Source organism: Streptomyces flavotricini (assembly GCF_020639365.1).
In the GTDB taxonomy this organism is placed as follows: Bacteria; Actinomycetota; Actinomycetes; order Streptomycetales; family Streptomycetaceae; genus Streptomyces; species Streptomyces flavotricini.
In genome coordinates, this window is the sequence record NZ_JAINUL010000001.1 from 4051821 (window position 1) to 4278630 (window position 226810).

210 protein-coding genes, 1 tRNA gene, 1 rRNA gene and 2 pseudogenes (2 of these 214 only partly in view) are annotated in these 226810 nt (G+C 72.0%); 99 read left to right on the top strand and 115 right to left on the bottom strand.

Annotation, left to right across the window (positions count from 1 at the left end):
• From K7B10_RS18235 to K7B10_RS18255, 5 genes are all read left to right on the top strand, one after another.
• Positions 1 to 1203, top strand: partial view of an ABC-F family ATP-binding cassette domain-containing protein gene (locus K7B10_RS18235; protein WP_229337145.1) — the 3' portion only. 417 nt of this gene lie to the left of the window's left edge; only the last 1203 of its 1620 coding nucleotides appear in the window; its start codon lies off the left edge, out of view; it ends in the stop codon at positions 1201 to 1203.
• Positions 1204 to 1306: 103 nt separating this feature from the next.
• The gene (locus K7B10_RS18240; RefSeq protein WP_229337147.1) at positions 1307 to 2524 is read left to right on the top strand and encodes a serine hydrolase domain-containing protein; all 1218 of its coding nucleotides are present in this window, start codon (positions 1307 to 1309) and stop codon (positions 2522 to 2524) included.
• Positions 2525 to 2656: 132 nt separating this feature from the next.
• Positions 2657 to 3700 carry an SMP-30/gluconolactonase/LRE family protein gene (locus K7B10_RS18245; RefSeq protein WP_229337148.1) on the top strand — a complete coding sequence of 348 codons (1044 nt, stop codon included), beginning with the start codon at positions 2657 to 2659 and terminating at the stop codon, positions 3698 to 3700.
• 209 nt (positions 3701 to 3909) lie between these two features.
• Entirely contained in the window at positions 3910 to 4902 is a 993-nt protein-coding gene (locus K7B10_RS18250) for an AraC family transcriptional regulator (protein WP_229337149.1), read from the top strand.
• 137 nt (positions 4903 to 5039) lie between these two features.
• Entirely contained in the window at positions 5040 to 5429 is a 390-nt protein-coding gene (locus K7B10_RS18255; RefSeq protein ID WP_229337150.1) for a hypothetical protein, read from the top strand.
• Here K7B10_RS18255 and K7B10_RS18260 read toward each other — a convergent pair.
• Positions 5426 to 6166, bottom strand: a complete 741-nt coding sequence (locus K7B10_RS18260) for a helix-turn-helix domain-containing protein (protein ID WP_308284598.1) — start codon at positions 6164 to 6166, stop codon at positions 5426 to 5428. The genes K7B10_RS18255 and K7B10_RS18260 overlap by 4 nt on opposite strands.
• 326 nt (positions 6167 to 6492) lie before the next feature.
• Complete coding sequence (locus tag K7B10_RS18265) at positions 6493 to 6900, bottom strand: ATP-binding protein (protein ID WP_229337152.1); 408 nt, start codon at positions 6898 to 6900, stop codon at positions 6493 to 6495.
• A 155-nt stretch (positions 6901 to 7055) separates the two neighbouring features.
• On the opposite strand from K7B10_RS18265, the gene K7B10_RS18270 reads away from it, so the two are divergent.
• The gene (locus K7B10_RS18270) at positions 7056 to 7916 is read left to right on the top strand and encodes a helix-turn-helix domain-containing protein (protein ID WP_229337153.1); all 861 of its coding nucleotides are present in this window, start codon (positions 7056 to 7058) and stop codon (positions 7914 to 7916) included.
• On the top strand, positions 7913 to 8104 hold the full coding sequence (locus K7B10_RS18275) for a DUF397 domain-containing protein (protein ID WP_229337154.1): 192 nt from the start codon (positions 7913 to 7915) through the stop codon (positions 8102 to 8104). Before K7B10_RS18270 ends, K7B10_RS18275 begins: the two co-directional genes overlap by 4 nt.
• A 95-nt stretch (positions 8105 to 8199) precedes the next feature.
• On the opposite strand, the gene K7B10_RS18280 is transcribed toward K7B10_RS18275, so the two are convergent.
• Entirely contained in the window at positions 8200 to 8571 is a 372-nt protein-coding gene (locus tag K7B10_RS18280; protein ID WP_229337155.1) for a hypothetical protein, read from the bottom strand.
• A 138-nt stretch (positions 8572 to 8709) separates the two neighbouring features.
• Here K7B10_RS18280 and K7B10_RS18285 point away from each other — a divergent pair, with 138 nt between their 5' ends.
• From K7B10_RS18285 to K7B10_RS18295, 3 genes are read left to right on the top strand one after another with little or no spacing between them, the layout of a single operon-like run.
• The gene (locus K7B10_RS18285) at positions 8710 to 9156 is read left to right on the top strand and encodes a hypothetical protein (protein WP_229337157.1); all 447 of its coding nucleotides are present in this window, start codon (positions 8710 to 8712) and stop codon (positions 9154 to 9156) included.
• Complete coding sequence (locus K7B10_RS40860) at positions 9153 to 10544, top strand: hypothetical protein (protein WP_308284599.1); 1392 nt, start codon at positions 9153 to 9155, stop codon at positions 10542 to 10544. The genes K7B10_RS18285 and K7B10_RS40860 overlap by 4 nt, the downstream gene beginning before the upstream one ends.
• The gene (locus K7B10_RS18295; RefSeq protein WP_229337159.1) at positions 10541 to 10861 is read left to right on the top strand and encodes a hypothetical protein; all 321 of its coding nucleotides are present in this window, start codon (positions 10541 to 10543) and stop codon (positions 10859 to 10861) included. Before K7B10_RS40860 ends, K7B10_RS18295 begins: the two co-directional genes overlap by 4 nt.
• A gap of 54 nt (positions 10862 to 10915) precedes the next feature.
• Here the strand turns inward: K7B10_RS18295 and K7B10_RS18300 are convergent, their stop codons facing one another.
• From K7B10_RS18300 to K7B10_RS18320, 5 genes are all read right to left on the bottom strand, one after another.
• Positions 10916 to 12223: a dicarboxylate/amino acid:cation symporter gene (locus K7B10_RS18300; protein ID WP_030864592.1), complete on the bottom strand. Its 1308-nt coding sequence runs from the start codon at positions 12221 to 12223 to the stop codon at positions 10916 to 10918.
• A 307-nt stretch (positions 12224 to 12530) separates the two neighbouring features.
• A complete protein-coding gene (locus K7B10_RS18305) occupies positions 12531 to 12797 on the bottom strand; it encodes a DUF4229 domain-containing protein (protein ID WP_051696588.1) in 267 nt (88 codons plus the stop codon).
• A 145-nt stretch (positions 12798 to 12942) separates the two neighbouring features.
• Positions 12943 to 13464, bottom strand: a complete 522-nt coding sequence (locus K7B10_RS18310; RefSeq protein ID WP_229337161.1) for a GNAT family N-acetyltransferase — start codon at positions 13462 to 13464, stop codon at positions 12943 to 12945.
• A gap of 96 nt (positions 13465 to 13560) precedes the next feature.
• The gene (gene mqnE, locus K7B10_RS18315; RefSeq protein WP_229337163.1) at positions 13561 to 14724 is read right to left on the bottom strand and encodes an aminofutalosine synthase MqnE; all 1164 of its coding nucleotides are present in this window, start codon (positions 14722 to 14724) and stop codon (positions 13561 to 13563) included.
• A gap of 56 nt (positions 14725 to 14780) precedes the next feature.
• On the bottom strand, positions 14781 to 15236 hold the full coding sequence (locus tag K7B10_RS18320; protein WP_030864586.1) for an Lrp/AsnC family transcriptional regulator: 456 nt from the start codon (positions 15234 to 15236) through the stop codon (positions 14781 to 14783).
• A gap of 138 nt (positions 15237 to 15374) precedes the next feature.
• Here K7B10_RS18320 and K7B10_RS18325 point away from each other — a divergent pair, with 138 nt between their 5' ends.
• Entirely contained in the window at positions 15375 to 15515 is a 141-nt protein-coding gene (locus tag K7B10_RS18325) for a hypothetical protein (protein ID WP_229337165.1), read from the top strand.
• On the opposite strand, the gene K7B10_RS18330 is transcribed toward K7B10_RS18325, so the two are convergent.
• A complete protein-coding gene (locus K7B10_RS18330) occupies positions 15512 to 16198 on the bottom strand; it encodes a UbiX family flavin prenyltransferase (protein WP_229337167.1) in 687 nt (228 codons plus the stop codon). The genes K7B10_RS18325 and K7B10_RS18330 overlap by 4 nt on opposite strands.
• A 77-nt stretch (positions 16199 to 16275) precedes the next feature.
• On the opposite strand from K7B10_RS18330, the gene K7B10_RS18335 reads away from it, so the two are divergent.
• A complete protein-coding gene (locus K7B10_RS18335; RefSeq protein WP_229337169.1) occupies positions 16276 to 16878 on the top strand; it encodes a rhomboid family intramembrane serine protease in 603 nt (200 codons plus the stop codon).
• Between the two features lie 26 nt (positions 16879 to 16904).
• On the opposite strand, the gene mqnP is transcribed toward K7B10_RS18335, so the two are convergent.
• The 3 genes from mqnP to K7B10_RS18350 are packed head-to-tail and all read right to left on the bottom strand — an operon-like array spanning position 16905 to position 19755.
• Positions 16905 to 17828, bottom strand: a complete 924-nt coding sequence (gene mqnP / locus K7B10_RS18340) for a menaquinone biosynthesis prenyltransferase MqnP (RefSeq protein ID WP_372481429.1) — start codon at positions 17826 to 17828, stop codon at positions 16905 to 16907.
• The gene (locus K7B10_RS18345) at positions 17825 to 18301 is read right to left on the bottom strand and encodes a hypothetical protein (protein WP_229337171.1); all 477 of its coding nucleotides are present in this window, start codon (positions 18299 to 18301) and stop codon (positions 17825 to 17827) included. Before K7B10_RS18345 ends, mqnP begins: the two co-directional genes overlap by 4 nt.
• Positions 18298 to 19755 carry a menaquinone biosynthesis decarboxylase gene (locus K7B10_RS18350; RefSeq protein ID WP_229337173.1) on the bottom strand — a complete coding sequence of 486 codons (1458 nt, stop codon included), beginning with the start codon at positions 19753 to 19755 and terminating at the stop codon, positions 18298 to 18300. The genes K7B10_RS18345 and K7B10_RS18350 overlap by 4 nt, the downstream gene beginning before the upstream one ends.
• A 90-nt stretch (positions 19756 to 19845) precedes the next feature.
• On the opposite strand from K7B10_RS18350, the gene K7B10_RS18355 reads away from it, so the two are divergent.
• Positions 19846 to 20136: a PLD nuclease N-terminal domain-containing protein gene (locus K7B10_RS18355; protein WP_229337175.1), complete on the top strand. Its 291-nt coding sequence runs from the start codon at positions 19846 to 19848 to the stop codon at positions 20134 to 20136.
• A 16-nt stretch (positions 20137 to 20152) separates the two neighbouring features.
• On the opposite strand, the gene K7B10_RS18360 is transcribed toward K7B10_RS18355, so the two are convergent.
• Positions 20153 to 20524 (bottom strand): cupin domain-containing protein, encoded by a 372-nt coding sequence (locus K7B10_RS18360; protein ID WP_229337177.1) that lies wholly within the window; start codon positions 20522 to 20524, stop codon positions 20153 to 20155.
• A 145-nt stretch (positions 20525 to 20669) separates the two neighbouring features.
• Between K7B10_RS18360 and K7B10_RS18365 the strand changes: the two genes are divergently transcribed.
• Entirely contained in the window at positions 20670 to 21113 is a 444-nt protein-coding gene (locus K7B10_RS18365; protein ID WP_229345188.1) for a MarR family winged helix-turn-helix transcriptional regulator, read from the top strand.
• Between the two features lie 31 nt (positions 21114 to 21144).
• Positions 21145 to 21615 carry a hypothetical protein gene (locus K7B10_RS18370; protein WP_229337179.1) on the top strand — a complete coding sequence of 157 codons (471 nt, stop codon included), beginning with the start codon at positions 21145 to 21147 and terminating at the stop codon, positions 21613 to 21615.
• On the opposite strand, the gene K7B10_RS18375 is transcribed toward K7B10_RS18370, so the two are convergent.
• The 8 genes from K7B10_RS18375 to hemL all read right to left on the bottom strand — a co-directional run bounded on the left by K7B10_RS18375 (position 21591) and on the right by hemL (position 29685).
• Positions 21591 to 22100 carry an SRPBCC domain-containing protein gene (locus K7B10_RS18375; protein ID WP_229337182.1) on the bottom strand — a complete coding sequence of 170 codons (510 nt, stop codon included), beginning with the start codon at positions 22098 to 22100 and terminating at the stop codon, positions 21591 to 21593. The genes K7B10_RS18370 and K7B10_RS18375 overlap by 25 nt on opposite strands.
• Positions 22101 to 22125: 25 nt before the next feature.
• Entirely contained in the window at positions 22126 to 23211 is a 1086-nt protein-coding gene (gene ccsB, locus K7B10_RS18380; protein WP_229337183.1) for a c-type cytochrome biogenesis protein CcsB, read from the bottom strand.
• Complete coding sequence (gene resB, locus K7B10_RS18385) at positions 23208 to 24905, bottom strand: cytochrome c biogenesis protein ResB (protein WP_229337185.1); 1698 nt, start codon at positions 24903 to 24905, stop codon at positions 23208 to 23210. The genes ccsB and resB overlap by 4 nt, the downstream gene beginning before the upstream one ends.
• 13 nt (positions 24906 to 24918) lie before the next feature.
• A complete protein-coding gene (locus tag K7B10_RS18390) occupies positions 24919 to 25698 on the bottom strand; it encodes a cytochrome c biogenesis CcdA family protein (protein ID WP_229337187.1) in 780 nt (259 codons plus the stop codon).
• 4 nt (positions 25699 to 25702) lie between these two features.
• Positions 25703 to 26299, bottom strand: coding sequence for a TlpA family protein disulfide reductase (locus tag K7B10_RS18395; RefSeq protein ID WP_229337189.1), 597 nt, complete (start codon positions 26297 to 26299; stop codon positions 25703 to 25705).
• Positions 26300 to 26365: 66 nt separating this feature from the next.
• A complete protein-coding gene (locus K7B10_RS18400; RefSeq protein WP_229337191.1) occupies positions 26366 to 27595 on the bottom strand; it encodes a polysaccharide deacetylase family protein in 1230 nt (409 codons plus the stop codon).
• Positions 27596 to 27679: 84 nt separating this feature from the next.
• Positions 27680 to 28354: a histidine phosphatase family protein gene (locus tag K7B10_RS18405; RefSeq protein WP_229337194.1), complete on the bottom strand. Its 675-nt coding sequence runs from the start codon at positions 28352 to 28354 to the stop codon at positions 27680 to 27682.
• Entirely contained in the window at positions 28351 to 29685 is a 1335-nt protein-coding gene (gene hemL / locus K7B10_RS18410; protein ID WP_229337196.1) for a glutamate-1-semialdehyde 2,1-aminomutase, read from the bottom strand. Before hemL ends, K7B10_RS18405 begins: the two co-directional genes overlap by 4 nt.
• Before the next feature lie 305 nt (positions 29686 to 29990).
• On the opposite strand from hemL, the gene K7B10_RS18415 reads away from it, so the two are divergent.
• Complete coding sequence (locus K7B10_RS18415; protein WP_030161262.1) at positions 29991 to 30428, top strand: hypothetical protein; 438 nt, start codon at positions 29991 to 29993, stop codon at positions 30426 to 30428.
• A 16-nt stretch (positions 30429 to 30444) separates the two neighbouring features.
• Here K7B10_RS18415 and K7B10_RS18420 read toward each other — a convergent pair whose 3' ends face one another.
• Positions 30445 to 31458: a serine hydrolase domain-containing protein gene (locus tag K7B10_RS18420; RefSeq protein WP_229337198.1), complete on the bottom strand. Its 1014-nt coding sequence runs from the start codon at positions 31456 to 31458 to the stop codon at positions 30445 to 30447.
• 114 nt (positions 31459 to 31572) lie between these two features.
• Entirely contained in the window at positions 31573 to 33030 is a 1458-nt protein-coding gene (locus K7B10_RS18425; protein ID WP_229337200.1) for an FAD-binding oxidoreductase, read from the bottom strand.
• Positions 33031 to 33139: 109 nt separating this feature from the next.
• Here K7B10_RS18425 and K7B10_RS18430 point away from each other — a divergent pair, with 109 nt between their 5' ends.
• Positions 33140 to 34300: a TDT family transporter gene (locus K7B10_RS18430; RefSeq protein WP_229337202.1), complete on the top strand. Its 1161-nt coding sequence runs from the start codon at positions 33140 to 33142 to the stop codon at positions 34298 to 34300.
• Between the two features lie 240 nt (positions 34301 to 34540).
• On the opposite strand, the gene K7B10_RS18435 is transcribed toward K7B10_RS18430, so the two are convergent.
• Complete coding sequence (locus K7B10_RS18435; protein WP_229345190.1) at positions 34541 to 35440, bottom strand: NADP-dependent oxidoreductase; 900 nt, start codon at positions 35438 to 35440, stop codon at positions 34541 to 34543.
• Between the two features lie 155 nt (positions 35441 to 35595).
• Here K7B10_RS18435 and K7B10_RS18440 point away from each other — a divergent pair, with 155 nt between their 5' ends.
• Both K7B10_RS18440 and K7B10_RS18445 read left to right on the top strand, forming a co-directional pair.
• Complete coding sequence (locus K7B10_RS18440; RefSeq protein WP_229337203.1) at positions 35596 to 36018, top strand: winged helix-turn-helix transcriptional regulator; 423 nt, start codon at positions 35596 to 35598, stop codon at positions 36016 to 36018.
• 41 nt (positions 36019 to 36059) lie between these two features.
• Entirely contained in the window at positions 36060 to 36809 is a 750-nt protein-coding gene (locus K7B10_RS18445) for a Mut7-C RNAse domain-containing protein (RefSeq protein ID WP_229337205.1), read from the top strand.
• Between the two features lie 39 nt (positions 36810 to 36848).
• Here the strand turns inward: K7B10_RS18445 and K7B10_RS18450 are convergent, their stop codons facing one another.
• Positions 36849 to 37349, bottom strand: coding sequence for a hypothetical protein (locus K7B10_RS18450; protein ID WP_229337207.1), 501 nt, complete (start codon positions 37347 to 37349; stop codon positions 36849 to 36851).
• 135 nt (positions 37350 to 37484) lie between these two features.
• Between K7B10_RS18450 and K7B10_RS18455 the strand changes: the two genes are divergently transcribed.
• Together K7B10_RS18455 and K7B10_RS18460 are read left to right on the top strand one after the other, a co-directional pair.
• A complete protein-coding gene (locus K7B10_RS18455; RefSeq protein WP_229337209.1) occupies positions 37485 to 37820 on the top strand; it encodes a YnfA family protein in 336 nt (111 codons plus the stop codon).
• A gap of 200 nt (positions 37821 to 38020) precedes the next feature.
• The gene (locus K7B10_RS18460; protein WP_229337211.1) at positions 38021 to 38794 is read left to right on the top strand and encodes an SDR family NAD(P)-dependent oxidoreductase; all 774 of its coding nucleotides are present in this window, start codon (positions 38021 to 38023) and stop codon (positions 38792 to 38794) included.
• Positions 38795 to 39162: 368 nt separating this feature from the next.
• On the opposite strand, the gene K7B10_RS18465 is transcribed toward K7B10_RS18460, so the two are convergent.
• Complete coding sequence (locus K7B10_RS18465; RefSeq protein WP_229337213.1) at positions 39163 to 40356, bottom strand: RtcB family protein; 1194 nt, start codon at positions 40354 to 40356, stop codon at positions 39163 to 39165.
• A 194-nt stretch (positions 40357 to 40550) separates the two neighbouring features.
• Here K7B10_RS18465 and K7B10_RS18470 point away from each other — a divergent pair, with 194 nt between their 5' ends.
• From K7B10_RS18470 to K7B10_RS18480, 3 genes are all read left to right on the top strand, one after another.
• Complete coding sequence (locus K7B10_RS18470) at positions 40551 to 41408, top strand: DUF3558 domain-containing protein (protein ID WP_229337215.1); 858 nt, start codon at positions 40551 to 40553, stop codon at positions 41406 to 41408.
• Between the two features lie 165 nt (positions 41409 to 41573).
• Positions 41574 to 42353 (top strand): DUF3558 family protein, encoded by a 780-nt coding sequence (locus K7B10_RS18475; RefSeq protein ID WP_229337217.1) that lies wholly within the window; start codon positions 41574 to 41576, stop codon positions 42351 to 42353.
• A gap of 127 nt (positions 42354 to 42480) precedes the next feature.
• Entirely contained in the window at positions 42481 to 44010 is a 1530-nt protein-coding gene (locus tag K7B10_RS18480; protein WP_229337219.1) for a DUF2637 domain-containing protein, read from the top strand.
• Between the two features lie 92 nt (positions 44011 to 44102).
• Here K7B10_RS18480 and lysS read toward each other — a convergent pair whose 3' ends face one another.
• Positions 44103 to 45842: a lysine--tRNA ligase gene (gene lysS, locus K7B10_RS18485; RefSeq protein ID WP_229337221.1), complete on the bottom strand. Its 1740-nt coding sequence runs from the start codon at positions 45840 to 45842 to the stop codon at positions 44103 to 44105.
• 181 nt (positions 45843 to 46023) lie between these two features.
• Here lysS and argS point away from each other — a divergent pair, with 181 nt between their 5' ends.
• Entirely contained in the window at positions 46024 to 47796 is a 1773-nt protein-coding gene (argS, locus tag K7B10_RS18490) for an arginine--tRNA ligase (RefSeq protein WP_229337223.1), read from the top strand.
• A 34-nt stretch (positions 47797 to 47830) separates the two neighbouring features.
• Here argS and K7B10_RS18495 read toward each other — a convergent pair whose 3' ends face one another.
• From K7B10_RS18495 to K7B10_RS18510, 4 genes are read right to left on the bottom strand one after another with little or no spacing between them, the layout of a single operon-like run.
• The gene (locus K7B10_RS18495) at positions 47831 to 50413 is read right to left on the bottom strand and encodes an ATP-binding protein (RefSeq protein WP_229337225.1); all 2583 of its coding nucleotides are present in this window, start codon (positions 50411 to 50413) and stop codon (positions 47831 to 47833) included.
• The gene (locus tag K7B10_RS18500; protein ID WP_229337227.1) at positions 50410 to 50820 is read right to left on the bottom strand and encodes a hypothetical protein; all 411 of its coding nucleotides are present in this window, start codon (positions 50818 to 50820) and stop codon (positions 50410 to 50412) included. Before K7B10_RS18500 ends, K7B10_RS18495 begins: the two co-directional genes overlap by 4 nt.
• Before the next feature lie 36 nt (positions 50821 to 50856).
• Positions 50857 to 51168 carry a hypothetical protein gene (locus K7B10_RS18505; protein ID WP_229337229.1) on the bottom strand — a complete coding sequence of 104 codons (312 nt, stop codon included), beginning with the start codon at positions 51166 to 51168 and terminating at the stop codon, positions 50857 to 50859.
• Positions 51165 to 52319 carry a polymorphic toxin type 44 domain-containing protein gene (locus K7B10_RS18510; protein WP_229337231.1) on the bottom strand — a complete coding sequence of 385 codons (1155 nt, stop codon included), beginning with the start codon at positions 52317 to 52319 and terminating at the stop codon, positions 51165 to 51167. Before K7B10_RS18510 ends, K7B10_RS18505 begins: the two co-directional genes overlap by 4 nt.
• Positions 52320 to 52492: 173 nt before the next feature.
• Here K7B10_RS18510 and K7B10_RS18515 point away from each other — a divergent pair, with 173 nt between their 5' ends.
• Positions 52493 to 52816, top strand: a complete 324-nt coding sequence (locus tag K7B10_RS18515; protein ID WP_229337233.1) for a Scr1 family TA system antitoxin-like transcriptional regulator — start codon at positions 52493 to 52495, stop codon at positions 52814 to 52816.
• Positions 52813 to 53001, top strand: coding sequence for a DUF397 domain-containing protein (locus K7B10_RS18520; protein WP_308284600.1), 189 nt, complete (start codon positions 52813 to 52815; stop codon positions 52999 to 53001). The genes K7B10_RS18515 and K7B10_RS18520 overlap by 4 nt, the downstream gene beginning before the upstream one ends.
• Here the strand turns inward: K7B10_RS18520 and K7B10_RS18525 are convergent.
• Positions 52983 to 53255: a DUF1876 domain-containing protein gene (locus K7B10_RS18525; protein WP_229337235.1), complete on the bottom strand. Its 273-nt coding sequence runs from the start codon at positions 53253 to 53255 to the stop codon at positions 52983 to 52985. The genes K7B10_RS18520 and K7B10_RS18525 overlap by 19 nt on opposite strands.
• A gap of 1179 nt (positions 53256 to 54434) precedes the next feature.
• Between K7B10_RS18525 and K7B10_RS18530 the strand changes: the two genes are divergently transcribed.
• A complete protein-coding gene (locus K7B10_RS18530) occupies positions 54435 to 55148 on the top strand; it encodes a hypothetical protein (protein ID WP_229337237.1) in 714 nt (237 codons plus the stop codon).
• Between the two features lie 199 nt (positions 55149 to 55347).
• On the opposite strand, the gene K7B10_RS18535 is transcribed toward K7B10_RS18530, so the two are convergent.
• The gene (locus K7B10_RS18535) at positions 55348 to 56877 is read right to left on the bottom strand and encodes an FAD-binding oxidoreductase (RefSeq protein ID WP_229337239.1); all 1530 of its coding nucleotides are present in this window, start codon (positions 56875 to 56877) and stop codon (positions 55348 to 55350) included.
• 233 nt (positions 56878 to 57110) lie between these two features.
• On the opposite strand from K7B10_RS18535, the gene K7B10_RS41280 reads away from it, so the two are divergent.
• The 10 genes from K7B10_RS41280 to K7B10_RS18580 all read left to right on the top strand — a co-directional run bounded on the left by K7B10_RS41280 (position 57111) and on the right by K7B10_RS18580 (position 66332).
• Complete coding sequence (locus K7B10_RS41280; RefSeq protein ID WP_308284601.1) at positions 57111 to 57800, top strand: RibD family protein; 690 nt, start codon at positions 57111 to 57113, stop codon at positions 57798 to 57800.
• A complete protein-coding gene (locus K7B10_RS41285) occupies positions 57797 to 58270 on the top strand; it encodes a deaminase (protein WP_308284602.1) in 474 nt (157 codons plus the stop codon). The genes K7B10_RS41280 and K7B10_RS41285 overlap by 4 nt, the downstream gene beginning before the upstream one ends.
• 87 nt (positions 58271 to 58357) lie before the next feature.
• Positions 58358 to 58939 (top strand): NADPH-dependent FMN reductase, encoded by a 582-nt coding sequence (locus K7B10_RS18545; RefSeq protein WP_229337241.1) that lies wholly within the window; start codon positions 58358 to 58360, stop codon positions 58937 to 58939.
• A 65-nt stretch (positions 58940 to 59004) separates the two neighbouring features.
• On the top strand, positions 59005 to 60285 hold the full coding sequence (locus K7B10_RS18550) for an MFS transporter (protein WP_229337243.1): 1281 nt from the start codon (positions 59005 to 59007) through the stop codon (positions 60283 to 60285).
• Positions 60286 to 60394: 109 nt separating this feature from the next.
• Complete coding sequence (locus tag K7B10_RS18555) at positions 60395 to 61009, top strand: NAD(P)H-dependent oxidoreductase (RefSeq protein ID WP_229337245.1); 615 nt, start codon at positions 60395 to 60397, stop codon at positions 61007 to 61009.
• Complete coding sequence (locus K7B10_RS18560; RefSeq protein WP_308284603.1) at positions 61006 to 61809, top strand: arylamine N-acetyltransferase family protein; 804 nt, start codon at positions 61006 to 61008, stop codon at positions 61807 to 61809. The genes K7B10_RS18555 and K7B10_RS18560 overlap by 4 nt, the downstream gene beginning before the upstream one ends.
• 131 nt (positions 61810 to 61940) lie before the next feature.
• Entirely contained in the window at positions 61941 to 62336 is a 396-nt protein-coding gene (locus tag K7B10_RS18565) for a YybH family protein (RefSeq protein ID WP_229337247.1), read from the top strand.
• A gap of 31 nt (positions 62337 to 62367) precedes the next feature.
• Complete coding sequence (locus K7B10_RS18570) at positions 62368 to 63015, top strand: NAD(P)H-dependent oxidoreductase (RefSeq protein WP_229337249.1); 648 nt, start codon at positions 62368 to 62370, stop codon at positions 63013 to 63015.
• Between the two features lie 199 nt (positions 63016 to 63214).
• Positions 63215 to 64795: a class I adenylate-forming enzyme family protein gene (locus K7B10_RS18575; RefSeq protein ID WP_229337251.1), complete on the top strand. Its 1581-nt coding sequence runs from the start codon at positions 63215 to 63217 to the stop codon at positions 64793 to 64795.
• A 76-nt stretch (positions 64796 to 64871) separates the two neighbouring features.
• Complete coding sequence (locus K7B10_RS18580; protein WP_229337253.1) at positions 64872 to 66332, top strand: MFS transporter; 1461 nt, start codon at positions 64872 to 64874, stop codon at positions 66330 to 66332.
• Positions 66333 to 66509: 177 nt separating this feature from the next.
• Here the strand turns inward: K7B10_RS18580 and K7B10_RS18585 are convergent, their stop codons facing one another.
• The 9 genes from K7B10_RS18585 to K7B10_RS18625 all read right to left on the bottom strand — a co-directional run bounded on the left by K7B10_RS18585 (position 66510) and on the right by K7B10_RS18625 (position 79909).
• Positions 66510 to 67721 (bottom strand): NAD(P)/FAD-dependent oxidoreductase, encoded by a 1212-nt coding sequence (locus K7B10_RS18585; protein WP_229337255.1) that lies wholly within the window; start codon positions 67719 to 67721, stop codon positions 66510 to 66512.
• A 39-nt stretch (positions 67722 to 67760) separates the two neighbouring features.
• On the bottom strand, positions 67761 to 69209 hold the full coding sequence (locus tag K7B10_RS18590) for an FAD-dependent oxidoreductase (RefSeq protein WP_229337257.1): 1449 nt from the start codon (positions 69207 to 69209) through the stop codon (positions 67761 to 67763).
• On the bottom strand, positions 69206 to 71539 hold the full coding sequence (locus K7B10_RS18595) for a molybdopterin oxidoreductase family protein (RefSeq protein ID WP_229337258.1): 2334 nt from the start codon (positions 71537 to 71539) through the stop codon (positions 69206 to 69208). Before K7B10_RS18595 ends, K7B10_RS18590 begins: the two co-directional genes overlap by 4 nt.
• Positions 71532 to 72959 (bottom strand): MFS transporter, encoded by a 1428-nt coding sequence (locus K7B10_RS18600; RefSeq protein WP_229337259.1) that lies wholly within the window; start codon positions 72957 to 72959, stop codon positions 71532 to 71534. The genes K7B10_RS18595 and K7B10_RS18600 overlap by 8 nt, the downstream gene beginning before the upstream one ends.
• A gap of 22 nt (positions 72960 to 72981) precedes the next feature.
• Positions 72982 to 74418, bottom strand: a complete 1437-nt coding sequence (locus tag K7B10_RS18605; RefSeq protein WP_229337260.1) for a nitrosuccinate lyase — start codon at positions 74416 to 74418, stop codon at positions 72982 to 72984.
• Entirely contained in the window at positions 74415 to 76403 is a 1989-nt protein-coding gene (locus K7B10_RS18610) for an FAD/NAD(P)-binding protein (RefSeq protein ID WP_229337261.1), read from the bottom strand. Before K7B10_RS18610 ends, K7B10_RS18605 begins: the two co-directional genes overlap by 4 nt.
• 93 nt (positions 76404 to 76496) lie before the next feature.
• Positions 76497 to 78125 carry a class I adenylate-forming enzyme family protein gene (locus K7B10_RS18615; protein WP_229337262.1) on the bottom strand — a complete coding sequence of 543 codons (1629 nt, stop codon included), beginning with the start codon at positions 78123 to 78125 and terminating at the stop codon, positions 76497 to 76499.
• Between the two features lie 97 nt (positions 78126 to 78222).
• Entirely contained in the window at positions 78223 to 78765 is a 543-nt protein-coding gene (locus K7B10_RS18620) for an SRPBCC family protein (RefSeq protein ID WP_030869773.1), read from the bottom strand.
• Positions 78766 to 78928: 163 nt separating this feature from the next.
• The gene (locus tag K7B10_RS18625; RefSeq protein WP_229337264.1) at positions 78929 to 79909 is read right to left on the bottom strand and encodes an NADPH:quinone reductase; all 981 of its coding nucleotides are present in this window, start codon (positions 79907 to 79909) and stop codon (positions 78929 to 78931) included.
• 225 nt (positions 79910 to 80134) lie between these two features.
• Here K7B10_RS18625 and K7B10_RS18630 point away from each other — a divergent pair, with 225 nt between their 5' ends.
• The 8 genes from K7B10_RS18630 to K7B10_RS18665 all read left to right on the top strand — a co-directional run bounded on the left by K7B10_RS18630 (position 80135) and on the right by K7B10_RS18665 (position 88808).
• Positions 80135 to 81307, top strand: coding sequence for a 3-deoxy-7-phosphoheptulonate synthase (locus K7B10_RS18630; protein ID WP_229337266.1), 1173 nt, complete (start codon positions 80135 to 80137; stop codon positions 81305 to 81307).
• A 19-nt stretch (positions 81308 to 81326) separates the two neighbouring features.
• Positions 81327 to 82097: a 2,3-dihydro-2,3-dihydroxybenzoate dehydrogenase gene (locus K7B10_RS18635; RefSeq protein WP_229337268.1), complete on the top strand. Its 771-nt coding sequence runs from the start codon at positions 81327 to 81329 to the stop codon at positions 82095 to 82097.
• Positions 82098 to 82204: 107 nt separating this feature from the next.
• On the top strand, positions 82205 to 82828 hold the full coding sequence (locus tag K7B10_RS18640; RefSeq protein WP_229337270.1) for an isochorismatase family protein: 624 nt from the start codon (positions 82205 to 82207) through the stop codon (positions 82826 to 82828).
• Positions 82825 to 84729, top strand: a complete 1905-nt coding sequence (locus K7B10_RS18645; RefSeq protein WP_229337272.1) for an anthranilate synthase family protein — start codon at positions 82825 to 82827, stop codon at positions 84727 to 84729. The genes K7B10_RS18640 and K7B10_RS18645 overlap by 4 nt, the downstream gene beginning before the upstream one ends.
• Before the next feature lie 132 nt (positions 84730 to 84861).
• Positions 84862 to 85884: a 3-oxoacyl-ACP synthase III family protein gene (locus K7B10_RS18650; protein WP_051806056.1), complete on the top strand. Its 1023-nt coding sequence runs from the start codon at positions 84862 to 84864 to the stop codon at positions 85882 to 85884.
• 71 nt (positions 85885 to 85955) lie between these two features.
• Positions 85956 to 86780 carry an arylamine N-acetyltransferase family protein gene (locus K7B10_RS18655; protein WP_229337275.1) on the top strand — a complete coding sequence of 275 codons (825 nt, stop codon included), beginning with the start codon at positions 85956 to 85958 and terminating at the stop codon, positions 86778 to 86780.
• 16 nt (positions 86781 to 86796) lie between these two features.
• A complete protein-coding gene (locus tag K7B10_RS18660) occupies positions 86797 to 88413 on the top strand; it encodes an FAD-dependent monooxygenase (protein WP_229337277.1) in 1617 nt (538 codons plus the stop codon).
• A gap of 212 nt (positions 88414 to 88625) precedes the next feature.
• Positions 88626 to 88808: a hypothetical protein gene (locus K7B10_RS18665; RefSeq protein WP_229337280.1), complete on the top strand. Its 183-nt coding sequence runs from the start codon at positions 88626 to 88628 to the stop codon at positions 88806 to 88808.
• Between the two features lie 100 nt (positions 88809 to 88908).
• On the opposite strand, the gene K7B10_RS18670 is transcribed toward K7B10_RS18665, so the two are convergent.
• Positions 88909 to 91812, bottom strand: a complete 2904-nt coding sequence (locus tag K7B10_RS18670) for an AfsR/SARP family transcriptional regulator (RefSeq protein WP_308284604.1) — start codon at positions 91810 to 91812, stop codon at positions 88909 to 88911.
• Positions 91813 to 92360: 548 nt separating this feature from the next.
• Here K7B10_RS18670 and K7B10_RS18675 point away from each other — a divergent pair.
• Entirely contained in the window at positions 92361 to 93542 is a 1182-nt protein-coding gene (locus K7B10_RS18675) for an IS701 family transposase (protein WP_229337285.1), read from the top strand.
• A 78-nt stretch (positions 93543 to 93620) separates the two neighbouring features.
• Here the strand turns inward: K7B10_RS18675 and K7B10_RS18680 are convergent, their stop codons facing one another.
• From K7B10_RS18680 to K7B10_RS18695, 4 genes are all read right to left on the bottom strand, one after another.
• Complete coding sequence (locus K7B10_RS18680) at positions 93621 to 94820, bottom strand: MFS transporter (RefSeq protein WP_229337287.1); 1200 nt, start codon at positions 94818 to 94820, stop codon at positions 93621 to 93623.
• Between the two features lie 70 nt (positions 94821 to 94890).
• Positions 94891 to 96228 (bottom strand): ATP-grasp domain-containing protein, encoded by a 1338-nt coding sequence (locus K7B10_RS18685; RefSeq protein WP_229337289.1) that lies wholly within the window; start codon positions 96226 to 96228, stop codon positions 94891 to 94893.
• A 153-nt stretch (positions 96229 to 96381) separates the two neighbouring features.
• Positions 96382 to 96933 (bottom strand): NADPH-dependent FMN reductase, encoded by a 552-nt coding sequence (locus K7B10_RS18690; protein WP_229337291.1) that lies wholly within the window; start codon positions 96931 to 96933, stop codon positions 96382 to 96384.
• Entirely contained in the window at positions 96930 to 100424 is a 3495-nt protein-coding gene (locus K7B10_RS18695) for a hypothetical protein (RefSeq protein ID WP_229337293.1), read from the bottom strand. The genes K7B10_RS18690 and K7B10_RS18695 overlap by 4 nt, the downstream gene beginning before the upstream one ends.
• A gap of 337 nt (positions 100425 to 100761) precedes the next feature.
• Between K7B10_RS18695 and K7B10_RS41290 the strand changes: the two genes are divergently transcribed.
• The 8 genes from K7B10_RS41290 to K7B10_RS18735 are packed head-to-tail and all read left to right on the top strand — an operon-like array spanning position 100762 to position 108046.
• Positions 100762 to 102627 carry a WD40 repeat domain-containing protein gene (locus K7B10_RS41290; RefSeq protein ID WP_229337295.1) on the top strand — a complete coding sequence of 622 codons (1866 nt, stop codon included), beginning with the start codon at positions 100762 to 100764 and terminating at the stop codon, positions 102625 to 102627.
• Positions 102624 to 103319 carry a GTP cyclohydrolase II RibA gene (gene ribA / locus K7B10_RS18705; protein WP_229337297.1) on the top strand — a complete coding sequence of 232 codons (696 nt, stop codon included), beginning with the start codon at positions 102624 to 102626 and terminating at the stop codon, positions 103317 to 103319. Before K7B10_RS41290 ends, ribA begins: the two co-directional genes overlap by 4 nt.
• Positions 103316 to 104293, top strand: coding sequence for a formylglycine-generating enzyme family protein (locus tag K7B10_RS18710; RefSeq protein WP_229337298.1), 978 nt, complete (start codon positions 103316 to 103318; stop codon positions 104291 to 104293). The genes ribA and K7B10_RS18710 overlap by 4 nt, the downstream gene beginning before the upstream one ends.
• Entirely contained in the window at positions 104290 to 105441 is a 1152-nt protein-coding gene (locus tag K7B10_RS18715) for a pyridoxal-phosphate dependent enzyme (protein WP_229337300.1), read from the top strand. The genes K7B10_RS18710 and K7B10_RS18715 overlap by 4 nt, the downstream gene beginning before the upstream one ends.
• Positions 105425 to 106147, top strand: coding sequence for a class I SAM-dependent methyltransferase (locus K7B10_RS18720; RefSeq protein ID WP_229337302.1), 723 nt, complete (start codon positions 105425 to 105427; stop codon positions 106145 to 106147). Before K7B10_RS18715 ends, K7B10_RS18720 begins: the two co-directional genes overlap by 17 nt.
• A gap of 38 nt (positions 106148 to 106185) precedes the next feature.
• On the top strand, positions 106186 to 107142 hold the full coding sequence (locus tag K7B10_RS18725; RefSeq protein ID WP_229337304.1) for an isopenicillin N synthase family dioxygenase: 957 nt from the start codon (positions 106186 to 106188) through the stop codon (positions 107140 to 107142).
• Positions 107139 to 107723 (top strand): serine O-acetyltransferase, encoded by a 585-nt coding sequence (locus tag K7B10_RS18730; RefSeq protein ID WP_229337306.1) that lies wholly within the window; start codon positions 107139 to 107141, stop codon positions 107721 to 107723. The genes K7B10_RS18725 and K7B10_RS18730 overlap by 4 nt, the downstream gene beginning before the upstream one ends.
• On the top strand, positions 107720 to 108046 hold the full coding sequence (locus K7B10_RS18735) for a hypothetical protein (RefSeq protein ID WP_229337308.1): 327 nt from the start codon (positions 107720 to 107722) through the stop codon (positions 108044 to 108046). The genes K7B10_RS18730 and K7B10_RS18735 overlap by 4 nt, the downstream gene beginning before the upstream one ends.
• Before the next feature lie 198 nt (positions 108047 to 108244).
• On the opposite strand, the gene hemB is transcribed toward K7B10_RS18735, so the two are convergent.
• Positions 108245 to 109246 carry a porphobilinogen synthase gene (gene hemB / locus K7B10_RS18740; protein WP_229337310.1) on the bottom strand — a complete coding sequence of 334 codons (1002 nt, stop codon included), beginning with the start codon at positions 109244 to 109246 and terminating at the stop codon, positions 108245 to 108247.
• 42 nt (positions 109247 to 109288) lie between these two features.
• Positions 109289 to 109711 (bottom strand): ATP-binding protein, encoded by a 423-nt coding sequence (locus K7B10_RS18745; RefSeq protein ID WP_372481431.1) that lies wholly within the window; start codon positions 109709 to 109711, stop codon positions 109289 to 109291.
• A gap of 113 nt (positions 109712 to 109824) precedes the next feature.
• Between K7B10_RS18745 and K7B10_RS18750 the strand changes: the two genes are divergently transcribed.
• On the top strand, positions 109825 to 110652 hold the full coding sequence (locus K7B10_RS18750; RefSeq protein WP_229337312.1) for a helix-turn-helix domain-containing protein: 828 nt from the start codon (positions 109825 to 109827) through the stop codon (positions 110650 to 110652).
• Complete coding sequence (locus tag K7B10_RS18755) at positions 110649 to 110894, top strand: DUF397 domain-containing protein (RefSeq protein WP_229337314.1); 246 nt, start codon at positions 110649 to 110651, stop codon at positions 110892 to 110894. The genes K7B10_RS18750 and K7B10_RS18755 overlap by 4 nt, the downstream gene beginning before the upstream one ends.
• On the opposite strand, the gene K7B10_RS18760 is transcribed toward K7B10_RS18755, so the two are convergent.
• The 6 genes from K7B10_RS18760 to K7B10_RS18785 form a co-directional block, all read right to left on the bottom strand.
• A complete protein-coding gene (locus tag K7B10_RS18760; RefSeq protein ID WP_229337316.1) occupies positions 110872 to 112104 on the bottom strand; it encodes a HEAT repeat domain-containing protein in 1233 nt (410 codons plus the stop codon). The genes K7B10_RS18755 and K7B10_RS18760 overlap by 23 nt on opposite strands.
• A gap of 163 nt (positions 112105 to 112267) precedes the next feature.
• Positions 112268 to 113935, bottom strand: a complete 1668-nt coding sequence (locus tag K7B10_RS18765; RefSeq protein WP_229337318.1) for a bifunctional uroporphyrinogen-III C-methyltransferase/uroporphyrinogen-III synthase — start codon at positions 113933 to 113935, stop codon at positions 112268 to 112270.
• Positions 113932 to 114900, bottom strand: a complete 969-nt coding sequence (hemC, locus tag K7B10_RS18770) for a hydroxymethylbilane synthase (RefSeq protein WP_229337320.1) — start codon at positions 114898 to 114900, stop codon at positions 113932 to 113934. Before hemC ends, K7B10_RS18765 begins: the two co-directional genes overlap by 4 nt.
• On the bottom strand, positions 114897 to 116594 hold the full coding sequence (locus K7B10_RS18775; RefSeq protein ID WP_229337322.1) for a glutamyl-tRNA reductase: 1698 nt from the start codon (positions 116592 to 116594) through the stop codon (positions 114897 to 114899). Before K7B10_RS18775 ends, hemC begins: the two co-directional genes overlap by 4 nt.
• On the bottom strand, positions 116591 to 117424 hold the full coding sequence (locus tag K7B10_RS18780; RefSeq protein WP_229337325.1) for a redox-sensing transcriptional repressor Rex: 834 nt from the start codon (positions 117422 to 117424) through the stop codon (positions 116591 to 116593). Before K7B10_RS18780 ends, K7B10_RS18775 begins: the two co-directional genes overlap by 4 nt.
• 273 nt (positions 117425 to 117697) lie before the next feature.
• Positions 117698 to 117976, bottom strand: coding sequence for a glutaredoxin family protein (locus tag K7B10_RS18785; protein ID WP_229337327.1), 279 nt, complete (start codon positions 117974 to 117976; stop codon positions 117698 to 117700).
• A 107-nt stretch (positions 117977 to 118083) separates the two neighbouring features.
• Between K7B10_RS18785 and K7B10_RS18790 the strand changes: the two genes are divergently transcribed.
• The 3 genes from K7B10_RS18790 (at position 118084) to K7B10_RS18800 (ending at position 121759) form a co-directional block, all read left to right on the top strand.
• Positions 118084 to 119055 (top strand): HAD family hydrolase, encoded by a 972-nt coding sequence (locus tag K7B10_RS18790; RefSeq protein WP_229337329.1) that lies wholly within the window; start codon positions 118084 to 118086, stop codon positions 119053 to 119055.
• Between the two features lie 411 nt (positions 119056 to 119466).
• Positions 119467 to 120282 (top strand): ECF subfamily RNA polymerase sigma factor, BldN family, encoded by an 816-nt coding sequence (locus K7B10_RS18795; protein ID WP_229337331.1) that lies wholly within the window; start codon positions 119467 to 119469, stop codon positions 120280 to 120282.
• Positions 120283 to 120562: 280 nt separating this feature from the next.
• On the top strand, positions 120563 to 121759 hold the full coding sequence (locus K7B10_RS18800; RefSeq protein WP_229337333.1) for a DUF5667 domain-containing protein: 1197 nt from the start codon (positions 120563 to 120565) through the stop codon (positions 121757 to 121759).
• 60 nt (positions 121760 to 121819) lie between these two features.
• Here the strand turns inward: K7B10_RS18800 and K7B10_RS18805 are convergent, their stop codons facing one another.
• From K7B10_RS18805 to rrf, 9 genes are all read right to left on the bottom strand, one after another.
• Positions 121820 to 122812 (bottom strand): lysophospholipid acyltransferase family protein, encoded by a 993-nt coding sequence (locus K7B10_RS18805; RefSeq protein ID WP_229337335.1) that lies wholly within the window; start codon positions 122810 to 122812, stop codon positions 121820 to 121822.
• Positions 122812 to 123891: an NAD-dependent epimerase/dehydratase family protein gene (locus tag K7B10_RS18810; RefSeq protein WP_229337337.1), complete on the bottom strand. Its 1080-nt coding sequence runs from the start codon at positions 123889 to 123891 to the stop codon at positions 122812 to 122814. Before K7B10_RS18810 ends, K7B10_RS18805 begins: the two co-directional genes overlap by 1 nt.
• 94 nt (positions 123892 to 123985) lie before the next feature.
• Complete coding sequence (locus K7B10_RS18815; RefSeq protein ID WP_003948845.1) at positions 123986 to 124084, bottom strand: 30S ribosomal protein bS22; 99 nt, start codon at positions 124082 to 124084, stop codon at positions 123986 to 123988.
• Between the two features lie 140 nt (positions 124085 to 124224).
• Positions 124225 to 124434: a helix-turn-helix domain-containing protein gene (locus K7B10_RS18820; protein ID WP_158708561.1), complete on the bottom strand. Its 210-nt coding sequence runs from the start codon at positions 124432 to 124434 to the stop codon at positions 124225 to 124227.
• A gap of 113 nt (positions 124435 to 124547) precedes the next feature.
• Entirely contained in the window at positions 124548 to 125378 is an 831-nt protein-coding gene (locus K7B10_RS18825; protein WP_229337339.1) for a phosphatase, read from the bottom strand.
• A gap of 91 nt (positions 125379 to 125469) precedes the next feature.
• Positions 125470 to 126618 carry an acetoin utilization protein AcuC gene (locus tag K7B10_RS18830; RefSeq protein WP_229345197.1) on the bottom strand — a complete coding sequence of 383 codons (1149 nt, stop codon included), beginning with the start codon at positions 126616 to 126618 and terminating at the stop codon, positions 125470 to 125472.
• Entirely contained in the window at positions 126590 to 127819 is a 1230-nt protein-coding gene (locus K7B10_RS18835) for an MFS transporter (protein ID WP_229337341.1), read from the bottom strand. Before K7B10_RS18835 ends, K7B10_RS18830 begins: the two co-directional genes overlap by 29 nt.
• A 43-nt stretch (positions 127820 to 127862) precedes the next feature.
• Positions 127863 to 128516 carry an HAD family hydrolase gene (locus tag K7B10_RS18840; protein ID WP_229337343.1) on the bottom strand — a complete coding sequence of 218 codons (654 nt, stop codon included), beginning with the start codon at positions 128514 to 128516 and terminating at the stop codon, positions 127863 to 127865.
• Positions 128517 to 128596: 80 nt separating this feature from the next.
• Positions 128597 to 128713, bottom strand: a 5S ribosomal RNA gene (gene rrf / locus K7B10_RS18845).
• 859 nt (positions 128714 to 129572) lie between these two features.
• On the opposite strand from rrf, the gene trpS reads away from it, so the two are divergent.
• On the top strand, positions 129573 to 130571 hold the full coding sequence (gene trpS, locus K7B10_RS18850) for a tryptophan--tRNA ligase (protein WP_229337345.1): 999 nt from the start codon (positions 129573 to 129575) through the stop codon (positions 130569 to 130571).
• 60 nt (positions 130572 to 130631) lie between these two features.
• Here the strand turns inward: trpS and proC are convergent, their stop codons facing one another.
• The 5 genes from proC to K7B10_RS18875 all read right to left on the bottom strand — a co-directional run bounded on the left by proC (position 130632) and on the right by K7B10_RS18875 (position 134116).
• Complete coding sequence (proC, locus tag K7B10_RS18855) at positions 130632 to 131441, bottom strand: pyrroline-5-carboxylate reductase (protein WP_229337347.1); 810 nt, start codon at positions 131439 to 131441, stop codon at positions 130632 to 130634.
• Positions 131442 to 131562: 121 nt separating this feature from the next.
• On the bottom strand, positions 131563 to 132300 hold the full coding sequence (locus K7B10_RS18860) for an ABC transporter permease (protein ID WP_229337349.1): 738 nt from the start codon (positions 132298 to 132300) through the stop codon (positions 131563 to 131565).
• Entirely contained in the window at positions 132297 to 133109 is an 813-nt protein-coding gene (locus K7B10_RS18865) for an ABC transporter ATP-binding protein (RefSeq protein WP_229337351.1), read from the bottom strand. Before K7B10_RS18865 ends, K7B10_RS18860 begins: the two co-directional genes overlap by 4 nt.
• Before the next feature lie 57 nt (positions 133110 to 133166).
• A complete protein-coding gene (locus tag K7B10_RS18870; protein ID WP_372481432.1) occupies positions 133167 to 133712 on the bottom strand; it encodes a hypothetical protein in 546 nt (181 codons plus the stop codon).
• A 101-nt stretch (positions 133713 to 133813) separates the two neighbouring features.
• Complete coding sequence (locus K7B10_RS18875; protein ID WP_229337353.1) at positions 133814 to 134116, bottom strand: SH3 domain-containing protein; 303 nt, start codon at positions 134114 to 134116, stop codon at positions 133814 to 133816.
• A gap of 108 nt (positions 134117 to 134224) precedes the next feature.
• Here K7B10_RS18875 and K7B10_RS18880 point away from each other — a divergent pair, with 108 nt between their 5' ends.
• Entirely contained in the window at positions 134225 to 136408 is a 2184-nt protein-coding gene (locus K7B10_RS18880; RefSeq protein ID WP_229337356.1) for a serine/threonine-protein kinase, read from the top strand.
• A gap of 172 nt (positions 136409 to 136580) precedes the next feature.
• On the opposite strand, the gene ilvD is transcribed toward K7B10_RS18880, so the two are convergent.
• From ilvD to K7B10_RS18900, 4 genes are all read right to left on the bottom strand, one after another.
• Positions 136581 to 138434: a dihydroxy-acid dehydratase gene (gene ilvD, locus K7B10_RS18885; RefSeq protein WP_030867837.1), complete on the bottom strand. Its 1854-nt coding sequence runs from the start codon at positions 138432 to 138434 to the stop codon at positions 136581 to 136583.
• 157 nt (positions 138435 to 138591) lie between these two features.
• On the bottom strand, positions 138592 to 139209 hold the full coding sequence (locus K7B10_RS18890) for a TetR/AcrR family transcriptional regulator (RefSeq protein ID WP_229337358.1): 618 nt from the start codon (positions 139207 to 139209) through the stop codon (positions 138592 to 138594).
• A complete protein-coding gene (locus K7B10_RS18895) occupies positions 139206 to 140042 on the bottom strand; it encodes a sugar phosphate isomerase/epimerase family protein (protein ID WP_229337360.1) in 837 nt (278 codons plus the stop codon). Before K7B10_RS18895 ends, K7B10_RS18890 begins: the two co-directional genes overlap by 4 nt.
• An 86-nt stretch (positions 140043 to 140128) precedes the next feature.
• Positions 140129 to 141058 carry a Ppx/GppA family phosphatase gene (locus tag K7B10_RS18900; protein WP_229337362.1) on the bottom strand — a complete coding sequence of 310 codons (930 nt, stop codon included), beginning with the start codon at positions 141056 to 141058 and terminating at the stop codon, positions 140129 to 140131.
• A gap of 63 nt (positions 141059 to 141121) precedes the next feature.
• Between K7B10_RS18900 and K7B10_RS18905 the strand changes: the two genes are divergently transcribed.
• The gene (locus K7B10_RS18905; RefSeq protein ID WP_229337364.1) at positions 141122 to 141961 is read left to right on the top strand and encodes a DUF3109 family protein; all 840 of its coding nucleotides are present in this window, start codon (positions 141122 to 141124) and stop codon (positions 141959 to 141961) included.
• Positions 141962 to 141981: 20 nt separating this feature from the next.
• Here K7B10_RS18905 and K7B10_RS18910 read toward each other — a convergent pair whose 3' ends face one another.
• Complete coding sequence (locus K7B10_RS18910) at positions 141982 to 143799, bottom strand: BACON domain-containing protein (protein WP_229337366.1); 1818 nt, start codon at positions 143797 to 143799, stop codon at positions 141982 to 141984.
• Positions 143800 to 144019: 220 nt separating this feature from the next.
• On the opposite strand from K7B10_RS18910, the gene radA reads away from it, so the two are divergent.
• Together radA and disA are read left to right on the top strand one after the other, a co-directional pair.
• Entirely contained in the window at positions 144020 to 145423 is a 1404-nt protein-coding gene (radA, locus tag K7B10_RS18915; protein WP_229337367.1) for a DNA repair protein RadA, read from the top strand.
• A 152-nt stretch (positions 145424 to 145575) separates the two neighbouring features.
• The gene (gene disA / locus K7B10_RS18920) at positions 145576 to 146700 is read left to right on the top strand and encodes a DNA integrity scanning diadenylate cyclase DisA (RefSeq protein ID WP_229337370.1); all 1125 of its coding nucleotides are present in this window, start codon (positions 145576 to 145578) and stop codon (positions 146698 to 146700) included.
• A gap of 138 nt (positions 146701 to 146838) precedes the next feature.
• Here the strand turns inward: disA and K7B10_RS18925 are convergent, their stop codons facing one another.
• Positions 146839 to 147633 carry a hypothetical protein gene (locus K7B10_RS18925; protein ID WP_267502142.1) on the bottom strand — a complete coding sequence of 265 codons (795 nt, stop codon included), beginning with the start codon at positions 147631 to 147633 and terminating at the stop codon, positions 146839 to 146841.
• Positions 147634 to 147802: 169 nt separating this feature from the next.
• Between K7B10_RS18925 and K7B10_RS18930 the strand changes: the two genes are divergently transcribed.
• From K7B10_RS18930 to K7B10_RS40875, 7 genes are all read left to right on the top strand, one after another.
• The gene (locus K7B10_RS18930; RefSeq protein WP_229337374.1) at positions 147803 to 148426 is read left to right on the top strand and encodes a phosphatase PAP2 family protein; all 624 of its coding nucleotides are present in this window, start codon (positions 147803 to 147805) and stop codon (positions 148424 to 148426) included.
• A 22-nt stretch (positions 148427 to 148448) separates the two neighbouring features.
• A complete protein-coding gene (locus tag K7B10_RS18935; protein ID WP_229337376.1) occupies positions 148449 to 149414 on the top strand; it encodes an iron-sulfur binding domain-containing protein in 966 nt (321 codons plus the stop codon).
• 180 nt (positions 149415 to 149594) lie between these two features.
• Positions 149595 to 150167 (top strand): SigE family RNA polymerase sigma factor, encoded by a 573-nt coding sequence (locus tag K7B10_RS18940; RefSeq protein ID WP_229337378.1) that lies wholly within the window; start codon positions 149595 to 149597, stop codon positions 150165 to 150167.
• A 38-nt stretch (positions 150168 to 150205) separates the two neighbouring features.
• On the top strand, positions 150206 to 150844 hold the full coding sequence (locus K7B10_RS18945; protein ID WP_229337380.1) for a hypothetical protein: 639 nt from the start codon (positions 150206 to 150208) through the stop codon (positions 150842 to 150844).
• A gap of 21 nt (positions 150845 to 150865) precedes the next feature.
• Positions 150866 to 151579: a two-component system response regulator CseB gene (gene cseB / locus K7B10_RS18950; RefSeq protein ID WP_229337382.1), complete on the top strand. Its 714-nt coding sequence runs from the start codon at positions 150866 to 150868 to the stop codon at positions 151577 to 151579.
• Positions 151576 to 152892, top strand: a complete 1317-nt coding sequence (cseC, locus tag K7B10_RS18955; protein WP_229337384.1) for a two-component system sensor histidine kinase CseC — start codon at positions 151576 to 151578, stop codon at positions 152890 to 152892. Before cseB ends, cseC begins: the two co-directional genes overlap by 4 nt.
• A gap of 123 nt (positions 152893 to 153015) precedes the next feature.
• Positions 153016 to 154227 carry a LamG-like jellyroll fold domain-containing protein gene (locus K7B10_RS40875; protein ID WP_267501421.1) on the top strand — a complete coding sequence of 404 codons (1212 nt, stop codon included), beginning with the start codon at positions 153016 to 153018 and terminating at the stop codon, positions 154225 to 154227.
• A 36-nt stretch (positions 154228 to 154263) separates the two neighbouring features.
• Here K7B10_RS40875 and K7B10_RS18970 read toward each other — a convergent pair whose 3' ends face one another.
• A complete protein-coding gene (locus K7B10_RS18970; RefSeq protein WP_229337386.1) occupies positions 154264 to 154893 on the bottom strand; it encodes a M23 family metallopeptidase in 630 nt (209 codons plus the stop codon).
• A 353-nt stretch (positions 154894 to 155246) separates the two neighbouring features.
• On the opposite strand from K7B10_RS18970, the gene K7B10_RS18975 reads away from it, so the two are divergent.
• Positions 155247 to 158261, top strand: a complete 3015-nt coding sequence (locus tag K7B10_RS18975) for an NACHT domain-containing protein (protein WP_229337388.1) — start codon at positions 155247 to 155249, stop codon at positions 158259 to 158261.
• Between the two features lie 72 nt (positions 158262 to 158333).
• Here the strand turns inward: K7B10_RS18975 and K7B10_RS18980 are convergent, their stop codons facing one another.
• Positions 158334 to 160859 carry an ATP-dependent Clp protease ATP-binding subunit gene (locus K7B10_RS18980; RefSeq protein ID WP_030867894.1) on the bottom strand — a complete coding sequence of 842 codons (2526 nt, stop codon included), beginning with the start codon at positions 160857 to 160859 and terminating at the stop codon, positions 158334 to 158336.
• Between the two features lie 450 nt (positions 160860 to 161309).
• On the opposite strand from K7B10_RS18980, the gene K7B10_RS18985 reads away from it, so the two are divergent.
• Positions 161310 to 161957 carry an SCO3374 family protein gene (locus K7B10_RS18985; protein WP_229337390.1) on the top strand — a complete coding sequence of 216 codons (648 nt, stop codon included), beginning with the start codon at positions 161310 to 161312 and terminating at the stop codon, positions 161955 to 161957.
• On the opposite strand, the gene K7B10_RS18990 is transcribed toward K7B10_RS18985, so the two are convergent.
• The 7 genes from K7B10_RS18990 to K7B10_RS19020 form a co-directional block, all read right to left on the bottom strand.
• Entirely contained in the window at positions 161936 to 162274 is a 339-nt protein-coding gene (locus K7B10_RS18990; protein ID WP_030158476.1) for a histone-like nucleoid-structuring protein Lsr2, read from the bottom strand. The genes K7B10_RS18985 and K7B10_RS18990 overlap by 22 nt on opposite strands.
• Positions 162275 to 162440: 166 nt before the next feature.
• Positions 162441 to 162971, bottom strand: coding sequence for an amino-acid N-acetyltransferase (locus K7B10_RS18995; protein ID WP_229337392.1), 531 nt, complete (start codon positions 162969 to 162971; stop codon positions 162441 to 162443).
• 9 nt (positions 162972 to 162980) lie between these two features.
• On the bottom strand, positions 162981 to 163460 hold the full coding sequence (locus K7B10_RS19000; protein ID WP_229337394.1) for a BlaI/MecI/CopY family transcriptional regulator: 480 nt from the start codon (positions 163458 to 163460) through the stop codon (positions 162981 to 162983).
• Between the two features lie 139 nt (positions 163461 to 163599).
• A complete protein-coding gene (locus K7B10_RS19005) occupies positions 163600 to 163773 on the bottom strand; it encodes a hypothetical protein (protein WP_229337396.1) in 174 nt (57 codons plus the stop codon).
• Positions 163774 to 163786: 13 nt separating this feature from the next.
• Entirely contained in the window at positions 163787 to 164446 is a 660-nt protein-coding gene (locus tag K7B10_RS19010; protein ID WP_229337399.1) for a hypothetical protein, read from the bottom strand.
• A 65-nt stretch (positions 164447 to 164511) separates the two neighbouring features.
• Entirely contained in the window at positions 164512 to 164697 is a 186-nt protein-coding gene (locus K7B10_RS19015; protein ID WP_030867911.1) for a DUF397 domain-containing protein, read from the bottom strand.
• 198 nt (positions 164698 to 164895) lie between these two features.
• The gene (locus K7B10_RS19020; protein WP_229337401.1) at positions 164896 to 166011 is read right to left on the bottom strand and encodes a threonine aldolase family protein; all 1116 of its coding nucleotides are present in this window, start codon (positions 166009 to 166011) and stop codon (positions 164896 to 164898) included.
• 98 nt (positions 166012 to 166109) lie between these two features.
• Between K7B10_RS19020 and K7B10_RS19025 the strand changes: the two genes are divergently transcribed.
• The 6 genes from K7B10_RS19025 (at position 166110) to K7B10_RS19050 (ending at position 172513) form a co-directional block, all read left to right on the top strand.
• Positions 166110 to 167015, top strand: coding sequence for a Rossmann-like and DUF2520 domain-containing protein (locus K7B10_RS19025; protein WP_229337403.1), 906 nt, complete (start codon positions 166110 to 166112; stop codon positions 167013 to 167015).
• Positions 167012 to 168013, top strand: coding sequence for a pantoate--beta-alanine ligase (gene panC, locus K7B10_RS19030; protein ID WP_229337405.1), 1002 nt, complete (start codon positions 167012 to 167014; stop codon positions 168011 to 168013). Before K7B10_RS19025 ends, panC begins: the two co-directional genes overlap by 4 nt.
• Positions 168010 to 169743: an L-aspartate oxidase gene (locus tag K7B10_RS19035; RefSeq protein ID WP_229337407.1), complete on the top strand. Its 1734-nt coding sequence runs from the start codon at positions 168010 to 168012 to the stop codon at positions 169741 to 169743. Before panC ends, K7B10_RS19035 begins: the two co-directional genes overlap by 4 nt.
• A gap of 41 nt (positions 169744 to 169784) precedes the next feature.
• Positions 169785 to 170741 (top strand): carboxylating nicotinate-nucleotide diphosphorylase, encoded by a 957-nt coding sequence (nadC, locus tag K7B10_RS19040; protein WP_267502147.1) that lies wholly within the window; start codon positions 169785 to 169787, stop codon positions 170739 to 170741.
• A complete protein-coding gene (locus tag K7B10_RS19045; RefSeq protein WP_229337411.1) occupies positions 170741 to 171550 on the top strand; it encodes a type III pantothenate kinase in 810 nt (269 codons plus the stop codon). The genes nadC and K7B10_RS19045 overlap by 1 nt, the downstream gene beginning before the upstream one ends.
• A gap of 228 nt (positions 171551 to 171778) precedes the next feature.
• Positions 171779 to 172513, top strand: coding sequence for a GntR family transcriptional regulator (locus K7B10_RS19050; protein WP_229337413.1), 735 nt, complete (start codon positions 171779 to 171781; stop codon positions 172511 to 172513).
• Positions 172514 to 172545: 32 nt separating this feature from the next.
• On the opposite strand, the gene K7B10_RS19055 is transcribed toward K7B10_RS19050, so the two are convergent.
• A complete protein-coding gene (locus K7B10_RS19055) occupies positions 172546 to 172755 on the bottom strand; it encodes a hypothetical protein (protein ID WP_229337415.1) in 210 nt (69 codons plus the stop codon).
• 108 nt (positions 172756 to 172863) lie between these two features.
• Here K7B10_RS19055 and K7B10_RS19060 point away from each other — a divergent pair, with 108 nt between their 5' ends.
• Positions 172864 to 173985: a DUF5937 family protein gene (locus K7B10_RS19060; RefSeq protein WP_229337417.1), complete on the top strand. Its 1122-nt coding sequence runs from the start codon at positions 172864 to 172866 to the stop codon at positions 173983 to 173985.
• Between the two features lie 158 nt (positions 173986 to 174143).
• Positions 174144 to 175697: a M28 family metallopeptidase gene (locus K7B10_RS19065; RefSeq protein WP_229337419.1), complete on the top strand. Its 1554-nt coding sequence runs from the start codon at positions 174144 to 174146 to the stop codon at positions 175695 to 175697.
• 44 nt (positions 175698 to 175741) lie between these two features.
• Here the strand turns inward: K7B10_RS19065 and K7B10_RS19070 are convergent, their stop codons facing one another.
• Entirely contained in the window at positions 175742 to 176737 is a 996-nt protein-coding gene (locus K7B10_RS19070; protein WP_229337421.1) for an SAM-dependent methyltransferase, read from the bottom strand.
• A gap of 107 nt (positions 176738 to 176844) precedes the next feature.
• On the opposite strand from K7B10_RS19070, the gene K7B10_RS19075 reads away from it, so the two are divergent.
• Positions 176845 to 178047, top strand: a complete 1203-nt coding sequence (locus K7B10_RS19075) for a sensor histidine kinase (protein WP_229337423.1) — start codon at positions 176845 to 176847, stop codon at positions 178045 to 178047.
• A 17-nt stretch (positions 178048 to 178064) separates the two neighbouring features.
• Complete coding sequence (locus K7B10_RS19080) at positions 178065 to 178733, top strand: response regulator transcription factor (RefSeq protein ID WP_229337425.1); 669 nt, start codon at positions 178065 to 178067, stop codon at positions 178731 to 178733.
• Positions 178734 to 178755: 22 nt separating this feature from the next.
• On the opposite strand, the gene K7B10_RS19085 is transcribed toward K7B10_RS19080, so the two are convergent.
• Positions 178756 to 180078 (bottom strand): PH domain-containing protein, encoded by a 1323-nt coding sequence (locus tag K7B10_RS19085; RefSeq protein WP_229337427.1) that lies wholly within the window; start codon positions 180076 to 180078, stop codon positions 178756 to 178758.
• A complete protein-coding gene (locus K7B10_RS19090) occupies positions 180075 to 180566 on the bottom strand; it encodes a PH domain-containing protein (protein WP_229337429.1) in 492 nt (163 codons plus the stop codon). The genes K7B10_RS19085 and K7B10_RS19090 overlap by 4 nt, the downstream gene beginning before the upstream one ends.
• 89 nt (positions 180567 to 180655) lie before the next feature.
• On the opposite strand from K7B10_RS19090, the gene K7B10_RS19095 reads away from it, so the two are divergent.
• The 3 genes from K7B10_RS19095 to K7B10_RS19105 are packed head-to-tail and all read left to right on the top strand — an operon-like array spanning position 180656 to position 182945.
• Positions 180656 to 181798, top strand: a complete 1143-nt coding sequence (locus K7B10_RS19095) for an NADH-quinone oxidoreductase subunit D (RefSeq protein WP_030867950.1) — start codon at positions 180656 to 180658, stop codon at positions 181796 to 181798.
• Between the two features lie 54 nt (positions 181799 to 181852).
• Entirely contained in the window at positions 181853 to 182701 is an 849-nt protein-coding gene (locus K7B10_RS19100; protein WP_229337431.1) for an arylamine N-acetyltransferase family protein, read from the top strand.
• 28 nt (positions 182702 to 182729) lie between these two features.
• A complete protein-coding gene (locus tag K7B10_RS19105) occupies positions 182730 to 182945 on the top strand; it encodes a hypothetical protein (RefSeq protein WP_229337433.1) in 216 nt (71 codons plus the stop codon).
• A gap of 9 nt (positions 182946 to 182954) precedes the next feature.
• Here K7B10_RS19105 and K7B10_RS19110 read toward each other — a convergent pair whose 3' ends face one another.
• From K7B10_RS19110 to K7B10_RS19125, 4 genes and pseudogenes are all read right to left on the bottom strand, one after another.
• Positions 182955 to 184046: a hypothetical protein gene (locus K7B10_RS19110; protein ID WP_229337435.1), complete on the bottom strand. Its 1092-nt coding sequence runs from the start codon at positions 184044 to 184046 to the stop codon at positions 182955 to 182957.
• 101 nt (positions 184047 to 184147) lie between these two features.
• Positions 184148 to 185140, bottom strand: a complete 993-nt coding sequence (locus K7B10_RS19115) for an ABC transporter substrate-binding protein (protein ID WP_229337437.1) — start codon at positions 185138 to 185140, stop codon at positions 184148 to 184150.
• Positions 185137 to 185875 (bottom strand): annotated as a pseudogene (locus K7B10_RS19120) (ABC transporter permease). Before K7B10_RS19120 ends, K7B10_RS19115 begins: the two are co-directional and overlap by 4 nt.
• Before the next feature lie 4 nt (positions 185876 to 185879).
• Complete coding sequence (locus K7B10_RS19125; protein WP_229337441.1) at positions 185880 to 186629, bottom strand: ABC transporter permease; 750 nt, start codon at positions 186627 to 186629, stop codon at positions 185880 to 185882.
• Between the two features lie 154 nt (positions 186630 to 186783).
• Here K7B10_RS19125 and K7B10_RS19130 point away from each other — a divergent pair, with 154 nt between their 5' ends.
• Positions 186784 to 187752: an ABC transporter ATP-binding protein gene (locus K7B10_RS19130; protein ID WP_229337443.1), complete on the top strand. Its 969-nt coding sequence runs from the start codon at positions 186784 to 186786 to the stop codon at positions 187750 to 187752.
• Positions 187753 to 187806: 54 nt separating this feature from the next.
• On the opposite strand, the gene K7B10_RS19135 is transcribed toward K7B10_RS19130, so the two are convergent.
• On the bottom strand, positions 187807 to 188916 hold the full coding sequence (locus K7B10_RS19135) for an alpha/beta hydrolase (RefSeq protein WP_229337445.1): 1110 nt from the start codon (positions 188914 to 188916) through the stop codon (positions 187807 to 187809).
• A 152-nt stretch (positions 188917 to 189068) separates the two neighbouring features.
• Between K7B10_RS19135 and K7B10_RS19140 the strand changes: the two genes are divergently transcribed.
• The 6 genes from K7B10_RS19140 to K7B10_RS19165 all read left to right on the top strand — a co-directional run bounded on the left by K7B10_RS19140 (position 189069) and on the right by K7B10_RS19165 (position 194076).
• Positions 189069 to 190928 (top strand): phosphatidylglycerol lysyltransferase domain-containing protein, encoded by a 1860-nt coding sequence (locus tag K7B10_RS19140; RefSeq protein ID WP_229337447.1) that lies wholly within the window; start codon positions 189069 to 189071, stop codon positions 190926 to 190928.
• Positions 190929 to 191085: 157 nt separating this feature from the next.
• Positions 191086 to 191958, top strand: a complete 873-nt coding sequence (gene folP / locus K7B10_RS19145) for a dihydropteroate synthase (RefSeq protein ID WP_229337449.1) — start codon at positions 191086 to 191088, stop codon at positions 191956 to 191958.
• 22 nt (positions 191959 to 191980) lie between these two features.
• On the top strand, positions 191981 to 192424 hold the full coding sequence (locus K7B10_RS19150) for a nuclear transport factor 2 family protein (RefSeq protein ID WP_308284605.1): 444 nt from the start codon (positions 191981 to 191983) through the stop codon (positions 192422 to 192424).
• 130 nt (positions 192425 to 192554) lie between these two features.
• Positions 192555 to 192914: a dihydroneopterin aldolase gene (gene folB, locus K7B10_RS19155; RefSeq protein ID WP_030158540.1), complete on the top strand. Its 360-nt coding sequence runs from the start codon at positions 192555 to 192557 to the stop codon at positions 192912 to 192914.
• Positions 192911 to 193519 (top strand): 2-amino-4-hydroxy-6-hydroxymethyldihydropteridine diphosphokinase, encoded by a 609-nt coding sequence (gene folK, locus K7B10_RS19160; protein ID WP_229337451.1) that lies wholly within the window; start codon positions 192911 to 192913, stop codon positions 193517 to 193519. Before folB ends, folK begins: the two co-directional genes overlap by 4 nt.
• Positions 193520 to 193587: 68 nt before the next feature.
• Positions 193588 to 194076: a DUF3180 domain-containing protein gene (locus K7B10_RS19165; RefSeq protein WP_229337453.1), complete on the top strand. Its 489-nt coding sequence runs from the start codon at positions 193588 to 193590 to the stop codon at positions 194074 to 194076.
• A 51-nt stretch (positions 194077 to 194127) separates the two neighbouring features.
• Here K7B10_RS19165 and K7B10_RS19170 read toward each other — a convergent pair whose 3' ends face one another.
• The 7 genes from K7B10_RS19170 to dacB form a co-directional block, all read right to left on the bottom strand.
• Positions 194128 to 194586 carry a hypothetical protein gene (locus K7B10_RS19170; RefSeq protein WP_229337456.1) on the bottom strand — a complete coding sequence of 153 codons (459 nt, stop codon included), beginning with the start codon at positions 194584 to 194586 and terminating at the stop codon, positions 194128 to 194130.
• Between the two features lie 4 nt (positions 194587 to 194590).
• Positions 194591 to 195199, bottom strand: a complete 609-nt coding sequence (gene folE, locus K7B10_RS19175; RefSeq protein WP_229337459.1) for a GTP cyclohydrolase I FolE — start codon at positions 195197 to 195199, stop codon at positions 194591 to 194593.
• A gap of 112 nt (positions 195200 to 195311) precedes the next feature.
• Positions 195312 to 197333: an ATP-dependent zinc metalloprotease FtsH gene (ftsH, locus tag K7B10_RS19180; protein ID WP_134072479.1), complete on the bottom strand. Its 2022-nt coding sequence runs from the start codon at positions 197331 to 197333 to the stop codon at positions 195312 to 195314.
• A gap of 208 nt (positions 197334 to 197541) precedes the next feature.
• Positions 197542 to 198102, bottom strand: a complete 561-nt coding sequence (gene hpt / locus K7B10_RS19185) for a hypoxanthine phosphoribosyltransferase (RefSeq protein WP_030158549.1) — start codon at positions 198100 to 198102, stop codon at positions 197542 to 197544.
• Between the two features lie 65 nt (positions 198103 to 198167).
• A complete protein-coding gene (gene tilS / locus K7B10_RS19190; RefSeq protein ID WP_229337461.1) occupies positions 198168 to 199211 on the bottom strand; it encodes a tRNA lysidine(34) synthetase TilS in 1044 nt (347 codons plus the stop codon).
• Positions 199212 to 199500: 289 nt separating this feature from the next.
• Positions 199501 to 200628 carry an Rv3626c family coenzyme F420 biosynthesis-associated protein gene (locus K7B10_RS19195; RefSeq protein ID WP_229337463.1) on the bottom strand — a complete coding sequence of 376 codons (1128 nt, stop codon included), beginning with the start codon at positions 200626 to 200628 and terminating at the stop codon, positions 199501 to 199503.
• Between the two features lie 58 nt (positions 200629 to 200686).
• Positions 200687 to 202135, bottom strand: a complete 1449-nt coding sequence (gene dacB / locus K7B10_RS19200; RefSeq protein WP_308284606.1) for a D-alanyl-D-alanine carboxypeptidase/D-alanyl-D-alanine endopeptidase — start codon at positions 202133 to 202135, stop codon at positions 200687 to 200689.
• Positions 202136 to 202299: 164 nt separating this feature from the next.
• On the opposite strand from dacB, the gene K7B10_RS19205 reads away from it, so the two are divergent.
• Together K7B10_RS19205 and K7B10_RS19210 are read left to right on the top strand one after the other, a co-directional pair.
• On the top strand, positions 202300 to 202794 hold the full coding sequence (locus tag K7B10_RS19205; protein WP_007264878.1) for an inorganic diphosphatase: 495 nt from the start codon (positions 202300 to 202302) through the stop codon (positions 202792 to 202794).
• Between the two features lie 137 nt (positions 202795 to 202931).
• Complete coding sequence (locus K7B10_RS19210; protein WP_229337467.1) at positions 202932 to 204587, top strand: threonine/serine exporter family protein; 1656 nt, start codon at positions 202932 to 202934, stop codon at positions 204585 to 204587.
• Positions 204588 to 204688: 101 nt separating this feature from the next.
• On the opposite strand, the gene K7B10_RS19215 is transcribed toward K7B10_RS19210, so the two are convergent.
• The 6 genes and pseudogenes from K7B10_RS19215 to K7B10_RS19240 all read right to left on the bottom strand — a co-directional run bounded on the left by K7B10_RS19215 (position 204689) and on the right by K7B10_RS19240 (position 211671).
• The gene (locus K7B10_RS19215) at positions 204689 to 205390 is read right to left on the bottom strand and encodes a DedA family protein (RefSeq protein WP_229337469.1); all 702 of its coding nucleotides are present in this window, start codon (positions 205388 to 205390) and stop codon (positions 204689 to 204691) included.
• 187 nt (positions 205391 to 205577) lie between these two features.
• Positions 205578 to 206336 (bottom strand): MerR family transcriptional regulator, encoded by a 759-nt coding sequence (locus K7B10_RS19220; RefSeq protein ID WP_229337472.1) that lies wholly within the window; start codon positions 206334 to 206336, stop codon positions 205578 to 205580.
• Positions 206337 to 206443: 107 nt separating this feature from the next.
• The gene (locus K7B10_RS19225; protein WP_229337474.1) at positions 206444 to 206956 is read right to left on the bottom strand and encodes a DinB family protein; all 513 of its coding nucleotides are present in this window, start codon (positions 206954 to 206956) and stop codon (positions 206444 to 206446) included.
• A 110-nt stretch (positions 206957 to 207066) separates the two neighbouring features.
• A pseudogene (gene mrdA / locus K7B10_RS19230) lies at positions 207067 to 209136 on the bottom strand (penicillin-binding protein 2); the annotation flags it as partial.
• A 109-nt stretch (positions 209137 to 209245) separates the two neighbouring features.
• The gene (locus K7B10_RS19235) at positions 209246 to 210703 is read right to left on the bottom strand and encodes an aldehyde dehydrogenase family protein (RefSeq protein WP_229337479.1); all 1458 of its coding nucleotides are present in this window, start codon (positions 210701 to 210703) and stop codon (positions 209246 to 209248) included.
• A gap of 89 nt (positions 210704 to 210792) precedes the next feature.
• Entirely contained in the window at positions 210793 to 211671 is an 879-nt protein-coding gene (locus K7B10_RS19240) for a Sco1979 family transcriptional regulator (protein WP_051805887.1), read from the bottom strand.
• 346 nt (positions 211672 to 212017) lie between these two features.
• Between K7B10_RS19240 and K7B10_RS19245 the strand changes: the two genes are divergently transcribed.
• Positions 212018 to 212557 carry an ATP-binding protein gene (locus K7B10_RS19245; RefSeq protein WP_229337481.1) on the top strand — a complete coding sequence of 180 codons (540 nt, stop codon included), beginning with the start codon at positions 212018 to 212020 and terminating at the stop codon, positions 212555 to 212557.
• A gap of 153 nt (positions 212558 to 212710) precedes the next feature.
• Here the strand turns inward: K7B10_RS19245 and K7B10_RS19250 are convergent, their stop codons facing one another.
• Entirely contained in the window at positions 212711 to 212926 is a 216-nt protein-coding gene (locus tag K7B10_RS19250) for a DUF397 domain-containing protein (RefSeq protein ID WP_051696354.1), read from the bottom strand.
• A gap of 311 nt (positions 212927 to 213237) precedes the next feature.
• Between K7B10_RS19250 and tatA the strand changes: the two genes are divergently transcribed.
• On the top strand, positions 213238 to 213411 hold the full coding sequence (gene tatA / locus K7B10_RS19255) for a Sec-independent protein translocase subunit TatA (protein WP_037846789.1): 174 nt from the start codon (positions 213238 to 213240) through the stop codon (positions 213409 to 213411).
• Between the two features lie 9 nt (positions 213412 to 213420).
• Here the strand turns inward: tatA and K7B10_RS19260 are convergent, their stop codons facing one another.
• Positions 213421 to 214590, bottom strand: a complete 1170-nt coding sequence (locus tag K7B10_RS19260) for a DUF2786 domain-containing protein (RefSeq protein WP_229337482.1) — start codon at positions 214588 to 214590, stop codon at positions 213421 to 213423.
• A gap of 86 nt (positions 214591 to 214676) precedes the next feature.
• On the opposite strand from K7B10_RS19260, the gene K7B10_RS19265 reads away from it, so the two are divergent.
• Positions 214677 to 216419 (top strand): bifunctional 3'-5' exonuclease/DNA polymerase, encoded by a 1743-nt coding sequence (locus tag K7B10_RS19265; protein WP_229337484.1) that lies wholly within the window; start codon positions 214677 to 214679, stop codon positions 216417 to 216419.
• Between the two features lie 7 nt (positions 216420 to 216426).
• Here the strand turns inward: K7B10_RS19265 and K7B10_RS19270 are convergent, their stop codons facing one another.
• The 7 genes from K7B10_RS19270 to topA all read right to left on the bottom strand — a co-directional run.
• On the bottom strand, positions 216427 to 216903 hold the full coding sequence (locus K7B10_RS19270; protein ID WP_229337487.1) for a GNAT family N-acetyltransferase: 477 nt from the start codon (positions 216901 to 216903) through the stop codon (positions 216427 to 216429).
• A gap of 4 nt (positions 216904 to 216907) precedes the next feature.
• Positions 216908 to 218146: a serine hydrolase domain-containing protein gene (locus K7B10_RS19275; protein ID WP_229337489.1), complete on the bottom strand. Its 1239-nt coding sequence runs from the start codon at positions 218144 to 218146 to the stop codon at positions 216908 to 216910.
• Between the two features lie 240 nt (positions 218147 to 218386).
• A tRNA-Thr gene (locus K7B10_RS19280) sits at positions 218387 to 218460 on the bottom strand.
• A gap of 136 nt (positions 218461 to 218596) precedes the next feature.
• On the bottom strand, positions 218597 to 220162 hold the full coding sequence (locus K7B10_RS19285) for an alpha/beta hydrolase (RefSeq protein WP_229337491.1): 1566 nt from the start codon (positions 220160 to 220162) through the stop codon (positions 218597 to 218599).
• A gap of 167 nt (positions 220163 to 220329) precedes the next feature.
• Positions 220330 to 221541: a DNA polymerase III subunit delta' gene (locus K7B10_RS19290; RefSeq protein ID WP_229337493.1), complete on the bottom strand. Its 1212-nt coding sequence runs from the start codon at positions 221539 to 221541 to the stop codon at positions 220330 to 220332.
• Positions 221542 to 221641: 100 nt separating this feature from the next.
• Positions 221642 to 224929 (bottom strand): dTMP kinase, encoded by a 3288-nt coding sequence (gene tmk / locus K7B10_RS19295; RefSeq protein WP_229337495.1) that lies wholly within the window; start codon positions 224927 to 224929, stop codon positions 221642 to 221644.
• Positions 224930 to 225054: 125 nt separating this feature from the next.
• Positions 225055 to 226810 carry the 3' portion of a type I DNA topoisomerase gene (gene topA / locus K7B10_RS19300; RefSeq protein WP_229337497.1) on the bottom strand. Its footprint extends 1064 nt past the window's final position, so only the last 1756 of its 2820 coding nucleotides appear in the window; its start codon lies beyond the right edge, outside the window; its stop codon occupies positions 225055 to 225057.

Sequence of the window (226810 nt, forward strand, 5' to 3'; positions counted from 1 at the left end):
TGGGACATGTGCACGACGGCGGCCCTCGGCGTGCCGTACGACCGGGCGCAGTTCCGCGAGGTGCGCACGCTGTCCGGCGGCGAGCAGAAGCGGCTCGTACTGGAGGCGCTGCTGCGCGGGCCGGACGAGGTACTGCTGCTGGACGAGCCGGACAACTACCTCGACGTGCCGGGAAAGCGGTGGCTGGAGGAGCGGCTGCGGGAGACCCGCAAGACGGTCCTGTTCATCTCCCACGACCGGGAGCTGCTGGCGCGGGCCGCGCAGCGGATCGTCGCGGTGGAGCCCGGCCCGGCCGGATCCGACGTGTGGGTGCACGGCGGCGGCTTCGCGAGCTTCCCCGAGGCCCGGGAGGAGCGGTTCGCGCGCTTCGACGAGCTGCGCCGGCGCTGGGACGAGAAGCGCGCGCAGCTCAAGCGGCTCGTGCAGGACATGCAGCAGTACGCGGCGCGCAGTGACGAGATGGCCTCGCGCTACCAGGCGGCCAAGACCCGGCTGCGCAAGTTCGAGGAGATCGGCCCGCCGCCGGAGCCGCCGCGCAAGCAGGACATCCGGATGCGGCTGCAGGGCGGCAGGACGGGCGTACGGGCGGTGGTCTGCGAGGACCTGGAGCTCACGGGTCTGATGAAGCCGTTCTCCCTGGAGGTCTTCTACGGGGAGCGGGTGGCGGTCCTCGGCTCGAACGGCTCGGGCAAGTCCCACTTCCTGCGGCTGCTGGCGGGCGATGCCGTCGCCCACACCGGAGCGTGGAAGCTGGGCGCGCGGGTCGTTCCCGGCCACTTCGCCCAGACCCACGCGCACCCCGAGCTGATGGGGCGCACCCTGGTCGACATCCTGTGGACGGAGCACGCCAAGGACCGGGGCGGGGCGATGTCGGCGCTGCGCCGGTACGAGCTGGAGCGCCAGGGGGACCAGCCCTTCGACAAGCTGTCGGGAGGCCAGCAGGCACGTTTCCAGATCCTGCTGCTGGAGCTGGCCGGCACCACCGCGCTGCTCCTCGACGAGCCGACGGACAACCTCGACCTGGAGTCCGCGGAGGCGCTGCAGGAGGGGCTGGAGGCGTACGAGGGCACGGTGCTGGCGGTGACGCACGACCGCTGGTTCGCCCGCTCCTTCGACCGCTACCTGGTCTTCGGCTCGGACGGGGTCGTCAGGGAGACCGCGGAGCCGGTCTGGGACGAGAGCCGAGTCCGGCGGGCCCGCTGAGCGGCGAGCCGCCGGCGGGCCCGCCGGACGGCGGCCGCCGGTGGACCCCGCCGAGCCGCCCGCCCCCGCGCAGGATGCGCCGGGCGGACCCATACTGAGGGGCGTGAGGCGTACTCGGACGGCGTGCGTCTGCGCTGCCGCTCTGGTCGCCGCGGTCCTGCCGCTCGGGGCGGGGACCGCCCCGGCCGCGGGCGCCGCGGAACCCGCGCGGAAGTGTGTCAGCTCCCCGGACCCGGCCACGGCCTCGGGGCGGGCGGCCCGCGTCCTCGACATCGCCCGCGCCGCACAGCGCGAGTTCGGGCTCAACTCGGTCGTCCTCCGCGTGACCTCGGGCGAGCAGGACGTCGTCACCGCGGCCCTCGGCAATTCGATGACCGGAGTCCGCGCCGACCCCGCCATGCACTTCCGCACCGGCTCGGTCGGCATCGTCTACATGGCCACCGCCCTGCTCGCCCTCGTCGACGAGGGTCAGGTCGGCCGCGACGACCCCCTCTCGAAGTGGCTGCCGCAGGTCCCCCACGCCGACGAGATCACGCTGCGCATGCTGGGCAGTTCCACCTCGGGCATCCACGACTACGTCACCGACCCGGTGTTCCTCAAGGAGATCGAGGCCAAGCCGTTCCGCGCGTGGACCCCGGCGGACACCCTGGCCATCACCAGCCGCCACCCGCTCTGGTACGCGCCGGGCACCAGCTGGAGCTACTCGCACGAGAACTTCCAGCTGCTGGGCGCCGCCCTCGCGAAGATCACCGGGAAGCCGCTCGACCAGGTGCTCCAGGACCTCGTGATCGGCCCGCTCGGCCTGCCCGAGACGAGGAACTCCGCGACCCCCGAGATCCCGGTCCCGGCCCTGCACGCCTTCACCTCGGAACGCGGCAAGTACGAGGAGTCGAGCTACTGGAACCCTTCGTGGACCACCGCCCCCGGCGCGGTCCTCACCGGGGACATCTGCGACCTGGCCACCTCCGCCCGCGGCATCGGCACGGGAGCCCTGCTGTCGAAGGAGGCCTTCCGCACCCAGCTGAACCCCGGCACGGTCGGCCTCGGCACCCCGACGAAGGAGTGCCCGGCCCCGTACTGCCGGAAGAACACCGAGGCCCTCCACTTCGGCTTCGGCGTCCTGGTCCTGCGCGACTGGATCGCGACGAATCCCTCCTTCTCCGGTTATGCGGCCGTCTCGGCCTACCTCCCGGCGCAGGACCTCTCGATCGCGGTCTCCGTGACCAAGGGCCCCTCCTCCCCCGAGGACAACTCGGCCTCCACCGTGGCCGAACGGATCGCGAAGGAACTCGCGCCCGACCACCCGCTCACCCTCGGCTGAGCCGGCCGGCCCCAAGTCGTCGACCAAGCAGGCGATCCTCCGGCCGTGACTGCCACCACTTCCCCCTGATACGGCATCACCTCTTCTTTGTGCCGCGTTCCCCGGCACCTCGCGCCGCCCAAGGAGAGGCCCATGTTCCGACTCTCACGCCTGGCCACCAGCGCCACGGTCGTCGCCGCCGCCCTCACCCTGCTCGCCCCCACCGCCGCGTCGGCGGGCGAGCCGACCCTGTCGGACCCACGCACCGTCGCGCAGTTCAGCCGCTCCGCCGGTCAGACCCCGGAGAACATCGCCCTCGAACCCGACGGCTCCGCGAACGTGACCCTGGCCTTCGCCCGGCAGGTCGTCCGCGTCGACGAGCACGGGTCCACCCGGCTCCTCTCGGTCCTGCCCGCGGTCCCGAACCCGCTCACCCCCGTCTTCCGCGCGGCCGTGGTGACGGGGATCGTGCGCGCCAAGGACGGCACCCTGTACGTCAACTACGCCACCGGCACGAGCGAGACCGGCATCTGGCGCATCGGGCCGCACGGCGGCACGCCCGTCCAGATCGCGCAGCTTCCGACGGACTCGCTCCCCAACGGCCTCGCCCTCGACGAGAAGCTCGGCGTGTTCTACGTGGCCGACACGGCACGCGGACTGGTCTGGCGCGTCCCGCTGAAGGGCGGAACGGCCACGATCTGGGCCGCGGGGGCCGCGCTCCAGCCGCTCTCCGAGATCGAGCGCTTCCCGGCCGGCGCGAACGGCATCAAGGTCCACAACGGCGCCGTGTGGGTGTCCAACACCGACCGCCAGACCCTGCTGCGCATCCCCGTGCGCCGCGACGGCGTCGCCGGCACGATCGAGACCAGGGCGACCGGACTCGCCGGGATCGACGACTTCGCCTTCACCGGACAGGACGACACGGTCCTCGCCGCGCTGATCGCGGTGAACGAAGTCGCCCTCGTCCGCCCGAACGGCACCCACGCCATCGTCCTCACCTCGCCGGACGGCCTGTCCAGCCCGACCGCCGTGGCGGTGTTCGAGAAGCAGGACGACAAGGAGAAGACGGAGACGACCGAGAAGCAGGGGAAGCAGGGGAAGCAGGAGAAGACCGTCTACGTGACGAGTGCCTCCTACTTCTCCGCCGTGCGGGACCCCAACCTCCTCACGGCCCGCCTCGAAAACGGGCAGGACTAGCGGCCAGGCCGTCAAACGGATCGTATGAGCAGTCGGCGCGCGAGGCTCGACGGCACTCCCCTCCGGCGTGCCTCGACGTGGCGGAACCGGCTCCGCCACGCGCGGCGTCAAGATCCACGGGGTCGGGGCACCATGCGACACCTGATCGGCAGACGAGCCGTTGCCGCGTCCCGGCCCCGGCGCTGTGCACCCAACGGGGGGAGCAAGGAATGTGGTCACTGGTTTCTTCGGACGCACTACCCGCCGCGGAGCGGTTCGACTGGTTCTCCGACATGGTGTCGCGCGCGGTGATGCCCACCTCGCTCAAGAGCGAGCGGCCCGCCGACTTCACGGCCGAAGCGGCCGTGCTGCCCCTGGGTGAGTTCAGCGTCTCGCGGCTCGCGTACGCACCCCTGCGCTCGCGACGCACCCCCGCACTGATCCGGCGCGGTGACCCGGAGCAGTACCAGCTGGCCATGGTGAGCAAGGGCGCCATGCTGATGTCCCAGCACGGCAACGAATGCAGCGCCGAGGTCGGCGACCTCGTGTTCTGGGACACCTCACGGCCTTCGGACGCGGTCACCCCCGCCGGTGGCGGCCACGGGGAGCTGGTGATCCTCCAGCTCCCCCGGAGCGCATTACCGCTGAGCAGCCGGCGCCTCGACCGCCTGCTCGCCCAGCGCATACCGGGCGGATCCGGCATGGCCGCGATACTCGGCTCCTTCCTGTCCTCCCTCGTGGACCACGGCGGGCACTGCCGGCCGGGGCAACTGGCCCATCTCGGCACGGTCGCCGTCGACCTCGCCGCGGCCTCTCTCGCCCAGTACCTGGACGCCGAGGAGCACCTCCCCGCCGAGGTCCGCACGCACGCCCTGCTCCAGCGGATCCACGCGTTCGTCGAGCACAACCTCGGTGACCCCGAACTGACTCCGACCGCGATCGCCGCCCATCACAGCATGTCGGTGCGCACGCTCCACCAGCTCTTCCACGGACGGGGAGAGAGCGTCCACGCCCGGATCCGCAGGCGCCGCCTGGAACGGTGCCGTGCCGACCTCGCCCGCCGCGACCTCCTGGCGCACCCCGTGTACGCGATCGCGGCGCGCTGGGGCTTCAGCAGCCCCGCCGTCTTCAGCCGTTCCTTCCGCGAGGCGTACGGAATCAGCCCCACCGAATTCCGCGCGTCGAGCATCAAGGAATCCTGCGCCGGATGCACATCGCGGTGATCGGCGTCCTGCCTAGTCTCGGTGTCGCCAGGAACGATGCGGCGCAACGGGACGGTCGGGAACCGACCGTACGGGGCCGGTTGACGCTGCCCGCGTCCGTTCCGACGCGCCATCGAACATCCACACAGGGGGATCACATGAACATCGCCAAGCGCATCGGCACACTGGCTGCCGCCGCCCTCACCGTCGTCACCGGCACGATCGCCTTCGCCTCCTCGGCCGAGGCCGCGGGATCGTGGAAGTGCCGCTTCTGGAACGAGGGCAACTCCTGCGTCCGCACCGTGGGCAACGGCTACGACGCCGAGTGGATCCGGCCGTGGGACGACGGCCAGGCCCACTACGTCGACTTCAACCTCGAATGCCAGAACGGCTACACCTACGGCGACCAGGGCGCGTTCTGGATGAGCCCGAACCAGACCCGAAGCTACGTCTTCGCCGTCGGCGCCCGCGGCACCTGCCGGGCCAAGGTCATCGACCACACCTCGGGCAAGACGTTCTACTCCGACTACACGACCAAGCTCGGCTAAGCCGCCGCGGCGGTCGGCGGCGGGCAGTCGCGGCAGCGGCCGGGGCGGGGGGCGCGGAAGGCCCGGTCGCAGCCGTCGCAGGTCTGGAAGGGATCCGGGCGTCTGATCGGCCTGGCGGACGGGGCCGCCGGCAGGTGGGGCGGGAGCAGCGCCTTGAGGCGGTACGCGAGTACGGAGGCGGGGCTGCGCAGGGGTTCCGGGAGGTTCGCGGTCAGGGCCAGGGCGACCGCCTCGGGGTCCGCGCCCCGCTCCAGCCAGGCCGAGACACCGGGTGCGAGGCGCCGCACGTCGCGTTCGGCCAGCAGCAGCCGGGGGTCGTGGCGGCGGAGGCCGGCGAGCAGAGCGGTCGCGCCGGGGTGTACGGGTCCAGGCTCGGGCTCGGGATCGGCGCTCCCCTGCGGCTCGGCCTGCGGGTCCGGCGCCGGTACGGGCTCACGGTCCGGTACGGGCTCACGGTCCGGGGGCGGGGGTTCGTCCGGGCCGCTCAGCGGCTTGTTGTACGAGTACGTCCGGGTCACCACCCGTCCGGTCTCCAGCCGCTCGCGCCGCCGCTCCAGGTAGCCGTGGCGTTCCAGCTCGCGCAGGGCGGAGCTCATGCGGATCTCGCCCTCCGGGAAGCGGGCCACCAGGGCCCTGATGCCGACCGGGGCACCTTCCGGGAGCGACTGGATGTACGCCGCCACCCCGATCGCCGTCGCCGACAGCTCGCGGTGCTGGAGCAGGTGGTTGCCGACCACGGTGAAGTGAGTCGCGTGCGGCGTGTTGACGTGGGTGACACCGGATCGGGGGGTCCCGGCACGAACTCGGGACGAGGCGCGCGAGGGCGCGCTAGGGTGCTGAAGAGCCATGGGGAAGCGAGCCACTTCCTAAGATGGTCAGGCCCTCGACCGGGATGCCAGTCCCGCCGGGGGCCGTCTCATGTCTGCGGTTGTCGGGGCGAGCATATGCCCGCCAACCGGTACGAAATCCAGCTGAGTTGGCACGGTTCACCCGACCGAGGGACGCGCGCGGGTGGGGTTGGGTCGGTTGGTTCTTCCCCCCGGTTCTTTGGGTCTTTATGCGTCTAAGCACGCCGGATCGCAGCACTCCGGGACCCGGCGGCGAGCGACAGCTCCGCCCAGACCACCTTGGACGGGGCCGGTCCTTCCCTTACGCCCCATCGTTCGGCCAGCGCTTCGACCAGGACCAGGCCGCGCCCCGTGTCGCGGATCTCGGGGATGCGGTCACCCCGGGTGTCCGTCACCTCGATCAGCAGCGTCCCGGGGGTGACGGTGAGGGCGAGTTTGAAGTCCCGGCCGGGGACGCGCCCGTGGGTGATCGCGTTCGTGGAGAGCTCGGCGATGATCTGCCCCGGAGCGTCCAAGGGGAGCCCCCAGGCCCGCAGTTGTTCGATGGCGAGCATGCGCCCGAGCCTTGCTCCGCGCGGGGTCGCGGACAGCTGGACGTGGAAGTCGACGAGTTGAGGAATCACGTCACTCAGCGTGGCCGCGCGTGCGTACCGTGGGAAGCGACATCGCTTGTACGTCCCGCGTTTGTCCGGCGCTTGTCCAGTGCTGTCACGGCTGTCCGGACCGGGGTGGCGGGTACGGGGCGCTGAGGACATCGGCTCGTCGGAGGTGGGCGCGCATGAGCGTGGACGGCAGTGACGGTACGGAAGAGCCCGGCTGGGACGTCGACCCGGAGGACGAACAGGGCGTGGCGGTGGTGGCCGCGCTGGGCCGCCAGCTCAAGGTCTGGCGGGAGGAGGCCGGCATGCGGGCCGCCGAGTTCGGGGCGGCCATCCGGTACGGCGAGGATCAGGTCCGCAAGGTCGAGGCCGGAAAGCGGATCCCCCGCCCCGAGTACCTGGACCGTGCCGATGAGGTGCTGGGGGCCGGAGGCAAGATCGCCGCCATGAAGGCCGACCTGGAACAGGTCCGCTACCCCAAGAAGATCCGTGCCCTGGCGAAGATGGAGGGCAAGGCCGTGGAAGTGGCGGCGTACGGCAACCACAACATCCATGGCCTGCTGCAGACCGAGGGCTACGCGCGGGCGCTCTTCGAGATGGCGCAGCCCCCACAGTCTCCGGAGGAGGTCGAGCGGGGCGTGGCAGCACGAATGGCTCGCCAGACGATCTTCGACCGGTCGCCAGGCCCAGCCCTCAGTTTCGTCCAAGAAGAGGTGACGCTTCGGCGCACCATCGGAGGCACAATGGTTCGGCGCGCCCAACTCGAACGACTTTTGGAGTTGGGGAAGTTGCGGAACGTCACCATTCAAGTGATGCCGACCAACTGTGACGATCACGCCGGAATGGAGGGCTTGATCCAAGTGCTGAAGTTCGCAGACGGTTCGGCGGTAGGACGCGGCGAGGGCATCTTCAACGGCCGCCCGGTCTCCGATCCGAAGCAGCTCCGAATCCTTGAGCTGCAATATGGCATGATCCGGGCCCAGGCTCTCTCGCCCCGGGAGTCACGGGCCTTCGTCGAGAAACTGCTGGGAGAGACATGATCGACAAGCCTGAGCTGGAGTGGTTCAAGAGCAGCTACAGCGACAGCAGCAACATCAACGACTGCGTCGAGGTGGCCAACACCCCCGAGGCCGTCCTGGTCCGGGACTCCAAGGACGTCCAGCGTGCCCACCTGACGGTCGGGCCCGGTGCGTGGGCCGGGTTCGTGGCCCACGCAGCCGGTGTCTGACGACGGACTTCAGGCGCGGGTGCAGACGTGCACCGGTTCTCTGTGCCCGCCCTCACTGTGGACGATCCGCACCACGCTGTTCCCGTAGGTCACCTTCAGCACCCGGCCGTCGCTGGTGTCCAGCCGGATTTCCCGCCGCGGTCCGCGTTGAGGGTGGCCTTCCCCTTCGCGGTCTCGCCGCTCGGCGTGGTCGACTCCAGGTTCCGGTCGCCCTTGATGAACGCGTCGAAGGCCCGGGCGACGACGCCCGAGGAGGCCGCCGACGGGGCCGGTGAGGACGCGCCTGCGGTCGTCCCGGCAGCTGCCGTCGGGGTCCCGGCCGTCCCGGCCGCGGCCGGGCTCCCGTCCCGGCCCTTGCCTCCGCACGCCGCGACCGGTGAGGTGCCGACACCGCTCGCCAGGTGACGCAGCGCGTTGCGCCGCCCGATCATCCGCGCCGCCGCGCGCGTCTCCCGTACCGTCACCATGCGCCCGCACAAGGTCAGTTGATCAGCAGCGGCCGACTATGGCCGTGCGCCTGGAACCGTATGATCCTCTTCCACGTCTCTCATGAACATGATCAGCCAATTCTGGTCATGTCCGGTTATCAACTACCCAGGGGACACATGTCGTTCGATGCGGAATGGGCCCAGCACAAGGCCGCCGCCCTCGCGCAGCAGCCGTCGCCCGCCATGCGCCTCAACCACGTACCCGCCGACGCCGGCGTGCCGGGGAGTCCGGCCGGGAGTCTCGTCGCCGGGGCGCAGTCCATCAACGGCAACGCCAACCTGCTGATCGAGATCGCCGCGCTCCTCCACGAGGGGCGGCCGGACGGGGACGCGAGCACCATGGCGCGCGCCCCGCGCGCCCACGCCGACGTCTCGGCGGAAGCACTGCGCTTCGCCCGCTTCGCCGACGACCAGTTCAAGGACACGATCAACCTGTTCGCCGCCCTGGCCACCAAGCTCAAGACCACCGGCACCAGCTTCGCGCAGGTGGACGACGGCACCGCCCGCAGCTTCCTCGACGGCATCCTCGACGGGGGCCAGTACGTGAAGCCGGAGTCGAAGTGAGCCTGAGCCACCGCAAGGACGTCCAGTTCCTGGAGGAGTGCAATCCGGCGCTCGTGGAGCGCAACGCCGCCGAGTTCCGGCGGCTGCGCGACCTGCTGGTGCAGGTCGAGGAGCCCGCGCGGCGCGCCGAGACCGGTACGCAGTGGCAGAGCGACGGCAGCCACACGTACACCTCGCGACTCTCGGAGGCGCGCCAGCTCGTCCTGCACATGGCCGAGGGGTACGACAAGGCGGCGAGCGCCCTGCACGCGTACGCGGCGGCCCTGACGACCGCCAAGTCCCACTACGGGAACGGCAAGCGCTCGGAGCGGGCGCTCGCGGCGCTGATCGGCACGAAGGGCACGGCGATCACGCGCACCGCGCAGGAGGCGGAGCCGATGTGCCAGTGGGAGGACATGCGGGCCACCACCGGGGTCATGGACTTCTTCGCCGAGCTGACGATGGACGTGGACGACATCCGGGACGAGGCGAACCGGCTGCACGACGACGCGGGCGGCAGCTTCCACCTGGCCAAGACGGCCGAGGCGGAGGCGCGGAGCGTGTGCGTGCACGCGCTGAAGCAGGCGTACGAGCTGCTGCCCGAGTTCAAGGTCAAGGGCGGCGGGGGCGGGGTCGACGTGTACGCGGCGATGGCCGACATCCGGCGCGAGGCGGCGGAGGCCCGCACGAACCCCCTGACGCACCTGCCGGGCAGCGGTCCGAAGAAGGACATGACGGGGCCGGTGGGGAGCGAGCCGGTCTCGCCCGAGCTGCGGGACATCCGGATGCGGGTGGCGGGGCTGCCGGAGGCGGACGACAACTACTGGGACCCGCCGCAGTCGGACGAGGGACGGGCGGAGTGGATCCGCAACAACAAGGAGATCCTGCGGGCGGCGGCGCAGCGGGCGGGGCTGCCGGAGGAGATGGTGGCCGGCATCGCGTGGAAGGAGGTCGGCGGCCAGCCGGGGATCTTCGACGACGGGGTGGACTTCTTCCGGCAGGCGGCGGACGCGCCATGGGGGCTGAGCCCGGTCACGGCCGAGAACCTGCCGGACCGGGCGGGCGGCAAGCCGGACGAGACCTCGTTCGGGCCGATCGCGGTGCAGCTGCGGCGCGGGGCGGAGGTGCTGGGCTACGACCCGGAGAACCTGACGGACCAGCAGCGCAACGTGGTGAAGTCCGCGCTCCAGGACCCGAAGCAGAACGCGTTCATCGCGGCGGGATTCCTGGCGCAGATCAAGGAGGAGACGGGGTACGCGAACGTACCGGCGGACCAGCTGACCGAGGCGCAGATGCAGGAGATCGCCGCCCGGTACAACGGCGGCCCGTACTGGGAGTCGAAGAAGGCCCAGGACTACGGCGATGATTTCCGGAACAACCTCGGCAACGTGAAGAAGGCGATGCAATGACGTACGGGCGCGAGAGCATCGACCTGCCCGAGGACCGGGGCTGCCTCCAGTGGGTCCTGGGCGTCCCGCTCGGACTGATCCACCTCTTGAACGCCGTCGCCGTGTTCGCGGCCCTGTACGCCGGCCCGCAGGGCGAGTGGGACGACCAGGGCTATGCGGGAGTCGGCGCGATGTGCCTGATCTCGATGTCCCTGAGCGTGCTGGGCCTGCTCATCACCGTCATCCCGACCGTCCGCCGCACGATGGGCCTGTGGTGGCTGGCCCCGCCGCTGATCCTCGGCCTGACGGCCTTCATCCGCGGCGAGACCCTGGGCTGAACGCACCGCGGCCCCCGCCCGGGTGGGGGCGGGGGCCGCGGAGGGGTGGGACGGTCAGGCCGCCACCGGTACGGGGGTGCGCTCGTCCAGCGGGGAGGACGAGGCCGTCTCGTAGGCCTTCTTGTCCAAGATCCCTTCGCGGGCCGCGACCACGACCGGGACCAGAGCCTGGCCGGCGACGTTGGTGGCGGTGCGCATCATGTCGAGGATCGGGTCGATCGCCATCAGCAGGCCGACGCCCTCCAGGGGCAGGCCCAGGGTGGAGAGGGTCAGGGTCAGCATGACCGTGGCGCCCGTCAGACCGGCCGTGGCGGCCGAGCCGACGACCGAGACGAAGGCGATCAGCAGGTAGTCGGTGACCGTCAGCTGCACGTCGAAGATCTGCGCGATGAAGATCGCGGCGAGTGCCGGGTAGATCGCGGCGCAGCCGTCCATCTTCGTCGTCGCGCCGAACGGGACGGCGAAGGAGGCGTACTCCTTCGGGACGCCGAGGCGCTCGGTGACCTTCTGGGTGACCGGCATCGTGCCGACCGAGGAGCGGGAGACGAAGGCCAGCTGGATCGCGGGCCAGGCGCCCTTGAAGAACTGGATCGGGTTGACCTTGGCGACCGTGGCGAGGAGCAGCGGGTAGACGCCGAACATCACGAGCGCGGATCCGACGTACACGTCCGCGGTGAAGGTCGCGTACTTGCCGATGAGCTCCCAGCCGTACGAGGCGATCGCGGTGCCGATCAGGCCGACGGTGCCGATGGGGGCGAGGCGGATGACCCACCACAGGGCCTTCTGGAGGAGCTCCAGGACCGACTCGGCGACGGTGAGCAGCGGCTGGGCCTTGTCGCCGAGCTGGAGGGCGGCGATGCCGGCGACGGCGGCCATGAAGACGATCTGGAGCACGTTCAGCTCGGTGAACGGCGTGATGACGTCCGTCGGGACGATGCCGGTCAGGAAGTCGAGCCAGGAGCCGGTGCGCTTGGGCAGCTTGCCGTCCTGCGGGGTGAGGCCGGTGCCGGCGCCCGGGTTGGTCAGCAGGCCGATCGCGAGGCCGATGCCGACGGCGATCAGCGAGGTGATCATGAACCAGAGCAGCGTGCGCGAGGCGAGGCGGGCGGCGTTGTTCACCTTCCGCAGGTTGGTGATCGACACCAGGATCGCGAAGAAGACGAGCGGGGCGACGGCCAGCTTCAGCAACTGGACGAATATGTCGCCGACCTGCTCGAGGGTCTTGGCGAGCCAGCTGACGTCCTGGCTGCGGGCGAGCCAGCCGAACAGGACGCCGAGCACGAGACCGGTGACGATCTGGGCCCAGAACGGGAACTTGAAAGAGGCCTTGGCGGGGGCCTGAGGGGTCGCGGACACGGACACACTCCGGGGGTGATGCGCAAAGAAGGGGGGAAGAGAAGAAGAACGGCGTGGGCTCAGCGACAGCCACAACAGGCCGCGGACACGCGGCGGCAGAGGTCGACGTGCAGGCGCGCCACGAGCGGGACGCTCGCGGTCATTTCGTGCGCAACTGTGGTCAACATGTTTAACACGCTAACACTTTCCCTTTGAGGATCTCAAAGGTGCACTTTGAGTCAGGGGGAGCCGCGCCCCCCCGGAAACGCCGAACCGCCCCAGCGCACGGGAGAGTCCCGTGCGCTGGGGCGGTTCGGCGTGTGAGGAAGCTAACTCAGGCGCGGGCGGCGTCGTCCGCCGCGTCCTCCTGCGAGCGGTTCGCGGCGAGCTTCTCCTTCGCGCCCGCGACGCGTCCGGAGATCTGCGCGGACATCTCGTCGCGCTGCTTGCGCAGCAGTACGAAGGAGAGCGGCGCGGAGATCACCAGGGCGAGCAGCACGACCCAGGCGGGGTTGGCGTCGCCGAGACCAGCGGGCACCCAGCCCACGTTGACCAGGACGGCGACCAGGACGAGGCATCCGACGAAGATGCCCAGCCGCATCGCGGTGTAGCGGATCGTCGCGCTCGGCTTGAGGGACACGGTGACCCCTTCTCTCTCGTCGGTACTCGCACTCGGTCGACTGCGCGCCCGTCCAGTGAAGCACGGCGCAGGTGCGGACAAACCCGCCGGGGTCATCCGCCGGGGGTCAGTGCAGCGGCAGGAGCATCGTGATGTCGTCGCGGTCGTCGCCCGGGGCCACCCGGATCGCGCCCGGGACGCGGCCGACCTCCTTGTAGCCGCAGGCCGCGTAGAAGTGCTCCAGCCCCATTCCGCCGCGGCAGGACAGGCGGATGGCTTCGACGCCGTCCATCGCGCGGGCGGAGTCGGCGGACGCGGCCATCAGGCGGCGGCCGTAGCCCCGGCCCTGGCGGCCCGGGTGGACCATCACCGTGTAGAGCCAGATCCAGTGGCCCATCAGGGCGTGCCGGTTGAGCCCGAGGAAGGCGGCGGCGGCCAGCCCGTCCCCGTCGTGGCCCACCAGGAGCCGCATCTGACCGTCGGCGATCATGCCGAGCTGCTTGACCAGCTGGGGGCGGATGTCGTCCCGGGCGACCGGCGGGACGAAACCCACGGCTCCGCCGGCGTTGGACGCGTCCGTCCACAGGTCGAGGAGGGCCTCGTGCAGCGCCGGGTCGATCTGCGGATCCAGAGTGAACGTAAGGGTCATTGCCGAAGAGTATCTATTACCCCTGGGGGTGGTCCAGCAAAAAGCGCCCCGGTCCGGCATGCGGACCAGGGCGCTCGCGAACGCGACGGCAGGGCGTCAGACGCGCATCGCCTGCGGGGTCTCGCGCAGGTCCGCGTCCGGGCCCGGGTACTCGCGGATGATCTCGTAGCGCGTGTTGCGCTCGACCGGGCGGAAGCCGGCCTCGCGGATCAGCTCCAGCAGATCGTCACGGCCCAGCTTGTTCGGCGTGCCGTAGTTGTCCGCGTCGTGCGTGATCTTGTACTCGACGACCGAGCCGTCCATGTCGTCCGCGCCGTGCTGGAGGGCCAGCTGGGCGGTCTGCACACCGTGCATGACCCAGAAGACCTTGACGTGCGGCACGTTGTCGAACAGCAGCCGGGAGACGGCGAAGGTCTTCAGCGCCTCGGCGCCCGTCGCCATCGTCGTACGCGCCTGCAGCTTGTTGCGGACCTTGCCGTCCTGCATGTCGACGAAGTCGTGCTGGTAGCGCAGCGGGATGAAGACCTGGAAGCCGCCGGTCTCGTCCTGGAGCTCGCGCAGCCGCAGCACGTGGTCCACGCGGTGGCGCGGCTCCTCGATGTGCCCGTAGAGCATGGTCGACGGGGTCTTGAGGCCCTTGGAGTGCGCCAGGCGGTGGATGCGCGACCAGTCTTCCCAGTGGGTCTTGTGGTCCACGATGTGCTGGCGGACCTCCCAGTCGAAGATCTCCGCGCCGCCGCCGGTGAGCGACTCCAGACCGGCCTCGATCAGCTCGTCCAGGATGTCGGAGGCCGACATGCCGGAGATCGTCTCGAAGTGGTGGATCTCCGTCGCCGTGAACGCCTTCAGCGAGACGTTCGGCAGCGCCTCCTTCAGGGCGGAGAGCGAGCGCGGGTAGTACCGCCACGGCAGGCTGGGGTGCAGGCCGTTGACGATGTGCAGCTCGGTGAGGTTCTCGTTCTCCATGGCCTTGGCCAGGCGTACGGCTTCCTCGATGCGCATCGTGTACGCGTCCTTCTCGCCCGGCTTGCGCTGGAACGAGCAGTAGGCGCACGAGGCGGTGCACACGTTCGTCATGTTGAGGTGGCGGTTGACGTTGAAGTGGACGACGTCGCCGTTCTTGCGCGTACGCACCTCGTGGGCGAGGCCGCCCAGCCAGGCCAGGTCGTCGGACTCGTAGAGGGCGATGCCGTCCTCACGGGTCAGCCGCTCGCCGGAGCGAACCTTGTCCTCCAGCTCACGCTTGAGCCCAGCGTCCATTCCGGTCGTCTCCTCTACGGGTCCTGTCCTGCCTGCAACCGCCACCCACCGTACTCTTAGCGCTCTTCGGGCAGGTCCCCGACCCGGTTCTCCCACTTCGTGGAGAGCACGATGGTGGTACGGGTGCGCGAGACGCCCTTGGTGCCGGAGAGCTTGCGGATGATCCGCTCCAGCCCGTCCACGTCGCCCGCACGGACCTTGAGCATGTACGAGTCGTCGCCGGCGATGAACCAGCAGTCCTCGATCTCCGCCAGGTCGCGCAGGCGGCGGGCCACGTCCTCGTGGTCCGCGGCGTCGGAGAGGGAGATGCCGATGAGCGCCGTGACACCGAGGCCGAGCGAGGCCGCGTTGACGGTCGCGCGGTAGCCGGTGATCACGCCGGCCGACTCGAGCCGGTTGATCCGGTCGGTGACGCTGGGGCCGGAGAGGCCCACGAGCCGGCCCAGCTCCGCGTACGAGGCACGTCCGTTCTCACGAAGTGCCTGGATGAGCTGCCTATCCACCGCGTCCATATACCTGGAGCCTTCCATTATTCGGCGATCCCGCAAGTTTACGTATAGAATCAAAGGCGCACAGGGTCAACACCCTGTGAATCTTTCAACAGATTGGCGATGATCTCGCTGATCTGACGACATCAGGAGTGGTTCACCGTGTACACGATCGAGATGGCCTACGCGCACATGCGACAGCTCCAGGAGCTGGCCAACCGATCCCGCACCGACCAGCCCGCCGCGGCCCACCGCGTCGACCGGACCCGCAAGCAGGGCGCCGTCCGCGCCAAGAAGCGCTAGTCACCGCTTGCCTCCCGGGGGCGGGACGCTCCACCGAGCTCCCCCTCCCACCTGCGGTAAAGCCGGTGCGGCACCCCTGCCGCGTCCAGCACCCGCCCCGCGACGAAATCCACCAGGTCCTGGATGTGCGTCGCCCCCGCGTAGAACGCCGGAGAGGCGGGCAGCACCACTGCGCCCGCCTCGTCCAGCGCCACCAGATGCTTGAGCGTCTGCCCGTTCAGCGGGGTCTCCCGCACCGCGACCACCAGTCGCCGCCGCTCCTTCAGCGTCACGCTCGCGACGCGCTGGAGCAGGTCCTTCGACAGTCCGAGCGCCACCCCCGCCACACAGGCCGTGGACGCCGGCACGATGAGCATCCCCTTCACGGGGTACGAGCCCGAACTCGGCCCGGCGGCCAGGTCTCCGGCGCCCCAGTAGCGGACGTCGTCCAGTTCCGGCCGCGCGAAGGTCGCGGGCTTGCCGTCCGCCCCGCGTTCCAGCCAGGCCGCGAGATCGTCGCGCCAGTGCGCGTCACGGAACGCGATTCCCGTCTCGTCGAGGAGGGTCAGCCGCGAGGCACGGCTGACCACGAGGTCCACACTCTCCCCCGCCGCCAGCAGTCCGCGGATCACCGCCGCCGCGTACGGCGTCCCGGACGCACCGGAAACCCCGACCACCCACGGGGTGCGCTTGCCGTCAGTCATAGCTCCGAGACTATCCGGCCACCGGCGGGCGACGCTGAGTAAGGTGACCCGAGCGTCGACAGCGGGGGGATCAGGACATGGCCGGAATACCGGGGGACGTACCGCTCGACGAGTGGAGCCGGGCCGACCGGGCCAAGGCCGCCGGGAAGCTGATGCTGGGCTGGGTGGGCCTGCTCTGGCTGATCGAGGTGGTGGATCTGGCCACCGGGCACGCGCTGGACGCGTACGGCATCGTCCCGCGGACCGTGGAGGGGCTGGGCGGGATCCCGCTGGCGCCGTTCCTCCACTTCGGGTTCGACCACGTGGCGTCGAACAGCGTGCCGCTGCTGGTGCTGGGCTTCGTCGCCGCACTGAGCGGGATACGGCGGTTCCTGGCGCTGTGCGCGGTGGTCGTGATGGCGGACGGGCTCGGGGTGTGGCTCGTCTCCGGGTCGAACACCGTGACGGCCGGGGCGTCCGGTCTGGTCTTCGGACTGTTCGGGTACCTGCTGGTGCGCGGGTTCGTCGAGCGCCGGGTGCCGGGGGTGCTGGTCGCCCTCGGGATCGCCGCGTACTGGGGGACGGGGATCCTGACGGGCATCCTGCCGACGAACACCACGGTCAGCTGGCAGGGACACCTCTTCGGCCTCGTGACGGGCGTGACGGCCGCGTTCCTGTTCCGCCGCCCCGTCCGCGCGTAGCGCCCACGGGGCGGCCCCGCCCGGGTCTACAGGGTCAGGCCCCGGGCCACCAGGTCCGCCAGGGCGCAGACGAACAGGGCCATGCCGATGAAGCCGTTGACCGTGAAGAAGGCGCGGTTCAGACGGGACAGGTCGTGCGGCTTCACGATCGTGTGCTCGTAGAGGAAGGCCGCCACGACGATCACCAGGCCCGCCCAGAAGAACGGACCGGCCTCCGTCGCCACCGCGTACCACGCGAGCAGGGCCGTGGTCACGACGTGCGCGCCGCGTGCGCCCCACAGGGCCGCCGGGACGCCGAAGCGGGCCGGGACCGACTTCACGCCGTCCGCGCGGTCCGCGGCCACGTCCTGGCAGGCGAAGATGAGGTCGAAGCCGCCGATCCAGACGCCCACCGCCAGGCCCAGGATCACCGCGTCCCAGGACCACTCGCCCGTCACCGCCAGCCACGCGCCGACCGGTCCCATCGCCTGGGCCAGGCCCAGGATCGCGTGCGGGAAGTTCGTGAACCGCTTGCCGTACGGGTACACCACCATCGGGACCACCGCGATCGGCGCCAGCGCCAGGCACAGCGGGTTCAGCAGCGCCGCCGAGCCGAGGAACACGGCCAGCGCGATCCCGGCCCCGGTCCAGGCCGACCGTACGGACACGGCGCCCGTGACGAGTTCGCGCCCGGCGGTCCGCGGGTTCCGGGCGTCGATCTCACGGTCGATGATCCGGTTCGCGGCCATCGCGAAGGTGCGCAGCCCCACCATGCAGACGGTGACGAGCAGCAGCTCGGGCCAGTGCATGGTGCGGTCGAGCTGGAACATGGCCGTCAGCGCCGCGATGTACGCGAAGGGCAGCGCGAAGACCGAGTGCTCGATCATCACGAGCCGCAGGAAGGCCTTGACCTTGCCGGTCGGCTGCGGCGCCGGGCCGGACCCGATCACCCCGTCGGCGGTCGTCATCATGCGATTGCTCTCCGGAAGTCTTCGAGGTCGGCCAGGAGCCGCGCCGCCGGGAGCGCGCCGAGTTCCAGGGTCCGGGGGGCGGCGGCGCCCTCCTCCTCGCCCTCGGGCGGGGTGACCCGGGCGGTGACCACCCAGTCGCCGCCCGAAGGGCCGGCTTCGAGGCGCAGGAAATCCCCGGCCTCGACCGTGAACGGCTCGCCCGAGGCCAGGGCGGCCTGGAGCTGCTCCGCGAAGCCGTCCGCCTCGACGTCCCGCGCGCCGGGGAGCTCGAACTCACCGTGGCCGGGGCCGTCCTCGTACATCAGCGCCCAGACGTCGCCGGATCCGGCGAACTCCTCGGGTGTGACGCCCGCCTGCTCGGCGGCCAGCCGGACGCCCGGGTCCGCCGGGTCGATCTTCGGGCGCAGCAGGGCCACGTAGACGTCCCCGGCGCCGAGGAAGAGCTCGGGACCCCCCACGACAATCGGGCTCACAGGCCGTACTCCTTCCAGCGGCGGTCCACCAGGGCCGCCGTCGCGGGGTCGGACTCCACCATGTCGGGCCAGCCGCCGTCGCGGGTGTAGCCCTCCTCGGGAAGCTTCTTGGTCGCGTCGATGCCCGCCTTGCCGCCCCAGAACTGCTGGTACGAGGCGTGGTCGAGGTGGTCGACCGGGCCCTCGACCACCGTGAGGTCGCGGGAGTAGTCGGTGTTGCCGAGCGCCCGCCAGGACACCTCGTGCAGGTCGTGGACGTCGCAGTCGGAGTCCACGACGATGATCAGCTTGGTCAGCGACATCATGTGGGCGCCCCAGATGGCGTGCATGACCTTCTGGGCGTGCTTCGGGTACTTCTTGTCGATCGAGACGATCGCGCAGTTGTGGAAGCCGCCCGACTCGGGCAGGTGGTAGTCCACGATGTCCGGGACGATGATCTTGAGGAGGGGGAGGAAGAAACGCTCCGTCGCGCGGCCGAGCGGGCCGTCCTCCGTGGGCGGGCGGCCGACGACGATCGACTGGAGGAGCGGGCGCTTGCGCATCGTCACGCAGTCGATCTTCAGGGCCGGGAACGGCTCCTGCGGGGTGTAGAAGCCCGTGTGGTCGCCGAAGGGGCCCTCCGGGAGCATCTCCCCCGGCTCCAGCCAGCCCTCGATGACGACCTCGGCGTTGGCCGGGACCTGGAGCGGGACCGTCTTGCAGTCGACCATCTCGATGCGCTTGCCCGCGACGAACCCGGCGAAGAGGTACTCGTCGATGTCGCCGGGCAGCGGCGCGGTCGACGCGTACGTCACGGCCGGCGGGCAGCCGAAGGCGATCGCGACCGGGAGGCGCTCGCCGCGCTTGGCGGCGACCGCGTAGTGGTTGCGGCTGTCCTTGTGGATCTGCCAGTGCATGCCGATGGTGCGCTTGTCGTGGCGCTGGAGGCGGTAGAGGCCGAGGTTGCGCACGCCGGTCTCGGGGTGCTTGGTGTGGGTGAGGCCGAGGTTGAAGAAGGACCCGCCGTCCTTGGGCCAGGTGAAGAGGGCCGGGAGCCGGTCCAGGTCCACGTCGTCGCCGGTGAGGACGACCTCCTGGACGGGCGCGGACTCGCCCTTCACCTTCTTCGGCGGCACGTGGACCATCGAGCCGAGCTTGCCGAAGGCCTCGCGGACGCCGATGAATCCCTGGGGGAGCTCCGGCTTGAGCAGGCCGCCGATCTTCTCGCTGATCTCGCCGTACGACGTGAGGCCGAGGGCCTTGAGGAGTCGGCGGTCGGTCCCGAAGACGTTCATGGCCAGCGGCATCGCCGAGCCCTTGACGTTCTCGAAGAGGAGGGCGGGACCCCCCGCCTTGTTCACTCTGTCGACGATCTCCCCGACCTCCAGGTACGGGTCGACTTCGGCCTTGATGCGCTTGAGGTCGCCCTCTCGCTCCAGAGCCCGGAGCAGCGAGCGGAGATCGTCGTAAGCCATAGGGGCCAGTATCCGTCACCGGCTAGCCTGGGAGTGTCACCGGGGCCCGAGGCGGGTCCCCCGTCACTGCTGGGGAGTCGGTCCCACACCGTGCTGCGCTATCTGCCGTTCCTGCTGATCATCGCGCTGACCATCTACGCCTTCATCGACTGCCTGAACACGCCGGAGGAAGAGGTCAAGCACCTCCCCAAGGTGGTCTGGGTGATCATCATCCTGCTGTTCTCGATCGTCGGACCGGTGGTGTGGCTCTTCGCCGGCCGGCAGCGCTCCGCGGTCGGCGGCGGCCGCTCGCGCCGCACGCAGTGGATCGCTCCCGACGACAACCCCGAGTTCCTGCGCTCCTTGAACGAGGACCGCGACAAGGACAGGGACAAGGACTGAGGACTGACCGTCCGCCTCACCGGGCCCAGGGCAGGACGCGGGGTTCCGCTTCTCCCGGGACCGTGACGAGGGCGTCCGAGCGCATCGCCACGTACGCCTCGGCCGCCTCCGGGGCGTGGACGCGGCGCAGTACGTGCGGCGGGAGGACCAAGGTCTCACCCGCCGCGACCTTTGCGGTGCGGCCGCCCGAGGTGACGTCCACGACGCCGGCGGTGACCGTCCACACCTGTTCGCGGTCGAGGGAGTGCTCGGGGCCGGAGGCGCCGGCGGCCATGGCGACGCGCCAGGTGCTGAGCTCGGCGCTGCCCCGGCTGGGCGCGGCCAGGCCGGTCATGACCGCGTTGGGGGTCGTGGTGACGTGGTCGGGCGAGGTCGTGATGACGTGCATGGGGAGATCCCTCATTCCTGAGTCAAGCCGCTTTACTTACTCCACGAGTAAAGCAGCTTGACCCAGTCGTGTCACCATGTTTTCCGTGACGAGAAACGAAGAGACCGAAGGCACCGAGGCCACCGGCGACACCGGCGACACCGGCATCGAGCTCGGCTTCCTGCTCGGGCTCGGCTTCCAGCTGCTGATCGGCGAGTTCACCCGACGGCTCGGCGCCGCCGGGTACGGCGATCTGCGGCCCGCGCACGGCATGGCCTTCCAGGTGCTCAAAGGGGGCGGGGCCACCGGCACCGAGCTCGGCGAGCGGCTCGGGGTGACCAAGCAGGCCGCCGGGCAGCTCGTGGACGACCTGGAGAAGCGGGGCTACGTACGGCGCGAGCCGCACCCCGGGGGCGGGCGGCGCAAGCTGGTGGTCCTGACCCCGGCCGCGCAGGAGCACCTCGCCGTCGCCGGGCGGGTCCTGCACGAGCTGGAGGCCGAGCTCGGCACCCGCGTCGACCTCCCCGCCCTGCGCCGGGAACTCACCGGCCTGCTGCGCGCCCTGGGCGGGGACGGGGAGCTTCCGCCACTGCGGCCCGTCTGGCATTGAACGCGTTCAAGGCGACTGCAAGAATGGGCGGATGCCGAGGAACAGCGGGGGTCCGCGGGTCGTCGACACGATCCTGCGCAATCTCCTCGCGTACGGGGTCGCCGTCACCGCCCTGCTCGCCATGGCCGGGGGCAATCCGCACGTCGCCCACTCCACCCCCGCCGTCTACGACGCGCGCACCGACGAGATCGTCGGCACCTGGCGCTGCGTCGAGGGCACCGAGGTGGTCTTCCGGGCCGACGGGAGCGCCACCGTCACCCTCCTCAACGGGCAGGAACGGGACTACGACCACGGCTGGCGGCTCTCCGGAACCGGCACCTGGAAGCTCATCGGCCGGGAGCCCGCGGGCTGGAACTACGGCCAGCACGTGCGCCTGCGCCTGCCCGACCTCTACGAGTGGACCTTCGAGCTGCGCCGCGACCACCGGCAGACGCTGGAGCTCTACTTCTTCTACGGCGATCCGAACGCGCGCAGCGCCTACGTCCTGGAGAAGGACCCGTAGGACGCCCGCAGCTCGGCCCAGCGGGCGTCGGTCCACCGGGACCAGTCCGTCGGATGGCCCTGCAGGGCGGATTCCAGCAGCTCGAAGTGGTGGTGCCAGCCGGCCAGGCAGTCGAGGCGGTCCTCGTCCGTCCCGGTCCGCTCGTTCAGGAAGCGGATCACGGTCGAGTCCGTGCCGACCGGCTCCAGGTGGAAGCGGATCCGGCCGTGCTCGCCCACCGTGTACTCGACGACCCGCTCGACGTCCCACGCCGTGACGTGGCCGGAGACCGTCGTCCCGCCGCTGCGCCAGTGCAGGGTGACGGCCCCGCCGAGCCTGCGCTCCAGGACGTCCGCCGCGGCCAGCCAGCCGCGCAGCCCGTCCGCCGTCGACAGCGCGGGCCACACGGCCTCGTACGCGCTCGGCACGTGCACCTCGAAGCGCAGGAGCCAGCGGCCCTCGCCGCGGCTCTCGCTGGTGGCATGACTGACCGGTGTCGGTGTCATGCCACCAGCGTCCCACTCCTTCGCGTCAGACGCCCGCGTACGAGTGCTTGCCGCTGAGCAGGATGTTCACGCCGTAGTAGTTCCAGATCCAGCAGGCGAAGGCGAAGAGCGCGAGGTACGCGGCCTTGCGGCCCTTCCAGCCGGCGGTGGCGCGGGCGTGCAGGTAGCAGGCGTACGCCACCCAGGTCACGAAGGACCAGACCTCCTTGGGGTCCCAGCCCCAGTAGCGGCCCCAGGCGTCGCCCGCCCAGATCGCGCCCGCGACGATGGTGAACGTCCACAGCGGGAACACGGCGGCGTTGATCCGGTACGAGAACTTGTCGAGCGAGGCCGCCGAGGGCAGCCGCTCCAGCACCGAGGTGGCGAAGCGGCCCGGCGTGCCGCCGCCCGCCAGCTTGGCCTCGTACGCGTCGCGGAAGAGGTAGAGCACCGCGCCGGCCGCGCCGATGTAGAAGACCGCGCCGCAGAAGATCGCGGTGGAGACGTGGATCCACAGCCAGTACGAGTGCAGGGCCGGGACCAGCTGGTCGCTGGCGGTGTAGAGCCAGGTGGTGGCGATGCCGAGGTCCAGCAGGACCGTGGTGACCAGGATCAGGCCGAGCCAGCGGACGTTCTTCTTCAGCGCCAGGAGCATCAGGTACGCGCCGACGGCGACCGTGGAGAAGGTCACCGAGAACTCGTACATGTTGCCCCAGGGGGCCCGCTGCACGGACATCGCACGGGTCACGACGCCGCCCGCCTCGATGACGAAGGCGAGGGTGGTCAGCGAGACAGCGATCCGGCCGTACAGGTCGCCGTTCTCGGTGCCGCCGGCCGCGCCGGGACCGTCCGGGACGTCGCGGGTGCCGGCGGCGGAGCGGGTGACGACCTTCGGCTTGTCGAGGACCGCCGTCCCGCCCTTGCCGCGCACCTGCACGGCGGGGGCGTCGGCCGCCGCGGCCTTGGCGCCGGTCAGCGCCGCGGCCGTACGGCCCACCTTGCTGCGGCTGCCGAAGGTCCACTCGGCGATGTGCGCGAAGAAGGCGAGCATGTAGACCGCCATCGACGAATAGACCAGGTAGTTGCTGATCTGAGCCAAATTCTCGTTGACTTCGGCTGCGAGCGGCGTCATCCGCGCTCCCCTTCGACAGTTGCCTTGACAGGTTGGTCGGGCGCCGTGGGCGCCTGCTGGTGGAGGGCGGCGGCCAGCTGCCCCAGCTCCTCGGGGAGCTTGGCCGACTCGCTGCGGCCGAGCCCGGCCATCTCGACGACGGTCACGCCGTCCTTGCCGGCCACCGCGCGCACCCAGACCCGGCGGCGCTGGATGAACAGGGACGCGGCCAGGCCGCCGATCGCGGCGATCGCGCCCCCGAGGGCGAGGCCGCTGCCGGGCTGCCGGGTGATCGAGAAGGTGGCCCAGCGCTCGATGCCCTCGAACTTGACGGTGCCCGCGCCGTTCGGGAGCTCCATGGTCTCGCCGGGCAGCAGCCGCTTCTTGAACAGCTGCCCGTCGGCGTCCTTGTACTCCTGCATCTTGGAGGTGTTCAGCTGGTACACGTTCTGCGGCAGGCCCGAGTCCACGCCCAGGCTGCCGTGGTAGGCGCTGAGGGCGAGGACCGGGTACTTCAGGTCCGGGAACTGGGAGAGCATCGTGCCCTTGCCCTCGCCTGCGAAGGTCGGCACGAACATGGCGTTGAAGCCGAGCTGCTCCTTCTTGCCGTCCTTGTCGTGGTATCCGTCCGGCACCTTGACCGCGCCCGAAGAGCTCAGATTCGCGTCGAAGGGCAGCATCGGCACGGCGTCCTTGTAGACGACCTTGCCGGTCGGGTCGGTGACCGAGATGACCGGCGCGTAGCCGTGGCCGAGCAGGTAGACCTTGGACCCGTCGACCTCCATCGGCTTGTTGACCTGGATCTCGCGCTTCTGCGGGGCGCCGTGCGCGCCGTCGCTGAAGGTCACGTACGCCTTGAAGTCGCGCGCGGTGCCCTTCTGGGGGCCGCTCTCCTCGTACGTGGCGTCGAACTTGTCGAGCGTGAAGGAGAAGGGCGACAGGTCATCGGGGTCGAACCAGCTGCCGTACTTGAAGTCGTCGTACTGGGTCAGCGTGTTCGCGAAGCCCTTGCCGCGCAGGACGAGCTTGCCGCCCTCGGACTTGAACAGCTGGCCCCAGGCGAACGCGATCAGCATCACGATCAGGGCGACGTGGAAGAGCAGGTTGCCCGCCTCGCGCAGGTAGCCCTTCTCGGCCGCGACGGCGGACGTGCCCGCCTCGGTACGGAACCGGCGCCCGCCGAGGATCGTCTTCGCCTGCGCGAGGACCTCGTCGGGGGACTTCTCCGTACGCCACGTCGCGTACGCGGGCAGCCGGTCCAGGCGCTTGGGCGCGCCGGGCGGGCGGCCGGTGAGCTGGCCGACGAACTGCCAGGTGCGCGGGACGATGCAGCCGATCAGCGAGATGAACAGCAGCAGGTAGATCGCGGAGAACCACACCGAGCTGTAGACGTCGAAGAGCTGGAGCTTCTCGGCGGCCGGGACCCAGAAGGAGTGGTCCTTCTTCCACTGGGCCACCTTCATCGCGTCGACCTGGTTCTGCGGTACGAGCGAGCCGGGGATGGAGCCCAGGGAGAGCAGGAAGAGGAGGATCAGCGCCACTCGCATGGAGGTGAGCTGCCGCCAGAACCAGCGGATCCAGCCGACCACGCCGATGCCGACGGGACCGCCGGTGTCCTCCGCGGGGGCGGTGGACAGCTGCGCGCCGGCGGCCGCTTCCGCGGCGTCCTCGGACGGGTTCTGCGCCTCGGTGGACGCCTTGTCTGTCGTACTCATGTCCGTGTAGTCCTCAGATCCCCACCGTGAAGCCTTGGGTCCAGATGCGCATGTCGTCGACGATGCCGGCCCACAGACCCGTGACGAGCAACAGGCCGGTCAGGACCAGCATGCCGCCGCCGATCCGCATCACCCATGCATAGTGCTGCTTCACCCAGCCGAAAGCACCGAGTGCCTTGCGGAAGGCGATCGCGGCGAGGATGAAGGGCAGGCCCAGCCCCAGACAGTAGGCGACGGTCAGCAGCGCGCCCCGGCCGGCACTGGCCTGGTCGAGGGAGAGCGTGCTGACCGCGGCGAGGGTGGGGCCCATGCAGGGGGTCCACCCGACGCCGAAGAGCACGCCGAGCAGCGGTGCGCCGATCAGGCCCGCGGTCGGTTTCTTGTGGAAGCGGAACTCCCGCATCGTCAGACCCGGGATCAGGCCCATGAAGAAGAGGCCGAGGACGATCACCAGACCGCCGAGGATCCGGGAGATGATCTCGCGGTTCGCCTGGAGCGTGCCGCCGAAGTAGCCGAAGAGCGCGCCGGTGGAGACGAACACGGCCGTGAAGCCGAGGATGAACAGGCCCGCACCGGCCAGCATCCGGCCGCGCCGGGCCTCGGCGAGGTCGGCCCCGCTGATGCCGGTGACGTAGGAGAGGTAGCCGGGGACCAGCGGGAGCACGCAGGGAGAGAAGAACGAGACGAGTCCGGCGAGGACCGAGATGGGCAGTGCCAGCATCAGGGCCCCGTCGAGGACCGTCGTGTTCACGCCGGTCGGCTCGGCGGCCAGGGTGAGGAGCTCGGGGACCACTCGGTCACTGCTCCGCGAGCACGGGGTCGATCATGGAGCGCAGCTGCTGCTCGTTGATCGCGACGAGCGTGCGGGCGGCGATCCGGCCCTGCTTGTCGAGGACGATCGTGGAGGGGATGGCCTGCGGGTTGAGCGTGCCGGCGGGGAAACGGAGCAGCAGCTTCCCGTCCGGGTCGTAGAGGCTCGGGTAGGTGATCCCGAAGTTCTCCTCGAACGAGGTGGCGTTCTGCTTGCTCGTGTCGCGGGTGTTGATGCCGACGAACTGCACGTCCTTGCCGGCGTCGGCGAGCTCCTTCGACACCTTCGCGAAGTTCGGGGCCTCGGCGCGGCACGGCGGGCACCAGGAGCCCCACACGTTGAGGACGACGACCTTGCCCTTGAGGGCGGTGGTGTCGAGGGTCTTGCCGTCGACGGTCTCGCCGTCCAGCTTGGGGGCGTCGGTGCGCGCGTCCTTGGCGACGGTGGAGATGCCGCCGGCGCCGGTCACGTAGTTGCCGCCGGAGGAACCGTTCGGCTTGCCGCCGCCGTCGCCGCACGCCGACAGGGTCAGAGCGCTCGCGAGGGTCACCGCGGTGAGCAGGAGAGCACGGCCAATTCTCATGTGAAAAGTTTCGCATGAGCGATTTGCGGATCTTTCCCGCCCCCCGAGGGTGTACGGAGCCGCTGGTCAGACGGCGGAGAGGTACGCGTTCCAGCCGCCGGCCGGCGGCTGGCCCGGGGCCAGTTCCTGGAGCTTGGCCAGCAGCTTGGGGTCCTGTACGTCGATCCAGTCGGTGAACTGCCGGAAGGAGACGAGCCTTACGTCCTTTTTGTCCGACATGCCCTTGAGGGCTTCCTCGACGGCATCCATGTAGATGCCTCCGTTCCACTCCTCGAAGTGGTTGCCGATGAACATCGGCGCGCGGTTCGTCTCGTACGCCCGCCGGAAGCCGCCGAGGTAGGAGCCGGTGGCCTGGGTGCGCCAGGCCGGGTAGTTGGAGGGCATGCCCCGGGTGGTGTTCTTCGACTGGTTGGCGAGGATGTTGTAGTCCATCGACAGCACCTCGAAGGAGTGCCCGGGGAACGGCATGGACTGCAGCGGCAGGTCCCAGACGCCCGACTTCTTCGTCGGCCACACCTGGACGCCGCCGGGCGAGGAGGCGTCGTAGCGCCAGCCCAGCTTCCGCGCGACGGGCAGCAGGTTGTCCTGGCCCAGCAGGCACGGCGTGCGGCCGCCGACCAGCTCCTTGCGGTAGTCGAACGGCAGCGGTTCGAGGTCGGTGAAGCCGGTGTTGGTCCGCCAGCCGGTGACGAAGGACACGGCCTGGTCGATCTCGCTCTGCCAGTCGTCCGCGGTCCAGTGGGCCACCGAGCCGGAGCCGCCGCAGAAGTGGCCGTTGAAGTGGGTGCCCACCTCGTGGCCGTCGAGCCATGCCTGGCGGACGCAGCCCAGGGTGTTGCGGACGTTCTCGTCCTTGAGGTAGCCGATGTCGGAGGCCCCGACCGGGTTGTTCGGCGGCTTGTAGAGGTCCTTCTTCGACTCGGGCAGGAGGTAGAGGCCGGAGAGGAAGAAGGTCATGGCCGCGCCGTGGTCCTTGGCGAGCTTGAGGAAGCGCGGGAACAGGCCGTTGCCGATCTCCCCCGCACCGTCCCAGCTGAACACCACGAACTGCGGTGGCGTCTCACCCGGCTGGAGCGGCACGGGACCGGCCGGCTGGTGGGGCTGCGGGCCGGTGTCGGCGGTGGAGCCGTCGCCGATCGGCCGGACGGCGGCCCCGGACGGGGAGGCGCCGGGGCCGCCGGGGGCGGGGCGGCCCGGGCCGCCGTCGGCTCCGCAGCCGACGACCCCGGCCGCGACCGCCGCCGCGCCGAGCCCGAGCACTCCCCTTCGGGTGAAATCGCGCGTTGCCCTGCTCATACCGTTCATGAATAGTCACATAAACGGACTTTTCAGCGAAGTCGAGTCTCGGCGCGGCGATTCCCCTGCGACTTGTACGACTTTTTAGGCGCCGAACGCCTTGGACTTGCCCTTCACCGGCTTCGCACCCGCGAGCAGATGCACCGGCACCAGGTCCCGGGCCGGCTCGCTGTAGCCCACCGACACCAGCCGGTCGCCCTCGTACGTGAACGACGTGAGCGAGGCCAGCGTGCACTGCCGGCGCCGCGGGTCGTGCCACAGCCGGCGCTTCTCCGCGAAGCTGCGCACGATCCAGATCGGCAGCTGGTGGCTGACCGCCACCGCCTCGTGGCCGCGGGCCGCGTCGCGCGCCGCCTCGATGGCGCTCGTCATCCGCACGACCTGCTCCACGTACGGCTCGCCCCAGGACGGCTTGAACGGGTTCGTCAGGTGCTTCCAGTTGGCGGGCTTGCGCAGCGCGCCGTCCCCGACGCCGAAGGTCTTGCCCTCGAAGACGTTCTCCGCCTCCAGCAGCCGCGCGTCGCTCGCCACCACCAGGCCGTGGCTCTTGGCGACCGGCGCCGCCGTCTCCTGCGCCCGCTCCAGCGGGGAGGAGACCACGTACGTGATGTCACGGTTCTGCAGATGGTCCGCGACGCGCTCGGCCATCTCGCGGCCCAGCTCGGAGAGGTGGTAGCCGGCACGGCGCCCGTACAGGACCCCGTCCGGGTTGTGCACCTCGCCGTGGCGCATCAGGTGGACGACGGTGATCTCGCTCATGCGGTGGCCTCCGGGGTGGCCTGCGCGGCAGCGCGGGCGGCTGCGGGCAGGGCTGCCGCGATCCGCTCGACCGCCCGCTCGTCGTGGGCGGTGGAGACGAACCACGACTCGAAGGCCGAAGGCGGCAGGTAGACGCCCTGCGACAGCATCGAGTGGAAGAAGCCGTTGAAGCGGAAGGACTCCTGCTTCTTGGCGTCGTCGTAGTTCTTGACCTCGTCCTCGGTGAAGAAGACGGAGAACATGTTGGACGCGGTCTGCAGCCGGTGCGCCACGCCCTCCTTGGCGAGCGCGTCCGTGACCAGGCCCTGGATCTGCGCGGAGACGGCGTCGACCTTCTCGTACGCGGCCGCGTCCAGCAGCCGCAGCTGCGCGAGGCCGGCCGCGGTGGCGATCGGGTTCCCGGACAGCGTGCCCGCCTGGTAGACCGGGCCGACCGGCGCCAGGTGGCCCATCACGTCGGCGCGGCCGCCGAAGGCCGCGGCCGGGAAGCCGCCGCCCATGACCTTGCCGAAGGTCATCAGGTCGGGCTTGACCCCGTCGACGCCGTACCAGCCGGCGCGCGAGGTGCGGAAACCCGTCATGACCTCGTCGGAGATGTACAGCGCGCCGTTCTCGCGGCACAGGTCCGCCAGACCCTGGTTGAAGCCGGCCGCCGGGGTCACGACGCCCATGTTGCCGGGCGCGGCCTCGGTGATCACGCAGGCGATCTCGCCGGGGTGCGCGGCGAACGCCGCCCGCACCGCTTCGAGGTCGTTGTACGGCAGCACGATCGTGTCGCCGGCCTGCGCGCCCGTCACCCCGGGGGTGTCCGGCAGCGCGAAAGTTGCCAAACCGGAACCGGCCGCGGCGAGCAGCGCGTCCACGTGGCCGTGATAGCAGCCCGCGAACTTGACGACCTTGGCCCGGCCCGTGAAGCCGCGCGCGAGGCGGATCGCCGACATGGTCGCCTCGGTGCCCGAGGACACCAGGCGGACCTGCTCCACGGGCTCGATGCGCTCGACGATCTCCTCGGCGAGGGCGACCTCGCCCTCGCCGGGCGTGCCGAAGGAGGTGCCGCGGGCGACGGCGGCCTGGATGGCCTCCACCACGGCCGGGTGGGCGTGGCCGAGAATCATCGGTCCCCACGAGCAGACGAGGTCGACGTACTCGCGGCCGTCGGCATCGGTCAGGTACGGACCGGTACCGGACACCATGAACCTGGGCGTTCCACCCACGGCGCGGAAGGCACGCACCGGAGAGTTCACGCCGCCAGGCGTCACGAGGGACGCGCGGTCAAAGAGAGTCTGCGAGACTTTGGCTTCATACGGGTACGGGTAGCTCACACCAGCCATGGTCTCATCAGGCCGCGACTGACTTGCGGACGGGCGTTTCACCGCGCCGCCCCGGGGGAGGTCACTGCCATGATGATCAGGCTGCGTGGCGGGGGCCACGGGGCCGGGGCAGGCAAGACCAGTCGGGTGGAGATATGCAACGCGGTGGTGGACCGGGCGAGGGTACGGACGGCCTCGACCCGCAGCGCGCCCGCGAGGCCCGCGAAGCCCGCCGACGGGGCAAGCACCGGCGCCGGGCCGCGGACGCGGCCGATCCGGTGCCCGGACCGCTGGAGTCCCCCGACGGCCTGCCCAAGGGCCGCGGCATGGGCGTGACCTACAAGTACTTCGGCGCGCCCGACGGCGCGACGGCCGCCCGCGTCCCGGTCACCATGCGGCCGGAGGAGCTCGGCGGCGACGAACTCGGCATGGGCGGCCTGTTCACCAAGATCAAGCCGGAGACGGTGGCCGCGATGGTCCTGACCGGCATCGAGGGCATACCCCTGCACAAGGTGCCCCCGCTGGAGCTCGTCGTCCTCCACCCCGACTACGCGGTGGTCAAACTCCCGATGACGGTCGTCGACCCGCTGCGCGGCATCGGCGAGGAGTCGGTCGGCGCGGCCGCCTTCATCTGGTCCACGGTCCCCGACCGCGGCGGCCCGCGCGACGCGTTCAACGTCTACCAGCTGCTCCACGAGTGGCAGGACTTCAGCCACCGCCTACACGAGGCGGGTCACCAGCCGTACTGCCTGGTCTGGCCCTGACCCCCGTTCCGCCCGGTCAACCGGCCGCGAGGATCTTGTGGGCGCGCTCGCGCAGCGGAGTGATCCGGATGCGCGCCGCGGCGCCGTTGTGGACGGCGTTGGTGAGGATGACCACGTACCGGCCCGTGGCGGGGGCGAGGTGGAGACTCGTACCCGTGAACCCGTGGTGGTAGGCCACCGTCCCGCCCGCGTCCAGGATCCAGCCCAGGCCCCGTTGCAGACCCGGCTCGATCTCCGCCTGCGGGACCAGACTCATCCTGAACCACTGCCCGAGCGGGGTCTGTCGCCCGGCGAGCAGGTGCTCGGCGTACGTCGCCAGGTCGGCCGCCGGCGCGAAGACCCCGGCGTGCCCGGCGACGCCGCCCATGATCGCCGCGTTCTCGTCGTGGACGGCCCCCCACAACCGGTCGTGGCCTTCGTGGCGCTCGGTCGGCGCGACGCGCGGCTCCTGCCTGACCGGGCCGTACGCGGTGTCGGTCATGCCCAGCTCGGCCCACAGCCCGGTGGCGAGTTCGTCCAGCGGCCGGCCGTGCACATGGGCGAGGGCCAGACCGAGCAGGATGTAGCCGCGGTTGATGTAGCGGTGGACGCCGGGGAGGTTCTCCATCAGCTCGTGGCAGATCAGCTCGTGCAGCGGGCGCTCGGTCAGGTCGTAGAGGTCGAAGCGGGTGGCGGCCCGCAGGCCGGAGGTGTGCGAGAGCAGCTGCCGTACGGTGGCCTCCCCGCTCGGCATCGCACCGTCCATCGGCGGCAGGAACTCCCGCACGGGCGTGTCGAGGTCGAGCAGGCCCTCGTCGACGGCGCGGCCGACGAGCGGCCAGGTCGCGGTGACCTTCGTCAGGGACGCGATGTCGTAGACGGTGTGCTCGTCGGGGGTGCCGGGGCCGGTGAACGGGGACACGACCCCGGCCGACAGGACGGCCCGCTCGCCGGCCGCCGTACCGCAGACGACCACGCCCCCCGGGGTGGCGCCGTCGGCGACGATCTCGCGCAGCACCTCGTCCAGTGCGGCCTGCTCCATCGGGTTCATCTACGCCTCCGGCTCGCTGGATGGTGATCCCGCCGCCCAGCCTGGCCATGCCTTCGCGCGAGCGCCCGTAGCCGCGCCGGAGACGATCGCGGCAAGACGCCCCCGAGACACGGCCTACGCGCCCGCCGGCGGGATGTTCTGGTTGAGGCGGAACACGTTCCCCGGATCCCACTCGGCCTTCAGGGCGCGCAGCCGCTCCAGCTTCCGCTCCCGCGAGCCGTAGGCCAGGCGGATGCGCTGCTCGCCCTCGTCCATCAGGAAGTTCACGTACACGCCCGCCTGGTACGGCTGCATCGCGGACCAGAACTCCCGGACCCACCCGCGCTCCTCGTCGAAGCCCTCGGGCGCCTCCCGGATCCCGTTGATGTTCAGCATGTGACCCAGGGAGCGGCCCGAGGCCGCCGTGTCGTCCTCGCCGACCCGGGCGACCGCGCCACCCAGCTGGAACAGCGGGAACCCGCTCTGCGGCGAGGCGATCCGCCCCGCGTACCGCGCCATCACGTCCAGCGCGCCGTCGTCGAGCCGGTCGAGGCCGCAGCCCCGGAAGTAGTACCGCCAGCCGTGCGGGAACGAGGGGTCGAACATCGCCTGGTGCGCCAGGTACGGCTTCGGCCGGCACAGGTCGAGCAGCGGCCGCCCGAACTCCCGCATCGGCCGCATCACTTCCTCGCCCGCCTCCGGTTCCCCCACCCAGCAGGCGATCACCATCACCACCGGCCGGCCGTGCAGCTCCGGCGGGAGCGCCGGCGACGGCGGGGCCTTGCGGTGGATCACGATCGTCGTCAGCTCGTCCGGCGCCCCCGCGATCCAGTCCCGGTAGAACCGCATGACCTGCGGCGAATCCTCCACCGGCCACAGCACCGGCCCGGCGAGCACGGTCGGACCGACGGGATTGAGCCGGAACGTGAACTCCGTGACGATGCCGAAGTTCCCGCCCGCCCCGCGCATGCCCCAGAACAGCTCCGGCTCGTGCGCCGCACCGGCCGTGACCCGTTCCCCGCCCGCGGTGACCAGGTCCACCGACAGCAGCTGGTCCACGCTCAGCCCGTACTTCCGGCTCAGCCAGCCGATCCCGCCGCCGAGGGTGAGCCCCGCGACGCCGGTGTGCGTGACGATCCCCGACGGCACGGCCAGCCCGAACGGCTGCGTCGCCGCGTCCAGCTCGCCGAGCAGCGCCCCCGCCCCGACGCGGGCCGTACGGGCCTCGGGGTCCACCCGGATCTCCTTCATCGCCGACAGGTCGATCACCACGCCGCCGTCGCAGACCGAATGCCCCGGGAAACTGTGCCCGCCGCCGCGCACCGCGACCGGCGCACCCGTCTCCACCGCCCACTTCAGCGCCGCCACCACATCGGCGGAACCGGTACAGGGCGCGATCAGGGCCGGATGCCGGTCGATGGCGCCGTTCCAGATCCGCCGGCGCTCCTCGTACGGGGCGTCCCCGGCGCGCACCAGGCTGCCGCGGAAGGAACGCGCCAGCTCGTGGTACGCGGGATCGTCCAGCCGGACCCGCACGGGCTGCGGCACCGGCACCGGCACCGGCACCGGCACCGGCACAGTCGAGGCACCCATGGAACGAGTGTTCCACCGCGCGGATGCAGGGGCCAGCCGGCACTGTTCGCGCTGGTCAGCACGGATCCACCCGGTTGCGGGGGTGATCGGCCCGGGTCACGGTGAGCACATGGCCGCGCCCCCGCCCCCGCCCTCCGCCGGCCTGATCCGGCACCTCGGCCCCAACTGGTACGCCAGCGTGATGGGGACCGCCATCGTCGCCAACGCGGGCGTCGCCCTGCCCGTGCACGTCCGCGGAGCCCACACCTTCAGCCTGGTCTTCTGGGCCCTGTCCGCCGTCATGCTGGCCGTGCTGCTCATCGCCCGCGCCGTCCACTGGGCCCGCCACCCCGACCAGGCCCGGGACCATCTGCTCGACCCGGCCGTCGCCCCCTTCTACGGCTGCCTGTCCATGGCCCTGCTGGCCGTCGGCGGCGGCACGATGCTGGTCGGCAAGGACCTCATCGGCCTGCACGCCGCCGTGGTCGTCGACTCCGTCCTCTTCGTCACAGGAACGGCCGTCGGACTGCTCGCCGCCGTCGCCATCCCGTATCTGATGGTCGAGAGCCACCGGATCAGGCCCGGCAGCGCCTCACCCGTCTGGCTGCTCCCGCTCGTCGCCCCCATGGTCTCCGCCGCGCTCGGCCCGCTGCTGATCCCGCACCTGCCGCCCGGCCAGTGGCAGCGCGCCCTGCTGCTCGGCTGCTACACGATGTTCGGGCTGAGCATGCTGGCCACGCTGGTGCTGCTGCCCATCGTCTTCGGGCGGATGGTGACCGGCCCGCGGCTGCCGCTCGTGCTGACCCCGACGCTCTTCCTGGTGCTCGGCCCGCTGGGGCAGTCGGTCACCGCCGCCAACAAGTTCGCCGACGCCGCCCCGGGGGTGGTGCAGCCCCCGTACGCCGAGGGCTTCCGGATGCTGGCCGTGATCTACGGGGTGCCGGTGATGGGGTTCGCGCTGCTCTGGTTCGCCTTTGCCTGCGCGATGCTCGTACGGGCGCGGCGGCTCGGGATGCGGTTCTCGCTGACCTGGTGGGCGCTGACCTTCCCGGTGGGCACCTGCGTGACGGGGGCGGAGGGGCTGGCCCAGCACACGGGCCTGGTGCTGTACCGCTGGCTCGCGGTGTTCCTGTACGCCTTCCTGCTGGCGGCCTGGGCCACCGCGGCCTCCCTGACCGTACGCGGCCTGCTGACGGGCGCGTTCGTCCCGGCGGCGCCCGCCCCACCCGGCTCGCCCACCGATGCCGCCGATGCCGGCGAAGCCGCCGAGGCCGCTGCCGGACGGCCGTAAGCCGGACGCCCGTACAGCGCGGTCATGGGTGCACAGACGCGATCCCGCTGCCGGCGCGTAACCCCGGGGCGGAGGGCGGAACCGGAAGCAAGAGTTGGTCGCCTGCTTCTTCCTCCAGGGCTTCGCCCGGCAGATGCCCGGCGCCCCCACCGGATACGCCCTGTTCCACTGAGGGCGCCCCGGGCCCGGGTGGCCCGCCGGTCCCCCGGCCGGGGCGGGCCACCCGGTCGTGCGCCCCGGTCAGGCGGTGGTCAGCACCAGGCGGCCGCGGGTGCCCGGCTCCGCCAGGCGGGCGTGGGCCTTCACCGCGTCCGCCAGCGGGATCGTCTGCGAGACCCGCAGGGTCAGGGCACCCGCGTCCACCAGGGCCACCAGCTCCGCGAGGTGCGCGCCGTCCGCCGCGACCTCCTGCTCCACCACCCGGATCCCCCGCTCCGCAGTCGGGCCGGCGTGCGGGCGCAGGCCCACGTACACCCCGCCGTCACGGACGAAGCCCAGCGCCGGGTCCCCCAGTACGGCCGCGTCCACGACCCCGTCCACCGGCCCGGCCGGAACGGAGCCGCGCGGGACGAACTCCTTCGCGCCCAGGGACCGTACGAACTCCTCGTCCGACTCCCCCGCCAGGCCCGTCACCACCAGCCCCGCCCGTACGGCGAGCTGCACCGCGAGCGCGCCGACCACGCCCGCGGCTCCGGTGACGAGCACCGAGGACCCCGGCGCCAGCCCCAGCAGCCCCACCGCCCGGGCGGCGGTCAGCCCGCTCAGCGGCAGCCCGGCCGCGGCCGCGGCGTCCACGGTGACCGGCGCGGCCGCCACCGCCGAGGCGTCGAGCACCTCGTACTCCGCGTGCGTGCCCAGCGGCTTGACCGGCCCGTAGTGCAGTCCGACCACCCGCTGCCCCACCGACCAGCCGGTGACGTCGGCGCCGACCGCGTCGATCTCGCCCGCCACGTCCCAGCCGAGCCCGAGCCGCGTCCCGGCGCCGCCGAAGACGCCGACGCGGACGGCGCCGTCCACCGGATTCACCCCGGCCGCCTCGACGCGGACGCGGACCTGTCCGGGCGCCGGGAGCGGGACCGGTACCCGCACGATCTCCACCTGCTCCGGCCCGCCGAAGGCGCTGACGACGGCCGCCCGCATGGTCCGTACGCTCTGCTCGTTCCCGCTCATGGTCTCTCCCCGATTCGGTCGGTCTCGTTCACGCGTTCCTGCTGAGCACTAACCTAGGGAGAGGTACTCTCCTTTCGTAAGTACGTACTCGGAGGTGCGTACCCGACCCGGAAGTGGGGCACCCGATGGCCACCCGTACCGCCGCGGCCCGCCGCGAAGAGGCCCGCTACGCCTACGACGCCTTCCTCAAGGAGTGCCCCACCAGCCAACTCCTGGCCCGCATCAGCGACAAGTGGGTCGGCCTCATCGTCGCCGCGCTCGCCCAGGCCGAGGACGACTCCATGCGCTACAGCGACCTCGGCCGCAAGATCCCCGGCGTCAGCCAGAAGATGCTCACCCAGACCCTGCGCTCCCTCGAACGCGACGGCCTCGTCACCCGCACGGTCACCCCCACGGTCCCCGTCCGCGTCGACTACCGCCTCACCGGACTCGGCAGCAGCCTCGCCTGCCTCCTCACGTCCGTGAAGCAGTGGGCCGAGAACCACTTCGACGAGGTCAACGCCCACCGCGAACACCACGACAGGGCCGCGGCCGCCTCCCAGGCGTAATTCTCCCGCGGGGCCCCGCCCTGCAGTGGCATGCTGGCCCCGTGAACGGACCAGCCATCGCCCTCACCCTCGCCCCCGAACTGCACGTGTTCGCCGCACCCGCCCGGCGCGGCACGCGCGTACCGACCACGACCGACGGCGCCTCCAGCCTCGGCCACGTCGTCGAGTCGGCCGGCGTCCCGCTCACCGAGGTCGGCCGGCTCCTCGTCGACGGGCAGGAGGTGCCCGTCTCGTACGTACCCCGCGCCGGGGAATCCGTCGAGGTCTTCGGCGTCGAGCGCCCCCAGCACCTCCCGGGCGGCCCCGACGCCCCGCCGCTGCGCTTCCTGCTCGACGTCCACCTCGGCACGCTCGCCCGCCGCATGCGCCTGCTCGGCGTGGACACCGCGTACGAGAACGAGGACATCGGCGACCCCGCCCTGGCCACCCGCTCCGCCGCCGAACACCGCGTCCTGCTCTCCCGGGACCGCGGACTGCTGCGCCGCCGCGAGCTGTTCGCCGGCGCGTACGTCTACAGCGACAACCCCGACGAACAACTGCGCGACGTCCTCGGCCGCTTCGCCCCCGCCCTCGCCCCGTGGACCCGGTGCACCGCGTGCAACGGGCCGCTGCGCGAGGCCGACAAGGACAGCGTCGGCGACCGCCTCGAGAGCGGGACGCAGCGCTCGTACGACGTCTTCGCGCAGTGCGCGGCGTGCGAGCGCGTCTACTGGCGCGGCGCCCACCACGCCCGGCTGGAGCGGATCGTCAGCGAGGCCGTCGAGGAATTCGGCGGCGTGGTCACCCCGTAGGGGTGTCCGCCCAGGGAATGTGCGCGAGGGGCGGCCGGGTCAGAAGGCGTAGGAGTCGCCCGTGTCCAGCGCCAGCACCGCGTGCTGGTTGTTGGACAGGTCCCGGTCGGACGCACCCCCGTTCCACCAGGTGTCGATCCGGACCACCACCTCCGGCACCGGCTCCTTCAAGTCCAGCAGCAGCCCGATGTGCCGGCCGCGGCCGTGCAGCGGCAGCGCGCCCGTCTCGCACACCACCTCGCGCAGCCCGGCCCGCGCACAGCCCTGCGCCAGCTCCTGCCGGTCCGCGAGGTCCGCCGACAGGCGCACCCGCAGCGTCGCGTTGGGCAGCGCGGCCGGCCCCTCGTTCTGCGGCACCACCCACACCCGCAGCCGCCCCTGCGACAGCGACACCCGCCCGTGGTACGCCACGTCGGCCTCGGGACCGCCGCGGGCAGCCGCCCCCGCCTCCGTCCCGGACACCCCGGACACCCCGAGCACCAGCAAGCCCGCCACCACCACACTCCGTACGGCACCACGGCGCACCGCCACCACCTCCACGCGCGGAGGCTAGCCCGCACCGCCCCCGTCCGGTCGGACCATCACACGAACGGGGGCGAGCCCCTCGCCCAACCGGCGGGCATCGACAGGCGGCGGCCATCCGGTCCCGGAGGCCCCCTGCGTACGCTTCGCGCCATGCTGATCGCCCGCTCCGCCGCCCTGTTCGCCCTCGCCGCCGTCCTGGAGATCGGCGGCGCCTGGCTCGTCTGGCAGGGCGTGCGCGAGCACAAGGGCTGGGCCTGGATCGGCGCCGGGGTGATCGCCCTCGGCCTCTACGGCTTCGTCGCCACCCTCCAGCCCCAGGGCGACTTCGCCCGCGTCCTCGCCGCGTACGGCGGGGTCTTCGTCGCGGGCTCCCTCGTGTGGGGCATGGTCGCCGACGGCTACCGCCCCGACCGCTGGGACGTCGCGGGCGCCCTCGTCTGCCTCGCCGGCATGGCGGTGATCATGTACGCCCCGCGCGGCCGCTAGGTCGCGTCTCGTGGATCAGGGCGGATCAGGGCGGATCAGCTCGCGGTGTCCGGCACCGTGCATCGCAAGGCGGACGAAGGAGTCCGTGCGGAGCATCGGCGACTGAGGACAACGCGGCGAGGCGCGGTGCGCCCCGCCTATGCTGGCGAGTAATCGCCCGCACGCATGACCGAACGACCGAACGACCGAGGAGCCCGCAGATGAGCACGGCCAGCGCCACCGCCAACCGGACCGCCGTAGTCACCGGCGCGAGCAGCGGCATCGGCGCGGCCACCGCCCGGCAGCTCGCCGACGCCGGCTACCACGTCGTCCTCACCGCCCGCCGCAAGGACCGCATCGAGGCCCTCGCCGCCGAGCTGACGGCGGCCGGCCACTCCGCCGCCGCCCACGCCCTCGACGTCACCGACCGCGCGGCCGTCGACGCCTTCGCCGCCTCCCTCGACCGCTGCGACGTGCTCGTCAACAACGCGGGCGGCGCCATCGGCGCCGAGCCCGTCGCCACCGGCGACCCCGCCGACTGGCGCACGATGTACGAGGTCAACGTCATCGGCACCCTCCACGTCACCCAGGCCCTCCTGCCCGCCCTCATCGCCTCCGGCGACGGCACGGTCGTCGTCCTGTCCTCCACCGCGGGCCATGCCACGTACGAGGGCGGCGCCGGCTACGTCGCCGCGAAGAACGGCGCCCGCGTCCTGGCCGAGACCCTGCGCCTGGAGATCGTCGGCCTGCCGGTCCGCGTCATCGAGATCGCCCCGGGCATGGTGAAGACCGAGGAATTCGCCAAGACCCGCTTCCGCGGCGACGCCGAGAAGGCCGAGAAGGTGTACGCGGGCGTCGCGGCCCCCCTGACCGCCGACGACGTGGCCGACACCATCACCTGGGCCGTGACCCGCCCCAGCCACGTCAACATCGACCTCCTGGTGGTCCGCCCCCGCGCCCAGGCCTCGAACACGAAGGTCCACCGCGACCTGTAGGCCCCTGCCGAGCCCCTACGGCACCAGCCCCGCGGCCTTGAGCTGCGGGGGCGGCGGCGCGCATCGGCCCAGGTGGTGAAGTCGTACGCGCCGCAGGCCCCGTTGCCCTCGTCGGACAGGTGGAGGACGCCGGGGTCGCTCAGGTGCACGATCACGTGCCCGGCACAGTGGTCCTGACTGCGCAGCACGTGGATCGCGCCGTCGGCGAAGGTCCGGCCGGTGAAGCGGGCCGAGCCGATCCGGATCCGCTCCAGCGGCCGCTCCTCGTAGGCAAGCCTCCCGGCGGGGAGATCGCGAGGACCACGTGGAAGGGCCCGGACCGGAACCGGTCCGGGCCCTTCCACTCCCCCGACAACCGCACCGAGGGCTCAGCCCTTGATGCAGATGACCTGCTTGAGCTTGGCCACCACCTGGACGAGGTCCGTCTGCTGGTCGATGACCTGCTCGATCGACTTGTACGCGCCCGGGATCTCGTCGACCACGCCCGAGTCCTTGCGGCACTCGACGCCCTTGGTCTGATCCGCCAGGTCGCGCGCCGAGAACCGCTTCTTCGCGGCCGTCCGGCTCATCTTCCGGCCCGCTCCGTGCGAGGCCGAGTGGAACGACTTCTCGTTGCCGAGGCCCTTCACGATGTACGAGCCCGTCCCCATGGAGCCGGGAATGATCCCGTAGTCGCCGCTGCCGGCGCGGATCGCGCCCTTGCGGGTGACCAGCAGGTCCATGCCGTCGTACCGCTCCTGCGCCACGTAGTTGTGGTGGCAGCTGATTTCCCGGTCGAAGGAGACCTTCGCCTTGCGGAACTCGCGGCGGAGGACCTCCTTGAACAGGCTCATCATCACGGCCCGGTTGTACTTGGCGTACTCCTGGGCCCAGAAGAGGTCGTTGCGGTAGGCCTCCATCTCCGGGGTGGCGGCGAGGAACACCGCCAGGTCCCGGTCGACCAGGCCCTGGTTGTGGTCAAGGCTTCGGGCCACGTTGATGTGGTGGTCCGCCAGCTCGTTACCGATGTTGCGGGAGCCGGAGTGCAGCATCAGCCAGACCGAACCCGACACATCAAGACAAACTTCGATGAAGTGGTTGCCGGTTCCGAGCGTTCCGATCTGCTTCGCGGCTCGTTCGCGACGGAATTTGACCTCGTCCGCCAGGTGGTCGAACCGCTCCCACAGTCCCGCGTACCCCTCCACCGGGAAGCCGTACAAGCGGTCCGGGTCCACCGGGTCGCGGTGCATGCCCGCGCCGACCGGGATGGCGCGCTCGATCTTCGAGCGGAGGGGGGACAGGTCGCCCGGGAGGTCGTTCGCCGTCAAGGACGTCTTGACCGCCGACATGCCGCAGCCGATGTCCACCCCTACCGCCGCCGGGCACACCGCGTCCTTCATCGCGATCACCGAGCCGACCGTGGCGCCCTTGCCGTAGTGGACGTCCGGCATGACCGCCAGGCCCTTGATCCACGGAAGGCCGGCGACGTTGTGCAGCTGCCGCATCGCGCTCGCCTCGACCGACGCCGGGTCGGCCCACATCCGGATCGGGACCTTCTCTCCCGGCACCTCTACATACGGCATAAAGCTTCAATCCCCCGAGAAACACAGAAAATTCGTCATACGCAAAAGCCTCGCTTTTAGCCCCAAACCAGACAGGGGACCGGCGCCGGCACCAGCGCGTGCGATAGACATTGTGTTCATCCGCGTCCAAAGCGCGGCAACGCAATATTCCTGACCGGCGGGCGGCCCCGGCCGGTCGAAGGGAGCCAGTGGACGTGCAGCGCAAGGCGGTACGGCAACGACGACGAGTCCTGCCGGGCATCGCGATGCTCGCCGCGCTCATGGCCGGCGCGGCCGGCCTGACCGGGTGCACCAGCGACGTCGGCGTCGGGTCCGACACCGACTCCAAGGCGGGCGACAGCAGCCCCGCGCCCGCGCCGGCCGGCAAGTACCGCAGCCTGCCCGCGCCCTGCAAGGCCGCCGACGGCAAGCGCCTCAAGGCGATGCTCCCGGCCGGGGACAGTCTCACCGAGCAGCAGCGCGCCCAGCTGTACGCGGGCGTCGCGGACACCTCCTACGACGGCGACCGGCACGTCGGCTGCCGCTGGACGGCGCAGTCGCCCGAGGAGACCCGGCTGCTGTCGGTCGGCTTCGAGCGCGTGGTCTCGTACGACCGGACGCTCATGAGCGACGACGACAAGGCACGGCAGGTGTACGTGCGCCGGCTGACGGAGGCGCACCTGCCGTTCCCCGGACCCACCGCGAGCCCCACTGCGAGTACGGCCGCCGGTGCGGCCACGAGCCCCGGCGCTCCCCCGCCGGCCGGCGGGCAGCCGCCGTCCCCGGGGGCCGGCAGCCCTTCCGCTTCCGCTTCCGCGCCGCCGCCCGAGCTCGGCTCCCGGGTGCTCGAAGGGCTCGGGACCGAGGCGTACATCGAGGACAAGCTGAGCGCGGCGGGCGCGAGCGCGGCGCAGTCGCGGACCGTGCGGATTGTGTTCCGCACCTCGAACGTCATCGTCACGGTCGAGTACAGCGTGCAGCCCGCACTGCCCGGTACGGTGCCTTCGAGCCCTGAAACCCAGGACAAGGCACGGCAGTTGGCGCAGGCGCTCGTCGAGCGTTTCAACGAGTGAGCGGGTGCGTGCGGGGCTCTGCGTGACGGCGGGCACAGCAGGCGCGCGCCGGGTCGGGCTACCTTTGTTCGGGTCCCGCGCCCGCCCGCCGAGTCCGAACCGAGTCCGAACCGAGCCCGCACCGCGTCCACAGAACGCGCCCACCACGTACTGACTGAAGGAACCATGCACCGATCTGCCTCGCGCCTCACTCGCGTTCTCGCCTGCGCAGCCGTCCCGGTGATCCTCACCGTCGCCGGCTGTTCGTCCGACTCGGGCAAGGACTCCGCTTCGGGCGGTGACAAGAAGCCCGGCGCGTCCTCGTCCGCCAAGCCGAGCGGCAAGGCTTCGGCCGCGCTGGAGAAGGCGGCGTTCGCGACGCTGCCCGACCCGTGCAAGTCGCTCCAGACGAAGACGATCGACACCCTCGTCCCGGAGGCGAAGGACAAGAACGGCACCGCGACCAAGTCGAACGACCTGGCTTCCCGCGCCAGCTGCTCCTGGAACGGCCTGGACGAGGACGGCCTGAAGGGCTCGCAGTACCGCTGGCTGTCGATCTCCCTGGTCCGCTACGAGTCGCACTCCTCGCTCGGCGGCGCGAACAAGCGCGCCGAGGACCAGTTCAACAAGCAGGTCGAGACGGCCAAGGCGACCGAGGGCGCGCAGAACGTCAAGGTCGAGCAGGCGGGCGGGGTCGGCGACCAGGCTTCGTCGATCGTGTACGGCGTGAAGAAGGACGTGGACTTCTTCAACACGACGATCGTGGCGCGCACGCAGAACGTCGTGATCACGCTCGACTACAACGGTGCGGCGTACGAGGGTGCCGGCGCTCCGGATCAGGCCAAGCTGCTCGAGAACGCGATCGCCGCGGCGAAGGAGGCGGTGGCTTCGGTCGCCACCGCCAACCAGCAGCAGCAGCCGGCCCAGCAGCAGCCTGAGCAGCAGGCTTCTCCCTCCGCGCAGTAGGCGCGGCGGGTCCGGGCGGCACGGCGGACGGCGTGGCGGGCGCCCAACGGGAGGCTGACATTCAGTCACCCGTGCGGGCACCCGTACGCTGTGCCTGCCGTAGCTCGACAAGGGGAGGGGATCGCGGGTGGCCGCGATGCAGCTGACTCGTACGCACCGGATACTCATCGGCGTCGTGGTCGCAGGAGCCGTGGTCATCGCGGGGATCGGTTTCGCCGGTTCGTACGCCGCGGTCCGCGCGCTCGCCCTGCAGAAGGGGTTCGGGAACTTCTCGCTGGTGTTCCCGATCGGCATAGACATGGGCATCTGCGTGCTGCTCGCGCTGGACCTGCTGCTGACGTGGATCCGGATCCCGTTCCCGCTGCTGCGCCAGACGGCGTGGCTGCTGACCGCGGCGACGATCGCGTTCAACGGCGCGGCGGCCTGGCCGGACCCGCTGGGCGTGGGCATGCACGCCGTGATCCCGATCCTGTTCGTGGTCACGGTGGAGGCGGCCCGGCACGCGGTGGGCCGGATCGCGGACATCACCGCGGACCGGCACATGGAGGGTGTCCGCATCACGCGGTGGCTGCTGTCGCCGCTGCCGACGTTCAAGCTGTGGCGCCGGATGAAGCTGTGGGAGCTGCGGTCGTACGAACAGGCCGTCGGCATGGAGCAGGACCGGCTGATCTACCAGGCACGGCTCCAGGCCCGGTACGGCCGCGCGTGGCGCCGCAAGGCCCCGGTGGAGGCGCTGATGCCGCTCCGTCTGGCCCGCATCGGCGTCCCCCTCTCGCAGACGGCCCCCGAGGGCCTGGCGGCGGCGGGCATAGACCCGCTGCTGCTGCCGCCCGCGGCGGCGGCCATCGCGACGGCCGCCCCGACGCCGGCATCACCGGCTCCGGCCCTGGAGACGGGCCGGGCGGCGCAGGCCGCCGGCCGGCCGGGCGGGGCGGCGGGCCAGGCGGGCCCGGGCGGCGTGGCCGCGGGTGTTCCGGGCCAGGCGGGCCCGGGCGGTGCGGTCATGGGGGTCCCGGCGCAGCCGGGGCCGGCCGGAGCGGCCGGCGGCCAAGCCGGCCCGGGCGGCCTGGCCGCCATGGCCGCGGGCGTTCCCGGGCAGCCGGGGCCGGGTGCGCCGCAGGCGGCGGCAGCGGCCCAGGTTCCGGGGGCGGGCAGGACAGCGGCCCCGCAGGGCCAGACCCCGCCCGCGTTCGCGGTGGACCCCACGGCGATGCCCGCCGCCCACGACAGCGCCTGGTTCGCGGCCCCGCTGGCTCCGCAGGCCGCGTACGAGGGCGGGTACAACCCGCAGTACGTCGAGGGCCTGGAGCCGACTCCGGTCATGCCCCCGGCAGGCCCGGACGAGGTCGTCGCGCAGCAGGAGCAGCTCCCCGTACCGGCCGTCGCCGTTGACGTCGATGGCGAAGACACCGACACCGACGCCGATGTCGATGTCGACGCCGACTTCGACCAGGTGAAGTTCAACGAGGCCGCGTACGAGGTGTTCCGCGCCTACCTCGACGAGCACTCCGACTACCCGACCCCGGAGCAGGTGGACATACACCTCTCGGACCGCCACGGTCTCGACCACCCGCGCAGCTCCTCGATGATCCGCAAGCTCATGCCGGGCCTGAAGCTGCGCTACCAGCGCGAGCTGGAGAACGAGCACATCGCCTGAGCCCCTTGCCGCGAGCGGCGGGCGACGGGTGACGACCGGCAAGCGGAAGGGCCCGCATCCCCCTCGGGGATGCGGGCCCTTCGACGTCTGCGTCAGGCGGCGAGCAGCTTGCGGACCCGGTCCGCGCCCACGGCGAGGAGCAGGGTGGGCAGGCGCGGGCCGGTCTCCCGGGTCACGAGCAGGCGGTACAGCAGGGCGAAGAAGGTGCGCTGCGCGACCTTCAGCTCCGGCGTGGGCTTCGCGTCCGGCTCCAGCCCTGCCATCACCTTCGGCACGCCGTAGACGAGGGTGGTGAGCCCGTCCAGCGACCAGTGGGAGTCGAGGCCCTCCAGGAGCAGCCGCAGCGACTCGCGGCCCTCGTCGTCCAGGGACGACAGCAGCTCGGTGTCGGCGGACTCCCGCACCAGCGTCCGCTGGTCGGCCGGGACCTGGGTGGTGATCCAGTTCTCGGCACGGTCCAGGCGCGGCCGTACCTCGTCGAGGGAGGTGAGCGGCTGCGACGGGTCCAGGTCGGCCAGGATGCGCAGGGTCTGCTCGTCGTGCCCGGCGGTGATGTCCACGACCGACGCCAGCGTCCGGTACGGCAGCGGCCGCGGGGTGCGCGGCAGCTCGTGCGAGGCGACGCGTACGGCGCGGGTGTGCGCGGCGGCGTCGGCCGGCAGCACCGAACCGTCGGCGACCTTGGACTCCAGCTTGTCCCACTCGTCGTAGAGCCGCTGGATCTCCTGGTCGAAGGCGATCTTGAAGGACTGGTTCGGCTTGCGGCGCGCGTACAGCCAGCGCAGCAGCTGCGGCTCCATGATCTTCAGCGCGTCGGCCGGGGTCGGGACCCCGCCCTTCGACGAGGACATCTTGGCCATGCCGCTGATGCCGACGAACGCGTACATCGGTCCGATCGGCTGCTCGGCACCGAAGAGGTGCACGATCTGCCCGCCGACCTGGAAGGACGAGCCGGGCGAGGAGTGGTCGACGCCCGAGGGCTCGAAGATCACGCCCTCGAAGGCCCAGCGCATCGGCCAGTCGACCTTCCAGACCAGCTTGCCGCGGTTGAACTCCGACAGCTTGACGGTCTCGGTGAAGTCGTCCTCGGTGCAGACGTAGGTGAGCTCGGTCGTCTCGTCGTCGTACGAGGTGACCTTGGTGAAGTCCTTGTTGCACTGGCCGCAGTACGGCTTGTACGGGAAGTACTCCGAGCCCTCGGCGCTGCCGTCGTCCTCGTTCGCCGCGCCGGAGCCCTCGGCGGCCTCCAGCTCGGCCTCGTCGACCTGCTTCTGCTGGGGCTTCTTGCCGCCCGGCTTCTGCTTGGTGCGGTACTGGTCGAGGACGGCGTCGATGTCGCCGCGGTGCTTCATCGCGTGCAGGATCTGCTCGCGGTAGGTGCCCGCCAGGTACTGCTCGGTCTGGCTGATCGGGTCGTACTCGACACCCAGCTCGGCGAGTGCCTCGACCATGGCGGCCTTGAAGTGCTCGGCCCAGTTCGGGTGGGCGGAGCCTTCGGGGGCGGGCACCGCGGTCAGCGGGCGGCCGATGTGCTGGGCGTGGGACTCCTCGGTGACGCCGGGGATGCCCTTGGGCACCTTCCGGTACCGGTCGTAGTCGTCCCAGGAGATCACGTGCCGGACCTCGAAGCCGCGGCGGCGGATCTCGTCGGCGACCAGGTGCGGGGTCATGACCTCGCGCAGGTTGCCCAGGTGGATCGGGCCGGAGGGGGAGAGTCCGGACGCGACGACTACGGCTTTGCCCGGGGCTCGGCGCTCCGCCTCGGCGATGACCTCGTCCGCGAAACGGGAGACCCAGTCGGTCTCGGTGCTGCTCTGGGCGCTCTGAGCCACGACACGTCCTTCTATCTCGAATGCTGGCTTCTCGCCATTCTCCCAGACGGAGCGGGCCACTCCGGGGTTGCCCGCGGGCCCCCTTTATCTCGGGAAACGGGACGGCCCCACGTGGGATACTCGGGGCTTGTCGGAACAACCAAGTGCAGCTTCAGGCACGACCTCACAGGAACGGCAGCTCATGGCCTCGGTCCCTTCCCTCGCTTCTTCGGTCAATCAGCGCGTCTCCGACGCCCTCGCCTCGGCTCTGCCGGAGGCCGGTGGCGCCGACCCGCTGCTGCGACGAAGCGACCGGGCCGACTTCCAGGCCAACGGCATCCTGGCTCTCGCGAAGAAGGCCAAGGCCAACCCGCGCGAGCTGGCGACGACCGTGGTCGGCTCCATCCCGACCGGTGACCTGATCAAGGACATCGAGGTCTCGGGCCCCGGCTTCCTCAACATCACCGTCTCCGACCGGGCGATCATCGAGACCCTCGCCGCCCGCGCCGGCGACGACCGCCTCGGTGTCCCGTACGCCGCGGACGCGGGCACGACGGTCATCGACTACGCGCAGCCGAACGTCGCGAAGGAGATGCACGTCGGGCACCTGCGGTCCGCGGTCATCGGCGCGGCGATGGTGGAGATCCTGGAGTTCACGGGCGAGAAGGTGGTCCGGCGCCACCACATCGGCGACTGGGGCACCCAGTTCGGCATGCTCATCCAGTACCTGCTGGAGCACCCGCACGAGCTGGACCACAAGTCGGACGCGGAGGTCTCCGGCGAGGAGGCCATGTCCAACCTCAACCGCCTCTACAAGGCCTCGCGCGCGCTCTTCGACTCCGACGAGGAGTTCAAGACGCGGGCGCGGGCGCGCGTCGTCGACCTGCAGGCCGGCGACGAGCAGACCCTCGCCCTGTGGCAGCGGTTCGTCGACGAGTCGAAGATCTACTTCTACTCGGTCTTCGACAAGCTGGACATGGACATCCAGGACGCGGACGTCGTCGGCGAGTCCGGCTACAACCACATGCTCGTCGAGACGTGCAAGCTGCTGGAGGATTCGGGCGTCGCCGTCCGCTCCAACGGCGCGCTGTGCGTGTTCTTCGACGAGTACAAGGGCCCCGACGGCAACCCGACCCCGCTGATCGTCCAGAAGTCGGACGGCGGCTTCGGCTACGCCGCGACCGATCTGTCGGCGATCCGCGACCGCGTGGGGAACCTGAAGGCGGACACCCTGATCTACGTGGTCGACGCCCGCCAGTCGCTCCACTTCAAGATGGTCTTCGAGACGGCGCGCCGCGCGGGCTGGCTGAACGACGGGGTCAAGGCCGTGCAGCTGGCCTTCGGCACGGTCCTCGGCAAGGACGGCAAGCCGTTCAAGACCCGTGAGGGCGAGACGGTCCGGCTGGTGGACCTCCTCGACGAGGCGGTGGAGCGGGCGACCTCCGTGGTCCGGGAGAAGGACAAGGACCGCGGGTTCCTCAGCGAGCAGGAGATCGTCGAGAACGGCCTCCAGGTCGGCATCGGCGCGGTCAAGTACGCGGACCTCTCCACCTCCGCCGCGCGCGACTACAAGTTCGACCTGGACCAGATGGTCTCGCTGACCGGTGACACGTCCGTGTACCTCCAGTACGCGTACGCCCGGATCCGGTCCATCCTGCGCAACGCGGGCGACCGTTCCCCGGTCGCCCACCCGGAGCTGGAGCTGGCCCCGGCCGAGCGCGCGCTGGGCCTGCACCTGGACCAGTTCGGCGAGGTGGTCACCGAGGCGGCCGCGGAGCACGCCCCGCACAAGGTGGCCGCGTACCTGTACCAGCTGTCCTCGCTGTTCACGACGTTCTACACCGAGTGCCCGGTCGTGAAGCCGGAGCCGGAGCTCGTCGTCGGCGAGAACCGCCTGTTCCTGTGCGACCTGACCGCCCGGACGCTCTCGAAGGGCATGTCCCTCCTGGGCATCCGCACCCCCGAGCGCCTCTGACCCCGTTCGCGGGGCGCCCGCCTCGACCGCGTGATCAGTTCCTGAACCGGCCCCACCAGCGGCGCGGGGGCTCCTCGGGTGTCGGCGCCGTCTCGGGGGCCGCGCGCAGGTGCGCGGCCATCCGGCGGGTCGCCGCCTCCTGCTCGGCGTCGCCCACGGCGCCGTGCAGGGCGGCCGCCCGCTCGAGTCCGTCGGCGGCTTCGGCCGGGCGGTCCAGCAGGCACAGCGTCAGCGCCATGTCCGCCAGCACCACGGCCTCACCGCGGCGGTCCCCCGTGGCGGCGAGGAGGGCGCAGCCCTGCCGCTGCGACTCCAGGGCCTCCTGCGGCCGCCCCGCCAGCCGGAGCAGCCGGCCCAGGTTGGCCCGTACCGCGCCCTCGCCGTGCCGGTCGCCCACCTCGGCGAACAGCGCGAGGGCCTCCTCGTACCGGGCCTGCGCCTCACGGAACCGTTCGGTGTTCCCGCCCGCGTCCCCGGCGGTGTCCCCGGCCGCCGTGTCTCCGGCCGCCGTGTCTCCGGCCGCCGTGTCTCCGGCCGCCGTGTCTCCGGCCGCGTCGTCCGTCAGCGAGCCTGCGATCGCGTTGAGCAGCCAGGCCACCGCGGCCCGGTGGCCCAGGCTCCGCAGGGTGGCCAGGGCCTGCTCCCGCGCGGCCGAGGACTCCTCCCGGCGCCCGGCCCGCCAGAGCATGTCCCCGAGGACTCCCTGTGCGGTCGCGGCCCTGTGGTCGTCCCCGGTCTCCTTCAGGAGGCGGTGAGCCTCCGCGCTCGCATCGACGGCCTCGTCCACCCGTCCCGACTGCTCCAGGACGTGCGCGAGGTTCACCAGCACCGTCCCCTCCGCGTGCCGGACCCCCTCCGCACGGAAGATCTCCAGGGCCCGTTCGTGGGCCTCGCGCGCCTCCTCCCACCGGTGTTCCCGCGTGTGGATGGAGCCCAGCAAGTTGAGAGACCTGGCCTCCCCGGACCGCTCGGGAACCTCGCGGAACAGGACGAGGGACTCGTCCAGCAGCGCGGTCGCCTCCGCCATCCGGCGGGCGTCCAGGAGAGCGATGGCGAGGTTGTAGAGCGCGGCGGCCGTGTCGGTGCGGTCGCCGGACTCCCGGCAGACCGCCACCATCCGGCGTGCGACCACGAGGGCGTCCGACGCATGACCGTAGAGATCGAGGTACGGGCCCAGCAGGCCGGCCAGTTCGAAAGTGATGTCCGGCCTGCCGGCTTCGGCCGCGAAGCCCACCGCGTCGACCAGCATCGTGCGTTCCCCGTCCAGCCATCGCAGCGCCAGGGCCATCGAGGGCAGCCCCGGGCCGCTCGCGGGCCGTCCGTCCACCCCCAGCGTCCGGCAGGCCACCTCGGCGTCGAAGACCAGGCTCGCCAGGAAGGTGTCGGTCACGTCCTGGCGCCGGTCCTGCTCGGCGTGCTCCTCGCCGCGCTCCCGCGCGTACAGCCGGACCAGGTCGTGCATCCGCCAGCGCCCCGAGCCCACCGGCTGTTCGGTCAGCATGCTGGCCCGTACGAGCGCGGCCAGCGAGGCCCGTACGGCGGCGAGCGCCTCCGGCGGGTCGGCGGGGTGCGGCAGGCAACCGCGGGTCAGCAGGTGGGCGTACGCGGTCGCGCAGTCCGGCCCGGGGACCAGGGTCAGCAGGCGCAGCAGCCTGGCCTGGTCGGCGGGGAGCCGCGCGTACGAGAGGTCGAAGGCGGCCCGTACGCCCACGGGGACTTCCCCGTCCCCGTCCTCGTCGATGTGCAGGGTCGCCAGGCGGGTGCGCGCCCCGGACAGCTGCCGCGCCAACTCGCCCGCGGGCAGGCCCGGATCGCCCGCGAGGAGCGCCCCCGCCACCGTGAGGGCCAGCGGCAGACGGCCGCAGTGCTCCGCGATCTCCGCGAGCGCCCCGGGGTCCCCGAGCGGGCGCGGGTCCTGCGGCCAGGTCCGCAGCAGCGCCGCGGTGAGCAGCTCGGCGGCCGCGTCGGCCGTCAGCTCGTCGAGCACGACGATCCGCCCCGGGAATCCGGGTGCCACGAGCCGGTGCCGCGAGGTGACGAGCAGCCGGTGCGCGTCCTGGGCCGGTACGAGGTCCCGCACCTGGGCCACCGACCCGGCGTCGTCCGCGACGATCAGCACCCGCTCCCCGGCCCGGGCCCGCGCGGCCAGCTCGGCCCGGTACAGGTGCAGCCGGGCGTCCGGGGAGCCCGGTACGTCGGCGTCCCGGATGCCGAGGTGGCGGAGCATCTCGTGGACGGCCCCGGGGCCGTCCACCGCGCCGTTCGGGGCGTAGCCGCGCAGCGCGAGGAAGAACACCCGGTCCCCGAACCCGCCGAGCTCCAGGGCCCGGTGGGCCGTGGCCACCGCGAGCGCGCTCTTGCCGACCCCGGCCAGCCCGGCGACGACGGCGACGCGGGAGCCACCGCCGTCACCCTCGCCCAGTACCCCGAGCAGCTCCTCGACGGGGCCGTCCCGCCCGACCAGCACAGCGGGCGCCTCGGGCAGGCCGGCCGGCGCCTGGGGCGCGGGGCCGGCGCCGGGCCCGTAGCCGACGTTGGTGACGTGGTCCCCCGCCACCTGCATGATCGTCGCGTTCCCCTCGGCGCGCGCCCACTGCTCCGCCCGCCCGCCGCTCACGCGGGTGTGCCCGGCTCTTCGCCGGTCCGGTCGGCGGTCCGGTCGGCGCCGGTCTGCCGGATGCGGCTGTCGTCCCGGGCCGTGGCCTCCTGGTCGACCGGCCCGGCGGGGCTCGCCCCGGCCGACTGGCTGATCCGCGAGGTGCCCGAGGCCTCGGCCTTCTGCCGTACGGGGCGTTCCGGGGTCGGGGGCGGGGCGGGGGCGGTGGACGCCGTACCGGCCCACCAGGCTCCGGCCAGCCCGGCGGCCGCGGTCATGGCCCCGGCGAACCCGGCGGCCACGGCGACGGCGTCGGAGTCCTTTCCGGGCAGCCACCCGAACGGATCCGCCTGGGCCGCCTTGAAGCAGACGAAGAACACCGCCGCCGACCCCAGGACAACGACAACCCACCGCAACGGACGCGACATCGGCCCCCCTAGAACCCTTGATCCGAACCGCCGAATCTAGCAGCGGTACCCGTCGGGGACCTGGAGAAGGGCCACGAAGACCCAGACCATGACCGCGGCGCCGGCCAGGCCGCCGAGGAGGGCGGCGGCCAGGTTCCAGCGGCCGACGTACGCGACGAGCACGCCCCACCAGGCCGTCGCGAGGAGGGCGAGCAGCGCCCCGTAGAAGAGCAGGGCGAGGCCGTTGGCGGCCCCGTTCACACCGACGTCGCAGGCCCGCCAGGCGGTATTGAGCAGCACCGCGCCGAGCACGCCCGTGCCCAGCCCGGCGAGCGGGGCGATCACACAGCCCAGCTGTCCGCGCGTCACGAGGTGCTCCTGATCTGCGGGACGTCCTTGCCCTCCCGCTTCGCCTGCTCCATCCGGTCCATGGCGTCCTCGATCCCCTGCTTGAGCTGGTCTTCCGTCATGTCCTTGCCGTACTTGTCGTACAGGTCCATTCCGATCCTCATGGTGATCTGGTCGCCCTGGTCGTCGTCACCCGTCAGCAGGGTCTCCCCCAGCGAGGCGCCCTTGATCAGGGTGTCCGGGTCGAATCCTGCGGCTCGGCCGATGTACCCGTAGTGGATGTTGGAGTAGATGTCGTAGAACACCTCCCGGTTCTGGCCCGGCTGCTTGAAGAAGTAGTCGTTCTTCGTCTGGAGGTCGAAGTGCTGCTGAAGCTGGGGCTTGTGGTCCCAGTCCTGACCGGGGGCCACCTTCAGGCCCCACATCACGAGCGCCGCGTTGATGTCGCTGCCGTAGTTGCGCCCGAAGTCGTACCACTGCGGCTCGCGCAGCAGGGCCTGCAGCTGGTGGACGGTGTCGGAGTCCACGTTCCGCTTCATCTCGTCGAAGATCCACTTCTCGGCCTCGGTGAACTTCTGCTCGCTACGCGCCGACCCGGTCGGCGGGATCACCGGCTTGGCGGTGGCGTTGAAGCCGCCCATCGTCCCGTCGAAGGGGTTGGAGTCGACCACCACGGCCTGCAGCGCCTGCCGGATGGCCTTGTCGAACTCGTCCACCGCGCGCACCGCCTCCGCGATGTGCGCGGTCCACGAGTCCTCCGCTTCCCGCATCCCGGGGTCGCGGCGCAGGATGCGGGCCTGGGCGGGGTCCTCGACCCGGGTGAAGTCGAAGCTGGCCCTGCCCGCCGTGGACACCGCCATGCCGGCGTCGACGGCGTCCTTGCGGGCCGAGTCGACCTTCTTCTTCAGGTCCACGAAGCCCGCGTGGGCGTCGCGCAGGAGCGCGGCGACCGCCTTCGCCTCGGTCTGGGCGGCGGTGTACTCGCGGCGGGTGGTGGCGAAGCGGTCCTGCGCGACCCCGGCGCTGAGACCGAGCCAGTTCTGGCCGACGGACGGACCCATGGCGACCTTCTGGACGCTCGCGGCGTACCGGTCCTCGACCTTCTTCAGCTCACCGGCCATCGCGTCCCACGCGGTCGCCGCGGTCGCGAGGAGGCCGAAGTTCGTGGTCATCACTTCCTGGTACGTGAGCACGTCTCCCCCAACTGTCCATATCAGCAAGGTGTGTTCGGAACTCGCACCACACCACCTTGCCAGGGCGGCGGTCGCTCGCGCCCCAGAGATCGGCGGGCGTGTCGACGATCTGAAGGCCCCGGCCGCCGCCGTCCCGGTCCTGCGGTTGGGGGATGGGCGCGCCGCCGCCGCTGTCGTGGACCTCTAGGCGCACGAGGCGCTCCGGACGGAGAAGGCGGGGCAGGTGGCCGGGCACCTCGCTCCAGGTCCTGCCGCTGGGCATCCCCGGTCAGGCCGGTCTCAACGGGCCGTTCGCGCTCCTGGAAACACCCGAGCACCAGCACTCTTCCCACGCCGAGACCCAGCGCGGCAGCCTTCTCGGACGGGACCGGGACGAGCTCGGCATCCTCACTCGGAAGTGTGCGGGGCTGCGATCCCAGGCCCTCAACTTCGTTGAGAACAAGGGCCTGTTGGATCGGCTCTCAGGAGAACGATGAACACCGCGCTCACGTGGTCCGAGTCGAGCTACAGCGGTGACGGAGGCGGGCAGTGCGTCGAGGTCGCCACCTGCACCGACCGGGTGCACGTGAGGGACTCGAAAGTCCCTCACGGCCCCTCGCTCCCTACTCTCTCCCAGCGCGTGGTCCCACCTCGCTCAGTGGGTCAGTGGCTGAGCGGGTAAGAGTGTCGGCCCGTCTCTTCGTCGATCTCCGAGTGGGCCTTCTGCAACATCTGGGACGCGAGATCCATCAGCGCGCGAGCGCCTGCGATCTCTTCCCCGACCCGCAGCTGCTCCGGGTCGGAGGGGTGGCGCATGGCGTAGCCGTGCGCCCTCATCTCGGAGCCGTCACCGAGCCTGACCATGGCCGCCGCGCTGGTGCGGTGGCCTTCCTCGGTGAATTCGAGCTCCACGTGCCACCCGACTAGTGTGGGCATGGTTCATCACCTCCAGGGGGTCACCCTGCCTCCAGGGTGCGCCCGGGGTGGCAGGAACGCGAGCGGAGGCTGCGGGGGCGGGGGCGGGGTTCCGGTCGGGCGGGGTCGGGATGGTGTCCGGGGGCGTCCCGTCAGTCCACTGTCCTTCCGTGTCGGGTCGGTCCGTCAAGGGCGCTCCCTTCGGTCGCGTCGCTTCGCGATGGCCTTCGGCCCCCCTTGACTGACCGCCCCGCCCCGGAATGCCATAAGACTGCCGGGAAGCCCCCGAAGGAATGGCCGGGAGGTTACCGGGCAGGGACGGGCCCTCAGCGATGCCGACCGGCGGTCTCGGCCGGCCCTGTTCCCGTCCCGGGACCACCATCCCCGGCCATGGCAGGGGCGCCCCAGATCGCTACGCGCTCCTCACGTCTCAGCGTCCGGCGACCGTCTGGGGCCGGACATAAGCCGCCCACACACCAGGTGTGAAAGGTCTTTTCGGCGGCTGCACGCCGCCGGAGGACGCCAAAAGACGTTCACGGGCGGCTTTCCGGGCGCCTGCAGACCGTCTGACGACGAAAAAGGGGCGAGATGAGGGCGAGAGGGAGTCTGATGCCGGATTTCTCAACCTCCCACTCCGACAGGGCGGTTCATGGGTTCCGATCGGTCACCAAAAGGGACAAGCGGGCCGCAGGCGCCCCATCGGAGGGGTTGGTGCCGGTCATGGGCGGCTTATGTCCTGCCCCAGACGGCCGTCGGACGCTGAGGTGTGAGGAGCGCGTAGCGATCTGGGGCGCGCCCCGTCCTTGCCGGGGCCGGTGGTCCTGGTGAGGCGGGATGTGGCTGAACCGGGTGGCAAGGGCCGCATCCCTGACGCACCCCTGGGCCTGACTGTCCCCCTGACCGTTCCTTCGGGGGCTTCCCGGCAGTCTTGTGGCATTCCGGGGCGGGCCGGGCAGTCAAGGGTGGAGCGCAGCGACATCGCGGAGCGACGCGACCGAAGGGAGCGCCCTTGACGGCCCGGCCCGACACGGAAGGACAGTGGACTGCCGGGAAACCCCCGGACCACTCCCGACCCCGGACGACGGCACTCTGCCCCGCCCACCCCCGAGGCGCGCCGATCAAGGCATTTGCCCGCCCGTCCGCGGCAGTGGAGGCTGTGGAGGCAGCGGGGAGCGAACGTGAGTACGGGGGAGGCTTGTGGTGAGCGAATACCGAAGCGGGCCGGGGCGGTGGACGGGTGCCTCGTTGGCCGTCCTGTCGGTGATACCGGCGTTGATCAGCTGGTCCCTCTTCTCCGGGCCGCTGCCCGACGACATCCGGCGGTACGAGGACTACGCCGCCGCCCCGCCCTGTGCCGACAGCACCGGCGACTGCATCCGTACCCTGCCCCTCGCCGTCGACCACACGGTGGTCAAGAAGGGCAAGGGCGGCAAGTTCGAGGCCACGCTCTCCGGCCAGGACAGCCGGAAGATCGTCGTGCTCTTCGGGGACCCCGGGCCGCTGCTCGCTCAGCTGGAACCCCGTGATCAGGTGACCGCCACCGTGTGGCGCGGCCGGGTCATGACCGTCAGCAAGGGCGACGTCCGGCAGAGCTCCGCCGACGAGCCCCGCGACGACGCCCAAATGATCGCCGGGCTCGGCACCTTCGCCGGCCTGGTCGCGGCCCTCGGGCTCGCCTTCGCGACCGCGCTGCTCGCCGGGCTCGGCGGGCGTCAGCCCTGGACCTGGCGCTCGCTCGGGATGCCCCTGCTCATCGGCTCGGCGCTCACCTGCCTCGCCGTTGCGGTCCCCGCCCTCCTGATCGGGCTCCCCTGGTGGGTCGTGCCCGGTGTCACGGTGCCGTTCGTGGCGTACGCCGCCTGGCAGCTCCACCGGTACCGGCAGCGGCAGCAACGGTCCGACCGCGTGGAGTGACAGATTCCTCTCCCGCTCCGTGAACCGCAGCCCGGCCCCTGCCTACCCTGCCCGGCATGGGTAGGAACAGGAAGCCGAGATGGTGGCGGGTCTGGTCACGGGTCTGGCGGGCCGGGCTGCCCGCCGGGTCGGCGCACGTCTGGCCGTTGCGCTGACCCGGCCGCCCGGGTGCGGGGCGACGCCCCGGCCCGCGCCTCCCTCAGTCGATGCCCTGCGCGAAGCGGAAGAAGCGGTTCGGGTCGTAGGCGCGCTTGACCGAACGGAGGCGGGAGTAGTTCCGGCCGTAGTAGGCGTCGCGCCAGTTGGTCAGGGCCGGGTCCATGTAGTTCTGGTACGACTGGTGCAGCGAGGCCGCGTACGGCTCCACGGTGTTGAACCCGTTGTCCACCCAGGCCTGGCCCCGGTCCTTGTCCTCCTGCGTGAGGTTCGGGTTGGTCAGGCCCACCGAGTACCCCGCGTTGAAGAGCGAGTCGCGGTGCACGAAGGCCGTGGCCGTCGGGGCGACGTCGTTGACCTTGCCCGCGTAGGCGAAGAGGCCCAGGAAGCGGAACTGGCCCGGGCGGAAGTCGGCCGTGAAGGCCGCCAGCGCCGCCTCCGCGTTGGCGCGGGTCCAGCCGCGGGCGAAGAAGTTGTTGCGGCCGAGGGAGTAGTTGTCGCGCGTCAGCTGGGCCTCGGGCGAGTAGCCGATCCGGTGGCACTGGTCGACGGTCTTCGTACCGCAGCCGAAGACGTTCATCATGGCTTCGCGGTAGGGCAGTTCACTGACCGTGCGCGAGGTCGTGGGCCGGCCGACCGCCGCGACGAGACCGTCGAGGGCCCGGTCGCAGTCGGCCTGCGGGCCGGCGTAGCCGCCGGTGAGGACGACGTACGGCTCGGTGCCCTGCGGGGCGTCCGTGGAGAGCAGGAACAGCAGCTCCGCGGAGAGCTCCCGGGGCGCGGTCGCGATCCAGTCCTGCCAGGCCAGGATCACCTGGACGGCGTCCGACCAGGCGAAGTTGAGGTTGTACGTGGTGAGCGAGGGGATCTGGACCGGCTGCACCTCGAAGTCGGTCACGACGCCGAAGTTGCCGCCGCCACCGCCGCGCAGGCCCCAGTACAGGTCCGGGTTCTCGGTCTCCGAGGCCCGTACGGTGCGCCCGTTGGCCAGGACGACGCGGGCCGACACCAGCCGGTCGGCGCCCATGCCGAACTTGCGGGTGGCGTAGCCGAGGCCGCCGCCCTGGAGCCAGCCGCCGACCGCGACGGTGGGACACGTGCCGGCCGCCACCTGGATGCCGTACGGGGCGAGGGAGTTGAGGACGTCGACGCCCTGGCTGCCCGGGCCCAGGTGGACGGTGTCGCCGGGGCGGACGTGGTTGAGCTTCGAGACGTCGATGACCAGGCCCGGCGTGGTCGAGTAGCCGGCCTGGCTGTGGCCGCCGCTGCGCACCGCGGGGGCGAGGCCCCAGTCCTGGGCGAATCGGATGCACGCGGACACGTCGGCCTCGCTGGTGCAGTAGGCGATGGCCTGCGGGTGGATCACGTCGAACTGGGCCAGCTGCAGCTGCTTGGCCGTCTCGTACGTGGCGTCACTGGGCAGGACGAGCCGGCCTGACAGCCGGCTCTGCAGGGTCTTCCACGGGGTGGCGCCGGCAGCCTGCGCCAGCATCAGGCCACCGGTTCCGGCGGTCAGTGCGGCGGCCGCCCCGACGCTGGCACCGGCGCGTATGAGCGAGCGTCTGCTGAGCACGTGAACCACACTCCGTTCTGTCCTGGCGTGCAGGACAAAGCTTTCGGTCGAGTGCGTGCAGCCTCGGTCAGGAACGCAGGGTTCCCGCCACGGCTATCCGGAATCCGTCACTACCCGGCCGTGGGCGCGGTCCGAGCTGACGTACTCGGTTCGCGGCCGGCAAGTTGGCCGGGGGGCGCCGCCTACGGTGACGCCCCGACCGACGAGCAGGGTGCAGGGAGGGTGACGTCCGCATGGGCAGTGCGCGCAGGCCGTACGTCCTGTTGTCCGCCGCGATGAGCGTGGACGGGAGGCTCGACGACGCGAGCCCCGACCGGCTGCTGCTGTCGTCCCCGGAGGACTTCGACCGGGTGGATGCCGTACGGGCGTCCTGTGACGCGCTGCTGGTGGGCGCGAGCACCGTACGGAAGGACAATCCGCGACTGCTGGTGGGCGATCCGCGGCGGCGGGCCGCCCGGGTCGACCGCGGCGAGCCGGCGGATCCGCTCAAGGTCACCGTCACCGCCTCGCCCTGGATCGATCCCGAACTGCGCTTTTGGCACTGCGGTGGCGAGAAGCTGGTGTTCACCGTGGACGCGAGCGCCGGGCCGCTGCGCGCGGCGCTCGGCGGTCTCGCCGAGGTGGTGAGCACCGGTCCGGAGCTGGACTGGGCGCGGGTGCTCGACGTGCTCGGGCGGCGCGGTGTCGGGCGCCTGATGGTGGAGGGCGGCACGTCCGTGCACACGCAGCTGCTGGCCCTGGACCTGGCCGACGAGCTGCAGGTGGCCGTGGCCCCGCTGCTGGTGGGCCAGGAGGGCGCGCCGCGGCTGGTGGGCGGGGCCGAGTTCCCGGGCGGGCCGGCCGCCCGGATGAGACTGCTGGACGCGCGGGTGGCGGGCGATGCCGTCGTGCTGCGCTACGCGCCGAAGGAGCGTGCCCTGTGACCCCGCTGTACCTGTCGGACGAGGAGTGGATGCGCCGGGCGATCGCCCTGTCGCGGCTGTGCCCGCCCAGCCCGGGCGCGTATTCGGTGGGTGCGGTGCTCGTGGACGGCGCCGGGATGGAGCTGGCGTACGGGTACAGCCGCGAGGGCGACCCGAGCGTGCACGCGGAGGAGTCGGCGCTGGCCAAGCTCGCGCCGGGTGATGACCGGCTGCGTGGGGCGACGCTCTACTCGACGCTGGAGCCCTGCTCGGAGCGGCGCTCGCGGCCCGATCCGTGTGCCCGCCTGGTGATCGCGGCCGGGGTGCGCCGGGTGGTCATCGCCTGGCGGGAGCCGGCGCTGTTCGTGGCGGCGTGCACGGGCGTGGCCGAGCTGCGCGCGGCCGGGATCGAGGTCGTGGAGCTGGCGCGGCTGGCCGGGGAGGCCCGGAAGGCCAACGCACACCTGTGGACGGCGGGCCCGGGGAGTTGACGTACTCGCGCATGCGGCATTGTCCGCGCGGCTCGTGGCGCAAAAAGTGGGCACCGCTAGCTCGCACTCATCCGGAGGTATTTTTCAATGTCTGAGCCGCTCCGCGTCGCAGTCATCGTCGCAAGTGTCCGTGACGGCCGGTTCGGCCCGGTCATCGCCAACTGGTTCACCGGTGTCGCGCGTGAGCGGCAGAGCCTGGACATCGACGTGATCGACCTGATCGAGCACGACCTGCCGAACCGGCTGTCGCAGTCGCCGGACCTGGAGGTCCAGGCGCAGCTTTCCGCGGTCTCCCCGCGGCTGGCCGCCGCCGACGCGTTCGTCGTCGTCACCCCGGAGTACAACCACTCCTACCCCGCCTCGCTCAAGTCGCTGATCGACTGGCACACCACCGAGTGGCACGCCAAGCCGGTCGGCTTCGTCGGCTACGGCGGCCTCGCGGGCGGCATGCGCGCCGTCGAGCACCTGCGCCAGATCTTCGCGGAGACCCACTCGGTGACGGTCCGCGACACCGTCGGTTTCCACGGCCCGTGGGGCCAGTTCGACGAGGAGGGCAACCTCATCGACCCGACCGAGGCGGAGGCCGCGGCCAAGACCCTGCTGGACTCCCTGGAGTGGTGGGGCACCGCGCTGAAGGACAAGAAGGCCCAGAAGCCGTACGGCGGCTGAGCGCCGACCCACCACGCCCGGCCCGGCCCACCCTCCCGGGGTGCACCGCAGCCCCAGGAGGAACGATGAGTCCGCACACGACCTCTGCCCGGCCCACCGCCCCGCACCGGGTCCCGTCACACGAAGGCGCGACCGGACCGGCCGCCCCCGAGGAGGGGGGGTCGGTCCGGGGTGTGATCACGGCCATCTCCCTGCTCGGGATGCTGGTGGTGGGGCAGTTGTACGTGGCGATCCCGCTGCTGCCCGACATAGGGCGGGCCTGGGGGGTGGACCAGGCGTCGGCCACCTGGGCCACCTCGGCGTACGCGGTGACGTACGCGATCGTCTCGCTGTTCAGCGGGCCGCTCGCCCGGCGGTTCGGCACCCGGACGGTGCTGGTGGCCGGGGTGAGCGCGCTGGCGGTGGCGACCGCGTGCGTGCCGCTGGCGGACTCCTTCGGCGCGGGGCTGGCGCTGCGGGCGGGACAGGGTGTGTTCGCCGGCGTGTACGTACCGCTGGTGTACGCGTACCTGAACACGCACATGCCGGCTTCGAAGCTGCCGACCGCGCTGACCATCGTCTCCGCCTGCATGGCGGGGACCATCGTCGCGGGTCAGGTGGAATCTCAGCTGCTGGCCGCCGTCGTCGGCTGGCGGGGCACGTTCTGGGTGACCGCGCCGCTGCTGCTGGTGGGCGCGCAGATCCTGCGCCGGGTGCTGTCGGCCCAGGATCCGGCACGGTCCACGGCCGGCGGCGCCGGCGGAAGGCCCGCCTCGCGGGCGGATCGCGGAGCCACCCGGCGGATGTGGCTGCGGCTGCTGCCCCTGTACGTCGTCGGGCTCACCTGCTCCAGCACCCTGACCGCCGTTTACACGAGTGTGCAGCTCTACGGTCCGCCCTCGCTGGTCGGTGACGGCCAGGCGATGCTGACGCTGCGGGCCACGGCCATTCCGGCGCTGGTGCTGGGCGTGCTGGTGGCCCCGCTGCTGGGCCGGATCCCGGCCCGCACGCGCGGGGCCGGGGCGTTCGCCGTGGCGGCGACGGGGATCTGCGGCGCCGGGCTGTTCGGCGGTACGGCCGCCGGGCTGGCCGGGGCGATGTTCGTGTTCATGCTGGGCCTGGCGGCGATCGGTCCCGCCGTGGTGCAGGAGATCGGCACGACGGCGGGCGTGGCCCACGGAGTCACGGCCACGGCCCTGTACGGCTTCACGCTCAACATCGGCGGCGGGGTGGGCGCACAGATCCCCCTCGCGTTCGGCGAGGTCAGGGGCGTCGGGCTGTTCATGTCCGCGCTGCTGGGCGGCTGCGTGGTGCTGCTGGTCGTGACCGGCCGCCGACGGCGCCGGGCCGCGTACGTGACGGACTAGAGCCGGCGCCCTCGATGGGGCGCCGGGCACGGAACAGGATCAACTCAAAGGCCCCGGCAGTCGAAAACCGGAAACGAGCGGGGGCGGTCGAAAGGGAGTGCATCTCGTCATGACGAACATCGCTGTCATCTACTACTCGTCCACCGGCTCCACCCACAAGCTCGCCGAGGCCGCCGCCACCGCGGCCGAGAAGGAGGGCGCGGAGGTCCGCCTGCTGCGGGTCGCCGAGATCGCCCCGAACGGCGAGGCCGCGAGCCGCGACGGCGCATCCGACTTCCAGAACGCCACCAAGGACATCCCCGTGGTGACCCTCGCGGACCTGGAGTGGGCGGACGGCATCCTGATCGGCACCCCGGTGCACTTCGGTCTCGCCGCCCCGCAGCTGATGCACTTCATCAACTCCACGTCGAAGCTGTCGATCGAGGGCAAGCTGCTGAACAAGGCGGTCTCCGCCTTCGCGTCCGGCTCGGCGGCCCACGGCGGCCAGGTCTCCGCGATCCTCGCCCTGCACAACGCGATCACCCACTGGGGTTCGCTCATCGTCTCCACCGGTTCGACCGACCCGGTCCTGTACAAGCCGAAGAACGGCAACCCGTACGGTGCCTCCGCCGTGGTCGGCGGCAACCCGGGCCAGGTCCCGGAGGAGAACCTTGAGGCCGCGGCCTTCCAGGCGCGCCGTACGCTCGAGGTCGCCTCCGTGATCAAGACGCTGGACGCCCGGTGATCGACAACGGGCTCGCCACGGCGTACCTGGCCCGGATCGGCGCCTCGCGCCCCGCGAAGGCGGACCTGGCGGCGCTGGCCGAGCTGACCGAGCGGCACGTGCTGACCGTGCCGTTCGAGAACCTCGACTACCACCTCGGCCAGGAGATCCACCTGGACGAGCGGGCCGTCGACAAGATCGTGCACCAGGGCCGCGGCGGCGCCTGCTACGAGGTGAACCCGGCCTTCGGGCTGCTGCTGGAGGCCCTCGGCTTCCAGGTGGAGATCCTCTCGGCGCGGGTCCACCGGCCGGGCGGGCTCGGCGCTCCGCTGGGCCACCTGATGCTGCGCGTGACCGTTGACGGGTCGGCGTACCTGGTGGACGTGGGCTTCCGGCGCAACGCGCGCCGGCCGCTGCTGCTGGGCACCGAGGAGGTGCAGTACGACCCGCAGGGCGCGTTCGCGTTCGGGCCGGAGCGGCAGGGCGAGTTCGACCTGTTCCTGGACGGCGATCCGATGTACCGGGTCGACGGCCGGGCGCGTGAGCTGGGCGAGTTCCGTCCTTCGCTGTGGTGGTTCCGTACCTGCCCGGACTCGCCGTTCATGCAGGACGTGTTCTGCTCGCTGCCGACGGTCGACGGCCGGATCACGCTGAAGGGCCACACGCTGACCAAGCGCGTCCACGGCGAGTTCACCGTGGAGCACCTCGCCGACGACACCGAGGTGTTCGAGGCCTACCACAAGCACTTCGGCATGACGCTGGACCGGCTGCCCGACGAGCCGGTGCGCCCCGAGGGCTCGCCCGGCATCGCCGTCGAGTAGTCGCGGGCCCCACCCCGCGTCCTCACCTCACCGCCCCTCTCCGACGCGTGCCGCCGGATCCCCACCCGCGGTGCGCGCTCCACTTCCCCCGCCTCCGCCAGGTATCTCCTTCCCCCCTCCCAGGAGTCACCATGACCACACTCGTCACGGCACCGGCCGAACTGCCCGATGCGTTCCTGCGCGCTTTCAACGCCCGCGACATGGAGGCGATCGACAGCCTCTTCGAGCCCGGGGCGGTACGCGTGCTGACCCCTGGTGAGGTCGTCACGGGCGAGGGCCGGCGCGATGCGACCCGCAGCTTCATGTCGCTCGGCATTCCGATGAAATTGACGGTGCGCCACTGCTACGAATACGACGACTTGGCGCTGCTGCTGTGTGACTATCTGATCAAGGGCGTCAAGCCGGACGGAACTTCCGTTCTCCACGAAGGCACGGCCACGGATGTGGTGCGCCGCGGCGCGGACGGTTCCTGGCGTTATGCCATTGACAACCCGCCGGGAACCGACCGCGAAAGCGCGAAGCCCTGAATCCCACAAGACAAGAGAGATTGAAGAGCCGATGACCAACGTCGCGATCGTCTACTACTCGGCGACCGGAAACATCCACAAGCTCGCGGTTGCCGCGGCCGAGGCCGCGGAGAAGGCCGGCGCCCAGGTCCGTCTGCGCCGGGTCGCCGAGATCCAGGAAGCCACCATCGCGCCCAACTTCACCGAGTGGACCGAGGCGTTCCAGGAGCACGTCGGCGGCAGCAGCCGCGAGGTCGAGATCGCCACCCAGGACGACCTCGACTGGGCCGACGCGGTCATCTGGGGCACCCCGGGCCGCTACGGCGCCATGGCCGGCCCGCTCAAGCACTTCATCGACCAGACCTTCGAACTGCACGCGCGGGGCGGGCTGAAGAACAAGGCCATGTCCTCGTTCACGTCCACGGGCACCCAGCACGGCGGCCAGGAGTCCACCGTGCTGTCGCTGTCGAACGTCTTCTACCACTGGGGCGCGATCATCGTGCCCCCGGGTGTCACCGACCCGATCATGGTGGCGCCGAGCAACGGCAACCCGTACGGCGTGAGCGCCACGTCCGGGCTCCAGGCCGTCCCCGGCCTGCTCGCCCAGAACGTGACCGAGGACAACCTCAAGGCGGTCGGCTACCAGACCGTCCGCACCCTCCAGGTCGCCGAGGCGCTCAAGCAGGGCCTCAACAAGTAACACCCCCTGCCACCAGCGAGGACAGCAGGGACAGCAACGCACCGGCACCGGAAAGGCCCGTAGCGGGAGCATCCGCTACGGGCCTTTTCTCGCGCACACCCCAGTGAATTCCCGCCATTTCGATGGCTCGATTCCGTCGAGCTGACACAGTCAAACAACCGCCATTGGGCCCGGGCATTCTTGGTGAGAACTTGAACACATGCTCCGGATTCCCAAGAACAAGACGCCGCTCTACCTCGGCCTGGTGGCCGAGGAGGCTGCCGCCCAGTTCGGCGCCAACACCATCACGCTCGACCGCACCATGGACGCCCTCCCCGAGGTCGGCCAGGTCCTGACGGTCGCCCAATTCGCCGACCTGATCGCCGAGATGGCAAACCGCCTGTGGGCCAGTGGTATCCGGCCCAGCGAACACGTCGTCATCCACAAGACCAACAACTTCGACATCACCCTCTTCGCGTGCGCCGCGTCCCGCATCGGCGCTGTCCCGGTGATGCTCTCCGCGCACCTCGACGGGGACACCATCAACGCGCTTCTGCAGCGGCTGCCTTCGCCGACGCTGCTGACGGACGCCGCGAAGCTCACGGGCTCGCTGGCCGCCTCGCCGCTCGCCGAACTCACCGCGCGGGTCATCTCGGTGACCGAGCCGGTCGAGGGCGCGATCTCGCTCTCCGACCTGGCCGGCGCTCCCGAGCGCACGCCGGTGACGCTGCACCCCGACTCGCACGCCATCATGACCCACACCTCGGGCACCACCGGCATCCCCAAGCTCGTGGTGCACTCGGCCCGCTCGATCGGTGCCCGCTACCGCTGGCAGAACATCCCCGTCAGCCTGCTGCGCCAGCGCGAGCCGATCCTGATGCACGTCTCCTACGTCCACTCGCGCATGTACCCGGGCATCGCCTCCATGATGCTGAACAACAAGCCGATGGTCTTCCTGGACGACGCCGAGCCCGCGAAGGTCGCGGACGCGATGGTCAAGTACCGTCCGGGCGTCTTCGAGACCCACCCGAACTCCTTCCTGGAGTGCGAGTCGATCCTCGACGACCCGCGGAAGCCGTTCAAGACGGTGCGCTTCTACAACTCCACCTTCGACGCCATCCACCCGGGCACGATGGACAAGTTCCTGCGGGCCTCGGAGCGCAAGAACCCCGTCTTCCTCCAGGTCTACGGCCAGAGCGAGTGCGGCCCGCTGGTGGGCCGCCCGTACACCCGCAAGACCGTCATGCAGGCCGACGGCCGCTGCCAGGGCTACTCCACGCCGGGCATCACCAAGTACCGCCTGGTGTCCCGCAACGGCAAGCCCGTCACCCGCGACAACCCCGGCTACATCGACGTACAGACCTCGGGCCGGGCCCTGACCTACTACGGCGAGGCCGAGCGCTTCGAGAAGCAGCTCGACGGCGAGTGGTGGCGCGGCGGAGACATCGGCTACCGCACCAAGTGGGGCTGCCTGCACCTGCTGGACCGCGAGGTCGACCAGATCCCGACGATCCACTCGACCCTCGAGGTCGAGGACACCGTCCTGCACCGGCTGCCCGAGCTCACCGAGCTCATCATCGTGCCGGGCCCCGAGAAGGAGCCCGTGCCGGTCGTCTGCACCAAGGACGACGCCCCCCTGGACCTGGCCCGCTGGAAGCGCGCCATCGCCGACCAGTCCACGATGGCCGACCCCATCCAGATGAAGCTCGGCGAACTGCCGCGCACGGCCACCGCCAAGATCAAGCGCCTCGAGCTGGCCCGCCGGCTGGCCGACCAGGTGACCCACGAACTGGCCTCCTGAGCGAAGGCGCGCACCGACTCCACCGCACACGAACACGGCCCACCAACCCCCGACCCGACCCCGGGAGCTGTACACCATGTCAACCACCCAGAACCAGGAAGGCCGGCGCAAGCACCTCGGCCTCACCCTGGCGCTGCTCGCCTTCGCCCAGCTGATCATCTCCATCGACTACAACATCGTCTACGTGGCCCTGCCCGACATCGGCAGCGGTCTCGGCTTCTCCGCCCAGAACCTGCAGTGGGTCGTCAGCGCCTACGCCGTCGCCTTCGGCGGGTTCCTGCTCCTCGGCGGCCGTGCCTGCGACCTGTTCGGCCCGCGCCGCATGTTCGTCCTGGGCCTCGCCCTCTACGCCGGCTCCTCCCTGCTCGGCGGCCTCGCCGGCACCCCCGAGGTGCTGATCGCCGCCCGCGCGATCCAGGGCATCGGCGGCGCCTTCCTCTTCCCGGCGACCCTCACCCTGGTCTCCACCAGCTTCGCCGAGGGCAAGGAGCGCAACCGCGCCTTCGCCGTCTGGGGCACCGCCGGCGGTAGCGGCATGATCGTCGGCTCGCTGCTCGGCGGCGTGCTCACCCAGTCCCTCGGCTGGGAGTCCGTCTTCTACGTCAACGTGCCGCTGGCCGGCATCGCCGCGCTGCTCGCCTTCCCGCTGATCAAGCCGGACGCCGCCCGCAACGCCGCCCGCAGCTTCGACCTGCTGGGCGCCCTGACCTCCACGGTCGGCATCACCGCGATCGTCTTCGCCCTGGTCCAGGGCCCCGAGTCCGGCTGGGCCTCCGGCGAGGTCCTCGGCGCCCTCGCCATCGGCGTGGTCCTGCTCATCGCCTTCTTCGTCATCGAGAAGAAGTCCGCGGACCCGCTGCTGCCGCTGTCGCTCTTCAAGAACCGCAACCTCACCACCGCGGTGGGCGTGACCTTCTTCTACATGGCCACCTTCGGCACCCTGCTGTACTTCCTCACCGTCTACTTCCAGGGCGTCCACGGCTACAGCCCGCTGGAGACCGGCGTCGCCTTCCTCGTCCCGATGGTCGCCATCGCCATCGGCGCCCAGACGGCCGGTGGCCTCGCCACCAAGCACGGCATCCGCGCCATCATGGTCGGCGCCATGGTCATCGGTGTCATCGGCACCGCGATCGTCGGCATCACCATGGCCACCGACGCCTCGTACTGGGCCCTCGTCCCCGGCCTGATCATCATGGGCCTCGGCCAGGGCGCCGGCTACACCCTGATGTTCGGTGCCGCCGCCATCGGCGTCGCCCCCGAGGAGCAGGGCATCGCCTCCGGTGTCGCCTCCACCACCCAGCAGATCGGCGGCGCCGTCGGCCTCGCCGTCCTGGTCGCCATCGCCAACTCCGGCCTGGAGGGCCAGACGGGTGAGGCGCTGCGCGCCGCCACCACCGACGGCATCCAGAAGGCGGTCTTCATCGCCGCCGCCGGCATCGTGATCACCGGCCTGATCGCCCTGGGCCTGAAGAAGCCCGAGCAGAAGGCGCAGACCGCGCCCGTCGCCGAGCGCGAGTCACAGACCGCCGGAGTCTGATCCGGCAGCTCCACGCAGCGCACGGCGAAAGCCCCCACCCCGCCGGGTGGGGGCTTTCGCCGTCGCTCCGTGTCCGGACGGGCGGGCGGGCAGGCGGGCAGGCGGGCAGGGCGCAACGGCCGCTGGGGGGTGCCCCGGAATCGGGACACCCCCCAGCGGTACGGGCTCGGGCGCAGGCTATAGGGAGGCCAGCAAGGCCTCCGCGGAGTCCGGCAGTTCACGGCCCAGCAGGGAGCGCAGCCGCGGGTAGGCCGCCGCGTCGCCGGCGAGGATCCCGCCGAGCAGGCTGTCCCCCGCCGAGTCGAGGACGAGCTTGGCGTACACCTCCCCGCCCGCGGATTCCCGTACGAACTCCAGCGCGCCCGGGGTCTGCGCGTGGGCGTCGCCGAAGGAGGCGACGTCCACGCCCATCAGCTTGAGCTTCGTGGACATGTCGGCGCCCGGGAAGCGGGCCGGGCCCTCGTCGAGCAGCTGGGAGACGACGGCCTCCGCCATGCGGTAGCCCGGGGCCACCAGGCCGTAGCAGCGGCCCTCGACGGCCGCGCACTCGCCGATGGCCCAGACGTACGGGTCCGGGGTGCGGCAGTGGTCGTCGACGAGGAAGCCGCCCCGCTCGCCGCGCGGCAGGTCCGCGGGGCCGGCCAGGGAGTCCTGGGGCCGCACGCCGGCGGAGAAGACGACGAGGCCCGTCTCGATGGACGTACCGTCCGCGAAGACCAGGCGGGCCACGCGGCCGTCCTCGCCCGCCTCGATGTGGCTGGTTGCCACGCCCAGATGGGTGGTGACTCCGAGCCCGGTGACGAGCCGGTCCAGGACGCGGCCTCCGCCCTCGTCGACCTGGACGGGCATCAGCCGCGGGGCCATCTCCACGACGTGCGGGGAAAGCCCCAGCAGCCGGAGGCCGTTGGCGGCCTCCAGGCCGAGGAGGCCGCCGCCGATCACCACGCCGGTGGTGGTGCGGGCGGCGGCCTCACGGATGGCTTCGAGGTCGTCGAGGGTGCGGTAGACGCAAACGCCGGGCAGTTCGCGGCCGGGGACGGGCGGGACGAAGGGCACCGACCCGGTGGCCAGGACGAGTGCGTCGTAGGGGGCGGGGGCGCCGTCCTCGAGGGTGACGGTGCGGCGCCCGCGGTCGATGCCGACGGCCCTGGTGGAGGTGTGGAACTCCACCAGGGCGTCGTCGGACAGGGCCGGCTTCACCAGGCTCAGCTCGGCCGGGGTCTTGTCGTCGAGGGCGGACGAGAGCCTGACCCGGTCGTAGGCGGGGTGTCTGTCCTCGCCGAGGACCACCACCCGCCAGGTTCCGTGCCGGTCGCGGGAGCGGAGCTCCTCGACGAGGCGGTGGCCGGTCATTCCGTGGCCGATGACGACGAGGGTGCGGGTGGTCATACTCGGTGTCCTTTGCGGGGTGAGGGCCTCCGCGCCGGTTCAACTGCCGCTCGCGGCAGCGCTGGTGGAGGCCAGGGCGGTGCAGATGGACTCCACCTGGCGGGCGCAGCCACCGCAGCCGGTGGTCGCGCGGGTGGCGTCCGCGAGCTCGGCGAGCCCGTGCGCCCCGGCGTGCCAGGCCTGGGTGAGGTCGTGATGGGTGACGTTGTTGCACAGGCAGATGACGGTCTCGGCCGTGACCTCGGCGGAGCCGGCCTTGGCCAGGCGGGGGGCGCGGCCCAGGAGCAGGCTGAGCCGGTCGCGCGGGACGGGCGCGTCGTGGACGTACAGCTCGGTCGTGGTGGCGATGGCCCGGTCGAAGCCGAGGAGGACCGCGGCGGTGATGTGTTCGCCGGTGAGCTCCAGGCGGGCGTAGCGGCCGTTCGCCGGGTCGTTGAGGGTGATCGTCTCGTCGCAGGGGGCGGCGCCCGGGATGCCGAGGACCACGAGGCCGGGGCCCGCGATCCGGGGGCGCAGGACGCGGCGGGCGGGGGCGACGCCGCGGGCGCCGGAGGCGAGGTGGCGCGCCAGGGCCTCGGCCTGGGCCCAGCCGGAGGCCAGGGATCCACCGCGGCTGCCGCGGTGTTCGGCGCAGTCGCCGAGGGCGTGGATCAGCGGGTCGTCGGTGCGCATGCAGTCGTCGACGAGGATGCCGGTGCGCACGGCGAGCCCGGCGGTGCGGGCCAGCCCGGTCTCGGGCAGGACGCCGGTGCACAGCAGCAGGGTGTCGGCGGGCACGGCGCTGCCGTCGGCGAGGGTGAGGGTGCCGGGGGCGTCCGCGGTGGCGGGGGTGTACGCGGTGGCGGGGCTGCCGGCGACGAGCTCGACGCCGGCGGCGGTGAGCCGGTCGCGCACGAGGGCCCCCGCGGCCGCGTCGAGGAGGTGGTCCATCGGCCAGGGGCGGGGGTGGACGAGGGTGACGGGACGGTTCTTCAGGGCCAGCGCGAACGCGGCTTCGACGCCGAGGGATCCGGCGCCCAGGATGGTCACGGGCGTCCGGGCGGCCACCACGGCCGGGTCGGTGAGCCGGGCGCAGTCGGCGAGGGTGCGCAGGACGGCGACCCCGGCGGCCGGGCTCCCGTCGGGGGTGCGCAGGCCCGGCAGGTCGGGCAGGAGCGGGGTGGCGCCGGTGGCCAGGATCAGCCGGGCGTACGGGAAGACGTCCCCGTCGGCGGTGTGCACGCGGCGCCGGAGCCGGTCGATGCGGACGGCGCAGACACCGGTCCGGATCGTGGTGTCGCCGGGCGGCGGGGGCAGTTCCATGGCCTCGACCGGCAGGCTGCCGTCGAGGGCGGAGGTGAGCAGGGCCCGGTGGTAGGCGGGGGTGTCCTCGGCACCGAGGACGGTGACGGGGTCCTCGCAGCCGAAGTGGCGTAGCCGGTCGAGGATCTGGTGGGCGGCCGGGCCGTTGCCGATGACGAGGAGCGGCGCGGTGGGGTGCGTGGTCATGGGCGGGCGTCCTGGAGGGGTGCGGGGCCGGGGCCCCGGCCGGATGCGGAGGCGAGCACGACGTCGGCGGCGTCGTCGTCGGCGAAGCCGTGGCCCTCGAAGCCGTCGCGCTCGAAGCCGTCGCGCTCGAAGCCGTCGCCGTCGAAGCCGTCGCCGTCGAAGCGCCCGTCCTCGATGTCGTCGCTCCCGGCGTCCGACTCGGGGAATTCGAGCTCCGCCGGTTCGATGCGGACCGCGCACACCTTGAACTCGGGCATGCGGCTGCGCGGGTCGAGGGCGTCGTTGGTGAGCAGGTTGGCCCGCCCGGCGCCCGGGAAGTGGAACGGCAGGAAGACGGTGTCGGCGCGCAGGGTCGGGTCCAGGCGGACCCGGGCCAGCGTGGTGCCGCGCGCCGAGCTGACCCGGGCGTGGCCGCCCTCGGTCAGGCCGGCCCGGGCGGCCGTGTCGGGATGCACCTCGACGTGCGCCTCGGGGGCCGCGGCGGCCAGCTGCGGCACCCGGCGGGTCTGCGCCCCGGACTGGTACTGGGCCAGGACCCGGCCGGTGGTGGCGTACAGCGGGTGCTCGGCGTGCGCCTCCTCGGCGGGCGGGCGGTGTTCCACCTCGGCGAAGCGGGCCCGGCCGTCGGCGTGGGCGAACCCGTCGAGGAACAGCCGCGGGGTGCCGGGGTGGGCGGGCTCGCCGTCGGCGGTGCGCGGGCAGGGCCAGTGCAGGGTCTCGCCCGCGTCGAGGCGGTCGTAGCCGATCCCCGAGTAGTCGGCCGGGCCGCCCCGGGAGGCACGGCCCAACTCCTCGAAGACGGCCCTTGGTTCGGTCGGGTAGCGCTCGGGGCGGTCGCCCAGCCGGATGGCGAGGTCGTGCAGGACGGCGAGGTCGGATCGGGCGCCGGGCGGCGGGTCGAGCAGCCGGCGGCGGCGCAGGATGCGGCCTTCGAGGTTGGTCATGGTGCCCTCCTCCTCGGCCCACTGGGTGACGGGCAGCACCACGTCGGCCATGCGGGCGGTCTCGGAGGGCACGAAGTCGGCGACGACGAGCAGGTCCAGGGAGGACAGGCATTCGGCGACGCGGTCGGCGCGCGGTGCGGAGACCACCGGGTTGGCGCCGAAGACGAGCAGGGCGCGCGGGCCGGTGTCGGTGCCGAGGGCGCTGAGGAGCTCGTACGCGCTGCGGCCGGGGCCCGGGATGACCTCGGGGTCGACGCCCCAGACGCCCGCCACGTGGGCCCGGGCCACCGGGTCGGTGATCATCCGGTAGCCGGGAAGCTGGTCGGCCTTCTGGCCGTGCTCGCGGCCGCCCTGGCCGTTGCCCTGGCCGGTGAGGCAGCCGTAGCCGCCGCCTTCACGGCCGGGCAGGCCCAGGGCGAGCGCGATGTTGATGAAGGCGGCGACGGTGTCGGTGCCCTTGCTGTGCTGTTCGGCGCCGCGGCCGGTGAGGACGTACGCCCGGCCGGCGGCGGCGAGCATCCGCACGGCCTCGCGCTGGTCGCTGACGGGTACGCCGGTGACCTTCTCGACGCGCTCGGGCCACCAGGAGGCGGCGCGTTTCCACGCGGCTTCGAAGCCGGTGGTGCGCCGCTCCACGTAGGCCCGGTCGGTGTGGCCGTCGACGACGAGGATGTGCATCAGGCCGAGGGCGAGGGCCAGGTCGGTGCCGGGGCGCGGCTGCAGGTGCAGGGCCGCGCGGGCTGCGGTGGGGGTGCGGCGCGGGTCGATGACGATCAGCTGCGCGGCGCTGAGGTGGCGCATCAGCGGGGGCATCGTCTCGGCGGGGTTGGCGCCGGCGAGCAGGATCACGTCGGCGGCCGCGAGGTCGGTGACGGGGAAGGGCAGTCCGCGGTCCAGGCCGAAGGCGGCGTTCCCGGCGGCAGCGGCCGAGGACATGCAGAACCGGCCGTTGTAGTCGATCTGGCTGGTGCCGAGGGCGAGGCGGGCGAACTTTCCGAGGAGGTACGCCTTCTCGTTGGTGAGCCCGCCGCCGCCGAACACCCCGACGGCGTCGGGGCCGTGCTCGGCGCGGATCCGGGTGAGGCCGGCGGCCACCGTGTCGAGGGCGGTGTCCCAGTCGGTGGGGCGCAGGGTCCCGCCGGAGTCACGGACCATCGGGGTCCGGATCCGGTCGGGGGTGGTGAGCAGGGCGGGGGCGGTCCAGCCCTTCTGGCACAGGCCGCCGCTGTTGACGGGGAACTCCGGGTCGGGCCGGACCTCGGCCCCGCCCGCCGCGTCTCCCCGGCTCAGCAGGGTGCCGCATTGCAGGGCGCAGTACGGGCAGTGGGTCCGTACGGTCCCGGCGTCGCCGTCGCGGGCGGCGCCGGGACGTGTCCGGTCAGACATGGACGTTCTCCGGGCGGGTGGCGGCGGCCGCCGTCTGCTGCTGCGGCTGCTGCTGCTGCTGCGCGGCGGGGGAGCCGGCCCGCTCGCGGCGCACGTACACCGCCCAGACGACGGCGGCGCAGACGGCGTAGTAGCCGAGGAAGGACAGGAAGGCGGGGGTGCCGTTGCTCGCGCCACCGCTGTAGGCGCCGCGGAAGGCGAGGTTGATGGCGACTCCGCCGAGCGCGCCGATCGCGCCGGAGATGCCGATGGCGGCGCCCGACAGGCGGCGGGCGGTGGCGAAGGCCCGGGTGGCGTCCCCGCCCCTGACGATGCGGGCCTCGGCCTGACGGGTGAAGGCCGCGGGGATCAGCTTGTAGGTGGAGCCGTTGCCGATGCCGCTCAGGACGAACAGGGCGGTGAATCCGGCGATGAAGATCGTCAGGGAGTCGCGTGCGGAGGCGAGGAGCAGCACCCCGGTGCCGACGCCCATGCCGGCGAAGGTGATGAGGGTGATGCGGGCGCCGCCGAAGCGGTCGGCGAGCCAGCCGCCGAAGGGGCGGGAGAAGGAGCCGAGCAGCGGGCCGAGGAAGGTGTACGAGGCCGCTTCGAGCGGGGTGGAGCCGAACTGGGTCTGCAGGACCAGCCCGAAGGCGAACCCGTAGCCGATGAACGAGCCGAAGGTGCCGATGTAGAGGAGGGAGATGAGCCAGGTGTCGCGCTGGGCGAGGGCCTCGCGCTGGGCGCCCGGGTCGGTCCGCACGGTCGCGATGTTGTCCATCTTGAACGCGCAGACGAGGGAGACGAGCGCGATGAGCGGCAGGTAGAAGGCGGCGATGTACGCCGGGTGGTCGTCGCCCGCGGTGGAGATGACGAGCAGGCCCAGCAGCTGGACGGCGGCGACGCCGAGGTTGCCGCCGCCCGCGTTGAGGCCGAGGGCCCAGCCCTGGTGGCGGCGCGGGAAGAAGCCGGTGATGTTGGTCATCGAGGAGGCGAAGTTGCCGCCGCCGACCCCACCGAGGGCGCTGATCAGCAAGAACACCCACAGCGGGGTGCCGGGGCGCTGGATGAAGAACACGGTGAGCGCGGCCGGCACCAGCAGGATCGCCGAGGCGAAGACGGTCCAGTTGCGGCCGCCGAAGCGGGTGACGGCGTAGCTGTACGAGGGGCGCAGGAGGGCGCCGACGAGCGTGGGGGTGACGACGAGGAGGAACTTCTCGTCGGGGGCGAAGCCGAGGCCGATCCCGGGCGTCATGAACAGCACCAGGACCGACCACATGCTCCAGATGGAGAAGCCGATGTGCTCGGAGACCACCGACAGGTAGAGGTTGCGGCGCGCGATGCGCTTGCCGCCCCGCTCCCAGTACTGCTCGTCCTCGGCGTCCCAGTCCTCGATCCAGCGCCCCTTGGCTGATCGCGCGGCTGTTCTCTCGGCACTCATGACCTGGTTTCTCCCTTGTCTGTCAGGCGGTTGGTCCGCGGGGTGGTGACTGCGGTACGTCGGCCAGTGCGCGGTCGACGAGGGCGCCGGCGGCGCCGCTGTACCCGGCCGGGTCGCACAGCCGCGCGATGTACTGCGCGTCGAGTCCGTGCCCGGCCCCGGACATCCCGGTGAGCACGGTGCCCAGGGGGCGCCCGCTCTCGGCGGCGGTGGCCGAGGCCTCGGTCAGCAGCTGCTTCGCGGCGGCCTTGCCCAGGCGCGGGGCGAGGCGGGCCGCGATGCGCTCGGAGACCACCTGGCCGCCGGTGAGGTCGAGGTTCTCCCGCATCCGGCCGGCCCGGACCTCCAGCCCCTCGGCGAGTTCGACCGCGGTGTGGGCGGCGCCGCCGGTCAGGCGCAGGCACTCGCGCAGCAGTTGCCATTCGGCGTGCCAGACGCCGGCGGCGCGCTCGTCCTCGGTGACCAGGCACTGGGTGAGCCCTGCGGCGATCACCGGGACCTGGAGGGCCGCGGCGCGGATCAGGGTGGCGAGCACCGGATTGCGCTTGTGCGGCATGGCGGAGGAGCTGCCGCGGCCGGCGGCGGTGGGTTCGGCGACCTCGCCCACCTCGGTCCGGGTCAGCGCCTGCACGTCGACCGCGATCTTGCCGAGGGCGCCGGCGGTGAAGGCCAGCGCGGCGGCGAGATCGGCGAGCGGGGTGCGCAGCGCGTGCCAGGGCAGCACCGGGCGGGCGAGTCCGGTCTCGGCGGCGAAGGCGTCGACGAGCCGGTCGAGGTAGGGGTGGGCGGTGTCGGCCGCCACGTCGGGGCGGTCGATGTCGGCGTACTCGAGGTAGCCGGCGAGGGTGCCGGCGGCCCCGCCGAGCGAGACCGGCAGGCCCTCGTCGAGGATTCGGGCGAGGCGGGCGTCGGCGTCGAGGACGAGGGCCCGCCAGCCCGCGGCCTTGAGTCCGAAGGTGGTGGGGACGGCGTGCAGGGCCAGGGTGCGGCCCGGCATGAGGGTGTCGCGGTGGGTGCGGGCGAGACCCGCCAGGGCCTGCGCGGTCCGGGCGAGGTCCGCCCGGACCAGGCGCAGGGCCCTGGCCGCCACCAGCATGGCGCCGGTGTCGAAGATGTCCTGGCTGGTGGAACCCCGGTGGACGAAGTCCGCGGCTTCGGGATCGATGCCGCGGACCACCGCGGTGAGGGCCTGGACCAGGCCCACCACCGGGTTCGCGGTCTCCCGCGAGGCGAGCGCGAGGGCCCTCAGGTCGAACCGCTCGGCCCGGGCGGCTTCGGTGATGACGGCCGCGGCTTCCCCCGGGAGGGTGCCGAGGCTCGCCTGGGCCCGGGCCAGGGCGGCCTCGGCGTCGAGCATGGCCTGCAGCCATGCCCGGTCGCCGACGGCCGCCTCGACCGCGGTGCCGGCCCGCACCGGAGACAGCAGGCCGGCGTCCACGAGAAGGCCCTCGTCGGTCATACGATCACGCCGGGCAGCGTGTCGTCGGCCGTCTGGTCGGCGACCGCGCGGATCCCGGCCGGCAGGCTCGCGACCGGCGGCAGGGCCAGTACGGCGCGGGCGATGGCGTCGGAGTCGCCGAGCGTCACCGAGTCCACGCCGGGCCGGATGCCGGCCGCCGTCACCCAGTGGACGGACTCGGTCGGCACCCCGTAGGCGAAGCGGCGCGCGTGGGCGGTGCCGCGCGCGTCGATGAGCCGGTAGGGGCGCTCGGTGACCGCGAGGCCGCCGGTCTGGTAGCCGCCCTGCTCGCCCGAGATGACGTACGGCTTGGCCTGGTCGGTGTCCAGCAGGTGCTGGAGCAGCGGGTCGGAGGTGCGCCGCAGGTCGGGCTCGGGCAGCCGGGACTCGATGAGCACCTGCGCCTTGATCTGCGGGCCGGGCACCGAGGTGGACGCGGCGACGTACGTCTGGGCGTCGGTGTCGATGCGGACCTGGGTGCCGGGGCCGGTGACCGTCAGGACGCCGGCCTCGATGAGGGCGATCATCTCCTCGATGCGGGTGGCCGGCGGGCCGATGGAGAGGAAGCCGTTGAGCGGGGTGTACCAGCCCTCGAGGTCGTCGCGGTGCGAGTCCCCGTCGAGGCCGCCGTGGTCGACGGCGAGCCGGACCTCGTTGCGCAGGTCGCGCAGGACGTCCAGGGCGGACTTGACCGGGCCGCTGAGGTTGCCCTGGCGGGCGGCGGCGACGTCGGCCGCGAGGTACTCCACCAGCCAGGCCTGGAAGTCGTCGCGGTCGGCGAACTGCCTGTCGCCGTACGGGATGGAGAGCTTCTCCCAGCTCCAGTGCTGCTCCTCGGGGATGTCGTACTCGGCGAGCAGCCAGGAGCGGCCCTCCGCGTCCTCGGTCTCCAGGTAGCGCTCGGCGAAGGCCTCGCGCTCCTCCGGCCGGCCGTTGGCGGCGAGCAGGGCGCCGTAGTAGACGCTCTCGACCTCCAGGGAGATGAAGGGCCAGAGGTCTTCCTTGAAGGTGACCCGGCCGCCGGAGGCGGCCCGCTCGCGCAGGGCGCGCACGTAGTCCGGGGTCAGCAGCTTGGGGAAGTAGCGGCCGTACGCGCCCTTCTCGTTGTCGCCGCGGGCGTGGTACGGGATGCCCCGCCGGGAGAAGGCGTAGAGCCGGGGCTCCTGCCCGGACGGCTGGTAGGTGAGCTTGCCGTCCTCGTCGCGGACGAAGGAACCGCCGCGGCCGTGGCTGAACAGCGCCATGTAGTCGAAGAAGTTCAGCCCGAGGCCGCGGACGAGCACCGTCTGGCCGGGCTTGATCGCCGCGAGGTCCTTGTCGGCGGGGTTGCCCGGCGTCAGGTAGGTCAGGTAGTGGATGCGCGCCAGGGACGCGGTGCGCGCCTCGCGCGGGGTGAGGCGGGCCGGGACGTGACCCTGGGCCAGGATGATGGCGTCGAGGTCGTTGAGGCGGGTGCCGTCCTGGAGCCGGACGCCCTGCGGGCCGCCCGAGATGCCGAGGGTGTCGGCGATGGCCACGGCGCGCGAGCGGTGGACGTGGACCGTGACGTGCTTGGGGGCGCCGACGATGACGCGCTGGAAGCACTCGCTGAGGTAGTTCCCGTAGAAGGCACGGGTGGGGTAGGTGTCCGGGCCCATGGCCGCGGCCTCGGCGAGGGTGCCCTCGTCGTAGTCGCCGAACTGGCCCAGCACGGAGAGGGACTTGGCCCACTCGAACAGGGTCGGACCGGGCTCGATCGGACCGTCGATCTTGCAGCTGTCGTCGGTGTAGACGGTGATCTGGCAAGCGACGGTGTTCATCAGCAGGTGGCGGGACTGGCCGGAGCGCCAGACCTGGCCGGCGCCGGGCGCGGCCGGGTCCACGACGTGGATGGCGACCGAGTCGTGAACGGGGTTCTCCCGCTCGTTGGCGACCAGGCGCTCGACGACGGACAGCCCGCGGGGGCCTGCGCCGACGACGGCTATCTCAACGGACGAGCTGCTCATGCGATATCTCCGATGCGGTAGGGATGCAGCGTGGGGGCCGGGCCTGTGCGGGGGTGGGCCGGGCGCGGTGGCGCGGCGGGCCTCACCGGGCGCTCAGGCGGCGTCGGCTTTGACCTCGGTTCCGGCTCGGGCTTCGGTTTCGGTGTCCGTGTCGGCCTCGGTTTCCGCCCCGCCTGCGACCAGGCGGGCGAGTTCGAGGCGCTTGATCTTGGTGGTGGCGGTCTGCGGGACGTCCTCGAGGCGCCACTGGACCGGGGCGGCGAGCTTCGGCAGGCCGATGACCGCGGACTTCCACGCGATCAGGTCGAGCGGCTTGTCGTCGCGCGTGCAGACGACGGGGACCGGGACGCCGTCCGCGCCGGGGATGATGATGACCTCGATGAGCTCGTGCAGCCGCGTGAAGAGCTTGTCCTCGATCTCCAGGGTCGAGCCGATGCCCGGGATCTCGTCGACCTCCCGGTCGAGCAGGTGCAGGCAGCCCCACTTGGTGCGGTAGCCGAGGTCGCCCATGCGCCACCAGCCGTCGTGGACCTGCTTCTCCCAGCGCTCGTGCTCGGAGAGGTAGGTGATGATCCGGCCGTCGGACTTGATCTCGATGAAACCGGGGTTCGTCTTGGTGACGGGGTTGCCGTCGCGGCTGACGACGCGGACACCGGTCATGCCGGGGAACGGGGATCCCACGCAGCGGCCGTCGAAGTCGGCGCCGCCCTTGCGGGTGTAGGTGCGGGCCGCGATCGGGCCGACCTCGCTCTGGCCGTAGGCCTGGGCGAAGAGCGCGTTCTTCCGCTTGCTCGCCTTGAGCAGGATGCTGACCGTGCGCGGGTGGATCGCGTCGAAGGTCGAGCTGAAGTACTTGACGTTGGCGAGCGGGCCGCGGGGGTCCTCGGCCAGCGCCTCCCAGCGCAGGAACGTGTTGGGGTGGGCCTCGATGAACCCGGGCGGGACCTGGGCGAAGATGTCGCCGACGGTCTCCGGGTCGTCCTCCTTGAGCACGATGAGGGTGTGGCCCTGGAGGATCGAGATCGGCATGGCCGTGAACATCCGCGAGTGGACGAACGACACGTGGACCGCGACCGGTTCACGCTTGGGGACGGCCGAGAAGACGGTCGCCTGCGGGCGGTAGCGGGCCTCGAAGGTGTGACCGGTGTGGACGGCGAGCTTCGGGGTGCCGGTGGTGCCAGAGGTGTGCGTGATCAGGGTGGGGTGATCCGGCGGCATCGGGATGGCCGGGACGCGGGTGACACCGGCGAGCGAGGCCAGTTCGACGGCCTTGCCGAAGGAACCCTTGGTCAGCAGCACCTCGGCCGTGATGTCGAAGATCTCGGCCGGCAGGTTGTTGTCGAGCTTTTCCTGGTCGGTGATCAGGAAGGGGTGGTCGATGCGGCGGACGAGCGTCGCGACCGTCTCGCCGTCCAGCTTCGGGGACAGCAGGGCCGGGATCGCGCCGATGCGGGCGATCGCGCAGGCCAGCAGCGAGATGTCGAAGCCGTCGGACTTGTGCACGACGACGTGGTGGTTGGGCCGTACGCCGACCGACCACAGGCGGGAGGCGAAGTCGTCGATCAGATCCGCGAGTTCGGTGAAGGTGGGGCGGCGCCCGAGCTGCGGGGCGATGTCCAGGTCGTGGTCCATGACCACGAGGCCCGCGGGGGTGCGGGCGGCCGCTCGGTCGAAGAGCGTACCCAGCCGGATGCCCTTGTTTCCTATGCGCTGGAGAAGCATGGCCTCGTTCTCTCAAGAGTGTCTTCGATGGCGTACGGGGAGTGGGCCGGCACCGGGAGGGAGGCCGGTGCCGGCGTCCGGGTGCGACAACGCAGGCTCAGCGGCCTTCGACGACGTCGCGGATGCGGGCGAGGGTGGCGTCGAGGTCCCCTTCGAGCTTCTCGGTCCAGTCGGTGATGAACTGCTTGCGCTGGACCTCGTCGAGGTCGGCGACGATCTTGTGGATGCCGGCCGTCGCCTTGCCCATGCGGAAGTGGTGGACGAGGACCGAGCCCTCCTGGGCCGGCTCGATGTCGAAGCCCCAGATGGACTCCTGGTCCTCCTGGGCGTGGGTCAACATCACCCAGCGGAAGGTGCGGCCGGGCTCGGCCGCCGTGATGCGGGCCTCGGTGTACCAGGTGCCGCGGACCAGCGGGGCCCAGCCGACGACGTCCTCGGCGCGCAGGTTCTCGCCGCGGAAAATCGCACCGACGCTGGAGGGTTCACCGGAAATCCACTCGCCACCCTGGCATTCCGGGCTCCACTCGGCGCTCCGGGTCAGGTCGCTGACGACGTCGTAGATCTCCTGCGCGGTGGCCGCGACGGGAATGTCCGCGCGGACCTCGAAAAGCGGGGTCGAGTCGATGATGGAGTTCGTCATGGCCGAAATACTGCTGCTCGGACATTCACCACTCAAGGCTCTTATCGCGGGTCCATCAGGTCTTTTACCCGTGTATCGCACAAGGAAAATGAAGGCATGCCGGAACGGCGCCGCGACAATGGTTCCGCGGCGCCGCCGACAGTGTTTTCCGCAGCTTTATCCGTCAGGAACGGGCGCGCAGCACCAGCTTTCCCGTCACCTTGCCCTCGTCCAGCAGGCGGTGCGCTTCGGCCGCTTCCGACAGCGGCAGCACCTCCGTGCCGCGCGGCCGCAGCAGCCCGGCCGCCGTCAGCCTGTTGACGTGGGCCGCCGCCGCGGCCAGCCGGCCGGCGGTGGCGTGCGAGATCGCGAAACCGCGGACCGAACAGTCCTTGAGGTAGAGCGGGCCCACGGGCAGCACGGGACGGGTGCGCATGCCCGAGAGCAGCACGATCCGGCCGCGGCTCGCGAGCAGGTCCACCGCGGTCTCGAGGTCGTTGCGGGCCGAGGTGTCGACGTGGATGTCCACCCCGCCCGGGGCGAGCTCGCGGATCCGGCCCGGCACGTCGGAGTCGTTGTAGTCGATGACCTCGGCCGCGCCGAGCTCCCGTACGTAGTCGAAGTCGCGCGGCGAGGACGTCGCGATGACCCGGGCTCCGGCGTGCGCGGCCATCGTGACCAGCGCACTGCCCACGTTGCCCGCGGCCCCGAGCACCAGGACGGTGTCGCCGGCGGCGACCTGGCCCTGGTCGAAGAGGGCGAGGTAGGCCGTCACGGCCGGGTGCGCGAGGGCGACCGCGTCCACCGGGTCCACCCCCTCGGGCAGCGGGTAGAGCCGCTCGGCCGGGACGACGGCCAGCTCGGCGGCGGCGCCCTGGCGGCCGTCGTGCCCGAGGCTGTTGCACCAGACCCGGTCCCCCGGCGCGAAGCGGTGGGCGACCGCGGGACCGGCGGAGCGCACGGTCCCCACGAGGTCCCGGCCGATCACGAAGGGGAAGTCGAGCGGGGTGCGCCAGGCACCCGAGCGGACGAAGGTGTCGACGTGGTTGACGGAGACGACGTCGACCTCGACGAGCACGTCGGACGGCCCCGGCTGCGGAGCGGGCAGCTCACCGAAGCGGATGAGCTCCGCGGGACCCAACTGTTCGATATAGGCGGCATGCATGGTCCGGATTCTGTTCGCAACGGCCGTCCCGGGAAAGCCCGTGCCGCTTTTCAGTCAGGTGTGAGTTAACCGATCACGGACGGCTTTGTCAGGTGCGGCCGCGACACCTGACGGAGTTCCCATTGACGGGTGGGGCCCGCTCCAATTACCCAGCAGCATCGATAATCCGCCACCCCTCAGTTCTGCCCATACGCCAGACTTGGGCCCATTTCCTGGGAGTTTCCTGTGGTTACAGCTTCACTCACCGTCAGAAAAGCGTCGGCCCTCCAACAGCCCGACTGGGCCGATTTCCCCGAACTGGCCAAGGTGAAGGACGATCTTTCCCAGCGTCCCGCTTTGGTCAATGCCGGAGACGTCCGCCGTCTGCGGTCCCACCTCGCCCGGGTCGCCTCGGGCGAGGCCTTCGTGGTGCAGGCGGGCGACTGCGCCGAGGACCCGTCGGAGTGCGACGCCGGCTACATCGCGCGCAAGTCCGCCCTCCTCGACATGCTCGCCGGCACGTTGAAGATGATCACGCACAAGCCGGTGGTCCGGATCGGCCGGCTCGCCGGCCAGTTCGCCAAGCCGCGCTCGCGCCCGACCGAGGTCGTGGACGGGGTGGAACTGCCCGTGTACCGCGGCCACATGGTCAACGGCCCCGAGGCCGGCCTGGCCGACCGCCTCCCCGACCCGTTCCGCCTGCTCTCCGGCTACCGCTCCGCCGCGCAGGCCATGGCCCACCTCGGCTGGACCGACCCGGCCCGCCGCTCCGGCATCTGCCCGCCGGTGTGGACCAGCCACGAGGCACTGCTCCTGGACTACGAACTGCCCATGATGCGCTGGGACGAGGAGGGCAGCCCGCTGCTGACCTCGACCCACTTCCCGTGGATCGGCGAGCGCACCCGCCAGATCGACGGACCCCACGTGGACATGCTGGCCGGGGTCGTCAACCCCGTCGCCTGCAAGGTGGGCCCCTCGATGGAGCCGGAGGAGCTCATCGAGCTCTGCCGGCGCCTCGACCCGTGGCGCGAGCCCGGCCGCCTCACCCTGATCGCCCGCATGGGCGCCGACCTGGTCGCCGAGCGCCTGCCCGCGCTCGTCGACGCGGTGCGGCAGGCCGGACACCCGGTGATCTGGCTGACCGACCCCATGCACGGCAACACCTTCTCCGCCCCCGGCGGTCACAAGACCCGTCTGGTCGACACCGTCGTCAAGGAGATCCAGGGCTTCCAGGCCGCAGTCGCCCAGGGCGGCGGGATCGCGGGCGGTCTGCACCTGGAGACCACCCCGGACGACGTCACCGAGTGCGCGACCGGTGAGGACCAGCTGCACACGGTCGGAGACAAGTACACGAGCCTGTGCGACCCCCGCCTCAACCCGAACCAGGCCTACGCCGTGGTGACGCAATGGCGAGCCTGAACCAGCAGGGAGATTGGACATGGAGAACAAGGTCGCCCTCGTCACAGGAGCCGCGGGAGGCATCGGTCTGGCCGTAGCCCGCCTGCTCGCCGAGGAGGGCGCGACGGTGGCCGCCATCGACCGCGACGCCGAGAGGCTGCGCGAATCGGTGGAGAAGCTCGCCGCCGACGGGCTGGACGTCCACGCCCACCCGGCCGACGTCACCGTCACCGAACAGGTCGAGTCGGTCGTGGACACCGTCGAATCCGAACTCGGGCCGGTGGACTTCCTCGTCAACACGGCGGGGATCCTGCGCCTGGGCGAGGTACGGGACTTCAGCGACGAGGACTGGCTGCAGACCTTCGAGGTCAACGTCAGCGGCGTCTTCCGGCTGTCCCGCGCCGCCGTCAACCGGATGGTCCCCCGCAACCGCGGGGCCATCGTCACCGTCGCCTCGAACGCGGCCGGTACCCCGCGTACCGCCATGGCCGCGTACGGCGCGTCGAAAGCCGCCGCGACCATGCTCACCAAGACGCTCGGCCTCGAAGTGGCCAAGCACAACATCCGCTGCAACGTCGTCGCCCCCGGGTCCACCGACACGGCGATGCTCGCCTCCATGTGGGAGGACGAGCAGGGCCCCGCGAAGACCATCGCGGGCAGCCCCGAGTCCTTCAAGGTCGGCATCCCGCTGAGCAAGCTCGCCCGCACCACCGACATCGCCGAATCCGTGCTCTTCCTGCTCTCCGACCGCGCGGCGCACATCACCCTGCACGTCCTCACCGTGGACGGCGGCGCCACGCTCGGCGCGTGAGCCCGCCCCGCCCACACCACCCGACCCGCTCCACCGGCTCCACCCGCTCCACCCGTCCATCCACCCTGCGCACCCGCTTTGAGGATCAGACATCCGAGAGGACAGTCATGGCCGGCATACCGACCATCGAGCCCTATCCCCTCCCGACCGCGGGAGACATCCCCCCGTCCATACCGCAGTGGACCTTCGACCCTGACCGGGCCGTACTGCTCGTCCACGACATGCAGCGCTACTTCCTCGCGCCCTTCCCCCAGGCGCTGCGCGCCGAGCTGACCGACAACGCCGCGCTGCTGCGGGAGCACTTCAAGGCCCACGGCGCCCCCGTCGCCTACACCGCCCAGCCGGGCGGCATGACCCCCGAGCAGCGCGGGCTGCTCGCGGACATCTGGGGCCCGGGGATGCGGACGACGCCCGAGGACCGTGAGGTCGTCCCCGCGCTCGCACCCGACCCCGGGGACTGGGTCTGCACCAAGTGGCGCTACAGCGCCTTCTTCAACACCGACCTGCTGGAGCGCATGCGCGCCGCCGGCCGGGACCAGCTCGTCATCTGCGGTGTCTACGCGCACGTCGGCGTGCTGACCACGGCCATCGAGTCCTTCAGCCACGACATCCAGACCTTCCTGGTCGCGGACGCGATCGGCGACTTCACCGAGCTGGAGCACCGGCTGGCCATCGACTACGCGTCCAAGCGCTGCGCGGTCGTCACCACCGCCAAGGAGATCGCAGGATGACCTCGCCCCTGCTGGCCCGCGTCCTGGGCCCCAATCCGCCCCCCTTCGCCCTCCTCTACCGCCCGGAAGCCACCGGTCCGGGGATCCTCGACGTCATCGTCGGCGAGAGCGCCACCGTGGACTCGCTGGCGCAGCTGCGTGCGTCGGGTGCCGCGGGCACCGCGGCCGCGCCGGCCGGCGACGGCTCCCGGCACGAGGTGCTCGCGCTGATCCCGTACCGGCAGATCTCCGAACGGGGCTTCGCCGCCCCCGCGGAGGACACCCCGCTGGTCGCGATGACCGTCACCGGGCAGGAGCAGATCTCGCTGGTCGAGGCGCTCGCCCGGATCCCCGACCTGCCGATCGATCTCGAAGGAGGGGCGTTCGACGTCTCCGACGAGGAGTACGCGGACACCGTGCGCCGGGTGATCTCCGACGAGATCGGCGAGGGCGCGGGCGCCAACTTCGTCCTCAAGCGCTCCTGGACCACCGGGATCCGCGCGTACTCCACCGGGCACGCGCTGACCCTCTTCCGGCGGCTGCTGGAAAGGGAGTCGGGCGCGTACTGGACCTTCGTCGTGCACACCGGCGAGCGCACCCTCGTCGGCGCCAGTCCCGAGCGGCACGTCAGCCTGCGCCAGGGCACCGCCGTCATGAACCCGATCAGCGGCACGTACCGCTATCCGGCGGCCGGGCCCTCGCTGCCGGAGGTGATGGACTTCCTCGCCGACACCAAGGAGGTCGACGAGCTCTACATGGTGGTGGACGAGGAACTGAAGATGATGGCCCGGATCTGCGAGGGCGGTGCCCGCGTCGACGGTCCGTACCTCAAGGAGATGGCCCGCCTCGCCCACACCGAGTACTTCATCGAGGGCCGCAGCACGCGGCCCCCGGAGGAGATCCTGCGCGAGACCCTGTTCGCCCCGACCGTCACCGGCAGCCCGCTGGAGAGCGCCGCCCAGGTGATCGCCAAGTACGAGCCCCAGGGCCGTGGTTACTACAGCGGCGTGCTGGCCCTGATCGGCCGCGACGAGCAGGGCGGGGACGCGCTGGACTCCTCGATCCTGATCCGCACGGCCGACATCGGCGCCGGCGGCGAGGTCCGCATCGGGGTCGGCGCCACCCTGGTGCGCCACTCCGACCCCTGGTCGGAGGTGGCCGAGACCGCGGCCAAGGCGGCCGGGCTGCTCGCGGCCCTCGAATCGGGGGCGGGCAAGACCCGGTTCGCCTCCCACCCCACCGTCCGCGCGGCACTGGAGGACCGCAACCGCACGATCGCCGGCTACTGGCTCAAGGAGGACCAGGACCGTGCGGCCGTCGATCCGGAGCTGGCCGGCCGGAGCGTCCTGGTGATCGACGCCGAGGACACGTTCACGGCGATGATCGCCCGCCAACTGGACTCGATCGGGCTGGACGTGACGATCCGCCGGTACGACGAGTCGTACTCCTTCGACGGGCACGACCTGGTGGTGATGGGCCCCGGCCCGGGCGACCCCCGGGACGGCTCCCACCCCAAGATCGCCCATCTGCGCGCGGCGGTACGGAACCTGCTGGACGAGCGGCGGCCCTTCCTGGCCGTCTGCCTCAGCCACCAAGTGCTGTCCACGGCGCTCGGCTTCGACCTGGTCCGCCGCGACGAACCCAACCAGGGCGTGCAGAAGGAGATCGACTTCTTCGGCAGGCCCGAACGGGTCGGTTTCTACAACACCTTCGCCGCCCGTTCCCTGGTCGACTCGGCCGTGATCCCCGGTGTCGGGCTCGTGGACATCAGCCGCGATCCGCAGACGGGGGAGGTGCACGCGCTGCGCGGCCCGCACTTCGCCTCGATGCAGTTCCACGCCGAATCGGTGCTGACCCAGAACGGGCCGCGCATCACCGGGGACCTCCTGGCCTCGCTGACCGCGCGGATGCTCGCCGCCTGACGCGGCGCGGGGCGGTCCGGCCCGCCCGGACCGCCCCGCGACCCCGTACCTGACAAGGTCCCACGGATGCCGTTGTCGGCTTTTCCCGGGGACGGAACCATAAGTTTCACGCAGTGTTGAGGAGTCGTAGAAATGATCACGACGGGAAATCACGGTGCGCGCAATGCTTTTTCGGTGGGCGTGCTCGGTACGGGGTCGTACGTACCGGCTCATGTCGTATCCAACGAAGAAGTCGGAGCGCCGGCCGGAGTCGATCACGAATGGATACTCGGCAAGACGGGAATACGCGAGCGGCGTTGGGCGAAGCCCGATGAAGCAACATCCGATCTCGCGGTGATCGCGGGACGGGCGGCACTGGAGAGCGCCGGGATCCGCGCCCGGCAGCTGTCCTTCATCGTGGTGGCCACCTCCACCCCGGACCAGCCCCAGCCGCCGACGGCGGCCGTGGTCGCCGACGAGCTCGGCGCCGACCAGGGCACCGCCGCCTTCGACGTCAACGGCGTCTGCACGGGCTTCCTGTTCGCGCTGGCCACGGCGCAGGGCATGCTCGCGTCCGCCACCGGCGAGGGCTACGCCCTGGTCATCGGCGCCGACGTGTACTCCCGGATCCTCAACCGCGAGGACCGGCGCACCACCATCCTGTTCGGTGACGGCGCCGGCGCCGTCGTACTCGGCCCGGTGGCCGGCGAAGGGCGCGGCGTCCTGGCGAACCGGCTGGCCAGTTATGCGGCCGACCGTCATCTCATCGAGGTCCCCGGCGGTGGCAGCCGTATTCCGGCGACCGCCGAAACCCTCGCCGAGGGGCTTCAGTACTTCACCATGAACGGCCGGGGCGTCCGCGATTTCGTCGCCGAGAATGTCCCGCCCGCCATCGACGCGTTCCTTTCGGAACGCGGCCTCACCCCTGCGGACATCTCGCATTTCGTTCCGCACCAGGCCAACGGACGCATGCTGGAAAACCTTTCCGAGGAAATCGGCGTGGGTACCGAACGCACCTGGACGACCTACGAGAGGTACGGGAACACCGGCTCCGCCTCCGTCCCGATCACCCTCGACCGCGCGGCCCGCTCCGGCCGGCTGGCCGAAGGCGACCTGGTCCTGCTCGCGGGCTTCGGCGGCGGCATGGCCCTGGGTCTGTCGCTCATCCGCTGGTAGCCCACCTCCCGCGGGCCCCTCCCTCCCCGCCCTCGCCTGCCCCCGGGGGCGACACCCTTCAAGGAGATTCCATGCTGGACGCAACCCCGATCGACGACGCCCGGGTCGACGCCTACCTCACCCGGATCGGCGCGAGCCGCCCCGCGCAGCCCGACCTCGCCGGACTGCGCCACCTGGCCGAACGCGCCGTGCTGTCCGTCCCGTTCGAGAACCTCGACTACCACCTCGAAGGCCGCGAGATCCACATGGACAAGCGGTCCGTGGACAAGGTCGCGATCGACAGCCGCGGCGGCGGCTGCTACGAGGTCAACCCGGCGCTCGGCTTCGTGCTGGAGGCCCTGGGCTACGAGGTCGACATCCTGCCGGGCCGCGTGCACCGGCCGGAGGGCGTGGGCCCGTTCCTCGGCCACCTCGCCCTCAAGGTGACCATCGGCGAGAACGCGTACCTCGTCGACACCGGCTTCGGCCGCAACAGCCGTTTCCCGCTCGACTGGAACAGCCGCGAGGTCCAGAGCGACCCGCACGGCGAGTACCAGCTCAAGGACGTCGAGGACAAGCCCGGCACCGTCGACCTGTGGCTCGGCGGCCGCCCGCTGTACCAGGTCGTCGAGACCCCGGTCCGCATCGAGGACTACGCCCCGTCGCTGTGGTGGTACCGCACGGCGCCCGACTCCTCCTTCATGCAGGCCCTGTTCTGCTCCATCCGCACCGAGAACGGTCTGGTGACCCTCAAGGGCCGCCACCTGAACGTCGTCGACGGCGACCAGCGCTCGAAGACCGTCCTCCAGGACGACGCCGAGGTCATCGCCGCGTACAAGACGCACTTCGGCATCAGCCTCGACCGCCTGCCCACCGAGCCGGAGAACTCCATCACCACCGGCGTCCGCACCGACTGAGAGAGTCCCAGAGGCCATGGCTGACCTGATAACCGGCGAGAGCCGGCCCACGAGAGAGAGCGCAGCGGCACCCGCCGCCGCCGGGGCGTCCGACCTGGACGTCCTGGTGGTCGGGGCCGGCCCCACCGGCCTGCTGACCGCCGTCGAACTGCTGCGGCGCGGCATCCGGGTCCGCGTGATCGACCGTGCCGTCGAACCCATGCTGACCCCCAAGGCCCTGTCCGTCTGGCCGCGCGCCCTCGACATCCTCGAGGACACCGGTCTGGGCGGCGTGGTCGACGAGGAGTCCGTACGGATCAACACGCTGAGCTACTTCTCCGAACGGCGCCCGCTGGCCTCCTTCGGGTTCTCGGACGACCTGGCGTGCCGCACCCTGCCCCAGCACGTCACCGAGCGGCTGCTCACCGAGCGGCTGCAGGCACTCGGCGGCAAGATCGAGCGCGGGGTGCGGCTGCTGGCCCTGGACGGTCTGGACTACTCCGGCCGGATCGAGGCCACCGACGGCGTGACGGCGGTGCTGGAGACCCCCGAGGGGCTGCAGCGGCTGCGGGTGCCGTTCGTCGTCGGCGCGGACGGCGCCGGCAGCGCCGTCCGGGGCCAACTCGGCGTCGGATTCGAGGGATCGACGTACGAGATGGCGTTCGCACTCATCGATGCCCGCATCGATGGGTATCTACCGCCGGACGAGTGCCACTTCTACCAGTCCGCGAACGGTGCACTGGTGATCGTGCCCATCCCGGGCGGGATCTACCGGTTCCTGTCGGTGATGCCCCAGGGCGGCGGCGAGGTCGACGTCCCGATGATGCAGGCCGTCATCGACGAGCGCGGGCCGCGCGGCGTTCGGATCAAGGAGGCGGTTTGGAAGGCCGTGTTCCGGGTTCACGCCCGGCGGGCGAGCGAGTTCCAGCGCGGCCGGGTCTTCCTCGCGGGCGACGCCGCCCACGTCCACAGCCCGGCCGGCGGGCAGGGCATGAACAACGGCCTCCAGGACGCCCACAACCTCGCCTGGAAGCTGGCCTCGGTGATCCGGGGCGAGTCCCCCTCCTCCCTGCTCTCCTCTTACGGAGAAGAGCGGGCGGAGGTCACCCGGCAGCTCGTGCGCGACACCGACTTCCAGACCAGGGCCTGGCTGTTCAAGTCCAAGGCCTCGGTGGCTGCGCGCGACGCGGCGTTCCGGCTCCTCGACCGGACCGGGATCGTCTCGGAGTTCTACGCCCCCGTGATGGCGGGCCGCCGGCTCTCGTACCCGCCGACCCGCGACACCCAGCAGCCCTCGGGCTGGACGGGCTGCCGCGTGCGGCGCTCGCTGCCCGGCGCGCTGGAGGTCGGAGCGGTCTTCCCGCGCCATCTGGCACTCGCGTACGGAATCTCCGGACCGGCCGCGGATCCGCACGGCTGGAATCTGGCGGTCGTCCCGGACGGGAACAGGGCCTGGGAGGAGGAATTGGGCCACATCGTGGCGCAATGGCCACTGTTGCGACAGGTGACCATACGTCGCCGCGACGCCGCCGCGCAGGCCGGATGTCGCTCCGCGGGGTACTACTTGATCCGGCCGGACGGTCATATAGCGGCTCACGGCCATGCACGGGATCTGGGACGACTCGAAGCGGAACTCCGACTCTCCTTTTCCTGACCGGCAATCCACCGATAACCGAACGTCGATATTCGGCCAACCAAATACCGGATAGCCCCCCGGTTTTCTCGTTAGACTGCCCGTTCCTGTTCCGTTCCCTTACCACCCCCCGCTCAAGCGGGAACGGAGAGGGACTGGAGCAGGAAGCCCCGTTGCGAATCTCTGTCACGTCGAAAGCGACACGGGATTTCACAACAAACAAGGGGAACGAAATGCGCGGCAAGTTCGCTGGTCTGGTCGGTATCTTCGCCCTCGTCCTCACCCTCGGCCTGGGTGCGGCGGTCGAGCAGGACCACCAGGCCAACGGCACGAAGGGGGGGCACTCCGTGCTGGCCGAGGACAAGGGGCCGGGCGTCGCCCCGACCAACCCCCCGGTTCCCCCGAAGGGCATCTGACCCGCCCCCCGCGCACGCAGTGGGCCCCGTCCGACACCGGACGGGGCCCACTGCTTTTCCGTGCCGGCGCGCGGTGGCCACCGCGCGCCGGAAACTGCGATCAGATGGTGCGGCGCCCCTCAGGCGGCACCCCCATGGCCTCGAAGAGCATGTCGGCGCGCTCCCGGTACTCGCCCGCAGCCGGCTGGGCGAGCCGCTCGGCTGCGGCCGCCATCCCGTCCAGCGCGTGCGCCATCTCGACGCGGTATCCCATCACCTCAGCCATCTCCAGTGCCCGCTCGTGCAGACGCAGGGCCTCTTCGTGGCGGCCGTTGCGGCCGTGCTTGAGCGCCAGGAGGTTGTCCACCCGGGAGCGCCGCTGCGTCGAGGTCCTCGGGCTGATCAGCTCCAGGGCCCGCTCCTCGTGCTCCTGCGCCCGGCGGACGTCTCCGAGCCGGTCGCTCACGTCGGAGGAGACGGCGAGTGCGAGGACCATGTTCTCTTCCATGGCGGTGGCGCTCAGCGCCCACGACCGCGTCACGCTGTCGTGGGCGGCCTCGAAGTCGCCCTTCCCTATGTGGGCCAGAGCCAGGCTCGTCCACGCGGTGACCTCCACCCCCGGGGAGGGATAGGCCCGGCAGATCTCGATCACCCTGCGCACGGCATCGGCCGCCTCGTCGTGACGGCCGAGCGCCAGGCACACGGTGCCGAGCGTGTTGAGGTCCTCCGCCTGTTGCTGCACCAGACCGGCGCCCTCCCCCTTCTGGAACGCCCTTACCGCCTCCGTCGTGTAGTCGTACGAGCTCGCCAGATTGCCCAGCGCGTAGTGCGCGAGCCCGAGCAGCCCCAGGGAGACCGCCTGGTCGTCCGGGCCACCGGCCTTCCGTGCCCAGTCGAGCGCCTCTTCCCCGGCCTCCACCGCCTCGGTGAAGCGGCCGAGTCTCCAGCGCGCCACCCCGAGGTTGTTGAGCGTCTGGCAGATGAGCAGGGGATCGCCCATGCCGCGCGTGGCGGTCAGGCCCGCCCGGCTCACCGATTCGAACTCCGCGAACCGTCCGCGGAGGTTCAGGTGGAAGGACGCGTTGCGGGCCAGGGCGAACACCAGCTGCGGGGTCCCCTCGTGGCCGCCCCGGGCCAGGAGGGTCTGGATGCCCGCGACCTCCCGGTCGAACCACTCCAGGGTGCGGTCCTCACGGCGCATCGGCGGCAGCGCGTACGCGGTGTCCGGCGCGTCCACGTCCATGCTGCGGCGGGTGGGGAACAGCAGGGCGCAGGCCGCCTCGGTCGCCGACGTGTAGTAACCGAGCAGCCGGCCGTCGGCCTCCCGGGCCTCGCGACCGCTCCTGCCCTCGCCGAGCGAGAGCGCGTACGTGCGCACCAGGTCGTGGAAGGCGTACATCCCCGGGTCGTTCTGCACGAGCAGGTGCATGTCGAGGAGGTCCTCCAGCATGTCCTCCGCGTCCCGGACCCCGGTCCTCAGCAGGGCCGCGGCCGAGTAGACGTCCACCTCCGCGCCCGGATGCAGGCCCAGCAGGCAGAAGGCGGCCTGGAGCTCCTCCTCCAACGCCTTGTACGACAGGCTGAGCGTGGCGGCCACACTGCGCTCGCCCGCGCTCAGCTCGTCCAGCCGGCGGGTCTCGTCCTCCAGCCGTTCGACCAGGTAGCGCACCGTCCATCGCGGACGGTTGCGCAGCCGGGCCACCGCCAGCCGCAGGGCCAGCGGCAGGTGGCCGCACAGATCGGCGAGTTCGGCGGCGGCCTCCGGCTCCCTGGCCACCCGGTCGTCGCCGAGGAGCTCGGTGAGCATCACCCGGCTCTCCTCCCGCTCCATCACCCCCAGCGAGATCCAGTCCGCGCCGTCCAGATCGAGCAGCCGGGCGCGGCTGGTGACCAGCACCAGGCACTCGGTCGAGGACGGGAGCAGGGGCAGCACCTGCCCGGCGTCCAGGGCGTTGTCGAACAGGAACAGCAGGCGGCGGCCCGCCAGGGTGGCCCGCCACAGGCCGATCAGACCCGCCTCGTCGTCGGGGATGCTGTCCGCGGCCACCCCGAGGGTGCGCAGCAGGCCGGCGAGGGTCGCGGCCGGCCGCTGCGGCTTCTCACCGGGGGTGAAGCCGCGCAGGTCGGCGTAGAGCTGGCCGTCCGGGTACTCCTCGGCCAGCTGGTAGGCCGCCCTCACCGCCAGCGAGGTCTTGCCACAGCCGCCCATGCCGTCGATCGCGACGACCTGGGGCCCTTCCCCCGCGTCCCGCCGGCAAGCCTCCAGCACCTCGGCCAGCTCTCGTTCGCGACCGGTGAAGTCGGGAACGCCGGGCGGCAGGGTGCACGGAGCGCCGTGCAGCGAGGCGAGGGTCGGGAAGCGGTGGCTCCCGGCGCCGGACGGCGCGGAGCGCCGGCCCTCCGCGGCCCCTTCCTCCGAGGACCCGGACGCGGCCGGGGCGGCCACGGCGACCGGCCGGGCCGGACCGTCGAGATCGGGAGAGGCCCGCAGGATGTCCTCGTACATCTTGGTGAGCTGCGCGCTGGGGTCTATGCCGAGTTCCTCGACGAGCAGTTCGCGCACCTTGGCGTACTCGGCGAGCGCCTCCGCCTGGCGCCCGGAGCGGTACAGCGCCAGGATCAGGTGGCCGCGCAGCGACTCCCGCAGCGGGTGCTGCGCGATGAGGGTGCGCAGGTCGCCGATGAGCTCCCCGGCCTCGCCCAGTGCCAGGCGCAGCTCGAAGAGCTGCTCGGCGGCGCCCAGCCGGCGTTCCTCCAGTACGGCGCCCGCGGCCTCGACCACCGAGCCGCCGGCGCCCGACATCACGGGGCCGCGCCACAGGGCCAGGGCGGCGCGCAGTTCGTCGGCCGCGGCTTCGGGGCGGTCCCCGGAGGCGGCGTGCCGTGCCTCGCGGATGTGCCCGTTGAAGAGGAGCAGGTCGAGCTGATCGCGCGTCACCTGGACCCGGTAGCCCGGACCGTCCGTGACGATCAGGTTCCCACCCCCCGGGATCCTGCGCCGCAGGTCGGCGACGGCCTTACGCACCTGGTGCGAGGCGGTTACCGGCGGTTCCTCATCCCACACCGCCTCCACAAGACGGACAACCGGGACAATATTTCCCGGTTCGAGCAGCAGAGTGGCAAGAACTCGTTCGTGAATTTGCCCGCCGAGCTTTAACCGGTGTCCCGCCGTCCACCCTTCAAGCGGTCCGAGAATATTGAAACGCACCTGGCTTTCTACCGAATTAGCCATGGCCTCCTTGCCCATCCCCCTCAATGCCCCCAGCTGAAGAGCCTTCAGCAGGATCCTAAGAGCTTACGGGGGGAAGCGGTAGCGAAGAGGGAACGAAGCGGGAACGGCACCTCGGACAGTTGCGTCCTGACTCGGACTCAGGAGCAGCGATGAAGACTTTCGGCCTCGGCGCCAGCCGGCGGACCGTGCGGCGCGCGGCGAACCATTCCGGCACCCGGCCTGCCGCCGCGCACAGCGCCTACCAAGCACCTGTAGCCACCCCTCCGGCACAGGATCCCCACTCACCCCCCGTCATACCGCCGACCACGACGGCGGACCACAGAGCGCAGATCGTCGAAGCGATGATCTCCGAGCTCTCACCCCAACTGTTCATGTCGCTGCGCCGCAGCGACCAGCGTGCCCGCGGCGAGCAGTACCTGCGCGGACTGCTCTACGCGGAAGGGCGCAAGTCCATCCGCAACATGGCCGGAGTCGTCGGCGGAGCGGGCACCGAGCAGTCGCTGCACCACTTCATCAGCGAATCCACCTGGAACTGGGCCCCGATGCGCGCCGCGCTCGCCCGGTACGCGGAACAGACGGTGCAGCCCAAGGCCTGGGTCGTCCAGTCCATGCCGATCCAGAAGGCCGGCGAGCAGTCGGCGGGAATAGACCGCCGGTTCGTCCCGGAGCTGGGGCACTCCGTGCACGGCCAGCACTCCTTCGGCCTGTGGATGGCCTCGGAGGCGATGAGCGCGCCGGTCAACTGGCGCCTGTACCTCTCCCCTTCCTGGTTGCAGGACGAGGAGAAGCGCCGCCGGGCGGACATCCCGGACTGGGTCGACGAGGAGTCGCCGGGCGAGTGCGCCACGGCTTCCGCCCTCGAAGTCCTCGGCTGGGGCGGGGTGGAACGCCGCCCGGTGGTGCTGCCCTCCCGTGACTTCGTCAGCAGCGCCGTGCTGAGCCGCTTCCACTCGGCGGGAGTTCCCGTCATGGCCCGGATGCGGGCCATGGACCAGCTGCGGGTCGCCGACACGGCGATGCCCGGGTACGGTGCCGGCCCCATACCGGTGTCCGACATGCTCCAGCACGTACGCGGACTGCGCCGGCCCGTCGAATGGCTGGACCCCTCCTCGGGGACGCCCGTCGTCCGCAGCACCCTGGTCGCGGGCATACGCGTCGAGCTGCCGCAGCCGCGCCGCTCGCCCGCCGGTCCGCAGCAATGGCTCCTGATGGGCGAGTGGACCAACCGCAACGGCCCGCCCAGCGAGCTGTGGCTCACGGACCTCACCACCACCTCGCTCGACGGGCTGATGCGACTGGCCAAGCTCAGCCGGCGGACGGCGTTCGACAGCGCCACCACCGGCGAACGGGCCGGGCTGCGCGATTTCGCGGGCCGCTCCTTCAAGGGCTGGCACCGCCACCTCACGCTCGCTTCGGCCGCCCACAGCGTCTCGATCGGCGCCGACCACGCCGCTGGCCGCACTCGGGCCGAGGCTTCCTCCGGCACTCCGTCGGCGAACCGGCCGCAGCGGCAGATGGGCTGAGGCGTGTCGTCCGAGGATGACGGTAAGCCGCGCAAAGAGGGATGTTCGGGGCCCGCTCCCATGCTCCCTCGGCCCGCGTCACGCGGCGGCTCCCGCGGTCTGCGGCGCCTTCCCGGCGGCCGGGGCCGGCTGCGGGATCCGCATCGCGACCAGGCCGGCGGTGGTGAAGTAGACGGCCCAGCCCAGCCAGGCCCAGCCGCCCAAGCCGACGGAGGTGGTGATGAGGGGGGGTCCGACCACGGTGGTGACGGCGAACCCGAGGTTGAAGGCGGCGAGGTAGCCGGTCTTGCGGCCCTCGGGGATGTGCAGCAGGGCGGCGCCGGTGGTGCCGGACACGATGTACAGCTCCCCGAGGGAGAAGAGCAGGGCGGCTGCGACCACCAGAGCCAGGTTCGTGCCCGCCCCGCCGAACGTCGTCAGCGGTACGATCCCCGCTGCCAGAGCCGACAGCAGCCCGCCGCGCCGCATCATCCTGCGGGCGGTGCGGAAGTCCTCGGACCCCTTGCTGATCCGGACCTGGAGCAGGACGACGACGGCGGTGTTGAGGACCTGGACCAGGGTCACGGTCCAGGCGGGGGCCTGCGTCTGCTGGACCACCCACAGCGGGACGCCGAGTCCCAGGATGAGCGCCGACATGGTCAGGGCCCCGTACAGGGCGGTGATGCGGAGGAAGGCCCTGTCGCGCAGGACGCTGCCGCGTGAGGGCCCGCCCTGCCCGGCCCCGGCAGGGCGGCCGCCTTCACCGAAGGTCCGGCAGACGGCGGCGCAGCCGATGAACAGGACGGCGGAGAGCACCATCACCGCCCGGTAGGCCCAGGCCTCGTCGATCGCGATCGCCGCCCCGGAGGGCAGCGCTCCCGCCGCCATCCCGGCGTTGCGCAGCGACCGGAGCCGGGCGAGCGCCCCGACCGCCTCCTCGTTGCTCGCCCGGGCGATCAGGCCCGACTCGATCAGCGGGCTGATGCCCCGGCTCAGCACCCCGGCGACCGCCGAGGCGAGCAGGGCGGCGATGAAGGAGGAGGACGCGGCCAGCGCCAGGAAGGCGGCGGCGCGGACCAGGAACAGGACGGTCAGCACGGTACGGGTGCCGAAGCGCTCGGCGGCCCGCGCGATGGGCATGGCGCCCAGCAGGGAGGTGATGCCGGCGATGCCGAGGACCAGCCCGATCTCGGTGTTGGGCAGGTCCACGGCCTTGTGGAAGAAGAGGACGGACAGGGACAGGTACATCCCCAGTCCGACGGCGTCGGAGAGTCCAGTGGCGTAGATGCGTTTCTTCATCGGAGCGATCCCCACGTCATGAGTAGGCGGGATTGCGGAGTCGGGCGGGGGTGGGCGTCTGCGTCCACGGCTACGTGGCCCGGGCCAGGGCGGGCTCGGGCCGCGCGGCGGCCTCCGCGAGTTCGATGCCGAGGGCCCGCTCGACGCGGTCGGCGAGCTCCAGGGCCGCGGCGGGCGAGGGCGCGCCGAGCATGAACGTCGCCAGGTGCAGGGTCCGGTCCCGGCTCACCGACTGGCCCGGCCCGAACCGCGGCCGTACGTAGACCAGTTCGGGGAAAGCCGCCAACAGCTCCGGTACCGGGGTCTGCGCGGTCACCAGCCATTCCCCCGCCGGGATGGGCACCATCCTCATCAGCGCCGTCCGCCCGAACTCCGGCACCGCGCCGGGCGCGAGGCCCAGCGCGCTGCGGCCGATCTGCTCGGCGTAGTCGTATCCGGCGCCGACCTCGAACATGACCGGCATCGGGCCGCCCGCGCGGGCGTTGACCTCGATGACGCGCGGCCCCAGCGGGGTCAGCGCGATCTCCGTGTGCACGGCCCCGGTGGTCAGCCCGATGGCCCGGATCGCCCGGTCCGCGCAGTCGACGGCGGCCGCCTGGACGGCGGGGTCGAGCCTCGACGGCATCGACGCGCCCTCCTCGGCGTAGCCGTGGCGCAGCTCGATGCGGTCGGAGACGGCCAGGTGGTGCCGCTCCCCGGCCGCGAGCAGCGATTCGACGCTGCAGTAAGCGGCCCAGCCGCTGTCTCCGTCCGCCTCCAGTTCGAGGCGTTCCTCCAGCAGGAAGACGTCCTCGCTCTGCAGGAAGGCCGAGACGGTGGCCCGGCCGTCGCGGTAGGCCGCCAGGAGCTCCTCGTACGTGCGGACCAGCCGCACGCTCTGGCTGCCGGCGCCGAGCGAGGGTTTGAAGACGGCCGGCAGGCCGATGTCCCGGGCCGCCCCCGCCAGGTCCGCCTCCGCGCGGATCTCCGCGAACCGCGGTGAGGGCACGCCGTGTTCGGCGAAGACCTGCCGCTGCCGGGACTTGGACTGGGCGATGCCCACCGCCTCGGGGGTGTTGCCCGGCAGCCCGAGGCGTTCGGCGAGCTCCGCCTGCGGGCGCAGCAGCAGCTCCGAGTAGGTGACGACCCCCGACAGCGGGTACCGCTCGTGGAGGGCGAGGCCCACGGCGACCGCGTCGTCGAGGTCGGCCGCGGTCAGGAACTCTCCCCGCAGGCCGCGGGCGGCCCAGTCGGCGCGGACCGGTTCGGGGTCGCCCCAGGCCGCGATGTGCACGACGGACACCGCGGGGCCGATCCGGGAGAGGGAGTCGAGCGCCGCGGCGGGCGGGTGGCCGCCGATGCCCGAGATCAGCAGCACGTGCGGCTGGTCCTCGGGGGCGGCGGACGGGCGGGCGGAGCGGGGGGGCATGGCGCGTCCTTTCAGGTGACGGGCTTCGCTTCGCTGGATTCGGGATCGGGTCGGGATCGGGGGGTGGGGGTCGAGGGGTCGGGACCGGGGGAACGGGGGCCGGGGGAACGGGGGCCGGGGGTCGCGGGGGCCGGGCGTCGCGGGCCGACGTCGTCAGTGGCTGACGAGGGGCGTCGGCACCCGGCGGGCGGAGCGGAAGGAGAGCAGCTCGCCCACCATCCGGTCCATCCGTATGTGCAGCTCCTCCAGCGGGATCCCCGGCGTGAAGTCCCCGCGGGCGGAGGCGATGTGGGTGGGCACGGCCCAGCCGCCGAGCGCCCGGACCACCGCCCGCATCTGGTCGCAGGCGGTGCCCGCGCCCCGCGGGCCGCCGCCCGCGGCGATCAGCCCCGCGGGCCGGTCGGCCAGCGCGTCGCCGGTCAGGTGGTCCAGGGCGTTCTTGAGCAGCCCGCTGTACGAGCCGTGGTAGACCGGCGTGGCCAGGACGACGCCGCCCGATCCGGCGATGCGGGCGCGGATCGCCGCCGTCTGGCTGTGCGGGGGCGGGTCGTCGTAGTCCTCGATCCGGTGCCGGCCGGGGAACTCCACGCTCAGGTCGAGGAGTTCGTACGCGGCTCCGGCCGCCCTGATCCGCTGGGCTGCCACCTCCAGGACCCGGCGCGAGACCGAGTCCACGGAGGCGCTGCCGAGGATGCCGAGTATCACCGCCCGGCCCCCGCGGACCCCGGCCCCGGCTCCAGCCCGATCACCAGGCGCACGTCGTGCTCGGCGCTCGAGACCAGCCGGCACACCTCCTCGTGCGAGTCGTGGACGAAGACGTGCGTGCACGCGCCCGTCCCCGAGAACGGCTGCGGGGGAACCACGTCGCCGATCCGGTACGGCACGTTCCGGTAGTACGCGTCCTGCGCCACCGCCGAGTCGTCGAAGTCCAGTAGCATCCCGCCGACCGTGAAGTGCACGGTCCAGCCCGCGTACGAGCCCACCGGCGCGACCCGGCCGGCCCTCGGGTCCAGCCCCACGTCGGTGAGGATCTTGGCGTGGAAGAGGTCGACCCCGGTGGTGGCGAGGAAGGCCTCGCGGATCCCCGCGCCACCCGGGCGTCCTGCCACCTCGCAGAAGGTGAAGGAGCCGGACTCGTCCAGGAAGGCCTCCAGGTGCAGCACCCCGGCGGTGACCTGCCAGGCGTCGACCACCTGGCCGAGCAGCCCGCGGGCGGCCGCGCGCACGGCGGGGTCGGCGACCGTGATCGAGGACAGCGGCTCCACCCGGGAGACGGCCAGGGTGTCGCTCACGTACCGGGAGACGTCCCAGATCACCTCGCCCTCGTAGACGACGGCGTCGATGTGGCACATGTCCCCCGCCACGAACCCCTCGCACAGGTGGCTGCCGGGGGTGAACTCCTCGCGCACCCACCGCTCGACCTGCCGGGCGTGGGTGAGCACCGACACCCCGTACGAGCCCGAACCGTCCCGCGGCTTGACCACGACCCGGCCGTGCCGGGCGAACAGGTCGGTGACGTCCTCCGGGGTGTGGATCAGGTGCCCCTCGGCGGTGGGGATGCCCGCCCGCCGGGCGATGCGCTTCATCACCGCCTTGTCCACGAACTTGCGCGCGGTGGCCGGGTCACTGCCCGGCGTGCCCAGCCGGGCGCGCAGCTCCGCGGCCGGCTCCAGCAGCCGCTCGGAGACGGTGGCGATCCGGTCCACCGGGTGCAGCGCGTGCACCGCGCCCGCCAGGGCCCGTACCCCGTCCGGATCGAACACGTCGGTCCGGGCCGCGAAGTCGGCGGCGCTGCCGGTGGTGTTGCCCGCGGCCGAGCTCAGCACGCTGAGGCGGAAGCGGTCCGGGTCCAGCAGCGGCGAGCCGTCGTCGCGGGTCCACACCCGGGGGCCGATGCGGTCCAGCAGCAGGACGTGCGTACGGTCGGCCGGCTCGGTCTTCCACAGCAGTGAGCGCTCGATCCGGGCCACCGCCTGCTCGGCGCGGACCGTGTCCGGCGCGGCCACGGTGTACTCCAGGCGGACGACCGGCCCGCTGTGGACGCCCGCACGGTCGAGCGGGGTCCGTACGGACGTCAGCTCGGGCCAGTCGTACAGCTCCTCGGCGTCGGTCGCGGCGACCACCCGGAAGCGACCCGGCCCGGACAGGACGTGACGCTGAACGGCCACCCGCCCGGCGTCGGGCAGGGCGGCGCGCACCGGCCGGCCCAGGGCGCTCTCGGCGGCGGCCGTCACCAGGCTCCGCCGGTGGGCGGCGTCGTAGAGGTCGAGGACCTGCCGGTCGAATCCGGGCAGGACCAGCGGACGCGTGTTGCGGGCCCCGAACACGACGCGGGCGGGCCCCTCGGTCCCGGCGTCGCGCACGGCCTCCTCGGTACGCGCCACCAGCCGCGCAGGCACCGGGCCCGCGACCAGGCGCCGCTCGGTGCTGCCGTCCTCGGCGGCCTGGTCGCCGCTCTCGTCGATCGCGGCGAGCACGTCCACCCGCCCTCCGGGGGCCGCGACGGCCAGCACGGTGTGCACGGGGTCGCTGACGAAGGCGAGCTCCTCCAGCAGCCCGTCGAGCTCACCGAGCTCCTCGCTCCCCACCGCGCCGGGGCGGGCGGCTCCGGCGGCCAGCGCACGCAGTTCCCGCGCCTCCCGTTCGTACGCCCCCGACCAGGACAGGACCGCGGCCACCGGCACGCCCGCGTGCGCCGCGAGGAACCGCTCGCGCACCGCGTCGAAGGTGAGCTCGTCACGCCGCAGTACGGTCAGCCGCGCGGTCACCGCACCGGCCGCGGCCACGATCCGCTCGACCGGATCGCCCGCGTCCAGCAGCAGCACCACGTGCTCACCGCCCGCGGAACCGGGCTCCGGCCGCTCCCGCCCGTCCTCCGGCCGCGCGGGGGCGACCGGCTCGATGCGCAGCGACTCCCGCACCTGGGCCGCGGCTTCCGCGGCGATCCGGCCGGCCGTCGCCGCGTCGGCGCCGCGCACCATCAGGTACCCGAACCGGTCGTGGTTGGTCCCCAGCGCCGGCACCCGGTCGCCGGGCCCGACGGTCACCTCGCAGTCGACCACTCCGACCGGCAGCTCCCGGGGCCCGGGAACCGTGCCGCGCACGATCCCCTCGACCGGGCTCCACAGGGCGCGCAGGGCCACGGTGGCCACCGGCGGGGCCGCGTCCTCGACGGGGGCGCCGGTGGCGAGCGCGACCAGGTCCCGGGCGATCGACCGGTCCAGGGCCAGCGACATCTGGCGGGTCACCACGTGCCCCGCGATCCGGCCGTTGACCTCGATCAGCTCCGGGCCGGTCGGCGTGAGGAACAGCTCCACGTGGAGCGCGCTCGCCCGGACGCCCAGCGCCTCGACCGTGTCCAGGACGAACCGCCGTGCGGCGCCCATGCCCGGGAAGCGGGCCGGGAAGTGCCCGCCCAGCTCGGCCGTGGTGCCGGGCGCCGACGGGACGCGCTCGGCGAAGCCGTAGAAGACCACGCGCCCGTCCTGGACGAGCAGTTCGGCGCTGACGTGGCGTCCGACGGCGTACTCCTCGACGAGCGCGGCGGGCCGCTCGCCGCCGTCCCCGGCGCCGCCCCCGTCTGCGTGCCCGTTCCCGTTCCCGTCTGCGTTCCCGTTCGCGGCCTCTTCCGCGCTCCCGTCGCGCGCGACCCCCAGCACCTCGGCCAGCCCGGCGGCGGCCTGCTCGCGGGTCCACGCCACGGTGACCCCGACCGAGTACCGGCCGGACGTCGGCTTGATCACGCACGGCAGCCCGATCTCGTCGACCGCCGCCAGTCCTTCCTCCTCGGTGACCGCCCGGCGCCAGCGCAGGCTGCCGATCCCGGCCTTCCCGAGCCGCTCCCGTACGGCGGACTTGTCGCCGAGCAGCCGCGCCGCCTCCGGTGACTCGTGGGGCAGGCCCAGCTCCCGGGCGAACAGCGCCGCGCCGTGCAGGAGGTTCTCGTCACGGCAGATCACGCCGCCGACCGGGTTGGGGCCGAGCCGTCCCCGCAACCGGGCGGCCAGGTCGCGGCCGCCGGCCAGGTCCGGCACCTCCACCACCCGCGCCGCGCGTTCGAGCAGCTCGAACCCGGCATTGGCCCGGTAGGCGTCCAGGCGCTCGGTGACGAAGGTGACCTCGATCCCGTCGTCGGCCATGTCGGCCACGACGTCAAAGCCTCTGACGTATGCCGTCTCCAACAGAACAACATGCATGAGCTCAGCCCCTTGAGTCCTCTTCTCATCGAAGCATCAAGGGGCGAGGACTAGAGGGCAAGCGGCAGTCGAATAATCCCGCTCACTCCATCACCTCTTCCCGTTCCATTCCCGCACCGTTCCTGTTTCCATCCCGACTCGATCCCGGACACACCCATTCTGACCTGCAACAACATGTCAAACAAAAGAATTCGAATCCATCAGGTCGCATGACTTCCCACATTGCCGGACAGTGCTTCGCGGCTTTTTCCGGCGGCCATTAGCGTGCATACAGGAAACTGGACACCCACCTCGTAAATCGGCCTTTCCGGACACCGAAGCAAAGGACAGAGACAGCGTGCGCACCATCTCCATCCCGAAATCGGGGACCGGACATTCGGCCCCGATCACCCACGTGGCCTTCAGCCCGGACGGTTCCCGCCTCGCGACCTCGTCCTACGACGGAACCGTGATCGTCTGGAGCACCGCCGACCCGGCCCGCCCCACCGAGACCGCGACGCTGCGCCACCGCCGCCTCGTCAACTCCTCGGCCTGGAACCCCGCCGACCCCACCCTCCTCGCGACGGCCTCCGCCGACAAGACGGTCGGCATCTGGCGCGTCCCCGCGCAGGGTCCGGCCACGCTGGTCAACGTCCTGGCCCGGCACACCGACGACATCAACTCGGTCGCCTGGCTGCCCGACGGCGAGCGCCTGATCTGCGTCTCCGAGGACGGCCGCGCCACCCTGTGGTCCGTACTCGACGGCACCTTCCTCACCGAGGTCGGCTCGCACGAGGCGCACTGCATGATGGTCTCCGTCAGCGTCGAGGGCCTGGCCGCCACGGTCGGCGAGGACGGCCTGGTCTCCGTCAGCGACCCCGGATCCGGCTCCGGCCCGGCGCGCAAGCGCCACTACGACTCCTCCATCGAGGGCTGCGCCTGGTCCCGGGCCGGCGACCTCCTCGCCGTGGCCCGCGACGACGGCCGCGTCGACCTGCTCACCCGCGAGCTGGAGCACGTGCTGACCGTCGAGGTGTCCAGTTCCGCCGCCCGCGCCGTCGACTGGGCCGAGGACGACTCCGCGTTCGTCGTCGGCGCCTACGACGGCTCCCTGCACTGGTTCGACCGGTCCGGCGAGCGCCTGCACACCGTCGCCGACCTCCGCGTGTGGCCCCGCTCCGTCGCCGCCGCCCAGGGCCTGGTCGCCGCGGGCTCCTTCCGCAACGCCCCGCACCTGTACGACATGGCCACCGCCACCGAGCTGTCCGGCCCCGAGCGCGCCACCCACGGCCCCAACGCCCTGGCCGCGCGCGGCGACGAGCTGCTCATCGGCGGGGACTCCGGCACCGTGTTCGCCGTCCGCATCGAGAACGGCGTCCAGAGCCGGGCCACCCCGATCGAGCTCACCGACGGCCCGATCCTGTCCCTCGCCACCGACGGCGACACGATCTACGCGGGCACCTACTCCGGCCACGTCATCCGCCACGACGGCACCCGCACCTCCAGCGAGCGCCTCGGCGCCCCGATCCCCTCCCTCACCCTCGACGGGGGCCGGCTGATCGCGGGCACCTACAACGGCGAGTTCCTCGTCCTGGACCCGGCCACGCTCCGGCTCGAAGAGCGCGTCGAGGCGCACGGCGGATCGGTGAAGTCCCTGGCCCCCGTCCCGGACGGCGGCTTCCTGTCCGCCGCCACCGACCGCACCATCGAGGCCGGCGCCGTGCACGGACGCACCAAGCTGTGGGAACACGGCAACCTCGTCAACGCGGTCGCCGGCCTCCACGGCCCGGGCGGCTCCGTCGTCGCCAGCGCCTCCCGCGACCACACCGTCAAGGTCGGCCGGATCACCCGTACCCGGGAGGGCGGCTGGAGCGCGGGCGCCCCGCAGACGCTGCTCGGCTCCGACGAGTCGGTCAAGTGCGTCTCGCTGCTGGGCGACCCCGCCAAGCCCACCGTCCTCGCCGGCTCCTACGACTTCAACCTCTACTGCTGGCAGGTCGACTGGGCCGACTCGGCGGGCACCCTCGCCTCCGGCCGCGTCCTCGCCGGCTTCGCCCAGGGCCTGTCCTGCATGCTCCAGCTCGCCGACGGGCGCGTCGCCGTGGCCGGGTGGGACGGCCGGATCGTCTTCGTCGCCGTCGACGAGTACGGCGCCCACATCCAGCACACCCTGCACATCGACGACATCGCGCAGAGCGCGGACCGCAAGCAGGTGGCCGCATGACGACCTCGGCCCGGACACCGGAAACCGACACGGAAGCCGTCACGGAAGCCGCCCCCACCACGGTCCCGGGGACGGTCCCCGCTGCGGTCCGGGCCCGCGTGCCCGTCACGCTCTCACGCGTCCGCGACCGCAGCGCCGACCTCATCACCTTCCACCACCTGCCCGACCCCGGCGAGCACTTCGCCGTCCTCGTCCCCGCAGCCCCCGGCGACGCCGCGCCGCCGCTGGTACGCCTGCACAGCGAATGCCTGACCGGCGACGTCCTCGGCTCGGCCCGCTGCGACTGCGGCCCCCAGCTCGACGAGGCCCTCCGGCGCATCGCCGACCACGGCGGAGCCGTGCTCTACCTGCGCCAGGAGGGCCGCGGCATCGGGCTCTACAACAAGCTCGACACCTACCTCCTCCAGGCACAGGACCACGACACCTTCACCGCGAACCGCATGATCGGCCGCGGCGACGACGAGCGCGACTACGCGGCGGCCGCCGCGATGCTCCTCGCCCTCGGCCTGACCCGGATCCGCCTGCTCACGAACAACCCCGACAAAGTCCGCGAACTGCGCGCCCACGGCATCGAGATCACCGAAGTGATCCCCACCGGCGTGTACGTCACCACGGAGAACTCCCGCTACCTGTCCGCCAAGGCCGAACTCGCCGGCCACACCATCGCCCTGCTCCAGGAGGCCGCGGCATGACGCTCTCACTCGAAGACCTGGCCGAATCCCCGCACTTCAAGGAGAACGCCGGCCTCGCCGACCCCGGCAGGCTGCACCCCGCCCGACTGCCCGGCACCACCCCCGAGGAGCTCGCCGCCGCCGTCGAGGACCCGGACCTGCCGACCGCCGAACGCCTCGCCGCCGGCCAGGTCCTCGGCCTGCTCGGCGATCCCCGCATCCCCTCCCCCGCCACCGGGGCGGGCCCCCGCACCCGCCACGTGTCCGGCGGCCGCATCCGCATCGGCCTCCCCGAGAACGAGGCCGGATACGTCACCAACGCCTGGGCGCACGTGGGCGTCGAGGAGTCCTGGATCCTCAAGGAGTGCCCCGAGCACACCGTGGAGATCGCCGACTTCTGGATCGCCACGTACCCCGTGACCAACGGGGAGTACCGCGCCTTCCTGGCCGACACCGGCCTGGAGGAGCGCCCCACCACCTGGTACCTGGGCGCCTACCCGTGGGACCGCTCCAACCACCCGGTGGCCGGGATCCGCCCCGAGCACGCCGACGCCTACGCCGCATGGCTCACCGAGCGCACCGGACACCCCTGGCGGCTGCCCACCGAAGCCGAGTGGGAGCACGCCGCCAAGGGACCCGAGGGCCTGCCCTACCCCTGGCCCGGCGGCTTCGACCCGGAGGCGGCCAACACCCGCGAGTCCGGCGTGCACACCACCACCCCCGTCGGCGCGTTCCCGGCCGGCCGCTCCCCGTACGGAGTCCACGACATGGGCGGCAACGTCGAGGAGTTCACCGCCGACGACTACGTCCCCTACCCGGACGGCCCCTACGTCGCCGACCACCTGGTGCAGACGATGGGCAGCTACCGGATCGCCCGCGGCGGCTCCTTCGCCCGCTTCGGCGACCTGACCCGCACCCGGCGCCGCCACGGCGCCTTCCCCGGGCCGCTGTACCCCGTCGGGTTCCGCCTCGCCACCGGCGAGCGGCCCTCATGACGACCGCCGTCCGCCCCGGGCCCGAGCCGGCGCTCGCGGGGCCGCAAACCGGCGGCCCCGAACCGGCCGAAGCCATCGGCCCCGATACCGCCGGACCCGAAGCCGCCGGACCCGACTTCGCCGGCATCCGCCGCGCCCTGGCCGACCGGGCCCCCGTCCTGGCCGACCTCACCCGGGCCTTCGCACCGCTGGAGGCCGAGGCCCACCGGCTGCTGCCGCGGCTCGCCGCGCTGCGCCCGGGCATCGGGGACACCCCGCTCGTCGCCGTGCCCAGCCGGGCGGGACGGGGCACCGTCTGGCTCAAGACGGAGGCCGCCAACACCTCCGGATCCGTCAAGTCCCGCACCGCGTACGCCCTGTTGTGCGCGGCCGTCGCCTCGGCGGGCACCCCCCGGGTACGGCTCGTCGAGTACTCGGGCGGCAGCCTCGCCGTCGCCCTGGCCGAGCTGTGCGCACCACTGGGCCTGGACCTGCACCTGGTGGCCCCGTACGGGGTGCCCGAACGGCTGCTGGACCAGCTCCGCCGGCACGGCGCCCAGGTCACCACGGCCCGCGAGGGCACCGGCTTCCTCGGCGCGATGGACGAGGCGGTCCGCGTGGCCGAACGCGAGGACCGGCACCTGCTGCTCCAGCACTGCGCGGCCGCCGGCGCCGCCCTGCACCGGGAACACACCGGCGCGGAGATCATCGGCCAGCTCTCCGGCTACGGGGTCGAACCGGCCGCCGTGGCCGCGGCCGTCGGCACCGGCGGCAGCCTCACCGGCACCGCCATGGCCCTGCGCGGCGCCTGGCCGGACTGCCGCCCCCTGGCGGTCTTCCCCGCCGAGGCCGTCTACGGCGACGAACGCGCCCCCACCGGGGCCCGCCGGATGAACGGCACGGGCGGACTGGGACACGGCCTGCGCCAGCCGCTGCTCGCCGCGTTCCCGCAGGACTACTTCAGTTTCACCGCCGTCGCCTATCCGCAAGCCCTCCAGGCCATGCGCCACCTGCGCCGGGAACACGGCATCGCCGTCTCCGCCAGCGGCGCGGGCGCCTGGCTCGGCGCCTCCGCGGAAGTCGACCAAGGCCCGCGAGGGCGCAACGCAGTCGCGGTCGTCGCAAGCCGCGGAACAATCGAGGAGTGGGAGCATGCCGCAGGAACGTGAGACATCCGCAGTCCTGACCGTCCCCGGCCACAGCGCCGCGGACGCGGAGCACGCGGAACGGAACTACTGCGGCTACCGCGAGGTCGTCCGCAACTCGTTCAAGCAGTGGTACAAGAACAACCGCGACTCCTGGTCGGGGACGACCACCAACGACCGCGTCACGCACTTCGCGATCGCGGCCGCCCCCACCGGCGAAGACCAGCCGGGCTCCGGCCCGGCCCGGGTCCTGGACATCGGCTGCGGCCGCGGCCTGCAGACGGCCTCCCTCGCCGAATGGCTGGAGGCCGAGGTCACCGGCCTCGACCTGCTCGACGTATGGGACACCCCCGACGTCAAGAACGGTTCGATCCGCTTCCACCAGGGCGACTTCCTCGCCTTCCGCGCCGAAGGCCTCGACCTGCTCGTCGACAACGGCTGCCTGCACCACCAGCGCCGCGAGGACTGGGCCCCCTGGGTGGAGCACGGCCGCAAGATGCTGCGCCCCGGCGGGGTCTGGGTCGTCAGCGTGTTCCTCAGCCCCGACGGTGAGATCACCCCGCACCCCCTCGCGGACGGGCGGCTGAACTGGTGGCTCACCGAGCGGCTCGTCACCGAGCTCTACGAGGCGAACGGCTTCCGCTTCACCGGCAGCCTCGAGATCGACCGCCACTTCGAGTACGAGGGCCACCAGCTCAAGTACCTGACCCTGTCCTTCGTCGCGGTCTGAGCGGCGCGGGAGGAGAGAAGAAAGAGGAGGTACCGGAGATGCTCAAGGAAATCGCACTCGACGACCGGGGCGACGACCAGCACGTCCGAAGCGCCCTGCGCGACGGCTTCTTCCTGGTGCGCAACACGGTGCCGGAGACCCTGCTGGACGAGGCGTACGCCATGCTCGGCGCGTTCTTCGAGCTGCCGGCCGAGCTCAAGGCCGACTGCCGGGTACCCGGCGCCAACGGGCAGTCCGGATACCTCCCACCCCTGGTGGAGCAGGGCGAGAAGGGCCGCACCCCCGACTGGAAGGAGCTGTTCCACTGGGGTGCCCCACTGCCCTCCGCGCACCCGCTGCGCGAGCGCTACCCCGCCCGCTACCCGCAGCCGTACTACCCCGATCACCTGATCCCCGGGATCGGCGCCGCCCTGGGCGAACTCCACCTGAGGATGTCCCGGTTCCAGCTCGACGTGGTCCGCCGGCTGGCCGGGGCGCTCGGCGCGGCCCCCGGCTACTTCGAGGAGATGCTGGAGGACGGCCCCGTCGTCAACCGGGCCACGTGGTACCCGCCGATGGAGCAGGCCCCGTCCGCGGACCACGTCTGGATGGTGGAGCACCAGGACTTCGACCTGATCACCGCGCTGCCCCGGGCCACCGCCGCCGGCCTCGAAGTCCTCATCGACGGCGAGTGGACCCCCGCCCGGGCCCCCGAGGGCTACTCGATCCTCAATGTCGGCATGGTCCTGGAACGGCTCACCGGCGGGCTGGCCCGCGCCGCCGTCCACCGCGTCGTCGCCACACCCGGCCAAAGCGGCGGCCGGCTCTCCATCGTGCAGTTCTGCCACCCCACCCCGTGGACGGTGCTCTCCGCGCTCCGCGGCACCACGGTGGACGGCGAGCCCGACCGGTACCCCGCCCTGACCGCACAGGACCTGTTCCAGCGCACGATGTACCGGATCAACCGGCTGGACTCCCAGCAGGCCGCCCCGCTGACCCCGGCGGCCCGGCCGTGAACGGCGCCGGAGCCGGCACCCCGCGGCGGATCGGGGTCCTGCGACAGATCCGCGAGGACCTCGACACGGTCGTCGCGCGCGACCCCTCCCGCCCGCGCCTGCGCGACGCGCTGCTCCACTCGCCCTGGCACGGGCTGGCCCTCCACAGGATCGCGCACCGCCTCCACCTGCGCGACCACCGCTTCGCCGCCGGACTGCTCACCCTCGCGGGACGGCTGCTCTCCGGCATGGAGCTGCACCCCGGCGCGCGGATCGGCCGGCGGGCCTTCATCGACCACGGCTTCGGCGTGGTCATCGGAGAAACGGCCCGCGTCGGCGACGACGTGACGCTCTACCACGGGGTGACCCTCGGATCGCGCGGCTGGTCCCGGGCGGGCGAGCCCGGCGTGCGCCGCCACCCCGTCATCGGCGACGACGTCCTCATCGGCGTCGGCGCCTCCGTACTCGGCCCGGTCACCATCGCCCCCGGCAACCGGATCCGCGCCCACTCCCTCATCCTTCGCGATCTCCCCGCCCCCGGCAGGGCGATCCGCATCGACCCCGTCCGAGAAGCCGCCCACCCCTCAAGGAGCACCGCATGACGCCGGCCACCCTCAGAGAGCGCACCCTCGAACTCGCCAAGGACCTCGACACGGGCGACTGGGCCCCCACCGACCTCGAACGCAGCATCGCCAACCGGCTGCTGACCGCCGCCCACCCGGTCGGCTGCATCACCGAGCACGCCGTACGGGACGCCGTGTGGGAGGGCTCCGAACCGCTGGCCCGGGTGAACGACGGCCGGCTCTCGCTCCTGCTCGCCGAGATCACGTACAGCCTCACCGGAAACGGCCGCGACGCCGCAGGCCTCGCCTCGGCCCAGGCCCTCCTCGCATCGGTCAACCGCCGGGGCCAGGGCGGCGCGTGACCTCGTGAGGGTTCGGCGAGGGGCTGCCGACGGGCGACGAGCCCCGGCGGCGCCCCTCGCCACGCCTTCAACCGTCGGCGTCGCGACCGACGGAACGTCGCGCTTGCGCGGGTCGGCGCGGTCGGGAGTCAACCTCCCTGTCCACGGCCCTGCGGGCTCGCCAGACGAGACCCGGCCCGGTGACCCGGGCGCGGCAGGTCAGCGGGTCTCGCGGAGCCAGCCCGCGACCTCCGTCGCCCAGTACGTCAGGATCGTGTCCGCGCCCGCCCGCTTGATGCCGAGCAGCGTCTCCAGGATGGCCCGGTCGCGCTCGATCCAGCCCTTCTCCGCCGCCGCCTCGATCATCGCGAACTCGCCGCTGATCTGGTACGCGGCGACGGGTACGTCCACCGCCTGCGCGACCCGGTACAGGACGTCCAGGTAGGGGCCGGCCGGCTTGACCATCACCATGTCCGCGCCCTCCTCCAGGTCGAGCGCCAGCTCCCGCAGCGACTCCCGCGCGTTCGCCGGGTCCTGCTGGTACGTCTTGCGGTCGCCCTGGAGGGAGGAGGCGACCGCCTCGCGGAACGGCCCGTAGAAGGCCGAGGTGTACTTCGCCGTGTACGCGAGGATCGACACGTCCTCGTGCCCCGTCTCGTCGAGCGCGTCGCGGATCACGCCGACCTGGCCGTCCATCATCCCGCTCGGGCCCACCACGTGGACGCCCGCGTCGGCCTGGACCTGCGCCATCTCCGCGTACCGCTCCAGCGTGGCGTCGTTGTCGACGCGCCCGTGCTCGTCCAGGACCCCGCAGTGCCCGTGGTCGGTGTACTCGTCCAGGCACAGGTCGGACATGATGACGAGGTCGTCACCGACCTCCGCCTTCACGTCGCGGATGGCGACCTGGAGGATCCCGTCCGGCTCGGTGCCGGCCGTGCCCAGCGCGTCCTTGTTCTCGTCGGCCGGGACCCCGAAGAGCATGATCCCCGCGACGCCCGCCTCGACCGCCTCCACGGCGGCCTTGCGCAGCGTGTCGCGGGTGTGCTGGACCACGCCCGGCATCGCCGAGATCGCCAGCGGTTCGGAGATCCCCTCCCGGACGAAGGCGGGCAGGATCAGGTCCGAGGGGTGCAGCCGGTTCTCCGCGACCATCCGCCGCATCGCCGGGGTGGTGCGCAGCCGGCGGGGCCGCGAGCCGGGGAAGGATCCGTACGCGCTCATACTCAGTCGCCTCTTCGAGCCTGGACAGCAGTCGCTTCCAGCCTAGGGGGTGTCCCGCGGGTGACCCGTCACGGCCAGCTCGCACCACACCACCTTTCCGGGCCTGCGCGGCCCGACCCCCCACCGCTCGGCGAGGGCCGCCACCAGCAGCAGCCCCCGCCCGCCCTCGGCCCCCGGATCCCTGTCCGCGATCCGCGGCCGCCCACCCCCGCTGTCGGCCACCTCGACCCTGACGAGGTCCTCGAAGAGCAGCAGCCGCAGCCGGTAGTACCGGCCGGGCGGGACGCCGTGCAGCAGGGCATTGGTGGCGAGCTCGCTCACGCAGAGCAACAGGTCGTCCCGGCGGCGTGTGACACCCCACGCGTCAAGTGTCACCGCCGCGAACTCCCTGCTGGAGCCGATGGATTGGCGGCTGCGGGGGAAGTACCGCTCACGCAGCATGGCCGGATGGATTTCCACGTTCACGGGGTGATCGTCGCGTTGCGTGACTAGCGTGAGCGAGACGAGCAACCCGTACTCCTTCACGTGTACGGGTTGGTACGGGTATCTCGTGTGCACGGGCGGGGAGTTCAACAGACATGCGAGCACGAACGCGGGCCCCGAGGCCCAATGCCACCGCGATGAAGATGGTCGGCGCCCAGGTCGGCGCGGCGCGCATCGCCAAGGGAATGACCCAGCGCGCCCTCGCCGAGGAGCTGCACATAGACGTCGAGACCATCGCCTCGATCGAGCAGGGCCGACGGGCTCTCATGCCGAACGTCGCCGAGCAGATGGACCGGATCCTCGGTCTGCCCGGAATGCTCTCGATCGCCGCGACCAGGATGCCGGAGGTCGACATGGTCCCGGCCTGGGCCGAGGAGTACATGGAGCGCGAGGCAGAGGCCCTGGCACTGTCCTGGTTCGACACCATGATCGTGCCGGGCCTACTCCAGACCGAGGCCTACGCCCGCGCAGTGTTCGGCTGCCGCGTCCCCTTCGTCGGGGAGGAGAAGATCGAGCTCCAGACCGCCCATCGGATGAAACGCCAGGAACTGCTGCGCCGCCCTGTCCCGCCCACCCTCAGCTTCGTCGTCTGGGAGGCGGCCCTACGGGACCGGATCGGCGGACGCGAGGTGTACCGAGAACAGATCCGCCATCTGCGCGCCTGCGCCGACCGCCCGGCCATCTCATTCCAGGTCCTTCCCCTGGGAGTCACCGCACAGGCAGGCCTCGCGGGCCCCTTCACGCTGCTGGAGACACCGGAGTTCCAGCACCTCGCGTACTCCGAAACCCAGCGCGGCAGCTCCCTCGTCAGGGACCCGAACGAGGTCAGCATCCTCGCCCAGAAGTATGCGATGCTGCGGTCACAGGCCCTCAACTTCGCAGAGACGAATGACCTGTTGGACCGGTTGCTAGGAGAGCCATGAGCACCCCACTGATGTGGTTCAAGTCCAGCTACAGCAGCGACGAGGGCGGCCAGTGCCTGGAAGTGGCCTACGCCTGGCGGAAGTCCTCCCACAGCGGCAGCGAAGGCGGCGCCTGCGTCGAAGTAGCCACCTGCGGCTGCGCCGACACGATCCACGTCCGTGACTCCAAGGTCGCCGACGGGCCGACGCTCAGCCTCACCCCCGCCGCCTGGGGCAGCCTCACCCGTTGGGTTCGTTCCTGAGGCGCCAGCGCCACAGCCCGTCGGGCCGCGTGTCGTGTTCGAACTCCGGGCCCAGTGGGCCCACCCGGGCGTAGGCCTCCGCCGTCCGGGGGTCGTCCCGTAGGGCCAGGCCGTAGGCGGCGCTGAGCCGAACGTCCTGCTCCTCGGCGTCGAGGAGCTCCGCCAGCGCCTCGGTGACCTCCGGCGAGCGGTCGGAGCCGCGGGCGGTGGCCCGCACGGCCCGGTGCCGGACCTGCTGGTCCGCGTCCCGGAGCAGGGCGAGCAGCACCGCCCTGTCCGGCTCCCCGAGCTCCTCCCCGCCCAGCACTCCGGCCGCCGCCGCCCGTACCCCCGCGTCGGGGTCCCGGCCGAGATCCCGCACCACCCGTGCCGTCTCCGGGTCCAGCGGCCGGTCGAACATCCACGGCACCCGGCTGCGCACCCGGGGGTCCGGATGCCCCGTGTACCGCAGCCCGAACTCCCGCGACTCCGGAAGGTCCTCCTCGGACACGAGCCGGAGCACCCTCGCCAGCACCCCGGCGTCCCGTTCCGTGGCGGCCCAGCCGGGGAGCAGCTCGGCGCGCCGCTTCTCGTACCAGCGGTGGTGCGGGGTCACGCCGGACGCCAGCGCGTCCAAGGCGAGGAAATCGGCGACGAACGCCCGGTACGCGGGCGAGGGGTGTCGGTGGAAGGCCACCACCTCCCGCCACGTCTCCGCGCTCCGCCGCGACACCAGCACCCAGCGGGCCGCCGAACGGTCGACGTGCTCCTCGGCCCCCTCCCCGTCCCCGTACCGCACGGCCCGGGCCATCAGTTCGCCGACCGGGGCCAGGATCCGGTGCCGCCACTCCAGCTGGGTCAGAATGGCCCCGTGCCCGCCCCGTACGGTCCGCCCGCCGAGGGTCACCTCCTCGACGCGGTCTTCCGTGCCGTCCCGCACCCACCGGGTGTCCGCCGGGCCCGCCATCCCCGTCAGCCGCCGCAGCTCCCCCTCCGCGCCCCGCTCGTACCACCACCTGGCGGTGACGAGCAGCCGGTCGCGCTCCGCCTCCGGCAGTGGGGCGGGGTGCTCGTCCAGGAGCGCCGACACCACCGCCGGGGAGCCCCCTTCGACGGCCCGCAGCAGCACCCGGTCCGGGTCCGCCCCGGCCGAGACCAGCGCCTCGACGGTCTCCACCGCGTACGCCGCGACCGCCGCACACAGCGCCGACAGCCCGTCCCGCTCCTCCATCCGTCCTCCCTCGTCCGGCGGCGATCCTCGCCCGACGGCGGCCGACGGACAACCGGATTACCCCCGGCCCGGGAAAGGGCACGGGAACAGGAAGGGGCCCGGGTGCGATGTGCACCCGGGCCCCTTCCCGTGGCCCGTAACGGGCGGACCCCGTCTAAGCCGCTCACGTCGTGCGACGGCGCCGCGCCCCCGGCCGGCGCTCGCTCGGCCGCGACACCGACTCGCCGGCCTCCTTGGCGGCCTCGCGGCGGGCCTCGCCGTACTCGGCCAGGGCCTCCGCCAGCTTGCTCACGCTCGGCTCCGGCGACAGGACGTCGACCCGCAGGCCGTGCTCCTCGGCCGTCTTGGCCGTGGCCGGCCCGATGCAGGCGATGACGGTGACGTTGTGCGGCTTCCCGGCGATGCCCACCAGATTGCGCACCGTGCTCGACGACGTGAAGAGAACGGCGTCGAAGCCGCCGCCCTTGATCGCCTCGCGGGTGTCCGCCGGCGGCGGCGACGCGCGCACGGTCCGGTAGGCGGTGACGTCGTCGACCTCCCACCCGAGCTCTATCAGGCCCGCGACCAGCGTCTCGGTCGCGATGTCGGCGCGCGGCAGGAAGACGCGGTCTATCGGGTCGAAGACCGGGTCGTACGGGGGCCAGTCCTCCAGCAGCCCGGCCGCGGACTGCTCGCCGCTCGGCACCAGGTCCGGCTTGACGCCGAACTCGACCAGCGCGGCGGCGGTCTGCTCGCCCACGGCGGCGACCTTGATGCCCGCGAAGGCCCGGGCGTCGAGCCCGTACTCCTCGAACTTCTCCCGTACGGCCTTCACCGCGTTCACGCTGGTGAAGGCGATCCACTCGTAGCGTCCGGTGACCAGCCCCTTCACGGCCCGCTCCATCTGCTGCGGGGTGCGCGGCGGCTCGACGGCGATGGTCGGCACCTCGTGCGGCACCGCACCGTAGGAACGCAGCTGGTCGGAGAGCGAAGCGGCCTGCTCCTTCGTGCGCGGCACGAGGACCCGCCAGCCGAACAGCGGCTTCGACTCGAACCAGGCCAGCTCCTCGCGGCGCGCGGCGGCGCCGTGCTCACCGACCACGGCTATGACCGGCCGGGCGCCCTCGGGCGACGGGAGCACCTTGCCCTGCTTGAACACCTGGGCGATGGTCCCGAGGGTGGCGTTCCAGGTCCGCTGGCGCGTCGTCGTACCGGCGACGGTCACCGTGAGCGGGGTGTCGGGCCCCCGCCCCGCGGACACCAGCTCGGCGGCCGCGCTCGAGACGGTCTCCAGCGTCGCCGAGACGACGAGGACGCCGTCACTGGCACCCACCTCGCTCCAGCAGCGCGCGGAGGCGCTGCGCGCGTCCACGAACCGCACGTCGGCACCCTGGCCGCCGCGCAGCGGCACCCCCGCGTACGCGGGCACACCGACCGCGGTCGCGACACCGGGCACCACCTCGAAGGGGATGCCGTCGGTCGCGCAGGCGAGCATCTCCTCGGCCGCGTTGCCGTCGAGCCCGGGGTCGCCGGTGACGGCACGGACGACCCGCCTGCCGGAGCGCGCGGCCTCCATGACAAGATTGGCGGCATCTCGGATCACCGGGACACCGGCGGCTGCTGACACTTCGTCAGCAATCGTCAGCTGTGGCGTGTCCACTCCCGCGCGCGCATGCGTGCGTACGACCTCGAGCACCTCGGGCTCCGCGATCAGTACATCCGCGGCCGCGAGCGCCTCGACGGCGCGGAGCGTCAGCAGACCCGGGTCACCGGGGCCGGCACCGAGGAAGGTGACGTGCCCGTGCGCGGCGGCGACCGGAAAAGCGGAGGTGGTCGGACGTGAGGGGTTCAAAGCGATCGCTCCCCCATCAGACCGGCCGCGCCCTTGGCCAGCATCTCGTCCGCGAGTTCGCGGCCGAGCGCCATGGCCTCGTCGTACGACTGGGGCACGGGACCGGTGGTGGACAGCTGCACGAGCGTCGAGCCGTCGAGGGTTCCGACGACGCCGCGCAGGCGCATTTCATTGACAACCTGGCCGTCGGCCAGAAGATCGGCGAGCGCGCCCACGGGCGCGCTGCAGCCGGCCTCCAGGGCGGCGAGCAGGGAACGCTCGGCGGTCACGGCGGCCCGGGTGTTCAGGTCGTCGAGCTCGGCGAGCGAAGCGATGAGCTCCGCGTCGGACGCGAGGCACTCCACGGCCAGGGCGCCCTGGCCCGGAGCCGGCAGCACGCTGTCCACGGACAGCAGGTCGGTCGCCTCGTCACCGCGGCCGATCCGGTTCAGCCCGGCGGCGGCGAGGACGACGGCATCCAGCTCGCCGTCGCGCACGAACCCGATCCGGGTGTCCACGTTCCCGCGGATGGCCACCGTCTCGATGCGCTTGCCGAGGGCGCGCGCGTAGTGGTTCAGCTGCGCCGTGCGGCGCGGCGAACCGGTACCGATGCGGGCACCGTCGGGCAGCTGCTCGAAGGTCAGCCCGTCACGGGCGACGAGCGCGTCGCGCGGGTCCTCCCGCAGCGGCATCGCCGCGATCACGAGTTCCTCGGGCTGCGCGGTCGGCAGGTCCTTCAGCGAGTGGACGGCGAAGTCGACCTCACCGCGCAGCAGCGCGTCGCGCAGCGCCGTGACGAACACGCCGGTGCCGCCGATCTGCGCGAGGTGCTCACGGGACACGTCACCGTACGTCGTGATCTCCACGAGCTCGACGGGCCGGCCGGTGATCGCCCGCACCGCGTCGGCGACATGGCCGGACTGGGACATGGCCAGCTTGCTGCGCCGCGTGCCCAGCCGCAGGGGCTGGTCGAGACGTGGATTCATGATGCCCGTCCTGAGTCGTCGTTCTTGTCTGCCGCATCCGCCCGGCTGACGGAGGCCACCGTCTGCGGGTCGAGATCGAAGAGTTCGCGCAGCGCTTCCGCGTACCCGGCGCCGCCGGGCTCGCTGGCGAGCTGCTTGACGCGCACCGTCGGCGCGTGGAGGAGCTTGTCGACGACGCGGCGCACGGTCTGGGTGACCTCGGCCCGCTGCCGTTCGTCCAAGTCCGGGAGCCGTCCGTCGAGCCGCGCCACTTCCATGGCCACGACCTCGGCGGCCATCGCCCGCAGGGCGACGACGGTCGGCGTGATGTGCGCGGCCCGCTGCGCGGCGCCGAAGGCGGCCACCTCTTCGGCGACTATGCCGCGTACGGCGTCCACGTCGGCCGCCATCGGCGCGTCGGCCGAGGCCTCGGCGAGCGACTCGATGTCGACGAGCCGCACGCCCGGGATCCGGTGCACGGCGGCGTCGATGTCGCGCGGCATGGCCAGGTCCAGCAGGGCCAGCCGTACGGGCGCCACGTCGACCTGGCTGCGGGCGCCCCTGCGGGGCTGCCGCTGCGCGGCGGCCTCGCCCTGGTCGGCCCATGTGCCGTGCAGTTCGAGTGAGTTGGCGTCGACCCCGGTGAGCGCGGCCCGGCCGTCCCCGGCGAGCACCTCGACGGGACACCCGTCCCGCTCGCCGGCCCCGGGCACGATGGTCCGGGCGACCCCGCCGTCGGTGAGCCGCACCCCGGCCGCCGCGGCGGCGGCGAGCCGCGCCACGACGTCCGCGTCCAGCCCCGCCGGCGTGTGAGGCGCGGAGTCCGCGGCGGAGCCCCGGGAACCGGGAAGGGCCGGGGAGGGGAGGAGCCCCGCGGGGCCCACCGCCACGGCCGCGGCCACGTCCTCGCCGGTCAGCACCAGACCGGTGGCACCGGTACACGACACGACCACGTCAACACGTGTCAGCTCGTCGACCACCGAGGCCATCGGAACGGCCCTGGCCACCACCCCAGTGCCTGAGGCAACCAGAATCTCGACCAACCGCTCCGCCCGCTCGGCGGTCCGGTTCGCCACTACGACCTCGGCGACGCCCACCCGCGCCAGCGTCGCCGCCGCCAGCGAGGACATCGACCCGGCGCCGATCACCAGCGCCCGCTTGCCCTTGGCCCACACGTCCACCGACAGGTGTACGGCCAGCTGCTCCAGCCCGAACGTCACCAGCGACTGCCCGGCCCGGTCGATCCCCGTCTCGGAGTGCGCCCGCTTGCCGACGCGCAGCGCCTGCTGGAAGAGGTCGTTGATCAGGCGCCCGGCGGTGTGCAGCTCCTGCCCCAGCGCCAGCGCGTCCTTGATCTGTCCGAGGATCTGGCCCTCGCCGACCACCATCGAGTCCAGCCCGCACGCCACCGAGAACAGGTGGTGCACCGCCCGGTCCTCGTAGTGCACGTAGAGGTACGGAGTGAGCTCCTCGAGCGCCACCCCGCTGTGCTGCGCGAGCAGCGTCGACAGCTCGGCGACACCGGCGTGGAACTTGTCGACGTCCGCGTACAGCTCGATCCGGTTGCACGTGGCGAGCACCGCCGCCTCCGTCGCCGGCTCCGCGGCGAGCGTGTCGTGCAGCAGCTTGACCTTGGCATCGGCGGACAGCGAGGCACGCTCCAGCACGCTCACCGGCGCGCTGCGGTGGCTCAGCCCTACGACGAGCAGACTCATGCCGGCATCACCGCCGGAACGTCGCCCTCGGGGCCGTTCTTGCGTGCGACGGCGGCGGCCCGCCCGGCCGGCGGCTCGACGGCCGCGGCGGGGGCCGCACCGGAACCGGCGCCCGGGACCTCGGCGACGCCCTCGCCGCCGGGCACGGAGGCACCGGCCGCCGCCTCCTCACCCGCCTTGCGCTGCTCGTGGAAGGCCAGGATCTGCAGCTCGATCGACAGGTCGACCTTGCGCACGTCCACGCCGTCCGGCACCGACAGCACGGTCGGCGCGAAGTTCAGGATGGAGGTGACACCGGCGGCGATCAGCCGCTCGCTCACCTGCTGGGCCGCGCCCGCCGGGGTCGCGATGACGCCGATGGAGACGCCGTTCTCCTCGATGATCTTCTCGAGGTCGTCGGTGTGCTGCACCGGCATGCCCGCGACCGGCTTGCCGGCCATGGCGGGGTCGGCGTCGATCAGCGCCGCGACGCGGAAGCCGCGCGCGGAGAAGCCGCCGTAGTTGGCCAGGGCGGCGCCGAGGTTGCCGATGCCGACGATGACGACCGGCCAGTCCTGGGTCAGGCCCAGTTCGCGGGAGATCTGGTAGACGAGGTATTCGACGTCGTAGCCGACGCCGCGCGTCCCGTACGAGCCCAGATAGGAGAAGTCCTTGCGGAGCTTGGCGGAGTTGACTCCGGCCGCCGCCGCGAGCTCCTCGGAGGACACCGTGGGCACCGATCGCTCGGAGAGCGCGGTGAGGGCGCGCAAGTACAGCGGAAGCCGGGCGACAGTGGCCTCGGGAATACCTCGGCTGCGGGTCGCCGGTCGGTGAGTTCGGCCAGTTGCCACGATGCTCCTGCGGGATGAGCGGGGCTGCAGGCGGTCACTTGTCCCAAGACCGCCCCGTCGAATGCAGGCTATGTCTTTGTGAACGCGTGCACAAAGATTGTGTCCGCTTTGTCCGAGCAAAGTGACCGGGGTCACGCGGCTCGGGTGTGCAGGACGGGAACCCACAACACGCCGAACCCGTTCAAATCCCGAGGGGGGCAAAACGGTACACACTCCTCATCGATACGCCCCCGAGACCCCACAAATCGCCCATGATGGTAACCGGCCGGAGGCTCAGCCCTCCAATGCGCGGCGCAGCCGGTCCGGGTTCACCCTCCAGAAGGTGTGCTGTTCGCCGTCGACCAGCACCACCGGGATCTGCTCCCAGTAGAGCCGATGGAGCTCCTCGTCCTGCGAGATGTCCTTCTTCTCCCACTGTGCTCCGACTTCCGCGCAGACCTTCTCGATCACCTCCTGGGCGTCGTCGCACAGATGGCACCCCGGCTTCCCGACCAGCGTGACCAACCGCTCGCCGGGACGCTTCTTTTCCTTACGGCGCAGCAAAGGGCTCATGCCCCCATTCTCCCGCGCCGCCGCGTAACACCGCGGCACCGAAGAGTTCACGCCCCCGGCATCCCGCGGGTTCGGGAACTCCCGAACACAATGGCTATGCTCGCGTCATGGCCGCTCTGGGATGGCTCACCCCCCGTAGGCGCTCCGCGACCGCGCGGAGCGTGCTGGCAGGCGAGGCCTCGGCCGAGGCCGCCCGCAAGACCGCGCAGACCCTTGACGGCGCCGACAGCGCGGACGGCACCGCCTCCGCCGACGGCGTCGACGCGGACGCCGGACCACCGGCCGAGCCCGAGTTCCCCGTCGCCGGTGATGACCTCGCCGCCGCCTTCTTCGACCTCGACAACACCGTCATGCAGGGCGCCGCGATCTTCCACTTCGGACGCGGCCTCTACAAGCGCGAGTTCTTCCACCGCCGCGAACTCGCCCGCTTCGCCTGGCAGCAGGCCTGGTTCCGGCTCGCCGGGGTCGAGGACCCCGAACACATGCAGGACGCCCGCGACAGCGCCCTCTCCATCGTCAAGGGCCACAAGGTCTCCGAACTCATGTCGATCGGCGAGGAGATCTACGACGAGTACATGGCGGAGCGGATCTGGCCGGGCACCCGCGCCCTGGCCCAGGCCCACCTCGACGCCGGCCAGAAGGTCTGGCTCGTCACGGCCGCGCCCGTGGAGACCGCCACGATCATCGCCCGCCGCCTCGGCCTGACCGGGGCCCTCGGCACGGTCGCGGAGTCCGTCGACGGCATCTACACCGGCAGGCTCGTCGGCGAGCCGCTGCACGGGCCCGCGAAGGCGGAGGCGGTCCGCGCGCTGGCCGCCGCCGAGGGACTCGACCTCGAACGCTGCGCCGCGTACTCCGATTCGCACAACGACATTCCGATGCTGTCGCTGGTCGGACATCCGTACGCGATCAATCCCGACACAAAACTGCGCAAGCATGCCCGGGCACACGACTGGCGGCTGCGCGACTATCGGACCGGCCGCAAGGCCGTGAAGGTCGGCGTCCCGGCGGCCGCCGGGGTCGGCGCGATCGCGGGCGGCGCGGCCGCCGCGATCGCCCTGCACCGCCGCCGCAAGTAGCCCGCGGCACCCCATCGCGGGCCCGCCACCCGGGGCCGCCGCCTGCACCGAAGCCGTCCGGCCGTCCGCCGGGCGGCCTTTCGCGTCCCTCGCGACCGGCTGCGCGGCAGGCATTCCCCCACCTCTACCCCCGCGCCCGGCGCGGCACTCCCGCATGCCCGACTCGGTCGCGAGCCAGCGTGGAAGCGTCCATTCCGCGCGCCCAACCGATCAAGAAGCGATCACCAATAGCGACCGAATGTGCCTTCGACACGGAACAGAAGTGTCGGAATCGGTGATTTGAGCAACTGGGTGTAGCGCTGCCTGTACGAAGCGTTATTCTCCTCAAACGCATGCCACCGGCCATCTGTCGCCACGACGGGTGAACGGTCCCGCACTGCACGTGATGGAAGCTCTGCCTCTGGGAGTCCCGTGTACCCACCTGTCGGGGTTGACGCCTCGGGCCTGGCTACGCTGCGCGCAACGGTCCTCGACCACCTGCGCGGCTTCGTCCCCACCGCGTACGCCGTCCCCGCCTTCGCCGCCGCGGTCCCTGCCGGCCTCGGCCCGGCCGGTCCTTGCTACGCCCTGACCGACGGCGGAGCGACGGTGGGCAGACGCGGTCGCGCGGGAGGAGGTGCCGGCACCGCCGCAAGCGGAACGAGCGCGCCCGCCGCCCGCCGCCCCACCGCGGACAGCGACCAGGCCCGCATGATGGACCTGGTCGAACGCGCCCAGGCCGGCGAGGCCGACGCCTTCGGCCGGCTGTACGACCAGTACAGCGACACGGTGTACCGCTACATCTACTACCGCGTCGGCGGCAAGGCGACCGCGGAGGACCTCACCAGTGAGACCTTCCTGCGCGCGCTGCGCCGCATCTCCACCTTCACCTGGCAGGGCCGCGACTTCGGCGCCTGGCTCGTGACGATCGCCCGCAACCTGGTCGCGGACCACTTCAAGTCCAGTCGCTTCCGCCTGGAAGTGACCACGGGCGAGATGCTGGACGCGAACGAGGTGGAACGATCCCCCGAGGACTCCGTCCTCGAGTCCCTCTCCAACGCCGCCCTGCTGGAAGCCGTGCGCAAGCTCAATCCCCAGCAGCAGGAGTGCGTGACCCTGCGGTTCCTCCAAGGCCTGTCGGTCGCCGAGACCGCACGGGTGATGGGAAAGAACGAGGGCGCCATCAAGACGCTCCAGTACCGGGCGGTCCGCACCTTGGCCCGCCTGCTGCCGGACGACGCCCGCTGACCTCCGCGCCGCGCACCGCCACACCCGCGCCCTGCCCGGACCCCCCGCACCTTCCACCCCTCCTGACAATCCACACAACCGGTGACCCCTCGATGACGCTGTGGTCCGATCATCCTTCGTCCGTAACCCAAGTGCCGCGCCGCTCGTTGTGCGGAATGCAGGCTCCCTGTGGGCACGCCCTGCCCGAAGCCGCTCACTCGAAAGTGTGGATGTGCTCAAGGAAGGCAACCTTCCGGACACCTAGGGGAGTCGATCGTCATGACGAGAGGAGGTGCCGCCAGTGATCGCGAACGTGACTCCGCACCGGCGGGCGAACGCCTTCGCCCAGGCCCTGGAGGATCGGACCCCATCCGACCTTTCGGAACCGGACCCGGCGGCCGAGCAGTCCGAGGCACCTGCCGAACCTGCCGACCACGACCGGTTGTTGGCCCTGGCGAGCGCGCTCGGCGAACGTATGCCGCGCCCGGTGCTGGACCCCGAGGTCAAAGTGGTGCAACGAGCCCAGCTCGTGGCCGCCATGGAGGCCATGGTGATGGAAGAGAGGGCCGGGGGCGGTGCCGCCTCGGACCCTCAAGTGCCCGAACAGCGGACCGGCCGCGGCGCCCACCGGGCGACCTCGCTCCGGAAACTGCGGCCCCGCTCCCGCTGGTCCAAGGGCATCGCAGCGGGCGGCCTCACCGTGGGTGTGGCCGCGGGGGCCTTCAGCGGCGTGGCCGCTGCCAGCACGGACGCCCTGCCCGGTGACTCCCTCTACCCCGTCAAGCGGGGCATGGAGGACCTGAAGCTCGGGATGGCCGACGAGGACGCGGACCGGGGCGAGCTCTACCTCGACCAGGCCTCCAACCGCCTGTCGGAAGCCCGCAGGCTGATGGAACGCGGCCGGTCCGGCGCCCTGGACCACGAATCGCTCGGCGCGATCCGCCGGGCCCTGGACGGCATGAAGCACGACGCGGCCGAGGGTCACCGACTGCTCCAGGCGGCCTACGAACGGGACGGCTCGCTCGGCCCGATCCAGACCCTGTCGTCCTTCTCCCGCTCCCACCGCGATGCGTGGGGCCGGCTCCGGGAGAAGCTCCCGGCGCAGCTCACCGATGTGGGCGGGGAAGTCGAGTCGGTCTTCCAGGCCATAGACGATGACGTGGCGCCGCTGCAGGGCCTGCTCCCGAAGCCCCCGGAGCAGACCCGCGGCACGGGCGCCCCGGCCAAGCCGAGTGCTCCGGCCGGGCAGCACCAGAGCGCACCGGCGGCGGGCACGCCCTCGGCCAGCCCGACCCCGCCCGCGACCGCCGGCGGCAAGCCCTCACCGGCCCCCGGCGGCCTCCTGGGCGGCACGGGGGACCTCCTCCACCCGCCCACGGGCCAGAACACCCCGGCGCCCTCGTCCTCCCCGGAGCGCGTGGCACCGGAGATCACCCTCCCGCCCCTGCTCCCGGGCCTCCTCCCGGGCCTGGGCATCCAGGCGGAGGACACCGAGTAACACCGCACAAAGCGCAGGCCCTCACCCCGACGGGATGAGGGCCTGCGTCGTACCGCGACATCAGAAGAACACGGACCGCCGCTGCACCAAGAGCTTGTACAAGGTGTGCTGGATCTGTTCGCGGACCTCGTCCGTCAGGTTGAACATCAGCATCGGGTCCTCCGCCGCCTCCGGCGGGTAGCCGTCCGTCGCGATCGGCTCGCCGAACTGGATCGTCCACTTCGTCGGCAGCGGCACCGCCCCCAACGGTCCCAGCCAAGGGAACGTCGGCGTGATCGGGAAGTAGGGGATCCCCAACAACCGGGCGACGGTCTTCGCGTTGCCGACCATCGGGTAGATCTCCTCCGCCCCCACGATCGAGCAGGGCACGATCGGCGTCCCCGCCCGCAGCGCCGTCGACACGAACCCGCCGCGCCCGAACCGCTGGAGCTTGTAACGGTCTCCGAACGGCTTCCCTATCCCTTTGAAGCCCTCCGGCATCACCCCGACCAGCTCACCGGCCTCCAGCAGCCGCTGCGCGTCCTCCGAGCACGCCAGCGTGTGCCCGGCCTTGCGCGCCAACTCGTTCACCACCGGCAGCATGAACACCAGGTCCGCCGCCAGCAACCGCAGGTGCCGCTGCGCCGGGTGGTGGTCGTGGACCGCCACCTGCATCATCAGCCCGTCCAGCGGCAGCGTCCCCGAGTGGTTCGCCACGATCAGCGCACCGCCCTCGGCCGGGATGTTCTCGATGCCCTTGACCTCGACCCGGAAGTACTTGTCGAACAGCGGCCGCATCAAGGACATCAGGACCTGGTCCGTCAGCTCCTTGTCGTAGCCGAACTCGTCGACCTCGTAGTCCCCGGTGACCCGGCGCCGCAGGAACGCCAGCCCGCCGGCGATCCGCCGGTCCCAGGCCGCCCCGCCGGACTCCACCGCGGCGGGCTCCGCCACGGCCGCCTCCACGGCCTCCGCCACCGGTTCCGGAGCGGGCACCGCCCGTACTCTGCGGCTCCCGGCGACCCGCCGGCGCGGCCGGTCCTCGTCGAACGGAATGACCTTGGCGTCCGCCACTATCGCTGCGCTCCCTCTTCGGCTCCGGCAACCCCGACGTTCAAGCTGTCCACCTTCAGCGCGGCGGCGACCCGGTCCACGACCTGCCCCGCCTGCTCCGGCGGCAGCAGCCCCTTCCCGCGGCTGCGCGCGAAATCGGCGAACGTCTCCACGGTCGTGTACATGGGCTTGAATCCCAGCACGTCCCGCATCTGCGAAGTCTCCACGACCCGCCCGTGCGTCAGCAGTCTGATCTGCTCCGGCGAGAAATCGGTGACGCCCACCGCCCGCAGCGCCGACCCCACCCACGTCACCGCGGGCAGCAGCAGCGGCACCGTCGGCCGTCCCAGCCGGCGCGCGCACTGCGACAGCAGCAGCACCCCGTCCCCCGCGATGTTGAAGGTCCCGCTGTTCAGCGTCCCGCGCCCGGGCTCCCCCGCCGCCAGCCGCAGCACGTCCAGGACGTCGTCCTCGTGCACGAACTGGAGCCGCGGGTCGTAGCCCAGCACCGTCGGCATCACCGGCATCGAGAAGTACTCGGCGAGGGCGGAGTCCGCGTACGGCCCCAGGATGTTCGCGAAGCGCAGCACGCACACCGCCACGTCCGGCCGCCTGCGCGCGAAGCCCCGTACGTACGACTCGACCTCGACGGCGTCCTTGGCGAAGCCTCCCGCCGGCAGCGACTTGGGCTGCGTGGTCTCCGTGAAAACGGCCGGATCCCGCGAGGCGCCCCCGTACACGCTGGTACTGGACTTCACCACGAGCCGCCGTACCGTCGGAGACTTCTGGCAGGCCCCGAGCAGCTGCATCGTGCCGATGACGTTGGTTTCCTTGACGGCACTGCCCGTGCCGCCCGCGCCCGCGCCGCCGCCGGTCACGGCGAGATGGACCACCGTGTCCACGGCGTGCTCGGCGAGCACCCGGGCGATGGACGACTGCCTGATGTCCGTACGGATGAACTCCGCCGACCCGAGCCGGTGCGGCGGCGCCACCGCGTCGACCGCGATGACCCGAGCGACCTCGGGATCACGCTGGACGCGCCGCACGAAGCGGCCCCCCAGCTGCCGGGCAGCCCCGGTAACGAGCACGACCTTCCCCACGAGCTCCGCGCCTTCCTCGTCGTCCCCCGGCTACACCGCAGCCCCTCCACCAAAGTCTGGTGGAGGGGCTGCGGAGAACACGTACAGCTGCCGTTTACTTCTTGTTACGGCGCTGGACGCGGGTGCGCTTGAGCAGCTTGCGGTGCTTCTTCTTAGCCATCCGCTTGCGCCGCTTCTTGATAACAGAGCCCACGACTACCCTCGCTCACTTCTCGGAACATCTCCGCGCTAGCGGAGATCGGTGCGGGGCGTCTGGGCCCACACGACCTACGTCGGCCTAGCCTACCCGCCCGAGCTCCGAGCCCGTAATCCGAGGGACACCGCGGGTCAATCTCAGGCCGACTCCACCCCCACATAGGACTCTCGGAGGTACTCGTGAACCGCGTTTTCGGGGACCCGGAAGGACCGGCCCACCCGGATTGCGGGCAGATGACCGTTATGCACCAGGCGGTACACGGTCATCTTCGACACTCGCATCACCGAGGCAACCTCTGCCACGGTCAGGAACACGACCTCGCTGAGAGGCCTCTCGCCAGCAGCCATGACACACCTTGACCTTCCGCGCATGACGGGCACCGGCTTCCCCTCCGGTTACTCCTCGTCGTCGCACGCTCACTCCCAGAGTAGGGGCGTGTGATACGAGTGGGGAAGAGGAGCTACGGCCACTCCTGCGCACCCGGCAGTCTCGCCCGATCGAGTACATAGCGAATCAGCGGTCTGTAGTAGTCCGCGTGCACCGCGTCATCAAGTGGAACGGCCACCGCCACCCGCCCCTCCGCCTCGCCGACGAAGAGCGCCGGGTCGTCCGTATCCGCCAGCCCGATCGCCTCCACACCCAGCTGACCTGCGCCGCAGACCCACCCGTGATCCCCCACCACCAATTCCGGCAAGGGCCCGCCGGCCTCCGCGAGAGCCCCCAGCGCGATCCGAACCGGCAGAGGTGAATGGGTGTGCACGCCGGTGGCACTCCCCGGCGGCCGCACGCCGGGTTCCCGCACCAACGCGACTCCCCGTACGTAATCGATGCTGTGCCTGCGTACGCCGAACCGGGTCGCCATGTCGACACGTACCCCCTGCGCCGGAGTGAGCACAACACATCCCACCGCCGACAGGGCCCGAGCCAAACTGGCGTAGAACCCCAGGAGACGGTGCGGATGCCCCGTCCCGAACAACACGGGCGACCGCGCCCCGGCCGCCACCCGCAGCCGCTGCGCGAACGCCTCCAGACCCGCCAGCGTCAGCTCCGGATCGATCACGTCCGGCCCGCTGACGTGCGCCGGATCCTCCGAGACCCCGCACTTGCCCGCCATCAGTCTCAGCAGGTCACCCTCGCCCCAGCCCCACTGCGGATCCAGCCCCAGCAGCACCCGCGGATCCCGGGCCGCGAACAACCGGTAGCTGCGCAGGCTCTCCTCCCGCGACGTGGCGACGGGCCCGGCCAACCGGGCGGCCAGCAGATGCGCACGCAGCGCGCCGGTGCTCAACACCCTCCGATGCTGCCGCACACCACCGGGCCGATCATCAATTCCCGGGAACAGCCCCACCGTTGGCGTAACGATGCATCGCCCCGCCCAGGCCTTACGTGAGCAGACCACGCAACGGGAACACCGCGCGCCGCGTCGCCAGAACGGCCTGATCGATCCGGTCGGCCGGATCGTAGCCCGCCTCCCAGTCACGCCACGCCACCGTCCGCCCGTCCGTCATCCGGGCCGGTGCCGGCTGCCGCGTCCGCGCGTACACCTCGTCCCGCCACGCCTGCGGCACCGCCGCCTGCGGATCGACCGGACGGTGCGCCGCGATCCCCACCAGGTGCGTCCACGACCGCGGTACGACGTCCACGACCGCGTACCCGCCGCCGCCCAGGGCCAGCCACCTGCCGCCCGCGTACTCGTGCGCGAGCCGGTGGCAGGCCTCCTGCACCGACCGCTGCGCGTCCAGCGACACCGCCAGGTGCGCCAGCGGATCCTCGAAGTGCGTGTCCGCCCCGTGCTGGGTCACCAGCACCTGTGGCCGGAACTCCTCCAACAGCTCGGGCACCGTCGCGTGGAAGGCCCGCAGCCACCCCTCGTCCCCGGTGCCGGCCGGCAGCGCCACGTTCACCGCGGCACCCTGCGCGGCGGGCCCGCCCGTCTCCTCCGGCCAGCCGGTCTGCGGGAACAGCGAGCGCGGATGCTCGTGCAGCGAGATCGTCAGCACGCGCGGGTCGTCCCAGAACACCGTCTGGACCCCGTCCCCGTGGTGCACGTCCACATCCACGTACGCGACCCGCTCGGCCCCCAGCTCCAGCAGCCGCGCGATCGCGAGCGCCGCGTCGTTGTAGACGCAGAACCCGGCCGCCCCGCCCGGCATCGCGTGGTGCAGCCCGCCCGCGAAGTTCACCGCGTGCTGGGCCTCCCCGTGCCAGACCGCCTCCGCCGCCGCCACCGACTGCCCCGCGATCAGCGCCGAGGCCTCGTGCATCCCGTGGAAGGCCGGATCGTCCATCGTCCCCAGGCCGTACGATCCGTCGGCCGCCCCCGGGTCCGCGGACACCTCGCGCACCGCGGCCACGTAGTCCTCCCGGTGGACCAGCCGCAGCGTCGAGTCACCGGCCGCGCGGGCCGCCCGTACCTCCATCTCCCGGTCCAGCCCGAAGGCGCGCACCAGGCCCATGGTCAGCGCCAGGCGCACCGGGTCCATCGGATGGCTCGGTCCGAAGTCATACCTCGTTACCGCCTCGTCCCACATCAACAGCCCGGTCACCGGCTCGCCGCTCATGCCCGACACCGTATCGGGCGCCCTCCGCACCGAACGAGCGGGCTTGGAAGAGTGTCACGAGGACCAGCGCCATCGGCACGAGCATCGCGCCCCGGTAGCTCCAGGCGTCCCCGATCCCGCCCACGAGCGGCGATCCGATCAGGAATCCCACGTAGTTGAAGATGTTCAGCCGCGCGATGGCGGTGTCGGAGGCACCCGGGAAGAGCCGGCCCGCCGCGGCGAAGGTCTGGGGCACGATCACGCACAGCCCGATCCCCAGCAGAGTGAACCCGAGCATCCCCGTCCACGCCCCGGGCGCGGCCGCCACCACCGCGAACCCGCCGGCCGCGACCACCGTCCCGATCCGCACGACGGTCACCGCTCCGAAGCGCCGCACGCCCAGGTCCCCGACGGCCCGCCCGATCAACGTGGTCACCATGTAGACGTTGTACGGAACCGTCGCCAGCTGCTCCGAGCTCCCCAGCACGTCTTGGAGGTACTTGGCGCTCCAGTTCGAGACGGTCGAATCCCCGATGTACGCACACGCCATCACCAGGCACAGCGGCAGCAGCAGCCGGAACCCCCCGGCCCCGAGCCCCTTCTCGGTGGCGGCCTGGTCCTCGGCGTCCTGCCGGTCGACGTAGAACCGGGACCCGTGGAACGCGAGCGGCAGCAGCACGACCACGGCCGGCAGGTACGAGGTGAACAGCGACAGGTGCCAGTGCGCCCCGGCCCACGCCGCGGACGCCCCGACGATCCCGCCCAGGCTGTACGCGGCGTGGAAGCCGAGCATGATGCTGCGCCCGTACGCCCGCTGCAGGCTCACCCCGAGCATGTTCATCGAGGCGTCGAGCGCACCGACGGACAGCCCGAACGCCCCCAGCGCCAGCGCCGCGTGCCACATCTGCGTACCGGCACCGACACCCAGCAGGGCGAGCAGGACGAGCGGCTGCGCCCACCGCAGTACGGTGGCGGCCCCGACCCGCTTCACGAGGTGCTCGGTGGCGACGCTGGAGGCCCCGGCGAGGATCGGCACGGCGGCGAGGAAGGCGGGCAGCAGCCCGTCGGATATCCCGTACCGGTCCTGGATGGCGGGGATCCGCGTCACGAGGAGGGCGAAGGTCACGCCCTGCACGAAGAAACTGAACCCCAGGGACCCGCGCCCACGGCGGAGCCGCACATCAGCTGTCATGGCGGCACAGCGTAGGCCCGCGGGCTACCCGTGGGTAGAGAGATCACGCAGGGAGTTCCAGAAGGCCCGTCAGCTCCTTCATCTCCCCGAACAGACCGGTGGCCCCGGCCAGCCGCTCGGCGGGCGTCATCGCGGTGAACCCGTACACGTCCATCCCGGCGGAGACGGCGGCCCGCACCCCGAGCGGACTGTCCTCGATCACCACGCACCGCGCGGGTTCGACGCCCATGGACCGGGCCGCGTGCAGGAACAGATCGGGAGCCGGCTTCCCCTTCCCCACGTCCTGGGAACTGAAGATCCACTCTTCTTCGAACCACCCGTCGAGTCCGGCCGCCCGGTGTCCGACCCGGATCCGCTCGTGACTCCCGGAGGAGGCCAGGCAGTACGGCACCCCGTGGGCGGTCAGTGCCCCGAGTACGTCGACGGCGCCGGTGACCGGTGACAGTTCCCGCTCGAACGCGGCGAAGGTCCGCGCGTGCAGGGTCGCGTCGAACTCGGCCGGCAACCGCTCCCCGGTCCGGTCGAGCACGAGGTCGTGCACCCGGTGCACCGCGGCACCCATGTAGTCGCGGATCGAGTCCTCGTACGAGGTGGGATGCCCCAACTCGGTGAGGTACGCGGCGAGGATCGTGTTGGCGACCGGCTCACTGTCCACCAGAACGCCGTCGTTGTCGAAGATGACGAGGTCGTAGCCCATGGCTCCGACCCTACGCAAAAAATGCCCGTAAACGCAGAAAAGCCCCGCACCATAAGGTGCGGGGCTTTCCCACAATGATTGTTCGGCGGCGTCCTACTCTCCCACAGGGTCCCCCCTGCAGTACCATCGGCGCTGAAAGGCTTAGCTTCCGGGTTCGGAATGTAACCGGGCGTTTCCCTAACGCTATGACCACCGAAACACTATGAAATTTGAACGCTGGCATGAACACAGCTGTTCGTTATTTCAGAACTAACACAGTGGACGCGAGCAACTGAGGACAAGCCCTCGGCCTATTAGTACCAGTCAGCTCCACCCGTTACCGGGCTTCCACATCTGGATCCACCGAAGTGGACGGGGTATCAACTTCTGGCGTTGATTTTTGGCACGCTGTTGAGTTCTCAAGGAACGGACGCTTCCTTTGTACTCACCCTCTCGGGCTTTCCTCCGGGCTTTCGTTCTTGCGTTTCCGACTCTATCAGAGTCAGTTCCGCTTGCTTTCCAGGTTCTTCGCTTTCGCGTTTTCCCTTTCCGGCGATTCCGACTCTATCAGATCCTTTCGGGCCTGACTCCCAGTCAGCGGGTTTCGCTGCTCGGGCTGTTGGGCCCTTGCGGCGAGTGAGACAGTAGCGGATTCCTTGCCCCCGAACCTAATCGGCGGCCGCGTCCTCGGACACGGATTCCTCATTCGCAAATACGCATGAAAACGAGACGACACAGTGCGTCGTTCGTTCGAATGTGTAGTGCGGGATGACTGTCCGGGGACCGACCGGGGTCGGCGCTCACGTCGGACAACTCGAAGAACCTTACGGACCCCCGACAGGTGTGTCAACCCCGGGACAGGGGCCGCCGGAAGGGCTAGCCTGATCCCCATGACTACGCATGCGCTCACGTCCAGCCTTCGCTGGTGGGCCGCCTGACGGCGGCCGACCTTCCACGCGAGCACGCATGCGCTCACGGCCGCCGCTTACGGCGGCCGTTTCTGTTTCTCCCTCCCGGGAGTGGCTCGGTCGCCCGACGCGGCGGTCCCGACACCAGCCACGAACAGGGAGACAGGACATGACGAGGATCTTCAGCGGGATCAAGCCGACCGGGCACCTGACGCTGGGGAACTACTTGGGGGCCCTCCGGCAGTGGGTCGCCGCCGACCAGCGGCCGGACGAGGCGCTGTTCTGCGTCGTGGACCTCCACGCACTGACCGTCGAGCACGATCCCGCGCGGGTCCGCCGGCTCAGCAGGCAGGTGGCGACCCTGTTCCTCGCCTCGGGGCTGGACCCGGACAAATGCACCCTGTTCATGCAGAGCCACGTCGACGAGCACACCCGGCTCTCGTACCTGCTGGAGTGCACCGCCACCGACGGCGAGATGCGGCGGATGATCCAGTACAAGGAGAAGTCCGCACGGGCGCAGGCATCCGGGGAGGGCGTACGGCTGTCGTTGCTGACGTACCCCGTGCTGATGGCCGCCGACATCCTGGCCTACGGGACCGAGGAGGTCCCCGTGGGTGAGGACCAGCGGCAGCACGTGGAGCTGGCCCGGGATCTGGCGGTGCGGTTCAACCAGCGGTACGGGCAGACGTTCACGGTGCCGAAGGCGACGCTGCCGGACGTGGCCGCGCGGGTCATGGACCTGCAGGAGCCGACGTCGAAGATGGGGAAGTCCGGCGGGCCGGGGCCCGGCGTGGTGTTCATGCTGGACGAGCCCGGGGTGATCCGGAAGAAGGTCATGCGGGCCGTGACCGACAGCGGCGACGGCGGTGTCGTCTACGACCGGGAGGCGCGGCCGGGGGTCGCGAACCTGCTGGACGTGCTGGCCGCCTGCACCGGCGGGGATCCGGCCGCCCTCGCCGAGGGGTACAGCGGGTACGGGGCGCTCAAGCGGGACGTCGCCGACGCGGTGGTGGAGCTGCTGCGGCCGGTGCAGGAGCGGCATGCCGAGCTCGCGGCCGAACCGGCGGCGGTGGAGAAGGTGCTGCGGGTAGGGGCCGGGCGGGCCCGGGACCTGGCGCGGCCGATCGTGGACCGGGCGTACCGGGCCATCGGGCTGCTGGAGCCCTGACCCTCGCGGAGAGGTACGGGCTCCCGCTCGCCGCGGGCCCGTACCTCCCTGCATGCCGTGTCAGCTGTTGCCGGAGGCGAGTTCGCGGCTGCGGTCGCGCGCCGCTTCGAGGGCCGCGATCAGGGCGGCGCGCACGCCGTGCCGTTCGAGCTCGACGATCGCGTTGATGGTGGTGCCGGCCGGGGAGGTGACGGCCTCGCGGAGCTTGACCGGGTGCTCGCCGCTGTCGCGGAGCATCACGGCGGCGCCGATGGCGGCCTGGACGATGAGGTCGTGCGCCTGGGAGCGGGGCAGCCCGAGGAGGATGCCGGCGTCGGTCATCGCCTCGACGAGGAAGTAGAAGTAGGCGGGGCCGGAGCCGGAGAGGGCGGTGGCGGCGTCCTGCTGCGACTCGGGGACGCGCAGGGTCTTGCCGACGCCGCCGAAGATCTCCTCGGTGTGGGCGAGGTGTTCGGCGGTGGCGTGGCTGCCGGCCGAGATGACGGACATGGCCTCGTCGACGAGGGCGGGGGTGTTCGTCATGACGCGGACGACAGGGGTGCCGGAGGCGAGCCGCTCCTCGAAGAAGGAGGTGGGGATGCCCGCGGCGCCGCTGATGACCAGACGGTCGGCGGGGACGTGCGGGGCGAGCTCCTCGAGGAGCTTGCCCATGTCCTGCGGCTTGACGGTGAGGATGAGGGTGTCGGCGCGCTTGGCGGCCTCCGCGTTGGAGACGGCCTCGACCCCGTAGCGGGAGCGGAGCTCCTCGGCGCGTTCGGGACGGCGGGCGGTGACGAGAAGCTTGGAGGCGGGCCAGCCGCCGCGGATCATTCCGCTGAGCAGGGCCTCGCCGATCTTGCCGGTACCGAGGACTGCGACTGTCTGGGTCATGCCCGATCCACCTCGCCGAACTTTTCCGCACGCGTTTCACGCGTGATGCGTTTGCCTCCTCATCCTTTCACCCGTGGGACGAACGGCGAGGTGCTGTCCGCAGTGCGGTCAGACCTGCCGGTCAGGGCGTACGGCGGCGGAGGGTGGCCGCGCCGAGGGCGAGGACGAGCAGGGCGCAGGCGGCGACGATCACGGCGTCGCGGACGAAGTCGGCCGTCATGTCCGTGTGGGTGAGGACCTGGGTCATGCCGTCGACGGCGTACGACATGGGCAGGACGTCCGAGAGGCCTTCGAGGACGGGGTGCATCGTGTCGCGCGCCGCGAACAGGCCGCACAGCAGGAGCTGCGGGAAGATCACGGCCGGCATGAACTGGACGGCCTGGAACTCGGACGCGGCGAAGGCGGAGACGAACAACCCGAGGGCGGTGCCGAGGAGCGCGTCGAGCAGGGCGACGAGCAGGAGCAGCCAGGGCGAGCCGACGGCGTCGAGGCCGAGGAGCCAGAGGGCGAGGCCGGTGGCGAGGAGGGACTGGACGACGGCGACGGCGCCGAAGGCGAGGGCGTAGCCGGCGATGAGGTCGCCCTTGCCCAGCGGCATCGCGAGGAGGCGTTCGAGGGTGCCGGAGGTGCGCTCGCGCAGGGTGGCGATCGAGGTCACCAGGAACATCGTGATGAGCGGGAAGATCCCGAGCAGGGACGCGCCGATGCTGTCGAACGTGCGCGGGTTACCGTCGAAGACGAAGCGCAGCAGCGTCAGCATGAGTACGGGGACCAGCAGCATCAGCGCGATGGAGCGCGGGTCGTGACGCAGCTGGCGCAGGACGCGGGCGGCGGTGGCGGTGGTGCGGGCGGTGCTCATCGGGCGACCTCGGGCTTCGCTTCGGCGTTGGCCTCGTCGACGAGGCGCAGGAAGCCCTCCTCGACGGTGGCGGAGTGCGTACGGGTGCGCAGTGCGTCGGGGGTGTCCTGCGCGAGGATGCGGCCCTCGCGCATGAGGAGCAGGTCGTGGCAGCGCTCGGCCTCGTCCATGACGTGGGAGGAGACGAGGATCGTGGCACCGCGGGTGGCGGCGATGTCGTGGAAGAGGTTCCACAGGTCCCGGCGCAGGACGGGGTCGAGGCCGACGGTGGGCTCGTCGAGTACGAGGAGCTCGGGGGTGCCGAGGAGCGCGACGGCGAGGGAGACGCGGCTGCGCTGGCCGCCGGAGAGGTTTCCGGCGAGGGCGCCGGCGCGGCCGGTGAGGTCCACGTCGGCGATGGCGCGGGTGACGGCGGCGCGGCGGCGGTCGGCGGCGGCGCGGCCGGGGGTGAGGACGGCGGCGAAGTACTCGAGGTTCTGGCGGACGGTGAGGTCGTCGTAGACCGAAGGGGCCTGCGTGACGTAGCCGATGCGGGAGCGGAGTTCGGGGTGGCCGGCGGGGCTGCCCAGGACTTCGAGGGTGCCGGTGACGTGGGCCTGGGTGCCGACGATGGAGCGCATGAGGGTGGACTTGCCGCAGCCGGAGGGTCCGAGGAGGCCGGTGATGCGGCCGCGGGGGACGTCGAAGGCGATGGAGTCGATGACGGTGCGGGGGGTGCGGCCGGTGCCCCGGCGGACGGTGAGCCCTCGGGCGTGCACGGCGGCGGGCGAGGCGGGCTCGGTGGGAGCCGTCTGCGCATTATTCATCATGTGATGAATAATGCTCCTGGCTGTGCCGGGGCGTCAACAGGCGGGGCTCGGGCTTCTCTACTTCTTGCGCTTGGGGCGGCGCGCGGCCGGGTTGCCCGTACGGGCGCTGCGGCGGCGGGCGAACTCGGCGGTGGCGCGCTCGTACTCGGCGCGGCGCAGCTTCTCGCCGGGGGCCTCGAAGAAGCAGCGCAGGAAGTACGCGATGAGGGAGCCGATGAAACCGATCGCCTTCAGGCCCTTGAGGGCGGCCTCGTCGGAGGACGGGGCGGGACGGCGGCTGAAGGAGTCCCAGGTCTTCACGAAGGCGATGGCGCTGGCGATCGCGAAGAGGACGACGACGGAGATGCTGAGGAAGGGGCCGACGTTGCCGATCTCCAGCCCCTCGTAGGAGAGGCGGAGCAGGACGGCCGCAGCGATGGCCGTGATGAGCGAGCCGGCGCCGACGGCGACGCGGCGCAGGGCGTAGCCGCCGTCGTGGTTCACCCAGGTGGTCTCGAAGAACCGGATCGGCTCGGGCTCGGGACCGGCGGCGGCCGCAGGGGCTGCGGGGGCCTGCGCGGCCGGGTCGGCGGGGGTCTGGTCTCGCTGGTCGTCGTCGCTCACACCGGCGATTATCCCCCTCCGCGCCGACCCGGCCGGGGGTGTCTCACGTGGCAGACGGGCGGCCCGCCCGCCCCGATCCGCCGGACACGCCCCGGGGGGTGTCAGCCGCAGCGGTTGGCGACGTAGCCGTCGGCGCCGGTCTTCACGTACGCGTCGGAGACGAAGCGGCCGTTGCCGATGCAGTCCCAGATGTCCGACGTGCCGTACGGACCCGAGACGGTCGTGCCGTCGCACTGGCAGCGGATCGTGACGGTCGCGCCGTACGGCAGGGTGTCGATGACCGAGTAGTTCGTCCCCGGACCGCTGCGGACGTTCACCCGGTAGCCCGGAGCGACCGGAAACGTCTGGAATCCCGAGCCGGCGGCGAGGCTCTGGACTTGGCTGGAATCGTTCTCCACGGACATGTGAAATCTCCCCCCACGGGTGTTGCCGAGCGCAACTCGCGCAGGGTAGCAGGACCCTTGGAGATTCGTACGGCCCATCGACTAGGCTCCGGCGGGGGTGGTTGAGCGGTGCATTCGCTGCGCGCGGACTACGTGGGCTTTCCGGAGTACGCCGGCCAGTACCGGCTGGAATCGGTGCTCGGTTCCGGCGGGATGGGCGTCGTCCATCTGGCCACCTCCGGTTCGGGGCTGAAACTCGCCGTCAAGATCGTGCATGCCGAGCATGCGGTCGATCCGGAGTTCCGGGCCCGCTTCCGGCAGGAGGTCGCCGCCGCGCGGCGGGTCAGCGGGGCGTTCACCGCGCCCGTCGTGGACGCCGATCCGGATGCCGAACGGCCGTGGATGGCCACCCTGTTCATCGACGCCCCGACGCTGGCCGAGCGCGTACGGGAACGGGTGCTGGACCCCGCCGAGCTGGCCCGGCTCGCCGCGGGGCTGGCGGAGGCGCTGCGGGACATCCACCGGGCGGGGGTCGTCCACCGGGACCTGAAGCCCAGCAACGTACTGATGGCCCCGGACGGGGTCCGGGTCATCGACTTCGGCATCTCGCGGCCGGCGGACAGCGATCTGCGGACCGAGACGGGGAAGCTGATCGGGACGCCGCCGTACATGGCGCCGGAGCAGTTCCAGCGGCCGCGGGAGGTGGGGTCGGCCGCGGACGTTTTCGCGCTGGGAGCCGTACTCGTCCACGCGGCGACCGGGCACGGGCCGTTCGACTCCGACAGTCACTACCTGGTGGCGTACCAGGTCGTGCATGCCGAGCCCGACCTGAGCGGGTTGCCGGAGCAGCTCGTACCGCTCGTGGCGCGGTGCCTGGCCAAGGAGCCGGCGGACCGGCCCACCGCGGCGCAGCTGATCGCGGAGATGCGGGCCGTGGCGTACCCGACCTCCGAGGACACCCAGGTGTTCGTGCCGCAGCCGCGGCAGCCGGCCGAGGCGGGATCCACTGCCGCGGCGGGACCGTCTGCCGCGGCGGGACCCGCTGCCGAGGCGACGCACCGGCGGGAGCGGATCGCGGTCACGGCCGGGGCCGGGCACCCCGGCCGGCGGCGGCGCGGGGCGCGGGCTGCTGCGGCGGCGGTCGGGCTGCTGCTGGCGGGCGGGGCCGTGGGCGGGTACCTGCACTTCGGGGCGGGGGCCGGTCCGCCGGAGCAGCCCGGAGCGAAGGCGGATCCGGCGGCGGCCGCGGCTCCGGGGAAGCCGTTCGTACCCTGGGCGGTCCCCCTGGGCGAAGCGGGGGCGGGGGCCGGCGGCCGGACCGGCTCGTGCTCCTGGGGGGAGTCGGCGGCGCTGTACTGCGCGGGGCCGGGAGTGACGGTGGCCCGGCTCGACCCGGCGGACGGGTCGGTGGTGTGGTCGTTGAAGGCGGCCGCCCCGCGGGCGCGGACCGCGGCGGACGGTGCGCCGCTGCACGCGGGCGGGCTGGTGCTCGTGGCCGCGCCGGGCAGCGGGACGCTGCAGGCGCTGGATCCCGGTACGGGCGCCGAGCGCTGGCAGCGGAAACTGCCGGACGGTGCCCGGGCGGTGGCGGCGGGCGGGCAGGTGCTGCTCGTACCGCCGCACGGGAGCGTGACGGCGCTCGACGCGGCGAGCGGGGCCGTGCGGTGGACGAAGCAGATCGGCGGAGTGGGCTCCGTGTGGTGGGGCGGCGGCCCGGCGGTGTACGTGTCGACACCGGACGGCGCCGGCGGGAGCTCGCAGCTGGTGGAGGTGGATCCGGCGAGCGGGGCGGTGCGCTGGCAGCTGCGGACGGCGGGGCGGCTGCGGCCGGTCGGGGCCGCCCAGGGCGGGCTGTACCTGCTGGACGGAGACGCGGACGGCAAGACGGGCGCGGTGGTCCGGGTGGACACGGCGACGCAGGCGGTACGGCGGGTCCGGCTGTCGGCGCCCTTGTTCGACGCGGAGGCGGCGGTGGGCACGGACGGCGCGGTCTACGCCGTCGGGGTCTCGGGCGCGCTGGTCGCGGTGGGCACGGAGCGGGAGCAGTGGCGGCTGGAGACCGGTCTGGCCGTGGCGTCCCGCCCGGTGGCGGCCGACGGCCGGATCCACCTCACGGCGCCGGACGGGCGGCTGCTGGCGGTCGACGCCGGGACCGGCCGGCTGGTGGGCCAGACCCGCCCCCGCCCGGGCGACGGCCGCGCCGGGTTCACGGCCACCCTGCCACCCCCGGTCCCCGCCGCCGGCCGCGTCTACGCCACGTCCCCGGACGGCTCGGTCTTCGCGGTCAGCGCCGCCGACGCGGCGCGCTGGTGACGCCGTACGGCCGCCGGAGCCTCGCCGCCGGCCGGGCCGGCGGGGCCGGATCGAGCCGGCGGGACTGAACCGCGGCGACCCCGCCGGAGTGTTCCGGCGGGGTCCGCGGTGGCTCCCGTACGGTGCGGGCCGCAGGGGCGGGGCCGGGGCCCGGCCCGAGGGGCGGCAGGGGTCAGACGCCCAGCTTCGACACGTCGCGGACCGCGCCCTTGTCGGCGCTCGTCGCCATCGCCGCGTACGCGCGCAGCGCCGCCGAGACCTTGCGTTCGCGGTTCTTCGGGGCGTAGACGCCGCCGAGGGCCGCGTGGCGCGCGGCCAGCGTGGCCTCGTCCACCAGCAGCTCGATCGAGCGGTTCGGGATGTCGATCCGGATGCGGTCGCCGTCCTCGACGACCGCGATGTCGCCGCCCGAGGCCGCCTCAGGGGAGGCGTGGCCGATGGACAGGCCCGAGGTGCCTCCGGAGAAGCGGCCGTCCGTCACGAGCGCGCAGACCTTGCCGAGCCCGCGCCCCTTCAGGAAGGACGTCGGGTAGAGCATCTCCTGCATGCCGGGGCCGCCGCGCGGGCCCTCGTAGCGGATGACGACGACGTCGCCCGCCTTGATCTCCTTGCGGAGGATCTTGTCGACCGCCTCGTCCTGCGATTCGCAGACGACCGCCGGGCCCTCGAAGGTCCAGATCGACTCGTCGACGCCCGCCGTCTTCACGACGCAGCCGTCCACCGCGATGTTGCCGCGCAGGACCGCCAGCCCGCCGTCCTTGGAGTACGCGTGCTGCACCGACCGGATGCAGCCGCCCTCCGCGTCCAGGTCGAGGGTGTCCCAGCGCTCGGACTGGGAGAAGGCGGTGGCGGAGCGCACGCAGCCCGGGGCCGCGTGCCACAGCTCCATGGCCGTCTCGCTCGCCGTGCCGCTGCGCGCGTCCCACTTCGCCAGCCAGTCCTCCAGGTTCTCCGAGTGGACCGTCGTGACGTCCTTGTTCAGGAGTCCGCCGCGGTGCAGCTCGCCGAGGATGGCGGGGATGCCGCCGGCCCGGTGGATGTCCTCCATGTAGTACGTACCGCCGGGCGCCACGTTCGGCGCGACCTTGGCCAGGCACGGGACCCGCCTCGACACCTCGTCGATGTCGGTGAGGTCGTACTCCAGGCCCGCCTCCTGCGCGGCGGCGAGCAGGTGCAGGATCGTGTTCGTCGATCCGCCCATGGCGATGTCGAGGGCCATGGCGTTCTCGAAGGCCTGTCGGGTGGCGATGGAGCGCGGCAGGACCGAGTGGTCGTCCTGCTCGTAGTACCGCTTGGTGATCTCGACGACCGTCCGGCCGGCGTCCTCGTACAGGGCGCGGCGGGCGGTGTGCGTGGCGAGGACCGAGCCGTTGCCGGGGAGCGCGAGCCCGATGGCCTCGGCGAGGCAGTTCATCGAGTTGGCGGTGAACATGCCGCTGCACGACCCGCAGGTCGGACAGGCGTTCTCCTCGATCCGCAGCACGTCCTCGTCGGAGACGTTCTCGTTGGAGGCGTCGACCATGGCGTCGATCAGGTCGAGCTTGCGGACGGTGCCGTCGACGAGGACGGCCTGCCCGGCCTCCATCGGGCCGCCGGACACGAACACGACGGGGATGTTGAGGCGCATGGCGGCCATCAGCATGCCGGGCGTGATCTTGTCGCAGTTGGAGATGCAGATGAGCGCGTCGGCGCAGTGCGCCTCGACCATGTACTCCACGCTGTCCGCGATCAGGTCGCGGGAGGGCAGGGAGTACAGCATGCCGCCGTGCCCCATGGCGATGCCGTCGTCGACCGCGATGGTGTTGAACTCGCGGGGGATCGCGCCGGCGGCGCGGATGGCGTCGGAGACGATCCGGCCGACGGGGGCCAGGTGCGTGTGGCCGGGGACGAACTCGGTGAAGGAGTTGGCGACCGCGATGATCGGCTTCCCGATGTCCGCGCTCGCTACGCCCGACGCACGCATAAGGGCGCGTGCGCCCGCCATGTTGCGGCCGTGGGTGACGGTGCGGGACCTCAGCTCGGGCATCGGGTTCACTCCCCATGGGTGCGGTGGCGTTCGCACGCCGCCGCGACTGTGCATGACTGTGGATATGGCTCGGTTACGAGGCTACGCTCCCGGCCCGCGATACGGACAGGTTGTCCGTATGACGGGACGACAGGCTCACTCCTCGGTCGTTCCCCGGTCATTCCTCGGTGAGATACCGCTGAAGGGTGGGCGCGACCAGGCTGATGATGTCCTCCGGGTCGGCGGACGCGAGGGGCTCCACCTGGACCACGTACCGCAGGAGCGCGATGCCGATCATGTGGGAGGCGGCGAGCTCGGCGCGGAAGGTGGGGTCGGGGACGTCGAGGTCGGCCGCGACCCGCTCCAGGACCCGGCGCAGGACCAGCCGCCGCAGCACCGCGGCCGCGGCCTCGTGGGTGAGGGCGGAGCGGATGACGGCGAGGAGGGGGGCCCGGCTGGCCGGGTTCTCCCAGATGCCCAGGAAATAGCGGGCCAACCGCTCCCCGATGCCCTCGGGGCCCTCCCCCACGATCGCCGGCACGACGAGGGCGGGCTCCATCGTGACCTCGATGGCCGCGGCGAAGAGGTCGTCCTTGCTGCCGAAGTAGTGGTGGACCAGGGCCGGGTCCACGCCGGCGACCTTCGCGACGCCGCGTACGGACGTCTTGTCGTACCCGCGCTCCGCGAACACCTCGCGCGCGGCCAGCCGGATGCGCTCCTGGGTGCCGGGGCCTTCCTCGGCCTCGTCGTGGCGGGGCCGGCCCGGCCCGCGGCGCGGCTTGGCGGGTCCGGTCACGGGCGGGGGGTCCTGACCGGGGCGCCGGCGGGACGGGTCGCGAGGTGCAGGCGGGTGAAGGCCAGGGCCTCGGCGAGGTCGGCCTCGCGCTCGGCGGAGGACATCGCGCGGCGGGTGTTGACCTCGATGACGACGTGCCCGTCGAAGGAGACCCGGGCCAGCCGCTCCAGCAGCTCGGCGCAGGGCTGGGTGCCGCGGCCGGGGACGAGGTGCTCGTCCTTCGCCGAACCGTTCCCGTCGGCGAGGTGCACGTGCGCCAGCCGGTCCCCCATGCGGTCGATCATGGCGGTGGCGTCCGTACGGGCGGTGGCGGTGTGCGAGAGGTCGACGGTGAAATGCCGGTAGTCGTCCTTGGTCACGTCCCACTCGGGGGCGTAGGCGAGCATCTCGCGGTCCCGGTACCGCCACGGGTACATGTTCTCGACGGCGAACCGGACGTCGGTCTCGTCGGCCATCCGCCAGATCCCGGTGACGAAGTCCTTCGCGTACTGCCGCTGCCAGCGGAACGGCGGGTGCACGACGACGGTGGAGGCCCCCAGCCGCTCGGCGGCGGCCTGCGCGCGCTGGAGCTTGGTCCAGGGATCGGTGGACCACACGCGCTGCGTGATCAGCAGACAGGGGGCGTGCACGGCGAGGATCGGCACCTGATGGTGATCGGACAGCCGCCGCAGGGCGTCGACGTCCTGGCTGACCGGATCCGTCCAGACCATCACCTCGACGCCGTCGTACCCGAGGCGCGCGGCGATCTCGAAGGCGGTCGCCGTCGACTCCGGGTAGACGGAGGCGGTGGAAAGGGCGACTTTCGCAGTCGGGATCCGAACGGGTTCTGCCACGGGGACAGGGTACGGGTCACGGCCGGGAAGGACCGTGACGCCGACCACGCCGCCCCCGATACCCGGGCTCCGTCGCCGCAACGCCCTCAGGACGGCAAGTGGTCCAGGCGGCGGAGGATCACGCCCTCCCGCAGGGCCCAGGGGCAGATCTCGAGTTCGTCCACGCCGAAGAGGTCCATCGCGCCCTCCGCGACCAGGGCTCCCGCCAGGAGCTGGGACGCGCGGCCCTCCGAGACGCCCGGGAGGGCGGAGCGCTGGGCGGTGGTCATCGCCGCCAGCCTCGGGACCCACTCCTCCAGGGACTTGCGGGTCAGGTCCCGCTGGACGTACAGGCCGTCCGCCGAGCGGGCCGCGCCCGCGATGCGGGCCAGCTGGCGGAACGTCTTCGATGTCGCCACCACGTGGTCCGGCGCCCCGAAACGACTGAACTCCCGGACCGAACGGGCGATCTGGGCCCGCGCGTGCCGCCGCAGGGCCCGTACGTCCGCCGGGTCCGGCGGGTCGCCCGGCAGCCAGCCCGTGGTGAGGCGGCCCGCGCCCAGCGGCAGCGAGACGGCCGCGTCGGGGTCCTCGTCGATGCCGTACGCGATCTCCAGCGAGCCGCCGCCGATGTCGAGGACCAGCAGCTTGCCCGCGGACCAGCCGAACCAGCGCCGGGCGGCCAGGAACGTCAGCCGCGCCTCGTCCTCACCGCTCAGGATGGGCAGGTCGATCCCGGTCTCGGCCAGCACCCTGGCCAGGACCTCGTCCGCGTTCGTGGCTTCCCGTACGGCGCTGGTCGCGAAGGGGAGGACGTCCTCGCAGCCCTTGTCCTCGGCGGCCTGCGCCGCCTCGCCGATCACCGAGACGAGGCGCTCGACGCCCTCCGGGGTGACCGCTCCGCGCTCGTCGAGCAGCTCCGCCAGCCGCAATTCAACCTTGTGCGAGTGCGCCGGCTGCGGGCGCGCGCCGGGGTGCGCGTCCACCACCAGCAGATGGATCGTGTTCGAACCCACGTCAAGGACACCGAGTCTCATACGAGGAAACGCTACTGTGCGGCTGGAGTACGGGTGAGGTAAGGGGCCCTTAGGCTTGGGTTTGTGCCAAATACGAAGAAGGCCAGCAAGTCCAACAAGCCCGACAAGGCGAAGAAGGCCAAGGCCTCCGCCAAGGCCTCCGCCGCCGCTCGTGACGACGAGAAGGGGCTCGACTTTCCCCGGGCCTGGGTGGAGTTCCCCGATCCCGCCGACGCCGAGCAGGTCTTCCGCTGCGACCTGACCTGGCTGACCTCACGCTGGACGTGCATCTTCGGCAGCGGCTGCCAGGGCATCCAGGCCGGCCGGGCCGACGACGGCTGCTGCACCCTCGGCGCGCACTTCTCGGACGAGGACGACGAGAAGCGGGTCGCCGAGCACGTGGCGCGGCTGACCCCCGAGCTGTGGCAGTTCCACGACGTCGGCAGCGAGACCGGGTGGACGCAGCTCGACGACGACGGGGAGAAGCAGACCCGCCGCTGGGACGGCGCGTGCATCTTCCTCAACCGGCCCGGCTTCCCCGCCGGGGCGGGCTGCTCCCTGCACATCCTGGCGCTCAAGAGCGGTCAGGAGCCGCTGGAGACCAAGCCCGACGTGTGCTGGCAGCTGCCGATCCGCCGGACGTACGAGTGGATCGACCGGCCCGACGACACCCGCGTGCTCCAGGTGTCGATCGGCGAGTACGACCGGCGCGGCTGGGGTCCGGGCGGGCACGACCTGCACTGGTGGTGCACGTCGGCGACGTCCGCGCACGGCGCCGGCGATCCGGTGTACGTGTCGTACCGCGCCGAGCTGACCGAGCTGATGGGCAAGGAGGGGTACGAGGCCCTGGTGCGGCTGTGCGAGGCGCGTCTGTCCTCTCTGCTGCCGATGGCGCCGCACCCCGCCGACCCCGTCACCCCGTAGGACCCGTCACCCCGTAGGCCTCAGGACGGTCCCGGTCCGCTCGGATCCGCCGACGGGCCAACCGTTCCTCCTGGCGCGCTCGCCGTCGCCGTGGGCGTCGGCGTCGGGGTGGGCGTGGGCGTCGGCGCCGGGGTTTCCGTCGGCTTCGGCGTGGGCGTCGGCGTAGGGCTCGGCGTCGGGTCCGCGGACTGCGGCGGGGGCGTGGGCGCCGGACGGCCGCGGCCCTGGATGGAGATCACCGCGCCGCCCGGCTCCACCCCGATCCGGGCGGACCAGGCGCCCACGGGCTGGGCCGCGGTGTCGACGGTGATCCACACGGTGAACGAGGCGCCGGGATCCAGCGTGCCCGCGGACCGGCTCGCCTTCAGCCACGGCGCGTCGGACCAGAGCTGCCAGTCCACCGGCGCCCCGCCCGACGCGGTGAGCGTGAGCATGGTGGTGCCCCCGTGCGAGGAGGCGGCGACGGAGAGCCGCCCGGGGTTCCCCGGCCGGTCGTCGGGGGCGGTGGACTCCCCGGTGCTGATCACCTCGACGAAGACGTCCGAGCCGTCCGGGCCTGAGCCGCCCTGGGCGAAGCCGGGCTCGCCGGTGGTGTGCGCGGTGTTGCCGGCGTTCTCGTACGCGCGCTGCGGGCGGCCGTCCCGGCCCGGGACCGGGAGCTCGGACTCGCTCGCGGAGATCCGGGTCGAGTCCGATCCGACGGGCTCGCCGGTCTCCGGGGCGCCGCGGTACGCCGCCCACAGCGCGAGGACGGGGGCCGCGACGACGGTGGCCACGACGGTGGTGGTCACGGCCCGGGCCCGCAGCCGGTCGCGGCGGGCCGCGCGGTCCCGGGGGTCCATCGGGAAGCCGGTGCGGTCGAAGCGCGGGCCGGGGCGGCGCCCGCGGCGGCCGCCCGAGCGGACCATGGCCGCGCGGACGGCGGTGCGCGGGGCTGGGACCAGCGGGAGGGCGGCGTCGATGCCGCCGGTGCCGGGCCAGGGGGCCGCGGCGTCCACCCGCTCGGCGACGCGGCGGCAGCGCGGGCAGTCGTCGACGTGGCGGACCAGCTCGGCGCGCAGGGTGGTGGACAGCAGCACCTGCCCGTCGCCGTCGCCGGTGAGCCGGGACACGGCGGGGCAGCCGCCGGTCTCGACGACGGCGAGGGCGGCGCGGGTCCGCTCGACCTCGCAGGCGGCGCCGGCCAGCAGCTCCCGGGCGAGGGCGGGGGGCGTGCCGAGCACGGCGGCGAGTTCGGGGACGCCGAGGCGGTGGCGGACGGCGAGTTCGAGGGCCTCGCGCTGCGCGGGCGTGGTCCCGGCGGCCTCGGGCCACGCGAGCCGGGCCAGTTCGGTGCGCCGGTACGCGCTCACGTCGAGGGTGCCGGAACGGTACGCCTCCGGCGCATGCTCGGCGTCCCTGCGCTCCGGCGTGCGCCGTGCGGAATGCGCGCCCTGCCGGGTCCGCCGGTGCTCGGCCAGCCGCCGCAGGCAGGCCCAGCGGGCGAGGGCGTACAGCCAGGCCCGCCGGTCGCCCTCGTCGGGACAGCGGCCGGGGTGGCGCTCGGCGACGGCGAGGACGTCGGCAAGGACGTCGGTGGCGGCGTCGTGGTCGCACAGGACCGACAGGCAGTAGGTGAACAGGCCGTCCAGATACGGCTCGTGCCGGAACGGGGCCGGCAGGGTCGACTGTTCCCGTTCCGGGCTCCCGAGACGTCCGGGACCTGCGAAGCCTTCGGCGCCCTCGGGGTCTTCTTCGCGGCCCTCGGGACGTTCAGGGGGGCCCGCGGGGGGCGTGCGCCCGTGCGCCCGGTGTGCGCCGGTGCGCTGGGCGGGGCTTTCCTGATTGCTGCTGTTCACCCTGGCGAAGGTAGGCCGCGCGCCCGTGACGGCCGTGAAGCCTTCAGCTGTTTTAGCCCTTACGGGTGAACAGATCGAGCGCGTGCTGACCGGGGCCCTGACGCCGGGGCCCGCGCCCGGTGGCCGGGACCCGGTCGCGGCCGGGCCCCGACCCGGCCCGGGGCCCGGCCGCGACCCGGCCCGGAACCCGCTGTCACAGGCTCCGGATACCGTGGGCCGCATGGCTGCCCGTACATCTCGTTCATCCGCCAAGGACCGGCCGTCCTACCGCTGCTCCGAGTGCGGGTACACGACCGCGAAATGGCTCGGTCGGTGCCCCGAGTGCCAGGCGTGGGGCACCGTCGAGGAGATGGGCGGCGCGCCCGCCGTACGGACCACCGCCGCCGGCCGGGTCTCCGCGCCCGCGCTCCCGATCGCGCAGGTCGACGGCCGGACGGCGACCGCCCGCAGCACCGGCGTGGACGAGCTGGACCGGGTCCTCGGCGGCGGGCTCGTACCCGGCGCCGTCGTCCTGCTGGCCGGCGAGCCGGGCGTCGGCAAGTCGACGCTGCTGCTCGACGTCGCGGCGAAGGCGGCGAGCGAAGCGCACCGCACCCTCTACGTCACGGGCGAGGAGTCGGCGAGCCAGGTGCGGCTGCGGGCCGACCGGATCAACGCGCTCAACGACCACCTCTTCCTCGCCGCCGAGACCGATCTGTCCGCCGTACTGGGCCACCTCGACGCCGTACGGCCCTCGCTGCTGATCCTGGACTCCGTACAGACCGTCGCCTCGCCCGAGATCGACGGCGCGCCCGGTGGCATGGCCCAGGTCCGCGAGGTGGCCGGGGCGCTGATCCGCGCCTCCAAGGAGCGCGGCATGGCCACCCTGCTGGTCGGGCACGTCACCAAGGACGGGGCGATCGCCGGCCCCCGCCTGCTGGAGCACCTCGTCGACGTGGTCCTCAGCTTCGAGGGCGACCGGCACGCGCGGCTGCGCCTCGTGCGCGGGGTGAAGAACCGGTACGGCGCCACCGACGAGGTCGGCTGCTTCGAACTGCACGACGAGGGGATCACCGGGCTCGCCGACCCGAGCGGGCTGTTCCTGACCCGGCGCGCGGAGGCCGTCCCCGGGACCTGCCTGACGGTGACCCTGGAGGGCAAGCGCCCGCTGGTCGCCGAGGTGCAGGCGCTGACCGTGGACTCGCAGATCCCCTCGCCCCGGCGGACCACCTCCGGCCTGGAGACCTCGCGCGTCTCGATGATGCTGGCCGTGCTGGAGCAGCGCGGCCGGATCACCGCGCTCGGCAAGCGCGACATCTACTCCGCCACCGTGGGCGGGGTGAAGCTGACCGAGCCGGCCGCGGACCTGGCGATCGCGCTCGCGCTGGCCTCGGCGGCGAGCGACGTCCCGCTGCCGAAGAACCTCGTGGCGATCGGCGAGGTCGGGCTCGCGGGCGAGGTGCGGCGGGTTACGGGCGTACAGCGGCGGCTCGCCGAGGCGCACCGGCTCGGCTTCACGCACGCGCTGGTGCCGGGCGATCCGGGGAAGGTCCCGGCCGGGATGAAGGTGATCGAGGTCGCGGACATGGGCGACGCCCTGCGGGTGCTGCCGCGCGGGCGTTCGCGGGCGGCGGCCAAGGAGTAGCCGCTGGTGGCGGGGGTATGACGGGGCCCGTACGGGGTCCCGCGGGGGCGCACCTGGCCAAGCCACGGCGGGCGCGCAGCGCACGCCGGTAGACTTTGTGCTGGTCCGCCCGGCCGTACGCAGGCGGCGCAACCCGCGACCGGAGGAGTGCAGTGGCAGCCAAGGACGGGGCAGCAGCACCCGGGAAGTCCGGCGCGAGCTCCAAGCACGACGCGCTGATGCGCGCCTCGCTGAGTGCGGTCGCCCCCGGTCAGCCCCTGCGCGACGGGCTGGAGCGGATCGTCCGGGGCAACACCGGCGGCCTGATCGTCCTCGGCATGGACAAGGCCGTCGACGCGATGTGCACGGGCGGTTTCGTCCTGGACGTGGAGTTCACCGCGACCCGGCTGCGCGAGCTGTGCAAGCTCGACGGAGCGCTGATCCTGGACAAGGACCTCACCAAGATCCTGCGGGCCGGCGTCCAGCTGGTGCCGGACGCGTCGATCCCGACGGAGGAGACGGGCACCCGTCACCGCACCGCGGACCGCGTCTCGAAGCAGTGCGGGTTCCCCGTCGTCTCGGTGTCGCAGTCGATGCGGCTGATCGCGCTGTACGTGGACGGGGAGCGCCGGGTCCTGGAGGAGTCCGGGGCGATCCTGTCGCGGGCTAACCAGGCACTGGCCACGCTGGAGCGGTACAAGCTCCGCCTGGACGAGGTCGCCGGGACGCTGTCCGCGCTGGAGATCGAGGACCTGGTCACGGTGCGCGACGTGACGGCGGTCGCGCAGCGGCTGGAAATGGTGCGCCGCATTGCCACGGAAATCGCTGAATACGTGGTCGAGCTGGGCACGGACGGGCGACTGCTGTCACTCCAGCTGGACGAGCTGACGGTCGGGATCGAGCAGGAGCGGGAGCTGGTGATCCGGGACTACGTTCCGGAGCCGACCGCGAAGCGCTCGCGCACGGTCGAGGAGGCGCTGCCGGCACTGGACGCGCTGACGCACCCGGAGCTGCTGGAGCTGGCGATCGTGGCGCGGGCGCTGGGGTACACGGGCTCGCCCGAGACGCTGGACTCCGCGGTGTCCCCGCGCGGGTACCGGCTGCTGGCGAAGGTCCCGCGGCTGCCGGGGGCCATCATCGAGCGGCTGGTCGAGCACTTCGGCGGCCTGCAGAAGCTGCTGGCCGCGAGTGTCGACGACCTCCAGGCCGTGGACGGCGTCGGCGAGGCCCGTGCGCGCAGCGTCCGCGAGGGCCTCTCCCGCCTCGCGGAGTCCTCGATCCTCGAGCGCTACGTCTGACCCTCTCGACGCGGCCCTCGCACCGCTCGGTGCCGGGCGCCTCGCGGGCTTCGGTCCGCTGCGCCGGGCTCCGTCCGGCGGTGGCCGGTCCCTGGCGCGCGCCACCGCCGTCCGCCGCCGGGCCAGGCCCGGCCGGGCTCAGTCCTGCTTCAGGACGAACGAGGTCCGGGCGACCGGCATGCCCGGGGACTTGACCTCCACCACGTACGTGTCGGGGGCCGCGGCGCCCGCCGGAGGAGTCTGGCACTGGTCGGGGGCGCTGAACTTCCTGTCCCATTCCAGCGACTGCTTCGTCTCGCCCTGCGCCGGTACGCGGAAGAACGCGTTGCCCGCGCCGGACGGGCAGTCCGCCGAGGACCAGACCGCCTTGCTGGTGCTGGCCTGAAGGATGGTCAGGACCGCCTGCCTCGGGCCGAGATCGACCTTGCAGGTCGTACCCGACACATTGCGCGCGACGAGTTCGAGGCGCGGCTTCTCGCTCGTCTCGTACTCGTTCTTGACGCTCTTGACCTCCCACTGCAGCCCGCCCGGGGCACAGGTGGGCAGGGGGGAGTCCGCCGGGACCTGGGGCGCGCTGCCGGCCGTACCGCCGCTGCCGCCACCGGGGCCGCCGGGGCCGCCGGAACCGCCGCCCGTAGCGGAACCCGTCCCCGAAGTGCCGCCCGGCTCACCGTTCTTGCCCACGCCGCCGCCCGACTCCGCTCGTCCGCCCGGCGCCTGACTGATCGCCGGACCCGTCCCCGCCGGTCCCGGGGTGATCGACGTGACGGGCTTCGGCCCCTTGTCTCCGCCCTTGCCGTTCGTACTCGACCTGCCGCCGCCGGAACTGACGGTCCATACGGCGAGCAGCGCGAGGAGCGCGACGACGGACGCCAGCACGGCCCTCCGTCGCCAGTAGATGGAGGAGGGGAGCGGCCCGACCGGATTGCGCATAGATCCCACGGACGGAACTTTACGAGAGTCCGCGGCCCGATCCGCGCCCCACATGCCGCGCAACCGGCTTGTTTTGCCGATGATCATCCTGCGGGCGGACCCCCGACCGGCGAGAACCGGCCAAGAGTCCGACGCCGGACTTGATCGGCTTTGGGTACGGTCGGTGAGCATGGACTCCTCCGGCCTCTACCGCGACATCACCCGTTCCGCCCGCTCCGCACCCGCCTGGGTGCAGTCGGCGTTCGAGGTCTGGACGGAGTACGGGCTGCTGCTCTTCGGCCTGCTCTTCATAGCCGTGTGGTGGCGTGCGCGCACCCGGGCGGACCCGCGGGCCGTCGCCCTCGCGGTCGCCGCGCCGCTCGCCACCGCCCTCGCGTACGTCGCCTCCGAGCTCGTGAAGTCCGCCGTGGACGAGGAACGGCCCTGCCGGGCGGTCGCCGGGGCCTCCGCCTCCCTCCTCGCCTGCCCGGCCCCGGGCGACTGGTCGTTCCCCAGCAACCACTCCGCCATCGCCGGCGCCGCCGCCGTCGCGCTGGCCCTCGCCGCACACCGCGCCGGCCGCCTCGCGCTGCTGACCGTCCCGCTCGCGGTGCTGATGGCCTTCTCCCGGGTCTTCGTCGGCGTCCACTACCCCCACGACGTACTGGCCGGCCTGCTGCTCGGCGGGGCGCTCGCCGCGCTCGCCGCCCCCGCCCTGACCGGTCCGATCAGTACGATCACCACCGCCATGCGGGCGAGCGGAGGCCGCGCCGCTGTCTGGTTCACCGGCCCGGGCCCCGCGCGGCGGCCCTGAAACGTGTCAGGATGCCGTTGCCATGACTGCATCCACCAGCCCTTCCCCCGAGACGTCCCCCGACGCGTCCCACGCGCTGCACTCCCCGGTCATCGCCTGGTTCGAGGAGCACGCCCGCGACCTGCCCTGGCGCCGCCCCGAGGCCGGCCCCTGGGGGGTCATGGTCAGCGAGTTCATGCTCCAGCAGACCCCCGTCAGCCGGGTCCTTCCCGTATACGAGCAGTGGCTCGCCCGCTGGCCCCGCCCCGCCGACCTGGCCGCCGAGGCCCCCGGCGAGGCCGTACGGGCCTGGGGGCGGCTCGGCTACCCGCGGCGGGCCCTGCGCCTGCACGGCGCGGCCGTCGCGATAACGGAGCGGCACGCGGGCGACGTACCGCGGGAGCACGCGCAACTGCTCGCGCTGCCCGGGATCGGCGAGTACACGGCGGCGGCCGTCGCCTCCTTCGCGTACGGGCAGCGGCACGCCGTGCTCGACACCAACGTGCGGCGGGTCTTCGCCCGCACCACGACCGGGGTCGAGTACCCGCCGAACGCCACCACCGCGGCCGAGCGGCGCCTGGCCCGGGCCCTGCTCCCCGACGACGAGGCCACGGCGGCCCGCTGGGCGGCGGCCTCGATGGAGCTCGGTGCCCTGGTGTGCACCGCCAAGTCCCCTGACTGCGCCCGCTGCCCGGTGGCCGGGCTGTGCGCGTGGCGCCTCGCCGGGAAGCCGGCCCACGACGGGCCGCCGCGGCGCGGGCAGACGTACGCCGGTACCGACCGGCAGGTGCGCGGCAAGCTCCTCGCGGTGCTGCGGGACGCGGTCGGGCCCGTTCCGCAGGCCGTGCTCGACACGGTCTGGGACGAACCGGTGCAGCGGGCCCGGGCGCTGGACGGCCTGGTCTCCGACGGACTGGTCGAGCCGCTCGCGGCGGGGCTGTACCGGCTGCCGCAGGGCACCCCCACGGGTACCCCCACGAGCCCCTCCGCGAGCACCCCCGCAAGCTGAGCCGGAGATTCCGTTTGTTTCGGCGAAACCCCAGCTCATGGCACTGTTACACAACCTATGGGTGTCCGTGCGTCCACCGAAGGCTGGCCCGCACAGGCCCGTGACAACCCCTCCGTACCTTCGAATCCGTAAGGCGAAGCGCAACGGACGAGCGGTTGCACGGGACGGAGGCGGTCTGAGATGGCGCACGGCGAGGTACTCGGATTCGAGGAGTACGTACGCACTCGGCAGGACGCGCTCCTGCGCAGTGCCCGTCGCCTGGTCCCGGACCCCACTGACGCGCAGGACCTCCTGCAGACCGCCCTGGTGCGCACGTACGGCCGCTGGGACGGCATCGCCGACAAGTCCCTGGCCGACGCCTACATGCGCCGCGTCATGATCAACACCCGTACCGAGTGGTGGCGCGCCCGCAAGCTGGAGGAAGTCCCCACCGAGCAGCTCCCGGACGCCTCCGTCGAGGACGGCACCGACCAGCGCGCCGACCGCGCCCTGCTGATGGACATCCTCAAGGTGCTCGCGCCCAAGCAGCGCAGCGTGGTCGTGCTGCGACACTGGGAGCAGATGAGCACCGAGGAGACCGCCGCCGCGCTCGGCATGTCTGCGGGTACTGTGAAGAGCACCCTGCACCGCGCACTGGCCCGTCTCCGACAGGAACTGGAGAGCCGGGATCTGGACATGCGCGCGCTGGAGCGCGGTGACCACCGCGGTGACCACACCATCCGGTACGAGGGGCGTGAGCGGTGCGCGGCCTGAACGGCCAATCCCTGAGGGGCACGAGTTCGCTGGTACTGATGTCGGCGGGGACGGTCGTCCTCGCCGGCACTGTGCTGTTCGCGGCCGGATGCAGCGCCGGCGGGACCGGCCTGCGCGACGGCGGGCCCGCCCACACCGACCCCGTGTCCAAGACCGGCTCGCCTACGGCCACGCCGCCCGATCACGTCCCGGCCACGACCGGCGCGTCGGGCAAGCCCTCGAAGAAGGTCGACCCGGTCGCGCTGCTGCAGGCGGACCCGAAGGTCAGCGCCGACGTCAAGCGGGACCTCAAGCCCTGCACCGGCAAGGAGTACCCGATCGACGTGAGCTACGGGAAGGTCACCGGGAACTCGGTCGTCGACATCGTGGTGAACGTGCTGTCCTGCGCCGACGCGCTGGGGCGGGGCTCGTACGTGTACCGGTCCGAGGGCGGGACGTACGAGAATGTGTTCTCGGACGAGCAGCCGCCCGTCTACGCGGAGATCGACCGGGGCGACCTGGTGGTCACCAAACCGGTGTACGGCAAGAGCGACGCGCTCGCGTACCCGTCCGGCGAGGACGTGATCACGTACCGCTGGGACGGGGAGAAGTTCACCGAGCAGGACCGGGTGCACACCGACTACAGCAACGTCGACGGCGGGGCCCAGCCCGCCCCCGCGGTCACCCAGAAGAACTAGCAGCGAGGCGAGGCTCCCCGCATGGCCGAGACCCATGTCCTGTTCGTGGAGGACGACGACGTCATCCGTGAGGCCACGACCCTGGCGCTGGAACGCGACGGGTTCGTGGTCACCGCCATGCCCGACGGCCTGTCCGGCCTGGAGTCCTTCCGGGCCGACCGCCCGGACATCGCCCTGCTCGACGTGATGGTGCCCGGCATGGACGGCGTGAGCCTGTGCCGCCGGATCCGCGACGAGTCCACCGTCCCGGTGATCATGCTCTCGGCGCGGGCCGACTCCATCGACGTGGTCCTGGGCCTGGAGGCGGGCGCCGACGACTACGTCACCAAGCCGTTCGACGGTTCGGTCCTGGTCGCCCGCATCCGCGCGGTGCTGCGCCGCTTCGGCCACGCCGGCGGCCCGCAGAACGGCCGGCCGGGAGCCAACGACGAGGACGGGTCCGAGGAGCGCGGGGTCCTGCTCTTCGGCGACCTGGAGGTCGACACCGAGGGCATGGAGGTCCGCAAGGCCGGTGCCCCGGTGGCGCTGACGCCGACCGAGATGCGGCTGCTGCTGGAATTCTCCTCCGCGCCCGGCACCGTTCTCTCGCGCGACCGCCTGCTGGAGCGGGTGTGGGACTACGACTGGGGCGGCGACACCCGCGTCGTGGACGTCCACGTCCAGCGGCTGCGCACCAAGATCGGGCAGGACCGCATCGAAACGGTCCGGGGATTCGGATACAAGCTCAAGGCATGAGGCGCTTCACCCTCCGTACGGGGATCCGCTGGAAGATCACGCTCGCCATCGCCGCCGTCGGTGCGCTCGTCGCCGTGGCACTGAGCCTGGTCGTGCACAGTGCTGCCCGCGTGTCGATGCTGGAGAGCGCCCGCGAGGCCCAGCTCGCCAACGTGAACGTCATCGCCCGCTTCGTCGAGGCCGGGCGCAAGCCGGTCCTGGGGGCGAAGATCAACGACCCCGAACTGCCCGTCGCGCTGCGCGAGAAGGCGCGGTCGGGGCGGCGCGGGACGTACGTCCAGGAGTCGCGCAAGAACGTGCCCGTGGTGTGGGCCGCGGTGCCGCTCGGGAACGGGCAGGTGCTGTCGCTGCACAACGAGTTCAAGGAGAGCGCCAACATGGTGCGCGACCTGGACCGGGCCCTGGTCGTCGGGTCGATCTCCGTCGTGGTCGCGGGCGCCGCGCTCGGCGTGCTCATCGGGGGCCAGATCTCGCGCCGGCTGCGCAAGGCCGCGGCCGCGGCGCAGCGGGTGGCGCACGGGGACCCCGACGTACGGGTGCGGGACGCGGTCGGGGGTGTCGTACGGGACGAGACCGACGACCTGGCGCGGGCCGTCGACGCCATGGCGGACGCGCTCCAGCAGCGGCTGGAGGCCGAGCGGCGGGTGACCGCGGACATCGCGCACGAGCTGCGCACCCCGGTGACGGGCCTGCTCACGGCGGCGGAACTGCTGCCTCCGGGGCGGCCGACGGAGCTGGTGCGGGACCGGGCGCAGGCGATGCGGGCGCTGGTCGAGGACGTACTGGAGGTGGCCCGGCTGGACAGCGCGTCCGAGCGGGCTGAGCTGCAGGACGTGGCGCTGGGCGAGTTCGTGAGCCGGCGGGTGACCGCGCTGATGCCGGAGGCGTCGGTACGGGTGGTGGCGGACGAGATCGTCAGCACCGACCCGCGGCGGCTGGAGCGGATCCTGGGCAACCTGCTGGCGAACGCGGCGCGGTACGGGCAGGCGCCGGTCCAGGTCGACATCGAGGGCCGGGTCGTACGGGTCCGGGACCACGGGCCGGGCTTCCCGGAGGCGCTGCTGCGCGAGGGGCCGAGCCGGTTCCGCACCGGGTCGACGGACCGGGCGGGCGTCGGGCACGGGCTGGGCCTGACCATCGCGGAGGGGCAGGCGCGGGTGCTGGGCGCCCGGCTGACGTTCCGCAACGTGGCGGCCCCCGGCGGGGTGGACCGCGAGGGCGCGGCGGCGGGCGCGGTGGCGGTGCTGTGGCTGCCGGAGCACGCGCCGACGGCGACCGGGAGCTTCCCGACCATCAAGCTGTCGGGGGCGTAGGGACGTTGGAGCGGTCCGGGGGCGCGGCGGCCCGGCCGAGCCGGTCGCGGAGCGGAGTCGGACCACGACCGGACCCGGACCGGGCCGTACGGATGTGCGGGCCGGTGTTTTAGCATCCCTGGCATGACCGACGGTGTGAATCCCCCCAGCAACCCGCAACCCCAGCCCGCCCCCGGGGACGGGGGCTACGGGTTCCCGCCGGTCCCGCCGGCCCCCGCGGCCGGCTACGGCTACCCGCCCGGTGCGCCGGCCCCCGCCTCCGGCTACGGCTATCCGCCCGGTGCGCCGGCACAGGGCGGCGGTGGTTTCGGCCCGGCCCCGCAGCAGTGGGCCCAGGGACTCCCGGACATGGGCGCGCCCACGCCGCCCGGCGCTCCGGGCGGTCCCGGGTTCCCCGGAGCCCCCGGGCCGTTCGCGCCGCAGTCGGACCAGCCGGACTGGGAGGCCATGGCCGACCGCTCTGCGGCCGAGAGGCGCAGGAAGCGGCTGTGGATGATCGGCGGCGCGGTGACCGTACTGGCGCTGCTCGCCGGCGGTGGAACGTTCCTGCTCATGGGGGGCGACGACAAGGGCGGGAACGAGGCGGTGGACGACAAGGAGTCCCCGACCGTATCGGCCTCGCCCTCCCCCAGCGGGTCGAAGAGCAAGGCGCCGGTCGACAACACCCCGACCGTCAAGGACGACCCGACGCAGATCCGGGACCGCAGCGGAAAGGCTCCGCTGAAGATGGGCCCCGACACCGGGGTCTTCCCGATCGACAAGCGCTTCGAGGTCCGCACGAAGGGCAACGAGAACTCGTACGCCGAGTCCGAGAAGCGCGTGGTGGACACGGCCAAGAGCTTCACCGTCTCGGCCCGCGTCTGGGCCCGGGCGGCGAAGGGGCGCCAGATCGCCGTCAGCCAGGGCAACGAGAAGTCCTTCTCGTTCGAGCTGGGCCTGGACCAGGTGAACGGCAAGCCCGCATGGGTCTTCCGCGTCCAGACCGGCGACCAGGGGGCCGAGGCGACCGCCGTGACCGTCACCGGCGAGAGCCCGAAGATGGAGAAGACCTTCTCCACCCTGACCGGGACCTACGACGCCGAACGCAAGCAGATCGCGCTCTACGTCAACGGCAAGAAGACCGGCGAGGCCCCCGTCCCCGGGGTCTTCCAGGCGCAGGGGCCGCTGGAGCTGGCCCGCTCCCGCCACGAGGACAAGTGGACCGCGCCGTGGAACGGGGCGATGGAGAGCGTTCAGACGTACGCCTCGGTGCTGTCGCCCGCCCAGATCGACACCCTCAAGCCGGGCCGGGTCGACGCGAAGACGAAGCCGACGGGCTCCTGGCTCCTCTACTGACCCCGGTCAGCGGGAGCCCGGAAGGGACCGGAGGGGTCAGACGGTGACGCCGGCGTTGCGCAGGAACGCGACCGGGTTCACGGCCGAGCCGTAGTTCGGGGTGGTGCGGATCTCGAAGTGGAGGTGCGGGCCGCTGGAGTTGCCGGTGTTGCCGGACAGCGCGATCTGCGAGCCCTTGGCGACCTTCTGGCCGATCCGGACCTTGATCTTCGAGAGGTGCGCGTACTGCGAGTACGTGTTGTTCGCGTGCTTGATCACGATGGCGTTGCCGTACGCGGGGCCGTCGCCGCCGCCGTTCGGGCCGGCCTTGACGACGGTGCCGGCGGAGGCGGCCTTGACCGGGGTGCCGACGGGGCAGGCGAAGTCCTGGCCCGAGTGCTTGTGGGACCACATGGTGCCGCCCTTGCCGAAGGTGGCGGAGAGCGTGTAGGTCGACACCGGCTTCTGCCAGGCGACGACGGCCTTGGCGGCCGTGTTGGCGGCGGCCACGGAGGCCTGGGCCTTCGCCTGGGCCGCGACCAGCGCGGCGGTGCCGGTCAGGGCGGTCTCGGGAGCCGTGTCGGCGAAGGCGGCGGTCGTCCCGGCCCCGAGAGCAAGGGCCGCACCGAGAGCGGTGGCGCCGATGGCGATACGGGTACGACGGGTGCTGTTGCGCTTCGCGGACATAAGGAGACCTCCGGGCCGGGGACAAGGGGCGCTTCGGGCAAGAAGCCACCCGGCACGCTGGAGAGCGGATGCCGGGCTTGCCCACCCTTGGTAACCCGTGCCCCGCGGTATCCCCAAACCTCCCGATTACTACCGGGGCTCGTAGGGCCGGAGGGTGTGACGCAACCGGTTGACCGCGCCCCTACTGGGCCGAGGCCCCGCCCCGATGGGGGCAAAACGGACATCCGATCTACGAGACGTCCTCGTAGGTCCGTTTTGCCCTGTGCGGCTTGTCACCGGCGCGGGACCTCCACCGCCCCCCGAAGGACCAAAGCCCTGCAACCGTGCGGACCCCGGAGCTACGCTCACGCGTCGTGGACGCATCGACGGTGGGGATACGACTGGCGTCGGGGATCGCGACTCCCCTGATCAAGAGGCTCTTCCGGGGGGAGGGCGCGGGCGCGGGCCTGGTGGACCGGCCCGTACGGATCTCCTCGTACGTGTCGCTGCGCGAGAAACGCGTCCTGGACGCGGCCGACCTGCGCCGCCTCGCCGAGGGCCTCGTGGACGAGGCGTTGGCGACCTCCGGCGAGCGCCGGATCCCGCCGGGCGAGGAGGCGGGGGTGGCCACGGCTCTGGCGGCGACCCTGCACGCCCTGGGCGACGTGACCCTGAGCGACCTGGAAGCCGTCAGGCTGGGCCCCCGGGCCTTCGCACGCGAGCTGCGCTCGGCGGCACCCGACCCGCTCCTGTCCCGCGACGCCGCGCTCTTCCACGAGGACCTGCTGGAGGCGACCTGCCTCCACATCCTGAACTTCTTCACGCAGCGGTCCACCTTCATCCCCGCCACCCTGGTCCAGCAGACCCGTGACATCGCCGAGCTCATCGCCAAGATCGACGAACTGCTCAACCGGATCCGCCGCCAGGACGCCCGGGACCCGGAGTTCGAGCGCCGGTACCTGGACTACATCGTCCGGCGGCACGGCACGCTGACCATCTTCGGCCTGGACCTGGCCCCCGGTTCGGCCCGCTGGCCGCTCGACGTCGCCTACATCGGCCTCGCCGCGGAGAACGGCCGCACGGGAGTCCCGCCCGGGCCGGCCGACGAGGTGCTGACCCGCCACGAGAGGGTCCTGCTGCGCGGCGAGGCGGGCTCCGGCAAGACCACGCTGATCCAGTGGCTGGCCGTCTCCGCCGCCCGCGGCGAACAGGCCGGACGCATCCCGTACGTCCTCCCCCTGCGCACCCTCACCCGCCACGGGGAGCGGCTGCCGCCGCCCGCGCGCTTCCTCGCGGCCGTCGGCTCCCCCCTGACCGGGGAGCAGCCGCAGGGCTGGGAGGGGCGGGTGCTGCGCGACGGGCGCGCGCTGGTGCTGGTGGACGGCCTGGACGAGATCCCCGAGGCGGAACGGCCCCAGGCCCACCGGTGGCTCGAAGACCTGCTCGCCGCCTACCCGGGCAACCGCTGGCTGGTGACCTCCCGGCCCGCGGCGGTCCGCGGGGACTGGCTCACCGACCAGGATTTCGAGGAGCTGCAGCTCGCCCCCATGAGCCGGGCCGAGGTCGCGGCGTTCGTCGAGCGCTGGCACACGGCCGCCGAGGGCGAGGCGGAGGAGCTGGACCTCCTGCGGGAGCGGCTCCTGCACTCCGTGCACAGCAAGCCGGAGCTGGCACGGCTGGCCACCAACCCCCTGCTGTGCGGGCTCTTCTGCGCCCTGCACCGCGAGCGCCGCGGCTTCCTGCCGTCCGGCCGCAAGGAGCTGTACACGGCCGCCCTGTCGATGCTGCTGCACCGGCGCGACCGCGAGCGGGGGCTGCGGCTGCCCGAGCTCGCCGAGGAGCCGCAGCTCCAGCTGCTGCAGCGGCTCGCGTACTGGCTGATCCGCAACGGCCGTGCCGAGCTCGGGCGCGGCCGGGCCGAAGCCCTGATCGCCGACGCGCTGCCGGCCGTACCGGCCGCTCAGGTGCTCGGCGACGCTCCCGCCGTCCTGCGGCACTTCCTGGAGCGCACCGGTCTGCTGCGGGCCCCCACCGAGGACACGGTCGAGTTCGTCCACCGCACCTTCCAGGACTTCCTGGGAGCGGGGGCGGCGCTGGACGAGGGCGGTCTCGGCGAACTCACCCGGCACGCCGACGACGACCAGTGGGAGGACGTCATCCGCATGGCGGTGGCCCAGGGCCGCCCCCGCGACCGCGCGGCGATCATCCGCGACCTGCTGATCCGCGGCTCGGACCGCTCGGAGCTGCTCGCCTTCGCCTGCCTGGAGTTCGCGACGGAGCTGGAGCCCGAGCTGCGCGAGGACGTGCAGGCGGCGGCGGGCAGGCTCATCCCGCCTGCCACCGACGAGGCCGCGCAGGCACTCGCCCGGGTCGGACCGCTGGTCCTGGAGCTGCTGCCGGGGCCCGAGCTGGTCGGCGACGCCGCCAAGGCCCTGCACACGATCACCGCTGCCGGCCGGGTCGGCTCGGATCAGGCCATCCCCTTCCTGGCGCGGTACGTCGGCCACTCCTCGGCCGCCGTCCGCATGGAGCTGGCCCGGCTCTGGTCCCGCTTCGAGGCCCGCCCGTACGCCGAGCAGGTCATCGCCCGGCTCCCGGCGGAGGACCCGCTGACGGTGCTCTCGGACGAGGCGCTCGACGCGCTCGGCTCCTGCTCACCGCGCCGGCGCCTGACGGTCGCGGGCCCCGTGACGCCCGGGGCGCTCGCCCGGTACCTCGCCCGCGTCCACCCCGAGCGGCTCACCCTGCGCGACAACCCGTCGCTGACCGACCTGCGGTTCCTGCGCGGGCAGGACTCCCTCTCGGCCCTCGTGCTCCAGCGGTGCCCGAAGATCACGGACGTCGACGCTCTGGCCGGGTTGCCCGTCAGGGCGGCGGTCCTGGACCTCTCGGCACCCGCGGTGCGGCTCGGAGGCGTGCTGTCCGGCTGGGACCGGCTGGCCGAGCTCGAAGTCCGCGGGGACCTCTCCTGGTCCCTGGACGACGTGGCGCAGGGGGCGTCCCTGACCCATCTGGACGCCCGGTCCAGGCCGCGTCCCGCGCCCGGGTTGCGCGGGCTCTCCCGCCACAAGCGGATGCGCACCCTCGTGCTCGGAGCCGAGTGGGGGCCCGCGACCGCCGCGGACTGGCGGGAACTGGGCGCCCTGCCCGAGCTGCGCATCCTGGTGCTGGAGGCCGGGGCGCTCGACGAGATGCCGGAAGACCTCCGGTTGTCCTCCGTGGAGGAGCTGGAGCTGGCCCACGTGAGCGGCGACCCGAAGAGGTTCCTCCGCCGGCTGCCCGCTCTCCTGCCCGGCCTGCGGCTGCTGAGCGTACTGCGGAGCTGGGAGCACGCCGACGTGATCGCCGACGGGCTGCGGACCGGCCCGGTCCAGCTGGGATGGCGCTGAGGCACGCCAAAGGGGCGGCCCCGGGACCTTTCGGTTCCGGGGCCGCCCCTTCGTACGGCTGACGCCCGCGCGTTACGCGCCCTTCGACAGGTCCGGGCCGGAGCCCGTGGCCTCGATCGGGGGGAGGTCCGGCAGCGCCGACTTCTCCTCGCCGCGGAAGGTGAACTTGGCCTCTTCGCCGTCACCCTCCTTGCCGACGACCACGATGTGACCGGGACGCAGCTCGCCGAAGAGGATCTTCTCCGACAGGACGTCCTCGATCTCGCGCTGGATGGTCCGGCGCAGCGGCCGGGCACCCAGGATCGGGTCGTAGCCGCGCTTGGCGAGCAGGAGCTTCGCGTCACCGCTCAGCTCGATGCCCATGTCGCGGTCCTTCAGGCGCTCGTCGACCTTGGCGATCATCAGGTCGACGATCTGGATGATGTCTTCCTCGGTGAGCTGGTGGAAGACGACCGTGTCGTCGACACGGTTCAGGAACTCGGGCCGGAAGTGCTGCTTGAGCTCTTCGTTGACCTTCGCCTTCATCCGCTCGTAGCCGGTCTTGGTGTCGCCGACAGCGGCGAAACCGAGGTTGAAGCCCTTCGAGATGTCCCGCGTACCCAGGTTGGTCGTCATGATGATGACCGTGTTCTTGAAGTCCACGACCCGGCCCTGGGAGTCGGTCAGGCGACCGTCCTCCAGGATCTGGAGAAGGGAATTGAAGATATCCGGGTGGGCCTTCTCGACCTCGTCGAAGAGGACGACGGAGAACGGCTTGCGGCGCACCTTCTCGGTGAGCTGGCCGCCCTCTTCGTAGCCCACGTAGCCGGGGGGCGAACCGAAGAGGCGCGAAACCGTGTGCTTCTCGCTGAACTCCGACATGTCGAGGGAGATCAGCGCGTCCTCGTCGCCGAAGAGGAATTCGGCGAGCGTCTTGGAGAGCTCGGTCTTACCGACGCCGGACGGACCGGCGAAGATGAACGAGCCACCCGGGCGCTTCGGGTCCTTCAGACCCGCACGGGTACGGCGGATCGCCTGGGAGAGCGCCTTGATGGCGTCCTTCTGGCCGATGACCCGACGGTGGAGCTCGTCTTCCATGCGGAGCAGTCGCGAGGACTCCTCCTCGGTGAGCTTGAAGACGGGAATGCCGGTCGCGGTCGCGAGGACCTCGGCGATGAGCTCGCCGTCGACCTCGGCGACGACGTCCATGTCGCCGGCCTTCCATTCCTTCTCGCGCTTGGCCTTCGCCGCCAGCAGCTGCTTCTCCTTGTCGCGGAGAGAAGCCGCCTTCTCGAAGTCCTGGGAGTCGATGGCCGACTCCTTGTCGCGGCGCACGCCCGCGATCTTCTCGTCGAACTCGCGGAGGTCCGGCGGCGCGGTCATCCGGCGGATGCGCATCCGGGAGCCGGCCTCGTCGATCAGGTCGATCGCCTTGTCCGGCAGGAAGCGGTCCGAGATGTACCGGTCGGCCAGCGTCGCCGCCTGGACCAGGGCCTCGTCCGTGATGGAGACGCGGTGGTGGGCCTCGTAGCGGTCGCGCAGCCCCTTGAGGATCTCGATCGTGTGGGGGAGGGAAGGCTCCGCCACCTGGATCGGCTGGAAGCGGCGCTCGAGGGCCGCGTCCTTCTCGAGGTGCTTGCGGTACTCGTCCAGCGTCGTGGCACCGATGGTCTGGAGCTCACCACGGGCCAGCATGGGCTTGAGGATGCTGGCGGCGTCGATCGCGCCCTCGGCGGCGCCCGCACCCACGAGGGTGTGGAGCTCGTCGATGAACAGGATGATGTCGCCGCGGGTGCGGATCTCCTTGAGCACCTTCTTCAGGCGCTCCTCGAAGTCACCGCGGTAGCGGGAGCCCGCGACCAGGGCGCCGAGGTCCAGGGTGTAGAGGTGCTTGTCCTTGAGGGTCTCGGGCACCTCGCCCTTGACGATCGCCTGGGCCAGGCCCTCGACGACGGCGGTCTTGCCGACGCCGGGCTCGCCGATGAGGACCGGGTTGTTCTTGGTACGGCGGGACAGGACCTGCATGACCCGCTCGATCTCCTTCTCGCGCCCGATGACCGGGTCGAGCTTGGATTCGCGGGCGGCCTGCGTGAGATTGCGGCCGAACTGGTCCAGGACGAGGGAGGTCGAGGGGGTGCCCTCGGCCGGGCCGCCGGCCGTGGCCGACTCCTTGCCTCCGCCGGAGTACCCGGAGAGCAGCTGGATGACCTGCTGCCGGACTCGGTTGAGATCGGCGCCCAGCTTCACCAGGACCTGGGCGGCGACGCCCTCGCCCTCGCGAATGAGGCCGAGCAGGATGTGCTCGGTGCCGATGTAGTTGTGGCCGAGCTGGAGGGCCTCTCGGAGCGAAAGCTCCAGGACCTTCTTCGCCCGCGGGGTGAAGGGGATGTGGCCGGACGGGGCCTGCTGCCCCTGACCGATGATCTCCTCAACCTGCTGGCGAACAGCCTCGAGCGAAATCCCGAGGCTCTCCAGGGCCTTAGCGGCGACACCCTCACCCTCGTGGATCAAGCCCAGGAGGATGTGCTCGGTGCCGATGTAGTTGTGGTTGAGCATCCGGGCTTCTTCCTGAGCCAGGACGACAACCCGCCGCGCGCGGTCGGTGAACCTCTCGAACATCGTTTATCGCTCCTCAGAGCGGTCGGGCAGTTCGGGGTCGGTCCCCGCCCTGTCCTTCCGCATGCTAGTCCCGCGGGGCGGGACAGCTCATTCCAACTGCCGACATCCGTCCGCGATCACCCCCACGTCAGTGGGGAAAACCGGCTTCAACAGCCGACAACTGCTCCAACCCGATGGTGCGAGACGATGTTCCCGCAGGCCAGGCAGATACCCGTCACACGTGTACGCCGATGGCGAACGGAAGCCGCCCAAATCAGCGTGTCGCCCCGATCCACTAGGAATGTCTTACCCGTAAGGACTGACACTCCATGCCGGTGGCACCGGTTCCCTCCGCTACGGGCGAACACGATTGCGTCCCGAATGTGGGACTGCACCTCGACGGATGTTTACGTTCCGCATTGAGGCCGCCGCGTAGCGTAACTCCGGCGTCCCTCCGGAGTTGCTCCGGTCATGGCCGCCACCGTTCCACCGCCCCGCGTCGCTCCCGAGGATCCGCCCGCGGATCCGCCCAGGGACGCGTACGCGTCCTGGTACGAGGAGGTGCTCGGCTGGCCCGTCGCCGGCGGACCGCCCGCCCGGCTGGTCACCGGGGTGCTGTTCGACGTGCTGGAGCTGCCGGCCGATGCCGGGGAGCGGCTGCTGCGCGGGCCGGTCGCCACGGGTCCGGTGGCGCTCTCGGGGCTCAGGATGCGCTTCCTGGTGGCCGCGGGGAGTGCGGACGAGCTGGAGGGGCTGCTCGACTGGCTGGAGTGGGGCGGGGTCGCCCTGGACCTCCGTGCGCTGGGCGCCGACGGCCGGATCTCGGCCCCGGTGCCGCCGGGACACCCCCAGGGAAGTCCCCGGGGGGCCGCCGTGTGGCTGCGACCCCCCGAGCAGGGGTGTGAGGCACTTCTGCCCTCCCTGCCCGGTCCGGGGCAGGGCGCCGGTCCCCGGCACGGTGGTGCCGGACCCGATCTCGTACGCCTGGTCGCGGCGGCGGCGACGGAATGCCACCGTGCGCGCCTGTGGCGGCGTACGCCCCCGCGGGCCCCTTCCCTCGGCAGCCCGCGGGCCCTGAGGGAACGAGAGGCCGAGGGTCAGCCCTTGGCGTTCTCGTAGGCCTCGCGGATTTCCTGCGGAACGCGCCCGCGGTCGTTGACGCTCATCCCCTGGGCCTTGGCCCACGCGCGGATCTCGGCGGTGTCCGGGTTCCCGGACGTCGCGGCCGTACGCGCCTTGGCGCGACCGCCCGAGGCGCGGCCACCGGTGCGGCGGGCGCCCTTGACGTAGTCGGCGAGCGCGGAGCGCAGCTTCTCCGCGTTGGCGGTGGTGAGGTCGATCTCGTAGGTCTTGCCATCCAGAGCGAACGTCACGGTCTCGTCCGCCTCGCCACCGTCGAGGTCGTCGACAAGAAGGACCTGAACCTTCTGTGCCACCGGGATTTCCTTTCATCGAAAAGCAGTACAGCGGAAAGGAAACCGCTTTTCCCTGGAAAACACAAACCCCCAGGGAGAGGTTCGAGACCGCAACGCGGCGGGAAACGTGCGCGATTCGGACATAGGCCACAGGTGCGCGGAGCACGGGAAAAGCCCCCGTGATCGTTCAGAGGTGCAGAAGCATCCGACTGTTGCCCAAGGTGTTCGGCTTCACTCGTTCGAGACCCAGGAACTCGGCGACACCCTCGTCATAGGAACGCAGGAGCTCCATGTAGACATCCGTCTCGACCGGCGTCTCGCCGATCTCGACGAAGCCGTGCTTCGCGAAGAAGTCCACTTCGAAGGTCAGGCAGAAAACCTTGGCGACGCCGAGGGTCCGCGCGGTGTCCAACAACTGCCGCAGCAGCTGATGGCCGACTCCGGCGCCCTTCAACTCGCGGTCCACCGCGAGAGTGCGCACTTCGGCCAGGTCTTCCCACATGACGTGGAGAGCGCCGCAGCCGACCACCCGGCCGTCCCGGCCACCTTCCGCGATCCAGAACTCCTGGATGTCCTCGTAAAGAACCACCGGGGCTTTGTCGAGGAGGATCCGCTGCTGCACGTACTGGTCGAGGAGGCGGCGCAGCGCGGGAACATCGCCGGTGCGGGCACGGCGGATCGTCACTGTTTTTGCGTGTTCAGCGGAAAACTCACCCATGCCCGGACGCTATCGCCCGGGCTCGGTCCCGCGCCCGGCGGAGTCCCCTTCGGCGGGAGGGGGTTCGGAGGGCGTCCCGGCGGGGGACGGGGCCGGGGACTCGGCGGGCGGCTCCGCGGCCGACCCGTCGTCGTAGCCGACGATGCGGAAGGCGTCGCGCAGGGCGTCGCGCTGTTCCGCGGACATCATGCCGAAGAAGGCCACGAGGGCGGCCGCGGGGTTGTCGCTCGTCGACCAGGCTTCGTTCATCAGTGCGGCCGAGTAGGCGGCACGGGTGGAGACCGCGGTATATCGATAGGCGCGGCCTTCGGCTTCCCGGCGGACCCAGCCCTTCTGATGGAGATTGTCCATAACGGTCATCACCGTGGTGTACGCGATGGACCGTTCCTGCTGGAGGTCTTCCAGAACTTCACGAACAGTGACCGGGCGGTTCCACTGCCACACCCGCGTCATGACCGCGTCTTCGAGTTCTCCCAAGGGGCGAGGCACAACAGCACGATAGTGCGGAATGTGCGGAATTGCCCGGCTATTCGGAAGGCAACGCGCCGCAAGAATGCGGTGGCACCGCGTTACGCGGCAGTGCCGCGCGAGGGCGGTACCCGGGGAGAGGGAGGGAAGGCCGGGCGGACTACTGGCCGGGCTGCGCCTGCTTGGCGGCCTCGGCGCGGGCGATCACGGCGTCGACGGCCGCGTCTTCCTTGGCCTTGTTGGCGCCGCCCTGGCTCTTCACGATCGTCACGACGAGCGCGATGAAGAATCCGGCCATCACTACGGGGGGCACGAGCGCGGAGACGTAGTCCATGCCCCCAGCGTAGCTACCCGGCCGCGAGCCCGGCCGCCGGGGGCGGGGTGGGCTTGCGGCGCGGCGGGAACACCTCGCCGGGGGTCGGGATGGGCCGCTCGGACGGGCGTTCGGACGGGCGCTCGGGGTGCGGCGGCCCCTTGGGCTCCGGCGCGGGCCGGGCGGGCTCCTCCCTGCCGTCCTTGCCGTCCTTCGCCGCCCTGCCCTCCCGGGTGTCCTTGCCCCCGGACAGCGCCAGCAGGCGGGTCCGGGGCTGCGGGGTCGTGGACAGCCTCCGGCGTACGGAGCGCTCCGCGATGCCCTGGCAGCGCTCCAGCAGCGCCGCCGCGACCGCGTTGGCCCGCAGCGCGCGCAGGGCGGCCAGATCGTCGGGCGCGGGCTCGTACCCCGCGGCCAGGGCGTCCTGGAGCAGCTCCAGGTAGCCGGAGAGGCTGCCGGGCAGGGCGCCGCGGTAGCGGGCCAGGTCGGCGAGGAGGAACTCTCTGAGCCGCCCCGCCTCCCGGACCGCTTCGTCCACCGACTGCGCGAGGCGCAGACAGTCCTGGACCTCGGAGGTCGTCAGGGGGGCGGGGGCCGTGGAGGACTGGAGGGCGTGGGCGAGCGTTCGCCTGAGCACGTGCAGCTCGGCGGCGCTGAACGCCATGCCGCCGCGGGATCCGTAGGGCGTGGGCATGGCCCGAAGATACGCGCTAATCGGACAAAATCCCCTGAGCGGCATGATTCCGGGCGCGCCGACCTCTATCCGTCCGCCTTGACGGCGTCAAGGAAGTCGGCCCAGGCGGACTGGGTCGTGGCCAGAACCAGGTGCGCGGGGTCGGCCCGGTCGGCCACGCGCACGAGGTGACCGGGGGCCGCGGAGACGTAGACGCAGTTGTCTCCTTCGCCGCAGTACGTGGACTTCTGCCAGTCGGGGTGAGCGGTCATGGTGTCTCCTCCGGGGGACGGCTCCGTTGCTTTCCCGTGCAGGGAAGGTAACCGGGAGGCGGCGCCTGACCGATGACTTCGGCGGAAATCGGTGCGCCGTCGTTGCAGTGGCGGAACCATTCGCGCACCTGCGGCTCCGTTGCCGGGGCGGCGGGAAGCGGGGCGCGGGCCCGTCCGGCGGGGCTGCCGGCGGCCCCGTCAGAGGCGGGCCGTGAAGGCCCGCGCCGCCTCGTGGACCTCCTCGCGGGTCCAGGTCAGGCCCGGAGCGGTGACCGTCAGTTCCGTCACCGACACCCCCGGGACCGGCGCCGGCGACCAGCGGCGGAAGAGGACCGCGCCCGTTTCCTCCGCCAGCCGGACCCCGGCCTCCGTCAGCCGGTCCGCCCCGTACGGCAGCCAGACCTGGAACTGGTGCGTGTGCGGGGTCTCCGGGTTGATCCGGAACCACGGGACCGGGCCGTCGGCCAGCGCCTCCGCCAGGGCCCCCGCCACCATGCGGGCCTGGGCCACGTACGACGGCAGGCGCGGGAGCTCCCCGTCCAGGCCGGCCAGCGCGGAGAGGGCCTGCGGGAACTGGCGGAACACCTGGCCCCCGTACCGGTGGCGCCAGACCCGCGCCTCCGCGACCAGGGAGGAGGAGCCCGCCAGGGCCGCCCCGCTGAGGCCGCCGAGCGACTTGTAGAACGAGACGTACACCGAGTCCGCGAGCCCCGCGATCTCCTCCAGCGGCCGCCCGAAGTGCACGGTCGACTCCCACAGCCGGGCCCCGTCGAAGTGGACCACCGCGTCCCGTTCGCGGGCCGCGCCGACCAGCGCCTCCAGCTCCTCCCAGGACGGCAGCAGGAACCCGGCGTCGCGCAGCGGGAGCTCCAGCATCAGCGTGCCGAACGGCTCCGCGAGGTCCGCGACCTCCTCGGCCGTCGGCTGGCGCGGGTCCGTCGTCGGGTGCACCGTCCGCAGGCCCGAGACCAGCGACAGCGCGCCGCCCTCCCACAGCTCCGGATGACTCATCGGGTGCAGGGCGACCACCGGGTTCCCGGTCCGCCCCGCCCAGCAGCGCAGCGCGATCTGCTGGGCCATCGTCCCCGACGGGAAGAACGCCGCGTCTTCCATGCCGAGCAGCTCCGCCACCCGCCGCTCCAGCCGGGCCACCACCCCGTCCCCGTACAGGTCGGCCGGCTCGTCGGGATCCGGCGCGGCCAGCCCCGCCAGCAGCTCCGCGACCGTCGCCTCGCGCGCGCCCGGCGAGAGCGTCCGATCCGCCGTACGCCCCGCCGCCAGCAGCCGCTTCGTCAGATCATCGTCATCCGTCATGCCTCCGATCATCGCCGACCGGCCAACACGCCCAGGGGCTAGCATGGCGACGTATCGTCCGGTACCCCCCGCGGACTGGAACGGAAGGCCCTCCCCGCGTGAACTCATCCCAGCAACCGCGCCCCGCCCGGCTCACCGTCGGCGTCGTCGGCGCAGGCCGGGTCGGCCCCGCGCTGGCCCGTGCGCTCCAGCAGGCCGGACACCGGCCGGTCGCCGTCTCCGGCGTCTCCGAGGCCTCCCGCCGGCGCGCCGCGCGGATGCTTCCCGACGTGCCGCTCGTACCGCCCGCGCAGGTGCTGGAGCTGGCCGACCTGGTGCTGCTGACCGTGCCCGACGACGCGCTGCCGGCGCTCGTCGAGGGGCTCGCCGAGACCGGTGCGATCCGGCCCGGCCAGCTCCTCGTCCACACCTCCGGGCGGTACGGGACCGCCGTGCTGGACCCGGCCCGGCGCGCGGGCGCGCTCCCGCTGGCCCTGCACCCCGCGATGACCTTCACCGGCACCGAGGTCGACGTCCAGCGGCTCGCCGGCTGCTCGTTCGGCGTCACGGCCCCCGAGGAGCTGCGGCTCGCGGCCGAGGCCCTGGTCATCGAGATGGGCGGGGAGCCCGAGTGGATCGCGGAAGAGAACCGTCCGCTCTACCACGCGGCCCTCGCCCTCGGCGCGAACCACCTGGTCACCCTGGTCGCCCAGGCCATGGAACTGCTGCACAAGGCCGGGGTCGAGCACCCCGACCGGATGCTCGGCCCGCTGCTCGGCGCGGCCCTCGACAACGCCCTGCGCTCGGGCGACGCCGCCCTGACCGGCCCCGTGGCCCGCGGCGACGCCGGTACGGTCGCCGCGCACGTCGCGGAGCTGCGCAAGCACGCCCCGGCCTCGGTCTCCGGCTACCTGGCGATGGCCCGTACGACCGCCGACCGGGCCCTCGCGCACGGCCTCCTCAAGCCCGAACTCGCCGAGGACCTCCTGGGCGTGCTCGCCGATCCCGAGGGTGGGGACCAGTGACCGACCTGCTGCTGATCGACACCGCCGAGGAGCTGCACAAGCTCCCGCGCACCGCCGACGGCCCCCGTGCCGTCGTCATGACCATGGGCGCCCTCCACGAGGGGCACGCCACCTTGATCCGTACGGCCCGCGAGCGGGCCGGGGAGGCGGGCCAGGTCGTGGTGACCGTCTTCGTGAACCCCCTGCAGTTCGGGGCGAACGAGGACCTCGACCGCTACCCCCGCACCCTCGACGCCGACCTGGAGCTCGCCCGCGCGGCCGGCGCCGACGCCGTGTTCGCCCCGGCCGTCGACGAGGTCTACCCCGGCGGCGACCCCCAGGTGCGGATCACCGCCGGCCCGATGGGCGAGCGCCTCGAAGGGGCCACCCGGCCCGGCCACTTCGACGGCATGCTGACCGTCGTCGCCAAGCTGCTCCACCTCACCCGCCCCGACCTGGCCCTCTTCGGCCAGAAGGACGCGCAGCAACTGGCCCTGATCCGGCGGATGGTGACCGACCTGAACTTCCCCGTCGAGGTGGTCGGCGTGACCACCGTCCGCGAGGAGGACGGGCTCGCGCTGTCGTCGCGCAACCGGTACCTCTCCGCCCAGGAGCGCCGCACCGCCCTGGCCCTGTCCCGGGCCCTGTTCGCCGGCCAGGACCGGCTCGCCGCCCAGGCCGCGCTGCGCGCCCGCGCCGAGGCCTCCCCCGCCAGCGACGAGCGGGCCACCGCCCTGGCCCGGCTCGGCGAGATCCGGTGCGCCGCCGACGCGCACGCCGTGTCCGCCGCGGGCACCGGGCTGCCGGACGCCGTGCGGGCCGCCGCCCGGCACGTCCTGGAGGAGGCGGGCCGGCACGATCCGCCGCTGGTGCTGGACTACCTGGCGCTGGTGGATCCGCAGGACTTCACCGACGTCCGCCCCGACTTCACCGGGCAGGCGGTCCTGGCCGTCGCCGCCAAGGTGGGGACGACCCGGCTGATCGACAACATCCCATTGGAGTTCGGAGCACACACGTGAGCACCCCAGGCACAGGCACCGCAGGCACCGGCATACGGCTGCACGCCAACGCCCCCGGCTGGGCCCTCGACGCCGACGTCGTGGTCGTCGGCTCCGGCGTCGCCGGCCTGACCGCCGCACTGCGGTGCGCGGCCGCGGGCCGCCGTACGGTCGTGGTCACCAAGGCCCGGCTCGACGACGGCTCCACCCGCTGGGCGCAGGGCGGCATCGCCGCGGCCCTCGGGGAGGGCGACACCCCCGAACAGCACCTGGACGACACGCTGGTCGCGGGCGCCGGGCTGTGCGACGAGGCCGCCGTACGGCTCCTGGTGACCGAGGGACCGGACGCCGTGCGCCGGCTCATGGACACCGGCGCGGTCTTCGACACCTCCGCCGAGACCGGCGAGATCGAGCTGACCCGCGAGGGCGGCCACCACCGCCGCCGGATCGCGCACGCGGGCGGCGACGCCACCGGCGCGGAGATCTCCCGCGCACTGGTCGAAGCCGTTCAGCGCGCGGGGATCCGTACGGTCGAGAACGCGCTCGTACTGGACCTCCTGCAGGACGCCCGCGGCCGCACGGCCGGGGTCACCCTGCACGTCATGGGCGAGGGCCAGCACGACGGCGTCGGCGCCGTCCACGCGCCCGCCGTGATCCTGGCGACCGGCGGCATGGGTCAGGTCTTCTCGGCCACCACCAACCCGTCGGTGTCCACCGGCGACGGGGTCGCGCTCGCGCTGCGGGCCGGGGCCGAGGTCTCCGACCTGGAGTTCGTCCAGTTCCACCCGACCGTCCTCTTCCTCGGCCCGGACGCCGAGGGCCAGCAGCCGCTGGTCTCGGAGGCCGTCCGCGGCGAGGGCGCGTACCTCGTCGACGCCGACGGGGTGCGCTTCATGCAGGGGCAGCACGAGCTCGCCGAGCTGGCCCCGCGCGACGTCGTCGCCAAGGGCATCATGCGCCGCATGCAGGAGCAGGGCGCGCAGCACATGTACCTGGACGCCCGGCACTTCGGCGCGCAGATGTGGGAGCAGCGCTTCCCGACCATCCTGGCCGCCTGCCGCTCCCACGGCATCGACCCGGTCACCGAGCCCATCCCGGTCGCGCCCGCCGCGCACTACGCCTCCGGCGGCGTACGGACCGACCTGCACGGCCGCACCACCGTCCCCGGCCTGTACGCGTGCGGCGAGGTCGCCTGCACCGGCGTGCACGGCGCGAACCGGCTCGCCTCCAACTCCCTGTTGGAGGGCCTGGTCTTCGCCGAGCGGATCGCCGACGACATCGCGGGCGGCGCGCCCGCCGGCAGCGGCCCCGGCATCCCGGTCCCCGCGACCGGCCCGCTCCAGCCCGCAGAGGCGCGGTACGAGGTCCAGCACATCATGACGGACGGCGCGGGCGTGCTCCGCTCCGCCGAGTCGCTGCGCACGGCGGCCGCCGCCCTGGAGGACCTCTACACGACGGCCCTCACGGCGCTGGAGACGGACGGCAAGACCGCCGTGCCCGGCGTCGAGACGTGGGAGGCCACGAACCTGCTGTGCGTGGCCCGCGTCCTGGTCGCCGCCGCCCTGCGCCGCGAGGAGACCCGCGGCTGCCACTGGCGCGAGGACCACCCCGACCGGGACGACGCCGCCTGGCGCCGCCACCTCGTCGTCCGGCTGTCCGCCACCGAGAGGCGGGCCCTGGTCGTCACCCCCACCGACTCCGCGGGCTTTCCGTCCGTACAGCACCCCCTGAGCCAGGAGCAGTCATCGTGAGCACCCCCGAACAGCACGAGCACGACCACGAGCACGCGGAGCTGCCGCTCCTCGACCAGTCCGCGGGCGGCGGCTGCGGCGACGACTGCGCGTGCGGCGACGGCGAGGAGAGCGGTCTGGACCCGGCGCTCGCCCAGCTGCTGGCCGACGCGGGCCTGGACCCCATCGAGGTCGAGGACATCGCCCACATGGCGATCTCCGAGGACCTGGACGGCGGCGAGGACGTCACCACCGTCGCCACCGTGCCCGAGGACGCCGTGGCCACCGCCGACTTCACGGCGCGCGAGGCGGGCACGGTCGCCGGCCTGCGCGTCGCCGAGGCCGTCCTGTCGGTCGTCTTCACCGACACCTTCCAGGTCGAGCGGCACGTCGAGGACGGCGCGCGCGTCCGGCCCGGCCAGGTGCTGCTGTCGGTCACGGCCCGCACCCGGGACCTGCTGACCGCCGAGCGCAGCGCGCTGAACCTGCTCTGCCTGATGTCCGGCATCGCGACGGCGACCCGCACGTGGGCCGACGAGCTGGAGGGCACCAAGGCGAAGGTCCGCGACACCCGCAAGACCACGCCGGGCCTGCGCTCCCTGGAGAAGTACGCGGTGCGCTGCGGCGGCGGCGTCAACCACCGCATGTCGCTGTCGGACGCCGCGCTGATCAAGGACAACCACGTGATCGCGGCGGGCGGTGTCGCGGAGGCGTTCAAGGCCGTCCGCGAGCAGTTCCCGGACCTGCCGATCGAGGTCGAGGTGGACACCCTGCAGCAGGTCCGCGAGGCCCTGGACGCGGGCGCGGACCTGATCCTGCTCGACAACTTCACGCCGATCGAGACCGAGGAGGCCGTCGCGCTCGTCCACGGCCGCGCGGTGCTGGAGTCCTCGGGCCGGCTGACCATGGCCAACGCCCGTACGTACGCGGAGACGGGCGTCGACTACCTCGCGGTCGGCGGGCTCACGCACTCCTCCCCGATCCTGGACATCGGCCTGGACCTGCGCGAGGAGCGGTAATGCTGCTGACCATCGACGTCGGCAACACCCACACCGTGCTCGGCCTGTTCGACGGCGACGAGATCGTCGAGCACTGGCGCATCTCCACCGACCCCCGCCGCACGGCCGACGAGATGGCCGTCCTGATGCAGGGTCTGATGGGCATGCACCCGATGCTCGGCAGCGAGCTCGGCGACGGCATCCACGGCATCGCGATCTGCTCGACCGTCCCGTCGGTGCTGCACGAGCTGCGCGAGGTGACCCGCCGCTACTACGGCGACGTCCCCGCGGTGCTGGTGGAGCCCGGGATCAAGACGGGCGTGCCGATCCTGATGGACAACCCCAAGGAGGTCGGCGCGGACCGCATCATCAACGCGGTCGCCGCCGTCGAGCTCTACGGCGGCCCGGCGATCGTGGTCGACTTCGGTACGGCGACCACCTTCGACGCCGTGTCCGCGAAGGGCGAGTACGTGGGCGGGGTGATCTCCCCGGGCATCGAGATCTCGATGGAGGCCCTCGGCGTACGGGGCGCCCAGCTCCGCAAGATCGAGCTGGCGCGGCCGCGCAACGTCATCGGCAAGTCCACCGTCGAGGCGATGCAGTCGGGCGTGGTCTACGGCTTCGCCGGGCAGGTCGACGGGGTCGTCACGCGCATGGCCAAGGAGCTGGCCGGCCCGCACGGCGACCCGAGCGACGTCCGGGTGATCGCCACCGGCGGTCTGGCGCCGATGGTCCTCGGCGAGTCCTCGGTCATCGACGACCACGAGCCGTGGCTGACCCTGATCGGGCTGCGCCTGGTCTACGAGCGCAACGCGCCGAACTTCGACTGAGGCGACGCGCCCCGCCGCACTCCCGCCACGCCGCCGCCCGCCCGCCCCGCCACACCGCCGCCCCGCCACACGGCCGCCCGCCGCCGCCCGCTTGCCCGCCGGCGACCGGCGCGCGGGCGGCCGGGCGGCGGTGTGGCGCTCGTCTCACTCCCCGCCGTTCCGAAGACTCGGGTTCGACCTGATGACTTAGCTTGAGCCCCACTCGTCGACAGGTACAGGACGGCTCATATGGCCCGTGACACGGCGTACTTGAAGGTGGCCGACGCACTGCGGGCACGGATCCGGGCCGAGGAGTGGCCGGTCGGCGCCAAGCTGCCGTCGCGGTCCCGGTTCGCCCGGGAGTACGAGGTCGGGCAGAGCGTCACGCAGCGCGCGCTGGAGCTGCTGATCATCGAAGGGCTGCTGGAAGGGCGCGCGGGATCGGGCACCTACCGCAGCGCGCCGCGCGAGCGCCTGCGGATCGTCCGCTCCCGGCGCCGCCGGGCCGGGCTCGGCGGTGGCGGCCTGACCTGGGAATCGCGTTCCACGGCCCGTACGCCGGCGCCCGAGCGGATCGCGCGGCGGCTCGCCGTCGCGCCGGGCGACCCGTGCGTGCACACCACGTACGAGTTCCTGGCCGAGGGCCGGGCGGTGGAGATCTGCGAGTCCTGGGAGCCGATGGCGGTCACGGACGGCACTCCGGTCGTGCTGCCGGAGGCGGGTCCGTTCAAGGGGGCCGGGGTCATCGAGCGGATGCGCTCGATCGGCGTGCTGGTCGCCTCGGCGACGGAGGTCCCCCGCCCGGCGCGCGCGAACCGGACGCAGGCCGGTCTGCTCGGGATCGGCGTCGGCGAGCTGATCACCGAGATCGAGCGGACGTACTACGCGGTGGACGGCCGGGCCGTGGAGACCGCGGACATCGTGGTCGCCGACCGGCGTTCGGAGATCGCGTACGAGATCGACTTCCACCCCGGGGACCGCTGAAGGTCCTCGTCACCGGCGCCCGGCGCGCCGCGTCACCGGGCCCCGTGCGCGTGGTTCAGCCGGCGCAGGGCGGCCCACCAGGGGCGCCGGGCCTCCCCGCCGTCGAGGACGGCCCGGAACTGGAGGTACGTACGGCCCGCGCGCAGGACGGCGACGTCGTCGCGGCCCGGCGGCGGGGGCATCGGGGCACCCTGCTGGGATGCCCGCCAGGTGTCTATGAGGTACTGCTCGATCGCTGTCATTCCTCCACCCTGGACCCGCTCGGGCCACCTCGCACGACGATTGACGCTCCGCGTCAATCGAACCGTGTCCGTCCAGGTCACGGGCCCGGGACAGGTCAGAATGGCCCGATGAGCGTCACCATCGACATCGCCGGGCTCCCCGCGGAGCGCATCCGTTTCGCGCCCTCTCCGCTCTCCGAGCTCTGCATGACGCTGCACGCCCTCTCACAGCCCGCCCACCACCCGGGCCTCGCCTCGTGGACCACGGCCACCGCGGCCGCGCTGGAGCCGTGTCTCGCGGACCGGCTGCTGGAGGGCGACTTCATGTGGCGCAGCTCCTTCTCCGACATCTTCATGGCCTTCGCGGGGATCCCCGGCGGCAGCGGCCTGCCCGCCGCGACCCTGGCCGAGGAGCTCGACGTACTCGACCGGATGGACGACGAGCGGTTCGTGATGGCCGCCCTGGAGCACTGCTGGCTGGCGCTCTACAACGAGGGCGGCGGGCCCTCCCCGCTGACGAACCCGCAGGCCAGGACCAAGGCGCTGGAGACGGCCGCCGCGCGCGGCCCCCGCCAGCTGGAGTTCTCGCTGCGGCTGCTGGACGACACGGCCTCCGTACGGATATGGCTGCGGCGGCTCCTGGAGGAGTGCGACGAGGCGTTCTTCGCGGAGACCTGGCGGCGGCTGGAGCCGCGGCAGAGCGCGGACGCCCGGCACAAGGCGGAGGTCCTGCGCCGCAAGGGGCTGGCCGCCACGCTGCACGAGGTGTCGCCGGCACTGAGCGTCGACGCGGCCGCCACCACCATCACCGTCGACAAGATGGTCCACGGCTCGGCCACCGCGACGGACCCGGAGATAGGCCCCGGCCTGGTCTTCATCCCGACGAACTTCGGCTGGCCGCACCTGCTGGTGCTGCACGCGCCCGGCTGGATACCGGTGGTCCACTATCCGATCCGCTCCCCCGAACTGCCCGAGCCGGGTTCGGTCGAGCTGCTCCAGCGCCGGATGGAGGCGTTGGCGCATCCGATGCGGATGATGCTGTGCCGGAGCCTGGCCCGGGCCCCGTACACGACGAGCGAGCTGGCGACCGTACACGGGATCACGGCGCCGGAGGTCTCGCGGCACCTGTCGGCGCTGAAGAAGGCGGGCCTGCTGCACACGTGGCGCCAAGGGCGTTACGTACAGCATCAGTTGGACCTCAAGGTCGTCGCCCGGATCGGCTCGGAGTTCATCGAGGGCATCCTGCGCTGAGGCCGACGGCGGGCCCTCACCGATATGCGGAGGTCGCCACCCGGAATCAGCGAAACCTCTGGCGAGATCGGCCCCATGGTCTATACCGTGCGTCCACCGCGCACCACTGACGCCCGACCATCCGTCTGTCTGCTCGTACTTGTCGTGGAAGGACCTTCATGCCCTCACGCCGTATAGCCGCAGCAACCGCCGCCCTGGCCGCCGCGGCCCTCGTCTCCCCGCTGATGCTCGCCGGGCCGGCCGGCGCCACCGGAAGCCCGCAGAGCGACGCCGCACGGGGTGACGCGCTGGCCCGGAAACTGGTCAAGGACTCGACCGGCAAAGGCGCCAACAACCACCTGAAGGTCTTCCAGGCCATCGCCGACTACAACAAGGGCACCCGCGTGGCCGGTTCGAAGGGCCACGTGCAGTCCGCGCAGTACGTCGAGGCCGTGATGCGGGCGGCCGGCTACAAGGTCTCGAAGAACGAGTTCGACTTCGTGTACGTCGAGACGATCGCCGAGACGCTGAAGGTGGGCGGCGCGGGCGGGCGCGACGTCCCGATCAAGCTGATGACGTACACGGCGAGCGGCCCGGAGGAGGGCGTGACCGCGCGGATCGCCGTCGCTCCGGTGGACGCGGACGGCACGAACGGCTGCGAGCCCGGCGACTTCGCCGCGGGCGCCTTCACCGGAAAGATCGCGCTGATCAAGCGCGGCGGCTGCACCTTCGCGGTCAAGCAGGCCAACGCGGCGGCGGCCGGGGCAGTCGGGGCGATCATCTACAACAACACCGCGGGCGCCCTCAACGGCACCCTGGGCGACGCGAACGCGGGCAAGGTCCCGACCGGCGGCCTCTCCCAGGCCGAGGGCGAACGGCTGGCCGCCGAGGCGACGGCCGGGCCGGTCGAGGTGACCCTCGACATCCGCGAGTTCCGGGAGAACCGCAAGACCTACAACGTGATCGCGGAGACGCGGGGCGGCGACGAGAACAACACCGTCTTCCTCGGCGCGCACCTCGACTCGGTCGCGGCGGGCCCGGGCATCAACGACAACGGGTCCGGCTCGGCCGGCATCCTCCAGGTCGCACAGCGCCTCGCCAGCAGCCAGACCAAGATCAAGAACAAGGTCAAGTTCGCCTGGTGGTCGGCGGAGGAGTTCGGCCTGCTGGGCTCCGAGGCGTACGTGGGCGGGCTGACGGACGCGCAGAAGAAGCAGATCAGGCTCTACCTGAACTTCGACATGATCGCCTCGCCGAACGCGGCGTACTTCGTCTACGACGGCGACGACTCGGACAAGGTCGGATCGGGCCCGGGCCCGGAGGGCTCGGCGCAGCTGGAGAAGGGCATCACCGACTTCCTCGACGCGCAGAAGATCCCGCACGAGGGATCCGACTTCACGGGCCGCTCGGACTACGGGCCGTTCATCGAGGCGGGCATCCCGTCCGGCGGTACGGACACGGGCGCCGAGGGCATCAAGACGGCGGCGCAGGCGGCGAAGTTCGGGGGCCGGGCCGGGGTCGCGTACGACGTGAACTACCACGGCAAGGGCGACGACATCACGAACATCGACCAGAAGGCGCTGGACATCAACGTGGACGTGATCGCGAACGCGGTCGGCCACTACGCGTACGACCTGGCACCGCTGTCGAAGCCGGTCCCCCCGGCCCCGACCACCGGCGGCAGCACCGGCGGCGGCCTGCGCCCGGGCCACGACCACGAGCTCGCGCAGTAGCGGCATCCGCTGCGCGGGGCCCGCTCCCCGCGCAGCGGAACCGGTCAGCCGGGCCAGGGGGCGACGCCGACCGGCTGGATCAGCCAGGCGAAGTCTCCGAGACCGCCGCGGGCGGTGAGTTCCGCCGCCTCACCCGCGCGGGCCAGGGCGCGGACGTAGGCCGCGGGGTCCGTCGACGCCAAGGCCAGCGGTGGACGGGCCCCCGAGACCCCGAGGAGGGCCAGCGCCTCGCGCTGCGGAACCAGCGCCGCCCCCGGCCCCGCGCACGCGTCCAGCGCCACGTGAGCCGTGACGTCACAGCTCCCGTCCGGCACGGGAGCCACCTCCCGGCCGGCCCGGAAGCCCGTCAGGGTGCCGTAGGGGGGCCGGGCGCCGCGGGTGTGGGCGTAGTCCACCGCCACCGCCAGGCCGCGCGACACCGAGCCCACGGCAGCGGCCCACGCCTCGTCCCGCCCCCGCCCGATCTCCGCGCGGCCGGTGCCCGGCCACCACCGCTCCAGCCACGCCCGGTCCGCCCCCGTCACCGCCGGCCCGCGGCTCTCCGTGCCCTCCCGGTCGACCAGTACGTAGTGACCGTCCTGCGCCACGTCCAGCGGTACGTTGTCCAGCCACTCGTTCGCGAACAGCAGCCCCGCCGTCCCCTGCGGCACCTGCGCGGCCCACCGGATCCGCCCGTCCAGGCCGGCCGGCCGCTCCGCCCGCTCCACCGCCACGGCCCGCACCCGCCCGGCGACCTCCGCGGGCAGCGCCCCCAGCACCCCGGTCAGCAGCTCCCCCCGGCCGGCCCCGACGTCGACCAGGTCCAGCTCCGGCGGATGCCCGAGCTCCGCGTCCACCCACCGCAGCAGCCGGGCCACGGCCCCCGCGTACAGCGGCGAGGCGTGCACGGACGTGCGGAAGTGCCCGGCCGGCCCCGGCCCGCCCGGCCGTACGTAGAACCCGTCCGGCCCGTACAGCGCGGCCTCCATCGCCTCTTTCCACCCGACCGGAAGCTCATCCGGAACCGGATCGGGATCTGCGACTTCTCCCTCAGTCCTCATCCCCGAAAGGTTAAGCTCGGCCTCCACCTTGGGGAGTACGCCCCCGTCGCACGGATCGCACCTGTGGTTGACTCCAGCACCTATCTCCTTTGCCTACTCTGGGTTACGTGCAGCGCCTCTACGACTTCCTCCGCAGACACCCGACGGGCGTCGACAGCTTCTGGGCTGTCCTCCTGGTCGGGCTCGGGATGCTGCAAGTCGCCGAAGACAGTTTCAACAGCACCACCGCGCGCCTGATCGCCGTCCCCTCCGTGCTCGCCATGGGCGTGGTGGTGGCCTTTCGGCGCAAGTGGACGCAACAGATGTTCTGGCTCGCCGTCGGCACCGGCGTCTACAAGCTGATCACCCACACCGAGTTGATCAACTCCGACCTCGCGATGCTGATCATCCTGTACACGGTGGCCGCCTCGGCCGAGATCCCCAGATGGCTGTCCCGTACGGCCCTCGGCATCGGACTGGCCGCCGCCCCGGTGTACGTGCTGGCCTTCCGCGCGGACCAGCTCGACACCTCCGAGAACATCCTGACCTCGGTCTTCGCCATCGTCCCCTTCGCCCTCGCCTGGGTGCTCGGCGACTCCCTGCGGACCCGCCGGGCCTACTACGCCCAGCTCGTCGAGCGGAACCAGCGCCTGGAGAAGGAGCGCGAGGCCCAGGCCAAGGTGGCCGTCGCCGCCGAGCGCGCCCGGATCGCCCGCGAGCTGCACGACGTCGTCGCGCACAACGTCTCGGTGATGGTCGTCCAGGCCGACGGCGCCGCGTACGTGATGGACGTGGCCCCGGACCAGGCCAAGGAGGCCCTGCAGACCATCTCCGGCACCGGCCGCCAGGCCCTGGCCGAAATGCGCCGGCTGCTCGGCGTGCTGCGCACCGGGGAGCCGCAGGAGTCCGAGGACTACGTGCCCCAGCCCGACGTGGAGCAGATCGAGGTCCTGGTCGAGCAGGTACGGGCGGCCGGGCTCACGGTGGACTTCGAGGTCGAGGGCGCGCCCCGCCGGCTGCCCACGGGCGTCGAGCTCACCGCGTACCGGATCGTGCAGGAGGCGCTGACGAACACCCGCAAGCACGGCGGCCCCGACGCCAAGGCGAGCGTCCGGCTGGTCTACTTCGACGACGGGCTGGGCCTGCTGGTCGAGGACGACGGCCGGGGGGCTGCCCACGAGCTGTACGAGGACGGCGGCGCCGACGGCGCCGGGCACGGGCTGATCGGCATGCGCGAGCGGATCGGCATGGTCGGAGGCACCCTGGACGCGGGCCCGCGTCCCGGCGGCGGCTTCCGGATCAGCGCACTGCTCCCGCTCAAGAAGAAATGACGAGGTCGAGGTAACTGATGTCCATCCGAGTGATGCTGGTCGACGACCAGGTACTGCTGCGCACGGGCTTCCGCATGGTGCTCGCGGCCCAGCCGGACATGGAGGTCGTCGCCGAGGCCGGCGACGGCCTGGAGGCGCTGGAGGTGCTGCGGTCCACGAAGGTGGACGTGGTGCTGATGGACGTCCGCATGCCGAAGCTCGACGGGGTCGAGGCCACGCGCCGGATCTGCGAGCGGCACGAGCACCCCGACGTGATCATCCTGACCACCTTCGACCTCGACGAGTACGCCTTCTCGGGGCTGAAGGCGGGCGCGAGCGGGTTCATGCTGAAGGACGTGCCGCCGGCCGAGCTGCTCGCCGCGATCCGCTCGGTGCACAGCGGCGACGCGGTGGTGGCCCCGTCCACCACCCGGCGCCTGCTGGACCGTTTCGCTCCGATGCTCCCGACGAACACCCAGGAGCCGCAGAACAAGGAGATCGAGCGGCTGACGGAGCGCGAGCGCGAGGTCATGCTGCTCGTGGCCCAGGGCCTGTCGAACGGCGAGATCGCCGCCCGGCTGGTCCTCTCCGAGGCCACGGTCAAGACCCACGTGGGACGCATCCTGACCAAGCTGAGCCTGCGCGACCGCGTCCAGGTGGTCGTCCTCGCGTACGAGACGGGGCTGGTCCGCGCCGGCGGCGCCTGAGGGCTGTCCCGCAGGCGGCGGGTCAGGTCATCCAGCGGTCCGGGCGGGCGTCCGCGCGGGAGGTGCGGGAGCGGGCCGCCTGGGCGTCCAGCAGCTCGGCGGCCCCGGCCGCCGGGCGCAACCGGGCCGTGACCGTGCCGTTGGCACCGGTGTCCACATGGACGTCGGCGAGGCCCTGCACCCGCTCCCACGGGCCCTGCGTGAGCCGGACGCTCTGCACCTTGGCATGCGGGACGATCTCCGTACGGCGGCACAGCAGCCCCTTGCGGACGGCGAACACGTCCGCGGAGACGGCCAGGGCATAGCCCCTCCACCACACCGGGACCACCCACCGCGACCCGGTCTTCGGGGACCGGCCGAAGGCCAGGCCGGCCAGCTCCACGCCCGGCAGCACCCGCGCGACCACCGCCTGGGCGGCCTCCCGCGAGGCCACCGGGACCAGGACCTCGTTCTTGGAGCCGGCCACCGCCAGCTCCACCCGTACCCAGCCGCGGCGCCGCCACAGCAGCGGCTCCACGATCCGTACGGTCTGCACCCGCCCCGGCGGCACCGTCTCGTGCGCCCGGTCCAGCAGCCCGTGATCGAGGCGCAGCCCGTCGGGGGACTCGGCGACCCGCCAGTCGAACTCGCCCAGGAAGCGGCCGACCGTGCCCGACCAGAGCCCGCCCAGCATGGGCAGCATGGTCGCGATCGTCGCCCAGTGGTTCCCGCTGAACCACCACACGGCGACGGGCACGCCCAGTCCGGCGGCCAGCGCCCCCCACGCCGAGAGCGTGAGCAGCAGCGACACCGCCAGGTCCCGGGGGCCGACGCGCAACAGCACCTCCTGCGGGGCCTCGCCGAGCACGACGGCCTCCGCGGGCGCGAAACCGGCCGCCCGGGCCAGCAGTTCGGCGCGCAGCGCCACGGCCTCGCGCTCGTCGAGGAAGGCGAGCTCGTCCTTGTCCTCGGTGCCGATCACGTCGAGCCGCAGCTTGGCGACTCCGGCCACCCGGGCCAGGAGCGGCCGGGTCACGTCGATCGCCTGGATGCGGTCGAGGCGGATGTGCGCGGTGCGCCGGAAGAGCAGCCCGCTGCGGATGCGCAGCTCGGTGTCGGTCACCGCGTAATGGGTGAACCACCAGCTCAGGAACCCGTACACGCCGAACACCACGACCAGGGCGAGCAGCACGAGGGCGCGCAGGGTCACGGAGAGCCCGCTCGCCCACCGCTGGACCTGGTCGGCCTGCTGGACGACGACGCCGACGGTCGCGGCGATCGGCACCCACGCCCGGCGCAGCGGGGTGAGCAGGTGCAGCCGGCGCTCGACGGCGGGATCGGCCGCGGCGGCCGATTCGGTGGTCACAGGCCCGCCGACCTTGCCTCGCCGAGCTCCGTCAGCCGGTCCCGCAACCGCTGCGCCTCGGCCGGGACCAGCCCCGGAATCTTGGCGTCCGTGGCCGCGGCCGCCGTGTGCAGCTGTACGGAGGCCAGCCCGAAGCGCCGCTCCAGCGGCCCCGAGGTCACCTCGACCAGCTGCATGCGCCCGTACGGGACCACGGTCTGCGCCCGCCACAGCACGCCCCGGCTGATCAGCAGGTCGTCGGCGCGCTCCGCGTACCGCCAGGACCGCCAGTTGCGGCCGAGCACCACCCAGCCCCAGACCAGGGCGACCAGCCAGACCGCCCCCGCCGCCGCCCACCCCGGACCGGCCGTCAACCCGAGCAGCAGCGCGGTCCCGACGGCGAGCGGCACCGCCCAGATCACCAGCAGCAGCCGCCGCAACCTGAGCAGCCCGCCCGGAAGCCCCACCCATTCGGGCCGGCCCGTCCCACCCGTCGTCCCCGTTTCCATGCGTTCAGCGTAGGGGGGGTGGCGCGCCGGCCAGGCCGCGAGCCCGGCCTGGCCGACATGCCACCCCCTGCGGCTGCGAGAATGCCGCCATGACGGAGACCACGGTCGGTATCGGCGGAGCGGCGGAGAGCACCGACATGGTGCTCAACATCGGACCCCAGCACCCTTCCACCCACGGCGTGCTGCGCCTGCGGCTCGTCCTGGACGGCGAGCGGATCGTCAGCGCCGAGCCGGTCGTCGGCTACATGCACCGCGGCGCCGAGAAGCTCTTCGAGGCGCGCGACTACCGCCAGATCGTGATGCTCGCGAACCGGCACGACTGGCTGTCCGCGTTCTCCAACGAGCTCGGCGTGGTCATGGCCGTCGAGCGGATGCTCGGCATGGAGGTCCCCGAGCGGGCCGTGTGGATGCGGACCCTGCTCGCCGAGCTGAACCGGGTGCTGAACCACCTGATGTTCCTCGGCTCGTACCCCCTCGAACTGGGCGGGATCACCCCGATCTTCCACGCGTTCCGCGAGCGCGAGGAGCTGCAGGCCGTCATGGAGGAGATCTCCGGCGGCCGCATGCACTACATGTTCAACCGGGTCGGCGGCCTCAAGGAGGACCTGCCGGCGGGCTGGCTCGGCCGGGCGCGCGCCGCGATCGCCGACGTCCGCACCCGCATGGACGTCTACGACAAGCTCGTCCACGGCAACGAGATCTTCCGCGGCCGCACGCGCGGGGTGGGCGTGCTGTCCGCCGAGGCGGTGCACGCGTACGGGGTCTCCGGCCCGATCGCCCGCGCCTCCGGCGTCGACTTCGACCTGCGCCGCGACGAGCCCTACCTGGCGTACGGGGAGCTCCAGGACGTCCTGAAGGTGATCACCCGCACCGAGGGCGACTGCCTGGCCCGCTTCGAATGCCTGCTGGACCAGACGCACAACGCGCTCGACCTGGCCGTGGCCTGCCTGGACCGGATGGCCGAGCTGCCGCCCGGGCCGATCAACCAGCGCCTCCCGAAGGTGCTGAAGGCGCCCGAGGGGGCCACGTACGCCTGGACCGAGAACCCCCTCGGCATCAACGGCTACTACCTGGTCTCCAAGGGCGAGAAGACCCCGTACCGGCTGAAGCTGCGCTCCGCCTCCTACAACAACATCCAGGCGCTCGCGGTACTGCTCCCGGGACAGCTGGTCGCGGACATGGTGGCGATCCTCGGCTCGCTGTTCTTCGTCGTGGGAGACATCGACAAGTGATAAGACCCGGGAACTCCCGCGACTGCGCGGGAGTTTCCTGCTTAGGGTGCGGCCATGACCCCTGGCCTGTTCGACGGCTACCTGCGGCGGCTCGGCTTCGCGCGGCCGCCCCGGCCCACCGTTGAGACGCTGTTCGCGCTCCAGCGCGCCCACGTCGAGCGCATCCCGTACGAGAACCTCGACATCCAGCTCGGCCGGCCGCCCGGCATCGACCCCGAGCTGTCCGCACGCCGCATCGCGGCCGGGCGCGGCGGGTACTGCTTCCACCTCAACGGCGCCTTCGCGCTCCTCCTGGAGCACCTCGGCTTCGCAGTGACCCGACACCTGGCGGGCGTCCTCGTCGCGGCGGAGCGCGAGCGCCGCGACGTCAACGGCGACCACCTCGCACTGACCGTCCGGGCCGGCGGCGAGGAGTACTTCGTCGACGCCGGACTGGGCGACGGCCCGTACGAGCCGCTGCCGCTGCGCGCCGGAACGCACCGGCAGGGCGGGTTCACGTACGAGCTGGGCCCGCTGGGCGGGGACCTGCCGGGCTGGAGGTACGTCTACGAGGCGGGGCCCTGCCCGGTGGTCAACGTGCTCTCGGCGCCGGCGTCGATCCCGGCCGACTTCGAGGCCACGCACGCCCGGCTGTCGACCGCGCCGGACTCCGGTTTCGTACGGACCCTCGCGCTGCTGCGGCGCGACGCCCACGGCACCGACGCGCTGCGCGGCCGGGTGCTGAGCCGGACCGAACCGTCGAAGGGGACGACCGAGCGGGTCCTGGACACGCCGGGCGAGTTCTGGGCGGTGGTGGGCGGCCTGTTCGAGCGCAAGCTCGACGACCTGACCCCGGTGGACCGGACGGAGCTGTGGGGCCGGGTCTGCGCGGCCCACGAGACATGGCTGGCCGCCCGGCGCTGATGTCGGTGCGGGGGTGCAGACTTGGGGCATGTCCCACTCCCCCAGACGGTCCTGCCCCGCGTGCGGGCGCGACTGCGCCGTGACCGCCGGCCGGATCGCCCGCCACGACCCGCCCGCGGGCCGCGGCCGGGCGGACCTGGTCTCCTGCCCCGGCTCCCGGGCCCGCGTGGTGCTCGGCGCCGGCGCCCCGACCCTGGACGGTTTCGCCCTGCCGCCCGTCCCGGGCCAGCTCCCGCTGTTCTGAGGCAGAGACCTAGGAAATCGCGGTGCGCAGGCGGACCACGTCGATCGGTTCCGTCTCGTCGTGGGCCGTCAGGTCGATGACCTGGCCCACCGCGCGCTGTTCGGGGGTGGGCTGCTTGAAGCCCTGCTCCTTGACCGGCTGCTCGGCGGCGCTGCGTTCCGCCTGGGCCGACTCCGCCTGGTGGACCGCGAGGGCCTCCGCGCCGACCACGTCGGCCAGGTCCTCGTTCTGGACCGATTCGATCACCGCTCGGGCCTGGGCCGCGGTCTTGGTGCCGAAGAAGTCGAAGCCGCCCTCGACCCGCGACGCCGAGCGGCGCGCGGCCGAGTAGGGGGCGACCGCCGCGGAGGGCCGGCGCGCGGGGACGGCGCCCGAGCGGGCGTGCCCGGGCTCCAGCGCCATCGGCCCGGCGGCCTCGGCCCGCAGCATCTTCGGCTGGGCCGGCTGTGCCTGCGCCTTGTCCTCGGTCTTGCCCCCGGCCTCGTCCCCGGCCTTCGCCGCCGCCTCCGCCTCCGCCTTGCGGACGAGGGCCGCCATGGCGGCATTGGCCCGGGCGTAGCCGACGCTGGTGGGCGCACCGCTCGACGTGCGTTCCTCGGTCACCGGCGGGAGCTCCTTCGGCGCCGCCGCGGACTCCGGGGCGGCCGAGGCCTCGATGGCGAGCAGCCTGCGGCCCTCCAGGGCGCTGGCCCGCTCGGTCTCGGCGGTGGCGTAGCGCCGCAGCAGCGCCGCGTGCTCGCCGCGCAGCCCCGCGAGTTCGACCCGCTTGGCCCGCAGCTTCGCGTCCAGCTTGGCGCGCAGCGCCCGGGCCTCTTCGAGGTCGGACTCGAGCTCGGCTATCCGTTCCTCGGTCTTCCACTCGTCCTTGATCCGCTCGCGGGCGAGTTCGGCCACGCGGCGTCCGGCCGCACGGTCCCAGGCGCGCATGAGGACCGCGCCGGACACGCCCGCCGCCCCCGCGAGGGCCACGAGCAGGCGCAGGGGCAGGGGATCCGCGAGCAGCCAGGCCGCGGCCGCACTGGCGACGGAGACTCCGGCCACGGTCGTCGGCGTGAGCAGCCGGTGCAGGGGTTCGGGATTGCGGTGGCGTCCACGGGGCATGGCCTGAAATTTACAGGGCGTGGAGGGCGCGTGGGGTAACTGCCCGGCAATCTGTGGCCGGGCAGTTACCCGTCATTTCTCCACCAAACCCGTAACTACTCCTACTTGGTGAGGCCCTTCGCCTTCAGATAGGCCTTCGCGGCATCCGCCGGCTTCTCGCGCTGGGCGTCCACCTGCTTGTTCAACTCGACGAGGTCGGCGGTCGTGAGGACCTTGGTCAGTTGGTCGAGGGCGGCCGCGATCTCCGGGGACCCCGCGTCCTTGGCGTTGACCACCGGCAGGACGTTGTCGGCGTTCTGGAGCTTCTTGTCGTCCTCGAGCAGGACCAGGCCGAAGGTGTCGAGCGTGGCGTCCGTGGTCGTCGTGAGCGCCAGCTGGTCCACGCCGTCCTTGACCGCCTGCTTGGACTGCGGGGTGCCGACGCCCTTCGGGTCGATTCCGGAAACGTCGATTCCGTATGCCTTCTTCAACCCCGGTGCGCAGAAGGGCCGTACGGCGCATTCGTCGCCCGCCGCGATCTTCACCTTCAGCCCCGACTTACCAAGATCGGAAAGGGTCTTCAGGTTGTTCTTCTGGGCGAATTCCTTCGACACCGCGAAGGCGTTCTGGTCGACCGCCGGGCCGGCCGGCAGCGCCTTGAGGCCGAGCGGGGCCGCGAGCTTCTCCAGCCCCGCGACCGTCGCCGCCACGTCGCTCGACGCGACCGGCTTCTCCTCCGGCGCCTTCGGGCCGTTCACCTTGGCGTTGAGGAACTCCGCGAGGGTGGCCGCGTACTCCGGGACGACGTCGATCTCGCCCTTCTCCAGCGAGGGCTCGTACAGCTCGCGGTTGTTCACCGTCGTGATCGACGTGCTGTAGCCCGCGTCCTTGAGGACCTGGGCGTAGAGCTCCGCCAGGACGTTGGACTCCGTGAACCCTGCCGCGCCGATCACGACCTTGCCCTTGGCGGAACCGGAGCCGGAGTCCGAGGGGGCGGAGGCGCCCGACCCGGTGTCCTTGCTCTTCTCCAGGCTGTCGCCGCCGCACGCGGCGAGGGAGGCGGTCAGGGCCGCCGCCCCCAGTACGGCGCCGAGGACGCGCGTGGACCTGCTCATCTTGTGCTCCTCCAGGGGAGTGGGAACGACCAACGAACGAGGGAGGGCCCGCGGGGACGGGCGGACGGGTCAGCGCGCCGCCGGACGGGGGAAGAGCCGGTCGGCCGCCACCAGGGCGCCTTCGACCAGCAGGGCCAGCGCCGCCACCAGCAGCGCCCCCGCGAAGACCTGCGCAGTGTTGTACGTGTTGAAGCCGGCGGTGATGATCCGGCCGAGGCCGCCCTGCCCGACCATGGCCGCGATCGTGGCCGTGGCGATCACCTGGACGGCGCCCGAGCGCAGCCCGGTCATCACCAGCTCGCGCGCGAGCGGCAGTTCCACCCGCCAGAACAGCTGGCCGCCGGACATGCCCATGCCCCGGGCGGCCTCCACCACCGAGCGGTCCACCTCGCGCACGCCGACGTACGCGTTGGTCAGCAGCGGCGGCAGGGCGAAGAGCACGAGCGCGACGATGGTGGGCAGGTAGCCCGCGCTGCGCAGCGGCGAGACCATGAACAGGGCCAGTACCGCGAAGACGGGGACGGCCCGCCCGATGTTGGAGATGTTGACGGCGAGCGCGCCGCCCTTGCCGATGTGGCCGAGCCACAGCCCGACGGGAAGGGCCACGGCGCAGGCGACGGCGAGGGATATCCCGCTCACGTAGACGTGCTCGCCGAGCCGGTGCCACACCCCGTTCTCCCCGGACCAGTTGGCTCCCGTCGCCAGCCAGTCCCAGGCTCCTGCGAGCACGCCCATCGCCTCAGGCCCCCTTCGCGGTCGTCGGGCCCGACACGGCGGGCTCCGCGGGCACCGGCTTCATCCGCCGGGCCGCCCGCGGCGCGCGCGTCGCCCGGGTCCACGGCGTGAGCAGCCGCTGCACTCCGAGCAGCAGCAGGTCCGCCACCAGGGCGAGCAGGACGCACAGCACGGAGGCCGTGAGCACCTGGGCCTTGAAGGAGCTGTTGACCGCGGGGGCGATGAGGTTGCCGAGGCCGCCCTTGCCGACGATCGATCCGACGGTGGTGAGGGCCACCGTGGAGACCGTGGCGATCCGCACCCCGGCGAGCAGCGCGGGCAGCGCCAGCGGCAGTTCGACCTGCCACAGCAGCCGCCCCGGCCCGTACCCCATCCCGCGCGCGGCCTCCCGTACCTCCTCGGGGACGGCTTCCAGGCCGGCCATCGCGTTGCGGACCAGGATGGTCAGCGAGTACAGGACCAGCCCGGTCACCACGAGTGAGGCCGACAGCCCGAACAGCGGCAGCAGCAGGGAGAACATGGCGAGCGAGGGAACGGTGTAGAGCAGGGTGGTCAGGCCCAGCACGGGCGCGGCCCAGCGCCGGCCGCGGCGGGCCAGCAGGGCCAGCGGGAGGGACACGACGAGGCCGACGAGCACGGAAACGCCCGTGATCCACACGTGCTGGACCGTGGCGTCGGTGAGCTCCTGGGAGCGGGACGTGACGTAGTCCCAGCAGATCCAGTCGTTCGCCACCAGGCAGTTCTGCCCGGCCATGCCCTCACCCCCTTGCCGCCGTCACGTACACCCGTGCGAACGAGCACGGCCAAGAGCGACCATAACCCCCGGGGCCGACAATGGCCGGAAACCTTCGCACCGGGGTCATACTCCCGTCACAAACAACCCGCGGCGTGTGGGGGAGGATGGACGGGTGATCCGATTCGAGCATGTGACCAAGCGTTACCCCGACGGGACCACGGCCGTCGAGGACCTGTCCTTCGAGGTGGCGGAGGGTGAGCTGGTCACGCTCGTGGGCCCGTCCGGCTGCGGCAAGACGACCACGATGAAGATGGTCAACCGGCTCATCGAGCCGACCTCCGGCCGGATCCTGCTCGGCGGCGAGGACATCGCGAGCGCGGATCCCGTGGAGCTGCGCCGGCACATCGGGTACGTCATCCAGCAGGTCGGGCTGTTCCCGCACAAGACGGTGCTGGAGAACACCGCGACCGTCCCTCAGCTGATCGGCACCCCCAAGGCCAAGGCCCGCGCCCGCGCGGCCGAGCTCCTGGAACTGGTGGGACTGGACCCGGCCGTGTACGGGGGCCGGTACCCGGAGCAGCTGTCCGGCGGGCAGCGCCAGCGCGTCGGCGTCGCGCGGGCGCTGGCGGCCGATCCGCCGGTGCTGTTGATGGACGAGCCGTTCGGGGCGGTGGACCCGGTGGTCCGCGAGAGGCTCCAGAACGAGTTCCTGGAGCTCCAGCGGACGGTGCGCAAGACGATCCTGCTGGTCACGCACGACTTGGAGGAGGCGATCCGGCTCGGCGACCGCATCGCCGTCTACGGCACGGGCACCATCGAGCAGTTCGCGCGCCCGGCCGCGGTGCTGGCCGCGCCGGCCACCGAGTACGTGGCCTCCTTCGTCGGCGCGGACCGGGGTCTGAAGCGGCTCGCGGTCACCCCGGTCGAGCGGGCCGACCTGGCGGGGGCGGGGGAGGACGGGAAAGCCCCCACCGCCGAAGTGGCGCTGGGGGCGAGTCTGCGCGAGGCGCTCGCGCTGCTGCTGCAGGAGGACTCCGGCCGGATCGGGGTCACGGATCCGGACTCCGGCGAGCTGGTCGGCGTACTGACCCCGGAGGGGGTCCACCGGGCGCTGCGCCGGGCCCAACTGCAAGAGGCGTAGGGGGCTCCGGGCCTGAGCACGGGCCCGGCCCGGCCTCTGGTCCGGGGCCGGGCGTCAGGCCTGGATGCGGTTGCTCATCCACACCAGCATCGGCGGGATCTCGCGGCGCCAGGTGTTGAAGTTGTGGCCGCCGCTGTCGAGGATGATCGAGGAGACCCGGTCCGGGCCCTTGACCAGCTTGATGAACTTCTTGGTGTCGTCGAGGTTGGGCTCGCCCGTCTCGCTGCTGGTGACCAGGAAGGACGTACCGGTCGGCTTCTTGTGCTCGATGCTGTGCAGGACGTCGGCGCGCTTCTTCAGCTTGTCGTCGCCCTGGAACAGGTTGCCGGTCGTCGCGTCGTTCGCCGCGTCGTAGTACGCGGACAGACCCGCGGCGGCGCCGAAGGTCTGCGGGTAGTGCGCGGCGATCTTCAGGGCGCAGTAGCCGCCCGTCGAGTTCCCGATGAAGCCCATGTTCTGCGGCTTGTCGCCGACCCGGAAGGTGTCCTGGATGGCCCGCGGCAGGTCCTCGGCGAAGAAGGTCTCCGTCTGCGGTCCGCCGGGTATGTCCACGCACTCGGTGTCGCGCGGCGGCGCGATGGTCGGGCGCAGCATCACCAGGATCATCGGCTTCATCTTGCCCGCCTTGGCCTGCTTGAAGGCCGTCATCGGGTAGTTCAGCCCTTTGATCAGGTTCTCGGCGGTGCCCGGGTAGCCCGTCAGCACGATGGAGGCGGGAAAGTTCTGCTCCTTGTGCTGCGGCTGGAAGTACTCCGGCGGCAGCCACACGTACCCGGGGCTCGTTATTTTCGACTTCTGCCCGGTTATGGCAACCTTCAGGATCTGTCCGCCGACCTGGGGCTGGGCCCCGCCCGGCACGTCGAGCTTCTGCTTGTCGACGACCTTGATGTCCTTGCTGCTCATGGAGTGGTCCACGACCTTGCCGACAGACGTCTGCTGGCCGAACAGGTCCGCCCACGAGCCGTAGAAGGAGAAGGACTTGTTCGCCGCCAGGCCCACGGCCGAGAACAGCGCCAGCTGGGTCGCGAGCAGGAGACCGACCCGGCCGAGCAGCGCACGCCAGGTGCGGCCCGAGAGCCGGGGCCAGAACCACACCGTGGCTGCGAACAGCAGCACACCGGCGATGATGGCCAGCGCCAGAACCGTATTACTGGTGAGACCCATGAGCAGTCAGTCGACTTTCTGATGGCAGGACTAGTTTTTCTCGGCGGAAGAGTGAACCCGCTCGACCCCGATGTCGTCCTAGTGGACGCACCACACTCCGGAGGCTGTCGCGGTCTTCGGCCACATGATCTCTCGCGGAGCAACGGGAAGCGATGTCTAGCAGGATAGATGGCGATAAGTCGGGACAGGTTCCGAAGCAGGTCCGCCGAATCTTCCGCGGCCCACGACCGGAGTCGGTGCCCGGGCTGGTAGGTACGGCCGTCATGATCGTCGGCCTTCTGGACATCGCGGCGGGCGTGTTCCCGCGGTTCCGGCACAGCCGCATCCACGCGGTCACCGAGGTGCTGCCCGGTTCGCTGGGCCCCTTCGCAGCCGCCCTCGCCATCAGCGCGGGCGTCCTGCTGCTGCTGCTCGCCCACGGCCTCAAGCGCCGCAAGCGCCGCGCCTGGCGGGCCGCCGTCGTCCTGCTCCCGGCCGGGGCCGCGGCGCAGTTCATGTACCGACACTCCGTCATCAGCGTCGTCATCGCGGCGGTGCTGCTGGGGCTCATCGTGCGCCACCAGGGTGAATTCAAGGCGCTGCCGGACCCGCGCAGCCGCTGGAAGGCGCTCGCCAACTTCGTGCTGATGAGCGCCGGCTCCATCGGCCTCGGCCTGGTCATCGTCAACTCCCACCCGGGCCGTGTCGTCGGCCATCCGGGTATTTACGAGCAGATCAGCCACGTCGTGTACGGGCTCTTCGGCATGGAGGGACCGGTCGACTACTCCGGCCGCGTCTCCTGGACCGTGGGCTACTCCCTCGGCGCCCTCGGCATGCTGACCGCGCTCACCACCATCTACCTGGCCTTCCGCCCCGAGCACCCGGCCGCCCGGCTCACCGCCGACGACGAGACCAAGCTGCGCGAGCTGCTCGCCAAGCACGGCGGCCGCGACTCGCTGGGCCACTTCGCGCTCCGCCGCGACAAGGCCGTCGTCTTCTCCCCCAGCGGCAAGGCCGCCGTCACCTACCGCGTCGTCTCCGGTGTGATGCTCGCCTCCGGCGACCCCATCGGCGACGTCGAGGCCTGGCCCGGCGCGATCGAGCGGTTCATGGAGGAGGCCAAGGCCCACTCCTGGACCCCGGCCGTCGTGGGCTGCAGCGAGACCGGCGGCGAGGTCTGGACCCGCGAGACCGGGCTGGACGCCCTGGAGCTGGGCGACGAGGCGATCGTCGACGTCAAAGACTTCTCGCTCACCGGCCGCCCCATGCGCAACGTGCGCCAGATGGTGAAGCGCATCGAGCGCAACGGCTACACCACCAAGGTCCGCCGCGTCAGCGAGCTGACCGAAGAGGAGCTGGAGCAGGTCCGCGGCGCGGCCGTCGCCTGGCGCGGCACCGACACCGAGCGCGGCTTCTCCATGGCCCTGGGCCGCGTCGGCGACGAGGGCGACGGCGACTGCTTCATCGCCACCGCCCACCGGGTCGAGGAGGGCGACACCAGCCCGTTCGGCGACCTGAAGGCCATCCAGCACTTCGTTCCGTGGGGCAAGGACGGCATGTCGCTGGAGATGATGCGCCGCGACCGCGCCGCCGACCCGGGCATGAACGAGCTGCTGATCGTCGCCTCCCTGCAGCAGGCCCCCGAGCTGGGCATCGAGAAGGTCTCCCTGAACTTCGCGATGTTCCGCGCGGCCCTGGCCCGCGGCGAGAAGATCGGCGCAGGCCCGGTCCTGCGCATGTGGCGCAGCCTGCTGGTCTTCCTGTCCCGCTGGTTCCAGATCGAGTCGCTGTACAAGTTCAACGAGAAGTTCCGCCCCCGCTGGGAGCCGCGCTTCATGGTCTACCGCAACAGCCGCGACCTGCCCCGCATCGGCTTCGCCGTGATGCAGGCCGAAGGCTTCGTCACGCTGGCCCTGCCCCGGCTGTTCGCCAGCCGCCGCCGTCCCAAGCCGGTCCGCACCTGCGCCCACGCGCACCTGACCGCCCCGGTGCCGGCCCAGTCCAAGGCCGAGCGCGAGGTCCAGGTCGCCTGAGCCCCGCCGGGGGGCTCGCCCCCCGGCTCCCGAAGCCCGGTCCGCCGCGTCCCCGGCGGACCGGGCTTCGGCGTATGCACCCGCGCCGGTGCCGGGCGGCCGCCCGCCAGGGCAGCCGCGTACGGCCCGGCCAGGGCGGCGGCCCTACCCTGGAGCCATGAACATCAAGCGCGGGGCCACCGGCAGGGGCCGGGTCGCAGGCCTGCCGGAATGGGACCGCTGCGGGGTCATGGGCGTCGTCAACGTCACCCCCGACTCCTTCTCCGACGGCGGGCGCTGGTTCGACACCACCGCCGCCGTCAAGCGCGGCCTCGACCTCGTCGCCCAGGGCGCCGACCTCGTCGACGTCGGCGGAGAGTCCACCCGCCCCGGCGCCTCCCGCGTCGACGAGGAGGAGGAGCTGCGCCGCGTGGTCCCCGTGGTGCGCGGCCTGGCCTCCGAAGGGGTCACCGTCTCCGTCGACACCATGCGCGCCTCCGTCGCCGCCCAGGCCGTCGCGGCCGGCGCGATGCTGGTCAACGACGTGAGCGGCGGCCTCGCCGATCCCGGCATGATCCCGGCCGTCGCCGCCGCCGAGGTGCCGTTCGTGGTGATGCACTGGCGCGGCTTCAGCGACGGCATGAACAAGCTCGCGGTCTACGAGGACGTCGTCGCCGAGGTCACCGCCGAGCTCCGGGTCCGCATCGACGCCGTCGTGGCCGGCGGGATCGCCCCCGAGCGGCTCCTCGTCGATCCCGGCCTCGGCTTCGCGAAGATGGCCGAGCACGACCTGGCCCTGGTCGCCCACCTCCCCGAACTGCGCGCACTCGGCTTCCCGCTGCTGGTCGCCGCCTCGCGCAAACGATTCCTCGGCCGGATCCTGGCCGGCGCGGCCGACGCCGCCCCGCCGCCCGCCCGCGAGCGCGACGCCGCCACCGCGGCCGTCTCCGCCATCGCGGCCCACCAGGGGGCCTGGGCCGTACGGGTCCACGAGGTACGGGCGACCGCCGACGCGGTTCGGGTGGCCCGTGCCGTGGAAGGAGCGCTGTGACCATCGAACGAGAAGGAGCACGGTGAGCAGAACCGACATCGAAGCGGTCGACGAGGTCAACACGGCCTTCTACGAGGCCATGGAGCGGGGGGACTTCGACGCACTGTCGGCGCTCTGGCTCGAGGACGAGATCTCCTGCGTGCATCCCGGCTGGCCGGTGCTCTCCGGCCGCGGCGAGGTGCTGCGCTCGTACGCGCTGATCATGTCCCACACCGACTACATCCAGTTCTTCCTCACCGACACGAAGGTCGCCGTCATAGGTGACACAGCACTGGTGACCTGTACGGAGAACATCCTCAGTGGCGGGCCCGCCGAGGACGGCGGAGAGCTCGGCCCGCTCGTCGGCCAGCTGGTCGTCGCCACGAATGTGTTCCGACGCACATCGGAGGGCTGGCGGCTCTGGTCCCACCACGGTTCTCCCGTGCTGACCGACTCCGAGGAGGACGAAGCGGAGGACTCCGCCTGACCCCACCGGCGGGGTCCGAAGTCTTTCGCAGGTAAATTCGAAGACGGACGACGCCGACCGCACTCGGCGTAGGCCCATGGATCCGGGGAGTCCCGGACCGGAAGCACCTACGAAAGCAGGAGTGATTCGCGTGGATCGTGTCGCGCTGCGCGGCCTCAAGGCTCGCGGGCACCACGGCGTCTTCCCCCGGGAACGCGAGGAAGGCCAGACCTTCATCGTCGACCTCGTGCTGCACATCGACACCCGCCCCGCGGCGGCCGACGACGACCTGGCGAAGACCGTGCACTACGGGGTCGTCGCCGAAGAGGTCGTCGATGTGGTCCAGGGAGAGCCCGTCGACCTGATCGAGACCCTCGCCGAGCGGATCGCCCAGCAGTGCCTCAAGCACGAAGCGGTGGCACAGGTGGAGGTCGTCGTCCACAAACCGGACGCCCCCATCACCGTCCCCTTCGACGACGTGACCATCACGATCACCCGGAGCCGCGTGTGAACAACGGACTGAACGCCCCGAGCGACCCCACCGTCCAGCCGGTGCCCGCATCCGTCGTGGAGACGGTGGACGCCGCCGACACCACCCTCTCCAACCCCAAGTGGGCCGTCATCGCGCTCGGCGCGAACCTCGGCAACCGCCTGGAGACCCTCCAGGGCGCCATCGACGCCCTCGGGGACACCCCCGGCCTGCGGGTCAAGGCAGTCTCCCCCGTCTACGAGACCGAGCCGTGGGGCGTCGAGCCCGGCTCGCAGCCCTCGTACCTCAACGCGGTCGTCGCGCTGAAGACGACCCTGCCGCCGTCCTCCCTGCTGGAGCGCGGCCACGCCATCGAAGAGGCCTTCGACCGCGTCCGCGAGGAGCGCTGGGGCCCGCGCACGATCGACGTCGACATCGTGTCGTACGCCGACGTGGTCTCGGACGACCCGGTCCTCACCCTCCCGCACCCGCGGGCCCACCAGCGGGCCTTCGTCCTGGCCCCGTGGAACGACATCGACCCCGAGGCGCAGATCCCGGGCCGCGGCCCCGTCGCCGCGCTGCTGGCCGGAATCGGCCTGGCGGGCGTCGCGCCGCGCTCGGACCTGGAACTCCGCCTGCCCGAGTAGTCGTTAACCTGTGGCTGGAGCCGAAGAACGCCGATGAGTCGGCGGCGCGGAAAGCGGGGAACGGGTACGTGAAGCAACTGAGGCCGGCGGTCCTGGCGGGGATCTTCGCCGTCGCCGGGGTGCTGTCCTGGGCGGGCGCCCGGCTGTGGAACGCGTACGGGACCCTGCCCGGCGTCCCGCTCGCCGCGCCCATCGTGCTGGGCGCCATCGCGGTCGTCCTGCTGGCCACGGCCCTCTCGCTCCGCGCCCGCCTCAAGGCGCAGCGCGAGCGGCGGCCGGGCGCCAAGGGGGTGGAGCCGCTGATGGCGGCCCGAGCGGTCGTCTTCGGACAGGCCAGCGCGCTCGTGGCGGCCCTCGTCGCGGGCATGTACGGCGGCGTGGGCGTCTTCCTGCTGATGGACTCCCTCGACGTCCCCGCCCGCCGCGACCAGACCTGGTACGCCGGCTTCGCGGTCCTGGCCGGCGCGGCCGTCATCGCCGCCGCCCTCTTCCTGGAGCACGTCCTCAAACTCCCCGAGGACGACGACACCGCCCCCCAGGCCCCCTCCCGCGCCTGACGGCCCCCGCCGGGCCCGGGGCGGGGCCCGGCGGCTGCCCGCCGCGCGGGCTCAGCCCGCGTCCTGGGGCGTGTCCGCCCGGCCCGTGTCGTGGCGGGGTCCCAGCCACTCCCACAGCCGCAGCGGATCCGGCCCCCGGTCCTCCCAGTCGCAGAACTGCAGGTCGACGAGGAACCCGCCGGAAGCGAGGACGGTCGCCTCGCCGTCGTAGCCGCCCTGCGCGTTGAAGAGGGAGGCGCCCGCGACCGAGTCCGTCCCCTTCTCCATCGGCACGGCCGCCACCCGGTCCGCGTCCACGCTCAGGAGCACGCACGGGCAGGAGCAGCAGTCCCTTCGCATCTCGGCGTGCGGAATCTGCGCCCGGAAGCCGCGCTGGGCGTCCGAATCCCCGTCGAACAGCACCTCCAGGGTCCGCCGGACGTCCTCGCTCAGCGGCTCCCAGTCATCGGCGGCCCCGCCCTCCGCTTCCTGACCGGTCCCGGCCCCGGCGGCTCCAGCCCCCGCGCCCATCCGCTCAGCGAGCCATGATCAGGCTCATGGCCTCGTTGCGGGTCGCGGGGTCGCGCAGCTGGCCGCGGACGGCCGAGGTGATCGTCTTGGCACCGGGCTTGCGGACCCCGCGCATGGTCATGCACATGTGCTCGCACTCGACGACGACGATGACCCCGCGCGGCTCCAGGATCTCCATCAGAGAGTCCGCTATCTGCGTGGTCAGCCGCTCCTGCACCTGAGGACGGCGGGCGAAGACGTCCACGAGGCGGGCCAGCTTCGACAGCCCGGTGATCTTGCCGTCGATCGACGGGATGTAGCCGACGTGCGCCACGCCGTGGAACGGCACCAGGTGGTGCTCGCAGTTGCTCATGACCTCGATGTCCTTCACCAGGACCATCTCGTCGTGCCCCAGGTCGAAGGTGGTCGTCAGGACCTCTTCGGGCTTCTGGTAGAGGCCGGCGAATATCTCCTTGTACGCGCGGGCCACGCGGGCCGGGGTTTCGAGGAGGCCTTCGCGGTCCGGGTCCTCGCCGACCGCGATCAGGAGTTCGCGGACCGCCGCCTGGGCGCGCTTCTCGTCGAACTCGCCGATCGTGCCCTCGTCACCGGTCAGGGTCACTGGGTCGGTCATCTCTTCCTCGTTCCTGTGTGCACTGGCGCCTCACGGGCACGCAAAAGTGCCGCGCCCCCCAGGCTAGAACCTGGGGGGCGCGGCATCCATTCCGGGACGGTCCGGCCGAGGGCTACTCGGCGCGGTCCTCCGGCGCGGGGTCCTTCTCCACCGACACGGCCGGCGTGCCCGCCGAGGTGCCGTTCGCCGAGTTCGTCAGCTGGAGCTCCTTGGGAGAGAGCACCGGCGGACGGGTCGACGGGGTGCGGTGCGAGGATCCGGTCCACGCCGGGCGGGCCGGGCGCTTCACGATCGTCGAGAAGACCTCGGCGATCTCCTCCTTGCCCAGCGTCTCCTTCTCAAGGAGCGCGAGGACCAGGTTGTCGAGGACGTCGCGGTTCTCGACCAGGATCTCCCAGGCCTCGTTGTGCGCCGTCTCGATGAGCTTCTTGACCTCTTCGTCGACGAGCGCCGCGACCTCTTCCGAGTAGTCCCGCGGGTGCGACATCTCGCGGCCCAGGAACGGCTCGGTGTTGTCCCCGCCGAACTTGATCGCGCCGAGGCGCTCGGTCATGCCGTACTGGGTCACCATCGCGCGGGCCGTCGCCGTGGCCTTCTCGATGTCGTTCGCCGCGCCGGTCGTCGGGTCGTGGAAGACCAGCTCCTCGGCCGCGCGCCCGCCCAGCATGTACGCCAGCTGGTCGAGCATCTCGTTGCGCGTGGTCGAGTACTTGTCCTCGTCGGGCAGGACCATGGTGTAACCCAGGGCCCGGCCGCGGGACAGGATCGTGATCTTGTGGACCGGGTCGGAGTTCGGGGAGGCCGCCGCGACCAGGGCGTGGCCGCCCTCGTGGTACGCGGTGATCTTCTTTTCCCGGTCCGACATGATCCGGGTCCGCTTCTGCGGGCCCGCCACGACGCGGTCGATCGCCTCGTCCAGCATGTGGTTGTCGATCAGCTTGCGGTCCGAGCGGGCGGTGAGGAGCGCCGCCTCGTTCAGGACGTTGGACAGATCGGCACCGGTGAAGCCGGGGGTGCGGCGGGCGACGGCCGAGAGGTCGACGTCCGGAGCGACCGGCTTGCCCTTCTGGTGGACCTTGAGGATCTCCAGACGGCCCTGCATGTCCGGACGGTCGACCGCGATCTGCCGGTCGAAACGGCCCGGGCGCAGCAGCGCCGGGTCGAGGATGTCCGGGCGGTTCGTGGCGGCGATCAGGATGACGCCGCCCTTCACGTCGAAGCCGTCCATCTCGACGAGCAGCTGGTTCAGGGTCTGCTCGCGCTCGTCGTGGCCGCCGCCGAGACCTGCACCGCGGTGCCGGCCGACGGCGTCGATCTCGTCGACGAAGACGATCGCCGGCGCGTTGGCCTTGGCCTGCTCGAACAGGTCGCGGACACGCGAGGCGCCGACACCGACGAACATCTCGACGAAGTCGGAACCGGAGATCGAGTAGAACGGGACGCCGGCCTCACCCGCGACGGCGCGGGCCAGCAGGGTCTTGCCGGTACCGGGCGGGCCGTACAGCAGCACGCCCTTGGGGATCTTGGCACCGACGGCCTGGAACTTGGCCGGCTCCTGCAGGAACTCCTTGATCTCGTGGAGTTCCTCGACGGCCTCGTCCGAGCCCGCGACGTCGGCGAACGTCGTCTTCGGGGTGTCCTTGGTGATGAGCTTGGCCTTGGACTTCCCGAAGTTCATCACCCGGGAGCCGCCGCCCTGCATCTGATTCATCAGGAACAGGAAGACGACGACGATGAGGACGAAGGGCAGCAGGGAGAGCAGCACGCTGAGGAACGGGCTGGTCTTGTCCGGGGAGACGGTGTACCCGTCCGGGATCTGACCGGCTTCGAACTTGGTCTGGAGGTTCTGGGCGAGCTGGACGCCCTGGTCCCCGATGTAGTTGGCCTGGAACTTGGTGCCGTCGTTGTCGCCGAGCTTCTGGTCCTTCTTCAGCTCGATCTTGATCATCTGGCTGTCACCGGTGGTGAGCTTGGCGCTCTCCACCTGGCCACTGTTGATCGCCTTGATGACCTCGCTGGTCTCCACCGACTTGTAGCCGCCGCCGGAGCCGACGACGTTCATCAACACGACCACGGCGAGGACGGCCAGCACGATCCACATGACCGGCCCACGGAAGTATCGCTTCACGTCCATCCATACGGGGCGCCAGGCGCCCCGTCCCTCCTGCCCGTAGGTAAATGCTGCTGTGAGTAAAGACTGTTCTTCGGAATGTACCCCTGTATTGTCACCCGCGGCCTCGTGGGACGGCTGACAGAACTGCTTTCCCCTGCTCCAACGGCAGGAATCGTTCCAGGGTTCCCCTGAGCGGGCCCCGACCGGGGCCCGGTCCCGTCCGGGGGCGTCAGCCGCCGTAGACGTGCGGGGCGAGCGTGCCGACGAACGGCAGGTTGCGGTACTTCTCCGCGTAGTCGAGGCCGTAGCCGACGACGAACTCGTTCGGGATGTCGAAGCCGACCCACTTCACGTCGATCGCGACCTTCGCGGCGTCGGGCTTGCGCAGCAGCGTGACGACCTCGAGCGAGGCCGGCTGGCGGGAGCCCAGGTTCGACAGCAGCCAGGACAGGGTCAGGCCCGAGTCGATGATGTCCTCGACGATCAGGACGTGCTTGTCCTTGATGTCGGTGTCCAGGTCCTTGAGGATCCGGACCACACCGGAGGACTGGGTCCCGGCGCCGTACGAGGACACCGCCATCCAGTCCATGGTGAGCGGGGTGGACAAGGCACGCGCCAGGTCCGCCATCACCATCACCGCGCCCTTGAGGACGCCGACGATGAGCAGGTCCTTGCCCGCGTACTCCGCGTCGATCTTCGCGGCCAGCTCGGCCAGCTTCGCGTCGATCTCTTCCTTGGTGATGAGCACCGACTGGAGGTCGCTGCCCATGTCCTTCTCGTCCACCCGCATCACTTTCGTTTGCGGCCGCGGCTCCGGGGGTGCCCCCGGAGGACTCAGCCGTGTTTCAGCACCAATCAGCCCTGCCGGATGACAAGTCTGCCACCCTGCCGCTGGGCCTCGACCCGGCCGGGCAGGTTGATGGCGCCCTGGCCCCGCCATCCGGTGATGAGCCGGTCCACTTCCTCGATGTGGCGGGCGAAGAGGGAGCCCGCCGGGGAACCGGCCGCGACCACGGCCCGGCGCAGCACGCGGCGGCGGACGGCCGGGGGCAGGGCGTACAGCTTGGCGCACTCCAGCCGGCCGTCCTCGTCCCGTACGCCGGTCTCGGCCTCGGCGGCCCAGGAGTCGAGGGCGTCGGCGTCGTCGCGGGACAGCTGGGCGGTGCGGGCCAGCGCCTCGACCACTCCCTTGCCCAGCGCCTTCTCGAGGGCGGGCAGCCCCTCGTGGCGGAGCCGGGAGCGGGTGTAGGCGGGATCGATGTTGTGCGGGTCGTCCCAGACCGGCAGGGACTGGACCATGCAGGCCTTGCGGGCGGTCTGCCGGTCGATCTGGAGGAAGGGGCGGCGGTAGCGGTGGCTGCGGCCCGGTCCGCCCGACACCTCGGCCATGCCGGACAGCGAGCGGGTCCCGGAGCCGCGGGCGAGGCCCAGCAGGACGGTTTCGGCTTGATCGTCCCGGGTGTGGCCGAGCAGTACGGCGGCGGCGCCCAGGCGATCGGCGGCCGCGTCCAGGGCGGCGTAGCGGGCGTCGCGGGCGGCGGCCTCGGGTCCGCCGTCACGGCCGACGCGCACGGAGACGGACTCCACCGGGTCGAGGCGGAGCGCGGTCATGCGGGTGACGACCTCGGCGGCGCGCAGGTCGGAGCCGGCCTGGAGGCCGTGGTCGACGGTGATGCCGCCGGACCGGATGCCCAGCTTGGGCGCCTCGAAGGCCAGGGCGGAGGCGAGGGCCATCGAGTCGGCGCCGCCGGAGCAGGCGACGAGTACGAGTGGCGGGGTGCCGCCCGTCGCGGCGGGCCCGCGGCGGCCGGCGGGACGGTCGGTGAGGTCGGTGAGGACGTCGTGGAGTACGCGGCGGACCGCCAGGCGTATCGCCGCGACCGCAGGATGGGGACCCATGTCCGGTGCCCTTCGGTGGAGTTCGGATGCCTCGAAGGCTGGGGGTGGTGCTGGAACGGCTGCTGTTCGGTGCTGTTCGACGCTGCCCGGTGCCCCGGCCCCCGTGAGGAGCCCCCCGCTGGGAGCCCCCGCGAGAGGAGGGTTGTCACTCAGAGTGCGTCGATGGTGACAGAACCGAGCCGTTCCCTGAGCATCGCACGCCCTTCCACGCCCCACGGTCCCTCGGACGGGTGACGCTTCTTCCCCCAGTGAGACATGTTTACGCCCCCTGAGTCACCCCCCTTCGCTCCTATTCGCCCCTGCTGTGCACCCGCGCGACCCAGTCCGCGGGCTTGGCGATCTCCGCCTTCGTCGGCAATGTGTTCGGGGAGGTCCAGACCCGGTTGAAGCCGTCCATGCCGACCTGGCCGACGACGGCCCGTACGAACCGCTCGCCGTCGCGGTACTGGCGCAGCTTGGCGTCGAGCCCCAGCAGCTTGCGCAGCGCGGCGTCGAGGCGGCCCGCCCCGCTGGCCCTGCGCTGCTGGAACTTCTCCCGGATCTCGGCGACCGAGGGCACCACGGCGGGGCCGACGCCGTCCATGACGTAGTCGGCGTGGCCCTCCAGCAGGGACATGACGGCGGTCAGGCGGCCGAGCACCTCGCGCTGCTCGGGCGTCTGGACGAGTTCGACCAGGGAACGGCCCTCGTCGCCCTGCTCGGAATCGGGGCGGGCACCGGCGAAGGACTGGGCGGCCTCGCGCAGCCGCTCCAGGATGGTCGCCGGGTCGAGCTCGGTGGCGCCCAGGAACGTCTGGATCTCGCCCTCCAGGTGGTCTCGCAGCCAGGGGACGGCCGTGAACTGCGTACGGTGCGTCTCCTCGTGCAGGCAGACCCACAGCCGGAAGTCGTGCGGGCGCACGTCCAGCTCGCGCTCGACGTGGACGATGTTCGGGGCGACGAGCAGCAGCCGGCCGCCGCCCGCGGCCGAGCCCGGCAGGTCGCGCCCGGCCGGGGCGAAGGTCTCGTACTGGCCGAGCACGCGGGAGGCCAGGAAGCTGAGCAGCATGCCCAGCTCCACGCCGGTGACCTTGCCGCCGACCGCGCCGAGGACGGCGCCCCCCGGGGCGCCGGCGCGGCGGTCCTGCATCGTGCCGAGCAGCGGGGCGAGGAGCTCACGGAAGCCGGCCACGTTGGCCCGGACCCAGCCGGCCCGGTCGACGACGAGGACGGGGGTGTCGGGGACGACGGCCCCTTCGGGGATCATCCGGGTGAACTCGCGGACGTGGCGTTCGGAGGTCTTCGCGTGCCCGCGCAGCTCCGCCACCACGGCGCGGGCCTCGTCGCGGCTGACCTCGGGACCAGGCCGGACCAGCCGGGTCGCGGTCACCACCGCGAGATTCCAGTCGACCATCTCGGCACCACCGATGCTCGTCATGCGTCAACGGTACGTGGACCGGCGCCGCGGCGGATCCCCTCGGAGGCGCCGGGAGGGGCTACGAAGCGCGGGCGACGGCCGCGGCGAGCTTGTCGAGGCCCTTCTCCGCGGCCCCGGGGTCGGGGGCGTTCGCGGTCAGGAACGCGAAGGCGAGCAGTCGCCCGGAGGGGTCGACGACGGTCCCGGCGAGGGAGTTCACGCCGGTCAGGGTGCCCGTCTTGGCCCGCACCAGACCGGCCGCCGGTGAGGTGCCGGTGTTGCGGCTGCGCAGGGTCCCGGTGAATCCGGCGACGGGCAGTCCGGTGAGCACGGGCCGCAGCTCCGGCCGCTGCGGGTCGGCGGCCTTGGCGAGGAGCCCGGCGAGCAGCCCGGTGCTGATCTTGTCGGCGCGATTGAGGCCGCTGCCGTCGGCGAAGCGGGAGCCGGACGTGTCGACGCCGAGGGCGGTGAGCCGGCCGGTGACGGCCTTCTCGGCGCCCTCGAAGCTGGCGGGCTGCCCGGAGGCGAGGGCGGTCTGGCGGGCGAGGACCTCGGCGATGTCGTTGTCGCTGTTGGTCAGCATCCGCTCGACGAGTCCGGCGAGCGGGGTGGAGAGGGTGGTGGCGAGCGGCTGGACCCCGGCGGGTGCCGTGGCCTTGGCCGGGTCGGCGGTGACCTTGACGCCGCGGTCCTTGAGGAGGGCCGCGAAGGAGCGGGCCGTCTCCCTGGCGGGGTCTTCGACCCGGTCGGCGGGGCCGGAGGCGGAGTCGTCGGTGCGGCCCTCGTCGGCCGCCAGGGCGGTGACCGGCGCGATGTTGGGGTTCTCGCCGATCGGGTGGCGGGCGGGGCCGGTGAAGAGGGTGTCGTCGTAGCCGAGGCGCACGGAGTCGGTGCCGGCGGCCTTGAGGGCCTGGGCGGTGTCGGCGGCGAGGGCGACGAGGCTGCCGCCGGACCCGGCGGGGCTCTTCTTCCTGGCGGTGAGCGAGGGGTCGCCGCCGCCGACCAGGACGATCTCCCCGGGGCCGGCCCCGGGAGCCACGGTGGTCCGGATCCGGTACTCGGGGCCGAGCGCGGCGAGGGCCGCCGCCGCGGTGGCGATCTTGGTGGTGGAGGCCGGGGTCATGGCCTCCCGCGGTCCGGACTCGAAGAGCACCTGGCCGGTCGCGGTGTCCACCACCGAGGCCGTACGGACGCTGCCGAGCGCGGGGTCGGCCAGCAGCGGCCGCAGCACCTCGGCCAGCCGCCCCGGATCGGCGGCCGCGACCCCGCTGCCGACCGTGCGCGCGGCCCCCGGTCCGATCCCCGGGAGCACCCCGGGGGCGCTGGGCGCGGCCTGCGGCAGCGGCCCGCCGGTGCGGCCGCCGCCGTGATCTGCGCCACCCGCAAGGCCCCGGGAGGCGGCCCTGTCCCGCTCGGCCTTACGCTGGCCGGAGTCCCAAGGACCGGCGGCGGCCACCGCGGCCACCGACAGGGCGAGGCCGGCGACGGCCGACACCGCGATGAGCTGCCACGTCTTGACCAATGGCACCTCGGACCAGCCCCTTTCGCGATCACACATATGCGTGAGGGACACTTAACCACTGCGTCTTGCCGCGAGCATGGCACCCCACCCGGCAGGGCCGGGGGCGACCCGCGAGCAGATGAGTCAATGCAGTCCCGAAGCAAATGAAGCTGATCATGGAGGAGCAGGACGTGGAGTTCGACGTCACCATCGAGATCCCCAAGGGTTCGCGGAACAAGTACGAGGTGGACCACGAGACCGGCCGGATCCGTCTGGACCGTCGCCTCTTCACCTCCACCAGCTACCCGGCGGACTACGGCTTCGTCGAGAACACCCTCGGTGAGGACGGCGACCCGCTGGACGCCCTCGTCATTCTGGACGAGCCCACCTTCCCGGGCTGCCTGATCAAGTGCCGCGCGATCGGCATGTTCAACATGACCGACGAGGCGGGCGGCGACGCCAAGCTGCTCTGCGTGCCGGCCTCGGACCCGCGCGTGGAGCACCTGCGCGACATCCACCACGTGTCGGAGTTCGACCGCCTGGAGATCCAGCACTTCTTCGAGGTCTACAAGGACCTGGAGCCGGGCAAGTCGGTCGAGGGCGCCAACTGGGTCGGCCGCGCCGAGGCCGAGGCCGAGATCGAGGCCTCCTTCAAGCGCCTCGAGGCGCAGGGCGGCCACCACTGAGTCCGCTCAGCCCCTGAATGACAAGAACGGGCGGTACCCCTTCACCGAGGGGGTACCGCCCGTTCGTCGTCTGGTTTCGCCGAGGACGAAGCGGTTCCGCATACTGATACCCGGGCTGGTCGGGGACTGGAGGACGTGTGGCGGAGGGCGAGGGATCCGGGGGCACGGAGGACCGGAAGCCGAAATCCGACGAGGCGCGCAGCGCCTTCGCTCCCCCCGCCGGAATCGAGCCCGAACCGGTCGACGAGGACCAGCCGACCTCGGAGTTCGCCGTGCCGGAAGGGGTTCCCGAGCCGGCCGCCGGGCCCGGACCCGAGGGCTCCGCCTTCGCGCCCCCGGCCACCTACAGCGCCCAGCACTCGCCGCCCGCCTACACCCCCGGCGCGGGGTTCCCCGTCTCCCTGATGAAGGAATCCCCCTGGCAGGACCGCATGCGCACCATGCTGCGCATGCCGGTCGACGTCCGGCCCGTCCCGGAGGCCGTGCACAAGCACGCCGAGTCCGGACCCGCCGTGGGGCGCGTGCTCGACCTCACCCTGCGCATCGGCGAGCTGCTGCTCGCGGGCGGCGAGGGCGCCGAGGACGTGGAGGCCGCGATGTTCGCGGTGGCCCGCTCGTACGGGCTGGACCGCTGCGAGCCGACGGTCACCTTCACGCTCCTGTCGATCACGCACCAGCCCTCGCTCGTCGACGACCCGATCTCGGCGAGCCGGACCGTACGCCGCCGCGGCACCGACTACACCCGGCTGGCCGCGGTCTACCAGCTGGTGGACGACATCAGCGCGCACGAGTTCGAGCTCTCGCTGGAGGAGGCATACCGGCGCCTCGCCGAGATCCGCCGCAACCGGCACCCGTACCCCTCCTGGGTCCTGACGGCCGCCGCCGGGCTGCTCGCCGGGGCCGCCTCCACCCTGGTCGGCGGCGGGGTGCTCGTGTTCTTCGCCGCCGCGATCGGGGCGATGCTCGGCGACCGGCTGGCCTGGCTGTGCGCCGGGCGCGGGCTGCCGGAGTTCTACCAGTTCGTGGTCGCCGCGATGCCGCCCGCGGCCATAGGCGTGGCCCTGAAGCTCGCCGAGATCGACGTACGCGCCTCCGCGGTGATCACCGGCGGGCTGTTCGCGCTGCTGCCCGGGCGGGCCCTGGTCGCGGCCGTGCAGGACGGCCTGACCGGCTTCTACATCACCGCCTCCGCCCGGCTGCTGGAGGTCATGTACCTCTTCATCGGCATCATCATGGGCGTGCTGGTCGTGCTGTACCTCGGGCTCCAGCTCGGCCCCTCGCCGAAGCCGGAGGAGGTCCTCCAGATCACCCAGCGGCCGCTGATCCAGATCGCGGCCTCGATGGTGCTGGTGTTCACGTTCGCGATCCTGCTCCAGCAGGAACGTTCCACCGTGTGGATCGTGACGCTCAACGGCGGGGTCGCCTGGGTGACCTTCGGGGCCCTGCACTACGCGGGCGGCATCCCGCCCGTGCCCTCCACGGCCATCGCCGCCGGGCTGGTCGGCCTCTTCGGCCAGCTCTTCTCCCGCTACCGGTTCGCCTCGGCGCTGCCGTACACGACGGCGGCCATCGGCCCGCTGCTGCCGGGCTCGGCGACGTACTACGGGCTGCTGCTGATCGCCGAGAACCGGCTGAACGAGGGCCTCGGCTCGCTGGTGAACGCCGCCGCCATCGCGCTGGCCATCGCGATCGGGGTCAACCTGGGGTCGGAGACCTCGCGGCTGTTCATGCGGATCCCGGGGGCCGCGAGCGCGGCCAAGCGGCGCGCGGCGAAGCGGACCCGCGGCTTCTAGAGGGGCGTCCGGCGTCCGGCGGACACCCCGCAGCCCGCACGCGCGAAGGCCCCGGCCGACCTCTCGGGTCGCCGGGGCCTTCGGACGGGCCGGTACGGGGCTCAGCGCTTGGCGTGGCGGCCGCCGCGCCGGCCCGGGGCCTGCAGGTCCTCCTCGGCCGCGGGCTGCCCGCCGGAGGCCGCCGCGGCCTTCTTCTCCTTGCGGGCCTTCAGCACCTCGAAGATCACCGGGATGACGGAGATCAGGACGATGACGATGAAGATCGGCTCGACGTTCTTCTTGATGATCTCGAACTGGCCGAGCTGGTAGCCCAGGACCGTGACGCCCGCGCCCCACAGGACGCCGCCGATGACGTTGAACGTCAGGAAGGTGCGGTACTTCATCGCCGTCGCGCCCGCGACCATCGGCGCGAAGGTGCGGATGATCGGCACGAAGCGGGCGAGCACGATGGCCTTGGGACCGTGCTTCTCCATGAAGTCGTGTGCCGCGTCGAGGTTCTCGCGCTTGAAGAGCTTGGAGTTCGGCCGGTTGAAGATCTTGGGGCCGAAAACCTTGCCGATCATGTAGCCGACCTGGTCACCGATGATGGCGGCGGCCGAGATCAGCGTGCAGACCAGCCACAGCGGCTGAGTGATCGTCCCGCTCGCGGTGAACAGACCCGCAGTGAAGAGCAGCGAGTCCCCGGGCAGGAACGCGAACAGGCCGGACTCGGCGAAAACGATGACCAGGATGCCGATCAGACCGAATTGCCCGATCAGATACTCCGGGGACAGCCACTCAGGGCCGAGCGCAAGCGTGTACACGAGTTCCGGGCTCTCCTGGATCTGCTGGGGGTGTCGCGGCGGGCGTCCGCGGGTGCGCCGGACGAGACGGCGGTTTCAATTATCAACGCACAGGACCCCCTCCCGGTTCCAGGTACCGGGAGGGGGCCATGTGAGGAACTTCAGGCTGTCCGGACGCTTCGCCGCGGCCCGGCCCGGAAGGCGTGCCCTAGACGCTGCGGACGGCGTTCGCGAGGATCGCGTCCCGCACGAACACCGCCAGGCCGGTCCGGATCTTGTCGTAGTGGGCTGTGAAGCGCTCGTCCGCGACGTACATCTCCCCCAGGCACGTGTGCATCTCGTGCGAGCAGGTGTAGCAGTTGCGGTCGATCCAGCCGCGGTGCTCCTCGGCCACGTCCATGGCCTCCTCTGAGTCCGCGGCCGCGCCGGAGTCCAGCAACGCGGCGAACCGCCGGTTGATCTCGTCCGCCTCGTCCTGGAAGCGCTTCCAGTCTTCCTTCGTGAAGCCGGCCGTCCGGCGGGCGGACTCCTCGTAGGCGTCCGTGTTCCCCCAGCGCTGGTGCGCCTCGTCCGCGTACTGGTCGGGGTCGAACTCCCCGAAGACCTCGAACTTCTCCTCGGGCGTGAGGTTGATGCCCATCTTCTGCGCCTCCATGGCGTGCTCAACGGCCTCGGCCATCTGCTGGAGCCGGGCGATCCGGTCGGACAGGAGGGCGTGCTGCCGGCGCAGGTGCTCCCTCGGGTTCGACTCCGGATCGTCCAGCAGGACCGTGACCTCTTCGAGCGGGAAGCCGAGCTCCCGGTAGAACAGGATCCGCTGCAGCCGGTCGAGGTCGGCGTCGTCGTAACGCCGGTGCCCCGCACTGCTGCGGTTGCCCGGGGAGAGCAGGCCGATCTCGTCGTAGTGGTGCAGCGTGCGCACCGTCACTCCGGCGAATCCGGCGACCTGTCCCACGGAGTAGCCCATGGTTTCCGCTCCTTCGGTCGGTACGCCCTTCACTCTGGGTCCTCACGCCGCGTGAGGTGCAAGTCCGCCTCGGAGGTCCGCCCCGGAGGTCCCCGCCGGAGCCGCCGCTACCCCATCGCCTTGGTGCCGTCCAGGGACTCGCGGATGACGTCCGCGTGGCCCGCGTGCCGGGCGAACTCCTCCACCAGGTGCAGCAGCATCCAGCGCATCGAGAACTTGGCGTTCTCGGGGAACCAGGGCGCCGGCGGCAGCGGGAAGGTCTCGTCCAGGCTGGGGAGGTCCCGTACGAAGGCGACCAGCTCGGCCGTGACCCCGTCCCAGAAGGCCTGGACGGACTCGAGGGTCTCGTCCCCGACGAGACGGAAGGCGTCGGCCCAGGCCTCGGGGCTCTGCTCGGTCTCGCCCGCCCGCCCCTGCGCCAGCCGCAGCCATGTCAGCTCGACCCCGGCCACGTGCTTGACCAGGCCGGACAGCGACAGCTCGCTGGCGCTGGGGCGGCTCGCCGCCTGCTCCGCGGTCAGTCCGGCCAGCGATTCGCGGATCGCCGTGCGCTGGGATTCGACGAAGAGCAGGAGCGTGCCGCGCTCGTCGCCCGGGACCTCTTCGGAGATGTGAGCCATGACCAACCGCCTCTTTTTCGTGGGTCTTCCCTCGGACAAGGAACACGTTACGAAGGGTCGCGGTCAGGTTCTGTCCTGAATCCCGCCCCGGCGTTGCGCTAGTTTCCGACCCCCTCCGGGCGGATGGCCGGGAGCGCCGTCTGCGGCTTCGGGAGGAGGGCCTTGGACAGGTCCTGGCCGCCCTTCTCGTCGAGCCCGTACATCGCCTCGTAGATCTTGCGGACCGCCGGCCCGGAAGCCCCGGAGCCCGTACCGCCCTGGGAGATCGTCATGACGATCGCGTAGTCCTCGGTGTACGAGGCGAACCAGGAGGTGGTCTGCTTGCCCTGGACCTCCGCCGTACCGGTCTTGGCGTGCATCGGGATCTGCTTCTGCGGCCAGCCGCCGAACCGCCAGGCCGCGCTGCCGGTCGTGGCCACCGAGGCGAGCGCCCCGTCGATGTCGTCGCGCAGCTCCTCGTCCATCGGCAGCCGTCCCTGCTCCTTCGGCGCGATCTCCTTGACCGAGGTGCCGTCGGCGCTGACCACGGCCTTGCCGATGCTCGGCTGGTGCATCATGCCGCCGTTGGCGATGGCCGCGTAGATCGACGCCATCTGGATCGGGGTGACGAGGGTGTCGCCCTGGCCGATCGAGTAGTTGATCGCGTCGCCCTCGCGCAGCTGGTTGCCCTGGCGGCAGTTCTCGTACGCGATCTTCTCGGCGTACGAGCCGTCCTTCTTGCCGTCCCGGCACCAGGCGGCCTTGTTGGCCTCGAAGAAGTCCTTCTTCCACTGGCGGTCGGGGACCCGGCCGTTCACCTCGTTCGGCAGGTCGACGCCGGTCGCCTTGCCCAGCCCGAACGCGTGGGCCGTCTTGTAGAACCAGTCGCTCGGGTCCTTCTTGGGGTTGATCCCGCCGTCCTTCTTCCACTCCTTGTCCGCGATGCCGTAGTAGACGGTGTCGCAGGAGACTTCGAGGGCCCGGCCGATGGTGATGTCGCCGTAGCCCTGCGATTCGAAGTTGGTGAAGGTCTGGCTGCCGACCGAGTACGAGCTGGGGCAGCCGTACCGGCCGTTGAAGGGGTACCCGGCGTTGACCGCGGCGGTCGAGGAGACCACCTTGAAGATCGAGCCGGGGGCCGCCTGGCCCTGGATCGCCCGGTTGAGCAGCGGGTAGTTGGATTCCTTGTCGGTGAGGGACGCGTAGTCCTTGGCGGAGATGCCCCCCACCCACGCGTTCGGGTCGTACGTCGGGTTGGAGGCCATCGCCACGATCCGGCCGGTCTTGGCCTCCATGACGACGACCGCGCCCGAGTCGGCCTCGTAGTTCTTGTGCGTGATCTTGTCGTAGGTCTTGCGCGCTTCGAGCATCGCGTTGTTGAGCTCGCGCTCGGCGACCGCCTGCACGCGCGAGTCGATCGAGGTGACGATGTTGGAGCCGGGCGTCGGCTTGTCGGCCTGCGCCTGCCCTATGACGCGCCCGAGGTTGTCCACCTCGTAGCGGGTGACGCCCGCCTTCCCGCGCAGCTCCTTGTCGTACGTGCGCTCCAGGCCGGAACGGCCCACCTGGTCGGAGCGCAGGTACGGGGAGTCGGTCTTCCTGGCCTTGGTGATCTCCGCGTCGGTGACGGGCGAGAGGTAGCCGAGCACCTGCGAGGTGTTGGCCCCGTCGGGTCCGGCGTAGCGGCGCAGGGCGGTCGGCTCGGCGGTGATCCCGGGGAACTGCTCGGCGTGCTCCCTTATCTCCAGCACCTGGTCCGTCGTCGCCTCGTCGGTGACGGGGATCGGCTGGTACGGGGAGCCGTTCCAGCACGGCTTGGGCGTCTTCGCGTCGCACAGCCGGACGCTGTTGACCACGTCGTCCGGGTTGAGGCCCAGGACGCCGGCGAGCCGGGTCAGGACGTCCTTGCCCTTGTCCTTCATCTTGGTGAGGTCGGTACGGCTGGCGGAGACGACCATGCGCGTCTCGTTGTCGGCGAGGGGCACTCCGCGGGAGTCCAGGATCGAGCCGCGTACGGCGGGCTGGACGACCTGCTGGGTGTGGTTGTTCTTGGCCTCGTCCGTGTACTCCTGGCCGTTGCGGACCTGGAGGTACCACAGGCGCCCGCCCAGCGTGAGCAGCAGGGAGAAGACGACCACCTGGATGACGACCAGGCGGTTCTGGACCCGGGGCGTGCGCCCCGTCTCCGGAATGTTGCTCAACTCAGGTCTCCCCCGGAACGCTGCCCGCCACTGACTCGCACGAGTCTAGAGCGACCCCGGAAGGAGTAACGAGGCCGGAAGTGGATCGGAAGCCGCAAGGGCGTCGGCGTCAGAAGGGGAAAGCGGTGCGTCCGTGCTGCACCGAGATCCACTTCTGGGTGGTGAAGGCCTCGATCGTGGCCTCGCCGTTCAGCCGGCCCAGCCCCGAGGCCTTCTCCCCGCCGAACGCGGCGAGCGGCTCGTCCCCGATGGTCGAGTCGTTGACGTGGATCATCCCGGTCTCGATCCGCTGCGCGAACCGCACGCCGCGCTCCACGTCCCGCGTGTGCACGGCGCCGCTCAGCCCGTACGGGGTCGCGTTGGTCAGCCGTACGGCCTCGTCCTCGCCGTCGAAGACCACCAGCAGCGCCACCGGGCCGAAGATCTCCTGGCCGAGCAGCGGGGAGTCCTCGGGCAGGTCGGCCAGGACGGTCGGCTCGACCAGGTTGCCGCGCGTAGACCCGCGTACGAGGGCCTGCGCCCCGGATTCGACGGCCTGGTCCACCAGCGCGGTCAGCGCATCGGCCTGGAAGGAGTTGATCAGCGGGCCGATGTGGGTGTCGGCCTCGTGGGGGTCGCCGGTCTTCAGGCCCCGCACGCGGGTGGTGAACTTCTCGGTGAACTCCTCGGCGATCGAGGCGTCCACGAGGATCCGGTTGGCGGCCATGCAGACCTGGCCCTGGTAGACGAAGCGGCTGAAGACGGCCGCGTCCACCGCGTAGTCGAGGTCGGCGTCGTCGAGGACGACGAGCGCGCTGTTGCCGCTGAGCTCCAGGACCGTGCGCTTGAAGTGGCGGGCGGCGACCGAACCCACGTGCCGGCCGACCCGGTCGGAGCCGGCGAAGGAGATGACCTTCGGGACGGGGTGGGTCAGGAGCGCGTCGCCTATTTCGGCGATGTCCGTGACCAGCACGTTGAGGAGTCCGGCGGGCAGGCCCGCGTCCTCGAAGATCTTGGCGATGACCCCGCCGCCGACCACGGGTGCGTTCTGGTTCGGCTTGATCACCACCGCGTTGCCCAGGGCCAGGGCCGGGGCGACCGACTTCAGGGTGACCAGGAAGGGGAAGTTGAACGGGCTGATCACGGTGACGACGCCGACCGGGAGGCGCTGGACCCGGTTCTCCTTGCCGTCGACCGGCGAGGCGAGGATGCGGCCCTCGGGGCGGATGGCCAGCTGGATCGCCTCGCGGATGAACTCCTTGGCGAGGTGCACCTCGTACTCGGCCTTGGGACGGGTCCCGCCGAGCTCGTCGATCATCGCCTCGATGATCTCCTTCTCGCGCTCCTCGGTGAGGCGCAGGGCGCGTTCCAGGACGGCGCGTCTGGCGTACGGGCTGGTGGCGGCCCACTCTCTCTGGGCGCGCTCGGCGCCGCGGTAGGCCCGGTCCACCTGCTCGACGGTGGCCACGGTGATGGCCGCGAGCTTCTCCCCGTTGTACGGGTTGACGTCGATGATGTCCCACGAACCGGTGCCGGCCAGCCATTCGCCGTCGATGTACTGGTGAGCCAGGTCGTCGAATATGGACATGCCATCCCTTACTGCGAGCGCGCACCCGTGCGCTGCACCGGAGACCGATCGGTCATCATGCACTGATCAGACGTCATACTACGTGCGAATCAAGACAGTTGGAGCAGGCCACGGAGAAGATCCCGCGTCCGGTCGGCATCGGGGCAATCGGCCTGGAGCCGCTCCATCGCCCTCTCGTACTGCGCTACTTCCTCGTCTTTGTCCAGGTAGAGGGCACTGGTGAGCTGTTCCAGATAGACGATGTCCTGGAGGTCGGACTCCGGGAAGCGCAGCAGGGTGAAGGCTCCGCTTTCGCCCGCGTGGCCGCCGAAGGAGAACGGCATCACCTGGAGCTGCACGTTGGGCCGCTGGGAGACCTCGATGAGGTGCTCCAGCTGGCCGCGCATGACGTCGCGGTCGCCGTACGGGCGGCGCAGGGCGGCCTCGTCGAGGACGGCGTGGAAGACCGGGGCGTTCTCCGAGACGAGCACCTTCTGGCGCTCCAGGCGCAGTGCGACGCGGCGGTCGATCTCGGCCTTGGTGGCACCGGGCATGCCGCGGCTGACGACGGCCTGGGCGTAGGCCTCGGTCTGCAACAGGCCGTGGACGAACTGGACTTCGTAGATCCGGATGAGCGAGGCCGCGCCCTCCAGGCCGATGTACGTCTGGAACCACCCCGGCAGCACGTCGCCGTAGCTGTGCCACCAGCCGGCCGCGTTGGCCTCGCGGACGAGCCCCAGCAGGGACTCCCGCTCCGCGCCGTCCGTGACTCCGTAGAGCGTGAGGAGGTCCTCCACGTCCCTTGCCTTGAAGCTCACCCTTCCCAACTCCAAGCGGCTGATCTTCGATTCGGATGCGCGGATCGAGTAGCCGGCCGCCTCACGGGTGATGCCGCGGGATTCTCGGAGTCGCCTGAGCTGAGAGCCCAGGAGGATGCGGCGCACCACAGAACCGCTTGCTTCTGCGGTCACTAGTCCTGCCCTCCCCATCGCCATGTGTACGCGTGGTCTGCGCGTGATGTGCGTCGCCGGGGCCCCCGCACCCCAGGCCCCGCAGTCTGCCACCAAAACGCATCGGTCCGTACTCGTTCTGTAACGGAATCCCGGCTCCCGGAAAAGAAGTCCGTAAGTATGCGTAGGAAGAAATGAGCAAGAACCATCACGGGAGTGGACAGGTCCGGCGCGTGCACGTGCATCTGCCCTTGCATCCAGCTTCTGCATTCGGAACGATGGTGCCGCGCACCTGCGTGCTCTTTCGCGCCGGCGCCGGACCCACCCCGCAGTTCTTTCTGGACGGAGCGCGCCGCTCCGCCCGCGAATCCCGGGAGTGCCTCGCATGGGGACGAATGGATCGACCATGCTCGAGCCGTTACGGCAGGGGCTGCCCCCGGTCGACCCCACGGCTGTCTCCGGGTCCGCCTCCTGCGCTCTGCCCGCCCGCTTCGAGGCGGTGCGGGGCGCCCGTTCGTTCACCCGGTCGACCTTGTCGCAGTGGGGTCTCGACGAGCGCTTCGACGACGTGGCCCTGGTGGTCTCCGAACTCGTCACGAACGCGCTGCGCCACGCCCTGCCGGAGGACGCCGGGGCCGGTGGCGGTTCGGGCCCGGATTCCGGGGCGGGTTCGGGCGAGCCGGAGCCGACGGTACGGCTGCACCTGATGCGGTGGAGCACCCGGCTGGTGTGCGCGGTACGGGACCCCAGCGAGGACCGGCCGGGCGGGTCGTTCGCACCGGAGCGCACGCAGGAGAACTGCGACCTGGAATCGGGGCGCGGGCTGTTCCTCGTGGACGCCTACAGCGACAGCTGGGGCTGGCATCCGCTCGCGGGCCGGCTGACCGGCAAGGTGGTCTGGGCGCTGTTCATGCTCCACGAGTAGGGCGGCGGGGCGCGGAGCACGTGCACGGGGCGCGGGGGCGAAGAGCGACTCGGTGATGAAAACTGGCCGGGGTTGATCATTGCGATCAGTCCCGGCCAGTGCACGTGCATGGCTTGATCAGCGCGCCGTTCCTCCGGCCGTCCCACCGGCCGATCAGGCGATCAGGTGGTCGAACTCGCCGTCCTTGACGCCCAGCAGCAGCGCCTCTATCTCGGCCGGCGTGTAGACGAGCGCCGGCCCGTCCGGGAAGCGCGAGTTGCGCACGGCGACAGCGCCACCCGGCAGCTTGGCGAACTCCACACAGGAACCTTGCGAGTTGCTGTGTCTGCTCTTCTGCCAGGTCACTCCGTCGAGTTCTGCAGCTGCCATCCCGTTGTACGCGTGGTCCACAGGAAGCCCCCGATAGTGCAGATGTCAACTGCACCGGATCATAGCTGTGTTCATAAGCGCATGCATGGGCAGATGCACGTGCACGCGGAGGGTGCTCCCCTGATCACTGTCAGGGAAGAACTCGGGTGGATCAGGGGCGAATCAGACCCTTATAAAGCCTGGATCAAGCTCCGACCGGGGTCCGGAGCCGACCGCCCTTCAGGCCTTCTTCAGATTTGTCCGCACGCGGGCGGCCCTGTTCGATGGTCGGGACCGCACCGGCCTTCCATCCACCCGTAAGGGGACCGCGCATGCTCCGCAACGCCCTTGAGCCCTGGCACCTGATCCTGCTCCTCGTCGTCTGCGTGCTGGTCTTCGGCTCGAAGAAGCTGCCCGACATGGCCCGCTCGGTGGGCAGGTCGATGCGCATCCTGAAGTCGGAGACGCAGGCCCTGCGGGGCGAGGGCGACGGACGGCAGCACTGAGCGGCAGCGCTAACGCGGCAGCGGGGGCCGCCTGGTGGCCACATGGGCCCGGTCGGCGGCGGCGGTGCCGTCCTCCCAGCCCGCGTGGTCGGTGGCACCGCGCAGCCGGGTGGTGGTGGTCCGGGGGAACATCTCGTCCGCCCGGGAGGTGACGGCGACGTCGCGGGCCACCAGGGCGGGCAGGTTGTCGGGGGCCTCGGCCGCGGCGTGCCCGGCGGTCTCGGCGAGGCGCTGGCCGAGCCGGCTGGCGTACGCGAGCAGGAACGACTGCCGGAAGGTCTTGGTCCGCTTCCGTCCGCCGGAGCGCTGCGCGGCCTCGGCACGGGTCATGGCGGCGGTGCCCTGCACGAGCAGGGACGTATAGAGCAGCTCGACGGCTTCCAGATCGCTCTCGAACCCCACCACGGTGGAGAACTCGAAGGCGCTGTTCCACACCGCCCGGCACCGGTTGGCGGTGGCCACGGCGTCCAGCAGCACCGCCTTCGCCTCCTCGTAGGGAGCCTCGACCCCGATCCGGCAGGCCGCGGGCACCTGTGCGGGCCCCTTGCCGCTCGCCGCGAGCACGGCCTCGTCGACGGTGTGCCGGGCCATCAGCTCCTGCGCCTTGGCACTGAGCGCCTCGGCCTCCTCCGGGAAGTTGGTCGCCTCGGCCTTGGCGAGCAGCGCCCGGATGCGCGAGAGCATGCGGGGCTCGATGTGCGCGTGCTCCAGAGCGTCACCGACGGGGTCCCCGGGCAGTGGCCCGACCGGCTCGATGGAGGGCAGCCGGATCAGCAGCCGGAACACCTCGAGCACGGCGGTGGCCAGGCTGAACCGATCGCTCTTCTCCCGCCGCACGAGGGCTTCCCCGTACGCGTGGTCATCTCCCCACCACACTTCGGCGTCGGTCCACCGCTCGGGCAGCCGGGCGTAGCGCCGCGCCTCGGCGGCGATCAGGTCGCCGGTGATCCGCAGGTGCCGCTCGCCGAGGTCCCGCCCCACGAGCCGGAGCACATCGGCGGGCCGCCACCCCCGCTCCCAGGCCTGCCGTACGTACGCGTCCCCGCGGGCCAGCAGCTCCCGCCCGACCCCACCCCACTGCCCGCCGTCCCCGACGAGCACCGAGGCCCCGGCATCCAACCCGGCATCGTCCTGGCTGTAGAGCGCGGCCTGACAAGCCCGATCGACAATCTCTCTCACCACCCCAGCTTGTCACGCCCCGCCGACCCCACCCCCCGCGCGCCGACCGGGCCGGACTGTCAGCCCCCGGTGGGACACTCGCACCCATGAGCGACCCCATCCCCCACTGGGCCCTGGCCGAAGCCCCCGACGGCCTCTGGCACGCGATGCCGCTCACCCCCGCGCCCGCCGCCTCCGGCACGCCCACCACCCCCGGGATCCCCGCCGGCCCCGCCGGCGCAGGCCACCTCGCCTTCGAAGACCCCGCGGAAGCGATCCGCTCCGCCCCCGTCCCCACCCGCTGGATCTGGCGCAGCACCGCCGCCGTCTACCCCCGCCTGCTCGCCGCGGGCGCCCGCGTCGACCGCTGCCACGACATCGAAGACACCGAACTCCTCCTCCTCGCCCACGAAGGCCGCTCCGGCGAGCCCCGCTCGGCCGCGGCCGCCTGGGCCCGCCTCACCGGCGCCCCCGTACCCCCCGATCCCCCCGCCCGCGCCGCCGCCCCCACCGCCCAGACCCAGGCCCAGGACTCCCTCTTCGACGCCCGGCCCACCTCCGTCCCCCTCCCCCTCGACGCCCTCGTCGCCGTCTACCGCGACCAGGCGAGGCGCACGGCGGCCACCGCGCACCCCGACCGCATGCGCCTGCTCACCACCTCCGAGTCGGCGGCCTTCCTCATCGCCGCCGAAATGCAGCGCGCCGGCCTCCCCTGGCGCGCCGACGTCCACCGCGCCCTGCTCACCGAGCTCCTCGGCGAGCGGTACGCGGGCGGCGGCGAACCCCGCCGCCTCGCCGAGCTGGCCGAGGAGATCTCCGCCGCGTTCGGCCGCCGCGTACGCCCCGACCTGCCGGCCGACGTCATCAAGGCCTTCGCCGAGGCCGGGATCCGGCTCAAGTCCACCCGCCGCTGGGAGATCCAGGAGCTCGACCACCCCGCCGTCGAGCCGCTCCTCGCGTACAAGAAGCTGTACCGGATCTACACCGCCCACGGCTGGTCCTGGCTCCAGGACTGGGTCCGCGACGGCCGCTTCCGCCCCGAGTTCGTCCCCGGCGGCACCCTCACCGGCCGCTGGGTCACCAACGGCGGCGGCGCCCTGCAGATCCCGAAGGTGATCCGGCGAGCCGTCGTCGCCGACCCGGGCTGGCGGCTCGTCGTCGCCGACGCCGACCAGATGGAGCCCCGCGTCCTGGCCGCGATCTCCCGCGACCCCGCCTTCATGGAGGTGGCCGGGCGCCCCGAGGACCTTTACACCGCCGTCTCCCGCCAAGGCTTCTCCGGCGACCGTGACATGGCCAAACTGGCGGTCCTCGGCGCCGTGTACGGACAGACCTCCGGCGACGGCCTGAAGAACCTCGCCGCCCTGCGCCGCCGTTTCCCGCAGGCCGTGGCGTACGTGGACGACGCCGCCAAGGCCGGCGAGGAGGGCCGCCTCGTACGGACCTGGCTGGGCCGGACCTGCCCGCCGCCGGTCGGCGCCGACGAGGACGGCGAAGCCGGAGTCCCGCAGGACCGGGAGGAGGGCTGGACCCCGAGCTACGCCTCCACCAACACCCGGGCCCGCGGCCGGTTCACCCGTAACTTCGTCGTCCAGGGCAGCGCCGCCGACTGGGCCCTGCTGCTCCTCGCGGCCCTCCGCCAGGCCATCGCGGGCGCCGGCATGCGGGCCGAGCTGGTCTTCTTCCAGCACGACGAGGTGATCGTGCACTGTCCGGCCGAGGAGGCCGAGGCGGTGGCCGAGGCGATCCGCACCGCCGGCCACCGCGCCGGCCGCATCGCCTTCGGCGACACCCCGGTCCGCTTCCCGTTCACGACGGCGATCGTGGAGTGCTACGCGGACGCGAAATAGCGCGGCCTCACCCCACTGCGCGAGCGTCCGGTCCGTGGAAGTAGACGTGGAACTCCTCGCGCTCGAACCCCTCCGCCTCGTACAGCGCCTGCGCGACGTGGTTGTCGTACGCCGTCTCCAGCTGCACCCCGGACACCCCTGCCTCCCGCGCCCGGCGCAGCACCTCGCGCAGCAGCGCCCGCCCGGCGCCGGTGCGGCGGCCGGACGGGTCGACGTACAGGTCGCTCAGGATCCACATCGGCCGCAGGGCGAGGGAGGAGAAGGTCCGGTAGACCTGCGCGAAACCGACCGTGCCGGCCTCCGGCACGTCGGCCAGCAGCACCAGCGACTCACCGGCCCGGATCCGATCGGCGAGGAACGCCCGGGGTGCGTCCGGGTCCTCGACCTTCACCTCGTAGAAATCGAGGTAGCCGCGGAACAGCGCACCCGCGACCTCGACATCACCCATACCTGCGACGCGTACCACCGACTGCTCATCGTTCATGGACTCAGTGTCCGGTAACGGGCTGGGCGGGCAGGCTGAAGACGTGGTCCGGGGTGACGACCTTGGTGATCGCCTCGCCGAACAGGGTGCTGGGCTCGGAACCCTCGTAGGCGATGTCCGTGTTCAGCAGCACCACCAGCGTGGCCTTCGACTGCGGCAGGTAGACGGTCAGCGACTGGTAGCCGGGCAGGGAGCCGTTGTGGCCGATCCAGCCCTGGACGTTGAAGATGCCCAGGCCGTATCCGGTGCCCGGCAGCGCGTCGACCACCTTCAGCCGCTCCGCCTGGGTGGCGGGCTTCAGCAGCGTGCCCGTGGCCACGACCTTCGCCCAGGTCTTCAGGTCGTCGAGGTCGGAGATCATGGCTCCGGCGGCCCAGCCCCAGGAGGGGTTCCAGTCGGCCGAGTCCTCGGTCTTCCCGGTGGCGGTCTGGTCGGTGTAGCCCTGGGAGTGCGGGGTGGGGAACTCCGCGCCCACGGGGAACAGCGTGCGGTGCAGCCCGGCCGGGGCGACGACCTTCTGGTTGATGTAGTCGTTGAGCCGCTGCCCGGTCTGCTTCTCCACCACCAACCCCAGCAGGATCAGGTTGGTGTTGCAGTAGGAGAACTTGGCGTTGGGCTCGAACAGCACCGGGTGCTTGAAGGAGTACGCGAGCAACTCCTGCGGGGTGAACGGCCGTCGGGGATTGCTCGTCAGGGCCTTGAAGAAGCCCTCGTCCTCGGAGTAGTTGAACAGCCCGCTCCGCATCCCGGCGAGCTCGCGCAGCGTGATCCGGTCCCCGTTGGGCACCCCGGACACGTACTTGCCGATGGGGTCGTCCAGTGCGACCTTGCCCTGGTCGACCAGCTGGAGCAGGGCGGTCACGGTGAAGGTCTTGGTCTCGCTGCCGATGCGCATGTACATGTCCGTACGGATCGGCCGGCCGGTGGCCTTGTCGGCGACCCCGAAGGACCGCACGTACGAGCCCTTGCCGGGGGCCGAGAGCGAGACCATCACCCCGGGTATCTTCGCCTGGCTCATCACCTTCAGGACGGCATCGTCCAACTGCCGTGCCACGGCGGGCGTGAGCTGCGGGAACTGCCCGTCGGCCGCCACCGAAGCCGGAGCCGAGGCAGGAGCCGAAGCCGAGACCGAGACGACGCTCGCCGCCGGCGGGGATTCCCACGCGTACCCGACCCCGAGCGGCACCACCACCAGCCCCACGGCGACCGCCCCCACCGCCGCTCTACGCACCCGTGTAGACATGCCGCCCTCCTACCACGCGTAGCCCAGGTCCAGCCTTCCCAAAGTAGCCCCGCCCCCACCCCCCAGCGACCGGACTCCGACCACCCCCATCGGAAGCCCCGGTCGATCACACGGCGTAGGCGCGGTGGGCACGCAATGGGCACGCAGGGCGGTGCGTCGCGCAGCGGGGCCTTGGTCCGGCCTCCTGGGGACATAGCAAAAGCCCCAGGTCACGGCGAGTGAGTCCTGGGGCTTCTACAGAGCCGCCTTCGGGATTCGAACCCGAGACCTACGCATTACGAGTGCGTTGCTCTGGCCAACTGAGCTAAGGCGGCACCGCTGGTTAGACAAGTGTTCCCTCGGAGAGGAGCTCTCATCAGCAGCGGCGCCAAGTCTACAGGCTCCAACGGGGTGCCTTGAACCGCATTCTGCGGGGTGGGACATGTGTCACATACAGGGCGGATCCGGGCGTCACGTGCACTTCTTGCCGTCCTTGGGCGGGGTGCCCTGCAGGAGGTACGCGTTGATCGCCGTGTCGATGCAGGAGCTGCCGCGGCCGTACGCCGTGTGGCCGTCGCCGTCGTACGTGAGCAGCACTCCCGAGTCGAGCTGCTCGGCGAGTGCCTGGGCCCACTTGTACGGGGTCGCCGGGTCGCGGACCGTGCCCACCACCACGATCGGCGGGGCGCCCTTCGCGTTCAGGGCGCGGGCCTCGCCGGTGGCCTTCACCGGCCAGTACGCGCAGTTCAGCGAGGCCCAGGCGAGGCCCGCCCCGAACACCGGGGAAGCCTTCTCGAAGGAGGGCAGGGCCGCGTCCACCGCCTCCGGGCCGGCGAAGGCGGGCGGCTGGTCGAGGCAGTTCACCGCGGCGTTCGCGAACATCAGGTTCGCGTACTTCCCGTCCGGCTCGCGCTCGTAGTAGCTGTCGGCGAGGCCGAGCAGCCCGGACCCGTCGCCGTTCATCGCCGACGTCAGCGCCTCGCGCAGCTGCGGCCACGCGCTCTCGTCGTACAGCGCCGCGATCACCCCCGTCGTGGCGAGGGACTCGCCGAGCGGGCGGGCCGGATCACCGCTGGGCACGGGCTGGGCGTCGACCTTGCGGAAGAACTCCTGCAGCTGCTCGGCCATCGCCTCCGGGCCGCCCTTGCCGAGCGGGCAGTCGGACTGCTTCGCGCAGTCCTTGGCGAAGGAGCGCAGCGCGGTCTCGAAGCCGCCGGTCTGGTCCCGGTTCATTTCCAGCGCCGGACGGGAGGGATCCATCGCGCCGTCCAGGACGAGGCGGCCGACCCGGCCGGGGAAGAGGTCCGCGTACGTCGCCCCGAGGAGGGTGCCGTACGAGGCTCCGACGTACGTCAGCTTCTCGTCGCCCAGCGCCGCGCGCAGCATGTCCATGTCGCGGGCGGCCTCGACGGTGGAGACGTGCGGCAGGACCCGCTGCGAGCGGGCCTTGCAGCCGTCGGCGAACTGCTTGAAGGCGGTCACCAGCTCGGCCCGCTCCGCGGCGTTGTCCGGTGTCTGGTCCACCTGCGTGAACTTGTCCATCTGCGGGCCGGTCAGGCACTCCACCGGACTGCTGCGGTCCACCCCGCGCGGGTCGAAGGAGACCATGTCGTACTGGGCGCGGACGGGTGCCGGGTAGCCGATGCCCGCGTACGCCTGGAGGTACCCGATGCCGGAGCCGCCCGGTCCGCCCGGGTTGACCACGAGCGAGCCCAGCCGCTTGCCCGGGCCGGTGGCCGGGCGGCGGGCCACGGCGATGTCCACGTCCTGCCCGGACTCGGGGTGCGCGTAGTCCAGCGGGGCCTTCATCGTGGCGCACTGGAAGCCGGGGACACCGCAGTCGCGCCAGTTCAGCTTCTGCTCGTAGTACGGGCGCAGCGCCGCCGGGACCGCGGTCGGAGCCGCCTGCGCGGCACCCCCGGACGAGGAAGCCGCTGCCTGCACGCCCCCCGAACCGTTCGAAGTGCACCCGGAGAGGAGCAGCCCGGCGGCTGCGATCACGGTTCCGGAGGTGCGCAGCAGGCGACTGGTGTCCATTCCCGGAGCCTACGGCCTGCCGGGCGCCCCGGCCGGGCGAGCGCACGCCCGGCCGGCCGACCTCCGCCCGGAGCCCGCCGCAGGCCCGCCCGGAACCCGCACCGCGCGGCCCGACCTCGCCTGATCGCTCATACGGGTGACGCGGTCAATGGGGCGGGCGAGGGCCGTCAGCCCGCGCGCAGGGACATCGTCATCGCCTCGACCGCGAGGAGCGGGGCCACGTTGCGGTCCAGGGCATTGCGGCAGGCGATGATCGCCTCGATCCGGCGCAGGGTGCGCTCCGGTCCGGACGCCCGGGCGATCCGGTCGAGGTCGGCCCGCAGCTCTTCGTTCGCGATCGCCAGCGAGGATCCGAGCTGGAGGGCCAGCACGTCCCGGTAGAAGCCGGTGAGGTCGCTCAACGCCAGGTCGAGGGTGTCGCGCTGGGTACGGGTGCGGCGGCGCTTCTGCCGGTCTTCGAGTTCCTTCATCACGCCCGCCGTGCCGCGCGGCATCCGGCCGCCCGTGCCCGCTCCGGCGCCGAGCGCGGCCCGCAGGTCCTCGGTCTCCTTCGTGTCGACCTCCTCCGCGACCTGCTTGGCGTCCTCGGCGGCGGCGTCGACCAGCTCCTGGGCGGCCTTGAGACAGCCGCCCACGTCATCGATGCGGAGCGGGAGCTTCAGGACGGCGGCCCGGCGGGTCCGGGCGGACTCGTCGGTGGCGAGCCGGCGGGCGCGGCCGATGTGCCCCTGCGTCGCGCGCGCGGCGGCCGCGGCGACGGCGGGATCGATGCCGTCGCGCCGCACCAGCACCTCGGCGACGGCGGCGACCGGCGGGGTGCGCAGGGTCAGGTGCCGGCAGCGGGAGCGGATGGTCGGCAGCACGTCCTCCAGGGAGGGCGCGCACAGCAGCCACACGGTCCGCGGAGCGGGCTCCTCCACGGCCTTGAGGAGCACATTGCCCGCTCCCTCGGTCAGCCGGTCGGCGTCCTCCAGGACGATGACCTGCCAGCGGCCCACGGCCGGGGAGAGCTGTGCCCGGCGGACCAGGTCGCGGGTCTCCTTCACGCCGATGGAGAGCAGATCCGTGCGGACGATCTCCACATCGGCGTGCGTGCCGACCAGGGTGGTGTGGCAGCCGTCGCAGAACCCGCAGCCCGGCTCGCCCCCGAGGGCGCGGTCGGGGCTGGTGCACTGGAGCGCGGCCGCGAAGGCGCGGGCGGCGGTGGCCCGCCCGGAGCCGGGCGGGCCGGTGAACAGCCAGGCGTGGGTCATCTTGGACGCGGCGGGCGGCGCGGTCCCGGCCTCGACGGCGGTGACCAGGGCGTCGGCGTCACGGGCGGCGGCGGCCAGCTGCGCCTGCACCCGCTCCTGTCCCACCAGGTCGTCCCATACGGGCATCGCGCCCACCGCCTTTCACCGGCCGTCGTCGCCTTGGCCGTCCGTACCGCTCGTCCTGCTCTGCCCGTCCCAGTGTGGCGGGCGCCACCGACACGCCCCGTCAGCGGCGGCGCGGACCGCCCTCTTCGCCCTCGTCGTCCCGGCGCGGGCCGAGCAGTTCGTCCGCCAGGGTCGGCAGGTCGTCGAGCGGGGTCTCCTCGGCCCAGGCGGGCCGCGGCCGGCTCGGTGACCGGTCCTGCCGGTCCTCCCGGCCCTGCCCGCCCGGGAGGCCGTCGGCTCCGAAGACCGGGAGTTCGCGCGTGGCGTCCTCGGCGTCCTCGGCGTCCCGGAAGATGCCCGGCGGCACCCGGTCGGCCGGGCTCTCCTCGGAACGCCGTGCCGTCGGCCGCTTGGCCGACCGGGCCGGGCCGGACGGGGCCTGACCGGCCGCAGGGCTCGTACGGGACGGCCGTACGGGCGGCAGGACCGCCGTCTCGTCGGTCGGACCGGCTGCCGGTACGGGCGGCAGGACCGCCGTCTCCTCCGCCGGGCCGGCCGGCGGAACGGCCGGCAGCACCGAGGTCTCCGCCGCCGGGTCGATCTTCGGCACCGGGACGGTCTGCGTCACGTCGTCCGGCTGGACGACCCGCTTGACCAGCGGGGTCTCCACGGTCACGGCGTCGTCCGGCAGCGGATCCTTGGTCATCGCCACCTTGGGCGCCGGAGCCGCCGGAGCCGGAGCCGGAGCAGGCGTCGCGGCCGGAGCCGGAGCCGATGCCGCCGCCGAAGCCGAAGCGGCCGCCGCGGCCTGCGCAGCCGCCGCTGCCGCCGAGGCCTCCGCCAGCCGGCGCGCCTCCTCGGCCCTCAGCAGGGCCTCCTCCGCCCGCCGCTGCTTCTCCAGCCGCCGCTCCTCGGCCTCGGCGCGCAGCCGGGCCTCCTCCTCCGCCTGCCTGCGCAGCCGCTCCGCCTCCGCGGCGCGGGCCTCCTCCTCGGCCTCCGCGCGCAGCCGCTCGGCCTCGGCCCGGGCGCGGGCCTCCTCTTCGGCGCGCTGCCGCTCTTCCTCCGCCTTGCGGGCGGCCTCGGCCTCGGCCTTGATCCGGGCGGCTTCCGCCTCGGCCCTGCGCCGGGCTTCCTCCTCCGCGCGCAGCCGCTCTTCCTCCGCCTTGCGCGCCGCCTCTTCCGCGGCCCTGCGCCGGGCGTCCTCCTCGGCCTTGCGCCGGGCCTCGGCCTGGGCGGCCACCTCTGCCTCCGAGAGCGGGAGCATCCGGTCCAGGCGGTGGCGTACGACGGTGGTCACGGACTGGGGGTCCTGCCCGGCGTCGACCACCAGGTAGCGCCCGGGGTCGGCCGCGGCCAGCGTCAGGAACCCGGCCCGGACCCGCTGGTGGAACTCGGCCGGCTCCGACTCCAGCCGGTCCGGCGCCTCCGTGAACCGCTCGCGGGCCGCCTCCGGCGATACGTCGAGCAGCACGGTCAGGTTCGGGACGAGCCCGTCGGTGGCCCAGCGTGAGATCCGGGCGATCTCGGTCGGGGACAGGTCGCGCCCGGCTCCCTGGTACGCGACCGAGGAGTCGATGTAGCGGTCGGAGATGACGACCGCGCCGCGCTCCAGGGCGGGCCGGACGACGGTGTCCACGTGCTCCGCGCGGTCCGCGGCGTACAGCAGGGCCTCGGCGCGGTTCGACAGCCCGGCCGAGGAGACGTCGAGCAGGATCGAGCGGAGCCGCTTGCCGACCGGGGTGGCCCCCGGCTCGCGGGTCACGACGACCTCGTGGCCCTTGCCCCGTATCCAGTCGGCCAGCGCCTCGACCTGGGTGGACTTGCCGGCGCCGTCCCCGCCCTCCAGTGCGATGAAGAACCCGGCGTCGGAAGCGGCCTGCACCGGCTCCCCGCCGCGCAGCGCCTCGCGCAGGTCGCGGCGCAGCGGTACGCCGCTGCGGTCGTCGGCCTTGGCGAGCACCACGACGGCGACCGGCAGCAGCAGGGCGCCGACCAGCATCAGGGTGAAGGCGGCCCCGCCGTGCGCGAAGACGACGTCCCCGGATGCCAGGCGGTGCGGGCCGATGGCCGCGGCCAGGGCCGGGGCGAGGACGGCTCCGATGCCCACGGCCACCCGTACGACGGCCTGCAGGTGCTCGGTGACCCGGGCGCGGCGGAACTCCTCGGTCTCCTGGTCGAGCAGGGTGTGTCCGGTGTTGGCGGCCACGCCCGCGGCGGTGCCGGCGAGCAGCGACAGGAACAGGACGGTCGCGGTGTCCGGGACCAGCCCGGTGAGCAGCAGCGCGAGCCCGGCCACCGCGATGGCGAGGGCCAGCAGCCGGCGCCGGGACAGCGCGGGCAGCACCTTGCCGGCCTGGGTGGCGCGGATGCCGACGGCGGTGCCGCCGAGCAGGGCCAGGACGAGCAGGGAGAAGGTGGCGGGGCCGCCGCCCAGGTCGAAGGCGTGCAGGACGGCGACGGCGGCCGCGCTGGCCACGGCTCCGGCGACGGCGGCGCAGGCCAGGACGAGCAGCGCAATGGCCCCCGTACGCCCCTTCTCAGGGCGGTCCCCCACCTTGGGGGCCCGCAGGCCCTCCAGCGGGGACCGCGGGCGCGGGGTCTTCGCCGAGGGCAGCAGGAGCGGGAGCAGCAGCGACACGGACGCCGCGAAGAGGCCGGAGGCCACGTACGAGCCGAGGGCGGCCTGGTTCTCGGCGAACCAGTCCACGCCGAGGCCGAGGGCCTTGCCGACCAGGGTCGCGGCGAGCAGGACGGCCGCGGCGACGGGCAGCGCGGCGAAGGACGTCCGCAGATTCAGCCGGCGCAGCGCGTCGAGGTGGTCGGGCAGCGGCCGTACGGTCGCCCCCTCGGGCGGCGGCGAGGGCAGCAGGGCGGGGGCCGCGCTGTCCTTGGCCAGGGTCCACAGCCGCTCGGCGCCGCCGGAGACGAAGACGGTGGCCAGCAGCGCGGTCAGCGCCTGGGCCGGGATCCAGTCGAGCCAGAGCGGGGCGACGACGAACAGGCCGAGCCGGATTCCGTCGGCGCCGATCATCGTCCAGCGTCGGTCCAGCGTGCCGCCGGCCTCCTTCGGGGCGAGGAGCTTGGCCAGTGGACCGAGCAGGACCGCGCCGAAGATCAGGGTGGCGAGGATCCGGACGCCGAACACGGCGGCGATCGTGAGGGCCCAGCCCTGGTAGCCGCTGCCGAAGGTCTCCTCGGAGACGGCCGTCTGGAAGGCCAGCAGCACCAGCACCAACAGGGCGAGGGCGTCACCGATGCCGCTCACCAGCTGGGCGCTCCACAGTCGGCGCAGCCTGGGGGTGCGCAGCAGTGCGCGCACCGCACGCTCGCGGGAATCCGCGGCGAGGGCTTCGTCGTAGGTGGGGTTCGCGGGGGCGGTCACGACCGTTGGCTGCTCGGCTCGCGTCATCCGCCCAGCCTATCCGCTGCGCTTGGCGGCTGCGGAGCCTGTGGATGACCATCCGGTGTGACCCCGGCCCCACCGCGGCGCGAAGGCCCCGGGCCCGTGCGGATCGCACGGGCCCGGGGGGTCGCTCAGTCGTCCGACGAGGGGGCGACGGCGGCCGCCTTCTTCGCGACCGTCTTCTTCGCCGTCGTCGTCTTCTTGGCGGCGGTCTTCTTCGCCGTCGTCGTCTTCTTCGCCGCGGTCTTGGTCGCCGTGGCCTTCTTCGCGGGCGCCTTCTTGGCCGGGGCCTTCTTCGCCGTCTTCTTGGCCGGGCCCTTGGCGCGCTTCTCCGCCAGCAGCTCGTAGCCGCGCTCGGGCGTGATCGTCTCGACGTCGTCGTCCCGCCGCAGCGTCGCGTTCGTCTCGCCGTCCGTCACGTACGGCCCGAAGCGGCCGTCCTTGACCACCACCGGCTTCTCGCTGACCGGGTCCGTGCCCAGCTCCTTCAGCGGCGGCTTGGCCGCGGCCCGCCCCCGCTGCTTCGGCTGGGCGTAGATGGCGAGGGCCTCGTCCAGGGTGATCGAGAACAGCTGGTCCTCGGTCTCCAGCGACCGCGAGTCCGTGCCCTTCTTCAGGTACGGGCCGTAGCGGCCGTTCTGGGCCGTGATCTCCACGCCCTCCGCGTCCGCGCCCACGACCCGGGGAAGGGACATCAGCTTGAGCGCCTCGTCCAGCGTGACCGTGTCCAGGCTCATCGACTTGAAGAGCGAGGCCGTCCGCGGCTTCACCGCGTTCTTGCCGGTCTTCGGGGTGCCCTCGGGGAGGATCTCCGTCACGTACGGCCCGTAGCGACCGTCCTTCGCGACGATTTCGTTCCCGCTGGCTGGGTCCTTGCCCAGCTCGAACTCGCCGCTCGGCTTCGCGAACAGCTCCTCCGCGTACCCGACCGTCAGCTCGTCGGGCGCCAGGTCCTCCGGGACGTCGGCCCGCTGGTGGCCCTCCGCGTCCTTCTCGCCGCGCTCGACGTACGGCCCGTAGCGGCCGACGCGCAGCACGATGCCCTCGCCGACCGGGAAGGAGGAGATCTCGCGGGCGTCGATGGCGCCGAGGTCGGTCACCAGCTCCTTCAGGCCGCCGAGGTGGTCGCCGTCGGCCGGTACGACCTCGGTCGCGTCCTCGGAGCCGAAGTAGAACCGCTTCAGCCACGGCACGGACTGGGCCTCGCCCCGCGCGATGCGGTCGAGGTCGTCCTCCATCTTCGCGGTGAAGTCGTAGTCGACGAGCCGCCCGAAGTGCGTCTCCAGCAGGTTGACCACGGCGAACGACAGGAAGGACGGCACGAGCGCCGTGCCCTTCTTGAAGACGTACCCGCGGTCCAGGATCGTGCCGATGATCGACGCGTACGTCGACGGGCGGCCGATCTCGCGCTCTTCGAGCTCCTTGACCAGCGAGGCCTCGGTGTAGCGGGCCGGCGGCTTGGTCGAGTGGCCGTCCGCCGTGATCTCCTCGGCCGACAGCGCGTCGCCCTCGGCGACCTGCGGCAGCCGCTTCTCGCGGTCGTCGAGCTCGGCGTTCGGGTCGTCCGCGCCCTCGACGTACGCCTTCATGAAGCCGTGGAAGGTGATCGTCTTGCCGGAGGCGGTGAACTCGGCGTCCCGGCCGTCCGAGGCGCGGCCGCCGATCTTGACGGTGACCGAGTTGCCGACCGCGTCCTTCATCTGGGAGGCGACGGTCCGCTTCCAGATCAGCTCGTACAGGCGGAACTGGTCGCCGGTCAGACCCGTCTCGGCCGGGGTGCGGAAACGATCACCCGAAGGGCGGATCGCCTCGTGCGCCTCCTGCGCGTTCTTGACCTTGCCCGCGTAGACACGCGGCTTCTCCGGCAGGTAGTCGGCCCCGTACAGC

Coding starts and splice junctions, on each gene's coding strand:
- K7B10_RS18280 (WP_229337155.1), bottom strand. CDS start 8,571: ATGGTGACGGTACGGGAGACGCGCGCGGCGGCGCGGATGATCGGGCGG.
- K7B10_RS19195 (WP_229337463.1), bottom strand. CDS start 200,628: ATGACGAGCATCGGTGGTGCCGAGATGGTCGACTGGAATCTCGCGGTG.
- K7B10_RS18275 (WP_229337154.1), top strand. CDS start 7,913: ATGATCGACAAGCCTGAGCTGGAGTGGTTCAAGAGCAGCTACAGCGAC.
- K7B10_RS18405 (WP_229337194.1), bottom strand. CDS start 28,354: ATGAGCGAGATCACCGTCGTCCACCTGATGCGCCACGGCGAGGTGCAC.
- K7B10_RS18415 (WP_030161262.1), top strand. CDS start 29,991: ATGGGCGTGACCTACAAGTACTTCGGCGCGCCCGACGGCGCGACGGCC.
- proC (WP_229337347.1), bottom strand. CDS start 131,441: ATGACCCAGACAGTCGCAGTCCTCGGTACCGGCAAGATCGGCGAGGCC.
- K7B10_RS19045 (WP_229337411.1), top strand. CDS start 170,741: ATGCTGCTGACCATCGACGTCGGCAACACCCACACCGTGCTCGGCCTG.
- K7B10_RS18835 (WP_229337341.1), bottom strand. CDS start 127,819: ATGACAGCTGATGTGCGGCTCCGCCGTGGGCGCGGGTCCCTGGGGTTC.
- K7B10_RS18945 (WP_229337380.1), top strand. CDS start 150,206: ATGTCGGCGGGGACGGTCGTCCTCGCCGGCACTGTGCTGTTCGCGGCC.
- K7B10_RS18790 (WP_229337329.1), top strand. CDS start 118,084: ATGGCCGCTCTGGGATGGCTCACCCCCCGTAGGCGCTCCGCGACCGCG.
- ccsB (WP_229337183.1), bottom strand. CDS start 23,211: ATGACGCCGCTCGCAGCCGAAGTCAACGAGAATTTGGCTCAGATCAGC.
- K7B10_RS18900 (WP_229337362.1), bottom strand. CDS start 141,058: ATGAGACTCGGTGTCCTTGACGTGGGTTCGAACACGATCCATCTGCTG.
- hemC (WP_229337320.1), bottom strand. CDS start 114,900: ATGAATCCACGTCTCGACCAGCCCCTGCGGCTGGGCACGCGGCGCAGC.
- K7B10_RS18645 (WP_229337272.1), top strand. CDS start 82,825: ATGACCTCGCCCCTGCTGGCCCGCGTCCTGGGCCCCAATCCGCCCCCC.
- K7B10_RS18875 (WP_229337353.1), bottom strand. CDS start 134,116: ATGTCCGTGGAGAACGATTCCAGCCAAGTCCAGAGCCTCGCCGCCGGC.
- K7B10_RS18250 (WP_229337149.1), top strand. CDS start 3,910: ATGTGGTCACTGGTTTCTTCGGACGCACTACCCGCCGCGGAGCGGTTC.
- K7B10_RS18750 (WP_229337312.1), top strand. CDS start 109,825: ATGCGAGCACGAACGCGGGCCCCGAGGCCCAATGCCACCGCGATGAAG.
- K7B10_RS18270 (WP_229337153.1), top strand. CDS start 7,056: ATGAGCGTGGACGGCAGTGACGGTACGGAAGAGCCCGGCTGGGACGTC.
- K7B10_RS18440 (WP_229337203.1), top strand. CDS start 35,596: ATGGCCACCCGTACCGCCGCGGCCCGCCGCGAAGAGGCCCGCTACGCC.
- K7B10_RS18475 (WP_229337217.1), top strand. CDS start 41,574: ATGCACCGATCTGCCTCGCGCCTCACTCGCGTTCTCGCCTGCGCAGCC.
- folP (WP_229337449.1), top strand. CDS start 191,086: ATGAACATCAAGCGCGGGGCCACCGGCAGGGGCCGGGTCGCAGGCCTG.
- K7B10_RS18320 (WP_030864586.1), bottom strand. CDS start 15,236: ATGGACGCGGTGGATAGGCAGCTCATCCAGGCACTTCGTGAGAACGGA.
- K7B10_RS18685 (WP_229337289.1), bottom strand. CDS start 96,228: ATGCCCCCCCGCTCCGCCCGCCCGTCCGCCGCCCCCGAGGACCAGCCG.
- K7B10_RS18755 (WP_229337314.1), top strand. CDS start 110,649: ATGAGCACCCCACTGATGTGGTTCAAGTCCAGCTACAGCAGCGACGAG.
- K7B10_RS18400 (WP_229337191.1), bottom strand. CDS start 27,595: ATGAGCAGGGCAACGCGCGATTTCACCCGAAGGGGAGTGCTCGGGCTC.
- K7B10_RS18655 (WP_229337275.1), top strand. CDS start 85,956: ATGCTGGACGCAACCCCGATCGACGACGCCCGGGTCGACGCCTACCTC.
- K7B10_RS18255 (WP_229337150.1), top strand. CDS start 5,040: ATGAACATCGCCAAGCGCATCGGCACACTGGCTGCCGCCGCCCTCACC.
- K7B10_RS19015 (WP_030867911.1), bottom strand. CDS start 164,697: ATGACCGCTCACCCCGACTGGCAGAAGTCCACGTACTGCGGCGAAGGA.
- K7B10_RS18310 (WP_229337161.1), bottom strand. CDS start 13,464: ATGACCCTTACGTTCACTCTGGATCCGCAGATCGACCCGGCGCTGCAC.
- K7B10_RS18525 (WP_229337235.1), bottom strand. CDS start 53,255: ATGCCCACACTAGTCGGGTGGCACGTGGAGCTCGAATTCACCGAGGAA.
- K7B10_RS18465 (WP_229337213.1), bottom strand. CDS start 40,356: ATGCCGTATGTAGAGGTGCCGGGAGAGAAGGTCCCGATCCGGATGTGG.
- K7B10_RS18720 (WP_229337302.1), top strand. CDS start 105,425: ATGCCGCAGGAACGTGAGACATCCGCAGTCCTGACCGTCCCCGGCCAC.
- K7B10_RS18425 (WP_229337200.1), bottom strand. CDS start 33,030: ATGGGTGCCTCGACTGTGCCGGTGCCGGTGCCGGTGCCGGTGCCGGTG.
- K7B10_RS19110 (WP_229337435.1), bottom strand. CDS start 184,046: ATGCCCCGTGGACGCCACCGCAATCCCGAACCCCTGCACCGGCTGCTC.
- K7B10_RS18570 (WP_229337249.1), top strand. CDS start 62,368: ATGACCAACGTCGCGATCGTCTACTACTCGGCGACCGGAAACATCCAC.
- K7B10_RS18995 (WP_229337392.1), bottom strand. CDS start 162,971: ATGGGTGAGTTTTCCGCTGAACACGCAAAAACAGTGACGATCCGCCGT.
- K7B10_RS18830 (WP_229345197.1), bottom strand. CDS start 126,618: ATGTGGGACGAGGCGGTAACGAGGTATGACTTCGGACCGAGCCATCCG.
- K7B10_RS18375 (WP_229337182.1), bottom strand. CDS start 22,100: ATGACACCGACACCGGTCAGTCATGCCACCAGCGAGAGCCGCGGCGAG.
- K7B10_RS19060 (WP_229337417.1), top strand. CDS start 172,864: ATGAGCGTCACCATCGACATCGCCGGGCTCCCCGCGGAGCGCATCCGT.
- mqnP (WP_372481429.1), bottom strand. CDS start 17,828: ATGATGACGACCGCCGACGGGGTGATCGGGTCCGGCCCGGCGCCGCAG.
- K7B10_RS19235 (WP_229337479.1), bottom strand. CDS start 210,703: ATGTCCATATTCGACGACCTGGCTCACCAGTACATCGACGGCGAATGG.
- K7B10_RS18585 (WP_229337255.1), bottom strand. CDS start 67,721: ATGACCACCCGCACCCTCGTCGTCATCGGCCACGGAATGACCGGCCAC.
- K7B10_RS18420 (WP_229337198.1), bottom strand. CDS start 31,458: ATGAACCCGATGGAGCAGGCCGCACTGGACGAGGTGCTGCGCGAGATC.
- K7B10_RS18735 (WP_229337308.1), top strand. CDS start 107,720: ATGACGCCGGCCACCCTCAGAGAGCGCACCCTCGAACTCGCCAAGGAC.
- tmk (WP_229337495.1), bottom strand. CDS start 224,929: ATGACGCGAGCCGAGCAGCCAACGGTCGTGACCGCCCCCGCGAACCCC.
- K7B10_RS19225 (WP_229337474.1), bottom strand. CDS start 206,956: ATGGCTCACATCTCCGAAGAGGTCCCGGGCGACGAGCGCGGCACGCTC.
- K7B10_RS19090 (WP_229337429.1), bottom strand. CDS start 180,566: ATGGAAACGGGGACGACGGGTGGGACGGGCCGGCCCGAATGGGTGGGG.
- K7B10_RS18605 (WP_229337260.1), bottom strand. CDS start 74,418: ATGACCGACGAGGGCCTTCTCGTGGACGCCGGCCTGCTGTCTCCGGTG.
- K7B10_RS18775 (WP_229337322.1), bottom strand. CDS start 116,594: ATGAGTCTGCTCGTCGTAGGGCTGAGCCACCGCAGCGCGCCGGTGAGC.
- argS (WP_229337223.1), top strand. CDS start 46,024: ATGGCCTCGGTCCCTTCCCTCGCTTCTTCGGTCAATCAGCGCGTCTCC.
- K7B10_RS18865 (WP_229337351.1), bottom strand. CDS start 133,109: ATGATGAATAATGCGCAGACGGCTCCCACCGAGCCCGCCTCGCCCGCC.
- K7B10_RS18935 (WP_229337376.1), top strand. CDS start 148,449: ATGACTGCATCCACCAGCCCTTCCCCCGAGACGTCCCCCGACGCGTCC.
- K7B10_RS18520 (WP_308284600.1), top strand. CDS start 52,813: ATGAACACCGCGCTCACGTGGTCCGAGTCGAGCTACAGCGGTGACGGA.
- trpS (WP_229337345.1), top strand. CDS start 129,573: ATGACGAGGATCTTCAGCGGGATCAAGCCGACCGGGCACCTGACGCTG.
- K7B10_RS18610 (WP_229337261.1), bottom strand. CDS start 76,403: ATGAGCAGCTCGTCCGTTGAGATAGCCGTCGTCGGCGCAGGCCCCCGC.
- K7B10_RS19080 (WP_229337425.1), top strand. CDS start 178,065: ATGTCCATCCGAGTGATGCTGGTCGACGACCAGGTACTGCTGCGCACG.
- K7B10_RS18680 (WP_229337287.1), bottom strand. CDS start 94,820: ATGAAGAAACGCATCTACGCCACTGGACTCTCCGACGCCGTCGGACTG.
- K7B10_RS19240 (WP_051805887.1), bottom strand. CDS start 211,671: ATGGGGAGGGCAGGACTAGTGACCGCAGAAGCAAGCGGTTCTGTGGTG.
- K7B10_RS19265 (WP_229337484.1), top strand. CDS start 214,677: ATGAGCGACCCCATCCCCCACTGGGCCCTGGCCGAAGCCCCCGACGGC.
- hpt (WP_030158549.1), bottom strand. CDS start 198,102: ATGCGGGTGGACGAGAAGGACATGGGCAGCGACCTCCAGTCGGTGCTC.
- K7B10_RS19140 (WP_229337447.1), top strand. CDS start 189,069: ATGTCTAGCAGGATAGATGGCGATAAGTCGGGACAGGTTCCGAAGCAG.
- ftsH (WP_134072479.1), bottom strand. CDS start 197,333: ATGGACGTGAAGCGATACTTCCGTGGGCCGGTCATGTGGATCGTGCTG.
- K7B10_RS19245 (WP_229337481.1), top strand. CDS start 212,018: ATGGGGACGAATGGATCGACCATGCTCGAGCCGTTACGGCAGGGGCTG.
- K7B10_RS19050 (WP_229337413.1), top strand. CDS start 171,779: ATGGCCCGTGACACGGCGTACTTGAAGGTGGCCGACGCACTGCGGGCA.
- K7B10_RS18335 (WP_229337169.1), top strand. CDS start 16,276: ATGGCCGGAATACCGGGGGACGTACCGCTCGACGAGTGGAGCCGGGCC.
- K7B10_RS19285 (WP_229337491.1), bottom strand. CDS start 220,162: ATGGACACCAGTCGCCTGCTGCGCACCTCCGGAACCGTGATCGCAGCC.
- K7B10_RS18550 (WP_229337243.1), top strand. CDS start 59,005: ATGAGTCCGCACACGACCTCTGCCCGGCCCACCGCCCCGCACCGGGTC.
- K7B10_RS18660 (WP_229337277.1), top strand. CDS start 86,797: ATGGCTGACCTGATAACCGGCGAGAGCCGGCCCACGAGAGAGAGCGCA.
- K7B10_RS18350 (WP_229337173.1), bottom strand. CDS start 19,755: ATGGCTTACGACGATCTCCGCTCGCTGCTCCGGGCTCTGGAGCGAGAG.
- K7B10_RS18460 (WP_229337211.1), top strand. CDS start 38,021: ATGAGCACGGCCAGCGCCACCGCCAACCGGACCGCCGTAGTCACCGGC.
- K7B10_RS18515 (WP_229337233.1), top strand. CDS start 52,493: ATGGGCGCGCCGCCGCCGCTGTCGTGGACCTCTAGGCGCACGAGGCGC.
- K7B10_RS18710 (WP_229337298.1), top strand. CDS start 103,316: ATGACGCTCTCACTCGAAGACCTGGCCGAATCCCCGCACTTCAAGGAG.
- K7B10_RS19250 (WP_051696354.1), bottom strand. CDS start 212,926: ATGGCAGCTGCAGAACTCGACGGAGTGACCTGGCAGAAGAGCAGACAC.
- K7B10_RS18980 (WP_030867894.1), bottom strand. CDS start 160,859: ATGTTCGAGAGGTTCACCGACCGCGCGCGGCGGGTTGTCGTCCTGGCT.
- K7B10_RS18455 (WP_229337209.1), top strand. CDS start 37,485: ATGCTGATCGCCCGCTCCGCCGCCCTGTTCGCCCTCGCCGCCGTCCTG.
- K7B10_RS18715 (WP_229337300.1), top strand. CDS start 104,290: ATGACGACCGCCGTCCGCCCCGGGCCCGAGCCGGCGCTCGCGGGGCCG.
- K7B10_RS18555 (WP_229337245.1), top strand. CDS start 60,395: ATGACGAACATCGCTGTCATCTACTACTCGTCCACCGGCTCCACCCAC.
- K7B10_RS19220 (WP_229337472.1), bottom strand. CDS start 206,336: ATGGGCTACTCCGTGGGACAGGTCGCCGGATTCGCCGGAGTGACGGTG.
- K7B10_RS18370 (WP_229337179.1), top strand. CDS start 21,145: ATGCCGAGGAACAGCGGGGGTCCGCGGGTCGTCGACACGATCCTGCGC.
- K7B10_RS18940 (WP_229337378.1), top strand. CDS start 149,595: ATGGCGCACGGCGAGGTACTCGGATTCGAGGAGTACGTACGCACTCGG.
- K7B10_RS18785 (WP_229337327.1), bottom strand. CDS start 117,976: ATGAGCCCTTTGCTGCGCCGTAAGGAAAAGAAGCGTCCCGGCGAGCGG.
- K7B10_RS18620 (WP_030869773.1), bottom strand. CDS start 78,765: ATGACGAACTCCATCATCGACTCGACCCCGCTTTTCGAGGTCCGCGCG.
- tatA (WP_037846789.1), top strand. CDS start 213,238: ATGCTCCGCAACGCCCTTGAGCCCTGGCACCTGATCCTGCTCCTCGTC.
- K7B10_RS18760 (WP_229337316.1), bottom strand. CDS start 112,104: ATGGAGGAGCGGGACGGGCTGTCGGCGCTGTGTGCGGCGGTCGCGGCG.
- K7B10_RS18360 (WP_229337177.1), bottom strand. CDS start 20,524: ATGCACGTCATCACGACCTCGCCCGACCACGTCACCACGACCCCCAAC.
- K7B10_RS18625 (WP_229337264.1), bottom strand. CDS start 79,909: ATGCATGCCGCCTATATCGAACAGTTGGGTCCCGCGGAGCTCATCCGC.
- K7B10_RS18725 (WP_229337304.1), top strand. CDS start 106,186: ATGCTCAAGGAAATCGCACTCGACGACCGGGGCGACGACCAGCACGTC.
- K7B10_RS18640 (WP_229337270.1), top strand. CDS start 82,205: ATGGCCGGCATACCGACCATCGAGCCCTATCCCCTCCCGACCGCGGGA.
- K7B10_RS19070 (WP_229337421.1), bottom strand. CDS start 176,737: ATGAGGACTGAGGGAGAAGTCGCAGATCCCGATCCGGTTCCGGATGAG.
- K7B10_RS18435 (WP_229345190.1), bottom strand. CDS start 35,440: ATGCGGGCGGCCGTCGTCAGCGCCTTCGGCGGGCCGGAGCAGGTGGAG.
- K7B10_RS19270 (WP_229337487.1), bottom strand. CDS start 216,903: ATGAACGATGAGCAGTCGGTGGTACGCGTCGCAGGTATGGGTGATGTC.
- hemB (WP_229337310.1), bottom strand. CDS start 109,246: ATGAGCGCGTACGGATCCTTCCCCGGCTCGCGGCCCCGCCGGCTGCGC.
- K7B10_RS18650 (WP_051806056.1), top strand. CDS start 84,862: ATGATCACGACGGGAAATCACGGTGCGCGCAATGCTTTTTCGGTGGGC.
- K7B10_RS18635 (WP_229337268.1), top strand. CDS start 81,327: ATGGAGAACAAGGTCGCCCTCGTCACAGGAGCCGCGGGAGGCATCGGT.
- ilvD (WP_030867837.1), bottom strand. CDS start 138,434: ATGCCCGAGCTGAGGTCCCGCACCGTCACCCACGGCCGCAACATGGCG.
- K7B10_RS19115 (WP_229337437.1), bottom strand. CDS start 185,140: ATGAGCAGGTCCACGCGCGTCCTCGGCGCCGTACTGGGGGCGGCGGCC.
- K7B10_RS18615 (WP_229337262.1), bottom strand. CDS start 78,125: ATGCTTCTCCAGCGCATAGGAAACAAGGGCATCCGGCTGGGTACGCTC.
- K7B10_RS18545 (WP_229337241.1), top strand. CDS start 58,358: ATGTCTGAGCCGCTCCGCGTCGCAGTCATCGTCGCAAGTGTCCGTGAC.
- folE (WP_229337459.1), bottom strand. CDS start 195,199: ATGACCGACCCAGTGACCCTGACCGGTGACGAGGGCACGATCGGCGAG.
- cseB (WP_229337382.1), top strand. CDS start 150,866: ATGGCCGAGACCCATGTCCTGTTCGTGGAGGACGACGACGTCATCCGT.
- K7B10_RS19010 (WP_229337399.1), bottom strand. CDS start 164,446: ATGCCCACGCCCTACGGATCCCGCGGCGGCATGGCGTTCAGCGCCGCC.
- K7B10_RS19055 (WP_229337415.1), bottom strand. CDS start 172,755: ATGACAGCGATCGAGCAGTACCTCATAGACACCTGGCGGGCATCCCAG.
- K7B10_RS18695 (WP_229337293.1), bottom strand. CDS start 100,424: ATGCATGTTGTTCTGTTGGAGACGGCATACGTCAGAGGCTTTGACGTC.
- K7B10_RS18295 (WP_229337159.1), top strand. CDS start 10,541: ATGACGTACGGGCGCGAGAGCATCGACCTGCCCGAGGACCGGGGCTGC.
- K7B10_RS18665 (WP_229337280.1), top strand. CDS start 88,626: ATGCGCGGCAAGTTCGCTGGTCTGGTCGGTATCTTCGCCCTCGTCCTC.
- K7B10_RS18985 (WP_229337390.1), top strand. CDS start 161,310: ATGGCCGCCACCGTTCCACCGCCCCGCGTCGCTCCCGAGGATCCGCCC.
- K7B10_RS18590 (WP_229337257.1), bottom strand. CDS start 69,209: ATGACCACGCACCCCACCGCGCCGCTCCTCGTCATCGGCAACGGCCCG.
- ribA (WP_229337297.1), top strand. CDS start 102,624: ATGACGACCTCGGCCCGGACACCGGAAACCGACACGGAAGCCGTCACG.
- K7B10_RS40875 (WP_267501421.1), top strand. CDS start 153,016: ATGACCGACGGTGTGAATCCCCCCAGCAACCCGCAACCCCAGCCCGCC.
- K7B10_RS19125 (WP_229337441.1), bottom strand. CDS start 186,629: ATGGCCGGGCAGAACTGCCTGGTGGCGAACGACTGGATCTGCTGGGAC.
- K7B10_RS18330 (WP_229337167.1), bottom strand. CDS start 16,198: ATGACTGACGGCAAGCGCACCCCGTGGGTGGTCGGGGTTTCCGGTGCG.
- radA (WP_229337367.1), top strand. CDS start 144,020: ATGGCTGCCCGTACATCTCGTTCATCCGCCAAGGACCGGCCGTCCTAC.
- K7B10_RS18305 (WP_051696588.1), bottom strand. CDS start 12,797: ATGCGGCTGGGCATCTTCGTCGGATGCCTCGTCCTGGTCGCCGTCCTG.
- resB (WP_229337185.1), bottom strand. CDS start 24,905: ATGAGTACGACAGACAAGGCGTCCACCGAGGCGCAGAACCCGTCCGAG.
- cseC (WP_229337384.1), top strand. CDS start 151,576: ATGAGGCGCTTCACCCTCCGTACGGGGATCCGCTGGAAGATCACGCTC.
- K7B10_RS19005 (WP_229337396.1), bottom strand. CDS start 163,773: ATGGACTACGTCTCCGCGCTCGTGCCCCCCGTAGTGATGGCCGGATTC.
- K7B10_RS19065 (WP_229337419.1), top strand. CDS start 174,144: ATGCCCTCACGCCGTATAGCCGCAGCAACCGCCGCCCTGGCCGCCGCG.
- K7B10_RS18500 (WP_229337227.1), bottom strand. CDS start 50,820: ATGTCGCGTCCGTTGCGGTGGGTTGTCGTTGTCCTGGGGTCGGCGGCG.
- K7B10_RS18245 (WP_229337148.1), top strand. CDS start 2,657: ATGTTCCGACTCTCACGCCTGGCCACCAGCGCCACGGTCGTCGCCGCC.
- tilS (WP_229337461.1), bottom strand. CDS start 199,211: ATGGGTCCCCATCCTGCGGTCGCGGCGATACGCCTGGCGGTCCGCCGC.
- K7B10_RS18930 (WP_229337374.1), top strand. CDS start 147,803: ATGGACTCCTCCGGCCTCTACCGCGACATCACCCGTTCCGCCCGCTCC.
- K7B10_RS19275 (WP_229337489.1), bottom strand. CDS start 218,146: ATGTCTACACGGGTGCGTAGAGCGGCGGTGGGGGCGGTCGCCGTGGGG.
- hemL (WP_229337196.1), bottom strand. CDS start 29,685: ATGGCTGGTGTGAGCTACCCGTACCCGTATGAAGCCAAAGTCTCGCAG.
- K7B10_RS18510 (WP_229337231.1), bottom strand. CDS start 52,319: ATGACCACGAACTTCGGCCTCCTCGCGACCGCGGCGACCGCGTGGGAC.
- K7B10_RS18580 (WP_229337253.1), top strand. CDS start 64,872: ATGTCAACCACCCAGAACCAGGAAGGCCGGCGCAAGCACCTCGGCCTC.
- K7B10_RS18860 (WP_229337349.1), bottom strand. CDS start 132,300: ATGAGCACCGCCCGCACCACCGCCACCGCCGCCCGCGTCCTGCGCCAG.
- K7B10_RS18600 (WP_229337259.1), bottom strand. CDS start 72,959: ATGAGTGCCGAGAGAACAGCCGCGCGATCAGCCAAGGGGCGCTGGATC.
- K7B10_RS18925 (WP_267502142.1), bottom strand. CDS start 147,633: ATGCGCAATCCGGTCGGGCCGCTCCCCTCCTCCATCTACTGGCGACGG.
- K7B10_RS18675 (WP_229337285.1), top strand. CDS start 92,361: ATGATCTCCGAGCTCTCACCCCAACTGTTCATGTCGCTGCGCCGCAGC.
- K7B10_RS19095 (WP_030867950.1), top strand. CDS start 180,656: ATGACGGAGACCACGGTCGGTATCGGCGGAGCGGCGGAGAGCACCGAC.
- K7B10_RS19170 (WP_229337456.1), bottom strand. CDS start 194,586: ATGGGCGCGGGGGCTGGAGCCGCCGGGGCCGGGACCGGTCAGGAAGCG.
- K7B10_RS18595 (WP_229337258.1), bottom strand. CDS start 71,539: ATGTCTGACCGGACACGTCCCGGCGCCGCCCGCGACGGCGACGCCGGG.
- K7B10_RS18970 (WP_229337386.1), bottom strand. CDS start 154,893: ATGTCCGCGAAGCGCAACAGCACCCGTCGTACCCGTATCGCCATCGGC.
- K7B10_RS18395 (WP_229337189.1), bottom strand. CDS start 26,299: ATGAGAATTGGCCGTGCTCTCCTGCTCACCGCGGTGACCCTCGCGAGC.
- K7B10_RS19105 (WP_229337433.1), top strand. CDS start 182,730: ATGTCCCACTCCCCCAGACGGTCCTGCCCCGCGTGCGGGCGCGACTGC.
- K7B10_RS18430 (WP_229337202.1), top strand. CDS start 33,140: ATGGCCGCGCCCCCGCCCCCGCCCTCCGCCGGCCTGATCCGGCACCTC.
- mqnE (WP_229337163.1), bottom strand. CDS start 14,724: ATGGACGCTGGGCTCAAGCGTGAGCTGGAGGACAAGGTTCGCTCCGGC.
- K7B10_RS18285 (WP_229337157.1), top strand. CDS start 8,710: ATGTCGTTCGATGCGGAATGGGCCCAGCACAAGGCCGCCGCCCTCGCG.
- K7B10_RS41280 (WP_308284601.1), top strand. CDS start 57,111: ATGGGCAGTGCGCGCAGGCCGTACGTCCTGTTGTCCGCCGCGATGAGC.
- K7B10_RS19290 (WP_229337493.1), bottom strand. CDS start 221,541: ATGCCCGTATGGGACGACCTGGTGGGACAGGAGCGGGTGCAGGCGCAG.
- K7B10_RS19100 (WP_229337431.1), top strand. CDS start 181,853: ATGACCCCTGGCCTGTTCGACGGCTACCTGCGGCGGCTCGGCTTCGCG.
- K7B10_RS18820 (WP_158708561.1), bottom strand. CDS start 124,434: ATGGCTGCTGGCGAGAGGCCTCTCAGCGAGGTCGTGTTCCTGACCGTG.
- K7B10_RS19020 (WP_229337401.1), bottom strand. CDS start 166,011: ATGACGGATGACGATGATCTGACGAAGCGGCTGCTGGCGGCGGGGCGT.
- K7B10_RS19135 (WP_229337445.1), bottom strand. CDS start 188,916: ATGGGTCTCACCAGTAATACGGTTCTGGCGCTGGCCATCATCGCCGGT.
- K7B10_RS18840 (WP_229337343.1), bottom strand. CDS start 128,516: ATGGGCTACGACCTCGTCATCTTCGACAACGACGGCGTTCTGGTGGAC.
- K7B10_RS18575 (WP_229337251.1), top strand. CDS start 63,215: ATGCTCCGGATTCCCAAGAACAAGACGCCGCTCTACCTCGGCCTGGTG.
- K7B10_RS18565 (WP_229337247.1), top strand. CDS start 61,941: ATGACCACACTCGTCACGGCACCGGCCGAACTGCCCGATGCGTTCCTG.